This is a genomic window from Paenibacillus tyrphae (genome assembly GCF_027925525.1).
In the GTDB taxonomy this organism is placed as follows: Bacteria; Bacillota; Bacilli; order Paenibacillales; family NBRC-103111; genus Paenibacillus_G; species Paenibacillus_G tyrfis_B.
The window spans coordinates 115344-284382 of sequence record NZ_BSDJ01000008.1 but is presented as its reverse complement, the minus strand read 5'-3'; the positions used below and the strand labels follow the sequence as shown (position 1 = coordinate 284382).

The window sequence follows — 169039 nt, the reverse complement described above, 5'->3', positions numbered from 1 at the left end:
CACGGGCGACTTGGCGCGGTGGATGGAAGACGGCAACGTGGACTTCATCGGCCGGATCGACCATCAGGTAAAAATCCGGGGGTACCGGATCGAGCTAGGCGAGATCGAAACGGCGATGCTGCGCTTCGCGGGCGTACGTCAGGCGGTAGTGATCGATCGGACGGATGAGCGGGGTCAAAAATATTTGGCGGGCTACGCAGCAGGGGACGAAGTGCTGAGCGTGGAGGAGCTGCAGGCGTATCTGGAGCAAAGCCTACCGTCGCACATGGTGCCTGCGCGGATGATGAAGCTGGAGCGCTTGCCGCTGACGCCAAACGGCAAGGTGGATCGCAAAGCGCTGCCGGAGCCGGAAGGCGGTGTGCGCGCGGGAGCGGCGTACGCAGCACCGAAGACGGTGGCGGAGAAGACGCTGGCGGCGGTGTGGCAGGCCGTGCTGGGCGTGGAAAAGGTCGGCATCCTGGACAACTTCTTCGAGTTGGGCGGCGATTCGATCAAAGCGCTGCAGGTGGCTTCGCGTCTGCTACAAGCCGGCTACAAGCTGGACATGAAGGACTTGTTCGCCTACCCGACTGTGGCCGACCTGAGCCACCGCGTCCGGTCTGCGACCCGCATGGCGGATCAAAGCGAAGTCGTCGGAGAAATGCAGCTGACGCCGGTTCAGCTCTGGTTCTTTGAGCAGAAGCTGGCCGACGCGCACCATCATAACCAGTCGGTTATGCTGTACCGCAAGGAAGGCTTCGACGAAGCGGCGCTGCGCGTGACGATGAAGAAGATCGCCGAGCATCACGACGCGCTGCGTACGGTGTTCCGGGCAACCGGCAGCGGCTATACCGCTTGGAGCCGGGGGACCAATGAAGGTGAGCTTTTCAGCCTCGAAGTGTTAGATTTTAGCGACGCGGCGGATGTCGCGGCAGCCGTAGAAGCGAAAGCGAACGAAATTCAGAGCGGCATCGACCTTGATAACGGACCGCTCATGAAGCTTGGTCTGTTCCATTGCCCGGACGGCGATCACCTGCTGATTGCGATCCACCATTTGGTGGTCGACGGGGTGTCATGGCGCATTTTGTTCGAGGACATCGCGACCGGGTACGAACAGGCGCTTCGCGGCGAAGCGATCCGCTTCCCGCACAAAACGGATTCGTTCCGGACGTGGGCGGAGCAGCTGGCGCTCTATGCAAACGGACCGGCGATGGAACGCGAACGGGCATATTGGCAGCAAATCGAACGGGCCGACTATCGTCCGCTGCCGAAAGATTACGCCGGCTCGCAATCGCTCAACCGGGACAGCGAGACCGTCACGGCCGCCTGGACGCCGCAGGAGACGGAGCTGCTTCTGAAGAAGGCTCACCCCGCCTACGGCACGGAAATGAACGACCTGCTGCTGACGGCACTCGGCATGGCCGTACACGAATGGAGCGGCATCGAGCAGGTGCTGGTGAATCTGGAAGGCCACGGTCGGGAAGCTATTCTTCCCGAGCTTGATATCACGCGCACCGTCGGCTGGTTTACAAGCCAGTTTCCGATCGTGCTCGATATAGGCCAAAGCAAGGACGTAACGCAACGGATCAAGCGGGTCAAGGAAGGGCTGCACCGTATTCCGCAAAAAGGAATCGGCTACGGCATCCTGAGATACTTGTCGGCGCGGCAGGAAGGTGACGTCTTCGTCACCGAGCCGGAAATCAGCTTCAACTATTTGGGGCAATTCGATCAGGACGTGCAAAGCAGCGCCATCGGGATATCGCCTTATCCGGCGGGCGCGGAGCTCAGCCTAAACGCGGCCAAGCAGTATGCGCTCGACATCAACGGTCTCGTTTCGGAAGGCGCGCTGCAATTGACGATCCGCTACAGCGGCAAGGAGTACAGCCGGGAAACGATGGAGCGGCTGGCCGGGCTGCTGGAGGAAAGCTTGCGGACCGTCGTCGCCCACTGCGCGGCAAAAGAACGGCCGGAGCTGACGCCAAGCGATGTCCTGCTCCGGGGATTGACCATCGAGGAGCTGGAGCAGCTTGCGGAACGCACCCAAGCGATCGGAGAGCTGGAGAATGTCTATGCGCTCACGCCGATGCAAAAAGGCATGCTGTTCCACAGCTTGCTGGACGCGCAATCGGGAGCTTACTTCGAGCAAACGACGTTTGAGCTGCGAGGACGCTTGGATGTAGGGGTCTTTGAGAACAGCTTGAATTTGCTGCTGCGGAGACATGAAATTTTCCGGACGAACTTCTTTATCGGATGGAAGGATCAGCCGGTGCAGGTCGTCTTCCGCAGCAAAGACAACGGGTTCGCCTATATGGATCTGAGCGACATGAACGAGTCCGAACGAGCCGCTTACCTCGATACGTTTATTCGCGAGGACCGGGTCAGAGGCTTCGATCTGGAAAAAGATCCGCTGATGCGCGTGTCGGTTCTGCGTACGGGTGAAGAGACGTACCGGTTCGTGTGGAGTTCGCACCATATTTTGATGGATGGCTGGTGCGTGGCGCTGATGACCGGAGAAGTATTCGAAAGCTACTTCGCGCTTATGCAGCACAAGCAGCCGGAGCTGGCTCCGGTTACGCCGTACAGTCAATACATCGAATGGCTGGAAGCGCAGGATGCGGAAGAAGCCGCGCGTTATTGGAGCGGCTATCTGGCCGGCTACGAGCAGCAGACGCTCCTGCCGACTGGCAAGCCGCAAGTTAAGACAGAAGGGCAGCGGTTCGAGACGTCGTTCTGCGACCTCGGCAAGCCGTTAACCCGGAAGATCGATCAGCTCGCCAAGCAGCACCGAGTAACGCTTCATACGCTGCTGCAAACCGTATGGGGACTGCTGCTTCATAAATACAACGGCAGCCAGGATGCCGTGTTCGGCAGCGTCGTATCGGGGCGTCCGGCGGAAATTCCGGGCATCGAGAACATGATCGGCTTGTTCATCAATACGATTCCGGTGCGCGTCCGCTGCGAGGCGGAAGAGCGGTTCGCGGACGTCATGCGAAGAAGTCAGGAGCAGGCGCTTGCTTCCCAAGCTTACGAAACGTACCCGCTCTACGAGATTCAGGCGCTGACGGAGCAGAAGCAGGATCTGGTTAACCATATTATGGTCTTTGAAAACTATCCTGTGGAAGAACGGGTGGAGCAGCTCGGAAGCGCCGAGCGCGATCAATTCGAGATCGTCGATGCGCAAATGGTCGAGCAGACGAACTATGACTTCAATCTGCTTGTTATGCCGGGCGAAGCGGTCAAGCTCCGTTTCGAATACAATGCGCTCGTGTATGACGGGGATAGCATCGAACGGATGCAGTACCATTTCATCCATGTGCTGGAGCAAATCGCGGCGAATCCGCAAATCCGCGTCAGCGACCTGGAAGTGGTGACGCCGCAGGAGCAAGCGCAGATCATCGATGTGTTCAACGCGACGGCGGCGGACTATCCACGGGAGCAGACGATTCACGGCTTGATCGAAGCGCAGGCGGAGCGGACGCCGGATCACACCGCCGTCTACTTCGAAGGCGAGCGGCTGACGTACCGCGAGCTGAACGAGCGGGCGAACCGGCTGGCGCGCACGCTGCGGGACCGCGGCGTGTCGAAAGACCGCCTCGTCGGGCTGATGACCGAACGGTCGCTGGACCTGATCGTCGGTATCGTCGGCATCCTAAAAGCCGGGGGCGCGTATGTGCCGATCGATCCGGAATATCCGGAGGAGCGTATCCGCTATATGCTGGACGATTCGGGCGCGGAGCTGCTGCTTTTGCAAAGCGGGCTTCGGGATCGCATCGCGTTCGCGGGGATCGTCGTGGAGCTGGATGCGGCGGACGCGTACAGCGAAGACGGCTCGAACTTGACGCCGGTGTCGGGAGCGGACGATTTGGCTTATGTCATCTACACGTCGGGAACGACGGGCAAGCCGAAAGGGGTCATGGTCGAGCACCATGGCTTGTGCAACCTGAAAACGTATTTCGACCATACGCTGCACATCGGGCCGAGAGACAAGGTCGTGCAGTTTGCGAGCTACTCATTCGACGCGGCCTGCTGGGAGTTTTTCCAGGCGTTGTTCTGCGGGGCGACATTGTATATCCCGACGTCGCACACGATCCTGAACTACGAGTGGTTCGAGAAGTATATGGCCGAGCATGGCATCACTATTGCAGCGCTGCCGCCGACCTATGCGGTCTATCTCGAACCCGACCATATGCCGGACCTGCGCATTCTGTTCACGGCCGGCTCCGCTTCTTCAGCGGAATTGGTACAAAAATGGAAAGACCGGGTGATGTACTACAACGGATACGGCCCGACGGAGAACTCCGTGGCGACGTCTGTATGGCCGGTGTCCACTGATCCGAAGGCGGACGTGATGATCTCGATCGGCCGTCCGGTTCCGAACCACCGCGTCTATATGGTCGACCCGCACGGGCACTTATTGCCGATCGGCGTAGCCGGGGAGCTGTGCGTAGCGGGAGCGGGACTTGCCCGAGGTTATCTGCACCGGCCGGAGCTGACGGCGGAGAAGTTCGTGATGAGCCGGTTCGCGGAAGGCGAGCGGATGTACCGGACCGGGGACTTGGCACGATGGATGCCGGACGGCAACATCGAATATTTGGGCCGGATCGACCATCAGGTCAAAATCCGCGGCTACCGGATCGAGCTGGGCGAGGTAGAGGCGCAGATTATGAAGGCCGCATCCGCCGTCCAAGAAACGATCGTGATCGCGCGGGAAGACGCCTCCGGGCAAAACCAACTGTGCGCGTACTTCGTGGCGGACTGCGAGGTGGCGGTAAGCGAGCTGCGAAGCGAGCTGGCGGTGGAGCTGCCAAACTACATGGTACCGTCGTATTTCGTACAACTGGAGCAAATGCCGCTGACGCCGAACGGCAAAATCGACCGCAAGGCGCTGCCTGCGCCGGAAGGAAGCGTGCAGACGGGCGTGGACTACGTCGCGCCGCGGACATGGGTGGAAGCGAAGCTGGTACAGATCTGGCAGGAGGTGCTGGGCACCGCGCATGTCGGAGTGAAGGAAAACTTCTTCGACATCGGCGGACATTCGCTGCGGGCGACGACGCTGGCTTCGAAAATCCACAAAGAGCTGAACAAGCAGCTGCCGCTGCGCAGCATCTTCGAGTATCCGACGGTCGAGCAACTGGCACGCGTGATCGAAGAGATGGAGCAGGTGGCGTATGCGTCGATTCCAGTAACGGCCGAAAGCGAGTATTACCCGGCGTCTTCGGCGCAGAAGCGGCTGTACGTGCTGAACCAGTTGGAAGGAGAGGCACTCAGCTACAACATGCCGTCGGTGCTGACAGTAGAAGGCCCGCTCGACCGCGAGCGGGTGGAAGAAGCGTTCCGCCGGTTGATCGCCCGTCACGAGACGCTGCGAACCGGTTTCCGGTTGATCGACGGCGAGCCGGTGCAGCGCGTGGTTGCCGCCGAGGACGTGCCGTTCCGTCTGGAAGTTACGCAGGCGGATGAGAAGGAAGCGGAAGCGCATATCCGCCGCTTCGTGCGGCCGTTCGATCTGGAGCAGGCGCCGCTGCTGCGCGCAGGCTTGATCCAGCTTGGCCCGGACCGTCATCTGTTGATGCTCGACATGCATCACATCATCTCCGACGGTGTGTCGATGGGCGTGCTGACCGACGAATTCGTACGGCTGTACGGGGGCGAGGAGCTGCCGTCGCTGCGGATTCAGTACAAGGATTACGCGGCGTGGCAGCAGGCGGACGTGCATGGCGAGTGGATGAAGCGTCAGGAAGCGTACTGGCTGGACGTGTTCCGCGGGGAACTCCCGGTGCTGGACTTGCCGACGGATTACCCGAGACCGGCGGTGCGCAGCTTCGAGGGCGACACAGTGACGTTTACGCTCGGTCAGGCCGGAAGCGAGCGGCTGCGCCAACTGGCGGCGCAAACGGGCTCGACGCTGTATATGGTGCTGCTGGCGGCTTACATGACGCTGCTGCACAAATATACCGGGCAGGAAGACGTCGTCGTGGGCACGCCGATTGCGGGCCGTCCGCATGCGGACCTGGAGCCGGTGATCGGGATGTTCGTCAACACGCTGGCGCTGCGGAGCTATCCTGCGGGCGAGAAGACGTTCCTCGGGTACTTACAGGAAATCAAGGAGCATGCGCTCAAGGCGTACGAGCACCAGGATTATCCGTTCGAGGAGCTGGTGGAGAAGCTGCAGGTGAAACGGGACATGAGCCGCAGTCCCCTGTTCGACACGATGTTCGTGCTGCAAAATACGGAGGACGGCGAGCTGGGCATCGAAGGTTTGACGTTCAAGCCTTACCCGAGCGGACACGACGCGGTGAAGTTCGACTTGACGCTCAATGCGGCCGAGGCGGAGGATGAGCTGCAGTTCAGCCTCCGGTATGCCGAAGCGCTGTACAAGCGCGAAACGGTCGAACGGATGGCGGGCCACTTTGTCCGGCTGCTTGAATCCGTTGCAGACAGCCCGCAGGCGAAGCTGGCGGAGCTGGAAATGATCACGTTGGAGGAAACTGCTCAGCTTCAGACGGAGTTTAACGATACGACGGATGACCGTTATCCGCAAAACAAAACGCTGTATGCGGTCTTCGAAGAACAGGTCGAGCGGGCGCCGGACCGGATAGCCGTGGTGTTCGAGGGTGAGCAACTGACCTACGGCGAGCTGAACGAGCGGGCGAACCGTGTGGCTCGCGTGCTGCGGGCGCATGGGGTGACGGCGGATCAGCCGGTGGCAATGCTGGTGGAGCGGTCGCCGGAGATGATCGTGGGGATGCTGGCGGTGCTGAAAGCGGGCGGCGCGTATGTGCCGATCGATCCGCAGCATCCGGAGGACCGGATTCGCTTCGTGCTGGAAGACAGCGGAGCGAAGCTGCTGCTGACGCAAAGCTGGCAGCAGGCCAAAGCAGCGGAGTTCCAAGGCGAGGTATTGTGCCTGGACGAAACGTGGCTGTACGAAGGCCCGGCGGAGGACGTCGCGAATCTGGAGCCGGTATCTGGCGCGAACAATCTGGCCTACCTGATCTACACGTCGGGGACGACGGGGCAGCCGAAAGGGGTCATGATCGAGCAGCGGAGCGTGGTGAACTTTACTTTAAGCTTGTTCGAGCCGATCTATGCGGCACATCCGGAGTACCGGAACATGGCGCAGCTGGCGCCGTACGTGTTCGACATGTCGGTGAAGCCGATCTACGGGGCGCTGCTGCTGGGCTTGACGCTGCACATCGTGCCGGAAGAGACGCGGATGGACGGGGACAAGCTGCTGAAGTTTTTCTGTGAGCATGCCATTGACATCACGGATGCGACGCCGACGTACCTGGCAATTCTGGTGCAGGCGGCTGCGGCCAGCGGAGGCGCGGCCGGTGCGAAGCACTATGTGATCGGCGGCGAGGCGCTGACGACGAAGGTCGTGAAGTCGTTCTGGTCGACATTCGGCGAGCAGGTGAAGCTCACGAACGTGTACGGGCCGACGGAGTGCACGGTCGACTCGACGATCTACGAAGTGGAGCCGCAGCGTATCGGTGAACTGGCGGACACGGTGCCGATCGGGCGACCGCTACCGAACCAGAAGATCTGGCTACTCGACGCAGAGCAGCGGCTTGTGCCGATCGGCGTAGCAGGCGAGCTGCACATCAGCGGAGCGGGCGTAGCGCGCGGCTACAACCGGAGACCGGAGCTGACGGAAGAAAAGTTTGTGCAGAATCCGTATGAATCCGGTGGACGGATGTACAAGACGGGCGATTTGGCCCGCTGGCTGCCGGACGGCACGATCGAATATATGGGCCGGATCGACCATCAGGTGAAAATCCGGGGGTACCGGATCGAGCTGGGCGAGGTGGAAAGCGGCTTGATGAGCGTGGCTGCGGTCCGGGAAGCGGTGGTGATCGCAAGGGAGAACGAAAGCGGCGAGAAAGACCTGTGTGCGTATTACGTCGCGGACGAGCCGCTTGCTGCAGTCGAGCTCCGGGCGGAGCTGGCCGCGAAGCTGCCGGGGTATATGATCCCGTCGTACTTCGTGCAGGTGGAGCGGATGCCGCTGACACCAAACGGCAAGCTGGATCGCAAAGCGCTGCCGGCGCCGGAAGGCGGAGTTGAAACAGGCACGGCGTATGTGGCGCCACGGACGGCGCTGGAAGCGAGGCTGACGCAAATCTGGCAGGACGTGCTGAAGCTGCCGAGAGTCGGCGTGCAGGACAACTTCTTCGACATCGGCGGACAATCGCTTCGGGCAACGACGCTGGTGGCGAAAATACATCAAGAGCTGCAGGTCAAGGTGCCGCTGCGCGACGTATTCCATTACCCGACAGTCGAGCAGTTGGCGCAGTCCATTGCAGGAATGGAACAGCAAGCTTACACCTTCATTCCGGCTGCCGACAAGCGCGAGTATTATCCGGCTTCCTCCGCGCAGAAACGATTGTACATGCTGAGTCATGTGCAAGGCGGAGAGACCAGCTACAACATGCCGGGCGTGATGAAGGTCGAAGGGCCTCTTGACCGCCATAAGCTGGAAGACGCGTTCCGCAAGCTGATCGCCCGTCATGAGACCTTACGCACCGGCTTTGAAATGGTGGACGGCGAGGTCGTTCAGCGAATCTACGAGGATGTGGAATTTGTTCTTGAGCATGTAAGGGCTGGTGTCGAGGAGGCGGACAAGCATATCGGCCGGTTCGTACGGCCGTTCGATCTGGAGCAGGCGCCGCTGCTGCGGGCAGGCCTGATCGAGCTTGAGCCGGAACGGCATCTTTTGATGTACGATATGCACCATCTGATTTCGGATGGCGTATCGGCGGGAATTATCGTGCAGGAGCTTGCGCAGCTGTACGAAGGCGAAGAGCTGCCGCCGCTGCGGATTCAGTATAAGGATTACGCCGTATGGCAGCAGCAGGAGACGCAGAGCGAGCGTTACCTGCGGCGCGAGAACTACTGGCTTGTAACGTTGGCGGGCGAACTGCCCGTGCTTGATCTGCCGGTCGCTTACCCGAGGCCTCCGGTGCGGAGCTTCGAAGGCGCGCTGCTCGACTTTGCCGTCGAGCCGGCCGTGGCGGCGTCGCTGCACCGGCTTGCAGCGGATACCGGCAGCACCATGTATATGGTGCTCATGGCGGCCTACACGGTCCTGCTTTCGAAGTACAGCGGGCAGGAGGATCTGATCGTCGGTACGCCGGTTGCCGGCCGGTTGTCGGCGGAGCTGGAGCCGCTCATCGGGATGTTCGTCGGAACGTTGGCGATCCGCAATTATCCGCGGAATGACAGAACGTTCTACGAATATTTGCTAGAGGTCAAGGAGCGCACGCTACAAGCGTTCGAGCATCAGGACTATCCGTTTGAGGAGCTGGTAGAGAAGCTGAAGGTGAAGCGGGACGCGAGCCGCAATCCGGTGTTTGATACGATGTTTATCGTGCGCAATATGGAAACGCAGGAGGCGAAGCTCGATAAGCTGTCCTTCACCCCGTACGGGCAGGACCACACCACAGCTAAATTCGATCTGACCTTGTCGATGAGCGCGGAAGAAGGCGAGATTCGAGGATCATTCGAATATTGCACCAAGCTGTTCGGCAAGAGCGTCATCGAACGGTTGACCGGTGATTTCTTGACGATTTTGTCCGAGATCGGCGCGAATCCGGAACTGGCCTTGAGCGAGATTAGCGTATCGGGTCACGTGAAGCCGAAAGCGGATGTACTGGATTCGATCGACTTTGTGTTCTGATTACAGACAGACGTACAATCTGATTTCTTGACAGACGCGCCCTGTTTCTACTTGGGCGGGGCCGTTTATGCCGGCTTTACGAGTGTGTGTTTACGGATGATTCCGCGGCGCACACTCGTAAAGTATTATCCGGCCGTATCCAACCCATCCGGTTGCCCGTTGTCCGAAATAAAGCAGGAGGGATGCAATTGACAGCCTTATTTGAAAAGGAAAAAGCTTACTGGAGCGGCAAGTTTGAGGGTGAGGATCATATCGCTTGCCTGCCTTACGACCGGATTGGGCCCGTTTTGAACGGTGAGACTGGCTCAGGGCTCGGAACAGGCGGCCTCCGCATGTTTTCCGGTTCGCTGCCGCCGGATTTGTCCCAAAGGCTGATGTCCATCACCGGCGGATCGCCGTGGGCCGCGTTTATCGTTCTTTTGGCGGGGATCAAGAGCTTGCTGTATACGTATACGGGCGAGGAAAATGTGGTGGTCGCCGTCCCGGCGGCCGCGGACGCGAATCAGGGAACTCCGTTAATCAACCCATTGCTTCTTTTGAAAACTAACGTTAATCATCAGACCGCTTTTAAAGCGCTGCTGGCCCAGATTAAATCGTCCGTTGGCGAAGCGATCGAACACCAAAATTTTCCTTTCTGGAATTACATCGATCAACTGCATGTGCCGCACGATTCGGAGGGCGTTCCCGTCATCCATACGGTCGTTGCGATGAAAAGCCTGCATCGGAACGACTACAAGGAACATGCGGCGGCCGAACTGGAGCTTCAATTTGAACTGGATCAAGGGATGATACGCTTAAGCGTGTCTTACGACGGGCAGCACTATAAGGAAGAGACGATTGCGAGGTTTACGAATCGGCTGAATCGTTTTTTTGCTGCAGTGTTATTCCAGCCGGAGCTTCGGCTTCAGGATGCGGACGTGTTAACGGAGGACGAGAAAGCGCAGATTGTTGGGCAATTCAACGCCACGTCGTCGGACTATCCGCGGGAACAGAGCATCGGCGCGCTGTTCGAGGAGCAGGCGGAGCGGACGCCGGAGCAGACGGCGGTCGTGTGCGAAGACGCGAAGTTGACCTATCGCGAGCTGAACGAACGGGCGAACCGTCTGGCGCGGACGCTGCGGGCCGCAGGAGTAGAGCGTGACGAGCCGGTCGCGATCATGGCCGAGCGTTCCGTCGAGATGGTGATCGGGGTGTTGGCGATTTTGAAGGCTGGAGGCGCGTACGTCCCGGTCGACCCGGACTACCCGGAGGAGCGCGTCCGCTACCTGCTGGACGATTCGGGCGCCAAGCTGCTGCTGACGCAGCGCCGGGAGCTGCTGCGCACGGACTTCGCCGGAACGGTCGTTGACCTAGGCGACGAAGGAGCTTATCACGGCGACGCTTCGAATCTGGAGCCGGTGAGCGGGCCGGAGGATCTGGCGTACGTGATCTATACGTCGGGAACGACGGGCAAGCCGAAGGGCGTCATGGTCGAGCACCGCAATGTGGTCCGGTTAGTAAAAAATACGAATTACGTACGGTTGGACGAAACGACGCGCATTTTGCAGACGGGGGCTGTCGTATTCGACGCGTCAACGTTTGAAATCTGGGGAGCGCTGCTGAACGGCGGTCAGCTGTATTTGGTCGGCAGCGACGTGATTTTGAATGCGGACCGGCTGGAAGAAGCGATCCGGCAGTATGGAATCACGACGATGTGGCTGACCGCGCCGTTGTTCAATCAGCTGACGCAGCAGAACAGCCGTCTGTTTGGAGACATGAAGACGCTGATCGTGGGCGGGGACGTGCTGTCGGTGCCGCATATCAACCGGGTGCTGCGGGACAATCCGGGTTTGAGTCTGATCAACGGCTACGGTCCGACGGAAAATACGACGTTCTCGACGACGTATGCGATTGTCGGCGAGCAGACGGAAGCGGTGCCGATCGGCCGCCCAATCGCGAATTCGACGGCTTATGTGGTCGACCGCGGGATGAAGCTGCAGCCGGTCGGAGCGTGGGGCGAGCTGATCGTCGGCGGAGACGGGGTGGCGCGCGGCTACTTGAACCGCCCGGAGCTGACGGCGGAGAAGTTTACCGCCAGCCCGGTGCGCGAGGGAGAGCGCTGCTACCGGACGGGAGACCTAGCGCGCTGGCGTGAGGACGGGACGCTGGAGTACAAAGGGCGGATCGACGAGCAGGTGAAAATCCGGGGCTACCGGATTGAACTAGGCGAGGTGGAAGCGCAGCTGCTGCGCGTAGAAGGCGTGCGGGAAGCGGTCGTGATCGCGCGGGAGGACGAGCAGGGGCAGAAGCAGCTGTGTGCGTACTTTGCGGCGGAAGCTGAGTTGAGCGCAAGTGAAATACGCAGCGCGCTGTCGCAGGAACTGCCGGGCTACATGGTGCCGTCGTATTTCGTGCAGATGGAGCGGATTCCGCTGACACCGAACGGCAAAGTGGACCGCAGAGCGCTGCCCGCGCCGAAAGGAAGCGTTCAGACGGGAACTGAATTCGTGGCACCGCGAACGATGCTGGAAGCGCAGTTGGCCGACATTTGGAAAAATGTGCTGGAGCTTTCGGTCGTAGGGATCAAAGATAATTTCTTTGATCTCGGAGGGCATTCTTTGCGGGCGACCAACCTCGTTTCGATCATTCAAAAAGAAATGCAGAAGAACGTGCAGCTTCGCGATGTGTTCCAGCATCCGACCATCGAACAGCTTGCGCAGGTGATCGAAGCGATGGAACAAACTGCGTACGCCTCCATATCGGTTGTCGCAGAGAGTGACTATTATCCGGTGTCCTCGGCCCAAAAACGGATGTACCTGCTGCAGCAGTTTTCCGGCGCCGGGCTCAGTTACAATATGCCGGGCGTGATGAAGCTGGACGGGCCGCTCGACCGCGCCCGGATGGAGGAGACGTTCCGCCGTCTCATTGCGCGTCACGAAACGCTGCGCACCAGCTTTGACACGGTCAATGGCGGCGAACCGGTTCAACGGGTGCATCAAGAGGTCGGTTTTTCCGTCGAGTTCATGCAAGCCGGTGAAGAAGAAGCCGCCGGGCTCGTGCAACGGTTTGTGCGTCCATTCGATCTGACGCAGGCTCCGCTGTTCCGGGCCGGGCTGATCGAAACCGGGCAGGATCGGCATATTCTAATGTTCGACATGCATCATATTATTTCCGACGGAACGTCCATAGGCGTTCTTGTTCAAGAGTTTGTCCGATTGTACGGACGGGAGGACTTGCCGCCGCTTGCGATTCAGTATAAGGATTATGCCGTATGGCAGCAGGGACAAAAACAAAGCGATCGTTACCGCCGACAGGAGAGCTATTGGCTGGATGTTTTCTCCGGGGAGCTACCCGTGCTCGACTTGCCTACCGATTACGCGCGTCCTGCGGTACGGAGCTTTAGCGGCAGCGTATTTGAGTTTGTCCTTAACCGCGGACAAAGCGAAGGACTTCGGCGGCTTGCGGCGCAAAACGGGACGACGCTGTACATGGTGCTGCTTGCGGCGTATACCGCATTGCTCGGCAAATACAGCGGGCAGGAGGATATCGTGGTCGGGACCCCGATTGCTGGCCGGCCGCATGCGGACTTGGGCGGCTTGATCGGCATGTTCGTCAACACTTTGGCGATCCGCAATTATCCGTCAGGGGAGAAGACGTTCCTCGCTTATTTGCAGGACGTCAGAGAACATGCGCTGCACGCTTACGAAAATCAGGATTACCCGTTCGAAGAACTGGTTGAAAAGCTTAATATCCCGAGGGATATGAGCCGCAACCCGCTGTTCGATACGTTGTTCGTGCTGCAAAATACGGAGCAAAAGGAGCAGCGGATCGACGGTCTGCAATTGGCCCCTTATCCGCAGGAGCACACGGTGGCGAAGTTCGACTTGAGCTTTCACGCGTCTGAGGATGGGGAGACGATCGGCTGCGGCTTCGAATACGCCACCGCGCTTTACAAGCGGGAGACCGTGGAACGGATGGCGGAGCACTTGATCCGGCTTGTCGATGCGGTTATCGCCGATCCGCAAACAACCCTATCGGCGATCCAGATCGCGACGCCTCAGGACAAAGCGCAAATTGTCGAGCAATTCAACGCTACGACGGCGGATTATCCGCGGGAACAGAGCATCGGCGCGCTGTTCGAAGCACAGGCGGAGCGGACGCCGGAGCAGACGGCGGTCGTGTGCGAAGACGCGAAGCTAACCTATCGCGAGCTGAACGAGCGGGCGAACCGTCTGGCGCGGACACTGCGGGCCGCAGGGGTAGAGCGCGACGAGCCTGTCGCCATTTTGGCCGAGCGTTCCGTTGAGATGGTGGTCGGGGTGTTGGCGATTTTGAAGGCCGGAGGCGCGTACGTCCCGGTCGATCCGGACTATCCGGAGGAGCGCATCCGCTACCTGCTGGACGATTCGGGGGCCAAGCTGCTGCTGACGCAGCGGCGGGAACTTGTGCGCACGGACTTTGCGGGAACGGTCGTCGACCTGAGCGATGAAGGAGCTTATCATGACGATGGCTCGAACATGGAGTCGGTAAGCGGGCCGGAAGATCTGGCCTATGTGATCTATACGTCGGGAACGACGGGCAAGCCGAAGGGCGTCATGGTCGAGCACCGCAACGTGGTCCGGTTAGTAAAAAATACGAATTACGTGCGATTGGACGAAACGACGCGCATTTTGCAGACGGGAGCTGTCGTATTCGACGCGTCGACGTTTGAAATCTGGGGAGCGCTGCTGAACGGCGGGCAGCTGTATTTGGTCGGCAGTGACGTGATTTTGAATGCGGACCGGCTGGAGGAAGCGATCCGGCAGTGCGGCATCACGACGATGTGGCTGACTGCGCCGTTGTTTAACCAATTGACGCAGCAGAACAGCCGACTGTTCGGGAGCATGAAGACGCTGATCGTAGGCGGGGACGTGCTGTCGGTATCGCACATCAACCGGGTGGTGCGGGACAATCCGGAGCTGAGTTTGGTCAACGGCTACGGTCCGACGGAAAATACGACGTTCTCGACGACGCATGCGATTGTAGGGGAGCAGACGGAAGCGGTGCCGATCGGCCGTCCGATTGCAAATTCGACGGCTTATGTGGTCGATCGGGAGATGAAGCTGCAGCCGGTCGGAGCGTGGGGCGAGCTGATCGTCGGCGGAGACGGGGTGGCGCGGGGCTACCTGAACCGCCCGGAGCTGACGGCGGAGAAGTTTATCGCGAGCCCGGTGCGCGAGGGAGAGCGCTGCTACCGGACGGGAGACTTGGTGTGCTGGCGCGCAGACGGGACGCTGGAGTACAAAGGCCGGATCGATGAGCAGGTGAAAATCCGGGGGTACCGGATCGAGCTGGGCGAGGTGGAAGCACAACTGCTGCGCGTGGAAGGCGTGCGGGAAGCGGTCGTGATCGCGCGGGAGGACGAGCAGGGGCAGAAGCAGCTGTGTGCGTACTTTGCGGCGGAAGCCGAGTTGAGCGCAAGTGAGATGCGCAGCGCGCTGTCCCAGGAGCTGCCGGGATACATGGTACCGTCGTATTTCGTGCAGGTGGAGCGGATTCCGCTGACGCCGAACGGCAAAGTGGACCGCCGGGCGCTGCCGGCGCCGGAAGGAAACGTCCAGACGGGAACGGAATATGTGGCCCCGCGGACCGACATTGAGCAGACGCTGGCGTCGGTATGGCAGTCGGTCTTGGGAGTTAAAACGGTTGGAATTATGGACAACTTCTTCGATCTCGGGGGCGATTCGATTAAATCGATTCAAATTTCCTCCCGGTTGTTCCAAGCGGGCTACAAGCTGGAAATGAAAGACTTGTTCCAATTCCCGACCATAGCCGGGCTCAGCGGAGTCGTGCAGCCGGTAAGCCGCATCGCCGACCAAGGGGAAGTTGCGGGCAGCGTGAAGCTGACGCCGATTCAGCATTGGTATTTCGGGCAGGAGCCGGCTGAGCCGCATCATTTTAACCAGGCGGTGATGTTTTACCGGAAGGACGGCTTCGACGAAGTGGCGCTCCGTCAGGCAATGCGCCATATCGTCGGGCATCACGACGCGCTGCGTACCGTGTACCACAGGACAGAAAACGGCGGTTACGCCGCATGGAACCGGGGCGTTGACGAGGGCGAGCCATTCACGCTGGACATCGCCGATTTCATGGGCGAAGCGGACTGCGCAGCGGCGATCGAAGCGAAGGCGAACGAGATTCAAAGCGGCATCGACCTGAGCGACGGACCGCTCATGAAGCTGGGACTGTTCCGCTGCGCGGACGGAGACCATCTGCTGATCGTCATTCACCATTTGGTCGTGGACGGGGTGTCCTGGCGCATTCTGTTCGAGGATCTGGCGAGCGCCTACGAGCAAGCCGGCCAAGGCGAGACGATCCGCCTCCCGCACAAGACGGATTCGTTCCGGCTGTGGGCGGAGCGGCTGTCCCTTTATGCCGACGGCCCGGCCATGGAGCGCGAACGAGCCTATTGGCGGCATATCGCGCAGGCCGGGTACGAGCCGCTGCCTAAGGACGAGCCGCCGGATCGGCAGAGCAGGCCGCTCCTCGCGGAAAGCGAAGCCGTTACAGCGGTATGGACGGCGCTGGAAACGGAGCAGTTGCTCAAGCAGGCGCACCGCGCTTACAACACCGAAGTGAACGATTTGCTGCTCACGGCCGTGGGTATGGCCGTTCACCGGTGGACCGGGATGGAACGGGTGCTCGTCAATCTGGAAGGCCATGGGCGGGAAGCCATTTTTCCGGACGTCGATATTACGCGCACCGTAGGCTGGTTTACGACCCAGTTTCCGGTCGTGCTGGAAATGGGCGCGGGTCAAGATGTGCCGCAACGGATCAAGCGGGTCAAGGAAGGGCTGCGCCAAATTCCGCAAAAGGGGATTGGCTACGGAATCCTCCGCTATTTGTCGGCCCCCCGGGAGGGCGAAGCGTTCGCGGTGCGGCCGGAGATCAGCTTTAACTATTTGGGGCAGTTCGACCAGGATATGGAGGGCAATGCGCTTCACGCCTCCCCTTATTCCAGCGGTGCGCCGATCGGCCCGAGCATGGTCAGAGCCTATACGCTCGATATTAACGGCATGATCTCGGGCGGCGTGCTTGAGCTGACAATCAGCTACAGCGGCCAAACGTACCGCAAGGAAACGATGGAGCGGCTGGCCGGGCTGTTGGAAGCGAGCTTGCGGGAAGTCGTTGAACATTGCGCTTCTAAGGAGCGGCCGGAGCTGACGCCGAGCGACATTTCGTATAAAAGGCTAACCATCGAAGAGCTGGATCGGCTTGCGGAACAGGCGGGAGCCGCCGGTGAGATCGAGAACGTGTACGCGCTCACTCCGATGCAGAAAGGAATGCTGTTCTACAGCCAATTCGACCGGCAATCGTCGGCTTATTTCGAACAGGTGACCTACGATCTGCAGGGAAGCTTCGACGTCGAGGCTTTTGCCCAAAGCTTGAACTTGCTGGTACGCCGGCACGGGGCGCTGCGGACCAATTTTTATACCGACCGGGGAACGGAGCCGCTGCAGGTCGTCTACCGGCGCAGGGACTGCGGCTTCCACTACGAGGACTTGCGCGGGATGGAGGAAGCGGAGTGCAGCGATTATGTACAAGCTTTTGAAATCGCGGACAAGGCAAAAGGCTTCGACCTGAGCCGGGACATGCTGATTCGCGTATCGATCCTGCGTACCGGGGAACGGGCGTACCGCTTTGTCTGGAGCTTCCATCACATCGTCATGGATGGCTGGTGCCTGTCTCTGGTGAACAAGGAAGTGTTCGAAGGCTATAACGCCATCCGGGAGCAAAGACAGCCCGAGCTTGCCCCCGCGGTACCGTACAGTCGCTTTATCGAATGGCTGGAAGCTCAGGACGGCGAGGCGGCCGCCGCCTATTGGCGCGATTACTTGTCCGGCTGCGAGCAGCGGACGGCGCTGCCGCGAACGAAGCCACGCGAGGCGGAGGGCTATGGTCCGGGCGAATGGAGCTGCGGGCTGGGCAAGTCGCTCACCGAGCGGATGAACCGGACGGCGAAGAAGCATCAGGTGACCGTGAATACGCTGATGCAGACCGCGTGGGGTGTCGTTTTGCAAAAGTACAACAACAGCGGAGACGCCGTGTTCGGCAGCGTCGTATCGGGCAGGCCATCGGATATTCAAGGAGTGGAAGGGATCGTCGGCTTGTTTATCAACACGATCCCGGTGCGCATCCGCTGCGAGGCGGAAGAGACATTCGCGGAAGCGATGAGAAGGACCCAGGAGCAAGCGCTGGCCTCCAACGCCTACGATACGTATCCGCTGTTCGAGATTCAGGCGCTGACTGAGCAAAAGCACGATTTGATCAGCCACATTATGGTATTCGAAAACTACCCCGTAGAGGAGCAGGTGGAGCAGCTCGGAAGCCCCGAGGAGGAGGCCGCTTTTGAGATCGCCAACGTGTCGGTATTCGAGCAGACGAATTACGACTTCAACCTGGTGGTGCTGCCGGGCGAAGAGATCCGGGTGAGCTTCGGCTACAATACGCTGGCCTACGATATGGACGATATTCGTCGGATTCAGGGGCATTTTGTCTATGTTCTGGAGCAGGTCACGGAGAACCCGCACCTTCGCGTGAGCGAGCTGGAGCTGGCGACGCCGGAGGAAAAGGAGCGGCTCGCCCGGGCGTTCAACGAGACGGCGGCGGATTATCCGCGGGAGCGGACCGTGCACAGCCTGTTCGAAGAGCAGGCGGCGCGTACGCCGGACCGGACGGCGGTCGTCTGGGAAGATGAGCGGCTGACTTACCGCGAGCTGAACGAGCGGGCGAACCGGTTGGCGCATACGCTGCGGGCCCAAGGCGTGCAGCCGGACAAGCTTGTTGCGATTATGGCGGAGCGCTCACTTGAGATGATCGTCGGCGTACTGGCGATTCTCAAAGCCGGAGGCGCTTATGTGCCGATCGATCCTGAATATCCGGAGGAACGGATTCGCTACATGCTGGAAGACTCGGGCGCACAGCTTTTGCTGCTGCAAGACCGTTTGCAGGAGCGGGTATCTTTTGGCGGCAAAATCATCGCGCTGGACGACCCGCAGGCCTACGGAGACGACGGTTCGAATCTGGAGCATGCCAGCGGGCCGGACGGCCTGATCTACGTGCTCTATACGTCGGGAACGACGGGGCAGCCTAAAGGGGTTATGGTCGCGCACCGCAGCGTCATCAATACAATCCATTGGTTCCATGCCCGGTATTTCGGACAAGTCCGGCCGCGCATGATTTTGACGGCGGAATATACGTTCGATCCCAGCGTGGAGCAAATGTTCGGCATGCTGCTGCACGGCGGCGAGCTGCACGTTATCCGCAAGGAGACACTTTTGAGCAAGCGGCGTCTTTTGGATTATATAGCTGCCAATGAAATCCAAATCCTGGATCTTCCCCAAGCGCTCATGCGGGAGTTTCTGGCCGAGGAAGACGAAGAGATGCACCCTTCCCTGCGTGTCTTAATTTGCGGAGGAGAGCGGCTGGAGGACTCCTTGAAAGAAAAGCTGGTTCGTAAAGGCTACGCGCTTCACAACCATTACGGTCCGACCGAGACAACGATCGATGTGCTTGCCGGCCAATGTGAAGCAGGAGCTCCGGTTACGTTAGGAAAGCCGATCCACAATACCACGGCCTATATTTTGAACCGGCATCAACAACTGCAGCCTGTAGGCGTGCTGGGCCAGCTGTATATTTCCGGCGACGGGCTGGCCCATGGGTACCTGAACCGTCCGGAGCTGACGGCGGAAAAGTTTGTCGCCAATCCGTTCGTGCCGGGCGAGCGGATGTACGGCACGGGCGATTGGGCGAGATGGCTGCCGGACGGCACGATCGAATTCGCGGGCCGCATCGATGACCAGGTCAAAATCCGCGGCTACCGGATCGAGCTTGGCGAGGTGGAGGCGCAGCTGATGAAGCTGCCGTCCGTCCGGGAAGCCGTCGTCGTTGCGATCGCGGATGAAGGCGGACAGCAGCTGTGCGCGTATGTCACCGGGGACCGGGAGCTTGCCGCTGGCGAGCTTCGGGATGCCTTGGCCGCGGTGCTGCCGGGGTACATGGTTCCGGCGTATTTTGTGCCTGTGGAGCAGATGCCGCTAACTTCCAGCGGAAAAATCGACCGCAAGGCGCTGCCCGCTCCGGACGGAAGCATACGGACGGGAACGGAGTATACCGCGCCCCGCACGGGGACGGAAGAACGGCTGGCGCAGATCTGGCAGGAGGTGCTGGGTGTTACTCGCGCTGGGGTGAAGGACAATTTCTTCGCCTTGGGAGGGCATTCGCTCAAGGTGCTGGAATTGGTGCGCAAAATGCATCGGGAGACGGGCGTCGAGCTGCCGATTCGCGCCGTATTCGAATCGCCGACGATCGAAGGGCTCGCGCGCGAGCTGATGAAATCCGAGCTGGAGCGGAACGCCGGTTATCCGGTCGTCAAGTTAAACGAGAGCGGTCCGCTCAACCTGTTCTGCTTCCCTCCGATGATCGGTTACGGCCTTGCTTTTGCCGAGATGGCCAGACTGCTGGAAGACCGGTGCGTCGTCTACGGCCTCGATTTCATCCAGAACTGCGGGCATGAGGAGGAGCTGCTGGAGCGCTACGTGGAGCATATCGTCAGCATTCAAGACAAGCAGCCTTACGTCCTGCTCGGCTACTCGTCAGGAGGCAATCTGGCGCACGAAGTGGCCAAAGCGCTGGAAAGCAAAGGCTATGCGGTGTCCGACATCATCATGATCGATTCGGTCAAGAGCAGCGAAATCATTGACTTGACCCGAGAGGAAACGGTCCGGGAAATTGATCTTCTTCTGGAGCAAATCTCCGAACCGTACAAGCAAATTTTGACGGAGACGTACAAGCAAAAAATATATGACTACGCCATGTACAAGAACGCGCTGCTGAATACGGGAACGGTCCGGGCCGACATCCACGGCTTCGTGGCCGCCGGCACCGGCGCGGAGGATGCGGCGCAGGGCAACCGCTTGCTATGGAAGGAGGCGACAGAAGGACGCTATGCGGAATATCCGTTGATCGGCAATCACGACGAGGTGCTGGAATCCGGTTTCGTCGAAGAAAACATCAAAGGCATCCAAGCAATCCTGCGGCAGATCGCCGAAAAAACGTCCGGCACCCGGGTGGAGTCCCATTTGGTATAGCGGACGGCTATCGAACTAAATCAATCCTGATCGAGCGTGGGTCTTTATAAGGCCCGCGAATCGATCGGGATTCTTTTTATGGTTGTCAAAAAGAGGCTGGGGATTTTTGCATTTGCAAACGTTGCGTCTCCGGCGTGCGAACCTGTGCTATAATGATGAAGGAATAACGGTTCATGGGAGAGATGAAGCTTGGAGCAGTTGAAGGAAACAAACGATATACACGATAACAATGCGACGCTTCCGCGGGTTCTGCTCGTCGACGGAATGGCCTTGCTGTTCCGCGCTTTTTATGCCACTTCCTACAGCGGATATATTATGAAGACGAGCGCCGGGATGCCGACGAACGCCGTATTCGGATTCGTGAAATATTTTTGGGATGCGGTGCAGCGGTTTGAGCCGACGCACATCGTATGCTGCTGGGACATGGGGAGCAAAACGTTCCGCAGCGAGCAATTCACGGAATACAAAGCGAACCGGGTCGAATGTCCGGAGGAGCTTATTCCCCAGTTCGACCTTGTCAAAGAGGTAACGTCCAGCTTCGGCGTTGTGAACGTCGGCATCACCGGGTATGAGGCTGACGATTGCATCGGCACGCTGGCGAAGCACTATAGTCAGGACGCGGAAGTATACATACTGACGGGAGATCACGATATGCTGCAGCTTGTGGCCGAGCGGGTGCGGGTCGTGATTATGAAGAAGGGCCAAGGCAATTACGCCGTCTACAGCCCGGAATCGTTGCTTGAGGAAATGCAGCTGACACCGAAGCAATTTATCGATCTCAAAGGGCTTATGGGCGACACGGCGGATAATTACCCCGGCGTCAAAGGCATCGGAGAAAAGACGGCGCTCAAGCTGCTGGTGGAGTACGAATCGATCGAAGGGATTTTGGAAAATCTGGCGCTGCTGCCGAAGGGCGTCCGCTCCAAAATCGAAACGCAGCTCGATATGCTGCATCTCTCGCGAAGTCTTGCGACGATCTGCTGCGAAGCGCCTGTCGCCTGCGCGCTGGAAAGCTGCTACTGGGAAATGGACCGGCAAACGGTCCTGAGCAAGTTTGAAGAGCTGGAATTCAGGGGATTAATGAAATTGATCGGATAATGAAAAGAGGCGGCTGAACTTATGGAACAACAATATGCCAAACAATCGCGATGCTACAAAACTTCCCGGGTATTCCCGACCGATGTCAACAATCACAATACGCTGTTTGGCGGTAAGCTGATGGCTTATATTGACGATATCGCTTCGATTTCGGCTTCCAAGCATTGCCGGGAAAACGTCGTTACCGCATCCACCGACTCCGTCGACTTTTTGTCGCCTGTGCGACCTACGGACTCGGTCTGTCTCGAATCGTTCGTGACCTGGACCGGCAAAAGCTCGATGGAAGTATTTGTAAAAGTCATCACCGAGGACCTGATTACCGGCGAGCGGAAAATCGCGGCAACGGCCTTCCTGACCTTCGTCGCGCTGAATGACGACCAGCGGCCCGTTCCGGTGCCGCAAGTCATCCCGGAGACGGAGGAAGAGAAGCGGCTGCACGAAACGGCGAAGCACCGGGCGGAAATACGCAGAATCCGCCGTGAGCAGAGCAAAGCATTCGCGGATTATTTGATTACGGATTTTCCTTGGGAATAACCGAAGATAGGAATGAAACAGACCTCCTAAGGCTGCTGATGCCGATGCAGCCCGGAGGTCTGTTTTGTTTTAGCTTGGAGTGCAGGCTAATCTTACCGGAATTCGGCAGTCACACCCCCGCGACCGTCTCCGCTTCCGGGATTTGCCTGACTGCACCGACGTCTTTGGGCAGGAGCAGAGCTGCGACGCCCAGCAGCGGGAGGAAGGCGCAGAGCTGAATGACGAAGGAGATGCTCGTCTTATCGATCAGCGCGCCCAGAACGACGGACCCGAGCCCGCCGAGCCCGAAGGCCAATCCGAAAAACAGCCCGGCGACGGTCCCGACCTTCCCCGGGAGCAGCTCCTGGGCGTACACGATAATTACCGTAAACCCGGACATCAGGATGGCGCCGATCATAAAGCAAAGCACGGCGGCCCAGAACGGCGTGGCATAGGGCAGCAGCAGCGAGAACGGCGCGGTGCCGAGAATGGAAAACCAGATGATTCGCTTCCGTCCGAAACGATCGGCAAGCGGACCGCCGAACAGCGTCCCGAGCATGCCGGCCGCTTGCAGCACGAACAAGCAAAGCTGGGCCTTTTCCAAGGACAACCCGTACCGGTCCATATAATAAAAGGCATAGTAGCCGGTCATGCCGGCAATATACACAAATTTGGAGAACAACAAGACAATCAGCAAACCGATGGCGAAGGAGACATATCCTTTTTTCAAGGGCTTCGTATCGGCCGGTAATGCGCTCCGTTTCTTAGCGGACTGAGCGGCAAGATGACGCCGGTACCAGCCCGAGACGATACCCTGCAGCACGATTCCCAGTACGGCGGCAAACGAAAACAAGAGCAGCCCCCGTTGTCCTTGAGGCACCACGAGCCAGGCGACGATTAAGGGAGCCAGCGCCTGTCCGGTGTTGCCCCCGACCTGAAAGATCGATTGGGCGAGTCCTCTTCCTTTGGCGGAGGCAAGGTGGGCAACCCGCGAAGATTCGGGATGCAGCACGGACGAGCCGACGCCCAGCAGCAAGGCGGAGGCAATCAGCAACCACCAATTGGCCGAATAGGCGAACCCGATCATGCCGAGCAGCGAGAAAACCATGCCTGCCGGAAGCAGCAGCGGCGTCGGACGCTTGTCGGTGTAATAGCCGACCAGCGGCTGCAATACGGAGGCCGTGACGTTCAGGGCGAAGGCGATCCAGCCGATTTGCGCGAAGCTGAGCTGCATCGATTGCTGGAAGATCGGAAATACCGCGGGGATGGCGGACTGCATCGCGTCATTCAGCAGATGCGCCAGGCTGACCCCGGTCAGCGCAAGCATGCCGGCCGAGGCGGTTTTGCTTAACGTGTCTTTAGCGTTCATAGGCACCTATCCTTTTTTTCTTTCTAATCTTAAGGGAGGAGGCGGACGAAGTCGCCGCAAAAATTGCTTAACGTCCGAGCAATTTTTGCTATAATGGCGGGAAGGAGGGAGACCGGACATGCAATTTAAGTTGACGACGCCGAACATGGAGCTGTGGCGCATCGAGAATACGTTTGAGAATATCCCCCATGCCCATGCCGATTTTTATCAAATTACCATTCCGGTCACCGGCACGTGCCGCTTGACGCAGGAGCGGAGAGTGTATTCGATCAGCGGAGGCCACGCGTTGATCCAGTATCCGGGGGAGGAGCATCATTTTTCGCTTGGCCCGGATGGAGGCGTATATATCGTGCAGGTTCGGAAGCAATTGCTTGCTGAAGGATGGCGGGAACGGGAGCCGGAGCTGGATTCGCGGCCGCTTTTTAACCTCGAAGACATCAAAAAACGAATGAAGTCCTGGACTTCCGAGCTGCTGCTTCGTGACGGTCCCGACCCGCTCGCGGTAGAGGAAACCGAAAGCCGGGTGCTGGCTTATATACGGCGCGTGGTGGAAAAAAACGGTTCCCGCGTCTCCGGCGGGCTGAACGTAAGGCATGCCGATCCGGCATTCGTATCGGGAATGACGGATATTCTGGAGTTTATTCATGCGCATTATACGGAACGGCTGACGATGGAGAGGCTTGCTTCGCTCGTTTATCAAAGCAAGTTTCACTTTATTCGCTCTTTTACGCAGACAGTGGGCGTGACGCCTTATCAATATATTTTGCGCTTGCGGATCGAACAGGCGAAGGAGCAGCTCGCAAGGACGCGAGCCAGCGTCACGGAGATCAGCTATAGTCTGGGATTTTCGAGCCCAAGTCAACTTTATCGGGCTTTTGCAAAAGCGACCGGTGTCACCCCGGAGCAGTACCGCAAAGGAACTGCTCCCCGCTAAGACGTCCATATCTGAAAAAAAGCCTATTTCATCTGGGGAGACTCCCTTCGAATTCGTGCACCCTTAAGATATAATCGAAAGACTAGGAACGAGAAGAGGGGGACGACGCATGAGCAACATCAACGTATGGGAAAACGCCGAGCCCGGCGTGAAACGGAAAATATTCGAGCCGGGAGCCGGCATCATGATGATGGAAGTGCATTTCGAGGAAGGGGCCGAAGGGTACGTGCACAGCCATCCGCACGAGCAGCTATCGTACTGCTTGAGGGGCCGGTTGGAATTTACGGTGGACGGGGAAACGAAGGTAATCGCGGCGGGAGAGACGATCTACATCCCGAGCGGGGCGAAGCACGGCTGCCGGGCATTGGAGGCGAGCGCGCTGCTCGACTCGTTCACGCCGGTGCGCGAGGATCTGGTCAAGAGATAACGGGGAAAAGCCGTAAGCTTCGAGACCCTTCTTAAATTAAGCAAAAAAGACGGGCTTACCGTGAAGTAATCCCGTCTCCCGCTATCCGCTCAAATGTCCGAGAAGCTGATCGGCCCGACAACCTCGCTCAGAAACGCCCGCAGCTCGTTGGCTTCCTCTTCGCTGAGCTTGTACGCATGCTCCAGATATCCTTCTTCCTCCAGATCGTCCGGTCCGATGACCGCCGTCCGTCCCGTCTGCATGTCAGTGACTAATTTTTTACCATAAAAACGATTCGTGCTCGTAATCGCCAGATCGAACCGCCGCAGCGTTTCGCCGACTACGCATACGAAGCGGGTTTTCGTTTCCTCCGTACCGTCGTACAAAAAATCAAACTCCGTCATGACGCATCCTCCGATACTTAAATTCCTGAAGCTACCCGAATTATAACAGATTTCCTGACCAAGCCGCAAAAACGGTCCGTCAGCCGGGGAAACCGGCTTTTTTTCCAGTCTGGTTCACGTTTTCAATTCCGGGGAAACGTGATACAATCGAGTGAAGCGTTAAATCGTAGAATTCTATTTTCATAGGGATGGAAACGGAGGCTTTAAGCGAATGTCCAAGGGAAAAATGAGAAGCGACATGATCAAAAAGGGCTTTGACCGCGCTCCGCACCGCAGCTTGCTGCGTGCCGCCGGCGTCAAAGAGGAGGACTTCGACAAGCCGTTTATCGCGGTTTGCAACTCGTATATCGACATTGTTCCGGGTCACGTGCACTTGCAGGAATTCGGCAAGATCGTGAAAGAAGCGATTCGCGAAGCAGGCGGCGTGCCGTTTGAATTTAACACGATCGGCGTAGACGACGGCATTGCCATGGGGCATATCGGCATGCGCTATTCCTTGCCGAGCCGCGAGATCATTGCGGATTCTCTCGAAACGGTCGTATCCGCACACTGGTTCGACGGCATGGTCTGCATCCCGAACTGCGACAAAATTACGCCGGGCATGATGATGGGCGCGCTGCGCGTCAACATTCCGACGGTTTTCGTTAGTGGCGGTCCGATGAAAGCGGGGAAAACGAGCGACGGCCGTTCGATCTCGCTGTCCTCCGTGTTCGAAGGCGTGGGCGCTTACCAAGCCGGCAAAATCGACGACAAAGGTCTGCTTGAGCTTGAGCAATACGGCTGTCCGACCTGCGGCTCCTGCTCCGGCATGTTCACGGCCAACTCGATGAACTGTCTGGCAGAAGCTCTCGGTCTGGCGCTCCCGGGCAACGGCACCATTTTGGCGATTTCCGAAGACCGCAAAGAATTCGTGAAGCGTTCCGCGAAGCAGCTCATGGAGCTGATTCAAAAGGATATCAAACCGCGGGATATCGTGACTATGGAAGCGATCGACAATGCGTTCGCGCTGGATATGGCGATGGGCGGCTCGACGAATACCGTGCTGCATACGCTGGCTTTGGCGCATGAAGCGGGCTTCGAATACCCGATCGAGCGGATCAACGAAGTGGCGAAGCGTATCCCGCACTTGGCGAAAATCGCTCCGGCCTCCGATTATCATATCGAGGACGTGCACAACGCAGGAGGCGTGAGCGCGGTTCTGAACGAATTGTTCAAAAAGCCGGGCGCGCTGTACGGTGACCGCATCACCGTGACCGGCAAAACGCTGCGCGAAAACGTCGCCGGCTGCGAGATTTTGAATACGGACGTCATCCGTACGCTGGACAATCCGCATTCGGAGCAAGGCGGGCTGGCAGTGCTGTTCGGCAACCTGGCGCCGAACGGCTCGATCATCAAGGTCGGCGCGGTCGACAAGTCCGTAGGCGGCTATCACAAAGGGCCGGCCATCTGCTTCGATTCGCAGGAAGCGGCGCTGGAAGGCATCGCCAATGGTAAAGTCAAAGAAGGTCATGTCGTCGTTATCCGTTACGAAGGGCCGAAAGGCGGTCCCGGGATGCCGGAAATGCTCGCCCCGACCTCGCAGATCGTCGGGATGGGACTCGGCGCCAAGGTCGGTCTCATTACGGATGGCCGTTTCTCCGGCGCATCGCGCGGCATCAGCATCGGCCACATCTCGCCGGAAGCGGCGGAAGGCGGTCCGATCGCCTTCGTCGAGGACGGCGATATCATCGAGCTCGATCTCGTTAACCGCAAAATCGAGCTGCTGGTCAGCGACGAGGAATTCGAACGCCGCCGCGCGAACTGGAAAGGCTTCGAACCGAAGGTAAAAACGGGCTATCTGGCCCGCTATTCCAAGCTCGTCACCTCGGCCAGCACCGGCGGAGTCATGAAAATCTAAGAAGCAAAAATAGCGGCTCACCGGGGGCGATTCCGGCGGGCCGCTTTATGTTTGTAACGCCATGTTTAAAGGCCATCCCACAAGGAATGGCCTAATTTTTATGGTCGAACTGGATTCTTGAAGATTTCAATAAGGCTGGTAAAACTATCGCCAGCGTGACCGTTTTTCATGCCTCGCTTGAAGATCTCCAAAACGGCGGCTGGCAAGGTAGTGTCGATGCCGGCATCTTCCGTCGTATGAACAACGTGTTCGACGCTTGCGAATCCCATGGCAAGTCGGTCCACGTCGCCAGGGTGCTTGCCCTCGTCGAGACGCGGCGTGTAGAACTCGACGAACTTCGGCAATGACGATAAAGCCGCCGAAGCATAGGGCATGAACTGCTCCGCCGTAATGCCGTTCGCGTTGGCGACAGCAAGTGCGTGCAGGTAGCTAAGCATGGACGTCCAGAATATATCCATCTGAATCTGGTAATACAACATGGCTAGTCCAGGGTCCTCGCCCCGATAGTCGGTACCGGTCAGTACTTCCAGTGTCTCCTTATGAGCCTCGAAGACTTCTCTTGGACCGCTATAGTATGTGTATGACTCCGGCTTACCGATACCTGAAGGCGGAGTCTGCACGCCGCCGGTGACATGCCGGGCTCCACGGTCGGCTAGCCACTTGGCCGCCTCGCGTACTTTCTCTGGGGTATCTGAACTCAGGTTGACGAGCACCTTGCCGGATAAGTTTGCCGAAGACGGTTCGAGAATGGCGTACATTACATCATAGTCTGTAAGACTGAGGATCACGAGCTCATTAGCGGCTAACGCCTCGTTGACTGTGGACGCTCGGATAGCTCCTTTCGCTACAAGCTCGTCCGCTTTACTTGGAGTCCGGTTCCACACGGTTACCGCATAGCCGGATTCAAGGAAAACGCCCGCCATCGCCTGGCCCATCGGCCCTAATCCCATAACGGTCACCGATTTGCGGTTCGTGGCTGCACTCGCACTGCCAACACTATTGTTTTCTTTTAGATTACTGCTGTTCATATGGAAAAACTCCTTTCGAAATGAGACTAAGCAGATCATAAAGGATTACACTAGTGTCAATGTCAATACGCAAAAAAAGGCCCGGAACGTTTTGTATACTCCAGGGCTGCATCTGTGTTAGACGGTTTTCTTTTTGCTGATCGTAAAGGCGATTTGCCTCTCCAGTAGTCTCTTCAATCCATGAAGCGCTTCGATTTGACGATTCACATGGCCTAGCTTCTCTTCATACGTTGCCAGCATCTCCTCGCAATATTCATATTCGTCAGGCTCTGCCGCTTCCGTCTTGAACAAGGCTCCGATCTCATCTGTTGTTAATCCAAGTTTCAAATATAATTGAATCGCCTTGACTCGTTCTACGGCGGATTCGTCGAAATCCCGGTAATCATTCTCCAGCCTCTCGGCGCGTAGAAGGCCTTTATTTTCATAATGCCGGATGGATCGTACGCTGACATTGGATAATCGCGATAATTCGCTTGTTTTCATTCCTCAAGGCCTCCTTGATATACATGAGGTACTTAAAAATAAATGGTTTTTGCTGAAGTAAATTGGTTGCTTTCAAATGCATTCCAAAATCGATCTTTACAATTATTTTATTTACTCCCCGTAATCTCTTCGTCCTTAGTGCGCTTTCTTTTAATTTCTGACTTGAGACAATCAATAATTAATACAATGCTGAAGTAAATAACAACTAATAATCCAAGAGGAGATAAAATTTGGGCAATGTAACTACTTATAAATCCTTGAAAGTTCTCTAACACAGAGTAAAAGTATACCGATGGAAGTTTAATGCAAATTAGCATTATTCCTCCAAAAATTCCGAATAATAAATTTAATTTGCGCTCCATAACATCACCCTTTAGACTCCTAGAGTAACCAAATTTGGTTTTAAGTTGTAACGCCATTATAAAATTTCACATCATAAGTAGCAAATAGAAGACAAAAGGTATCAGAAGTGTAACGGAACATTGGTGAAAAAACAAAGAGCCGACGGCCAAGTGAACCGTCGGTTGGAGCGATAAATATTAGTTCAACAGGAAAACCCGATCCCACTCCGGCTCCCGATCTTGCATGACAGCCAGCAGCGCGAGGGCAACGCCCGCAGCCCCGTCCAGCACGCCGGCGAAATGCAGCTTTTCGCCTTCTTCCAGCTCTGCAAAGCCATAAGGCGCACTCACGTCAAAGGAGTCAACTATCCGATCGACGATACGGTCGCGTAAAGGAATCAGTTCCGCAGTTCCTGCGTCTGCGATCATCCGCTGCGTCATTTGCAGAAGACCGGCATAGCCGTGGCAAAAGGTGGCGGAATGCAAGCTCCACAGCCGTTCGGGACGCCGCGCCGTGCCAAGGAACGATTGAACCGCCGCTTCCCTCCATGTCGGCTCCCCGAGCGCTTGCCCCGCGAGCCACAGCGTGCGCGCGACGCCGGGCCCGCCGTAGCACCAAGCTTCGCGGGGCGGCGAGCCGCTTGCGGCGCCCGCTGCCTGCTCTTGCCACGATACATGAGCGGGCCAATAAGGGCCGTACTCATCCTTGATCGTAAACCGCATCAGCCACTCGGCGATGGAGCGGATGGCTTCCCGCCCGCCCTCCACTTCTACGCCTTGCCGGAGCGCAAGGGAGAGCAGGGCCAACGGACCCGGAATGCCGTGGGAAAACCCGCAATTGAAGTAACCCTCGGGATATAGCTCCTGATCGGTGGGTGAAATAAGCCGGTCGGGCGAAATATACCACCCCGGAACCTGCGAGTCTTGCAGCTCCTTGAACCTGCACAGCTCAACCATATACTCAAGCACCTGCGTAAGCGCAATGCGCATCTCGGGCTGCTCTTTAAAGTGCAGCAAATAACGGCCTATCCCGCTTAAGCCCTGCATCACATCGTAATCGGACATGAGCACGCCTTCTTTTATATTTCTTCGGACAACATACATGTACTCGGGGAACATGCGCAGGAAAAAGTCGTTGAGCGACCGAAGCATATTCCCGTACCGGGTGCCCTGCCGCGACAAAGCCTGGATGCCCGTAACGACTCCGGCCATACCGCTCCAAAGGGATAAGGATTCGATTCCTTGCCGTTCCAGAGCTTGCTGCATGAGAACAACATAACGGTGACCTGCGACGTCCCATTGGCCATCGGGCTCCAGGCGATCCAGTTCGCCGAACAACAAGCATAAGCCCGAATATCCCCGAGCAAGGTGCAGCCCATTCCACTTCACGTAGAACTTCCCTTGCTCTATCCGTTTCTGTTCTTCCGCGAGGGCGAATCGCTCGATTTCTTCCGGGTCCTTCAATCGCCGGGCCGTCTCCATCACAATCGAGCGGACCCGTTCGATTCGTTCGGCGCCTTCAAGCGGCTGCCACTTGGCCTCGCAAGCTTCTTTCGGGTTCATTCCGATTTCTCCCTTCGGATCATGGTTGCTTGCTGTAATCAAACGGCCGAACGCGCTTTGCGCTCATGATCGGCGTCCAAATAAGCATTTGCTTGCATCATATAAAGCTCGGCATACATCCCGTTCAGCTGCATGAGCTGTTGATGATTGCCTTGCTCGACCACGGAGCCTTGATCCATCATGAGGATATGGTCGGCGTACCGGATGGCGGAATAGCGGTGTGAGATGAAAATACCTAACCGGTCGCGGACCAACTCCCGAAACGCCTGAAACACCTGCAGCTCGGTTTCCGGATCGAGCATGGAGCTGGGCTCGTCCAACACATAAAGCTCGGCTTCGCGCATGAAGGCTCTGGCGATGGCAATCCGCTGCCACTGTCCACCGGAGAGCTGCTGCCCTTCGTCAAACAAACGCCCGAGCTGGGTGGCAAGGCCTCCAGGCATCGATTGGACCAAGCCGGCGATGCCCGCCCGATCCGCCGCCTTCCACAATTCGGCGTCCTCCTCCATTTTGGCGACGTTGCCAAAACCGATATTTTGCCGGACCTGCATCTCATATTGGACGAAATCTTGGAACACGACGCCGACTTTGCGGCGAAACGTTTCACAGTCCATGTCGCGGATCGAGACGCCGTTGATGAGAATGTCTCCTTCGAAGGAGTCGTACAGCTGCGTCAGCAGCTTCATCAAGGTTGTCTTCCCGGACCCGTTGCGCCCTACAATCGCGAGCGTTTCTCCGCGCTGCAGGGTAAAGCTGACATTCCGCAGAGCCGGATAACTGCTGCCGGGATAACGGAAAGACACATTGCGGAATTCCACCGATTGGATGACAGGCGCATTCGTCGCACGGGAAGCCTCCGAAGCTCCGATTTTTCTGGCGGCAGGATCGGAGGACTGCAAATCCAGGAAAGCGAACAACTGCTGTAAAAATAAATTGTGCTGGCATAAGGACAGGATGCCTTGTGTCAAATTTTGCGACGAAACCAGGGTTAACGTAATGGCTTGGGTATAGCTGACCACATGGCCGATCAAAATTTCGCGTTTATAGGCGGACCATAAGACCATGAGAAACATGAACGCGTTGACCCCTTGTTGGATTGCTTGAAATATCGCTCCCATGCCGAGCCGCTTCTTGATCATGCGCTTGTCTTCCGCCAAAAACTGCTGGAGCACCTCGTGATATTTGCCGAGCAAATAACCGCCCAGTTGAAACAGCTTGATCTCCTTGAACGAGATATCCCTTGTCAGCAGCACGGACAAATACCAGGTATGCCGCATTTTCGGGGCCCGGTTCCATTGAAGCATAAACTCCTGCTGCCCGATCCTCAGAAACGAATAGAAGGAGGCCAAGGGAATGAGGATCAGGAGAAATGCCGCCCACCATTTCCACGAAATGAGCATAGCCGCGGTCGAGAATAACGTAATGGACGCGGTAACAATGGACAAAATCTGCTGCAGAATTTGATAAGGCCGATGACCGGCCTCGTTCTGAGCGCGTTTCAAGGCGTCCTGCACCTGGGAGTTCTCAAAATCGCTAAGCGAAAGGGAAATCGACTTCTCCATAATGAGTATGTTGATCCGGTTGCTGAGCAGCGTTTCAAACAATTTGCTGATAAAATTTTGAGCCAGCGACAGCGCTTCATTAAATGCGGTAAACGTAATGAGCCAAATAAAGGGCCAAAGCACGGTCTGAAAACCGGTATCCCAGGCGCCGCCTATGCTGTTGATCAAGGTTTGGAGCAGCAGCAGCGAGATGACCGGCGAGGCGCCGCGCAGGATATTAATCAATAAAATCGACAAGAAATACGCTTTATGCGTTTGCCACAGCAATTGGAACACGCGGGGCCAATAGCGAAAGGATTGCACAATATTCGTTAGATTTACGGTTAGGGATGCTTCTTCCGCAGCCGAGCTCATGGCTGATTCCTCCTAACATGCTGCAAGCTGTATAACGTATGTCTGGCCAAAGTCAACACCTTCTGCTCTTCTTCCCGTTGGATGCCGAACAGCCGGTTCAAATGCATATGGATCACGCTTTGTATCAGATCCTCCTGAGTATTGGTCAAGGTTCCTTCCGCTTGGCACAGCCGGATTCCCTCGACGTACCGGGTTATCGACTCGCCGCGGGCATGGAGCATCGGCAGGATGGCCGCTCCGTCAGGGAGATGGCGAAGCTGGGCAAAGTCTCCTCTAGCATCCCCGAATTTCATAAGAAAAGGCCGATGCTGACGGAACAGCTCCAAATGCTCCTTATGCTGTACCATTGTGTTAAGCCACTCGAATTGCTCGAAGAAGGACAGTCCGAATCGTTCCATCATGTCAATGACGCTGATGACAGCCAGCAAGTGCGGGTTCAGGCTGAGGTATCCCGATTGTCTGGCGTGAATCCATTCGGCCACGACCCGGCTGTCGAGACAGAACAGTCGCTCCGCCGCTCCGATCAACGTCGGGCCCCCGTACCGTTCGATTTCCGGATCGTAAGTATCGATCACTAAGCGGGACAAGAGCCCGTCTTCCACGCACTGCTGCGTAAACCGGTACAGCTGCGGCAGCAGCATGGTGTGGATCTGCTCGGGGTGGCCGCAGAAACGCCAGCGAAGATGCGGATCGGGATCGGCATAGCGCATAAAGAAGCTGCCGGCCGCCCATCCTTGCTCCTCCGCCTGACGGCAAAACTCCAGCAGAGGCCCCCCGATAAAAGCGTCGGCGCGATGATCCGCACCGTACCATTTCAGATACAGCCATTCGCTGCCCGGCATTTTCAATCTCTCCGCGAGACGAATAGGAGAAGAGGTGAGAGCTCCGTCAAGATCCGGCTGCGAGGAAGCCTGCGGCAGGTCCCGTTTGACTAGAGGAAAAACAAACTCGGTCACGTAGCGCCCGGCAGCGCTCCCGGGAAGATGCTCAAACGCAAAGCCGGTTTCGGTTAGGACAATCTGCCCCCCAGGCTGGAGCTTCGTATAATCCCGATACACTTCGTCCCGATGAAGCGGGGAGTCGAGATCCAGCAGCAAGCGGTTATCCGATTGGGTCAAATAAACGAAGCGCGGCACATTCCACTGCTTCCGGTACGTATCGAAAGCTTGACGCCATTGCGTTTCCGTCATGTTCCCGTGAAAAGGCGGCATATCTGCATTAAACTTCCAGCAGGCCGCCGCAATAATCGTTTTGCTGTACCTTAACCGCGGCAAAAAAGGGAAGGTTCGCAGTTCGTTCCACTCGAAAAAATCGATGTTGCGCTGGTTTTCCATCGATAATTCGCGCAAAAAACGATAGACGTTAGGCGAGTTCGACGTATTCAGCATGTGGTTTGTCACCGGAATGACCCTTCGATTTTTTGACAGGGACCGCAAATAAAAACCGCTGGAAGAAATGCCGACGACCAGATCGGAGAGCGGGATCGTATGCTCCGGATCTTTGGCCGAATTGGTGCCGATGTCGATTTCATATTCGCGAATGTTCGTGCTCAGAGCAACGTTGGCCGCGCGGCCGTCTCCCGGAAAATAAACGAGCTCGGCGAGGATCGCATCGGGATGAAGCTTTTGCTCCAATCGGTCAATTTGCTTGAGCTTGTCCACAAAGGAGGAATCGAACAAATCGACAAACCGGCCGACGGATTTGCCCGCACCGTAGGTGCCCGTCGTACCTCCGGCAATCAGGAGAAAGTCACCCTCCTCCACCGCTTGGCCGGATGGGGCGGTGAGACCAAAATACAATTCCAACGACCGAGGCGCGTACTTTTTCTCCATCGGAACAGGTTCAAGCTGCATCACCATGTCGTCGGTCAGCTCCAATTCCTGCCGCCCCTGTTGGAGGCATGTCATGACCCATTGGGTCAGCAGCATCTTTTTCTTTTGCTGGGCGAAGGAAGGGGTGTTGTCTTCCTTGCGTTTGCTCCGGGGATATTCGTATCCGGCCGGAGCGCCAAGCCCGATGTCTGCATCCAGCAGGTCCAGCAGGGGAACCTCGCGGTAAGCCCCGTATTTCTCCATGAAATCGGCGCGGTAGCTTTCCAGATGCGAAAGTCCCAGCCGTTCCCCGGAGATTCGCCAAAGCGCTTCGCCGACGCGCTCGATCTCCTGCGCAACGGTTTTGGGGAGAGTTAACGCCTCCATCGAGAGGGCCAAATCCACTTGCAGGAGATTATCCGCTTCGGCAACGGATTTCATATGCTCAACAAGCTCATGGTATAATGGCTCGCCTTGCCCGATTTCCGTACGGTTATAGCTCGCGATGAGAGCTGCGGCCGTTTCCAGCTTCGCCCTCTCGTCTTCCACACCGGTGACATCGGCCAAACGCCGCAGTACGTAATCGAATGGCGAAGCGGTCATGAGAGGCGGGCGCAGGTCCGTGATGATGATTTCCTGCTGAACCAGCTGCCATAGAAATTGGTTTATTTGCTCGAGTGACGTATCGGAAAATTGGCTGTGCAGCTTCAGCGCCAATTCGCAAAAGGGGAGAGGCTGACGGGTAAGCTCCATCACCTGCTTCACAGCCGGAGTAAGGCGAACGGAGGTGCTCTCCATCGTTGTACCATTGCCTTTCTGCTTGACGCCGTACTTGGTCAGGTAGGGCAGGTAAAGGCGGGAGCCTACGGGATAAGCCAAACAATTGAGACTGACCTTTAACTGTTTGACGATGTCAAACCGGTTCTCCAAGTCGGACAGCACTTTCAGCAGCCACTCCATATCAGGGCGGGCTCGTTTGGTGTGGGCCGTTACAGGCTGAAGCTCGAACACATACCGCTCCCCGAAATTTCCGTATGTTACCCCAGAAAATAAACCAAAAGGCGTCGGACGCGAGGTCATGCGCAGCAAATAGCGCAGAAAGCCTTTTACCGCCTGATCTTGTTTGCGCGGATGCTCCTGGTTGGTTAGATTGGGCAAAGCCTGAAGCAGCGGCAAGCTGGATACGGCAATGGCCTCCCGGATGATAGGCGATTCGGCGTAGGCGGCCAATTTCTCGAACCATGGCTTGCGACTAACCGCCTCATACTCATTTGGATCGATAGAAAGGTTCTGGAATCGTTCCACCGGCAATAAAGGCATCCTCAAAATAAAAAAATCAAGCGCCTGAAAAACGCTTGGATGTGCATGAGCTTGCGTCGGTTGAGAGGGGGCCACTTGAACTGACATGTCGTCTCACCTTCCGTTAGTCGAGTCGTAAGAGATACTTCGGAAGAACGCGAACGTTCCTCCGAAGTAGGCAGTAGGAACACGCGAAAGTTTAGCAGCTGCCGTGGGTGTAGCCGCACTGATGTCTGCCGGTAAAGCAGTTCGAGCTGAAGCAAGTATCCGTGAAGCATTTGGAAGAGAAGCATTGAGAACTAAAGCAAGTAGACGTGAAGAGGCCGATGTTTTGGTTGACCGAATTTACCGATTTCACTTCAACATCCAGGTCGAAAACGTTGTTTGCCATACAGATTTTCTCCCTTCAAGCGGAGAACATGTCTCCGAAGATTGTTGCGGCAGCCGGCGAAAGCGAAAGAAATGGACGAAATTAGCAGCTGTAGCCGTGCGTGTAGCCGCACATATGTCTGCCGGTATAGCAGTCGGAGGAATAGCAAGAATCGGAATAACATTTGGAAGAATAGCATTGAGAACTATAGCATTGAGACGTGTAAAGCCCAAAATTCGCGTTTACCGAATTAACCGATTTCACTTGGACATCCAGATCGAAATTGTTGTTTGCCATAAGTATCTTCTCCCTTCAAATGTAAAAAAATTTTCAAACCGATTGAAATCGCTTTCGCCTTCGCCTGGCCTTGCCGCACAGAAACGTGAATACGGAAGAGTAAAATTACAAAATATTCTTTCAAATCCATATTCGACTATAATATACCGAATAATATATGAATAGTCAATATATTACAAATATTTTTATAAAAGTTAGTATAGTTGGTAGAATACCTCTCATGAACGCTAACCTTATTCAACGCACAAAAGTGCTGAAACATCAAAGAACACGCGCGTTAAAAGGGATGTTTGCGCGAATCATGGAGGTAGTTTAGTATTTGAACTGTTACAAAAAGGAACCATAGTTTGTTTTATCCAAACCATAAAGGAGTGTTCCACATAAGATGAAAGCATAGTTTATTGCTTCGAAATGCAGCGTCGCGCCATGCAGTTTTGAAAACGTTTACTTTTGAGAGAGAGTAGAGAATGGTTTCAGGAGGAATAGAGATGAACAATGCAGCGTTATTATCAGAGATCAAACCGTCGGAGTCATCGCGTATGACCGACTTGTTCGAGAAAATGCAGGAGCATGAGCAGGTGCTGTTTTGCAACGACCCCGCCACGGGCTTGAAAGCGATTATCGCCATCCACGATACGACGCTCGGCCCGGCTTTGGGAGGAACGCGGATGAGGCCATATGCTACCGTCGAGGAAGCGCTGGAGGACGTACTGCGTTTATCGAAGTCGATGACCTACAAATGCGCGGCGGCTGATGTGGACTTCGGCGGGGGAAAAGCGGTCATCATCGGAGACCCGGCCAAGGATAAAACCCCGGAATTGTTCCGGGCTTACGGACAATTTATCGATTCGTTGAACGGGAGATTTTATACCGGGACGGATATGGGCACGGTGCTGGACGATTTCGTCCATGCCTGCAAGGAGACGAATTGTATCGCCGGGCTGCCCGAGGAATATGGCGGCGGGGGAGAAACGTCGATTCCGACGGCTTTGGGCGTTCTGTACAGCATGAAAGCCGTAGCCCGAACGTTATGGGGGCATGAGGATTTAAGCGGCAAGCGGTTTGCGATTCAAGGCTTGGGGAAGGTCGGCTTTAAAGTCGCCGAGCATTTGCTGCAGGAAGGCGCCGATCTCTATGTGACCGATGTGGATCCAACCGCGGTAGACCAAGTTGTGGAAAGAGCCTGTAAGCTTGGCAGAACCGCGACCGCCGTGAAAGGAGAAGAGATTTACGGCGTAGAGGCCGACTTCTTCGTTCCGTGCGCCGTCGGCGGCATTATCAACGATCAAACGATCGGGCAACTCAAGGTCCAAGCGATCGCAGGTGCGGCGAATAATCAGCTGCTTCATGAGAACCATGCCCTTGAGCTAAAACGAAAAGGCATCCTTTACGCACCCGATTACGTGGTCAACAGCGGCGGCATCATGCAAGTATCGGATGAGCTGTACGGACCGAACAAAGACAGAGTATTGGCGAAAACGAAAGCGATCTATCAGTCGCTGCTCCGCGTATTCTCGGAAGCCAAGGAAAAAAATATCACGACGGTCGAGGCGGCGAATCTGATCTGCGAGCAGAGAATTCAATCCAGAAAAGGAAGAAATAGCTTCTTCTCCCCCAGAAAGCGCGCCAAATGGCAAATCCGCCACTAACCGGAGGTAGGAAGCACGGAGACCTAATTACGATTTTCCGGGAGGCTTGTTCTTATGGCTACGGTCAAGCTGTGCAGCTCGAATGAGCTGACCAAATCGGAAGCTTTAAAACAAATCGCGCGTGACGGCTTAGTTGATATTGTGGTGAAAGACTGTTTGGGCAATTGCGGGCAATGTTACTTGGAGCGCTTCGTGAAAGTGGATCAACGAATTATCGTGTTGAACGATGATGAAGAGCTGCTGGACCAGCTTCTGAAAGCCACCGCCTCCGAAGCCGACTAACCTCATTTAACGTACTAAAGCGATTTCGCGTTGACACGCGCATACAGCATTGAACGTTTTTGAAGAGTTCACAAGTTTGCCATATAATAGCATCAAACATAAGGAATATTATTCTAGGAGGTTATAAAAATGGAAATGGATACTACCTTAGTTAGCGAGCTGCAGCAAGATTTTTTCCCGATCGAGGATTTTGAATATATGGAATTTTACGTTGGCAATGCCAAGCAAGCCGCCTATTATATGAGCCGGGCCTTCGGGTTCAAGATCGTCGCCTTCGCCGGGCTGGAAACCGGTCAGCGCGATCGCGTATCCTACGTGCTGGAGCAGCGGAAAATCCGCTTTGTGGTGACGGGCTCGCTTCAGGAGGACCACCCGGTTACGGAATTTATCAAGAAGCATGGCGAAGGAGCGAAGGACGTCGCGTTTCGGGTTGACGACGTTGAAAAGGCTTACGCGGAGGCGATTTCCAGAGGCGGGATTCCCGTGATGGCACCGCAGGTGCTGACGGATGAACACGGCACCTACAAAAAAGCCATCATCGGCACCTACGGCGATACGGTGCATACCCTCGTGGACCGCAAGAACTATAAGGGCTTGTTCGCGCCGGGATATCAGCCCGTCAACTTCTCGTTTCCGTATCAGGATGCGGGGCTTATCGGGATCGACCATGTCGTCGGTAACGTCGAGGAAATGAACGAATGGGTGTCCTACTACGAGAAGGTCATGGGCTTCAAGGAAATGATTCACTACGATGATGAAGATATCAGCACGGAATATTCGGCTTTGATGTCCAAAGTCATTTGCAACGGCGGCCGCATCAAAATGCCGATCAATGAGCCGGCCACCGGCAAGCGCAAATCGCAAATCGAAGAGTATCTGGAGTTTTACAACGGCCCTGGGGTGCAGCATGCAGCTTTATTGACCAACGATATCATCACGACCGTAAAGGTGCTGAAGGAAAACGGCGTGGAATTCCTGGATACGCCGGAAACGTATTATGAAGAGCTGGCGGACCGGGTCGGCAAGATCGACGAAGATATCGAGAAACTGAAGCAATACCGCATTCTTGTCGACCGTGACGAGGAAGGGTACCTGCTGCAAATCTTTACGAAGCCGCTCGTCGACCGGCCGACTCTGTTCTTCGAAATCATTCAGCGCAAAGGGGCGACCACGTTCGGCGAAGGCAACTTCAAAGCGCTGTTTGAATCGATCGAGAGGGAGCAGGCGCGCCGCGGAAACTTGTAATTTTCTTACAAACCAACAGGCTTAGAAAGAAAGGCGGGCGATCGTCACATGATTTCCAGCGCCAGAGCTTTGATGGAGCAGCTTCTCGATTATGCCGGGTTATTTCCGCCCGCCGCCCTGCCTTTGGAGCAGGCTATACGCAATTACGCGGCTTACCGGGACGGACGGGACGCATGGATGCTGGGCCGGTTCATCATTCCCGCTGTGCAATTGGAGAAGCTGTCTCCGTACATGCCGATGTTTTCCGGGGACCGGCCGCTGCAGCTGTCGGTTCTTGGAACCCGCAGCCGGGATGCGGAAGAATGCCTTCGGCTGTTTGACGATACTTTGCGGCAAACGGAGGCTTTCCGGGGGAAGCACGGTTCGTCGGTGAACATCGACGTGCTGGAGCTTCCTCTTCCCCCTGCGGGTGCGGACCGTCGGTTACTGGATGAGATTGCAGCCGGTGCATCGGAACACGGCCTCCGGCTGTTCTTCGAATGGACGTTTCCTTTGACCGACGATTGGGAGAGCAGGATCGAAGAAGGCCTTGACGCGGTGAAGTGCTGCGCCAGCCAAGGCGGGATGCAGCCGGGTGTAAAGCTGCGGACCGGAGGCGTCACCTCCGACGCGTTTCCGTCGCCGGAGCAGGTGGCCGCCGTCCTCGTCGGGTGCAGGGACCGCCAATTGGCGCTAAAGTTCACGGCCGGACTTCACCACCCGGTTCGTATGTACCGGGAGGAAGTGAAGACCGAGATGCACGGCTTCCTAAACGTGTTTGTCGCGGGGATGCTGGCGCATGTCTACAAGCTGGACCGCAACAGAACCGCCGAAATTTTGGCAGAGAAGGCCCCCGACAGCTTCGTCTTCCTCCCGAATGCGTTAGGTTGGAGAACGCTTACCGTTTCGGCCGATGAGGTGCGGAGGCTGCGCAATCTGGCGCTGTGCTCCTACGGAAGCTGTAGCTTCGACGAGCCTCGCGACGAGCTGCGGGAGCTAAAATCAATAGAGTAAAAGGAGCCGTTAAAATGCTGCGCTCATTTGTTGAGGTTGCGCCGGAATCGCATTTTCCGATCCAAAATCTACCCTACGGCGTCTTCCGTTCCCGTAACGGCGGAACTCCCCGGATTGGCGTGGCCATCGGGGAGTACGTTCTGGATCTTGCCGTCCTCGATCAGGCGGACTGCTTCGGCAGGACGGAAGCGGCCGGAAAGGGAATATTCGACCAAGCGTCGCTGAACGCGTTTATGGCACTCGGCCGCCCGGTCTGGCAGCAGGTCCGCGCGGAAATTCAGCGGCTCCTGTCAGCCGACGAGCCGGAGCTGCGGGACAACGCAGGGCTGCGGACCGCCGCCCTGCTTCCACAGAAGGATGTAGAGCTGCTGCTGCCTGTAGAAATTGGCGATTATACGGATTTTTACGCTTCGCGGGACCATGCCTTCAATGTAGGAACGATGTTCCGGGGGAAAGAGAACGCCTTAATGCCCAACTGGCATCATCTCCCGGTCGGGTACCATGGCCGGGCCAGTTCGATCGTGCTTAGCGGGACCGACGTACGCCGCCCGCAAGGGCAGATGAAGCCGCCGGATGCGGCGGCGCCTGTATTCGGGCCGAGCCGACAGCTTGATTTTGAGCTGGAACTCGGGTGGTTTATGGGAGCGGGGAATCCGCTCGGTACGCCCATCCCCGTCGAACGGGCGGAGGAGCATATTTTCGGGCTGGTGCTCGTCAACGATTGGAGCGCCCGGGATATTCAGGCTTGGGAATACCAGCCACTCGGACCTTTTCTCGCGAAAAATTTCGCGACATCGATTTCGCCTTGGGTCGTGCCGCTTGATGCTTTGGAGCCGTTCCGCATCCGCGGAACCGGGCAGGAGCCGGAGCCGCTTCCTTATCTGAAGCAGGAGGGAGCGCACGCCTTCGATATCAAGCTTGAGGTGCACCTGCAATGCGACGATATGGAGCGGGCGGAGCGGATCACGGAGAGCAACGTCAAATATCTGTATTGGAGTATGGCGCAGCAAATCGCTCACCATACGGTAGGCGGCTGCAACCTGCGGGCCGGGGATTTGCTGGCCTCCGGGACGATCAGCGGACCGGGCAAGGCAAGCCGCGGATGCATGCTGGAATTGGCCTGGCGCGGAGCGGAGCCTCTTGAGTTAGGCGATGGCGTCAAGCGGGTCTGGCTGGAAGACGGCGACCGGCTGACCATGACCGGATATGCACAAGGCGACGGGTACCGCATCGGGTTTGGCGAGGTGACGGGCCGGGTTCTGCCTTCGTTGAAAGAAGCAAGCGCAACTTAACCAAGGAGGTCGTACAAGATGCCGTTCTACCATCGGATGGGGCAAATTCCCAATAAAAGACACGTGCAGTTCAGAAAAGAAGACGGTTCGTTGTTTCGCGAGCAAGTGATGGGTACGAAAGGCTTCTCCGGCATTCAATCGATCCTTTACCATCACGGGGCGCCGACGGAAATCGTCAAAGCCGAATACCTCGGTGCGTGCAGCATAGAGTACGAGGACGACAGCGTGCTCGGATACCGCCATTTTCAGACGGGGGCGGCCCCGAAGCAAGGTGATGGCGTCCTGGGAAGAACGTACGTTCTCGGTAATGACGATATCCTGCTTGCCGTTTCGAGCCCTACGGAACCGATGAATTATTATTACCGCAACGGCGACGGCGACGAGCTTCTGTTCGTGCATTACGGAACAGGCAAGGTCGAGTCGATGTTCGGTACGCTGCGTTACCGTCCGGGCGATTATATCGTCATTCCGATCGGTACCATTTACCGGATCGTGCCGGATGGGGATGACACCAAATTTTTGGTCGTGGAAACGAACAGCTGGATCAGCACACCGAAGCGTTACCGTAACGAGCACGGTCAACTGCTGGAGCACAGCCCTTTTTGCGAAAGGGATATCCGGCTGCCGGAGACGCTGGAGACGCACACGGAGCTCGGGGAGTTCGAGGTGCGGTCCAAGACGAGAGGCGCGCTGCATTCGCATATTTACAGCCATCATCCGCTAGACGTTGTCGGCTGGGACGGTTATCTGTATCCGTATATTTTCAACATTGCGGATTTCGAACCGATCACCGGACGCATTCATATGCCGCCCCCGATCCACCAGACATTCGAAGGGCATCAGTTCGTCGTCTGCTCCTTCGTCCCGAGACTATACGATTATCATCCGGAAGCCGTGCCTACGCCTTATTTCCACAGCAACGTGGACAGCGACGAGGTGCTCTACTACGTCGAGGGCAATTTCATGAGCCGCCGGGGTATCGAAGAAGGGTCCATTACGCTTCATCCGTCAGGTATTCCTCACGGACCTCATCCCGGCACGATCGAAGCGAGTCTAGGCAAAAAAGAAACAAAAGAATTGGCGGTTATGGTGGACACGTTCCGTCCGCTCAAGGTCGTCAAAGCGGCCCACACCTTCGAAGACAAAAACTATCTGTACAGCTGGTCTCATAAATAAATCGGCGTGGTGGTGGCATAGTGCGGCGGAATAACATGCGAAGCGAGGAAGAAATCCATCAGTTATTCGAAGCCATTTTATCGTTACAAACGAAGGATGAATGCTACGATTTTTTTTCCGATTTGTGCACGGTAAACGAGGTCAAAACGATGGCTCTCAGGCTTGAAGTCGCAAAGCAGCTGCTCGAAGGGGCTACTTATTTGGATATTATCGAGGAGACCCAGAAGGGCAGTGCCATCATTTTTCGAGTCAAAAATTGTCTGAAGCACGGAAGGGGAGGCTTCCGGACCATTTTGGAGCGGTTGAATAGGCACGGCAAACAGCGATGAGAAAAACGGCACGCCTGCCGCAAGAAGCGTTCTGACGGGAGACCGATGGATGAGAAACGAAGCGTTAAATCGTTATGGGGTTTGCACTCGTACAGCCCGGTTTCCCGTCGAATGCTTTCTTGTTTATTTTGAATACGCTTACATTGAATGGCTTCGCGCGTCTTACGATTCCGTTCGTGAAGGAGGAATAGTTATGGTAACGAAAAAACCGTCATTTTTCATGTCAAGCGCGCTCATTGCGGTTATCGTCATCATTTTGGCGATAAGCATTCTTCACTATCAAGTCGCTCCGCAAATCCCCATCTTGATGGCATCGATCCTGCTTTCATTGTATGGCTTTAAATTAGGGTTTACTTGGAAACAGTTGGAATCGGCTATCGTCAAAGGCATTTTGTACGGCCTCCCCTCGATACTGATATTGTGTTTGATCGGGATCTTGATCGGGATATGGGTGTTGAACGGTACCGTGCCGACCTTGTCTTATTACGGCTTGCACATTCTTTCGCCCAGCTACTTTCTCGTATCGGCGGTGTTGATTTGCGGAGTCGTCTCCGTGCTGACGGGAAGCTCCTGGAGCGCCATCGGCACGATGGGCGTAGCCTTGATGGGGGTCGCCTACGGCATGGGAATTTCCCCCGCTATGGCAGCAGGAGCTATCGTTTGCGGCTCCGTCTTCGGCGATAAAATATCGCCTCTCTCGGATACGACGAATCTTGCCTCCGCAACGGCAAAAGTGCCTATTTTCGATCATATCCGGCATATGCTGTGGACAACGATTCCAAGCTTGATATTGACGCTGATCCTGTTTGCTTTGTTTGCCATATCCTCCGACCGCGCCGCAGACACTGCCGGCATCGAAACGATGATCCGCACCCTCAACGAACGCTTCACAATTACGCCTCTGACCCTGCTCTCGCCGCTGGCGATTATCGTCTTGGCCTTCAAACGGTTCGATGCCATTCCAACGCTCGTTGTCGGTTTATTGGTCGCGATCGCGACGGCCTTTTTTACGGTTCCCGGCGTTTCGGCAGGCCGGCTCATGACCGTCGCGCACTTTGGCTATAAGTCGGAAACGGGAGTGGAGGCGATCGATAAGCTGCTGTCGCTAGGCGGGCTATCCAGTATGATGTCTGCCGTCTCGCTCATCATCATGGCGCTCGCCTTCGGCGGTCTTGTGAAAGAAATCGGTCTGGTTCATACCATGATCGACCGGATTAAGAGTCTCTTGAATAATAAAGGCAATGTCATCAGCGCGACGGTTTTTTCTTCGATCGGGGTGAATGTCATCATCGGGGAATGCTACTTGTCCATTATTTTGCCCGGGCAAATGCTGGAGTCTTCGTACAAGCGGCTCAAGCTTCATCCGAAAAATTTGTCCAGAACGCTGGAAGATGCCGGAACCATTGTCCATCCGGTCGTTCCATGGGGAGTCTCGGGCGCCTTTATTATGGCTACGCTCAATATCGGCATGGAATATGTTCTTTATTCGTTTATGTGCTTTATCACGCCCTTGTTAGCGATCGTGTTCGGTTATACCGGTTTCGCCATTGCGCCGATCGGCGAGGAGGACGAAAGAGGCGCGTACGAGGAAAAGTTCGAGATCGGAATGAACAACAGCGGCTTGTAGACGGGAAAGAGTTTGCGAGCGATGGGGAGCAAGTGTGAGGGCGGTTCGCCGAGGAGTCGCACCGGCGGACCGCCTTCGGCCCTTGCGCGGCTATTCCTCCACGTAATCGTCGCCGGACGAATCGTGGGTCGGATGCGCGTCAGGATACCCGCGGGAGAGGCCTGCGTGAAGCTCGCGGTTCTCGTAAGTAAACTGGTTGTACGAACGCTGGTCCTCCCGCCACGGCGTACTCTTTCCGAGCGATTCCGTGAGGAGGCTGTTGCCGTAAGGCCCTTCCGGAAATTCCTCCGCCGTCAGGTCGTTGCGCTGGGATTCCACCGTGCTCAGATCGGTATATTTCTTTTGCGGCGCTTCGCTCATAAATCCATCTTGGTTCGTGTCGTTTGGGCTCATGCCCGATTCCTCCTTTTCAGTAGGCAAGATTGTTTCCCCTAGCTTGCCCTTAAACCGGAAGATTATCCAAATCATGCTTGTCATCCATGACGTTTCGTGGTAATATAGGTCTAATTTCAAACGTGTACTAGAGAGGAAGCACCTCTTACCTATCTCGGGTAAGATGGTGCTTTTTTTGCGTTTGAAGCTGCTTTGACAACTTCTTGGGGGAGGTTTTTCGAGTGAATCTGGTGTTTTTGAACAGCTTGGAAAAGGTGACGGAAGAGGGGAATGTCACTACGGCGCAGGTGACGATCGGCGAAAGCCAAGGCACCTGGATGGTGATGTGGAACGAGACGAGAGAAGACGGCCGCAGGGTGCAGGAGTGCTGGTACGAAGGACTGCGATGGGAGGAGATGCTCGCCATTTTCCGCGAGCGGGTGTTTGCCAAGCAATGCGGCGGCTATAAGCCAATCGTGCAGGTGAACGTAAGTGAAATCGACGTATTGGACCGCCGGACGGCGTACATTCAACGATTGCATTTTTACGGGGAGAAGCATGCCAACGAAGAGCTGTTCGACAAGCTCCGCGATTGGCGGTTTAAACAAGCAAGCCGCGACGGCAAAGCGGCGTATCTGATCGCGACCAACCGGCTGCTTAAGATGATAAGCGCCTTCGTTCCCCACACGGAAGAAGAACTGCTGCACCTTCCAGGATTCGGAAAAGCCAAAGCTGACGCTTATGCAGCCGATATCGTCGCCATCACCGCCGGCTTCCAGCGGGATACGGATTTTCCGCTATCGTGGGTAGCGGAATCGATTGATTCGGGAGAGCTGAATGCCTGGCTGCTTCAGGAAAATGAACGGAAGCGGAAGGCCGAGGAGGAGAAGCGGGAGATCAAGCATAAGCTGCTCGAAGCCATTGCGCGCGGGGAGAAGCTGGAGGAACTGCTGGAGCAAACCAAGCTTCAGCGGCGCAATTTGCTGCAGCTGTTCGAAGAGCTGGATCGCGAAGGCTACGATTTGCAGAGCTATATCGAAGGGCAGCTTGAGCAGGTGCCCGAACCGGAGCGCGAGCTGGCATGGAAGGCGTTCCAGCAGCAGGGCGACCGTTATTTGAAGCCGATTCTACAAACGGTCTATGACCAGAAGGAACTGACTGCGCAGGATACGGACCGCGTCTACGAATGGCTTCGCATGCTGCGGATGAAGTTTCGCCGCGAGAACGAGCGGAAGACGGTTGAAGCGAGCTGAGGCACGGCAGCAGGGCAAAAAAACATTGAACAAGCCCGGCGGCTAAGGTAAGATGGATTATAGGAATATGAAGGAGCTGACCGTATGGAGGAGCTTCGGGCTATACTTTACAGTATCATCAAGAACCAGGAAGAAACCAATGCGAAAATAAGTGAGCTGAATCTGCAGTTAAGCGCCAAAATCGGTGAAACGAACGCGCGAATCGATGACCTTAACGTGAAGATCGACCAAGTCGACGCCCGACTCAGCGCAAAGATCGACCAAGTCGACGCCCGACTCAGCGCGAAGATCGACCAAGTCGACGCTCGACTCAGCGCGAAGATCGATAAAGTCGACGCCCGACTCAGCACGAAGATCGACCAAGTCGATGCTCGACTTACCGCGCGAATCGACGCATTAGATGCGAAGATCGACGAAGCCAACACCAGTCTCGGCGCCAAAATCGACTTTCTCGATGCCCGGCTGGATCGCGTCCATCTGAGCTTGCAGAGCCAGATCGACGATGTCGGTGCGGACGTCAGACATATTAAGCGGAGCATGCGTTTGTTCGAAAACGATATGGATGCGACCTTGGACCGGATTAAACGTCTGGAAGATCATATGGCCAAGCATCCCGAATGAGGAACCTTTCCCAAGGTTCCTTTTTTGCATGCAAAAAAGGACCGGCTTTTCACAGCCAATCCTTTTTGCGGAACAACACGAACATGAAGATACCGACAAGCGCCAAAACAATGACCGCAGCGACTCCGCCGTACTCCCAGTGCAAGCCGGGAATGTACTCGAAGTTCATACCATAAACGCCGGTAATGAACGTAAGCGGCATGAAGATGGTCGTCAGTGCCGTAAACACGCGCATGATTTCGTTCGCGCGGTTCGCGAGGGAAGATTGATAAGCCTCCCGTAAGTTCGCCATCAAGTCGCGGAACGTTTCGAACGTCTCGGATATTTTTACGGCGTTTTCGTAAATATCGCCAAAATATTTTTTAAGCGGCTCGCTGACCAGCTTCAGCTCTTTTTTGTGTAGCGTCGCGATGACTTCTTTTTGCGGAACGAGCACTTTTTTGAGCCATAAAATTTCACTTCGCAGCCCGATAATCTCATTCAAATGCGACTTCTTCGTGTGCATGAGAATGTCTTCTTCCAACTTCTCGATCTTCGCTTCGATCCGGTCCCCGACGTTGGTGTAATTATCGACGATAAGGTCGATCAAGTGATACAGAAACTGGTCGGGAGCCGTAACCTCCTCTTCCCAGAGAATTGGCTTCAGGGCGCGAATTTCGTTGATTTTTTGCCGGGTGATCGTGATGATATAATGCTTTCCAAGAAAAATATTGAGTGCGCGGAGAAAAATTTCCTCGTCATCGAACCGGATGCTGTTGACCACGATAAAATAATGCGAGTCGTACAGCTCGATCTTCGGCCGCTGCTCTTCTTCCGTTAAAACGTCCTCTATGGCGAGTTCGTGAAGATGAAACAAAGGCTGTAAGACGTCCAAGTCCTCCGGCTCGGCATCAATCCAATAAAAGCCGTGCTGAGGCGGATCGATGGTTTGCGTGATGTCTTCCACTAGTGTAAAAATGCCGTCCTGAACCAAGCGTGCCTTCATAAGTTCCACCCTTCCGTATTGATCGGATGGAACGCTCGGCCGTCTGCCTCCTGCGAGAAACAGACCCTTAAGCTTCAGTCAGGCGCTGTTCGTCATCAATACGCACAAAAAAGCATGCGCATTCTCGAACGAATGGCAGACGATCGGGTTCCAAACGATAGATTCAATTGTGTTTGAACGCAGATGCGACTTCCCGGGTCTCCGTCCATTCGATTGCTGCACCCCTTCTAGCGTGAAATGTCGAATACCTGTATAGTATAACGCGTCATATTCGAGAACACAATGAGTTTGTATTTCATTCGCGCATGGGAATAATTTATGCAAAATCAGGCGGAGTGGTGCGGGTTCGGACGCCATTATTTCATGGGGAAGGTTCCGCTTGACGCTTGCTGTGATTTCGATTACATTAGTATTATCGAAAACAACTGAATAGATTCGGTTTCACACTCTTATCAAGAGCAGGTGGAGGGACTAGCCCGATGATACCCGGCAACCGACAGACCTTTGCGTAAACAACACGTTGATGTTTTTTCAGCATGGCAAAGGAATGCACGGTGCTAATTCTTGCGGAAGCCAGGCGGCTTCTGACAGATGAGAGAGGACGATGTAACTATACAAAGGCCTTTCTCGTGCGATAGAGAAAGGCCTTTTCTTATGCCTTTTTCAGTCGCAGGAGTGCAGGGAACGACGAATCCAATGACCCGAAGGAGTGAGCCCGATGCCCATCAAAGTACCAGATCATCTGCCGGCCAAGGAAGTGCTTGTCAACGAGAATATTTTCGTCATGGACGAGAGCGTAGCGTTTCGTCAAGATATTCGCCCACTGCGGATCGTAATCTTAAACCTGATGCCGACGAAAGAAACGACGGAGACCCAATTGCTGCGGCTGATCGGCAACACTCCGCTACAGGTTGAATTCATTCTGCTGCACCCGAAAACGCACACGTCCAAGAACACGTCGCTGGAGCACCTGGAGCAGTTCTACAAAACGTTCGAAGACATCAAGCACGAACGCTTTGACGGCATGATCATTACAGGCGCGCCGGTCGAGCAGCTTGAATTCGAAGAGGTGAATTATTGGGAAGAATTGACGCAGATTATGGAGTGGAGCAAAACCCATGTCACGTCGACGCTGCATATTTGCTGGGCGGCTCAGGCCGGTCTCTACTACCATTTCGGCGTGCCCAAGTACCCGCTTGAAGAAAAAATATTCGGCGTATTCCCGCATACGATTACCACGCCGAACGTGAAGCTGCTGCGCGGATTCGACGAGCTGTTTCTCGTTCCCCAGTCCCGTCATACCGACGTCCGCCGGGAGGATGTTGCCCGGGTCGAGCAGCTCGACATTTTAACGGAATCGGAGGAAGTGGGCGTCTACATCGCCGCGACGAAGGACGGGAAGCAAATTTTTATTACCGGCCATTCGGAATACGACGCGTGTACGCTCAAATATGAGTACGACCGCGACGTGAACAAAGGGATGGAGATCGCGATTCCGAAAAATTACTACCCGAACAACGATCCGACCCGGCCGCCGCTCAACACCTGGAGGGCCCATGCGAACCTGCTGTTTTCCAACTGGCTCAACTATTATGTGTACCAAGAGACGCCGTACGATTTGTATAAGGGGGATTATATGATATGAGCAACTGTTCCAAGCCAGAGTTGAAAATCGAGAGCCGGCTCGCGCAGATCGGCTCCCAGGAGGAACCGGTTACGGGAGCGGTCAGCTTCCCGGTCTATCAAGCGACGGCGTTTCGTCATCCGAAGCTCGGGCAGAGCACGGGATTCGACTACGCGCGTACGAAAAGCCCGACGCGCAAAGTATTGGAAGATGCGATCGCCGAGCTGGAATCCGGGGACGCGGGCTTTGCCTGCAGCTCCGGTATGGCGGCGCTCCAGACGATCTTTGCGTTGTTTAGCCAAGGCGATCATTTGCTGGTCTCCCTCGATTTGTACGGCGGGACGTACCGGATGCTGGAGCGCATCATGTCCCGCTTCGGCGTCACCGCAACATATGTGGATACGAACGATCTCGACGCTTTGGAAGCGAACTTCCAGCCGGGTACGAAAGCGGTTTTGATCGAAACGCCCACCAATCCGCTGATGATGGTTACGGATTTGGCGCTGGTGTGCGGCTGGGCAAAGAAAAAAGGCATTCTTTCCATCGTCGATAACACGCTGCTTACCCCATTTTTCCAACGTCCGATCGAGCTTGGAGCCGATATCGTGATTCACAGCGCGTCCAAGTACCTCGGCGGACATAACGACGTGCTTGCGGGGCTTATTGTGACGAAAGGCAAGGAGCTGTCCGAGGAAATGGCGTTTCTGCACAATTCGATTGGCGCGGTCTTGGGCCCGCAGGACAGCTGGCTGCTCATGCGCGGCATGAAAACATTGGCAATCCGCATGGAGCGCCACGAATACAACGCCACTCGTATCGCGACGTTTTTGCAATCCCATCCGCAGGTGGAAACGGTCTACTATCCGGCGCTCGAAAGCCACCCGGGCCATGACATTCAGAAGAAGCAATCGTCCGGCAATACGGGGATTTTTTCCTTTAAAATGAAAGACGCCCGCTATATCGAACCGATGTTGCGTCACGTGAAACTGATTGCGTTCGCGGAAAGCTTGGGCGGCGTCGAATCATTGATGACGTACCCGGCGGTACAGACCCATGCCGATATTCCGGAAGACATCCGCCGAAGAGTCGGCGTGGACGATAAACTGCTGCGCTATTCCGTCGGCATCGAACATGCGGACGACCTGATTGCGGATTTGTCCCACGCCATCGATCTAGCACAGCAGGAGATTGAAGGGGGGGGACCGGCTCATGGCTGATAAGACGACACAAGGAACTCATCCTAATGACCATCATAAAGAGCGCGCTTTCGCCACGAAGCTGATTCATTTCGGAAGCGAAATCGACCGGACGACCGGCGCTTCCAGCGTTCCGATCTACCAGGCTTCGACGTTCCATCAATTTTCGCTCGACGAGCCGCAGGAGTACGATTACTCCCGCTCCGGCAACCCGACCCGGCAGGCGCTTGAGGATTACATTGCGCTGCTTGAGGGGGGCAAGCGGGGCTTCGCATTCGCTTCAGGAATGGCGGCGATCTCGGGCGCGTTCATGCTGCTGTCGGCGGGGGATCATGTGATCTGCACGGAGGATGTGTACGGGGGCACGTACCGGCTGCTGACGTCCATCCTGACCCGGATGAACATCGAGACCACGTTCGTCGACATGACGGATTTGGACCGGGTGAAAGCGGCGCTGAAGCCGAACACGAAAGCGGTGTTCCTCGAAACGCCGTCGAACCCGACGCTCAAAATAACCGATATCGCCGAAGTCGCGGGCTGGGCGAAAGAACATGGCCTGCTGACCATGCTGGACAATACGTTCATGACGCCTTACCATCAGCGCCCGATCGAACACGGCATCGATATCGTGCTGCACAGTGCAACGAAGTTCCTTGGCGGTCATAGCGATGTAACCGCAGGGCTGGCCGTTGCCGCCAACGACAGCTTGGGCCGCCGACTGAAGCAGATTCAGAACGGGCTCGGCACCATTCTCGGCGTGCAGGACTCGTGGCTTCTCATGCGCGGGATGAAGACCTTGAAGACCCGGATGGAAGCGCACGAGCAAAGCGCCCGGCAGCTGGCATCGTGGCTGGCGGCTCATCCGTCGATCGAAACCGTCTATTATCCGGGGCTGCCAAACCATCCCCGCCGGGACATTCACGAGAAGCAGTCGCTCGGCTATGGCGCCGTCGTCTCGTTCGACACTGGCTCTGGGGAACGGACCAAGCGTCTGCTGTCCAAGGTGCGCATCCCGCTCGTCGCCGTCAGTCTGGGGGCGGTCGAGAGCATTCTTTCCTACCCGGCGATGATGTCTCATGCGGCGATGCCGCGGGAGGTCCGGCTGGAGCGAGGAATTACCGACGGGCTCGTCCGGTATTCCGTCGGGCTGGAGGATATCGCCGATATCATTGAAGACCTGGAGCAAGCTTTAGCGGACACGGACCGATAAGAGAAGGAAGAAAAGCCGATGATTCAGGGGGATCATCGTCGAGAGTGTTGAGAAACCTTAGAAGTAGAAAAACTCAGACAAATAGAGGTGGGGTATATCCCGTAAGAGTTTACGTCCGCCTTTGAAGCCCGTGAAAATACCGCAAAGTCTAATCAAATTCACGGGTAGATAGGGGGTCCCCGGAAAGTAATCGGAATAAGCTTCCAAGTGTTACTTCACTTTCTGGGGGAGGGCAGCGGCTGGAGGGATATACCCCACCGGCGTATGCAGAGAATTTCTACCTGAAGCAGGTTTCGCAACAAGCTCAGCCGATGATTCAGGGGATCATCGGCTTTTCTGTGAAAAAAAGGAATACCTCCCTATTCACTATAACGAACTCGTGATATGATAGAAGGGACAAGCTGTTGCTGCCGGTTAGGGGGAAATTTATGACGTTTTCATTTGCTTCAGGTGAGTGGAAAGAACGAATCCGGATGTTACTCCGGCTGCCTTATCCGAGCAGAGCGCTCCGCTTTTTTCCCCCGGAGTTTACGTTTCGCAATCCAGTGCTCTCGCTGGTCAAACGGTACCGGAGCCAAGGAAAATCGTGCGGGCTTATTTTGCTGTACTTGGAAGATTTTCATCATATGTTTTCCACTTATTCCGAAGCGAGGCTTTGCGCCTTGCAGGGTCGTATCCGGCAGACGATCCTGGAACTGCTGCCCTCCTGCTTCCGGGACAAAGACGTGATCGGAGTCCGGCAATTTGCGCTCGACGATTACGGTATTTTCGTTAAGGAACAAGCTGCTTGCGGGTTCGACGAATTGCAGCGCAAGGCGCGGGAGCTGCAAAAAGAAGTTTCGCGCAGGCTGCGCATGCATGCGGATGTCGACGCTCAAGCTCCCGTATCGCTGCAAAGCGGATGCTATATTATCGGTCCGGACCTCGAGAACACGTCCGCAGGCATACAAGCGGCCTATCATTACGCCCGCTGCATTGCGACGCGGAAGCTGCCGCCGCATTTTTGCCCGACCCGGGAGCATCTGTTGGACATTTTGAAGCAGGAAAACATTTTCGTTCTCGCCCAACCGATTCTCAATTTGGCCAGTGGCGAATTGTACGGCTGGGAAATTTTGACCCGCGGTCCGCAAAACTCGCCGTTCCACACGCCTGCCGAGCTGTTCGATATGGCTTACCAGGCCGATCTTTTATCGAGCTTCGAATTTCTGGTCATTAAGAAAGCGTTCATGGAAATATCGTCCCGGGCGATTCAAGAGCAGGTGTTTATTAACGTGACGCCCGTTTCGCTCGGACATCCGCTGTTCCTCCATCAGCTGCTGGAAACGTTGAAGCAATTTCCGGCCATTTCGGCCTCGCAGGTCGTTCTGGAAATTACGGAACGCCACGCGATTCGGGATTTTCAATACATAGGGGCCGTCATGAACGCTTGCCGCGTCCATGGGTTCCGCTTTGCCGTGGACGACGCAGGGGCCGGCTATTCGAGCCTGCAATCGATCTCCGAGCTGGTGCCCGACATTATCAAAATCGACAGATCGGTCATCGCCGAAATCGACCGGATGTCCGTTAAGCAATCGCTGCTGAAGGCGCTGCTGCACTTCGCCGACAACATGAACTGCCAAGTGATCGCCGAAGGCGTGGAGCGGCCGGAAGAGCTCAGCATGCTTTGCGAGATGCAGGTGCATATGGTGCAAGGCTTTTATTTTGCCCGTCCGCAGCCGCTGGTGACCGATCAGGAACGGGTACAGCAGCTCCAATTGGTCAAAGAAAAAATCGTAGGGCACCGGCATATGCATCCCGCTTGAAGGCTTTGTGCCGATGATCACAAATTGGTCACAAAAACGGCCGCCGCTTTCCGCCCCAAGGAAAATGGCGGTCTTTTAGTATGGCAGGAGCGGAGTATTTTATGGTAGGATGAAAGCATAAAGGAGATGAAAGCGATGAGTTCCATCGACCGGATATTGGATAGCGCGCTGGCCGGCAACCGGATCAGTCTGGAAGACTGTATGGCGCTCTACGAATCGGACCAAATCGAAAAAATGGGCCATGTGGCCAACCAAATTATGCTGCGGCATCATCCGGAGCCGGTTACGACCTTCGTGATCGGTCGGAATGTCAATTATACGAATATTTGCGATGTGTACTGCCGTTTTTGCGCCTTCTACCGCGCACCGGGCTCGGCAGAAGGCTATGTGCTGCCGGACGAGGTTATTTTTCAAAAGATCCAGGAAACGATCGACGTCGCAGGAACCGAAATTTTGATGCAGGGAGGCACGAACCCGAACCTGCCTTTCAGCTATTACACCGATCTGCTGAAGGAAATCAAGAAGCGGTTCCCGAACATTACGATGCACTCGTTCTCCCCGGCTGAGATTATGAAAATGAAAGAGGTATCGGACGGCCTGTCTCTGGAGGAAGTGATCCGGGCCATTCACGAAGCCGGACTGGATTCGCTGCCAGGAGGCGGCGCGGAAATTCTCGACGACCGCACACGCCGCAAAATCAGCCGTCTAAAAGGCTCGTGGCGCGACTGGATGGATGTCATGCAAACGGCCCACAAAGTCGGTATGCACACGACCGGGACGATGGTGATCGGCTTCGGCGAAACGATGGAGGAACGCGCGCTGCATCTGCTTCGCATCCGTGACGCACAGGACGAGTGCATCGCGAACGGCTACAATACGCCGGGCTTCCTGGCGTTCATCTCTTGGACGTTCCAACCGGACAACACGAATCTGAAGGCGGAGAAGCTGGGGCCACAAGATTACCTTAAAAACGTCGCGATCAGCCGCATTATGCTCGACAACATTAAGAACTTCCAATCGTCTTGGGTGACGATGGGACCGGAGGTTGGCAAGCTGTCGCTACACTACGGCTGCAACGATTTCGGCTCGACGATGATCGAAGAGAACGTTGTATCCGCGGCAGGAACGACGCACAAAGTGAACATCGGTTCGACGCTGCAGCTTATCCGGGAAGCAGGCAAAATTCCTGCGCAGCGCAATACGCGCTATGAGATTTTGCGCCGCTTCGACGACGAGACGGTTCAGGTGCATAAAGACTTCATTATGCAAAATTAGCACAAAATTAAAGACGCTTGTTCTTCGAACCACCCCGGGCTCGAAGGCAGGCGTCTTTTTGCGTATGTTTATGTGCGCTCGCTCCGACGCTTAGCCTAACCACTGAAAGACACGGTGCTTGGCCGTTTCCTCAGCCTCCCGGCCTAAGCCGCCCTTGCCCGGAAGCAGCAGCTCCGGCTGGACCAGAATCGGGGCGCCGCCGCTTCCGCCCGTCCCTCCGCTGCCGATGACGACCCGCGCGCCCCGCGGCACGAGCGGGTACAGGGCGGACATCGCCTCGTTGCTCAGGCGGATGCAGCCGAGCGACCGGTTTGCGCCGATCGATGCTGCGTCGGCGGTGCCGTGGATGGCGATTTCGCCCATCCCCAAGGCGGCGGTACCGTATACCCCCGGGCGGCTCCCTTGAGGCTCGCGGACCCGCTCCAGGACGGTCAAGGTGCCGTCGGGAGTTCGGCCGTCGGCGCCCAATCCGACCGGAAGCTCTGCGAGCACCACCGGTCCGGCGTTCAGACGGAGCGAGTGAGCGCTTTTGTCGATCGTGACCGTCACCGGTTCGAAAGGTAGGTTTGCGGAGGCGGCTGCCGTTCCGGATGCACCCTCCCATGCGACATTCGGATAAAACCTGCGTGCGGGGTCTTGGGCTTGAGCGTCGTAAACCCATCCGCCGCTTCCATCAAAAACGGTTCGGACATGAGCCGAACCGCTAATCGTTTCTATAGGCATATAGCTGGCATAGTTACTAGGATAAGGCTGAAACAGCTGCTCGACGGAGGAGGGGGCTGATCCATGATCCGTAGCGTAAGCTTCAAGCGCCGTCCGGATCAGTTGAGCTCCGGCCGTCGTCCGGAGCTTTTGGAATTCCGGTTGCAAGAACCGGATTTTGACCGAACGATCGACGGCCGGGTTGTATTCTGCCACGACAAACGCCTTGGTCTTAAACTGCTCGTCGCTCAGCGGCACCGCCTGGTTATCGGCGGTTCGAACGCCGGAAGCTACGCCGTACAGGACGATCGCTTGCTTCGGATGATCGCTAGCAAGCTGCAGCGCTTTTTTATGAAGTGCCTCCTCTACAGCTTTCTGCGGCTCTCCGTAAGGAAAATGCAGGACGTAAGCGGTTTCGACGCTTTCATACGTGACTTCTTTCCCGACGCTCCAAGGTATAAACGCCGACACGACCTTCGAAACGGCGGTGGGTCCGTATAACAGCGCAAGCAGCAGGAGGTTGATGAACAGGAGCACCAACAGCAGCATTTTTAGGCCGGCGGCAGCGCCTTTTCTTTTGGTACGCGTCGCAATTGTGCCCGAGGCGGCTTGCGGTCCGGCGCTGGCAGGAGCTTTCTCCTTCGTCAGCCGCCGGATTGATCCGGACGCGGGAAAATAATACGGCGAAGGGTAGGTGCTCATCGCTTCTTTATAATGCTTCAGCGCTTTGCCGATATTGCCGTTGTTCTCGAAATATTGTCCCAACTTGTAATGCGCTTCGGGAGAGTGCGGGTCGAGATACGTGATCACCTTTTCGTGATACTTGGGGTCGCTGCGGTTAAGGTAAATATTTTTGTGCAGACGAACCAGCTTGTCCGCGGCCGGCGATTTGAACCTTTGGCGAAGATGCTGCATAGCAAACCTCCCAGGATCGTATTTTTGTCTTTGATACGTATTGTATCACAAATGTGTAAAATAATACAATTGGTATCGAAAAAAGAAGACTTCAGATGAGTTCTGCTCACAGTTATTGCTACATCGCGGGTGTCTGTACTTTGTATATCTGCGAAGGTCCAGCCATATACTTTAAAGGAATCGTAAGGCCCGAAAGGAGAGTGTGACCCTGGATGAAGCTGTTGACGATCGTAATGGTGAAACGCTCCGAAGCTCAGGCTGACCGGCTTTTGCGTCTTGTCGAGCTTTTCGGCGAACGGCTACATAAGGAGAACAAGATCCGGATCGTTCTGGACCGGCGGAATGGTCTGCAGCGAGTCGAAGTGAGCGCGGATATGCCGGCTTTTCAATTGCAGGCCGACGGTCACGCGCTATATGAAGCGGCAGCCGGCGCCGTGGCGGACTATTTATTGGCTGAAGAAGAGCAGCGTCTGCTGCGTCATATGATCCGTCATGAGTTTCATTACAAGCAGGACGAGGAGACGGACAGCATCTTGGGCTATTGCAGCCAAATGTTGGGAGAGCGGGACGATTCGGCGGCGGTCAAATCGGACAAGAATGAAGCGTACTTGCGGCGGAAAAACAAGCTGACCGCCCTGCTTACCGAATACATCGAAGAGCATACGGAGCTGAATTTGGACGGCTTTCTGCGTTTCCGGGCGCCGGATTACTTGAACGAGCTCCGCGAAGTTGTCGAATATGCCGTCGACGAATTCGTCATGGACCGGCAGTATCGCGAATTCATTTCCCTGCTGCAATATTTCGTCTATATTCAGGAAGCGAAAATTCCGTTCGTTCACCTTATTCACAAAGGCGGCAATGAGTTTATGCTGCTTGGCGAGCATCTGGAGAAGATCGAAACGAACGATGCGGATGCCGTCGTGACGGTAGAAACGCTCGAGAAGGATATGAATTTCGAGGATATGATTGTCAGCACGCTGATTACGGTATCTCCGCAGCAGATTTATATCCACACCCGCGAGCCGGATTTGCAGGTGATCAAGACGATCCGGCAAATTTTCGAGAATCGCGTGGAGCTGTGCGGCTACTGCCGGCTATGCCAAAACCTTGACCGCTCAACAGCGGCTGAATATAATAAGGGATAAGGCAAGGATCGAAGACACGATCGGTTGAAGTGCTGTTCAGAGAGAGGGGACATCCGGCTGCAATCCCCTTCAGCGAACGTCAATCGGTTACCCCTTTGTAGCCGTGATTTGGAAACGTCGCTCTGGCCTGACTAGATCAGCGGGCGGAGACGCGTAGTATAAATCGCCGGATCATTCCCGTTACCGAATGAATTGAGGATTCGCAGCATGTTCTTTTTGTTCAACTGATGAGCTGCGGATTGAATTAGGGTGGAACCACGAGCTAAGCGTACTCGTCCCTTTCGGGATGATACGCTTTTTGTATTTTCTACAATTATTTGGAGGTAGTGGACATGGCTGTAAAAGTAACTTTTCCCGACGGAGCGGTGAAGGAGTACCCGCAGGGAACAACGCTGGAAGAGGTGGCAGGCTCGATCAGCTCGGGTCTGAAAAAAAATGCCGTCGTAGGCAAACTCAACGGAAAACTCGTCGATTTGGGCACGCCGCTGGAAGAAGACGCCGCGCTGCAAATCGTTACGCTGGATAGCGAAGAAGGCCTGGAGGTATACCGTCACAGCACGGCGCATTTGATGGCGCAGGCGATCAAACGGCTGTATGGCAACAAAAGCGTCAAGCTCGGTATCGGACCGGTGATCGAAGACGGGTTCTACTACGATATCGATATGGAAACGTCGATTACTCCGGAAGATCTTAGCAAAATCGAAAAAGAAATGGAACGCATCGTTCAGGAAAACTTGCCGATCCGCCGCCGGGTAGTCAGCCGCGAGGAAGCGCTGAGCATTTTCGGCGAGCTGGAGGATCCGCTTAAGCTGGAGCTGATCCGCGACCTTCCGGAAGATTCGGTCATTACGATTTATGACCAAGGCGAGTTTTTCGACCTGTGCCGCGGGCCGCACCTGCCGTCCACCGGACGGATCAAAGCGTTCAAGCTGCTTAGCGTAGCGGGCGCTTACTGGCGCGGCGATTCGAAGAACAAAATGCTGCAGCGCATCTACGGCACGGCGTTCCCGAAAAAATCGGAGCTGGACGAGCATTTGCACCTGCTGGAGGAAGCAAAAAAACGCGACCACCGCAAGCTCGGCAAAGAGCTGAAAATGTTCACCTTCTCCAGCGAAGTCGGCCAAGGACTTCCGATCTGGCTGCCGCACGGTGCCAAAGTACGCCGCACCCTGGAGCGTTATATCGTCGATCTGGAAGAGCGTCTCGGCTACCAGCACGTGTACACGCCGGTGCTTGCCAACGTGGAATTGTATAAAACGAGCGGTCACTGGGAGCATTATCAGGAAGACATGTTCCCTAAGATGGAATTGGACAATGAGGAGCTTGTTCTGCGCCCGATGAACTGTCCGCACCATATGATGGTGTACAAGAGCGACATGCGCAGCTACCGCGACCTGCCGGTGCGGATCGCCGAGCTCGGCACCATGCACCGCTACGAGATGTCCGGAGCGCTTACTGGTCTTCACCGCGTCCGGGCGATGACGCTCAATGACGCACATATTTTCTGCCGCCCGGATCAAATCAAGGAAGAGTTTGCCCGCGTCGTCAACCTGATCCGTCAAGTCTACGAGGACTTTGGCATCAAGGAATACCGCTTCCGTCTGTCGTACCGCGATCCGAAGGATACGGAGAAATATTTCCAAAACGATGAAATGTGGGAAATGTCGCAGCGGATGCTTCGCGAGGTGGTCGAGGAGCTCGGCCTGCCGTTCTTCGAGGCGGAAGGCGAGGCGGCCTTCTACGGTCCGAAGCTGGACGTTCAGATTAAGACCGCGCTCAAGAAAGAAGAGACGCTGTCGACCGCACAGCTCGACTTCCTGCTGCCGGAGCGCTTCCAATTGGAATACGTCGGAGCCGACGGCCAGAAGCATCGTCCGGTCGTCATTCACCGTGGCATTATTTCGACCATGGAACGGATGACCGCTTTCCTGCTTGAGAACTTTGCCGGAGCGCTGCCGACATGGCTGTGTCCGGTCCAGGCGAAGGTGCTTCCGGTATCCGGCAACTTCGACGAGTACGCCAAAGAAGTCGAAGCGAAGCTGCAAAACGCTGGTATCCGGGTCGAAGCCGATCTGCGCAACGAGAAGCTCGGATACAAAATTCGCGAAGCGCAGCTTGAGAAAATTCCGTACATGCTCGTTGTCGGCGAAAATGAGGTGCAAGCGTCCGGCGCTTCCGTTCGCAAGCGCGGTCAAGGCGACCTCGGTGCACACAGCGTAGATAGCGTCATCGAGCTGATCCGGGAAGACATTCGGACCAAACAAGTGTAACCGGCTATATGATATGATTTGGCAGAAGAGCCTGCTCCTTGTTGTGAAGGGGGCAGGCTCTTTGCATTGGACCAAGGGAAGCTGCGAATCCCGGAGACTGTGTATAGATCTTGCGAATGTTGGAGAGCCTCTTCTAATAAGGGGAGGTTTAAACCAAGCTTATGCTACCAAAAACCGCAAGCCATGCCAAATGGATTTTGTTCATCGTGCTGATGCTGTCCTTCTTGATATGGTTTGAAAGACAACAGGATTACAAACGGTCTATTGCGCCGAACACTGAGCTGGAGATCGCAGCTTTGCCCGTATCCTTGCATTCGTCCGGTGTGAGCAAGCCGGAGGTTAAGCAACCTGAATCTCAGCCCGTATCCGCAGCAAGCAGCCGCCGAACGATGAATTACAAGCTGTTCCCTCACAAGGGACAAGATTTATCCAACTATAAAGCCGTCGAGGTGACGGCAACCGGATACTATGCCGGACGGGAGTCGACTGGCAAAAACCCGGGACATCCCGAATACGGAGTCACGTTTTCCGGCATGAAGGTTACCCGGGACGTCGAAGCGTTCTCCACAATCGCCGCAGATCCGAAGGTGTTTCCGATCGGAACGGTGTTGTACATTCCCGGCTACGGCTACGGGATTGTCGCGGATACAGGCGGTGCCATCAAGGGCAACCGGATCGACTTATATTTCGAGACGAAGGATCAGGTGTACAAAGAGTGGGGCAAAAAAACGTTGAATGTCTTCGTGGTGAAAAAGGGCGACGGAAAAATTAACGAAACGCTCTGGAACCAATTAAAAAATGAACTGCTGTTTTAAATTTTCTAAGCATAACGTCCCTTCTTGAAATCCATAATAAAGGGTATCAGGGGAGGTGATAGCGATGGCTAAAAATAAAAATCAAAATTTAAATCTAAATAAAAACCTGAAGACCGATACGGAATTTTCCGAAGAGGTTGTAGCTAATAACGTGAAGCAGGCGGCTCAAAACAACCCGAGCGAGAGCGCCAGCGAATCGGCAAGACAATAGGAGACATAAGCAGATCCAAGGAGGAGGCCCGAGTGAAATTTCGAGGCTTCCTCTTTTCGCTTGATGGAAGTTCGAATGAAATTCGTTATTTTCAAAGCGGGGATTTTGGTGTAAACTGATACTAACAATGTAATCATATCTGACATCATGGGATAGGTGAGGTTTCATGTTGAATGCTGTGCCGTCAGGAAGTTCGGTAAGGATGAACCAGCGGAAAGCGGCGGAAGTGTATCCTTTTCTCGAAGCGTATATCTCCCGTAAGGAAGAGCAGCTAGCCGAGCTTGAGCAAGCCGTCGAACGATACGAAAAAAAGCGGATGATGGAAGAACGAAGCTATCAAATGATGTCAGCATTCCGACGGTTATTTGCTGGCAAAAAGCCGGACCATCATCTGGCCGTCGAATACATTCACTACGTCAAGAAGCCTATGGAACAAATTCGCGTGCTGCGGTTGGAGATTGAGCAGGCCCGTATCATTTTGAATGAAAGCGAACCAAACGATTTGGTGGCGGTTAGCGAAGAGTTGTCGAGAGCACTGGATTAAACCAAGAAAACGATCATGGACCGCATAAAGCGTCTGTTCGCCGTTTGCCGGCGTCGGAGGCTTATTTTTGTTTCCGCATATTGACAAAAACGGCCTGCCCCAGCACCCGGCCGATAGACATGGAAAGGGATGAAGCGATGATGACAAGGAAGTTCGAAGATTTTGTATACGAACGCCCAGATATGGAGCGGCTGACGGAACAGATGAATGAATCGCTGCAGCAGTTCTCTGAGGCCGGTTCGCCGGAGGAGCAGCAGGTTCTTCTGACTCGGATGAACGAGCTTCGGAGCCGTTTCGAGTCGATGGCCGCGATCGCCCGAATCCGGCATACCATCGATACGAACGACCCGTTCTATAAAGCGGAGCAGGACTTTTTCGACCAGCAAACACCGGTATATCAAGGGTTCCTCTCGAAGTATTACGCGGCTTTGGCCGGATCTCCTTATCGCGCGGCGCTGGAGGAGAAGTGGGGCAAGCAAATGTTCCGGATTGCCGAAAGAACCGTAAAAACGTTCACGCCTGGAGTGATTGACGAGCTGCGGCAGGAGAACAAGCTTGTTTCCGACTATGTTAAACTCACCGCTTCCGCGTCGATTTCGTTTGACGGCCGCGAGCTCAATCTGGCTCAGCTCGAACCGTATACGCTTTCGACTGACCGGGAGACGCGCAAGCGCGCGCTGGATGCGGGATACGCTTTTTTTGCGGAGCACGAGACGGTTCTTGACGAAATCTACGATAAGCTTGTCCAAGTACGGACGAGTATCGCCCAGAAGCTCGGCTATCCGAACTTCGTTCAGCTTGGATACGACCGTCTGAAGCGTTCGGATTATGACGCGTCCGATGTTGCTGTGTTCCGGGAGCAGGTGCGGAAGCATCTGGTGCCGCTTGCTTCGCGCATCCGGGAGCAGCAACGGCGTATGCTTGGCGTGGACCGGTTAACTTACTATGATGCCAAGTATCGTTTTCCGAAGGGCAACCCTACGCCTAAAGGCGATGCCGATTGGATCGTCGACAACGCCAAGCGGATGTACGCCGAGCTGTCGCCGGAGACCGACACTTTCTTCCGGATGATGATGGAGCGCGGACTGATGGATCTCGTCAGCAAAACCGGCAAAGCGCTCGGCGGGTACTGCTCGTATATTAAAGCGGAGCAGGTGCCTTTTATTTTCTCGAACTTCAACGGAACGAGCGGAGATGTCGACGTGCTGACGCACGAGGCCGGACATGCGTTCCAGCATTACATGAGCCGCCATCATGAGGTGCCGGAATACTTGCATCCGACGCTGGAAGCATGCGAGATTCATTCGATGAGCATGGAGTTTTTCGCCTGGCCTTGGATGGAACTGTTTTTCCGCGAAGATACGGACAAATACAAGTATAAGCATTTGAGCGCGGCCATTCTGTTCATTCCTTACGGTACTGCGGTCGACGAATTCCAGCACTTCGTGTACGAGCACCCGGAAGCGACCCCGGCGGAGCGCAAAGCCAAGTGGCGCGAGCTGGAATCGGTCTATCGTCCGGATTTGGCGCTGGAGGAGAACGATTTGCTGAATCGCGGCGGATACTGGTATCAGCAGCGGCACATTTTCCGCACGCCGTTTTATTATATCGACTACACGCTGGCGCAAATCTGCGCGCTCCAATTTTGGTCCCGTGTGCAAAGCGACAGCAAGCGGGCTTGGGACGATTACGTCAGGCTTTGCCGGGAAGGCGGCAGCCGTTCGTTCAGCGAGCTGGTTGAGGTGGCGGGGCTGCTTTCGCCGTTTGCGGAAGGTACGGTCGAGTCGGTGATCGGCGATATCGGCGCTTGGCTGGAGAAGGCGGACGTTCGCGCGTTCTAAAATTCGACAACAGCCTCAGAAAAAAAACATATTTTTCCTAAGAGATGAAAAAAGTTTACATTTTCGTCTCTTTTTTTCTCTTTAATTTACTGGTGTTTAAGGAGAATTCAAAAAAAATTGTTAAATTTTAAAATTTCTAATGACAATTTGGTCAATTAACTTCATAATGGGACTTGATGCTGTCATCCGAAATAATTCCAACGAAGTGAAATTTTATGACACAATGAATGTGGAAGTGAAGGTGATCCCTTGTCTGAGGCACTTTTGGAAGTGAAATCGCTTAAAACGGTAATTAAAGACAAAAAGAGGGAACTGACTGTTGTCGACGGCATCGATTTTAAAATCGGAAAGAACGAAGTGGTCGCGCTTGTAGGCGAATCCGGCTGCGGCAAAAGCATGACTTCCTTGTCGATCATGCAACTGCTTCCCCGGGTAGGGGAGATTACCGGCGGCGAGGTCCGTTTCGGCGGCCGGAATTTGGTCGGCCTCAGCAATCGGGAGATGTCGGGCGTTCGCGGACGCCAAATCGCGATGATCTTTCAGGAGCCGATGACCTCCTTGAATCCGGTGCTTACCATTGGGAAGCAGTTGACCGAAGCGATTACCCGACATCTTGGCGCAAGCAAATCGGAAGCGGTTACAATAGCGGAGGATTGGCTGCGGCGCGTCGGATTTCCGGAGCCTTCGCGGATTCGGAAAGAGTATCCGCACCGTCTGTCGGGCGGAATGCGGCAGCGTGTCATGCTGGCGATGGCGATGGCCTGCAGGCCGGAGCTGCTTATTGCCGATGAGCCGACTACGGCTTTAGATGTGACGATTCAGGCTCAGGTGCTGGACCTGATCCGACAGCTGCTTCGCGAGACCGACATGTCCGTGCTGTTCATCACGCATGACTTGGGCGTTGTCGCCGAAATGGCTACGCGCGTTATCGTCATGTATGCCGGGCAAATCGTCGAGACGGCAGACGTAAGAACGCTATTTACAGATGCCAGACATCCGTACACGAAAGGCCTGCTCCAATCGACGCCACGCATGCAGGGGACCATCGAGCGGCTTGTCCCGATACCGGGAAGCGTTCCGCCCGCTGGTGCTTTTCCGGCCGGGTGCCGGTTTGCCGAGCGCTGTCCAATGGCGAAAGCGGAATGCCGCGACCGGCAGCCCGAGCTGCGGGACATCGGAGCGAGGCATCAGGTTCGCTGCATTTTGATCTAGTACGGATCGAGAGGGAGATGATCGACACGTGGGGGCTCCGCTTCTAGAGATTAAAGGGTTGAAAAAATATTTTGGCATTGGCGGCAGCATGAAAAACGGAGCCGTCAAAGCGGTTGACAATGTCAGCTTTACGGTATTTAAAGGGGAAACGCTAGGTATTGTAGGCGAATCCGGCTGCGGCAAGTCGACGGTCGGCCGGTTGGTTTTGCGCTTGCTCGATTTGACCGAAGGTGAAATCGTGTTTAACGGGACTTCGATCGGCAGTTGGAATCAACGGCAGCTGCGGCCGATCCGGAAAGAGATGCAGTGCGTCTTCCAGGACCCGTATGCCTCGTTAAATCCGAGAATCACGGTGGGTAAAGCGATTGCCGAGCCGCTTGTGGTCCAAGGCGGCTTGAAGTGGTCGGAAGCGATGAAGCGGGCGGAACAGCTCTTGGATACGGTCGGACTAAGATCCCATGCGGTTGGCATGTACCCGCATGAATTTTCCGGCGGACAGCGGCAGCGTATCGCGATTGCCCGCGCCATTGCGTTAAGTCCAAAGCTTATCGTGGCGGACGAGCCGGTCTCGGCGCTTGATGTCTCGATCCAGGCGCAGATCGTCAACTTGCTGGAAGAGCTGCAGACGCGGACGAACGTGTCGTACTTGTTCATCTCGCACAATCTTAGCGTCGTCCGACATATTTCCGATCGGGTTGCGGTTATGTATTTAGGCCAAATTGTTGAGTTGGCCGGCCGGGACCAGTTGTTCGGCAGTCCGAAGCATCCGTATACCCAGGCGCTGCTGTCGTCCGTGCCCGAACCGGATGTGGACGGCAAGCGGGAACGGATCATCTTAAGCGGAGAAGTGCCGAACGCGGCAAATCCGCCGTCAGGCTGCGCGTTCCATCCGCGGTGTCCGCACGCTGCGGAGCGCTGCCGGATCGAGAAGCCTGTGTTCCGGGAAGTGGAGCCGGGGCATTACGCCTCGTGCCATTTCGTATAAACAGCTATAGAAAGCATCTAAAAGAGAGGGGAACTTGCCATGTTGTTCAAAAAAATCGGTAAAGCGGGAAATATCGCTCTTGCCACGTTGATGTCCACCGCGCTATTGCTCAGCGCTTGCACGTCCGGAGGCGGAGGCACCCCCGCAACTAGTGAGAAGCCGGCCGATGGAGCGGCAGCCAGCAGCGGCAAAAAGGAAAAGGTGGACGGCGGCGAAATCAATACGGCTTATTTGCTGGATCCGCAAGGTTTTATCCGTTTTTGGGCGACGACAACGACGTCTGTCGAAGTGATCGATTTGGTGTTCAGCTCGTTGTACGACTTCAATGACAAACAGGAAATCGTTCCGGATCTGGCGGCCGGACAGCCTGAGTTCTCGCAAGACAAGAAAGAAATGACGATTAAAATTCGCAACGATGCCAAGTTTAGCGACGGTAAGCCGGTAACGGCCGACGACGTCGTGTTTACATACAGCATCCCGATTAATCCGGATTACAAAGGCCCGCGCAAAGGAACGTTCGAAAAATTGGCGAAAGTCGAGAAAACGGACGATGCGACCGTTAAATTTACGTTCAAAGAGCCGCATGCCGGATACATCGACATGCTGGCTTATAATATTTTGCCTCAGCATTTGCTGAAGGATGTTGCCATTAAAGATATGGAAAAATCGACCTTCGCGAAGCAGCCGGTCGGATCGGGCCCGTACAAACTGGAAGAGTGGAAGCAGGGACAATATTTGCGCTTCGTTCGCAACGACAGCTATTTCGGCGGCAAGCCGGCCATCGAGAAAATAACGGCGAAGATCGTCCCGGATGCGAACGCCATGATGGCGCAGCTGCAAGCCGGAGAAATTAACGTCACTACGGTGCCGGCCGACAATTTGCAGGCCATCGAGCAATTTGCCAAAACATCTGGCAAAATCAAGCTGCAAAAAGGGATTGGCACGGGAACCTATATGTTTGCCGCCTGGAACTTGACCAATCCGCTGTTCCAGGATAAATCGGTGCGTCAGGCACTTACGATGGCGATTGATCGCCAAGGTATCGTGGATAACATCGTCGAAGGACAAGGAAAGCTCGTACACAGTCAAACATCGCCTTCCTACTGGTCGTTTACGGATAATGTGCCGAAATTCCCGTACGATCCGGAAAAGGCGAAAAAGATTTTGGCCGATGCAGGCTGGAAAGATCCGGACGGCGACGGCATTTTGGAGAAAAATGGCCAAAAGTTCGAGTTTGAGATGCAAACGATTCAAGGGAACAAGGTTCGCGAGAAAGCATTGACCGTCATTCAGCAGCAGTTGAAAAAAGTCGGCATCAGCGTTCAGCCTCGGATTGTTGAAGGATCTGCTTTTACGAAAAACTGGATGGGTAAAAACTTTACTGCTATTTTCCACGGCTGGAGCATTTCGGGAGACCCGAACCCGCAAGGCATTTGGCACTCCACAGCGATGGAGACGGGATCGAACTATATTTCTTATAAAAATCCCGAGGTTGACAAGTTGATTGACGAGGACTTGAAAACCTTCGATATGAACAAACGGAAAGAGCTGCTGGCCAAAATCGACGCTTTGATTGCGGAAGACCAGCCGTATACGTTCCTTTATTCGCCGACGACTACTATGGCTTATCCGGCCAATCTCGAAGGCTTTAATCCGAACCGCGACTCCTTGAAGGAAATTGAAAAGTGGTACTTCACGAAATAAGAAAATCCGTAGATCGTTACGATCGAAATTATGATGAAAGAAGAGTGACATCCGGTGGCCCGATATGCCCTTCGGCGTTTGCTGAACGCCATTCCGATTCTGATTGGCATTACGATCATTTCTTTTCTCATTATCCATATGGCTCCGGGCAGTCCGATCTCCCAATATGTCGACGATCCGACGATCAAGGCCATCGATAAAGAGAATATGATCAAAGCTTATGGCTTGGATCAACCGTTATATATTCAGTATTGGAAATGGATCAGCGACCTGGCGCAAGGGGATTTCGGCACTTCGTTTCAAAAAAGCCAGCCGGTCTCGGAATTGATCTGGGACCGGCTGCCGAATACCTTGCTGCTGACGGTCACAAGCTTTGCTCTGGCTCTGGCCATAGCGATTCCACTCGGCATTTTGTGCGCGGTTAAAGCGAATTCGCGCCTCGATCAGTTCGTGTCCGGCATTACGTTCGTCGGCATTTCGCTGCCCGGGTTTTGGCTCGGTCTCCTGTTGATGATGTTCTTTGCCGTGCGGCTCGGTTGGCTGCCGTCGGGCGGCCTACAGACGATCAATGCGTCGTCTGGCTTCGGGGACCGGGTGCTTCATCTGATTTTGCCGGTGTTTACGATTGCATGCTCCGAGGTGGCGGTCTGGATCCGGTATGTTCGCTCCAGCATGCTGGAGGTTATCAATCAGGATTACATGCGCACGGCCAAAGCCAAAGGGCTGCGGGGCGGACGGATATTGACCATGCACGGCCTGCGCAACGGACTGATTCCGCTGGCAACACTGTTCGGGCTATCGCTGCCCGGCTTCTTCGCGGGCTCCGTTATTGTCGAGACGATCTTCAGCATTCCCGGAATCGGCCGGCTGTTCACGGAAGCGGCTTTCCAGAGGGATTATCCGGTCATCTTCGCCGTTACGACAATGACTGCATTTCTCTATGTCTTCGGCAGCATATTGGCCGACCTATCTTATGCGATCCTGGATCCCCGGGTCAGCTACAGCAAAAGCGAGGCGAAGGTATAATCCATGAATGAAGCCGTAACTACGAATAAGGCCCAGCTTCCTGCGGCCGCCGCCAAACCGAAACGCCGGGCTTGGGAACGATTCAAGGCTAACCGGCTGGCATTTGTCAGCCTGTGGATTATGGCGGTACTTATCGTTCTCGCTCTGTTTGCGCCCGTTATAGCGCTTCATGATCCCGCGGAACAGGATCTGATGAGCCGTTTGAAGCCCCCTAGCGCCGCACATTGGTTCGGGACCGACGATTTGGGGCGGGATTTGTTCAGCCGGGTGCTGTATGGCGCCCGGGTATCGCTCTCCGTCGCGATTTTTTCCGTTATCCTTAACCTGCTGATCGGGATTACCGTAGGCTCGCTAGCCGGTTATTACGGCGGGAAAGTCGACAGCTTTCTGATGCGGATCGTCGATATTTTGCTATCGTTTCCGACCTTCTTCGTTCTGATCACGGTCGTTACCGTCCTGAAGCCGAGCTTATTCAATATTATTGTCGTGTTCGTCGCCTTCGGTTGGATGTCCAAGGCGAGGCTGCTGCGAGGGCAAATCCTTTCGGTCAAAAACCGCGAGTTCGTCGATGCGGCGCGGACGATCGGCATGTCGGATTTCCGGATTATTTTCGTGCATATTTTGCCTAACGCCATAGCCCCGGTCATTGTCTCCGCGACACTGCAGATGGGCAGCATGATTTTGACAGAGTCCAGCCTCAGCTTCCTCGGTCTGGGGATTCAGCCGCCTACCGCGAGCTGGGGGAACTTGCTGCAAAGCGCTCAAAGCTTGACGATTTTGAACAATGCGCCTTGGTATCCGTTCATCCCCGGCTTTATGATCTTTCTGACGATCATGTGCTTCAACTTCATCGGCGACGGGTTACGCAGCGCCTTCGATTCGAAATGATGACTCATTAAAAGAGCCTTCCATTTTCCGATGGAATGGCTCTTTTAATGAATCTGATGATTCAACGAAACGTTTTAACGAGATACTTCACGGTTTAACATATGACGAGTTTTTTCAATTTTTGTCATGAGGTACTTATGGTTGTGAACACTTTCATTTACCCATAGAGGCTCATACCGTACTTCTTCAAACCCGTAACGACGAGCGGCTTCAATCTTGCTTGGGTTGTTAGTAAGAAAAGTAATCGTTCCCTCCCTTCTCAGGTGTTTTAATATGCAAAGTGCTTCGTCATAGCTTCGACAATCTACAGGTAAACCTAGTATTTCGTTCGCTTCAACAGTATCATATCCTGATTGCTGTAAGAGATATGTCAATGCCTTATTCATAAGTCCAATTCCTCTGCCTTCATGGTTTGCGAGATAAAAAAGTATACCGGAACCATGTTCTACGATTCGTTCCATACTTGCCCGCAGTTGATTACCGCAATCACATTTCTGGCTCCCAAAAATATCCCCTGTATGACATATGCTATGTAATCTTACGAAGATATTATTTTCGGTTAAAGATCCAAACGTAAGTACTGAAGAAACCTGACTATTTTCCATGCGCCTATCTAATAAATATTTAATTTGAGCGTCTTTTTGGTCAATATGTTCGGGTGTTTTTATCCATGAATACCACCGAAACATTCTTACTTGGCTGTTTACGTCGCAAGGTAAATCAACTGGACCTACTAAGTAGAGATACTCTCTGTTAAAAACAATTGACTGGATAGCCGGGACAAGTTCTTTATTGAGCGTTAATTTGTCCATTTTCCTTCACCTCATCCAATGTAAATTTCTTCATATTGACCCCTTTAAAGGAGTAGAGGACAAGGAAAGACAGTAGCAACAAGAAACTGATAAAATAATACCCATAGATAATACTTCCATTCGAGATCATACCACCTAAAATAGCAGTTAATATGACTCTGGTTAATGTACTTATTGAGTTGAAAATGGTATTAATTCTACCAATCAAATGATTTGGAATAGTGTCCAAAAGTACATTCTTTCGCAATACTCTTGTTGATGCATTACTAATGCCTGATAATATTCGGGTCGATAAAAATACAAGCGTCATTGGAAATAAAGGAATAAGCAAAATACTGATGAAAAAGAAAAAATTCGTTATTTTGACGGCAGTATACACACTTATTTTTCTTAACAGATACAAAGGTACCATACCGCCTATAATTGCGCCTATGGCATATAACATACTAGAGATTCCTTGTATACTCGGATCTTGTAATAAAAATTTGTAAATAAATAGCGGATTCAAGTAATTTCCTGTTAAAACAATAATACTGGGAAACAAAGTAAGAAAGAGGAATGTCATTAATTTTTTGTTAGTTGTAATAAAGGACAAAGAATACTTGAAATCTAAAATAACTTTTTTTATCACATTACGCTCTGTCACAGCAAGATCTTCCGGTCTATCCATATTTCCATTTGGCAGTTTCATGTACAAAATAATTGCAATCACAGAGGTTGCTATATCAAACAATAACAAGTAGGTTATGGAAATTTTCCCTACCAATAAAGCAGTTAGACCTGCACATAACATTAAAGCAGCTTGGCCTTGAACTTCTAAAATACTATTCACTTTGTTATAAGACTCTTTTGTAAATATATTTTGCGTCCATGCGGTTATCGTAGAATATTTAAATCCATCGTAGATAGCTCCGACAAATATTATTAGAAGCAAATAACTGACGTGAATTTCACCTTGGAGCATTGAGGAAATACATGCTGCCATTATTGTAAGGATGTTGGCGATTTCAATCCATATAATAATTTTTTTTTTGGAGTTGTTGTCGATAACGCTCCCTACATAGGGGGTAAACAAAAACATAAACACCATGACCCCGATACTGACATACATAAATATCTGGTCTCCTTTTTTTTGGTTAATTAGCAACCAAGGAATTAAAAAGGAGGAAAGTCCAGACCCTAAGGAAGTCACCAGATTAGCTATCGCAAGATACGTTATATCTTTATTTTTCACATGTAAGTCCTTTCGATCATTTCTAAGGAACAAATATTAAAAAATGATTGGACAAGCTAAATATACTTTTCTCGTACTTTAACCGGGGTTCCGTCAACAAGCCGATACATATAAATAAATCCCCCGTTACCTCCAGCCAATAGAATATCATACCCGTCCGTTACTTCGATTGCGTGGATTGCTAATGGAAAATCTATAAATGCTTCATCGACCCCTATCATATCTGTATTATCATACTTATAGCAGCCTAGTTGCCTCCCGAAACTACCTACATAAACATTATTACCAATCTTTATTCCATCTTCTTTTGTATTGACTAGGCCAACGAATTGTTTCTTTATAGCATAACTTTCAGGATCTAATTCAACAAATCCAAAGCTTCCGCCGGAAACAAATATTCCACTATTCGTTATTTTTATGTTTTTTGGGTAGCTTCCTAAATCAATGATATGTTTTTCTTCAAATGTATTCTCGTCTAAAACATTTAAGTGCCCATTTTTATTAGCCGCCAAGATGTTATTTTTATGGTAAGCGACAGCGTATACAGGCGATTCATAGCACCTTTCTCGAATAAATGTACCATCCTCAAGCGAAACTTCTAGGATTACTCCGTTGTCCAACCCAACCAAGGATTTCCCACTTTTTTCATTGACAGCAAGGTTTTTTGGCAGAGCTGACAAATATTTCGTCCATAATATCTCGCCTGTATGATCTACTTTGAATAAAGTTTTTTGTCTTGTTAAGGCAACAAAGGAGTAATCAGAGAGCGGCTTTACCTTGAAAATCATTCCAAAATTGTACCTATAGTCTTGAATAACATCTAATCCTACACTATTAAATGCTTGATCTATTACCTTAACAACTTTTATTCCCGTTCCCGTTGGAATAAATAAATCATTGTTTTTCTTCCCGGGTACAGGTTCAAATGCCCATACACAACTATATGGGAAATTATATTCAACAACAGTATTTCCGTGTTTATCCACTTTAAGTAATTCACCAGATTGTAGAAGGACAATTAAATCATCATTGTCTAGAATTGTCATATAGGTTATTTGATCATTAAAAGGCCCGATAACCTTTACTAGTTTCAGTGCCACATTGTTTTCAAAAACATAAATATGTCCGTCAAAGCCACCTGCGTAAACATATTGATAATCAGAAGTAAACTGTATGAATTCAACGTCATCTGTTGTAAAATGATTAGTTGCCTGTACCTCTCCTTTAGTATTTATTGTAACAAGTCCGCATGCACTACGTTTTTTTGCTCCATCATGCATCCCATAATCTTGAGTAGCGATAAACCGATTATTTTTTTTATCATACCTAACAATGTGCACGCTTCCATTATCAACTTGAACTGTAATAGGGAAAGCATTAGTTTCCAAATTCCCTAGGTGTAGCATTCCACAAGTTTCTGAAATAACGTGCAATTCAGGATTTTCGACATTGATACAGTCTACAAATGAATTTGGAGAAAACGCGGGATGTATTTCTTCGCAATCGAAAGTAGTCGCATCAATCTTAATAAAATGGCCATACCCATTCGTTGCATAGACTTTCCCGTTATATAATCCGATTCCTCTAGCGTTGCTTAGTGAAGCCTCTTCGTCTTCTTGGACCCATTCATTTCTTTTCAAAGTATAATCATCATGGTAATCTAGTGGAAGCAATGTTTTAATATCCCATTTTCCGATGGCTCCTAAACTGTTCCGTGTAAATATGTAGTTTTCATCAAATGTAAATCCAGTTATTTTTTTTCGATAAGTAGACGTTTTAGAAGATTTGACGAGGTTTAAATTTTTATCTAGTATATGCACTCTTCCAGCAATATCAGAGGCAATAATTGCATCGATATATGTGTTATATTCAATTTTTGAGAATCTGTCTATCATTTATAAAAACCTCCACATTATAAAATAGTATTAAAGAGGGAGCAAGGGAGAACATTCCTAGCCCCCTCTTTAATCATTTACTGATAACTACTTTTCTTCCGGAACACTTCCACGTACAGGTTTAGTTAATGTAGAACGCTTCATGTATTTCACCTCCTCGCAAATAAATTATGTATAGACAAGGCATAAGCCTCGACTATCTAAGGAATGAATACAGAGTTGCTAATTAATCCAGGGTAGTCATAGTGTTAGTTTTTAAATTTCCTATTAAAGACGAATCCTCGGTTATATCAGTGATAGTCAACCGATTATCCCAACCTCCTGTAACAAGCTGATCATCTACGGTGGTAACCAATGCAGCTACGCCCAAGGTGTGGGTATCAATTGTTTTTACTAGATTTCCACTTTGAGAATCCCAAATCTTAACATTAGTATCGTAAGAACCGGTTATGATGTACTTATCACTTCGGGACCAACTGACTGATTTAATCGATTTTCTATGCGCATGATCTACGAATACTTCGCTACGCATTCTATCAATATGGTGAATCATAATTGTTTTATCTCTTGAGACGGTTACTAATCGGGAACCATCAGAAGACCAGGCTAATTGGTTTATTAAGGCCTGATGTCCTTTAAAAACTCCTTTTAAGCAAAATTCTATTCCATCGTATAAGTAAACAACTCTGCTATTATGTGCGATCGCGATAAGGTTGTGATAATGGTTCCAACTAATACTTTTAATTACACTGCCATCTGAAATTATTTCTTTTAAAATATTTCCTGTATTGAGATCCCAGACCCGAGCAATGCCATCATACCCACCGGTTATAATGATATTACTCGTTTTATTCCAAGCTACAGTATTAACTACTCCGCGGTGTCCAACGAATACTTTTTCTAATTCAAGTGTTTCAAAATTTGTTACTGCCACAGTTTCATCGTAAGAAGTAGTTGCAATATATTTTCCATTTGGCGAAAATTTAATTCCTTGAATGATGCTGTCATGAACTTTTTCATGGAACAACCACTTATTGCTTTTTAGATCTAATACTTTCAAAATGCTATCGTCTCCACCATATGCAAGGAATTGTTCAAAAGAATCTATTGAGTTAATTCCTTTAGTATCTACTGCGCCTGTTGCGATTTCAGTAGCTTCTTTCAAGTCAAAAGCAAAAAAGGTTGAACGAAATGAGCCGGAAATAAGTAATCGATTGTCAGGAGAGATGGCTATGGAATTCTCCCACTTGTTGCTTGCACCAATATCATGAATGAGATCTAGACTTGGATATTTGAATACTTTTATCTTCCTGTCATAACCTCCGGTTGCAATTAATGTTTCATCATGGGATACGTATACTGTCTTAATGGGAGCATCATGAATTATTTTGCTGTTTACTATCTCTCCACTAAGAATATCTAAGAAAATCAGTCTACAATCATCTCCGGCAACGATGAGATTCTTTTCATCATTTATTAAAGCAATGCTGTTTAAATCTTTCTCCGTCTGAACTTCCCATTCTTTGTTTCCTTGGTCCAGATTGTACTTAATCACCCGTCCATCATTACTTACTGTGAATACATACTTTCCATCCTTAGTTAATATACTATCATTGACATAATGAGAATGATCTTTGAAAGTATAGATAGGTATTCCTTTATTTAAATCCCATATAATACAGGTTTTATCGAATGAAGTTGTAGAAGCGAGGTGGTGTATTTCGGATATTCTTATACTTAAGAGATCATCTGTGTGTTCTTTTAATACATTCAGAATTTCTCCATTTTGTGGATTCCATATAATTGCTGAAGCATCTGCACTAGCAGAAGCTATCCAATTATCGTTCTCCGACCAAGATACTTTTTCAACAAGGTCTGTATGTTTTTCGAAAGAAAATAGCAATTCAAAAGATTCCGTCAACCAGATTTTTATGGTGTTATCATATCCGGCAGTTGCGATATACTTCCCGTTATTGGAAATGCTTACTCCCCTTATTGGAGATATGTGCTGCATCTTTACATTTTTCGTCAACACTTTTTTCACGTGGAGTCCTCCCTAAAATTTCATATAAATCATCAGTATCGATCTTAGAACATTCGAAATATTTAGAGTTAATAGAATTTATTTTTACAATTATTTCCGAGTTGAAACAAATGCCTCTTGATAAATCTGGGGTTGATTTACGATTGATCCTTCCATTTTTAGGAAGGCCTAAGTCGACATAATAGAACTCGTTATCCGCTGAAAGTAATTTAACAAATACATAATCGTTGGGGTTAAAATATGAATCAATGTTGTAAAGAGATCGTGATAATTCATTTACCTCGAAACAACCTTTTCTAATTACAATTCTAAATCCTCTAAAAAAGCTAGGAAGGTTACCATGTCTCCTGGTACACATAGCTAAATCCATTTGATGTTCGCAAGTCCCTCCCCTTAAAATAGGGTATCTAACAGAAAGAGCAGTTTTAATGGGATTGCTTTTATACGGGTAATGAAGACTTTTGGTTAATTCTTCAACACCTCCTCCCATTGCTTTTACCGAGAAGTAAGAACTATTTATAGTATTATCATTTATAGGTAAGGGATAGTTGTACCCGCTTTCGGATGTGTTAGATATATTAGTATTTGGATCATTCCCCCAAGGGAAAATTCTATCATCGTAACCTTTAGCTGCTTTTTCCCATTCAAATTCATAAGGCAAATCTAGTATGTATTCTGAATTCTCAGTCAAAATGTTACAAAACAGCTTCGCTTCCGATAAATTTATTGGAAATGCGGGGGTATTATGATCAAATTTATTGATATTTGCAAGTAGATCCGAATTAAATTTAGAATGTAGATTTGTTGTTTCCAAAAATGATTTTATTGCTCCTATTGTTACCGGATTTTCCGATATGTAGAATTCTGGTAAGTACACGTTTTCTTGTCCAATCTCTTTTAATAACCAGTCAAAATAAATATTGTACTTATTAGATAGATGAAGTACTTCTTCGGGGGTGTAATTAAAGCCGAAGTTAAATTTACCTTCTTCGATTTTTATAAACTTCATTCTTTTTAATAAATTGGCTATCAAGATTTCACACCTCGCCAAAGTTAGTGTTGCCCAGTTTAAAAATATTTCAAGGGAAATCGAGTTCATTATTTACTATTTACTACATAGTGAGAAAAAATATCTCGGGTTTAACTGATTTTACTTAAAGAAAAAAATATCTGGATCTCGACGATATAAATGAGTCTGCGAAAAAATTCTTTCCTGAAAAATAAGAAAATAAAGAATATCCAATTATTAGGAAAATAAATGCAAACCAGTAAGTTATTTTGTGATTCTTGGCATTTTGTGAGAAGTAGGAGCTTGCTTAGAAATCAGGATTATATCACTTGGAGTTGTTTGTGAAAGTTATGGTTGAGGATTGGTTGAACATATTATTGTTTATTTTCGTTAAAAATACTTGAAAAGATCAACAAGGCGACTGTGAAAATTATCGTTGTTGACTACATAAAACAAGGGAAGGATTGTAGTACAGATGCTACATATTGTTGTAGTATTTATACTACAGAAAGGTAGCTTTCTTGTATGTAATAATGTGTTAAAACAATGCAATCATTAATTACTATCACTAAAATAAGATTCAGTAAATATTCGTTTTTTTGTAAGTTTATTGTTATTATAAACATTAATGGAATAAAATTCAATATTAAATTATTGCATATTCTAAAAAATAGCGTTTTGTATTGTTAAAATGATGATGACTATTATTTAGCTGATTATTTAAGTCGCTTTCTCACACGGATCATCCAACCCTTTCCGAGCATTTAAGTACCGATTCACGATCAGTTTCATATTAAAACCGAAGCTTAACTTCATCGGCGATGGATAGGGCAGTGCCTTTGGTTCCAAACAAAAAAACGTAAAAAAAAGAAGCCGTTCCGGAAATTGGAGGAGCAGCTTCTTCTCTTGAATACTATCTTTTGTCTTGCGTCAACTGAGTCAATTCAATAAAATCATGCTCTTGGCTGTAGGCCGGTACGCCGTGGATTCCGACATCCAGACCGACAAGCTCTTCATCCCGGCTGACGCGGATAGGAACGAATCGGTTAATCAGCTTGAAAGCGATCCAAGTTGTCGCGAACCCCCAAATCATGACGGTCACTAGTCCAAGGGCTTGAACGCCAAGCAGCGAAAACCCTCCTCCGTAAAACAAGCCGCTGTAGCCTTGCCCTACCTTCCCGGCCAGCTCCGGTTGCGCGAACAAGCCGACGGCCAGCGTTCCGAGACTTCCGCTGACGCCGTGGACGGCAAACGCTCCGACGGGATCGTCGATTCGTTTGGATTCTAGAAATTCCGTTGCGAACACCATCGCGATGCCGCAAACGGCGCCGATCAGAATCGCCGCCTCGTCACTGACGAAGGCGCAGCCAGCGGTGATGCCGACCAGTCCGGCCAGCGAGCCGTTGATGACCATCGGCGGGTCCGATTTGCGATAACGCAGCATCGTAAACAAGATGCAAGTCGCTCCACCCGAGGCAGCCGCAAGCATTGTCGTTACCGCGATATGTCCGATGGACCCGTTGGTCGCGCTGAGCGTGCTGCCCGAGTTGAAGCCGAACCATCCGAACCAAAGGATGAAGGCTCCGACCGATGCAAGGGGAAGATTGGAAGGAGGGACAATGTTAGCTGTGCCGTTTTCCGCAAATTTGCCGATTCGCGGTCCGATGACGATGGCGGCCGCCAGAGCGGCAAAGCCTCCGAGGGCGTGGATGACCGCCGAGCCCGCAAAGTCGATCATCCCGAGACTGCCAAGCCAACCGCCTACTGCCCAAATCCAATGTCCGGCAACCGGATAAATTAAGCCAGTCATGGCAATGGTGAACAAAATATAGGCATGGAAATTGATTCGTTCGGCTACCGCACCGGAAACGATCGAAATGACGGCGATGACGAACGCACATTGAAACAGCCAATACGTATCATGCGTGATGGTGAGGTTAATGTGTGTCAAGTCTCCTCCCATCATAAAGCCAGTCGTTCCGATGAGCCCACCGGCATCTTTTCCGTACATCAGCGCAAAGCCAAAGAAGAAAAAGATTAAGGCCCCAAACGTAATGTCGACAAAGACTTTCATGATGATGCTGACGGCATTCTTTTGCCGTACGAATCCTGCCTCCAGCAAGGCAAAGCCGCCTTCCATCAGCAGGATCATCGCAGCGCTAAGAACAACCCAAATTGTATCTAATCCGCTCGCGAGCGTATTCAAATTCATCGAGGCTATCTCCTTTCAGAAAGCGCTTAATAACGTATAAAGTGATTATTTTGCTTATCATTATACGATTCGTGTGGAAATTATGTCAACGAACTACGTAAGATATTCTTACATAATATGATTAATATTCGTGTATTTAACGTAAGAATTTCTTGTATTCTCCTTGATGGGCATAATTTTACTTGCGCCGGCGCATGCTAAGCGTGATTTTGTTGATCCGATCATTATTTTGGAGGAGATGTCGATGATTCCTTTAGATTCGACTTTGCAAGGACGGGAAGAGCCTTTCGAGCAAGTGCGAAGCTATTTGCATGAGCATGAATTCGCTTTGGGCGGCAACTGGGATTATGAACACGGTTCCTTCGACCGCTATTTGGATGAAGGCCATAAAGTATGGCTGCGCATTCCGTTTGAGGTTACGCGCGGCGTACTGGACGGAGATACGGAATCGACTGACGCCATCGTCCGAATCGGTACCCCGTTCGTGCTCAAGCATGTCTATAACGAGGGGTTGGATCAAGAGGCCCATGCTCGGACCTATGGAGCGTTAATGGATCAGTTTCAGGAGCCGCTCGATAAAGACGGCGCCGTGGAGGACAAGTGGGTGGACCGGGCGGCTTCGCTGCTGCGGGAGATTGAGAGAGGGTATCCGAGGTAACAACCCCCTAAAGGCGATCAACCCCCTAAATCCCCCTTTGTAAGGGGGACCCCAGGGGTTTCGCCCCCTGGACGACGAAAGGTTGCCAGGGGAGGGGAGCGTCGCTATAATCGGATCGCTGGTGCAAGGATCGCGACTGTCCGCGACCGACCAGCCTGACGGCGGTCGAGTGGCGTCCTCGCTTCCATGCGGCGCACCAGCATTAGCGATACGTCGAGCAAGGACCGCGATTGTCCGCTACCGACCAGCCTAACGGCGGTCGAGTCACGTCTTCGCTTCCAGTCAGCGCACAGCTGCGCGGGACTTTGCCGCGCCAAAATGTAAGCGTATCCGGCGAGCCGGATAAACGCGTTCCTTCATCTATAGTAACAAAAATGCGGCGTACTCACTCTTAAGACAACCTTGCGGGTCCAGGGGCGCAGCACCTGGGGTCCCCCTTACTAAGGGGGATTTAGGGGGTTGTTTATTTTACCTCCATTTTATTTTTCTTTAAGGTTTCTTTAAGGTTGCGAGTGCAATATAAAGACAAGAACAGCAAGGCTAGAAAGCAATCATCCTGAAGCCTTATACGAAATGGAGGTTTTTCTGATGGATCACAACAATAACAATAATAACAACAACGTAAACGATCTTTATCGTCGCCCGAACGACGAGTTGAAGCATAGCGAGTCTGACGGGGATAACCGGCAAACGGCCGGTGGAGAGGAAACGGCTGCGAGCCGTGAGCAAAGCTCTCATTACTTTTCCTACGGTCCTTACAAATCCGGCACCTCGGATACGACGGTCAGCGACAGTCAAGGCTCCGCTCCGGTGGAAGTAACGCCGCCGAAGCCGCTGCGCCCGTACGGTTTTAATTCCGGGGAGCAGCAGCAAGGCCCGATGGGGAATTGGCAGCTCGGCGCAGCACCGAAGAAGTCGAGCGGATTCCGCAGCATGTTTGCTGCATTTATGGCCGGTGTGGTGGTGGTCGGTACGCTAATGTTCGCCTCGGATAAAATGAACCTGTTTACCGGCGCTCAAGGCGTGATGACCGGAAACAGCAACCAGAGCTCGGCGGGTGCACCGCCGGCAAACAATAGTGGAAGCGTGAAGCCTTCTTCGCTCGATCTGGCCCGTCCGACCAACATTTCGGGGATCGTGCAGCAGGCAAGTCCGGCGGTCGTCAAGATCGAGACGAAAGTCAAGGCGAAAAGTACCGGACGTTCCGGCAATCCGCTGTACGACGACCCGTTCTTCCGCCAATTTTTCGGCGACGATTTCGGCGGCAGTCAGCAGCAGCCGAAAAGCAACGACGGCCAATTGCAGCCCGGCGGGATGGGGACCGGCTTTATTTTCGAGAAAACCGGCTACATCTTGACCAACGAACACGTAATTGACGGCGCGGACGAAATCAACGTGTACCTCCAAGGCAAAGATCAGCCATATAAAGCCCAATTGCTTGGCAACAGCTATGATCTCGACTTGGCCGCACTGAAGATCGAGCCGCAAAAAGGCGAAGAATTCCCGACGCTTCCGATCGGTAGCGCAGACAACTTGAACGTGGGCGACTGGGTCGTGGCTATCGGGAACCCGTACGGCTTCGACCATACGGTAACCGTCGGGGTGCTGAGCGCCAAAGAGCGTCCGATCGATATCCCGGATAAGAACGGTACGCGCCAATACAAGCATTTGCTGCAAACCGACGCTTCGATCAACCCGGGGAACTCCGGCGGTCCGCTGCTGAATCTGAATGGCGAGGTCATCGGCATCAATACGGCCGTCAGTGCGCAAGCACAGGGCATCGGCTTCGCGATTCCGACAAGCACGATATCTGCGGTGCTGGATAACCTGAAAAACAACGTGAAAATTCCAAAAGAGCCGGTTCCATATATCGGCATAGCGATGAAACCGATTGACAAGGAATGGGTTTCCGAACTGAAGCTTGAAAATACCGACGGGGCCTTGGTCGATCAAGTCGACCGCAAAAGCCCGGCTTTCAAAGCAGGTATCCGTCCTTACGACGTGATCACCGAGGTCAACGGAGCTAAGGTTAAAAGCACTAGCGACGTCAGCATGGGCATCAAAAAATTAAAAGTCGGCGATAAAGCAACGATTGGCGTCATGCGTGACGGCAAAAAGCTCAACATCGATGTAACCATCGGCGATCGCAACACGATCGACTCACAGAAGCAGCAATAATGCGATAATGAAAAAAGAAGCAGAGCGGAAGAATGAGAAAGCTCCGCTTCTTTTTTTTGCAAACCACATTATTTTGGTACAATAGAAGTAAAGAAGGGCGGGTGGATATGATTTTATGAGAGAGAAAATACTAGTGATTGACGACGATGAAAAAATCACGTCCATGCTGCGCCGAAGCTTGGCATTTGAAGGATACACCGTATTTACGGCGAACCATGGGATGGACGGCTTAAAGCAAATTCTTGAGAACGAGCCGGATACGGTCGTTCTGGATGTGATGATGCCGCAGCTCGACGGCTGGGAAGTCGTGCGCCGTATCCGCGAAGGGGGCTCGGACGTACCGGTGCTCATGCTAACGGCCAAGGATGAGGTGTCCGACCGGGTGAAGGGGCTCGATCTGGGCGCGGACGACTATCTTGTGAAGCCGTTTGCATTGGAGGAGCTGCTTGCCCGGGTGCGCGTGCTGCTGCGCCGCAAGGCGGCGGACAAAACGGAGCAGCCTTCCAACAAGCTGCAGTACCAGGACACTTTTATGGATCTGGATACGCGCGAAGTGTACCGCGGCGGGCAGCTCATCGAGCTCACGACTAAGGAATTCGAGCTGCTGCATCTGTTTTTGCAGAATCCGAGAAGGGTGCTTTCACGGGACGTTATTATGGAGAAAATTTGGGGCTACGATTACAGCGGGGAATCGAACGTGCTGGAGGTTTATATCGCTCTCTTACGGCAAAAAACGGAGGAGCATGGGCACAAACGGATGATTCAGACCGTTCGCGGCGCCGGTTATGTGTTGAGAGGGGAAGGCTGACATGTCGATCCGCTTGCGCCTGACCCTTTGGTATACGGCGATATTATCCGCAACCCTGCTGCTGCTGGGGCTGGGACTTTACTTCTTTTTGCATTATTTTTACTACGATAACTTAAAGTCCGAAATCCAGCAGCAAGCCGGGGGCGTAGCCTCCCGCATCAAGCCTCAGATCATAAACGGGGAATATGTTCTGATTCCGAACATTCGCGACTTGCCGAAAACGAACAATGTCTTTTACCAGGTGACAAGTTTGAGTACGAGACAGGTCGTCGAGTTGCCCGACGCGGAACAGACGGGGATCAAAATTCCCGATGTGACCGACGATAAGATTCAATGCATACTGAAAGACCAGTGTCAATTCGAAAGAATGAGCATCCAGGGCTACTCGTTCATGGTATATTATGTGCCGCTCGTTCAGCAGTATACCGGCAACGTATTGGGGGTCATGCAGGCGGCTTACTCGATAGAGCAGTACGAGAGCTTGCTGGCGCTTTTGCGACTGGTTTTGACGGTGATCGGGCTGATCAGCGTACTGATCGCCGCTTCGGTCGGCTGGTTTCTCGCGCGCAAGGCTCTTCGGCCGATCGAGCAGGTCATTGCGGCCACGAACCGGATCGAAAAAGGGGTCGACCTCGACAAGCGGATCGAATACACCGGTCCGAACGATGAGATCGGCGAGCTGACGCAGACGATTAACGGCATGCTCGGACGGCTGCAGAACGCTTACACCGAGCTGGAAGAAGCCTACGGCGCGCAGCGCCGGTTCGTGTCGGATGCGTCGCACGAGCTGCGGACCCCTCTGACGACGATACGCGGTAACATGGAGCTTCTGGAAAAAATGTGGAAACAAACGGCGCTCACCTCCGGAGAGCAGGACGATGCGAAGATGGAGCTTACGCTGGAGGCGATGCACGATATTTCCGGAGAAGCGGAGCGCATGTCGCGGCTCGTGAACGACCTGCTGTCGCTGGCCCGCGCCGACGCCGGGTTCCAGATGACCAAGGGTGAAGTCGAGCTGCAGCCGCTGCTCGATGAGATCGCGCGGAAAGCGCAGCTGCTGCCGAAAACGGCCGAATGGATCGTCGGTCAGACGAAGGCGGCCGAGGGCATATACGTCTACGGCAACGAAGATTATTTAAGACAGCTGCTGTTCATTTTCCTCGAAAATGCGTTCAAGTATACGGAGCAGGGCCACGTCCGGCTCGATACCTTAAGGCACGGCGGGCAGATCGGCATCCGAATCGAGGATACGGGCATCGGGATGGACAAATCCGAGATTCCGCTTATTTTCGAGCGGTTCTACCGCGCGGACCCGTCGCGGGGCTGCAAGTCCGGAACGGGGCTGGGCCTGTCCATCGCCAAATGGATCATCGACGAGCATCAGGGCTCCGTTGAAGTCAAGACGCGGAAAGACGAAGGTACGACCTTCATCATCTGGCTGCCGATCGCAACGGAATGGAGCAGCAAGACGCCGCAAGCCTGGGATAATTCCCTCCGGCCGAGGAATCAGGTATAATGAAGGAATAAGTGAAAATTCGACAGGCAGGTGCAGCATGGACGTTATCAAAATATCTCCCCGCGGCTATTGCTATGGCGTCGTCGACGCGATGGCGCTGGCGATGCAGACCGCCAAAAATTTGGATCTGCCGAGACCTATATATATTTTAGGCATGATCGTGCACAATGCGCATGTCACCGACTATTTTGAAAAAGAAGGCGTCATAACGCTCGACGGCCCGAACCGTCTGGAAATTTTGGAGCAGGTGAACAAGGGGACGGTTATTTTCACCGCCCACGGGGTATCTCCTGAAGTTCGCCGCAAAGCACGCGACAAGGGCTTGACCGTTGTGGACGCGACATGCCCCGACGTGACGAAGACGCATGATTTGATCCGCGAGAAGACGGCCGAGGGCTATACGATCATCTATATCGGCAAGAAAGGCCATCCCGAGCCGGAAGGCGCTGTGGGCGTCGCGCCGGATCGCGTACATCTGATCGAGAATACGGAAGAAATCGACAAGCTTGACGTCGCGTCGGAGCGTATCCTGATTACGAACCAGACGACGATGAGTCAGTGGGATATCAAGCACATTATGAACCGGCTGCTGGAACGGTTCCCGCAAGCGGAAATTCATAACGAGATTTGCCTTGCTACCCAAGTAAGGCAGGAAGCGGTCGCGGAGCAGGCGAAGGAAGCTGATCTCGTCATCGTCGTCGGCGACCCGCGAAGCAACAATTCGAACCGTCTTGCGCAAGTGTCCGAGGAGATTGCCGGAGTCAAGGCGTACCGGATCGCCGATCTTTCCGAGCTGAACCCCGAGTGGCTGAAGCCGGTGCGCCGTGTAGGCGTCACCTCCGGGGCCTCGACGCCTACGCCGATTACCAAGGAAGTCATTGCGTATCTGGAACAATACGATGCTGCCGATCCCGCGACCTGGGAGCTGCGGCGCACGGTCAATATGGACCGCTTAATCCCGGTCGCCAAGCAAAAAGCAAGCGCGGAGTAGGCTGCTCACGGAAGGAAAGGGACATACAGTCATGGGCAAACAGACAACAGGCAAAAAACCTTTTCAACTTCGCAATGTAGGTCGTTGGTTTAAATACAAGTATTTGCAGCTGACCAGAGCCAAAGGAGGGCCGGCCATCGTCGCGCTTGGCTTCTCCGTCGGCCTGTTTGTAGAAATGTTTACCCTGCCTACGGCGGGGCTTGCTTTTTTTCTTATCTTTCCATTAGTCTACGTATTTCGGGCCAGCATGGCCGCGGCTTTGATCGGGTTCGTGTTCGGCAAAGTGATCTACATCCCGATGTCCTTCCTGAACCGGCAAGTGGGAGGCTGGGTGCTTCCGCGCGGCATCAAGGGGCATTTATTGTCCGTGCTGCCGGATTGGCTCGATACGTTTATCAAATTCAACTTGAAGCTGTTTGTCGGCGGGGTCATCGACGGGGCCGTTCTGGCGCTTATCGTTTTTTATCCGATTAAATGGCTGCTGGAATGGTATGACGGCAGACGAAAGGAAAAACGCAGAAGACGCAAGGAAGAGACGCTGCTCTCCTCGGGGTCCGAAGGCTGAAGAAATTATCTTTGCTTCGATCTTGACGGGGAGCGGTTCCTCGTTGTATAGTTACTTTAACACTTAAAAGCGTATAAGCGTCGAAGCGTCTAAGTACGAACATGTCCCAGAGGAGCGTGGATAGTCATGATCGTTATTTTATCCAACAAAATTACCGAAGAGCGCATTGCCGAAATCGTTCATCATATCGAGAAACACGAGGTAGCGGCCCATGTGTCCAAAGGTGTAGACCGCACGGTCGTCGGCATTATCGGCAAAGCGAGCCCGGCACTGGCCGAGCAGCTTCGCCAGTTGTCCGGCGTAGAGCAGGTCGTCAAAATCTCCAAATCATATAAACTGGCAAGCCGGGATTTTCACCCGGACAATACGGTGATCCGAATCGGCGACGTATCGATCGGCGGCGACGAACTGGTCATTATGGGCGGACCTTGCGCGGTCGAGTCGCCGGAGCAAATCGACGAAATCGCACGCTTGGTCAAAGCCTCTGGCGCCCAGGTGCTGCGCGGCGGTGCCTTCAAGCCGAGAACCGGCCCTTACAGCTTCCAGGGCGTCGGTGTCGAGGGATTGGTGATGATGGCGGAAGCCGGCAAAAAGCACGGACTGCTGACCATCACGGAAGTGATGACGCCGGAGTACGTCGACGTGTGCGCCGAGTACGCCGATATTTTGCAGGTCGGCACCCGGAACATGCAGAATTTCGATCTGCTCCGCAAGCTCGGCACGATTCAAACGCCGGTGCTCCTCAAGCGCGGCTTCAGTTCGACGTACGACGAATTTTTGAATGCGGCGGAATACATTTTGGCGGGCGGCAATCCGAACGTCATGCTCTGCGAACGCGGAATCCGAACATTCGAACCTTACACGAGAAATACGCTCGACCTGGCGGCCATTCCGGCGCTGCAGACGCTCAGCCATTTGCCGGTCATTTCGGACCCGAGCCACGGCACAGGGCGCCGCGAACTGGTGGAGCCGATGTGTAAAGCTTCCATCGCCGCCGGAGCGAACGGCCTGATCGTCGAAATGCATACGGACCCGGACAACTCGATGACCGGAGACGGCGTGCAATCGTTGTTCCCGGACCAATTCGCCAAACTCATGTTAGATTTGGAACAATTGGCGCCGCTTTGCGGAAAACGGTTCGATACGAAGAAAGAAGCGGCTCTGGCGCGGTAATGATCGTATTTTTAAAGTAGGTTCTTTATCGAAAGAGGCTTGGTTCTCCTGTTTTTCAGGAAATCAAGCCTTTTTCTTGTCCAATTTGTGACAAAATCCGACCCTGTGTAAGCATACCTTACACCCTCGTAAAAAATACCTGACATAAGTATTGACGATACTTGCGATGTCGATTTATAATAAGTCCATGATCAACGAAAACTTGAACAATGAGCGAACAAAATGATGAAAATGTTCGGAAATTAGGAGGTTGGCGAGTCAATGTCAGTACAAAACGTATTAAACACCATCAAGGAAAAAGGCATCGAGTGGGTAGATTTCCGTTTTGTCGATCTGAACGGCAGAGCACATCACATTTCTTTACCGGCATCCGAGGTAGAAGAAGAAACTTTCGTGAACGGCGTAGCGTTCGACGGTTCTTCCATCCCCGGTTTCAGAGGCATTGAGGAGTCTGACATGGTTATGATGCCGGATCCGGAGACCAGCTACATCGATCCGTTCACCGCTCATCCGACGCTGGTTATCATGAGCAACATCCATACGCCTGACGGCGAACGCTACGAGCGCGATCCGCGCAGCATCGCCCAGAAGGCTGAAGAATATCTGCAAAAATCCGGTGTAGGTACAACGGCATTCTTCGCCCCGGAATCCGAATTTTTCATCTTCGACGAAGTTCGCTTCGAAAGCAAGCAAAACTCTTCCTCGTACTTCGTAGATTCCGAAGAAGCGCACTGGAACACGAACCGCAAGGAAGAAGGCGGCAACCTGGGCTTCAAAGTCGGCCACAAAGGCGGCTATGTGCCGGTTGGTCCGACGGATACGCAGCAAGATATCCGCAGCGAAATGTGCCGACTGTTGATCGAATCCGGCCTTCGCATCGAGCGCCATCACCATGAGGTGGCTACCGCAGGCCAAGGCGAGATCAACTTCCGCTTCGATACGCTGACCAAAACAGCCGATAACTTGATGAAATATAAATACATCGTGCAAAACACCGCCCGCCAATACGGCAAAGTGGCGACCTTCATGCCGAAGCCGCTGTTCGGTGACAACGGTAGCGGGATGCACGTTCACCAATCGATCTTCAACGGCGACACTCCGCTGTTCTATGAAAAAGGCGGCTATGCCAACCTGAGCGAAATGGCGCTGCACTACATCGGGGGTATTCTGTACCATGCTCCGGCGCTGATCGCTTTGACCAACCCGAGCACGAACTCGTTCAAACGTCTGGTTCCTGGCTACGAAGCGCCGGTTAACCTCGTGTTCTCCAAGGGCAACCGTTCCGCAGCCGTTCGTATCCCGGTCGCTGCCGTAACGCCGAAAGGCTGCCGCATCGAGTTCCGTACGCCGGACTCCACGGCTAACCCGTATCTGTCCTTCGCAGCGATGCTGCTTGCCGGTCTGGACGGCATTAAGAAAAAAATCGACCCGAGCGCACTCGGCTACGGCCCGCTCGACAAGAACATCTACGAGCTGCCGGAAGAAGAGAAGAAAGAAATCCGCAGCGTACCGGGTACGCTGGACGAAGCGCTCGACGCTCTGGAAGCGGACTGCGAGTTCCTGACCGAAGGCGGCGTGTTCTCCAAAGACTTCATCGACAACTATGTTGCGCTGAAGCGCGATGAAGCCAAAGCGGTATCGATCCGCATTCATCCGCACGAGTACTCCTTGTACTTCGATCTGTAAGCCTCGTCCTTATTGCATAAATTCGAACGAAGAAGCTCCTTGCTCTAAGCAGGGAGCTTCTGTGCGTTGAGAAGGGGGGGATTGAAGTAATAGAGGTTGTTACGAGTAGGTGAGGTATCTACTTCCGGTCGCTGTTGTCAGCGGGAAATTTTGATTGAAGTCGCTTAACAGCGGGTATTTCCCGCAGACAAAGGCGAACGCTGTCGCTCCTCCAGTAGATACCCCACCTCCGCTTGCATCTCTATTTTTGAAACCCCCGCTTTATCAATACTCTGAAGAAGCTTTTTGCCCCAGGCAGGAGCTTCTTTTTTGCTAGGATGCGTAGGTTTTTTAAATAAAATTTAAACAAAATCGTTCTCCGAATTTAACCTGTGGTTGATAGGATGGAAGCCGAGTGACCGCATAGGGCGAATGGCGGTTTCTACACCAACGTACCGGACAAAAGGAGAACGAATGATGCACAAGCTGAAATGGACAATGAAGCAAGCCGTTATTGCTGCGGTGGCAGCGACCTGCTTGATTCCTCAGGCAGCATATGCCGAAGTCAAGGAAGCGACGGAAGCGAAAGCTCCGCTTAGAGGCTCGGTAGAAGACTATAATCTCGCGTGGGGGAACTGGGTGAAATCCCATGCGTATACGCTCGAATCGATTGAGCCGGAAACGGTAACGAACGGTTCGATTAAGAAAGAGCAATTTGAAGATTTATCCTTTCTTAAGCCGCTATTGATGGATAAGCGGATCGTCTATTTAGGGGAAAATTCCCACGGCGTCGCAGAGTACAATCAGGTGAAAACCCGGCTGATTCAATATTTGCACGAGGAGCTCGGCTTTGATGTGATTGCTTTTGAATCGGGGATGGGGAATGCGGCAGGCGCCTATGCCCGAGTCGAGTCCCGCTCTCCGGAAGAGCTGATGAAGGATGCGATCTTTGGGGTATGGTGGAGCAAGGAGACGCTGCCTTTATTCGACTATATTAAGCAAAGCGCGGGGACGGAGCGTCCGCTTGCGGTCAGCGGCTTTGATATGCAGATTCAATTCCCTTACGCTTCGTTTATGAAGGAATGGATCGGAACAAAGGATGCCGCGTTGGCCGATGCGTTTGTCAAGGCCGAGGAAGAGCTTGCCGACTGGAGCGAGAGTAAGGATGCCGCCGCTTACGCCCAGGCGAAGCCTCAACTGCTCAAAACCTACGAAGACATGAAAGCTTTTCTGGGGAAGCATGCGACCGAACTGCAAGCGCAGTATCCGAAAAACAATCATTTGCTCGAAATGACGCAGCGGGTCATGGACGACCGGATTCGTGTCGTGAAGGAGTACACGGAGGTCGTCATTCGCAGCAACACCGCTACGGAGCAAGGGGATTACGAGCCTTTTCTGCAAACGATGCGCATTCGCGACGAAATGATGGCAGACAACTTGACTTGGCTCGCAGATCATATATATCCGAACAAGAAAATCATCGTCTGGGGCCATAACGACCATATCCGCAAAAACAATTCGCAGGTCATGAACTCTCCGTACTCCGGAGTGAAGCTGATGGGCGAGCTCATGCCTGACAGGCTGAAGAAGCAAAGCTATGCGATCGGTCTGTACATGTATGAAGGCGAGGCAGGCAACAATATGGCACAAACGTACAAGATCGGTACGCACGAGCCCGGCAGTATGGAGCACATTTTGAAGCAAGCCGGACATCCGTATACGTATGTTGATTTGAAATATTGGAAGAACAAGAAGGGCACCTCGTGGATGTTCCAGCCCCGCATCTCGCTCGATTGGGGGATGTTGCCGGAAAGTATGATTCCGCGGGAACAATTCGACGGACTGCTGATGATCGACAAGGTTCACCCGCCGACTTATATAAGAACGAAGTCGTAAGTATTTGACCCGTTCCTTCGCTGTTTTGAGAGAAACGATCAATATCGTGCTAAAAATGAGCAATTCCATGCCGAGACGGCACGCTTCCCGTAGGTTATAATCGGAAGCATCCGAGCAGCTTCGGAATACCGTCAAGGAGGGTTACTCATGAAAGTCGTCGTAGTTGGTTGCGGGGGAATGGGGCGGATTCACGCTATTCATTATGCGTCCATGCCTGAAGTTGAGCTGGTCGGAGTATGCGATATCGTGGTTCATCTTGCCGAGCGGCTGGCGGATGAAACGAATTGCCGCGCTTTTGCTTCTTATGAAGAAATGATGTCCGCCGTTAAGCCCGATCTGGTCAGCATTGCGCTGCCTACTTATTTACATAAAGAATATACGGTGAAGACGGCGGCGCTTGGCGCGCATGTCGTGTGCGAGAAGCCGATGGCTCTGACACTGGAGGATGCGGCGGAGATGATCCGCTCCTGCGAGCAGGCAGGCGTCCGTTTGTTCGTCGGCCATGTCGTCCGCTTCTTCCCGGAGTATGCCGATATCAAACGAAAGGTTCAGGCCGGAGAATTGGGCAAGCTCGGAGTAGCGCATGCGAAACGATCCGGCAGCCATCCGGCGAAAGTAAAAGAATGGTTCGGCAATTTCGAGCAAAGCGGCGGCGTGATCCTCGACCTGATGGTTCACGATATCGACTTTATGCGCTGGGCGCTCGGCGAAGTGAAATCGGTGTATGCGCTTAACCGGCGCGATCAAGAGATGGATTATGCGTTGGCGACGCTCGTGTTCGAACAGGGGGCCGTCGCCAATCTGGAAGCGTTCTGGGGGTATCCCGGACCGTTCCATACGAAGGCGGAAATCGCCGGGGCGGATGGCATCGTGCGCAACAGCAGCTTGGAGGCGCAGTCGCTGCAAATGGTCCGGGTATCCGAAGGTCAAGACGGCCCTGCCGCTGTCGAAGTGCCGGGCAGCCCGGGCTATCACGATCCGTATTATTACGAGCTGCGCCATTTTGTCCGGTGCATCCGCGAAAACCGCGAGTCGATCGTGACACCGAACGATGCGTACAAAGCGGTTGAAATTGCGCTTGCCGCCATCGAATCAGCCAAAACAGGCACTGCCGTGCATCTCTAATTCCACGTGAGGAGGAACGCTAAGATGAACAAAATAAAAATAGGAATGATCAGCTTCGCGCACGGTCATGCGTTCAGCTACTTGAACTCGCTCGTTTCCATGCCCAGGGTCGAAGTGGCAGGAATCGCAGACGAAGTGAAATCCCGCGTGGAGGCTGTGGCGGAGAAGCACGGTATCCCTTATTTTGAAGATTACCGGGAGCTGCTTTCGAAGGATCTCGATGCCGTCGTCATCTGCTCGGAGAATGTCCGGCATGCCGAGCTGACCATCGCGGCGGCGCAAGCCGGGAAGCACGTCCTGTGCGAGAAGCCGCTTGGCATCTCTAAGCGGGAGATGGAAGCGATGATCGCGGCCTGCAAAGAAAACGGCGTACAGCTGATGACCGCCTTTCCGTGCCGCTATCTGCCTGCGGTCGTGCAAGCGAAGCAAGCGGTCGAGCGCGGCGAGATCGGCGAGATCGTGGCGATCAAAGGCACGAACCGCGGTAGCTTTCCGGGCGGATGGTTCGCCGATAAGGCGCTGTCCGGCGGGGGCGCGGTGCTGGACCATACGGTCCATGTCATGGACTTGATGCATTGGTTTCTTGGCGCGGAAGTGCAGGAAGTATACGCCTATGCGACGACGGTGTTTCAAGAGCAGGATATCGACGATGCCGGTATGGTGCACGTCAAGTTCGATAACGGCGTTTTCGCCGTTCTGGACCCGAGCTGGTCGCGCAACCGGAGCTTCCCGACCTGGGGGGATGTGACGATGGAAATCGTCGGCACGCGCGGAGTGCTCTCCGTCGATGCGTTTGCCCAGAAGAACGATGTGTACAGCGTTCAGACGGGCAAAGGGGAGTGGAGCTATTGGGGAGACAATATGGACGAATATTTGGTTCGATCGTTCGTCGAGGCGCTGCTCCACGGAACGCCGGTTCCGATTACCGGCGAAGACGGGATGAAAGCTGCGGCCGTTGCTCTTGCCGCCTATGAATCCGCAGCGCAAGGGCAGCCGGTCCGGCTGTAAGGAGGAACTGTAGTGAAGGTGGGAATCAAGGCAAGAATCGAAGCTGCGCTTGAGGTGGCCGGGCTCGGAAAAAACGGGCTGCAGGTCTCATATTTGGCGGAAGGCGCGTGGCATGAAGCTTACCTGATCTCTACGACGGAAACCGGGCCATTGGTGGTGCGGTTTCCTAAGCCTTTTTCCTACGGGAAGCCGTTTAGGTATAACGAACGGGAGCTGAGAGCCGAATATGGTGGCCGAGGATTGTATTACCGGCTGGCGAACGGGGTGAGCGAAGGCATTTGCCCTTCGTATTATACATATTACGTTAGTCCGGAGCTTAGCTTTACGATCGAAACCTACAGCGGGCCCGTCATGTCGCTCGCGGCAGCGGACGAAGCCGAAGCGGCCCGGTGGGGAGCGCAGTGCGGACGATTTTTCCGGCAAATGGACCGGGCGGGTGTCGAGCTGGAAGGGTTCGGGTTTCTGGACTGGAACGACGGAAAACTTACCGGCGATCATCAGCAGGGTTTTCGCGCGTATTGGGTAGAGGATACGGAGGGCTACCTGAACTCGTGGGAACGGCTGGAGCGTGCGGGATATGGCAGTGAAGCTGCGGGCGTGAAGCGAATTGTGGACGAAATCGTCCCGTTCCGCTTGAGGCGTTCGCCTGGATTGAGCCTGACGAACCGGGACGTATCGCCGGAAAATCTCATTATTTGCGAAGTGGGGGTCCGCTTGATCGATCCGGTGCCGATCATCTATGACGGTCTCGCGTTTGCCGGCAACGTGTTGAACAATTTCAACACGTTGTTTCCGTCGTTTCACCGCTCTCCGCGGTACGAGCGTCACCGATTCGACCGGTACCGGCCCTTGCTCCGGGCGTTCGCCGACGGGTTTCTCGAAGGGTATGTGCAAGGCGATCCTGAGATGGCCTATGCGCTGCGCGTGGAACAATTTCTGATGCTGCTGGATCTGACCTGCGATCATATCGGGCTGCTGGAGCGCGATATGACGGAGGAAGCGGTGCTGCGCTATGGCGATAAAGCTGCGGTGGAGGAGCGAATTCCCGCCTATATCGCAGGCTTGGAGCAGTTTCGTTTATTGTGAGAATGCTCCGTCCGGTTAACCCGGCGGATGACCGGCGTAACGGTTTTTGCGAAGCTGGGCCGGACTGCACCGCTTATATTTGCGAAACAGCCGCCCGAAATAATTCACATCGCAAATGCCGACTTCCTCGGCGATCGTCGTCATGGACCAGTCCGTATCGCGAATGAGCTCTTCCGCTTTGTTGATGCGCAGCAGGTGGACATATTCCATGAACGTTCTCCCGACGGCTGCACGGAATACGCGGCAGAAGTGATGGCTGCTCATGTTGGCCACCTGCGCGGCGCGTTCGATCGTTAATTTTTCCCGGTAATGCGTTTCGACGAAGGTGAGCACTTCCTTCAGCTTCTCCAGCTTGCGTTTGCTTGCGGCCTCTCCTTGACCGCTGCGGCCGGGGCTTGCGTAGAGACGGGTCAGCACGGTAATCAGCACGGTGATGTACGATTGGATGACGACTTCGAAGCCAGTCTCCTTGCGGTCGTACTCGTCCGCAATGCGGCGAAGCAGGGGCGCGACGGATTCGTAATGCTCGTCAGCAGGGCTCAGATGCACCGGTACGGACAACGGCTCGGTTAAGGAGGCGGCGTAATCCGAATGGGCGACGTGCGAATGAACGATCCGGGTCCGGTCGAACAGAAACGCGCAGTATTCCGCCTCGTCGTCCAGCGTGCCGCCTTCGTGAATTTCTCCTTCGTTGATCAGGAAAATATCGCCGGGCACGGCTGTCAGCCGCTGCCCGCCAATACGGAATTCGGCGCTCCCCTGCTGGACCAGAAGAATTTCGAACACGTCATCGTGATAATGAGAATAAAACTGGGAAGGACTTTTTTGCGGCAGTACTTTATACGGGAACACTTGCTTGACGATCGGCAGTTCCCGTATGATCAGATCAGAGCGCATGCGAATCACCTCTTGGCTGCAACCGAATCCGACGAGTCGCTTTGCAATCGAAGCGGATTCGAAACTTCATTATATTGTATCGAACGGACGCTTCGATTTGAAGCGTTTTTTTTGTTTGCGCTTTTTCTTATTTGGAATGATCAGGCAAATACTTTTGTAACATTTGTACTATATAATAACAATATATTAGGAATAAAGACATGCAGGGCGGTGCTGCAGATGAGTGCAGAATGGACGGAGAAGGAAGCGGCGCATTTGCTCAGCCGGGCGACGTTTTTTCCCGGGAGGGCGGAAGTGAATGCGGCGCTCCAACTCGGGAAGGATGAGACCGTGCGGCGGCTCGTCGCCGGAGAATCGTTGACAGGCCGGACGTTTTCGCCGGAGCCGATCGAGCGGATCGCCGCCGACGGCAAAGCGCTGGACAAAGAGCAGATCGTCGATCAGCAGACCTATTGGCTGTACCGGATGATCAATACGCAGGCTCCTCTAATCGAAAAAACGACGCTGTTCTGGCACGGCCATTTTACCACCTCATACCAGAAGGTCAGAGAGATGCCGTTAATTGTGCGGCAGAACGAGCTGCTGCGCAGTCACGCGCTTGGTAGCTTTCGTGATCTGGTGCGGGAGATCGGCAAAGATCCGGCGATGATGGTGTATTTGGATACGAATTACAGCCGCAAGGGCAAGCCGAACGAAAACTACGCCCGAGAGGCGATGGAGCTGTTCACACTCGGGATCGGAAACTATACGGAAGAGGACGTCAAGGAAGCAGCGCGGGCGCTGACCGGATGGGGCTACGACAAAAAGACGGACCAAGTCAACTTCAACGCTAAGCAGCATGACGGCGGTAGCAAGACGGTGCTCGGACATACCGGCCCGCTCGATGCGGATGGCTTCGTTGAGGTGCTGTTCCAGCAGGAGGCGCTCCCGCGTTGGGTGACGCGAAAGCTGCTCACTTGGTTCGCGGCGGCCGAGCCGTCGGACGAGTGGGTGAACGAGCTGGCGGCGGTATTCGCGAAAAGCTTCCACATCGGCGACACGCTCCGGTCGCTATTTCTCTCCGATGCCTTCTACGCGCCGGAGCTGCGGGGGAGTCTGGTCAAGTCGCCGGCGGAATACGTTGCCGGCATCGCCAAAGCGCTGGAGCTGCCGGTCGCCAGAGGCTACGCGCAGGCGCTGCGCAAGATGGGGCAGGAGCTGTACCTTCCGCCCAATGTCGCCGGCTGGCGCGGCGGGATGGCCTGGCTGACAACCGCCAACCTGCTGGCGCGCTGCCAGTTTGCGGAATCGGCCGTCAAGCGGTTGAACCAAAGCCACTTTAGCGCGAAGGACTACATGCAGGAGGCTTCTGCGTCTCCGCAGCAGTGGGTGAAGCAGTTCGGACTGAACGTCGGGGTCCGGGAGCTGGGAGAGCAGACGTCTGCGGTGCTGGCGAATTATGCGGATGAAACGTTCATCCATGCCGCCCAGAAAACGAACGGGATGCGCGGCCTGCTCCAGCTTGTGCTGATCAGTCCGGAAGCGCAGATGAAATAGGAGGGCAACGCCGATGAAGCTGACGAGAAGAGACTTTCTAATCAAGGGCACGGCCCTGCTGGCGACGCTCGGACTCGGGGGACCGATGATCTTCGCCGAGAACGGCTCGCCGCTCCGGTCGCAAGAGGCGGATAACGGCGGCTCCGATTCGTCCGCGCTCGTCGTCATTCAGCTGTCGGGCGGCAACGACGGGCTCAATACGCTTATCCCCTATGGGATAGGCGGCTATTTCGACGCGCGGCCGACGCTGAGATTGACGCAGAGCGAAGTGCTGGCCATCGACAACCAGGTCGGGCTGCATCCGAGTCTAACCCGGCTGCACGCCTTGTATCAAAGAGGCAAGCTGGCGATCGTCCAGGGCGTCGGCTATCCGAAGCCGGACCGTTCCCATTTTCGCTCCATGGAAATATGGCAGACGGCGGAGCCGGAGAAGATGGGACGCACCGGCTGGCTCGGCCGGTATGCGGCAGCGTCGCTAAGCCGGAACGGCAATCCGCTGAAGGCGCTGCAGATCGGCAGTGCCGCCGGCGGGCTGGCATTTCAAGCGGAAACGGTCAATGTGCCGGTCATCCAGTCGCTGGAGACGTACTCCTTCCTGGACCCGAAAATGCCGAAAACCGAGCAAAATCGGCTCGCCAAGGCGTTCCTCGATATGTACGACCCGAAGCGGCAAGGCACCGTCATCCGCGTAACCTGCGAGCGCGGCCGGGACGCTTATGACAGCGTCGAAGCGGTGCATCAGCTCGGGGGCGGATATCAGGCGAAGGTGGAATATCCGAAGACGGCCATAGCCAGAGACCTTCAGCTTGTCGTCAAAATGCTCGCGGGCAAGTCCGGCACGCGCGTCTTTTATTTGCAGCTCGGCGGCTTCGACGATCACGTCCAGGAGAAAGAGCTGCATGCGCGGCTGCTGAAGCAGCTTGACGAAGCGCTCGGCGCCTTCTACGAGGATCTGGAAGCGCAAGGTCTTGAGAATCGCGTCGCGACGATGGCTTTTTCGGAGTTCGGACGGCGGGTGAAAGAAAACGGCAACGGCGGCACGGACCACGGAACCGCGGCTCCCGTCTTCGTCCTCGGCGGCAAAATCAAGGGAGGACTGTACGGCGTGATGCCGAGCTTGACGAATCTCGATAACGGCGATCTGAAATACCAGGTCGATTTCCGCTCCGTGTACTACACCGTCATCGATCAATGGCTCAAAGGCGACGCGGCGGGCGTGCTCGGAAAAACGTACGAACGGCTCGGGTTTGTATAAGCTGGTTCGACATAGGATAGGAACAAGGGACCGCTACGAACGTAGCTGGTCCTTTTTCGTTAGCTACGATACGTAACGAAACGGACTTTTTGCCCGGCCGATTTTTCCTATGAATATGTCTGCTAAAGCGCATTCAAAGTCCTGCCTTTTCCCGGTTCGACAGCAGACAACAGGCGTTTTTTTGGCGTGAAATCAACGAAATCTTCAAATTTTCCATACTTAATGCTCATTTTTGACAACGATACAAAATGGGACTTATGAGTTTGGAAAATCTTGTCGATAACTATTATAATGGGACAAACAGCATCGTTTTGCCTGAAAATCACCTAAAATTTCGGACGACCTCCCATTGAAACCCTATTCAAAGGAGCGGTAATATGAAGACAACAAGAGAGTTGAGCAGGCGGAAATTCATGAAGTTTTTAGGTGCAATAGGGGTTGGAATGCTGGCGGGAGGAACGGCGGGGAAGCTCGGCGGCACGTATGCGGAAGCGGCTGACAGTACCGCCACCGGAGCGCCGGTATCGCCGTGGGTCAACGTGAAAGACTTCGGGGCTTTAGGTGACGGTAAGACAGACGATACGCTTGCGATTCAAACAGCTCTTGCGAAAACTCCGAATAAAAGCGTGTTTTTCCCAATAGGAACTTATCTCATCTCTTCCACGATTAACGTACCGGCGTATTCCTCGCTTATAGGCGAAGGAAACGGCTCCAAAATCAAATGTTCGACGCCCGTTCCCATGCTCGTGCTCTCCTCCTCCAACCAATTCGGCAATCGATACGGCGTCATCCGGGAATTGTCCTTGGACGGTGCATGGAAGGCGACGGCCGGGATTGTGCTGAATAACGTGGTGGTCGGCCGAAGCTTCTACGACGTGCAGATTTTCAATGTGAACGGCACCGCTCTTCAAATGGACGCTACGCAAAACTGCAATTTTCAAAGTATTCATATTGAGAATGCATTGATCGGCATGGCGCTTTACAACGGAGCGGGCAACAATATGTTCTCGCGGATTGAAATTGAGAAAATCAACAAATACGGTGTCTTGTTAGACGTAAATCCATCGCTGCCGGGCTACAACAATAACGGCTTCGCCAATAACCCGACGAGCAACAGCTTCCAGAAAGCGGTCATCGAAAGGGGAAAAGCCGTTCACGGCATCTATATCAAATACGGCAACAAAAACACATTCCGCGATTGCGATATCGTTCTGGGTGCCGAGGCCGGTCAATCGATCGTCAAGATCGAGAAGGACAGCAACCTGAACTATTTCGAAAGCTGTAATTTTCCCGGCGGACTCAAGGGTAACCCCGGCATTATCCAAAAAGGCCACAAAAACTATTTCAAGCAATGCTGCTTCGAAAGCTATCAAAAAGGCACACAGGTGATGCAACTGTCCGGTCGAACAATCATCGAACACCCTCACTTCGGCGATCCTTCCTATCAGATCGTTAGCGTCGAAGGCGATTCTAAGTATAATATGGCGCTGTTCAAAGCCGACTAGGCTTATCCGATAAAAAATCGCCGTTTCCGGGCCCGAAAAGGCGATTTTTTATCGGGCGCAAACAAGCCCGTCAAAACGAATTCAGCTTGATGCCCCGGTAAATCGTATTGACCGTTTGGCTGTTCGAAGTCGTAATCGCTACGGTAACCGTTCCCTGCGCATTGACGGTAGCGTTCAGAGCCGTAACCAATTGGCCGGAGGTGGCGTCGGATGGCGTTATTTTATGCATGGTCTGCATATCGTAGACGGAGCTATCCCGGAATCTGGCAATAAAGGTAGCTGCCCGTCCGTGGTTGTAGTCGCCATTGCCGGCATAAATGTCGACGAGCCAGCTTCCGCTCGAAGGCAGCTTGAACGTGACGGCATGATTCGTTCCGGTCGTTACAGCCGAGCCGGACATGCTGTCGTTAAAGAACACTTTGTACAAGTTGGATTTGCTTTGGAACCATAAGGAATCGTCGTTGTAAACGAATTGGGACGGATAGAGGGGAAGGGTGGCCGGATCCGTGCCGTCAATGTAGTAGGGGGACGAAGCGTCCTTGATATTGGCCGCGATGTTGCCGCCCGTATTTCGGATGAGCGGGACTCCGTTTGCCTTGTTGGACGTATTATTGTTAATGTGGATATAGTTCGAGGTGAGAATTTCGGCATCGCTGTAGTTTTCAAAGGTACATTGATGCACATATGTCCGGTAACCGTCATTGTTAATCGCAACGTTAGGATTGGATGACAAGCCGCTAAACCGGCACACGCTAAAATACGTGAACGCAGTCCGAGCCGAAATTTCCACGCCTGCGTTAGTGGAGTTCTGAGTGGCGAAATCGCAGCTTTCGAAAAAAATGTTTTTGCCCAGCTCAAGCTTGACATTATTGGAATACGGACCGCCGCCTCTTTCGAAAATGCATCCTACGAACTGATTATTTTGCGGCACGTTGCCGAAGTCGTTCCGGTTAAACCCTGGATAATTCGCGTCCGCGCCGAATAGGGCATGAGGCAGTATGGCGCTTTGATTGAATTCGCACCGTAAAAAAATATTATTCCCTGCGCCATTGATGACTTTCAGCTGTCCGCCGTTGTATTCGAGATCGATCAGCGTAAACAGATTGTTCTGAGCTGCGTCGATCACAAGACCCCAGTTTAACGCGTAGCTGACATTGATATTGCGGAAGTACCGGTTAACGACGGTGCCTTGCGACGTAGAGCCGACAAGCAGACCGTTCGTCGACTTTCTTTGGCAGTTCAAGAAGAAGTCCTTTACCGGAGCCCCGCGGTTGCCGAATGCGGTATTCCCTGTAATTTTCATCATAAAATCGAGGGAAGCATTGGCTTTGAGAATGCTGCCGTAGCCTGTTCCGATAAAGCCGACATTGTTCTCCTCGATGATTATAGGCGAGCTGATCAAGTAAGTGCCGACAGGGACGTAGACGGTGCCTCCCTTGGCGTTGGAGGCAGCATTTATTGCATTTTGAATTGCTGCTGTACTATCATTCACCCCTCGCGGATCCGCTCCATAATCGTTCACGTCAAAGACGCTTGACATCGAAGTCAAAAAATCACCACCTTTATGATCCGTTTTTTACATTATATGCAGGCAAAGATGGAGTTTACAGGAACAGGTGTACCGTATGAACAAGTATTTCGGTTATACCACTTTGTCGCCGGACGGCTCGACCTTTTCCTCAAGTTCATGGGCAGCAGACACCTGCTCCGATACCCGATGGGGATTTTCGGTCCGGCCGATCATATAATCGATCGATACGTTGAAGAAGTTGGCAATCGTGGTGATCGTATTGTAGCTAGGTTCTCTTCGGTTATTCTCATAGTGCGACAGAGAGGCGCGAGTAATCCCTAGCTTCAAGGATAACTCCTCTTGCGTCATGGAATACTTCTCACGTAGTAATGCAATCCGCTCCCCATATTTCATCAATGGTACCTCCAGCTCGAATGAAAAAATGACGAAAATTCAAAAAAATGCAAAAAAATGTTGACGAAAGCGTTTTACATCTATTTACAATGATACAAAAAGTATAGTATTTTAAAAATATACAAAAAAATTTTGTGATATTCAATACAATTTGTATCATTGCATTGATTTTACCTAAAAATCTGGAGTATGGGAAGATGAGAAATGAATAAAATCCATTTTATCCCAAACAGCTTGGGTTATCCGGCGTTAAGCGCGTTATCGGAATGCCGGTTATCGATCAGCAAGATAGGCGGACAGGCCGTTTATTCCGGCTATGCCCCGGTTCGCGTCACCCATTTGAATGCGCAGGAGATCGGATTTATATCTTCCCTTCGCATTCCGGTCGACAAGCGGGTAACCGTAGCCTTGGAGCTAATTTTTCAAAGTGGCCTGCTCCGGTTGTCTGGCGACCGGCTGTATTGTGAACCGAACAACGGTCAATTTCAGTACCGCCTGAAATACGAGATGAGTTCCAGCGACCGGAGCATGCTTCTATCCATGCTGTATCTCGTCACGGAAGAAGTTTATATTGAGAAAGCGTTGGAAAGCTATGCATTTTCCCAACCTTCCGCGTACGAGCAGCCCCAGATTAATTATCAAACGTAACGGAGGAACTTATGATCGATCTCCATTGTCACATACTCCCGGGCTTGGATGATGGGTGCCAGACTATGGATGATACGATGGACATGGCTCAAACGGCCAAAGAGCATGGAATCCGCACCGTCGTTGCGACACCGCACCACGCCGACGGGTACTACGAGAACGAGGCGTTTTCGATCAGGGAACGTGTGGACCGGACGAATGCACTATTGCGGGAACGGCAATCCGATCTTCTCCTTTTACCGGGACAGGAAATTCGCGTTAACGATCAACTGCTTGAGGAATTGGACCAGAATAAATTAATCACCTTGAACGACTCTCAATATATTCTTTTGGAATTCCCGCATAAGTATGTTCCCGACTGGATCGAAAACCTGTTCTACGAACTTCGTCTGCGCAGCCTGATTCCTGTTATTGCTCATCCCGAGCGGAACGTCGAAATCATCCAAAACCCCCGCATTGTCGGACGGTTAAAAGAACTAGGTGCCTTATTTCAATTAACCGCCGGTTCTCTGCTCGGCAAGCACGGACGTACAATTCAGAAGCTTAGCTTCCTGTTTTGCCGGGAATCCATGGTACAGTTTATTGCCTCCGACGCCCATAACCGGATTCGGGGAATTGACCATTTGTCTAAAGCTTACGAGTTGATCGAGCGGCGTTACGGGAAGCCGTTGGCACTGTACTTTCAGGATAATGCCCATGCCGTCGTTCATTCAATGTCGATTCAAAATTTTGAAGCCCCGAAAAAACGCCGATGGTTATTTTTTTGAGAATACCTCTGTATATTGTTTTGTAGATCGTTGAACTTGACAAGTTACATTTTGTATCATAAAGTAGAATAAATAATCGGTTGAACATCCTTCATTTTGCCGCAGCAAATGAAAGGAGCGTTAATGAGCGGTCAAACATCCGAATCGAAGTAACTTCGATCGGATGTCTTGTAAAGTGCTGTCCCAGCTGGATTTTCTCGAAAAACAGCGATCCGGGACGGCTTGTCCGCTCCCCACTTTCCCCACTTTTCCCTCTGGAATGTCCTTCCGAATTTTCAATCATTGAACGTTTTGAAAAAAGGGTTGACAATTTTCAAGAAGTGTCTTACAGTAATGATTGTTATAAATGATACGAATTGTATCAAAATTTTGAATTTGTTCTTAGTAAAGAACGATAGGTCATTACTTTTTGTGAAAGGGGGATAATAAAACCGATTTTTGCTCATGATCAGCACGAATCATTATTAAAGTTTTCGGTGGCAGGGAGAGAGAACAAATGGAACTGGAACTGAAAGAATACTTCAGTGTCATAAGAAAAAGAATTCGGATGATCGTCGTCATTATTCTCATTTCATGCGTCGTAACCAGCCTGCTTAGCTTCTACGTCATCAAACCGGTGTATGTAGCCAATTCCAAATTGATCGTCAACAAATCGAGCATTGCCAGCGAGAAGGATTACTTGAATCCCGACTCGGTCCGTTCGAACCTGTTGCTGGTCAATACGTATAAGGAAATCATCAAATCCCCGGCCATTATGGATAAAGTGCTTGATCAGAATCCGGATCTCGGGCTGACGTCACAGCAGTTGATCAAGAAGGTTCAGGTTAGTTCCGTTAACGAGACGCAGGTGATCAGCGTCAGTATCGAAGACGGCTCCCAAGCCCGTGCGATCCGCATCGTGAATTCAATCGCGGATGTGTTCAAGGCTCAAATCCCGCTCATTATGAAAGTGGACAACGTGATGATTCTTAACGAAGCCAAGGTCGACGAGAATCCGGAGCCTGTCCGGCCGAAACCGCTGATTAATCTCATTATTGCTTTTGTCGTATCGTTCGTCGTTTCCGTCGGTCTGGCTTTTCTGCTGGAGTATCTGGACGATACGATCAAAACCGAGCAGGACGTGGACAATTACCTCGGGCTGCCGGTGCTGGTGACGATCAACAAAACGACGAAAGATAACTTCAAAAAACATCGGCTCGATAAAAATATGAAGCAGGTAGGTGAGACGGAATATGCCAGCGTCAGCCAATAATCTCAAGCTGATTACTTACGAGAATCCCAGGTCCTATATTTCCGAATCTTACCGAATGCTGCGAACGAACATTCAATTCTCCGAAATCGACCATCAAATCCGCACGATTCTGGTGACTTCCTCCGAACCGGGCGAAGGAAAATCGACGACCATCTCGAATCTCGCCGTCGCCTTTGCGCAGGAAGGTAAAAATGTCGTCCTCATCGACGCGGATATGCGGAATCCGACCCTGCATCATTATTTCATGAAGTCGAACCGGCAAGGGCTGTCCAATCTACTGGCCGGCCAGCTGAATGTCAAGCAAGCGCTCAGCGAAACCCATATCGAGCATTTAACCGTACTCACCTCGGGTCCCATTCCTCCCAATCCGGCAGAAATGCTCGCTTCCAAAAGAATGGATCAACTGCTGGAAGATCTTCTTCAAACGTTCGACGTTGTCCTGTTGGACTCCCCGCCGGTTCTGGCGGTTACGGACGCTCAAATCGTGGCGACCAAATGCGACGGCGTCGTATTCGTCCTCGGATCAGGCAAAGTGAAGCGATACCGGGCAAGCAAGGCGTTAGCCCGATTGCAGCACGTTAATGCCAAAATCCTTGGCGTCGTTCTGAATAACAAACCCAATAACAACAATGAAGAGACATATGCCTATTACGGGGCTTCCAGATAAACATAAAAGCAGCCTGGGAAGCTTCCCTACAATCGAAATAGCTTTCAGGTAATGTCTACTGCACCTTTACCACTGTAGGCACTCGGGCATACTGTGGGCGGCAGCGCCTTAGACGTACATCGTCGCTGGTATGTTGTGAGGGTGGGTTAGATGCCCAAGCCGTTTGTATTGGCTCGTACACGATAGTCAGGCTGCGAGATGAGATACAGAAATATATGGGAGTTCGGGAGGTAGTGTTATGAGAAAAGTAAGAAAAGCCATTATTCCCGCAGCTGGGCTAGGTACGCGTTTTTTACCGGCCACGAAAGCGATGCCCAAGGAAATGCTTCCGATCGTCGATAAACCGACGATCCAGTATATTGTCGAAGAAGCAGTCCAATCCGGCATTACCGACATCATTATTGTAACGGGTAAAGGGAAACGTTCGATCGAAGATCATTTCGACAATGCGTTCGAGCTTGAGCACAGCTTGCTTGAGAAAGGGAAGCTTGAGCTGCTGCAGAAGGTCCAGCACCCATCGAGAATTGTCGACATTCACTATATTCGTCAAAAGGAACCGAAAGGCCTTGGACATGCCGTTTGGTGCGCACGCAAATTTATCGGCGACGAGCCGTTTGCCGTGCTGCTCGGCGACGACATCGTGCACGGGGAGACCCCTTGCCTGAAGCAGATGATCGAGTATTACGAGAAGACGGAAAGCTCCGTGATCGGCGTCCAACCCGTTTCTCAAGAGGAGACGAGCCGTTACGGCATCATCGATCCGCTCGATAAGCAAGGACGGCTTTATAAAGTCAGGCAATTCGTCGAGAAGCCGCCGAGAGGCAAAGCGCCCTCCAATCTGGCGATCATGGGCCGTTATATCCTGACTCCCGAAATTTTCAATATTCTCGAGGAGCAGGAAGCGGGCGCCGGCGGGGAGATTCAGCTGACGGACGCGATTCAGAAGTTGAATGAGCTTCAGCACGTATTCGCTTATCATTTTGACGGCGTTCGTTACGATGTGGGCGAAAAGCTCGGCTTCATTCTTACTTCGCTCGATTTTGCTTTGATGAACCAAGAGCTGCGGTCTCCGCTGCTTCACGCGCTTCAAGAAATCGTAGATCGGGAAAAAGCCATTAGTCTGCACGGTTAGGGGAGAAAGGCAATGAATTCGGACATGAATGCCCGTTTGGACAATTCAATGAACCATTCATTGGACGAGGCCCGCCAAACGTACTTGATTGCGAAACGTATCCTGGATATTCTTGGCGCCGTTTGTGGAATTGTCGTTCTGCTGCCCGTATTCGTAATCGTGGCGCTTCTTATAAAGATGGAGGATCCGAAGGGCCCTGTATTTTTTCATCAGATCAGGGTGGGCAAAAACGGTAAGCATTTCCGAATGTATAAATTTCGCTCGATGATTTCCAATGCGGAGGAGTTGCTGCCTGAGCTGCTCAGTCAAAACGAGATTGAGGGCCACATGTTTAAAATGAAGCACGATCCCCGCATCACGAAAGTGGGAAAGTTTATTCGCAAAACGAGTATCGACGAGCTGCCTCAATTGTTCAACGTGCTTAAAGGCCATATGAGTCTGGTGGGCCCCCGGCCTCCGTTGCCCAGAGAAGTGAAGGAATACTCTTCCTATCATATGCAGCGTCTTCAGGTGACGCCGGGATGCACGGGGTTGTGGCAGGTTAGCGGCAGGAACAGCTTGACCTTCGAGCAAATGATCGAGCTGGATATCAAATATATTGTACACCGCAGCTTCCTCCTCGACCTGAAAATCATTTTAAAAACGGTGAGCATGCTCCTCGGCTCGAAAAACGCTTATTAGCCACAGGAAGGTGAATTCCAGAACGATGCAAACCACGTCCAGGATTTATGTTGCCGGTCACCGGGGCTTGGCGGGCTCCGCGATCGTTAGAAAGCTGCAAAGCGAAGGGTACGACAATATCGTTTGCAGAACGTCGGTCGAACTCGATCTTCGGGACGCCCGCAAAGTAGACGCCTTTTTTCAGGAACAGCAAATCGACGTCGTCTTCTTGGCTGCCGCACGGGTAGGCGGTATTGTTGCCAATAACGAATACCCGGCCGATTTTATTCGCGACAATCTGCTGATTCAAACGAATGTAATCGATGCCGCTTATCGTTACGGCGTAAAACGGCTGATGTTTTTGGGAAGCACCTGCATTTACCCGAAATACGCGCCTCAGCCGATGAAAGAGGAATACTTGCTCGGCGGCGGACTGGAGCCGACCAACGAGCCGTATGCGGTCGCGAAAATCGCAGGAATCAAAATGTGCCAGTCGTATAACCGCCAATACGGCACCAAGTATATTTCGGTCATGCCGACCAATCTGTATGGGCCTAACGATAACTTCGATCTGCAAAATTCCCATGTGCTGCCGGCGATGATCCGGAAGTTCCACGAAGCGAAGCTGGCGGGTGCGCCTTACGTAGAAGTTTGGGGCACGGGGCGGCCGAAGCGCGAGTTTCTGCATGCGGACGATTTGGCGGATGCGTGCGTGTATCTGATGAAGCATTACGAAAGCGATGAAATCATCAATGTCGGGGTCGGCGAAGATATCTCGATCCGGGAGCTGGCGGAGAAAATCAAGGAAACCGTCGGCTACCGGGGGGAAATTGCTTTCGATCCGACGAAGCCGGACGGCACTCCGAGAAAGCTCGTGGATGTAACCAAACTAAACGGAATCGGCTGGAAAGCGACCATTTCCTTGGAGGAAGGCTTGCGCCAAACGTATGCCTGGTACCAAGAAAATCTAGGACAACTGAAAACCGCCGCCAATTACAGGAGGATCGTATGAAGAGAGCTCTTATTACAGGTATAACCGGCCAAGACGGGTCGTATCTTGCGGAACTGCTGCTGGACAAAGGATACAAGGTGTACGGCCTTCGCCGCCGGACCAGCACGCCGAATTTTGAAAATATCGCGCATATCCGCAACGAGATCGAGTGGGTTTCGGGTGATTTGACCGACCTTGCCTCCTTAATTCTGGCCGTGCGCGAAAGCCAGCCGGAAGAGGTTTACAATCTTGCGGCACAGTCTTTCGTCGAGACGTCCTGGCCGCAGCCGCTTCTGACCGGTCAAATTACGGCGCTTGGTGTAACCAACATGCTGGAAGCCGTGCGGCTTGCGAGCCCGGATGCCCGGTTCTACCAAGCCTCCAGCAGCGAGATGTTCGGCAAGGTTGTCGAAACGCCGCAGAAGGAAACGACGCCGTTCTATCCGCGCAGCCCGTACGGTGTCTCCAAAGTGTACGGCCACTGGATTACCGTCAATTACCGCGAAAGCTTCGACATGTTTGCCTGCTCGGGCATTTTGTTCAATCACGAGTCGCCGAGACGCGGCATTGAATTCGTGACCCGCAAAGTAACGGACGGGGTAGCCCGCATCAAGCTGGGGCTGCAGAGCGAGCTACGCATGGGCAACCTTGACGCCAAGCGCGACTGGGGGTTTGCCGGCGATTACGTCAAAGCGATGTGGCTGATGCTGCAGCAAGAGCAGCCGGACGATTACGTCATCTCGACGAATGAAATGCATACGGTGCGGGAGCTGCTGGAAATCGCCTTCTCGTATGTCGACCTCAATTACGAGGATCACGTCGCGATTGATCCGAAATTTTTCCGTCCGGCTGAAGTCGACTTGCTGCTCGGCGATTGCACGAAGGCGAAAAGCCAGCTTGGCTGGCAGCAGGAAGTCAGCTTCCGCGACATGATTCATATGATGGTGAATGCGGATATGGCCCGCGTTGAGCAGGAGATGAAGAACAAGGTTCTCACGTCGGTCATCTGATCGTCCAGAACATAACGGTCGGAGCGGCCCGCCATTGACCGGACTTCGTTGTTACTAACGAGCCGTTAAGGCTGTACCAATCGAAGGCAGCCTTAACGGTGCTTTATGGGGGAAACCATATTGTCGGAATCCGTACAAAAACATGAAGGCCAATCGAGCCAAGCGATCGAGAGATTAAGCAAACCGGCGATTTGGATTTTCGGAGCAACCATACTGGGGCGTATGCTCGGTTTTGTCAGGGAATCGACATTGGCCGCATTTTTCGGGGTAGGTCCGGAAGTCGATGCCTTTATTATGGCCCAGACGGTAACTTACATTTTGTTCAGCTTCCTGGGTCCGGCGATCGGCACGGCAGGCATTCCGGTGCTTTCCGTGCTGCATGCGGATCGCAGAGTGGAAGCTTTCCGGAACGTCAGCTTAAGCTTGCTGCATGTCGTCGTCATCGTGCTGATCGGCTTTACGCTTGTAGGCTATGGAATGGCTCCGCTGCTGATCCATACGATCGCTCCGGGATTTACCGGACATCAGGCGGAACTGGCCATCCACCTGACGCGCATGATGATGCCCGTCACGATATTCCTCGGGCTTGCGGGTTGGGCGACGACGGTGCTTCAATCGCAAAACAAGTTCGGCTACTCCGCTCTAAGCAATATTCCGAATAACGCGGTCGTTATTGTCGGGATGTTTGCCGCAGGTTTTTTGGGCGGAATCGAGTGGGTTACGGTGTGCTATGTGCTCGGGGTCGCCGCTCAATTTTTGATTCAGCTTCCCGTGTTTAAAACGACGGGATACAAGTGGTTCATCAATCTTAAAGATAAAGATTTCAAGAAGATCATCACCATGGCGCCGTCCACCATCGCTACCGGCATGGGCGGACAAATCAACGTCATCGTCGACCGCTTCTTCTCGTCGGGTCTGGCGGTGGGCAGCGTGGCTGCTTTGGGATACGGCCAGCGGATATTCAGCCTGTTTGTCGGCGTCGTCCAAATGCCGATTCTGGTCGTGCTGTTTCCGAAGCTGTCCGAGAAGGTAGGCCTCGGTAAGGAAGAAGAATTTATGCATTTGATCCGCAAAGGACTCGGCATTCTATCCTTCTTCATGCTGCCGATTGCCGCCATTCTCGTGCTCATGGCAATCCCGATTACGCAATTCCTGTACGAGCGCGGAGCGTTTAACCAAACGGCGACGCTGATTACCGCGTCGATCGTATGCTTTTACTCCATAGGACTGCCTTTTCTGTCCTGGAAGGAATTCATTCTTCGCTCGTTTTACGCGATGAAAGATTCGAGGACGCCGGTGCTGAATACGACGATGCAGATCGGCATCAACGTGACGCTGAACTCGCTCTCCGTGCCGGTGTTCGGGATTAAGGGACTTGCTTTAAGTACAGCGATTTCCGAGATGGTTAGCTTTTTTGTTCTATATAACGTCCTGCGAAGAAGAATGTACAAAAAAGCGGGTGTCAAAGCGGCGCATTTTCCGTTTTGGAAGTCGCTCGTCTCCGCGGGGGCCATGGTCGCCGTTATTTTTGGAATGTCCAATCTGCTGGATCTTCACTTGTTCGATCGAACCGTCCAATCCAGTTTCGCGCTTGCCCTCGACCTTGGCTTAATCGTTATCGCATCGGGCATTGCCTATCTCGTCGTTTCGTTATTGCTGAAGTCGGATGAAATGTTGTTTTGCTTAAAGACGGCTCTGCATATGGGAAGCAAGTTCTTGCCGAGTAAGGTGTCCGGCTACGTCATGGCCAAAGCCCGAATGAACCGTGTCCCGAAAAGGAACATGTAGCAAGAATTACAAAAGTGAAACAAGGGTTGGATCGAGTGAGAAACATAACCTTTAACAGTTTGATGTTTTTACTGGTTTCTTGTAATGTTCTTGCGTTCATGAGATTCAGTGCCGCCAATGTATTTTACATTGCCAAATTTGTGCTTTTTTTAGCTTGTGCAGTGTTCTTTCTGATCTACCTGCTGACCGAAAAAAAGAAAATCCGGATGACCCCGTATTCGCGAATGACGTCCCTCATCTTCTACCTTTGGGTGGTCGTCATGTGCCTGGGCTTAACGAACAGCACTTCGATCGGCGATATCGTGTCCATGGGCATGACCATTTTTTCTTACATTATGCTGTTTGGCTTTGCCATCGTCCTGCTGCCTAACTATGTCAGCTACAAAAAGATGAAATATGCCGAGATCGTTCGGATATTTTATTTTGCGCTCCTGTTTTCGATCGGCGTGTCGATTCTGGCCGGCCTCGGCGATCCGGAGTCGTTTCACCTTGATCCGTACAGCTTGCGCAACCGGTATATGGCCTACTTCCAGCATCCGAACTCGCTTGGGCTCTATGCGTTTCTGGGGAGCGTCGTTTCCATCATCATGCAGTCCGTCGGCCGCAGCCGGCTGTATCTGTTGGCGGTCCCGTTCTACCTTACGCTGATTGTGATGAGCGGAAGCCGGACGGCTTTATATACCGTCATCGTGATGCTGGTTATTTTTATGTTCAAGCGGATTTTGTATCTGGGGATGCTGCAGGTGCTGAAATACCCTTACGTCTTCTTCCCGATGCTGGCCTGCCTCCTGTTCGGAATTTTGGCGACCGTGGACCGGGCCATGCTGCTGGATGCAATCGATAAAGCGCTAAGCAACCGGATTTCCGTATGGAGCGACCTTCTGGACAGAAACGAGAGCCTTCTGCATTTTATCATCGGGCAGGGAACGCTCAAAACCGACGAAATTATGGATAACTATTATTTGGTCGTCATGACCAGCACCGGTTTTTTGGGGCTCGCGATGTTTGTGTTCATGCTGATGAACACCTTCTATGGCCTGCTTAAGCAGTTTAACGAAACGCCCTCGAAGACGCTGGGGATGATTATCGCCATGATGATTGCGCTTGCGCTCTATTCGTTTACCGAAAGCGTGATGTTCACTCTTGGCAATGCGGCAAGTATTTTCCTCTGGTCCTCCGTCGGCATTTGTTTTCAGGACGTTCGAATCATCCGGCGAACGCAGGAAAGCGGTGGGGCCCAACCGCCGTATGCTATCACAGTCACTTAAAACATATCCAATCATGAGAAAGAAGATGAATTCATGAAAATTCTTCATGTGATTGCCAACTTGGCTCCCCGGTACGGTGGACCGGCAAAAGCGGCTATGGAGATGTCGGAAGCATTGGCGAAGCTGGGTCATCAGGTCAGTATCTTTACAACCGATCAAGACGGGCCAGATCGACTTGACGTTCCGCTGGGTGAACCTGTCCTGAAAAACGGAGTGGAAATTACTTATTTTCCGATTCAAAAGCCGAGCTTTTGGGGCACGTCCTTGCCGATGGCAGCTGCATTAAAGCGGGAAATTCCAAAATACGACATTGTGCATATTCATGCGTTGTATTTGTTCCACAACCTGGCAGCAGGCTATTACAGCAGAAAATACAAAGTACCTTATATCGTTTGTCCGCACGGTACGCTGGACCCGTTCATTTATCAGCGCCACCGCAGCCGCAAACGGCTGATGGAGCTGCTGTTCGAGAACCGCAACTTCCGGAATGCAGCCGCTTTGCACTTCATTACCGAAGAGGAAATGCATCTAGCGAAGCCGGTGTCCTTCGATCAGCGGGGGATGGTCGTTCCGATCGGCCTTGATCTGACGGAATTTGTCCACATGCCGGACAAAGGGGCGTTCCGGGCGCGTTACCCCGAGCTGAAGGGCAAAAAGATGATCCTGTTTTTCGGCAGATTGAATTTCAAAAAAGGACTGGATTTGCTGATCAAATCGTTCCGCTCCGTCCTGCAGGCGCATCCGGATGCGGCGCTGGTGCTGACCGGGCCCGACAACGATCAGTACGGGGAGCAGGTGCGGCAGTGGGTCCGGGAAGAAAACCTGACGAACCATGTGCTGTTCACCGGGATGCTGACCGGACAGGACAAACTGGCGGTGCTGCAGGATGCCGATTTATTCGTGCTGCCCTCATACTCCGAAAATTTCGGCATTGCCGTCATCGAAGCGCTGGTCTGCGGCACACCGGTGATCGTTTCGGACAAAGTGAACATTTGGCGGGAAGTCGTCTCCCATGAGGCGGGTCTCGTATGCAAGTGCGAGACGGCTTCGGTCGCCGAGCAGATCATTGCGCTGCTGGACGATCCCGGGAAGCGGGAAGCGATGGGGCGCAGCGGCATCGATATGGTCCGGAAGCAGTATCACTGGGACCATATCGGGCAATCGCTCGAAAGCGAGTACCGCCATATTATTCAGACGGGAGCGGTGAGGAACTTCTTGATGAAAGCTACCTCAGCCCCGTGAAGAAAGGAGGAGGACGATGAGACCCGTGAAGGTCCTGATCTACAGCATCAACTTTGCCCCCGAGCTGACCGGGATCGGCAAATATAACGGAGAAATGGCCGAATGGCTTGCCGGGCAAGGCTATGAGGTCCGGGTCATTACCGCTCCGCCTTATTATCCCCAGTGGAAAGTGAAGGAAGGCTACTCCGGGGCCAAATACGCGAAGGAAGAATGGGCGCCGGGCGTCAAGGTGTGGCGATGTCCGGTCTGGGTTCCGGCCAAGGCCTCAGGCGTCAAGCGGCTCATTCACCTGGCCTCGTTCGCGGTCTCCAGTCTTCCGGTCTTAATCGCCCAACTGTTCAGGCGGCCGGATCTCCTGCTTGCGGTGGAGCCGCCGTTGGTTATTTCGCCGGCGTCCGTTCTGCTCTCGAAGCTGTTTCGGACCAAGACTTGGCTGCATGTTCAGGATTTCGAGGTCGATGCCGCATTCGATTTGGGACTGCTTCCGCAAAAGCCGGCGTTGAAAAAAGCGGTGCTCGGCATGGAACGGTGGCTGATGAAACGATTCGACGCGGTGTCGTCCATTTCTCCCAAAATGACGGAGAAATTGCTCAGCAAGGGCGTCCCAGAGAAAAAAGTGAGGTTTTTTCCGAACTGGGTCGATACGTCCGCCATTTACCCGCTTCCCGAACCGGTGGACGATTACCGGAAGCAGCTCGGCATAGCCCCGGACGACATCGTGTTCCTGTACTCGGGCAATATGGGGGCGAAGCAGGGCCTCGAAATCGTGCTGGATGCAGCCGAGCGCACAAAAGCGATTACGCAAATCAAGTTTATGATGTGCGGAGACGGCGTCGCCAAAGAGGAGCTTGTGCGGCTGGCCGGCGAACGGAAGCTGGATAATATTTATTTTCTTCCTCTCCAGCCGACGGAACGGCTTAATGCGCTGCTGAATACAGCCGACGTTCATCTGCTGATCCAGAAGGGCAGCGCCTCCGATCTGGTCATGCCTTCGAAGCTGACCGGTATGCTGGCCAGCGGGAAACCGGTTCTTGCGACGGCGGACGAAGGCACCTCCGTCCATACGGTGATCACGGAATCGCAAGCCGGCATTACGGTTCCGGCCGAGCAGGCGGAGAAGCTGGCGGACGCCGTGTACACGCTGTCGATTGAGCGGGAACGCCGGGCGACGCTTGGCAGCAATGCAAGAATTTATGCTGAACAACGGCTGAGCATCGAATCCATCATGCGAGACTTGGATGTAGCGTTCAAGGAGCTGCTTCAAAAAACAGAAAACGTTCATGAAGGTGGTATCAAGGTGCATGGCTAAGCTCATTCCCGTATCGGTCATTATTATGACAAAAAACGAAGAGAAAAACATTGCCAAGTGTATTCGTTCCGTTCGCCATTTCAACGAAATTTTCGTCGTTGACTCGAACAGCACGGATAAAACCGTCGAGATCGCCGAAAGCTTAGGTGCCAAGGTCGTAAACTTTACCTGGGACGGCAAATATCCCAAGAAAAAGCAGTGGTCCTTGGAAAACCTGCCTTTCAGCAACGACTGGGTTCTGTATGTCGACGCCGATGAGGAAGTGACGCCGAGCCTCTCCGACGAAATTGCCGCCGTGATGGAGAAGACGCCAGCCCACAACGGGTACTTTGTCGGCTACGACTACGTGTTTATGAACAAGGTGCTGAAGCACGGCCATCAAGTGCACAAGCTCGTGCTGTTCAACCGGCACGAAGGCCGGTTTCTCGACTATGACGATTTGGGCGCCGCCAACATGTGGGAGGTGGAAGGGCATTATCAGCCGCAAATTAACGGCAAAGTGGAGTTGCTGCGCCACAAGATGCTGCACTTCGACCACGACGCGATATTCGACTATTTCGCCCGGCATAACCGGTATTCGGACTGGGAAGCGACGGTTCGCCTGAAGGGGCTGCTGAGCAATCCGCAGGAATCCCAGAAAGCGTCGCGGGCGCTGCAGAAAAAAGTGTTCAACGCGCTTCCGGCGAAATGGGCCTTCGCCTTCCTGCATTCCTATTTCTTTAAACTGGGCTTTCTGGACGGCTCTGCCGGATTTCATTTTGCGTTTGCACGCGCCGTGTATTACTGGCAGGTCGAAATCAAGATGACCGAGCTTCGGCGCAAATCGAATCAGGCGTCCGTCCCGTTCGTACAGCAAACGAACGCGAAAGCCTAATTATTTCGAATTGGAGTCATCGCGATGAAGAATAGGATTCGGCTTGATCTTTACAATCAGGATTGGTATTCCCGCGGCCGGAGCAATGCCGTCGTGCTGCTGTGGTGGTTCGTGCAGGGGACGCTGTTCCGCTTCTCGCTTCACAATATGTACGGGTGGAGGCGTTTCCTGCTCCGATTGTTCGGAGCCAAGATCGGACAGGGCGTACAGGTACGAGCTACGGCGAAATTTACGTATCCGTGGAAAGTAACCATCGGCGATTATTCATGGATCGGCGACAACGTGGAATTTTACAGTCTGGACCGGATCGAAGTAGGCGAGCACTGCGTCGTTTCCCAGCATTGCTACTTATGCACGGGAAGCCATGATATGACCGACGAGGCCTTCGGCCTGGTAGTTCGGCCTATCGTTATCCGGGACGGCGCCTGGATTGCCAGCGACGTCTTCGTCTATCCGGGCGTAACGGTAGGAGTGATGGGCGTAGTAGCCGCCCGAAGCACGGTAATCAAGGATGTGCCTGCCAACCAGGTGTTCGCCGGCACGCCGGCCAAGTTTGTCAAAGAGCGGTTTCAGGAAAAAGCGCGGCTGCACATGATTTGATTGTGCACGGGTTCGAACCATAGAGAAAAAGGAGTGGGAAGATGAAGCTGGTTCTATTATCCGGAGGTTCCGGCAAACGGCTGTGGCCTTTATCCAACGATGCGCGATCCAAGCAATTCCTGCAAGTTCTTCAAAATGACAAAGGCGAAAAAGAATCGATGGTCCAGCGGGTATGGCGGCAGCTCGAATCCGTAGGCTTATCCGACGATGTTCTTGTCGCTACCGGTAAGAGCCAGACTGAAATTTTGCAGCGGCAGCTTCGCCATTTGGCCAGAATCGTAGTCGAGCCCGAACGCCGGGATACTTTTCCGGCCATTGCCTTGGCGGCAACCTATCTGTATTCGATTGCCGGGACGGGATTAAACGAGGTTGTAGCGGTCCTGCCGGTCGATCCTTACGTGGAAAATGATTTCTTTCATTATATAAAAAGGCTTGAAGGCTGCATTCAGGAAACGGGGGCGGATCTCGCTTTAATCGGGGTTAAGCCGACCTATCCTTCAGGCAAATACGGCTATATCATTCCGAAGCAGGGCGGGGAGCAAGCGGACGCCTGGTATCGGCCGGTTCACCGCTTCACGGAAAAGCCGAGCGAGCAGGAAGCCGAAGGACTTATCGCGCAGCAAGCGCTGTGGAATTGCGGCGTATTTGCATTCAAGCTTAATTACGTCATCAACCTGCTGATGGAAAAGGGACTTCCCATTCAATACGAGGAGATGCTCAAGCAGTATCATAAAACACCGAACATCAGCTTCGATTACGAAGTGGTAGAGAAGGCTGAACGAGTGGTCGTCGTTCCGTACGAAGGATACTGGAAGGATCTGGGTACCTGGAATACGCTCACCGAAGAGATGAGCCAGAACATGATTGGCAAAGCCGTGATCTGCGAACGCTCCTCCAATACGCATGTGGTCAACGAATTGGACGTGCCCGTAACCGTAATCGGCTTGAGTGACATCGTTGTAGCGGCAAGCCCTGACGGCATTCTGGTTGCGGACAAAGCTTCCAGCCCGCGGCTGAAGGAACTGCTGAAGCATACGGATCAGCCTCCGATGTACGAAGAGAAACGGTGGGGGGAATATAAAGTCTTAGATTTCAAAAAGCTGCAGGACGGCACCGAGGTGCTGACTCGTCTCGTTCAAATGACGGAAGGACAATGCCTCAGCTATCACTCGCACGAGCATTACAGCGAATGCTGGACGATCGTATCGGGAAACGGACAATTTGCCTTGGACGGTAAAATTTTCCGTGTACGCGCCGGCGACATGCTGCACGTTCCGGCCGGAGCGCCGCATAGCTTGAAGGCGCTGACGGATATGCAGTGGCTTGAGGTTCATATGGGATGCGAGCTTCATACCGAGAACACGACTCGCCTGCTTATCCAATGGGCCGAGATTGAACAGCATTTTGAGACTTACTCGGGCTCCCCGAAAAAAGACGATAATCTGATGGAGGGCGCTTGATTTCGAGCTGCCGCGGATACGGGAGGAGAAAACTTATGAATATCGCTGTCATCGGTGCAGGTTATGTCGGACTTATCAGTTCGGTTTGCTATGCGGAAATTGGACATCAGGTTGTCGGTCTCGATCTGGACCCCGATAAAATTCAGAAATTAAACCGATTCGTTTCGCCGATTTACGAGCCGGGACTGGAAGAGTTGCTCGAAAAACATATTACGGGCGGCCAGCTCAAATTCACCGATTCGTACGAGGAAGCTATTCCAACGGCGGACGTGATCGTGATAGCGGTTGGGACACCGAGCCAAGCGAACGGGATGGCGGACATCTCCTTTGTGGAAGGCGCCGCTTTATCCTCCATCCCTTATTTGAAAAAGCAGGCGGTCCTTGTCATCAAAAGCACCGTACCCGTAGGAACGGGAGATCACGTGGAAGCGTTGATCCGCGACCGGATTTCACCGGATTATGAGATTGAAGTCGTATCGAACCCGGAATTTTTGAGGGAAGGCACGGCCATTTACGATACGTTCCATGGGGACCGGATCATCATCGGAGCCAATCGGGACAGCGCCAGTGAAGTAGTCCGCCGGGTTCACGAGCCGCTCGGCATCCCGATCGTCGTGACCGACCGGCGCAGCTCCGAAATGATCAAATACGCTTCCAATGCTTTTTTGGCTACGAAAATCAGCTTTATTAACGAAATCGCGAATCTGTGCGAAATGCTGGACGCAAACGTGGAGAATGTATCCGAAGGGATGGGGCTCGACAAACGGATCGGCAATCAATTTCTAAAGGCCGGCATCGGTTATGGTGGCTCGTGCTTCCCGAAGGATACGAATGCGCTGATTCAAATTGCGGGCAATATGCAGTACGACTTCGAGCTGCTGCGATCCGTCGTTAAAGTGAACGAGAAGCAGCAGACGGGCATCCTCCGGAAGGCCAAAGCGTATTATGGAAGCTTGCAGGGGCTGAAATTTGCCGTGCTGGGGCTTGCGTTCAAGCCGAATACCGACGATATGCGCGAGGCGCCGTCCATTCGGGTCATCGAACAACTGGTGAGCGAAGGAGCGGAGGTGGTCGCTTACGATCCGATTGCGATGGATAAAGCGCCGCAATGGCTTCATCCGGCCACGCAGTATGCTGCATCGTGGGAGGAAACGCTCCGAGATGCCGATGGCGTGTTCCTGCTGACCGATTGGGAGGAGTTCAAGCAAATCGATTTGCGAAAGCTTTCTTCGCTTATGAAACGTCCGGCGATGTTTGACGGAAGAAACTGCTTCAAGCTGTCCGCTGTGGAGTCGGCCGGTATCGATTACGTGTCGGTGGGGAGACCCGCTGTCCGGAAAACGGTCCAGCCGGTCGGATAGGCGTCACAAGCTCGCATAAAGGTTGTGTCATAATGAGAAGCATAGCGTTTCATGTTCCGATTATATTGATCATCGCCAGCAATATTCTTTCCTTCATGAAATTTAGCGGCGACTTGATCTACGTGCTCAAATTTACCTTTGTTTCCATCCACTTCTTGATTCTGCTGCTGTATATGATCAAGCAGCCGGTTACGATTACGCCGGTAATGAAATATTTGATCGCCGTCTTTCATTGCTGGACCATCGTCATGTGCATCGGTCTGACCAATAGCACGACGTACACGCAGACGTGGGACAGCCTGCTGTCGATCGGAACATATATTCTGCTTTTTTTCTACAGTATGATTTTGCTTCCCAATTATATGCGGCTGCATCAGATCGAATACGTCAGCTTCGTCAAAGTCGCTTATTTTACAATCGTTTGCTGCGTGGCGCTCGCAGTCGTGCTCGGGTTATCCGATCCGAAGGCGTTTCACTTGGATCCGTTCAGCTTGCGCTACCGGTACTTGGGCTTTTTCCGCCACCCCAATTTTATGGGACTGTACGCCTTTCTCGGCTTTGCGGTATCGATGCTGATTTACGGTATGACGAAAAAGAAGAGGTACCTGCTTACCGTGCCGTTCTTCGCGTACTTGATTCACTTAAGCGTAAGCCGGACGGCGCTGCTGTGCGTCGTACTGCTGCTCGCCGTATATCTGGTCCGCAAGTACGTGTTTCGTCTGCTTCATTGGACGATCCGAACGTCGGTCATCAGCGTGTGTGTGCTGCTCGTAATTGTGGTCTGCGTCATACAGTTCGTCGATGTGGAAAGCCTAATTGACGCTGTCGATAAACTTCTCAGTAACCGGCTGACCATCTGGTCGAACTTTTTGGCAAGCAACGATACGGTCAACGAATTTATATTCGGCCAGGGCATGGCGAAGTCGACCGTTTCCAGAGACAACTATTATCTGGTCGTCCTGTTGAACACCGGCATACTGGGCTTAATCTGCTTTCTCATTATGGCGGTGTCGGTCCTGTACTTTCTGCTTAAAAAATATATTCAGGAGAGCTCCATCTCGCTGGAAATGTTACTGTCCATCTTTATCGTGCTGATGTTCTACTCCTTCACGGAGAGCATTCTGTTCACGCTGGGCAATGCCGTCAGCTTCTTCCTGTGGTGCTCCATCGGCATCCACTTGAACCGGAGCCTGACGGCCCGGCGCGCAAAAGATCCGGATGTTGCGCAATCCGTAGAGCCCAGTCCGTTTCAGCGGGTGAAGCTGAAACGAAGACCTACATTTTTGTAGTTTGATTTAGAAAGGGATGGAAATTATGAAAATCCTGCACGTGATTGCGAATTTGGCGCCAAGATACGGGGGACCGGCAAAGGCAATCATGGGGATGACCCGGTCGCTGGCCGAACGGGGACATCAAGTGACGATCTTCACGACGAATCAAGACGGGCCCGGAACGCTTGATGTCCCTTTGAACGAACCGGTGCATAAGGATGGCGTGGAAATCCGGTATTTCCCGATCCAGCAGCCTAAATTTTGGGGGACTTCCTTCGGACTTGCCAAAGCGCTCGAAGAGCACATTCCGAACTACGATATCGTGCATACGCACTCGTTATACTTGTTTCACAACTGGGTGAGCGGCCATTACTGCCGGAAGTTCGGCGTTCCCTACATCGTCCGTCCACACGGGACGCTGGACCCTTATATTTATCAACGGAACCGGGGCCGCAAGCGAGTGATGGAGTGGCTGTTCGAGCACCGGAACATCAAGCGGGCCTCGGCGCTGCACTACACAACGGAAGAGGAAATGATTCTGGCCAAACCCTACACCTTCGACAGTCAAGGATTCGTAGTCCCGAACGGAGTCGATCTGTCGGAATATAAGACACTGCCTCCGAAGGGTACGTTCCGAGAACAGTATCCGGAGCTGGCCGGCAAAAAAATCGTGTTGTTTTTCAGCCGTCTGAATTTCAAAAAAGGACTGGACATCCTTGTCGAAGCCTTCGCCAAAATCATAGATGTCCATCCCGACGCGCATCTGGTTATTGCCGGACCGGATAACGAGAATTACGGCAGCAAGGTCAAGGAATGGATCAGGGAGCGGCAGTTGACGGATAAGGTGCTGTTTACGGGCATGGTGACCGGACAGCAAAAGCTGGCCGTACTGCAGGAAGCGGATCTCTTCGTGCTTCCGTCGTATTCCGAAAACTTCGGCATCTCGGTTATCGAAGCGCTCATCTGCGGCACTCCGGTATTGATCTCGGACAAAGTGAACATTTGGAGAGAGGTAGCCGCGCATCAAGCGGGACGAGTAGCTCCCTGCGATGCGGAACAATTTGCTAAAGAAATGGCATCGCTCCTCTCGGATCTAAGCCTTTGTGAAAAGATGGGAGAACTGGGCAAACAGTTTGTCGCCGAATATTACAGCTGGAGCCAAATTGGCGTTGTACTGGAAGAAGAGTACAAAAAAATCATTAACACAACCAAATCGAGATTCAACGTTATGGAAGCCGTGATTTAATGTCGGTCTGAAAGAAAATCCCGTACCGGGGACTGCATTACGTCTCCGGTACGGAATTAACCATAGATGAGGTATCACATACGTCCCGCGATGCGGGCGAACGAAGGTGAATTCATGATTGGTAAGCGCATTCAACATTATCGCAAGCAGAAGCGCATATCGTTGACCGAGCTGGCCAACCGGGCCGGCGTGGCCAAATCGTATTTGAGCTCGATAGAGAGAAACATTCAAAAAAATCCGTCCATTGAATTTCTGCACAAGATCTCCGCTGTGCTGGGCGTAGAGGTCGAGGCCTTGATTCATGACGTTCCCCCTTACGGCTATCAACTGTCCTTGAACGATCTGGAATGGCTTCAGTTCGCAAGAGAAGCGAACAGCGCCGGAATCAGCATCCACGACGTCCGCCATTACGTGGAGAAATGCAAGTTGATCGAGCAAACGGACGAAGAGATGAACGACACAGCCTGTAAGCAGTGAGGGCCGGTGAAACCGTCGCCGCCTCGTCGATCTGCACAGCTTCCTTCCACACGGCTCCAAGTACCTCCTTCACTGATTTTCTCGTACACTCCGCTTTCTACAAGTCGATTATTACATTTTGTTAAAAATTTATATACGAATTGTTTCGTTTATAGTCGCATTATGTTACAATATGTATCAGTGGGATAGCCTGACGAGGCGAAGAGGTGCCTTCCGAACACCCTGCCCACTTCTTTGCATTCGGACACACGACGGAGGTGCACGGTTTTGGTCGGGGTCAGAAAGAAGACTAGACATACGTTGAAAGTAACGACGACATTATTCTCCATAAGCGTTTTCAGCTTCGGGATTATTTTCGGGGTCCTATACTACGGACAAAAGCATTTGGAAGCTTTGGGCGCCATTCAGGCGAAGGAAGCCAAATCGGCCTGGGAACAAGAACTGATTCGCCGCGAAGAGAGAAAAATCGCCGAGATCAATAAATACAAGCCGAATGGGAATCCCAGATCGATCATCGACGACTTGTATTATTTGACGCTGACCAAAGGGGAAGTGAAAATCGCGACCTTCGGCAGCAGCGTAACCAATGGGGATGGGGCCAGCGGCCCGGAGTACAAATGGGCCAATCTTCTTATCCGTTACATACAGGGGGTCGACGGCCTGCGGAATACGGTGCTGTTGTCCAACGGCTTTCCCGGCCATTCTACCGAGATGGTCATGCTGCAAAACTATGTGAACAATGTCATCGCGGCCAAGCCGGACATTATTTTGTTGGAAACGTTCGTGCTTAACGATCATGGACAATCCATTCCGCTCAAGAAGACGAGGGAGAACCTGGAGTTCATGCTTCAAAAAATCAAAGAGGCTTTGCCGCAGGCCAAGGTCATCGTGTTATCGCCGAATCCGAAGAAAGGCGACACCAAGAACAGCATAGGCGCTTACTACAAAGATTATGTCGCTTTGTCCGAGGAGTTTGCCGCCGCAAACAACTTGGACTATATCGATATTTACACACGAATGACGGAGGCGAATTCGAACATCAATGCCCTCCTCGCCGATGGCGTTCATCCTAACGATGTCGGCTACAAGATTTGGTTCGATATTGTGAAAGCCTATTTTGAGCAAAAGAAATGAGCGTGAAGCGACTTGGCTCCATGGATTGAAGCGCAGATGTGGGACCAGGTCCAATCCTTGGTTCCCATTGTCTGTACCGACGTGCTGCTTGTCGAATTGGACGAAGAGGACAACCTTCTCCGCATCGGATTAATTTGGAGAGCAACGCCCCATCAGGGCAACAAATGGTGTACCGTTGGCGGCAGGCTGTATTATGGGGAAACCATCGGAAGCGGCATCCGACGGCAGTTAAGCGAGACGCTGGGGGAACGGTTGACCGTCACGAGTCCTGTCCATGACGGACAGCCGCTCTATGTGGCGCAGTATGCCCCTTCGGCGGCCCCGGTTAGCGGATTCGATGCGGTCGATCCCCGAAAGCATGCGATCGGGCTTACCTATGCCGTGCAGGTTGCCGGCGAGATCGAGCCGCGGAACGAGGCGCTCGCTTTCGAATGGTTTAAGCCGGAGCGGCTGCCGCCTGCGGAAGAAATCGGGTTCGATCAGCAGTACGTCCTTAACCGGTGCTTGAAGCTCTTATGAGGCGGAAAAAAAAAGAAGCTGGCCTTTGGGTGTCAGCCCAAGGTCAGCTTTTCCGGTATTGTATGCTTAAAAGGACCGCTCTGCACGGACAAAGGCGATGAATCGCTTGGCTTCCTCCGGCGTGAGCTGTTTTCCGTCAATCGTAAGCGTAAAATGCTGCAAAATTCGTTCGTCCGACAGCTCCAGACTGTCGACGAATTGTCTGACCTGTTGATCCAGCACCATCTCCGGGTCCTGAGTCCGACCAAGCAAATAGTCGATCGATACTTTGAAATGATTGGCGATTTTCACCAGGGTATCGTAGTCGGGTTCCCGGCGGTTCTTCTCATAATGAGAGAGGGAGGCGCGGGAAATATCGAGTTTCAAGGAAAGCTCTTCTTGAGTCAATCCTTGCTTTTCCCTTAATGCAGCGATGCGGTTTCCAATTTGCCCCAACTGTTCTCACCCCGATCATCTTAAGTATACGATAGTCCTCCGGATAGGACGAAATGTTCGTTCTAGGTCTTTCCATTGGTGGCGAATGAGTCGTTGTACCTAAACGATAACGAAAAATCAATCCGGAGTAAACCGTTTCAGGAGCAAAACTTCCCAGACCAATTGAATGCGTTTGCTTCTTTTGTCACAGCGGGGCCTGTTTTTTATAAAGAACGCCCATAACGAAGGATCAAGCTCCCAGACTGTGTGAGGAAGTAATTAAATTATACATTACGTATCGACATTTGTGAAGAATGCTTCTTCCTTGTTTTGGGTGAATTTTGTTACCAAATGGCAAAGAAAAGAGAAAAATTGGGTTACAATTCGTATCCATTTTATGATACAATAAGTATACAAGATGCCATTGCAACTTATCCCTGATTTTCAAATCCGTTTATTTGAAGCAGGGTGCCTCCCATACCCAAACCTTGTACAGGAGAGATTTGGAGTCATGAGCAGAAACGCTGCCCTTGATATTCGCATCACTATGAAGCAGCTTGGGATTCACCCTGATAAAATCAACCGTTTTTTGGACGAGATTAAGGGTTGTCCGGAACATAATCATCCGGTCCAAGAGCAGCCCTCTGCCCAATTGTCCGTACGGTCCAGCCGTACGAAACCATGATAAAGGAGCCGCCGGGAACCGCGCAGGACGCCCAATTGCCCATTATTGCCATTGCGGGGCGCATGTATACCTGATTGTATGGAAATGAGGATCGAGCTAGGCTGCTTGCTTAACAGGAGGGGAGGCTCGCAGCGTTATCTGAGCGATCTTGCAGCCCTTACGAAGGCGATGAACCGCTTCGCTTCGTCAAAAGTCAGTTTCATGCCGTCTACGGTTAAGGAGAATCGGTCGATAATCTTTTCGTCGGAAAGCTCCAGACTATCTACGAAAGCCCGTACTTCCGGCTCCAGTACGACTCTTGGGTCCTCGGTTCTTCCCAATAAGTAATCGATGGATACCTTAAAAAAATCTGCAATTTTGACCACGGTCTCGTAGTCCGGCTCCCTGCGGTTTTTCTCGTAATGAGAGAGCGAAGCGCGCGAAATGTTGATTTTACTGGAAAGCTCTTCCTGAGTGAGCGCATGCTTTTCGCGGAGCAGAGCGATTTTATCCCCGATTCTGACCATTTCCATTTCCCTCCAAAACATTGCCGATGTACTAGTCTCGGTATCACTTTTGTCGAAATCTGTTGAATTCAAGCTTGACTAGATTATACATTACGTAGCAAAGTTTGTGAAGAACCATATTTCAAAAAAAAGTTGCGGTCAATAGGCAAAAAATAATAAAATTTTTTAAATAAAGATACAAAATGTATCTAAATATGATACAATTAGTATGAATATAGAACTAGAACTATAAAACTCGGCCTTCGGGAAAATTAAGGAGGAATTAATCATGATCGGGGCACGAATTCAGTCCCTTCGACATCAAAAACGCATGTCGCTTACGGAGCTTGCAGCCCGCGCCGGCGTCGCCAAGTCTTATTTGAGTTCGATCGAAAGGGATTTGCAATCGAATCCATCCATCCAGTTTCTGCGGAAGCTCGCGCCTGTACTAGGCGTAAACGTACAAACGCTTATTTTGCACGATCAGGGGGACAAGCCCGAGACGCTGGACCAGGAATGGGTTCAATTGATTCAGGAGCTGAACGAGCTCGGCCTGAACAAAGAGTCGCTTCGCAAAATCGTCGTACAGCTGAAGATGAGACAAACGGTGACTTACGACCAGGCCCAATGACAAAATATTCCAAAAGCGCGTCTATTGTCGTGATTTGACAGACCCGCTAAAAAATTCTTTAGAGTCGATAAAATAGCCAATTTAGACTATCAAAAATGATGAACATTCCGTTACAATACATAACATAGAACAAGGAGACCCTGAGGATAACCATTGGAGAGAGAGGTAGCTATGGACAAAACCATATTGCTCGATATTCGAGATATGCTGCGTCAGTTAGGCATGAATCCGATGAAAGCCATGGAGTTTTTGACCATCGAGGAGATTATCCTTCCGACCGAAGGGACAGTTCCGCCGGACGAAGCCGCTCTCTTAACCGGCGATTAGCCCCTCCTCAGGGTACGATGTCCTGCCGCCTCGCCTCTGCCAAGCCCACCGTTTGTTCGCGTTCTTTCAGCCGAGAGGAAAAGAGGCGACACGCTCGTACATCGGACGGTTGCCCAAACGGCTGCGATAAAGCACGGCTTCCTCGACCCGCCAAGGCGTCTGCCATTCTTGCGGCAGCGCAACGTCCAGCATTGCGGCATGGCTTCCGGCCGGACCTGTAAATTTTCTTGCCAGCGTCAAATGCGGTTTATACGGACGGTTTTCCGCAGCGAAACCCAGCGGTTCCATCGCGTCCACGATCCGGCGTTGAAGCTGTCCTAATTTCTCCACTTCTCCCTGCACCCCGGCCCACAGCACCGACGGAGCGTTCGGTTTGCCGAACACTCCTAATCTTTGTAAATGAAGCGAAAAGGGGGCCGTGTCCGCAGCCGCTTGTCCAATCGCTTGCGAGATTCGATCGATCCGGTCCCACGCAACATCGCCCAGAAACTGCAAAGTAAGGTGTAAATCCTGAGGGTGGACCCATCTGGCGAAGGCGAACTGGTTCTTCAGTCGCAGGACCCAAGGCTCGGCGGAGGAGATTACGGACGGCGGAGCAGGAACGGCGACGAACAGGCGATCGGACGGTTCCATACGAGACTTCTCTCCTTTCGGATGTTCATGAAACTTACACTTGATGCGGCAATGCAACCTTTGCTATCATAACCATATCATATGAAAAGCGAAGGGGTTTTAAACATGTCCAAGCGCGCGTACAACTTCAATCCCGGCCCGGCTGCGCTCCCGCTCGAAGTGCTGCAGAAAGCCCAAGAAACGTTCGTCGATTACAACGGCATCGGCATGTCGCTGACGGAGATCTCCCACCGCAGCAAGGAATATGAAGCGCTGAACCGTGAAACCCAAGAGCTGATGCTTGAACTGCTCGGTTTGTCGTCCGGCTATCAGGTGTTGTTTCTGGGTGGCGGCGCCAGCATGCAATTTTCCATGATTCCGCTCAACTTCCTGACGCCTGGCAAGGTCGGAAGCTACCTCGTAACGGGCAGCTTTTCCGAGAAGGCGTATCAGGATGCCAAAATTGTCGGGGAAGCGGTCATCGCCGCCTCCAATAAAGAAGCGAACTGGAGAAGTCTGCCGAAAGCAGGAGAAATTCGGATCGATCCGAACTCCGCTTACGTGCATATGACTACGAACAATACGATCGAAGGCTCGCAATGGTCCGACATTCCGGAAACCGGAGACATTCCGCTGATCGGCGATATGACCAGCGGCATTTTGAGCCGTCCGATCGATGCCCATAAATTTGCGATGATCTATGCTGGGGCGCAAAAGAACCTCGGTCCTGCCGGCGTAACCGTGGCGGTCATCCGCGACGATCTGCTTCAGGAAGAGCCGAAGCATGTTCCCGTTATGCTGCGCTATACGACGCATGCCAAAAATCAGTCGCTGTATAACACGCCTCCCGTACATTCGATCTATGTCGTTAACCTGATGCTGAAATGGGTGAAGGAGAACGGCGGGGTAGAGGCGATGGAGAAGCAGAACGTCGCCAAGACGAAGCTGATCTACGATGTCATCGATGCATCGGGCGGATTCTATACCGGAAACATCGCCCCGGACAGCCGTTCGATCATGAACGTTACGTTCCGCCTGCCGAGCGAAGAGCTGGAGAAAGCCTTCGTCAAGGAATCGGAGAAGAACAACTTCGTCGGTCTGGCCGGTCACCGCAGCGTAGGAGGCATTCGCGCTTCCGCTTACAATGCGGTTCCTTACGAAGCTTGCGCAGCGCTGGCCGAATTTATGGTTGATTTCCAAAAACGCAACGGGTAATCGGACCCGTCCGGCAGCTTTCGCCACGGCATGAAGCCGAGCGAAGGCTGCTTTTTATGAGGCGCGAATATAACACGAACGCCGCGGCAAATTTGCGCGGCGCTCGTTGTATCGGATATTAGGCGTAAGATTCTTTCATGGCAGGCTCGGCCAACTTGTAACCGACGTTGCGGATGGTTACGATATATTCAGGGTTGCGGGCATTGGTCTCGATCTTGTCGCGCAAATGGCTGATATGCACGTCGACGATCCGCGTATCGCCAAGGAAATGATAATCCCAGACGCCGTGCAGCAGCTGCTGGCGGCTGAGCACTTTGCCGCGGTGCTTGCACAGGAAGAGCAGCAGATCGAATTCTTTGGGCGTCAGCTCGATGGGCTGGCCCTTGACCTTCACTTCCCGCTGATCGGGCTGAATGACGATCTGACCGATGGACACCGGCGTGTTCGGACTTGTGGAGGGCAGGGTCTGGATGCGGCGCAGGATCGCTTGAATTCGCGAGATCAGCTCCTGCGGGCTGAACGGCTTCGTCATGTAATCGTCGGCGCCGTTGTCGAGCCCGGCGATTTTGTCGGACAAGTCCTGCATTGCCGTCAGCATAATGATCGGCACGAGATTGTTCTGTCCGCGCAGCTTGCGGCACACTTGAATGCCGTCCATCTTGGGCAGCATCAGGTCAAGCACAATCAGATCGGGGCGGAAATGCTGAATCGCCTGGAATACCGCTTCACCGTCGTAGACGCAGTGCACTTCGAAACCGACCAGCTTCAGGTTGAATTCTATGAGCATCGAAATTGAAGGTTCGTCGTCAACGACAAGAATTTTCTTCTTCATCATTTCGGATAGTCTCCTTTGTAGTCGCTTGGATAAGTTCATTATCTCAAGCCACTATCATCTTCGTATTAAGAAAAGGTAAAACGTATGTAAAATTAATGAGGCATACAGGAGGAAAACGGAGCAGCATGGCTTTTCATATCGTACTGGTAGAGCCGGAAATTCCGGCCAATACGGGGAATATCTCCAGAACGTGCGCCGCGACCGGCACTTGGCTGCACTTGGTTCGTCCGCTCGGCTTCAATACCGACGACCGGACCCTTAAGCGGGCCGGACTGGACTATTGGCACGCCGTCAAGCTGGAGTATCACGATTCGTTTCAGGAAGTGAAAGACAAATACAAGGACGGCCGCTTCTTTTTTGCCACGACCAAGGCCTCTAAAGTTTACACGGATTTGACATTTCAAGACGGCGATTTTCTGGTCTTCGGCAAAGAGACGAAAGGGCTTGCCCCGGAAATTTTGGCCGAGCACCCGGATTCGCTTATGCGGCTGCCGATGACGGACGCCGTTCGTTCGCTGAACTTGTCCAACGCCGCGGCGATCGTTCTGTTCGAAGCGCTCCGGCAGACCGGATTTCCAGAATTGTCCTGAAACCTGCCCATTCGTTACAAAAATGCGACACTCATAGAAATCAACGGAGAAAACTCGCAATTATGGGAAGGAATTTTAACATCAGCGTCGAACTATATGGAGGGCAAGCGTAATCGTGCGAAAGTGAGGTGAATTGATGATGAAACCGGCAGGAGTAGTAAGAAAAGTCGACCAGCTCGGCAGAATTGTACTCCCGAAATCGCTGCGCAAAAGATACCAAATGAACGAAGGCGATCCTGTTGAAATATTGGTAAGCGGTGATCATATCATTCTGGAGAGGTATCGTCCCCGCTGCGTATTTTGCGGCTCTATGGAGCAAGTGAGTGATTTCAAGGAAAGACACATTTGCGCCGAGTGTCTGGGCGAGATGCATCAATTGAAAGGGTAATCCGCGCGGCTGCGCAGGGTTAGCCCACGACGAAAGCACGGTCGAATCGTTCCATAAGGGACGCCGGCCGTGCTTTTTTCGTCTGCAGGAAGCCGTTTAAAGCTTTTCCTCCGCCGGGGGCGTGGAGAAGCTGTTTCTTTTTTTACGGACCCACTTGCGCAGCTCTTTGGTGTTGCCGTTTTTCTGATAAATGGCGATCAACCGGTCATAATACAAGGTTTCGTCCGCCAAGCCGTGCTGCAATCCGCTCAGCAGGAATGGAATGGCTTGGCTGCTTCTTCCGGTCTGCGTACAGTAATCGGCGGCCCATAAGGTGATGCCTTCCCATAGCTGCTCGACTTTTTCTTTCAACGATAAGGCAAATGGATCGTAGCATCCCGGCATGAGCTTGCCGCTAAGCCGGCTGAGCAAATCTTCGCACAGCCCGTACTTCACCTCGCTATCCTGCTCTGCGGCGACCTGCTGCAGATCGTTCAGAAATTCCATTAAATCGCAATCGACAAGATAATGAAGCTTGACGACATCTCTTCCGATCGTCAGGCACGGCTTGTCCGTATCATGCGTCTCCAGCAGTTTGGAGAAGTGGCTCAAGTAGACGCGCAAATTCCGCATCGCATTCGGGTACTCGACTTCCGGGAAGAGAGCTTCGCACAGCTGCTCCCGCGTAGCGGTCGGATGAAAGGCCAGATAGATCAGCAGGCTTTTGGCGTACCGGGTATTCCAGCCGCCCGGCACGATCCGGTCGTTCAGGCAGACCTCGAACTTGCTCAAGCAGCGGATGCGAATCCGGTTGCCGCTCCAATGCTCGTAGCCCTGTTTGGTTAATTGCTGCACGTGCTGCCGCAGCTCGCGGTTGATGGCGTTATTCCGTTGTCCGGGAAGCGGCTTGCGGCTAAAGCCATCGATCCAGTCGGCCGAATAAATCGGCTGATCGACGAACACCAGGCTCGAGGCGTCGGGGACGACCAAGAAGCCCGTCGTCTCCAGCTGCGCATGCGTCAGACCAGCCAGCGCCGGCGTGAAGACAGGGTCCTGCTCGCCGGAGAGCAGCAGTATAGGCTTTTGGAGGACGAGATAATCTTTCGGAAAAAGGGGCTTCATCGCCAGTTTCACCATTTGAGCATAGGTGGGGGGATGGACCCGTTCAAAGGCCTGCACGATTCGCTGCGTCAAGACCGCATCCGTGTGCTTGACGGACATGCGCTTCGCCATCGCTTCCCCGAGCGTTTGACGGGCTGCTTTCTTGGCGAGGGAGATGCGCAGCTTGTATTCTTTATGAAGCGAGGCAAGCGGAAGGTGGGCGAATGGCGAGATCAGGATGAGGCCTTCAACCATCGAGCCGTACGCCGATGCGAACTGGACGGCGAGGTGCGCCCCGAAGTCGTGACCCAGCAGGATGACACGGTCCAATCGCAGCGAACGCAGCAGAGCGTGGAGTTCTCCGGTCAGCAGCTCCCAAGAAATGTCCGCGTGTCCTTCGCTGCTTTGTCCGTGGCCGCTTAAATCGTACAAGAGGACGGAATAGCGCCATTCGAGAAGCGGGACAATGGACTGCCAGAAAGTAGAGTTCAATCCGGCGCCATGGATCATAACCAAAGTTTTCGCTCCCTTGGCAGGGCATTCGTAATGCTCGTAATACATCAGAGAATCAGCGGAAATGAAAAACGACATAAGTCCAAAGTCCCCCTGTAGGATTCAAATTTTCATTTAAATTAGTCTAATAGGACTAGGTCTTTGGATATTATATCAAATGTTTAGCCAAAATTTAATAAAGCTAGAGGAAAATTTATGAATTCTTTTGGTTTTGTAACCATTCTGTAACGGTCGCTGTGCTAGAATGCCTAGTAAGGGATTGTTACACTCTTCGGTCAAGCTCATACAAAATCATACTAAAACCATATAGAGGTGGACTTGTCAGGATGGAGCGAATCGAAATGACTACTGGAGATGAAACCGTTATACATTTGGAGATCCGTGAAGTAATGAGGCAGCTTGGACTCAATCCGCTCGATTGGCAAAAGTTCGGCAGCAGTCCGATCCCCCTTGACCAGACCTCGCAGCCCGATGCGGAGAACGAAGACACACGTTAGCCGGTGGTTCTATTTTTTTATAGTGATAGATACAAATTGTATCTGCGGAGCATGAAAACGGGTTGAAAGATGCCGGCCGCAAATGCAATCAGGTGCTGTAACATAACCTTGATTGATCCGGAAGCCGCGTCTCTCAACCCGCAGGCGAAGGGAAGCGTATGATTAAAGTCCCTTGGTTTTGTCATCATTGTATGCGGCTGTAAGCATCGAGACAATGAACAGAAGAAAAACCACGATAACGATCCAAAATGTGACTGACATTTACTCAGCACCTCCCGCCTATATTATAACCAACCCATTGGCAAAAGAAAACGCTAAATATGTGAATTTTACTTGAAAAACAGGAAGTGCGTCGCCAGCGGCCGCAGGCGCCCTCCGGCATCGGACGGCCGGTTGATCACCTGTCCGTCATAGATCAAGCTTGACGAGCCGCCCCCGTCCAGATTGTAGGCGTCTTTGACGCCGAGTGCGACCAGCTTGTCCTGAAGCTCCGGCAGCGTGGCGCCGGAATGGCCATTTTCGTCGTTACCGTCCGTCACCATAAAGAGCAGCTGATCGTTCTTAAAGCTGCCGACCACCGTCCGCGGTGCGCGGGCCGGGGAGGTCAGCCACTGATTCGGAATGTTCTGCTTCTTCCCGTCCTGGAGCAGGATCGGCACGAACGTTGCCCCGAAGGACGGCTTCAGCTTGTCCAAATCTTCCTGTCGCGAAAACTTTCCGCCGATCAGCTTCCGGTCGGTGCTGATCCCGATGAACGCCAGATCCTCGAACGTCGGCTCGAAGCCGTAGACGTACTTGCCTCCGAGCACGGTCGTGCTCAGCGGGAACCGCTTGCCGGTTTTGTCGTCGTCGGCGAAGCCTCCGGCATTGATCCCGGCGACAGCGCCATAGCGGCGTACCGCGTCCAGCGTCGTTTCGCTGCCCCCGACCTTGTCTTTTCCCAGCACCATCTTCATGCCTTTGTCCGTTTTCAGATCTACTTTCAGCGCGTAGCCTTTATACCTCGGTTCCGTAAACGTATATAATTTCAGATCGACGTTGGACGTTGTCGTGGCGCGGTTGACCTTGCCGCCAAGCTTGGCGCCGATCCGAGAGTCGAAGATGGCTGCCGGGCGTTCAGCCGCCGATTCCGCCGTTTGCGTCATGGCGGCAGCTTCGGCCGAGCTTTTGGAGTACAGCTCATAGTATTTCTCGATCGTCGACCGGGTTTGCGCCGCGTCGGCCTTTGTTTTGTCGAGCTTGATAAGGACGTTCTGCCATTCATCGCCGGCTTTCCACGAAGCGTCGGGAGCTCCGGCGAATGGAGAAAGCTCAACCGATACGCCCGCGATAAGCAGGAACAGCAGCAATCCGACAAACGGCGCACCCACCAGTAGCATCGTCCGGTTAATATGTTGAATCGGAATCATGGCTTTCGGAGTTCACTGTCCTTTCGTCTGTGCAATCTATTGCAGCGCATCCAGTTGCTTCTTCAGGTCTTCGAGCTGCTTCTTCACTTCGGCGAGCTGCGTATAGAGCTGGTTGCTGTTGTCCGTCTTGCTGCTGGCGCTGTCTTTGGTAAAGGCGAGCAGCTCGTTGACCGCATCGACCTTCGTCTGCAGCTTGGCCATTTCGCCTGTCATGTTATCTTTTAGCTCGGCGACCTGCTTCTGGTACTGCTCTTGCACGGCGGCAAGCTGCTCATTCGTTTGAGCGGCGAGCTCTTCCTTGAGCTGCCGCTTCAAATGATCGGTATAAAGCTTGGCGCCCCATGCGCCCGAGCCGACAAGCACGGCCCAGACCAACGCCAGAATCAGATACGTTTTCCTCGTCGGTTTTCTCGGCTTGACGTTTCGCGGAGCGGACGGTTGTCCCGCCGGCTCGATCTGCATACTCATGGTTGGTTCACCTTCCTGTACTCGTTAGGAGAGACGCCAACCGTTTTCTTGAACACTTTGCTGAAATATTTCTCGTCGTCGTAGCCGACCATGGCGGCGATCTGGGAAATGCGAAGATTCGGGTTCAAAAGCAGCAGCTTAGCCTTATCGATGCGGATGCCGCTTATGTAATCGGATAAATTCACATGAAATTCCTGCTTGAACTTACGGGAAATATATTCACGGCTCAAATAAAAATGGTTGGCGATTTCCTGCAGCGTAATGTCCTGATGGTAATGATTTTGGATAAACTTAGCAATTTCAAAAATAACGTTGCTGTCCTGCCGCTGATGCGATAGCAGCAGACGCGAGAGCTCGGACAAGCTGCGGACGAGCTGCTGCTCCCAGCGGTCGAGGGACAGAAAGCCTTCCTCGTCCAGCGGAACGACAAACGGCGCACTGTGCTCCTCCTCGCCGCGGAGCCCGTCGCCCTCGAACAGCTCGGCTAGCCAGCGGCTGCGCACGACATTGTACTCGTGCCACCAATGCTCGAGCTGCTCCATGTCGATAGAGTCCAGCTTGCGCACGTCCGCGAACCACGCGGCGACCGCGCGGCGGATCTGTTCCTCGCTGCCGCTCTGCACCGAGAGCCGGATCGGTTCGGCGTAATCCGTAAAAGAAAGCTGCCGGCTGCTTGGCGCCGCCGCTGCGGGTCCGGCGATCAGCGTGCGTTTCTCCCGGATCAGCAGATTCCGTCTGCGAAGCACCTGCCTGGCTTCAAGATAAGCGGCCGTTAGTCCTTCCGGGAACGGATGCACCCGGCTGACGCCGGTATCGAAGCAGTTGCGGACCGCGTCCCGGATGCCTTCCCGAATGCGTTCGAGCAATGCTTGCGTCTGGTCCAGTTCGCCGTAGAGCAGCAGGATCGCTTCGCTGTCGCTGTTCCAATACCGGTAGGCGATGCCTTGCCGGGGACCTCCGGACGCGCGCGCGGACAGCAGCTCGTTGCAGATGTTCGTGAGCGAGAAAAAGAGCAGCTCGTAATCGGCCATAAACTTGTCCTTAAAGCTGAGGCTCATCGTATCCAGACTCAAGATGGCGATCCGGCACTCTTTTACCGAAGGTCCAAGCCCGAACTCCGCGTCCAACGCTTTGGCATGCTGGGAATACAGCTTCGGCTCGGTCAGCAGGTTGGACAAGATTTTGTCCCAATAGACCGGCTTGAGCTGATTCATTTCAATATTGCGCGCCTGCTGCAAGCGGCGTTCCGATTCTTCGCGCCGGATGGCCGATACCGCCTTCTCCACCGCGGCAGCCAATTGCTCGTGATCGATGGGCTTCAAGATGTAATCGACGCCGCCGTATTGAACGGCATGCCGGACAAGCTCGAATTCGTCGTGTCCGCTGATGACGATCGTTTTGCCGGACGGGTACTGGCTTTGCAGCCATTCCATCAGCTCCATGCCGCTCTTGACGGGCATCATCATGTCCGTAAAGATGAGCTGAGGCCGATGCTCCTCGATTTGACGGACGGCGTCCAGCCCGTCCTGGGCTTCCAGCACCTGATCGATGCCGAAGTCGCTCCATCGGACGAGCAACTTGATCGCTTCCCGCACGTGCTTTTCATCATCGACGATGATGGCTTTCATAGCTCCCCGTTCTCCTTCATATGCATGGGCATAAGGATCGTTACCTTGACGCCGTAAGGCTTGTGATGCTCGATCCTCATGTCCGCTTCATGATTGTAATAGAGCCGCAGACGCGATACTACATTGATCAGACCGATGCTGTCTTCTTCCTGCAGATGCTCGGGCGGCGAACCGAGTCGCGCTTTCAGGCGCTGCAGCTCTTCCTCCGCTATCCCTTTCCCATTGTCCGCCACCGTCACTTCCATGCGTCCGTCTTCCGCCACACGGCTTGCGATCAGCAATTTTCCCGTATTTTGTCCTGAATCGAATCCATGCTTAAAGTAGTTTTCCACAATCGGCTGCAGGATCATCTTGGGCACGGGGACCTGAAGGGTGTCTGCGTCAATGTCGTACTCCACGGTTAATTGATGTTCAAAGCGCTGCATCTGCAGCTCCATATAGGAGCGGACATGCTTTACTTCACTGTCAAACGGAACGATGGCGACGCTGGTATTCATGCTGTAGCGCATCATCTTGGCGAGCGACGACAGAAGCGAATAAATACGCGGCGCATCGTGCTGCAGGGCAAGCGTTCCGATCGACTGCAGCGAATTGTACAGGAAGTGCGGATTGATCTGCGCCTGCAGCGCCTTCAGCTGATTTGTCTTGTTGGCCAGCTCCAGCTTGTACTCCTGCGTGATCAGGTTGTTGATCGTCTGCATCATGATGCGGAAACGATTCGCGAGAATGCCGAACTCGTCGTTCCCTTTGACGTGAATATCGACCTGCATGTTGCCGGATTGAATTTTTCCGATATATCCGATCAGCTTTTTGATCGGCGCGGTAAAGCGGAACGAAATGTACAGCGTGGCGGAAATGACCACCACAAGGAATCCGATCAAAATCAGCGTATTGATTTCGGTCAGTTGTCTGGCGTTGCTGTACAGCCGGTCGTACGGAATCCGCTTGACGAGCGTCCATTCCATATAAGGCGTGGTCATGCGCTCGTACATTTGAATGCCTTTGAATTCGCTGCTGTCCGTTTCGAAGCTTCCGCTTGGTTCGGATAAGCTGAGCAGATGGGTCACCCAAGGCTCGTCGATCTGCATTCCGACCGGTCCGGGGCCGTACACGACCCGACCTTGCTTGTCCAAAATGTAAAGCTGCTCTTCTCCTTTTTGATAAAGCTGCTCGCAGATGGAAGAGAGCATGTTCAAGTTAAAGTCAATCGATAAAATGCCGAAGTTTTTCATGGTCACGGCATTGACAACCTTCCGGTGCAGGCTGATCGCGGGAGCCGGAGGCACCGGACCGAAGCCGCTTGTTCCGTACAAATGGCTCGGGTGCGTCGGCTCCAAAGTGACATCCCCCGTCCGGCTGACGGGAGGAATGAATTTCTTCCCGCTCGTTTCGTTGCGGTAGATGTTCCCTTGCGTCCACAGGTACGATTTATCCGTATCGGCGATATACAAGTAGACTTGCTGGATATCCTTCACGGCGTTGGCGATGCTTTGCAGACCCCGGACGATTTCGTTGCGGCTCGTGTAATCGGCAGCCCCGGCTTCGATCGCTTCGTAAAAATCAATGTCGTTATATACCGTGAGCGAGGCCTGATTGATGCCATTCAAATAATTGATAATGTTCGTCTTGCCTTGATAGATCAAGTTGGAATTCGTCTGGAGCGTTTCCCGGGTAATATTTTGCTTTGTAAAATAGTACGTCATGACGATGGAAGTGGAAATCGGCAGTATGGTGGCCGCAAGCAAAAACACAATCAGTTTATTCCGGATGCTGTTACGGATCATCGCGATTCCCTCCACGCAAATGTCGGCGCCATTATTGTACCAGTTGAGGTCAATAAATTCCACCTGATACGTCACCAGAGTGCGTGTTCTTTACTTTTTGGGGCTTATATACTGGGGGTATACTTTCAGCTTGGCCTGCGAATTGTAAGAAATAAAGGGGGAAAATCCATGAAAGCGAAACAGCGGCTATCCGGCATGCTCCAGCAAACCGTCTTTGTCGGCCCGGCCTTTCTGTTCTTCAGCCTCATTGTCCTTGTTCCGTTTCTCATGAGCATGTATTATTCGTTCACGGAATGGAACGGGGTCACGTCGAACGTCAAATGGATCGGCCTCGACAACTTTAAACAAATCCTGACGACGGATAAAGATTTCCATAAAGCGTTCTGGTTTACGACGCGGTTCACCGTGACGAACGTTATTCTGGCGAACCTGCTCGGCTTCTCGCTGGCGCTGCTGCTGTCCCAGGCGCTCAAAACGCGGAACGTGCTGCGGACGGTCTTCTTCCTGCCGAACGTCATCGGCGGACTGCTGCTCGGGTTCATCTGGCAGTTTATTTTCATCAAAGGGTTCTCGACGATCGGCGAGCTGACCCAAATCGCCTTCTTCCAGCTCCCGTGGCTCGGAGATGCCCCGACGGCATTCTGGGGCCTCATTATTGTAAGCGTATGGCAAACCGCCGGTTATTTGATGGTCATTTATATCGCTGGCTTGGCGAACGTGCCGAAGGAGCTGACGGAAGCGGCGACCATCGACGGGGCTACCCGCTGGCAGGCGCTGCGTCATATTACGATCCCAATGATCATGCCTTCGGTTACCGTGTGCTTGTTCCTGACGATCTCCTGGGCGTTCAAAATGTACGATCTGAACGTATCGTTGACGCAGGGCGGACCGTTCAACTCGACGCAGTCCGTGGCGCTCAATATTTATGAAGAAGCGTTCCGAAACAACCGCTACGGCTTAGGAACGGCGAAGGCCTTTATTTTCTTCATCGTGGTGGCGCTCATTACGCTCATTCAAGTGTCCCTCACGAAGAAAAAGGAGGTTGAAGTATAATGGAAGCGTCCAAAAACTATAATCTGCGCACCTTCGCCCTGGAGCTGTTAGCCATTGTGCTTGCCCTGCTTTTCTTGGTGCCGTTCTATTTCGTTATCGTCAACTCGATGAAATCGTTCGGGGATCTGCTGGTCAATTCGGCGAATTTGCCGAAATCGATCAACTTCGACAACTACGTCAAAGTATGGGGCATCATGAAATTTCCGAAAGTATTTACGAACTCGCTGATTATTACCGTTTTCAGCAATCTGGGGCTTGTGGTGATCGGCTCCATGGCCGCTTACCGGCTGGTGCGGTTTCCGTCGAAGTTCAACAATCTGCTGTTCCTCGCCTTCGTGGCGGCGATGGTTATCCCGTTCCAATCGATCATGATCCCGCTCGTCAAAGTGGCAAGCGAGGTCGGCTTGATGGACAGCAAGCTCGGATTGATCTTTTGTTATTTCGGCTTCGGGATTTCGATGACCGTATTCTTGTATCACGGCTTCGTCAAGGCTATTCCCCGGGAAATCGAGGAATCTGCGACCGTGGACGGCTGCACGCCCTACGGCGTGTTCTGGAAAATTATTTTTCCGCTGCTGAAGCCGATGAGCGTCACGATTATACTGCTCAACAGCTTATGGATTTGGAACGACTTCCTGCTGCCGCTGCTCGTGCTGAACAGCCCGGACTTGCGGACGATTCCGCTAGCCACGTATTCGTTCTTCGGCCAATATACGAAGCAGTGGGATATGGCGCTGGCCGCGCTTGTACTCGGCGTCATTCCGATCGTTGCCTTCTTCCTGGCGATGCAGCGGTTTATTATCGAAGGGATCACGGCCGGATCGGTCAAAGGTTGACAATAAATGGTAATGTAAGCGGTTGTTCAAAATGTTCCACCTTTTCGTTCAATATAGTACGTGTTCGAAAGGCGGGGCATTTTATACAATACAAATGAAACGAACAGACACAAAAAGCAGCATTAAATAAGGGAGGTTACATCATGAAAATGAACAAGGTTGCGAGCGCCGGAATGGCAGCGGTTATGCTGATGTCGCTCCTCGCGGGCTGCGCGAAAAAAGAAGAAGCGCCAAGCGGAACGAACGCCGGCGGCGGTGCGGCTGGAGGCAAAACCGTAACGCTGAAAATGTTCCAATTCAAGGTCGAAATTGCGGAACCGCTTGCCAAGCTGGCGGCCGAATACGAGAAGCAAAACCCGGGCGTCAAGATCCAAATCGATACGGTTGGCGGCGGCGCAGACTACGGCGCGGCGCTGATGGCGAAGTTCAACTCCGGGGACAAGCCGGACATTTTCAACAACGGCGGCTTCTCCGATTTGGACAAGTGGATCGAGCATTTGGAAGACCTGTCCGACCAGCCTTGGGTGAAGGATCTGGTGCCGGTCTCCAAAGAGCCGATGACCAAAGACGGCAAGCTGTACGGCCAGCCGCTTAACCTGGAAGGCTACGGCTTCCTGTATAACAAAGACTTGTTTGCCCAAGCCGGCATCACCGAGCTGCCGAAAACGTTGGCGCAGCTTGAAGACGCGGCGAAGAAGCTGCAAGCCAAAGGCACTACGCCGTTCGTGAACGGATACGCCGAATGGTGGGTGCTCGGCAACCACTTCGTGAACCTGCCGTTCGCTTATCAGAAAGACCCGAACGCGTTCATCGACGGCCTGAACAAAGGCACGGCGAAAATTCCGGGCGACCCGGTGTTCGACAATTGGGTGAAGCTGTTCGATCTGCAGCTCCAGTACGGCAACAAAAACCCGCTGCAAACCGACTATAAAACGCAAGTAACCGAGTTCGCTACCGGCAAAGCAGCGATGACGCAGCAGGGCAACTGGACGCAATTGCAGCTGACGCAAACGAACCCGAACCTGAAGGTCGGCTTCCTGCCGATGCCGATTTCCGACGATCCAGCAGCCAACGACAAGCTGCCGGTCGGCGTGCCGAACAACTGGGTCATCAATAAAAATTCTCCGAACAAAGAAGAAGCGAAGAAGTTCCTGAACTGGCTCGTGACTTCGGATATGGGCAAAAAGTACATGGTGGAAGAATTCAAATTCATCCCGGCCTTCACTAACATTCAAGGCGACGAGAAAATTCTTGGACCATTGGCTGCCGATCTGATGAAATACAGCAAAGAAAACAAAACGCTGAGCTGGAACTGGTTTAAATTCCCGGGCGGCGAAGCGTCCAGCAAAAAGTTTGCTTCCACGATGCAGGCGTATGTCGCGAAGCAAAAAACGAAGGATCAAATGCTGACGGAATTCCAGCAAACTTGGGAAAGCTTGAAGAAATAAGATGGTTAAAAAATCAAGGCATCTGCCCTGGCGGGTGGTGCCTTGATTTTTTGTGCTTTGGCGGAATGTCTGGCGCTATATTTCGGCGCGGTAATTATTGCCCAGGCGATCGCCGAGCCCGAAGTAATGGCGGAAGTTATAGATCAGCGGGTTCCAGCGGGAAGGGTCAATATGATCGCTTTCCGCCTTCTTCACGATGTCCGGGAGAGCATGGATTTGCACCGCTTCGGTTTCGACGATGGCAAACATCGGCGCATAGTCCGGGAACGTAATCTTCTTGACGGTGCATTCGATTTGCAGTGGGCAATCTGCGATTCGCTGCGGTTTAACGGACAGCGAAGCGGCTGGCGTAAGCCCGGCGGCGGTGAATTTATCCGGCTCGTAGCGGTAACCCATCTGCACTTTGTAGTCCGGCACCGGATGTTTTCCGGTGAGCGAGCCCAGCTTTTCGACTTGCTGCCACATCGCGGCGTCGGGAACGTTGACGACCAGCTCCGGTGTCCGCTGCAGGTTGTCGATGCCTTGGCCGCCAAAGCCCATGCCGAGCACCAGATATCGTCCGAGCGCCCAAGACGAAGAAAGGGGACTGATGTTGGTCGTCCCGTCTTCGTTCAGCGTCGTAGCGAGAATAACGGGCATGCCGTAGTATAAAATTTTTGGCTGAATGTTCAAATGGCTTGCTTCCGTAGGGGATACTTTCGTATTCATGCTTCATTACCTCCGATGGTTGTCATTGTCCGATAGGAAATTCAGGATAACTGCTCCTAACTCATTGTAAATCATGGACGTTTCCATTATCATCGAAATGTGGAATGCAATGAAAAGGAGGCTTACGATGAGCCTGAATCGGAATGTATCATCCATCGCTTCGCTGATTAGCGACCCGTCCCGGGCGGCTATCCTGCTGCATCTGCTGGACGGCCGCTGCCATCCGGCCGGGGATCTGGCAGCCGCTGCAGGAATTACGCCGCAAACCGCCAGTTTTCATTTGGCCAAAATGGCGGAGCTTGGAATTGTAACGGTAGAAAAGCATGGCCGGCACCGATATTACCGGATCGCGCAGGCGAGCGATGCGGAAATGATCGAGCAGTTTCTTTCGTTTGCCGGGCCGGCGCCTGTCGTTTCGTTGAGGCAATCGGACCAAATGAAAAAGCTGCGTCACGCCCGGATGTGCTACGACCATTTGGCAGGGGAAGCTGCGGTTCGCATCACGGAATCGCTGCAAAGAGCAGGGCATTTGCAGAAAGACGGGCTGCAGCTTCACGTTACGGCTTCCGGCGAACGTTTTTTTGCGGAGTTTGGCTTGGACTTGCCGCAGCTTCGCAAGAAGCGGCGGGCTTTCTCCCGCTGCTGTCTCGATTGGACGGAACGCGAGCACCATCTGGCCGGCGCACTCGGGCAGGGGCTGACCGAGCGGATGTTTGCGATGGATTGGTTTCGCCGGGAGGAGCAAAGCCGGGCCGTGCGAATCACGCAGGAAGGAATGCAAGGCATGGCGGAGCGATTTGGAATTCAGCTGGATTAAACCGGCGGCTAGTGCAGCGGTGCATCTTACCGACAAGGGACGGGGAAACGGCTAATAACGGGAGGTTGACCGGGGCCTCCTTCCGCTGCTGGCGAAAAATGACCGTATACGCTTGCAATCGCGCTTGTTTGCGGTTTCACAAACGGCTCCTCCCGCTGATACAATGATCGTAAAATCGATGTGGAGCGAACGGAGGCATTGGCGCCTCCTGTTTGCCGGGAGAGGCGGTCCAGGCTCGGATGGGGTTACGACTCGGAGAAGCAGTCAGGCATTGGGCGGAGTCGCGGAAGATGGCGGTACCGGAAGAAAAGAGGCTATCGGCCGAGGCCGTCGCTTCGCTCTTTATTCATTTTTGCTTTCAGTTCGGAGCTTCGATGTCGGGTGTCTTTTTGACGCTGTACTTGTGGCGGCTGACCCACAGCCTCGAAATTAATGGAGTATACTTTGCGATTAACTATGCGGTGGCTCCGCTGGCATTCGCACTCGGCGGCTGGATGATCAAGCGGAAGGACCGCATGGTGACGTACCGGCTGGGGATTGCGATGATTGCGCTGTTTTATTTGTCCGTTGTCTTCTCCGGGGAACTGGTGGCTCAATATTATGTGCTCTTTGCCGTGTTGAACGGCATCGCGAGTTCGTTTTACTGGGTAGGTTATCTGACCTTGATGTATGACGTTACGACGGACCGGAACCGTATCCGGTTTCTCGCGATCAATATGATAACGTTTACGCTCGGCGGGCTGATCGGACCGGCTTTGGCCGGATTTCTCATTCGGCAATTCGAGGGCTTGCAGGGCTACACGATCGTTTTCGGCATCTCGTTCCTCATGTTTTTGCTGGCGGCGCTCGGCAGCTTCAAGATCCCGATGAAAGCTTCGCATCATAAAGCGTATTATCTGAAATATGTCGGTCTGCTGATGCGCAAAAACCGGGATTGGACCTATTCGCTAATCGCCTTTTTGGTTATGGGTCTGTTTCAGGGGCTGATGCTGTTTTTGCCGAATATTTTGCTTTTCCAGATCGTCGGCCGGGAAGATTTGGTCGGCTACCTGGGGGTACTGTACGCCAGTCTCGGCATCGGCACGGGGATGTTCATTTCCCGTTACGGCACCGAATCCAAGGCCAGGGCCTTTATGTTCATCTCAACCATAGGGTTCGTGATCGGCACGGCGTTCATTTTGTGGAAATTGACGTTGGGCACCGTTATCGCTTTTATGATCATTTATTCCATCTGCGCGCCGCTGCAGGGCAACACGATTACTTCGTACTATTACCGCCTCATCGGCGTGCTGCCGCTCAAGGGTCAACTTCGCGTCGAGTCGGTCGTGATGCGCGAGACGTTCTTGAATGCGGGCCGCGTCGTATCGATCGGCCTGCTTGTGTGGCTTACAAGCGCCGCAGGCAGCGAGGTGCTTCCCTGGGTGCTGGCGGCAACGGCAGCGCTGCAAATCGGGCTGGTCTGGCTGCTGAGCCGACGAGCGGAGGAAGAGTCGCCGCTGGGCGAGGCTCCGACGGTGCGTGGTCCCGGCTCGGAGAGCGGCTCCCGCACCGGTATGAAAGCTTCCTCTTGATTGAAGAGGAAGCTTTTTTGTGCCGCTTAGGAAACGGATGGAATGGAATCAAGGACCGTGGGGGGATGCTAACGGTAACGAATAACGAAGGGGCGTATATCATGTACGATTGCATCGTCGTCGGCGGGGGCATCGCCGGCTTGCAGGCGGCCATTCAGCTTGGACGGTACCGGCATCGCGTGCTGGTGATCGATAAAGGACGAGGGCGCTCAACGCTGTGCCGCAGCTACCACAATGTGCTCGGTTGGCCTGATGGAGTATCGGGCCAAGAGCTCCGCCATCTCGGACGACAGCATGCCGAGCGGCTCGGGGTGGAATTTCGCCGTGATGAGGCGGTGGCGGCTGCAAGGAATGGCCGCGGATTTCAGATCGCGCTTGCCGATGGGGGCGGAGCTGTCCACACCGAGACGCTGCTTGCGGCAACCGGTGTACTGGACCGCTTCCCGCCCTTACCCGGGCTGGAACAACGCCTTGGGATCAGCGTGTACGTGTGCCCAGACTGCGACGGCTACGAGGTCGTCGGGAAGCGGACCGTTGTGATGGGATCGGGCGATACGGGAGCGGGAATGGCGCTTGCCCTGCGCTATTGGACGGATCGGATCGTATACGTTAATCACGAACGGCAAGCGGTGGGTAGCGGGCATGCGGACAAGTTGAAGGAAGCGGACATACCGCATGTTGAAGCGGAAATCACCGAGGTGCTCGGCGGGCCGGATGCCCGGTTCGACGGGGTACGCTTGTCGGATGGCCGGACGATCGAGGGAGAGCGCGGCTTTATCGCTTTTGGAGGCAATGAAGTGCACACCGGATGGACGTCGGCGCTTGGCGTCGAGCGGTTGGAAAACCGTCATATCGTCACCGATCCGCGCACCAAGATGACGAACGTTCCCGGCGTCTGGGCTGCAGGAGATATCGGAGTGCACTCGGAGCAGGTCACGATCGCGATGGGCGAGGGCTCGCAGGCGGCGATTTGGATTCATAAAGAACTTTTAAAGAGGAAAACGAATACCGCGGTCTTCGTTTAAGTTGCACCGCAGGTTAAAAGGACCAAAGCCTTTTCCGTTTAGGGGATCGCTTTGGTCCTTTGCGTTTGTTTCCCGATCACAGAAGGGGGAAGTCAAGATTTGGGTGGCTCCAACAGCCGCTTCCATGCTTTCATCGACGCTTCTCCGTTGACGAACAGCCGTTTCAGCTTGAGCGGGTCCTGATCGGACGACGCCCACCCCTGATCGATGGTGAATGCATACCGGAATTTATTCTCTTTTAAAATATTTAAGGTCGTACGGTTGGACTCGCCATACGGATAACAAAAAATATCGGCCGTCGTGCCGAGCTGTTCCTCGATAAACCGCCTGGATTCGGTAATTTCATACGCTTGCTTCTTGGTGCTCAGCTTCGGTAAGTGCGGATGGCTCATACTGTGAGGCTGAATGTCCCAACCGGCCTCTTTCATCGCTTTGACCTGCTCCCAATCCAAATAATAACCGTCGCCTACAAACCCCGGGACCATGAATAATGTCGCGTTGAATTTCAACTTTTTGAGCAGCGGATAAGCGTGTTCGTAGTTGTCCGCATAGCCGTCGTCAAATGTGAGCAGGATCGGCTTTTCCGGCGGCTTTTCTTTGCCTTCGAGGATATCGGTGAATTGCTGAAGTGTGAGCGTCGTGTAGCCTTCGTCAGCCAAGTAGCGCATCTGCTCCTCGAATTTGTCCGGAGCGATGGTCGCCCGGTTGCCGGGATCGACGGTAATGCTGTGGTAATTGAGCACGGGGATGCGAATGGAAGAAGCGGCTTGCGCGGGCGATGATAGGACAGTGGGGAAAAGTGATAACATGCACGTAAGCATAGCAAGACTGAACGCGAAGAGAGCCCGAACGAACGGTTTCATAGCGCACGTCCTTTCTGCACGGTAGTCTATCACTCTATACATACCCGCTGCCCGAACGATTTATGCATTTTGCAGGACTGGGACTTGCGGAGCTTCGGCGATATCCGATTCCGCGGCCGGCAAGTAAGCCTCTACGACATGAGCAAAAGTTTGCAGCTCCGCTTCTCCCTGCGGGGTGAGCTTGTATACGCCGCGGGATACGCGTTCGAACCACAGGTATACGTTCTTCCGAAGCATGCCTGCGGCTTGGGCATTGCCCGTCAGGTCGCGCAGCTGTTTGGGGCTCATGGGGCCATGGGTGCGCAGCAGCGCCGCGAGATGAAGCGATTTTTCGCGGTAAGCGGTGACGAGCTTTCGCTTGGTGCTGCCGCCTACGTTATAATCGGCGCGGCGTTCCTGAAACTCCTGCATCAGCTTGCCGGCTGCATATTTGTTATGTCTGGGCATTTTGAGCGGCATCGCGAGCCCGGACCCGTCCGGCGGGTGACATTCGACCTCGACCCGCGGCTTGCGCGTTTTATAGAATTGCACGGCGATCATGCCGAGGCCAAGCATGCCGCATAGTCTGCGAAGCTCCGGCCAGCTGGCGCCGTGCGGCGCGCGTCCTTTGGCCGGCCGCTCGAAAGCGACGTATACGAAGCGGCTGATCCGCAGACGGTCGATCGCTTGCAGCAGGAGCGGGATCGAGAAGCTTTTTTTCAATTCGACGATGACCGGAGGTTCCTCCCCGCGGATGGCGACCAAATCGCAATGACGTACCTCGCCGCGCACCGTGTAACCGAGCTGCTCCAAATAGGCTTTAACGGGGGGGTACAGCTCCGTTTCACTTTTGATAGCCAAGGGGCCGCGCCTCCTTTTTTCTTGGGGTGATAGGGTAGTGTAATTATACCATACCTTGGGAGGGGAGGACTTGAAAAGAGAAAGGCGTTTTAACACGAAAATGCAATTTTTATAGTGCGAAAGTCTAATGAAATGGTATTGTTTTGTCGATATATACAGGAGAAAATTACTAGTTTTTTTGTATTGAATGGATTATACGTATTTCATTTCAAAAAATAAAAGAAACAAGGTGAGCATGTTGACTCGAGAAAATCATTACCAGAAGCTTTTAAGAATATTGCAAGCCACTATGGTTTTATACCCTCAGTTTGCTCCATATGTAAATGCAGGCTCTATGGATCTCACTGGGAGTGAAAAGAGAGTAGTAAAAGAAGAGTCAGTATATGACAGCTTGGAAAAGTATCGTTATCCTGTTTATAACCCGAATATTTCCTATCAACTAAATAAAATTAAATTGAGCGATTTGTCTGGACCTCCGTTGGTATTGCCCAGTGGTGGTATGATCTATACGACGTGGGACCCGGCGGCGCAGCGTTTTGTGAACAACGATTCGGACGCGGGAGTATACTTCACGGATACGGATCCGTTGACGTACTCAATTGTGAGACAGCCGGAAGGGTTTTCAGTAAGCATCATAAGCGGAAGCATCGTACATTTGAGCGGAAATCCGACGCGGAAGAACGATTCGTTTACGGTGAGGGCGACAGACCCGAGCGGGCTGTATGCGGATTTGACGGAAGTGCTAAACTTTGCGCCGCAAAGCTGGTTGAGTCACAATCTGGTAACATTTGACCCGAACAGAGGTGCGTTCGTAACCAGCGCCATCGATCTGGGAAGTATATTTTATGATGCAAACGGGGACTGGCTGGACTATTCGATGGTTCAGGGGCCATCTGTGAGCAGCGGGATGACGGCGAGCATCAGCGGCAGGATGCTGTATCTGGGCGGTACGCCGACGTCACCGGCAACGTTCCGGGTGAAGGCGACCGATACGTACGGTGCATCTACGGAAGGGAGCTTCGGGCTGAATTTTGCACCCAAAGCGCTGCACCAGCCGGCGGTTTCTTTATCCGGTACTTTCACACAGGTTGATCTGAGAAACTATTTTAGCGACGCAGATCAGGACGAAATGACGTTCTACTACGGCAGGACATATCCATGGTCGAGCACGCTGAGTGCCTCGATAAGCGGAACGATGCTGCTGCTGTCGGGGATGGCGCAGGAGCCCTCTTACGTGATCGTGTACGCTACGGATGGACACTATTTCTCTATAGTCAATACGGTAAATGTGCAACAAACTGGCGGAGTCCCGCAAGTATTGCCGAGCGGCGGTATGGTGTACACGACATGGGACCCGGCGGGGCAGCGGTTTGTGAATAACGATGCGGATGCAGGGGCGTACTTCACGGATACGGATCCGTTGACGTACTCAATTGTGAGACAGCCGGATGGGTTTTCAGCGAGCATCGTAAGCGGAAGCATCGTACATTTGAGCGGAAATCCGACGAGGAAGAACGACTCGTTTACGGTGCGGGCGACAGACCCGAGCGGGCTATATGCGGATTTGACGGAAGTGCTAAACTTTGCGCCGCAAAGCTGGTCGAGTCACAATCTGGTAACATTTGACCCGAACAGAGGTGCGTTCGTAACCAGCGCAATCGATCTGGGAAGTATATTTTATGATGCAAACGGGGACTGGCTGGACTATTCGATGGTTCAGGGGCCATCTGTGAGTAGCGGGATGACGGCGAGCATCAGCGGCAGCATGCTGTATCTGGGCGGTACGCCGACGTCACCGGCAACGTTCCGGGTGAAGGCGACCGATACACACGGTGCATCTACGGAAGGGAGCTTCGGCCTGAATTTTGCACCCAAAGCGCTGCACCAGCCGGCGGTTTCTTTATCCGGTGCGCTAACGCAGGTTGATCTGAGGAACTATTTTAGCGACGCAGATCAGGACGAAATGACGTTCTACTACGGCAGGACATATCCGTGGTCGAGCACGCTGAGCGCCTCGATAAGCGGAACGATGCTGCTGCTGTCGGGGATAGCGCAGGAGCCATCCTACGTGATCGTTTATGCTACGGATGGACACTACATGTCTATAGTCAATACGGTGAATGTGCAACAAACTGGTGGAATCCCGCAAGTGCTGCCGAGCGGCGGCATCGTGTATACAACGTGGGACCCGACGGGGCAGCGGTTTGTGAATAACGATGCGGATGCAGGGGCGTACTTCACGGATACGGATCCGTTGACGTACTCAATTGTGAGACAGCCGGATGGGTTTTCAGCGAGCATCGTAAGCGGAAGCATCGTACATTTGAGCGGGAATCCGACGCGGAAGAACGACTCGTTTACGGTGCGGGCGACAGACCCGAGCGGGCTGTATGCGGATTTGACGGAAGTGTTGAACTTCGCACCGCAAAGCTGGTCGAGCCACAATCTGGTCACGTACGACCCGAACAGCGGGGCATTCGCCTCCAGCGCTATCCAGTTAGGGAATATATTCTATGATGCTAACGGGGACGGACTGAGCTACGCGATAACTGAAGCGCCGTCGGCCGGTAGTGGAATGTCGGCGAGCATCGCCAACAACATGTTGTATGTAGGCGGCACGCCGACGTCACCGGCGACGTTCCGGGTAAGAGCGACAGATACGCACGGAGCATCAGCGGAAGAAAGCTTCAGTTTAAACTTTGCACCTAAGGCATTGTCGCAACCTGCGGTTTCATTGTCCGGTGTACTGACGCAGGTTGACTTGAGAAACTATTTTAACGATGCAGATCACGACGAGCTAACGTTCTCCTACGGTTGGAAATACCCGTGGTCGAGCACGCTGAGCGCCTCGATAAGCGGAACGATGCTGTTACTGTCGGGGATGGCGCAAGAGCCGGGTTATGTAATCGTGCATGCGACAGACGGACACGGCACGTACGTATCCAATACGGTGAGCATAGGGAGCAGCAGCCAAAACATGGCTCCCCAAGCATTGTCTCAGCCAGCCGTTTCCTTAACGGGCGGATTGACGCAAATTGACTTGCGGAACTACTTTATCGATGCGAATCAGGACGTATTGACGTATGTTTACGGCTCGACGTATCCGTGGTCGAACACGCTCAGCGCTTCGATAAGCGGATCGCTGCTGCTGTTGTCAGGGACTGCTCAGGAAACGACCCAAATCGTCATCCACGCAACGGATGGTTACAGCGGTTATGTAACCAACACAGTAACGATAAACGCTCAACATTAAACTTTTTATAATGAACGAAATCGGCCAATCGGACGGTTGGCCGATATTTTTTGAAATAGAAAGGTCGGTTCTATGCATCCGCGTCATGAGATGATAACTCATTTGTTAAAACAACAACGATATCAAGAAGCGGAAGCCCATGCCATCGAGCACGTCCGTTTATTTCCCATAGACGGGCAAGGGTGGGTTCTATTGGGAGAGGCGTTATTGCATCAACAGAACGGTGAAATGGCACGCCTTATGTTTGAGAGGGCGCATCTTTTGGACCCCGAAGCCACTTGGATGCCAATGGCGTATCAAGAACTGCAGAAAACCCCTGCAGGGGCGCTAGAGCAAGATATCTTCGACTTGCTGCAAACAAAACCGGTCAGCGTATCGGCAGCTATTATTGTCAAAAATGAGGAGCGCTGCATTAAGCGCTGCCTCGATAGCATCATCGGGGTGTTTGACGAGATCGTTGTTGTAGATTCCGGTTCGACAGATCAAACGTTATCGATCCTAACGGATTACCCAACCGTCAAAGTTCATCAAACGGTATGGAACGATAGCTTCTCGCAATTGCGCAATGAGGCGCTTGCCCATGTCACCTCCGATTGGGTATTTTGGCTGGATGCGGACGAGTGGCTTCATCCCGAAGATCAGGAAAATATTCGAACGGCGGCGGCACTTTACTCTGGTTTAGGTCATATTATCCCGGTGCTTCATGTCGGATTGATCAACCAAGTAAATGGTACGGAGGTATGCGATTATTCCGTACCCCGTTTATTCCCGGCAGGGCGGGGGCTTTATTACAGTGGAAGAATCCATGAACAAATCGCTACGCAGGAAGAAGGAATATTTACTTCCAATGTACTGCATAAACCGACCAAGATCAGAGTGTTCCATGACGGCTATGAAGCCTTTGTTAAAGAGGATAAAGATAAGTTTAACCGCAATATTCATCTCCTTCGTCTGATGACCCAAGAAGAGCCTGAAAACTCGGGCTGGTGGTATTTTTTGGGGAGAGAGACGATGTCCCTGGGAGATTACGATAGCGCATTGGACTATCTGAGAAAATCCGAGGAGTATGCCCGGACCAATCCCAAATTTGGCCGAATGCCAGAAGTTTATATGATGATGACCCGAATACTGGCATCGCGCAACGAATGGGAGCAGGCCGAAGAATGCTGCCGTAAGGCGTTGAAGCTCCACCCTGACTTTCCCGATGCCCGTTACGCGCTCGCGGAAATGCAGATGAGAAAAGCCCGGTTGTTGCTTCAAGAGGCCGAAGGACACATAGGAGCAGCTGTTGAAGGCTTTGGAACTTACCGGGGGACTGTGACTGCGGACCGCGATATTCTTGCATGGAAAGCTGATGTATTAAAGGCTGATTTATTGGTTCACTCCGGGAAAATAGCAGAAGCCGGGTTCCTGTTAAAAAAAGTGAGGCAAAGACATCCCCAAATTACGGTCCTGTCCAACAAACTGGCCTTCTTTGATCTACAGCGAAGATTGCTTGATCAATACAACCAGCAAAGATGAAAACAGACGGAGGCGAGCATTCATGTTTTTGAGTAAGAGGATCGTTATTCAAGTGCTCCTGATTTTGTCCCTGGCGACTGCTTTACCCGTTTCGGCTTTTGCCGATACAGCGCCGAATAGCAGTGCAGCCAAGGGGACTGTAACCGGGGGTGTGACGGACCGTAGCGGGAAGCCCATACCGAATGCAGCCGTGGTTGCTTTGGATAGCCGCGGCCAAACGGTTGCGCAGGATACCACCAAGCCAGACGGCAATTACCGTCTGAACGTTGTGCCTGGAACGTATACGATTGAAGCCATTTACGAAACCGAGGGTTCCAACAGTTCCGTTACTGTTGGTTCGGATCAAACCAAGAATGCTAACTTTTCGTTGAATACACTGCTGATTAGCGGTGTTGTCGCGATAAGCGGCTCCAACGGTCCGCTGCCTTCCGGAGCAAAAGTGAGACTGATCGACGAGAATACAGGCTTTATGTATAATGAGGCTTCCGTTTCGCCGGACGAAGCATTTGCGGTCCCGATCAATGAAGGCTCTTATACCGTAGCGGCATATTCATCTCAAGGCGAACCGTATTACGGTTCCGTATCGGGCCTTACTACGGACTCGTCCAAGTCTCCTCTTACGATCAATCTTAACCCGGCCGGCAAAGTCAGCGGTACGGTTCAATCCACATCCGGATTAAAAACAAAGTTCAAAGTAAAAGCCCTTAATCAGCAGGGAATGATTTTGAACGAAACACGGGCAGATGAGAACGGTCTTTATACACTTGCAGTTCCTACAGGCCGAATAACCATCGTTGCAGCCGCAGAAAATGAAAAAGGCACACAAGCTAGTGCTGAAGCGACCATTGTGCCCGGCCCAACGACAGTGAATCTGACGATTATGAATTCCGGTTTTAAGGTGAGTCTGGCCAATGCGCCAACTGATGCAACCGGTCGTGTTCGCGTTTTCGATTTGCTCGGCAACGCCTATGCTCCAGATGTCGAACCTTCGTCTCCCAACGGTACTTATGCATTTTCATTACCACCTGGGACTTATATTGTCAAAGCTAGCGCTGGGGCGTACGCTGGGGTTAGTCAGCCCGTAACTCTTGCACCCGGCAAAAATGAGTCTGTAGCGATTACGTTGGGAAATGCCGGTACGCTATCGGGCAAAATATCTTATCCCAATAGCCGACCGCAGGCAAGCTTTGAGGACATTTCAATCACTGTGCAAGATAAAAACGGGCAAGTTGTTGATAAGCTGGCACCGCTTCATGATGGCAGCTATGAGACTATGTTGCCTGTAGGAAATTATCGGATTACTGCGGCTGCGGGAGATTCGATAGCGGTAAGAGAGAACTTGAGCATTTTGGAAGGACAGATAAGCACGTATGATCCGACGATAAATCCGACGGAAATCAACGGTAAAGTGACCGAAGCAGACGGAACGATGATACGATATGCGACAATTGTTGCTCTGTCTCAAGACGGCAGCTCTTATTCTTTCACGACATCGAAGGAAGACGGGACGTACTCGCTAAAGGTTCCGCCCGGAAGCTATACATTAAAAACAATGCATTACCATAAAGTGGCGCTAAACAAAAATATTAGCGTCTCCCGAGGCTCAAGCGTTGCGGTAAATCCTGTATTAGGCGCGGCCGGCATATTCAATGGGTATATATCCAATGGCAAAACAAACGTAGGTGGAGCTTCGGCTATCGTACTCGATCAGACTGGAACGCCTGTCGATCGTATCGCCACTCACGCGGATACAGGTTTCTTTTCCTTGATGCTTCCAGTCGGCCAATATACCCTTGATAGTAAATCTTTTGACGGTAATCATACACCGACAGCGATTACCGTTGCCGCAGAACAAACGTTACATCAGAATTTGACAACGCAAGCCGGGAAAATTGGTGGCACCATCTTCGCTGCCGACGGCAAAACACCACTGGGTGGGGTCATCGTCCGTGCGAGTAATGAAGCTCATTCCAATTATACAAAAACAAACGGCGACGGCACGTTTGTCTTGTTTGTTCCTGCCGGAACTTATACGTTGACAGCGGAAAAAAGCAATTTGGGTAGTATCACGAAAAACGTAGCCGTCAGCAAGGAAAAGGATGCATTCGTCCAAGCATCATTGCAATCAAACGGTGTTGTGGCGGGGAGAATTACGAACGGGTCTAACTCTGCAGCACAAGCATGGGTTAAAGTCTACGATTCTGCAGACGGCTTGCTGCTTGAGAAAATACAAACAGGGCAGGACGGGGCCTTTTCCATCACGTTGCCTGCCGGAACTTACGTCTTCAAAGCGGAGTCGGCCGGATTCGTTTCTGTTGAAACTCTCGTAACGGCAATGGCAGACAAGATCGTAGTTAACGATATGACGCTTTATACCCCAAGCGGTAATTCATCGGATAGTGGGACGTCAAGCTCTGGCCAAGGTACCGCCGGATCTGCAGGCGGGTCGCAACCATCGCCGAAACCGAACGCGGCAGAAGTCGTTTTGTATTCCGGCAAAGACGGAATTGTTGCCAAAGAGACCAATAGCTTTGGACAAACGGTAAGTAAAATATCAATAGACAAGGACAAATTAGCCGCAGCTTTGCAAACGGCCAACTCGGTCATCGTTCAAATCGATCATGCCGACGATTTGACTAAAGTCGAGCTTCCGGCGGAGTCATTCCAAAATCCGGACAAAGTTCAAGCCGGCGCCTTGATCACGTTACGCACAGATGCGATGGAATACAAGCTGCCGGTTCACGTATTACGTACTTGGACCCAGTCCTTGACAACGATGCAAAACATCAAAATTACCGTGGCTATCGAGAAGCTGCCATCAAATATGAACGGGAAGATTATCAAGACAAATCAACTGACCAGCGCGTTGCTTCCCAATCCTCTGGATTTCAAAATTACGGCCGAAGGCAGCAACGGTTTATCGCAGGAGCTAGTGAATTTCGGGGCTGTTTATGTGGAGCGTAAAGTAATTGTTCCCGGCACCGATCCCAATTGGGATCATGTTACAGCCGTTACGATTGATCCGGTTACCCATGAAGCAACCTTTATTCCTTCCTATATCGAAAAAGGAGAGAATGGTTCTACAGTTAAAATTTTTTCGACTCATAATAGCATTTATACCGTAGTTACGGCACATCATACCTTTGATGACATTGTCGGACACTGGGCGGAATCGGACATCCAGCGGCTGGCGTCGAAGTTTATTGTAAAGGGTATGACCGACAAGCTCTACGAGCCCGATAAAAAAATAACGCGCGCGGAATTTACTTCGCTGCTTGTCCGTTCGCTAGGCCTGCTGGAAGATCCAGGCTATGCGACCTTTAATGACATTCAGTCAAAAGATTGGTACGCCGGCTCGGTCGGTGCTGCAGTAAAAGCGGGTCTTGTGAACGGATTCGAGAACGGGGCGTTCGAACCGAAGGGCAGCATAACCCGCGAACAGATGGCTGTCATGATCAACAGAGCGCTTAAGGCAGCGGGAAGCGATTCGTTCTCCAACGAAGCTGACATGCAGATAAACAAATTCAAGGACCGCGAAGCCATTAGCGAGTGGTCAGCTGCTTCCGTTGAACAAGTCGTTCGAACGGGGATCATTGAAGGAATGACCGACACGACGTTCGAGCCTTCTTTGGATTCGACGCGAGCTCAAGTCGCAGCGGTGCTTAAGCGATTCTTGCAATACGTAAAATTCACTAACTAATGTGTATTGAGATTTAATCACGTTTATCGGTAAAGCGTCCCTAACTTGGAGATAGGGACGTTTTTTACCGAGAATGATCGATCAACCTTGTTGCTTGCCGTTTTTGTGATTTTGAACTCATACCGCAGTTTTGAGCTAAAACGCTTGCAGTACGTCGGACATTTGTGTAACAATACATGGTAAAGTGTTCAGGGATGGAGATCGGGGGCTTTATGGAACAAGAGAAGCTAAAAAAAATGATCGAGGCCGCCAAGCTTTACTATTTGCTGGATTACAGCCAACAGGATATTGCTAACAAGCTGGAGGTTTCCCGGCCGACCGTCTCCCGTCTGCTGCAGCAGGCGAAAGAGGAAGGAATTGTCGAGATTCGCATTTCGGACCCGACCGAGGACCGCAAAATCTTGAGCGAGCAGTTGGAAGAGAAGTTCGGGCTGAAGCGGGCGCTGGTCGCGTCCATCCCGTTGTTCGAGGATCATGTGATCAAGCAGTATTTGGGCAAGCTAACGGCGGACTACTTGAGGGAAATCGTTCAGGACGGCGACATTATCGGTACCATTTGGGGGACGACCATCTATCAGGTGGCGACGCATCTGGAGCACAAAGCGCTGAAGGACGTCCGAATCGTCCAGCTGAAGGGTGGCGTCAGCCATTCCGAGAAGAAGACATATGCCTCGGAAACGCTTCATTTGTTCGGGATGGCGTTCGATGCGACGCCTTATCAGCTGCCGCTGCCGGCCATCGTCGACCACGTCGTGGTGAAACAGGCGATTGAGGCGGACCGCCACATCCGGAAGCTGCTTGACATGGGGAAGCAGGCGAACATTGCTTTGTTCACGGTTGGTGTGCCTCGGACGGATTCGCTGCTGTTCCAGCTCGGCTATTTCACGGAGCAGGATATGCAGCTGATCGCCGATCATGCGGTAGGGGATATTGCTTCCCGGTTCTTCGATAAAAACGGTGCTATTTGCAATGAGACGCTGAATGCACGCACGATCGGGATTGAGCTGCACGAGCTCAAGACAAAAGACCAGTCCATTCTCATCGCAGGCGGTTTGAAAAAGGTCGAAGGCATCCGCGGCGCATTGAAAGCACAGTACGCGAATGTGCTGGTAACGGATCAGTACACGGCCAAAATATTATTGGAGCAAGAAGGATAACGCAATTGATCAGATTCGGCATCCCGCTAAAGGGGTAAGGAACCATCCGGGCGCAAGCTTGGATGGTTTCTTTTTTGCCTAATTCAAGAACGAATGTGAATGATGAACCATACAAATGATCGGAAAATTAGGAGCTTTGAAACCGGAATCAAGAAAGCTAACAATAGGAAACGCAAGTTATTCCACAGTTTGTTCAAAATTGCTTTGTTAGAAAGAACAAAAGTTCAATAATATATTTACATTTGTTCAAACGCTTGTTATAGTTAAATTGTAACGAAGCCGCTTCGAAACAACATCCTATTTAAAGCACATAAAAACTTGATGGCAAAGGAAATGCTAAAATGACAGCATCGTACAGACCCGTTGTTTAATCTTAGTGTCCGATGTTGAAGCTTTTTTGCATTCGTTGCTAGCGCTTTCACTCAACAATTGATTTCTCTTTAAAGTGCCAAATTAGACGAGGCTGGAGGAATTCCGATGAAATTTTTATTTGTAGTAGCCGGATTGCTGCTGGTGTTTGCGGTGGGATATTTGTTCAGCAACAACCGGAAAGGAATCCGCAGCAGACCGATTCTGGCTATGCTCGTTACGCAAATTGTGCTGAGCTTTATCATATTGAATACGAAGATCGGTCTGGAGCTGATCACGTTCGTCTCCCGATTGTTCAGCAAGCTGATGGAATTCGGGGTAGGCGGCGTCAACTTCGTATTCGGCGGCTTGGAAAATCAGGGCGCTTCGACCTTTTTTATCAATGTGCTGCTGCCGATCATCTTTATCTCGATTCTGATCGGCATTCTGAACTATGTGAAGGTGCTGCCGTTCGTCATCAAATATGTAGGGCTGGCGCTTAGCAAATTGAACGGCATGGGCCGGCTGGAAAACTATGTGGCGGTTTCCGCCGCGCTGCTTGGTCAATCGGAAGTGTTTCTGACAACGAAGAAGCAGCTCAACCAGGTCACGAAGCAGCGATTGTACACACTTTGCACATCGGCGATGAGCGCGGTCAGTATCTCGATCGTGGGAGCATATATGACGATGCTTGAACCGAAGTACGTCGTGGTCGCCATCGTGCTGAACATTTTTTCGGCGCTGATTGTCGCCAACATTATTAACCCGTACAAGCTTGATCCGGAGGAAGAAAAAGCGACGGTAGTAGCCGATGAGGAGCATGGGCCGAAGGAATCGTTCTTCCAGATGATCAGCGAAAGCATTATGGACGGCTTCAAAGTGGCGATTATCGTGGGCGCGATGCTGATCGGTTTTATCGCTTTGATGAATATGATCAACTACGTATTCGAGCTGATCTTCCACATTTCGTTCCAATCGGTACTGGGCTATATTTTCGCACCGGTCGCGTTCCTGATGGGCATTCCATGGAGCGAAGCCGTACCGGCGGGAGGCATCATGGCAACGAAGCTTGTGACCAACGAATTCGTTGCGATGCTCAGCTTCAAAGACATCGCTTCGGGATTGTCGCCCCGTACGGTCGGAATCGTCTCGGTATTCCTGGTCAGCTTTGCGAACTTCAGCTCTATCGGCATTATTACCGGCGCGGTGAAAGCGCTGAACGACAAACGGGGAGACGAGGCCGCACAGTTCGGTTTGAAGCTGCTGCTCGGCTCGACGCTGGCCTCGATTTTGTCGGCCACGCTCATCGGGCTGTTCCTATAAAACATCGATTACTATACTAAACACGGGGAGACGAGAAACATGAGAATGGTTGATTTGATTGCCCGCAAGCGTGACGGTCACAAGCTTAGCAAGACGGAAATTGATTTCATCGTGCAAGGCTATACGAACGGAACGATCCCAGACTACCAGATGTCCTCGTTTCTGATGGCGGCCTTCTTCCGCGGCATGACTCCGATGGAGACGGCGAATATGACGATGGCGATGGTGGCGTCGGGAGATACGATCGATCTGTCCGCTATCGAAGGCGTCAAAGTGGACAAGCACAGCACCGGGGGCGTCGGCGATACGACGACGATCGTTCTTGCGCCGCTCGTTGCCGCAGTCGGAGTTCCCGTAGCGAAGCTGTCCGGGCGCGGACTCGGCCATACCGGGGGAACGGTGGACAAGTTCGAAGCGATTCCGGGATTCCAGGCTGAAATCAGCAGCGAACAGTTTATCAAGCAAGTGAACGAAGTGAAAGTTGCGGTGACTGGGCCGACCGGAAACCTGACCCCGGCGGACAAAAAGATTTACGCGCTTCGCGATGTGACCGGGACGGTCAATTCGATCCCGCTGATGGCCAGCTCGATTATGAGTAAAAAGATCGCCTCCGGTTCGGATGCTATCGTACTGGATGTCAAAGTAGGCGCCGGTGCGTTCATGAAAGATTTGGACAGCGCCAAGGAGCTTGCGAAGGCCATGGTGGACATCGGCAACAACGTGGGACGCAACACGATGGCAGTCATTTCCGATATGAATCAGCCGCTCGGCTTTGCGATCGGCAATGCGCTCGAAGTGAAGGAAGCGATCGATACGCTGCGCGGGGAAGGTCCCGAAGATTTGCACGAACTATGCTTGACGCTCGGCAGTCATATGGTATATTTGGCAAAGCAGGCTTCTAGCGTGAGCGAAGCGCGGAGCAAGCTGGAGGAAGCGATTTCCAGCGGCCGGGCCTTGGAGACGTTTAAAGCATTCATTGCCGCGCAGGGCGGAGACGCGTCGATCGTAGACGACCCGTCCAAGCTGCCGGCTGCCGCATACCGTATCGAGGTGAAGGCGAAGGAAGCGGGCTATGTCTCGGAGATCGTTGCCGACAGCATCGGCACCGCGGCGATGATCTTGGGCGCGGGACGCGCAACGAAGGAATCCGAGATCGATCTGAGCGTTGGCCTGATGCTGCACAAAAAAATCGGCGACGAAGTGAAGCCCGGGGATACGCTTGTTACCATTCACAGCAATCGCGAAACGGTGGATGACGTGATTGAGAGCATCTACGAATCGTACACCATCGCCTCCGGCAAAGTGGAACGTCCGGTTCTGGTGCACGCGGAAATTCATTAAGCTTAGTTTCGAGGGTTGAAAAACGAACGGAGGAGTAAGCAGATGACAAACAACGAAATCGCCCGATTAATCGACCATACCTTATTAAAAGCCGATGCCAGCCGTGAGGCGGTGATCCGGTTGGCGGAGGAAGCGAAGCAGTACCGTTTCGCCTCGGTGTGCGTCAATCCGGCACAAGTGAAGACAGCTTATGAAGTGCTGAAGGACACGCCCGACGTGAAGGTGTGTACGGTCATCGGGTTTCCGCTGGGAGCGACCATGCCGGAAGTGAAGGCGTTCGAAGTCCGGGAAGCTATCGCTGCCGGAGCGACGGAAGTTGACATGGTAATCAATATCGGAGCGCTCAAGGACAAGCAGGACGATCTGGTGGAACAGGACATCCGGGCCGTCGTCGAAGCGGCTAAAGGCAAGGCGCTGACGAAGGTCATCATCGAAACCTGCCTCTTGACCGACGAAGAAAAGGTGCGGGCATGCCGTTTGGCGGTGAAGGCTGGCGCAGATTTCGTGAAAACGTCGACGGGCTTTTCGACTGGCGGAGCTACGGCAGAGGATATCGCGCTGATGCGCAAAACGGTTGGCCCGGACATCGGAGTGAAAGCGTCCGGCGGCGTGCGCAGCCTGGAGGATGTTAAAGCGATGATCGAAGCGGGGGCTACCCGGATCGGCTCCAGCTCCGGCGTATCGATCGTCAAAGGCGAGCAGTCGAACAGCGCGTACTAATTGAAATTCAACGAAGCGTGCCTCAAAAACGTCCACGACGACATTTATTTAGACTCCAAGGACCTTCCCTTTCGGGAGGTCCTCTTCACCATGCGGCCAGAAAATACACGCGAAGCGTCCCGGTTGCCTGAGGCCGACGGATTTGCGATAATGCCTATAGGACATGAATGAGATAGAGAGGTGTTTGGATGGAGAGCAAGAAGAAGATCTTCGCTTTTTTGGGATCGTATGCGGAGGCGGCCGATTCGGGCTTGTACGCCTGCAGGTTCGATCCCGATACCGGAAGTCTTGAGCTGACCGATCAAACGGCCGGGCTGCAAAATCCGACGTTTCTGGATGTGAATGCTGAGGGCTTGAAGCTATATGCGATAACGGAGGGAACCGATGCCGAAGGCAAGCGCTGCGGGGCTGCCGCGGCTTACGGATTCGATCCCGGTACCGGCAAGCTGTCGCTGCTCGGACAGGAACTGACGGTGCCGGCGACTACGTGTCACATTACTTTGGACCGCACCCATACATACATCATGGTCGCAAGCTACCACGGCGGCATGATCGGGCTGTCTCCGCTGCTGGAGGACGGACGCATCGGCAAGACCGCGGACATCCGCCGGCACGAAGGCTCCAGCGTCCTGCCCGTGCAAAATCAGGCGCGTGCGCATTCCGTATTCGTCGACCGTTCCAACCGCTACGCCGTCGTCTGCGATCTGGGGCTGGATCGCGTTTTTACTTACAAATTCGACCTCGCCGCCGGGCAACTGCTTCCTCATGACGAAGTTCGGGTAGCGCCCGGTTCGGGACCGCGGCATTTTGTTTTTCATCCGTCGCTGCCTTACGGCTATGTCATCAACGAGCTGAGCTCAACGATCACGGCATTCTCCTACGATCAGGAGAACGGTAAGCTCAGCGAAATCCAAACCGTTTCGACGCTGCCCGCTTCTTATGAAGGGGATAGTGCGTGCGCCGATATTCACATCTCGCCGGACGGCAAATTTCTGTACGGCTCCAATCGCGGACATGATAGCATCGCGGTGTATGCCATCGATTCGTCGACCGGGAAACTCACGCTGATCGAGCATGCCTCGACGCTTGGAGGACATCCGCGGAACTTCGCGCTCTCGCCGGACGGACGCTTCCTGCTCGTAGCCAACCGGGATTCGAATCAAATCGTGACGTTCGCGCGGGACGAGGCTACCGGAAAGCTATCGCCTACAGGGAATAGACTCGATGTGTCCAAGCCCGTGTGCATCAAGTTTGCAGCAATGGGTTAATTTATGGCGGAGGTCCCTGTTTATCAGGGACCCCGTCGTTTTTCATCTTACCCGCGGATGGTGATGCGCACCACATGAACCGGAGCCCCCGCCTTCGTATAGCGGAACTCTAACGGCTTCTCCGGCCTTCCGTTGATTTTATAAATGAGCAGGTCCCCTTGGCGCAGCACAACCGACAAATCGTCGCCCGATGAAAATTCCATATCCCCGTCAACCGGATGTATGCATTCGTAGCTCACCGTATCCGCGGCCGCCCCCAGACGCAGACGCTGCTGCACATCCTCTCTGTAAGTATCGCGGATCAGAACAGGCAGCATTTCGGCCGAGTAACCGGGGCCCAGCATCACGTTGAGGTCGTTCCCCTTTCCCCGGCACCGGGTCGTCCAAGCCCCGTCAAAGCTGTCTTGATCAAAAGGCTTCAACATGGCCGTATGCCGCTGTTCGTGCTCCAGTACAAATTCGCCATGCGTTGCCATCAGCAATCTCCGATAACCGGGCAAACTCGTGAAGACGGACTCCTCCGCATGAATCGCCGCCCTGCTAATTCGCCAGTCGAAATTCCGCTGCTCATACGACGCGTCCTCCGGATAGATCGCCATTTGCGTCGTGGCTCCTCCCGACCAGCTCGCCGTTTTTTGATCCTCTTGCCGAATGATTTTGACGGAAAAGCCCATCGAATCGATCACATCGCTTTCATGTTCTTAAGATGAACATACAACGGGACGATTCAGGAATCAAGGCTTGTCCGGTATTGTTAGATTTTAGCAAGGAAGCGTAACCTTTTTGTAAGCTTTGCTTAGCTTTCGGTTAACGAACAGGCGGTAAAGTAAGGAAGCGCGCTGTGCCATGGAATACGTTTGCCATGACGGAACGATCGGGTTGTTGCCGCCAAAGATGGGAGGAGAAGCGATATGTCCGCAGCATGAGAAAGGAAGACACTATATGGCCGTACGGCATCGAGGAAAGCCAAGTCGTTGATTTCCTTCCCGGAACGTGGTAATCTGCCGTTAAACTAACCGGTTAAGGAAGGTAGACTTGCTATGAACAAACGCATCCTCATCGTCGACGACGATCATAAAATCGCGAATTTGCTTGAAATTTACTTGAAAAACGAAGGCTACGAGGTTCTTAAGGAGCATAACGGAATCGACGCCATAAGACGGATCGCGGAGGAAACCGTCCATCTGGTCATTTTGGACGTGATGATGCCCGAATTGGACGGAATGGAGGTTTGCCGCAAAATCCGGGAGGACAAGACGACGCCGATCCTGATGCTGAGCGCCAAGGACGAGGATATGGACAAAATTTTAGGCCTGATGACGGGGGCCGACGATTACATGGGCAAGCCCTTCAACCCGCTGGAGCTGGTGGCGCGGGTCAAGTCGCTGCTGCGGCGGTCGTATTTCAGCGCGCAGACGGCTCAGCCGGATGCGGAAGGGATCATCAAAATCAAATCGATGCAAATCGATAAGCGCAACCATGCCGTCACGATCGACGATCGTCCGATCAAGCTGACGCCGATCGAATTTGGCATTTTATTTTTGCTTGCCAGCCACCCGGGGCGGGTTTTCGGGTCGGAGGAAATTTTCGAGCTGATCTGGAAAGAAAAATATTTTGAGACGAACAACTCTGTCACGGTGCATATCAGCCGGCTGCGCGAGAAACTGGAGAAGGAAATGGCGGGAGAAAAGCTGATTCACACGGTGTGGGGGGTAGGGTACAAAATTGAGAACTAACTGGAGAGTTGCGGTGCCGCTCTTCTGGAGCGTATTAACAACCGCGGTCGTGCTGGCAGTCATTTCGACGATCGCCAAGTCGATTTATTTTTCCAAGCTGTCTTTAAATTCGCTCTTTATTTGGATTAATTATTATATCGGTTACCCCGATATTTACTATCTTACGGCGCTGCCTTTGTTTATGCTGTCGGCCATATATTTTTTCAAACGGGAAAAAGACGCCCGCTACCACAGATACCTGATCCTTATTATCGAGGACGTACAGAGGATCGCCGACGGCGACTTCGATCATAAGGTGCCTGTGCAGTCCATCGGCGAGCTGGGCCAACTGGCCGGAAACATCAACCAGGTCGTCGAGCGGCTCAAAACATCGATTGACGAGGAACGGCGGGCCGAGTCCACCAAGAACGAACTGATTACGAACGTATCCCACGATCTGCGGACTCCGCTCACCTCGATTACCGGCTATCTCGGTCTCATCGAGCAGGACCGTTACCGGGACGAAGTGGAGCTGCGTTATTATGTCAACATGGCGTACGAGGAATCGCAGCGGCTGTTTCAATTAATTCAGGATCTGTTCGAATATACCCGCTTAAGCAATATTACGGGGGCGACGATCCAGAAGGCTCCGATCAATCTGGTTGAAATGATGCGTCAGCTTTTCGCCCAGTTCCGGCTGCAGCTTCAGGAGGCCGGGATCGATCAGCATATGACCTTCTTCGAGCCGCAGCTGCTGGTCATGGCTGAGGGCAACAAGCTCCGGCGGGTATTCGAGAATTTGATCTCCAATGCAATCAAGTATGGCAGCGAAGGGAAATATCTTGAGGTGCTGGGCTTCAAGGAAGGGGACGAAGCGGTGATCCAGATCATCAATTACGGCGAAACGATCCCGCAAACCGATTTGCCTCATATTTTCGAACGGTTTTACCGTGTGGAGAAATCCCGCGCGACGCATACCGGGGGTTCCGGCATCGGCTTGGCCATCGCCAAAAGTATCGTCGAGCTGCACGGAGGAACCATTGCCGCATCCAGCGACGAGGAGCGGACCGTCTTTACGGTGCGCCTGAATATCATGGGAGAGAAGGCCAATTCTTAAGAAAATGTATATGAAACGTGTCGAACCTGCAGGGGGAGGCGCGTTTTTTTCGTCTTTATATAGAAAATCTTAAGAATTTCGTTAACTTTTCTTAGTTCCTCGTTAAGTAATGGAGTTCATAATAAAGAAAAAAAGCGCTCCGGAAGCGCTCGTTTGTCGGAGGAGGCTTGGATAGAGATGCCGCAACAATTAGAGAAAACCAGCAATTGTCGTAACTTGGAAAATCGCCCGTCCTCCAAGGATGAGGCTCTTTTTAGATCATGGATGGAACAGCACCGCCGCGAGGTATGGAGCTATGCCTACGGATTAACACGTAAACACGATGTGGCCGACGATATTACCCAGGATGTGTTTTTGAAGGCTTACCGCCGAATTGCTTCGTTTCGGGGCGACGGCTCCGTCCGGGCATGGCTGCTCACGATCACCCGCAATACCGTGTTCGATTATCGGAGGAGCTCCTATTTTCGCAAAGTTACGGTTATGGACAGGATCGAGACGGAGAAGGCCCATACATCCGCGGAGGAGGAGTTTTTGAGGCGTGAGGACAGCCGCGAAATGTTCGGGAAAATTTTGGAGATGCCTCTGCCGTTTCGGGATGTGCTGCTGCTTAAGGCCAAATACGAACTGAAGCCCGGCGAAATCGCCTCCTATTTAAAGCTCCCGCTCACGACGATCAAAACAAGACTGCATCGTGCGCGGAAAGAAGCCGTCCGGCGCCTTCAAGTCGAGGGGCGCCCATAACGGTTCCCCGGCTTGCCGGATCTTCCAGCACCCCCGGTATGCGCCCCCGCCGCGCTTAAAAGTTTCCTTCGTTTCGCCATTCCTTTCGTTATTTCCGTCTGGACAAGCCTACGGCTTCTTTTCCGATTTTGCCAGAAATTTTCGGTCAACTTCCTTTTGCTTTCTGCATAGGTATTTATTACACTTCAAATCCGAAGAAGAAGCCGGGGCCGAAACCCGGAAGCGGCGGCTATCGGCGTTACGCATCGTTTCGAAGCGCGTATCCTTTCGAAGCCGGTTTTGCTTAGCGCAAAACCTATAAGCGTATCCTTTCGAAGCCAGTTTTGCTAAAGCAAAACTCGTAGGAGGTAAGATCATGAATATATTCAAGAAAATCGCCGACTTTCGCACGGAAACCGAAAGGCTGGCCTGGACCGGAACCTTCGCCGAGTACATCGAGTTGCTCCGCCAGCATCCGCATTTGGCTATGACGGCGCATGCACGGGTGTACGAAATGATTGCCTCCCACGGCATACTGGAAGAAAATGGACGTCGAAAGTATAACTTTTTCGAAAAAGAGATTTTCGGGCTCGATTCTGCAATTGAGAAGCTGGTGGAAGAATATTTCCATTCGGCGGCGCGCCGGTTGGACGTTCGCAAGCGGATCTTGCTATTGATGGGGCCGGTCAGCGGCGGGAAGTCGACCATTGTCACGATGCTCAAGCGCGGGCTTGAGCAGTTCTCGCGCACGGATCAAGGCGCTGTATATGCGATCAAAGGCTGCCCGATGCACGAAGAGCCTTTGCACTTAATTCCGCATGAGCTGAGAAGCGAGGTTGAGCAGGAATTCGGCGTGAGGATCGAGGGCAACCTGTGCCCCTCCTGCCAAATCCGGCTGCGGGATGATTATGGGGGACATATCGAAGACGTGCCGGTGGAGCGCGTACTGTTGTCTGAAGATAGCCGCGTAGGCATCGGGACGTTCAGTCCGTCCGATCCGAAATCGCAGGATATCGCCGACCTGACGGGGAGCATCGATTTCTCCACGATTACCGAGTACGGCTCGGAATCCGATCCGCGGGCTTACCGTTTCGACGGAGAGTTGAATAAGGCCAACCGGGGCTTGATGGAGTTTCAGGAAATGCTGAAATGCGATGAGAAGTTTTTGTGGAACCTGCTTTCCCTCACGCAGGAAGGCAACTTTAAAGCCGGACGGTTCGCTTTGATTTCGGCAGACGAGCTCATTATCGCCCATACGAACGAATCCGAATATAAATCGTTTATTGCCAATAAAAAGAACGAGGCACTCCAATCGCGGATGATCGTTATGCCAATTCCTTACAATTTGAAGGTGTCGGACGAAGAGAAAATTTACGCCAAGCTGATCAAGCAAAGCGACATGAAGCATGTGCATATCGCGCCTCACTCGCTGAGGGCCGCGGCGATTTTCTCGATTCTAACCCGGTTGAAGGAATCCAAGAAGCAGGGAATGGATCTCGTCAAAAAAATGCGCATGTACGACGGCGAAGAGGTGGAAGGGTATAAGGAAGCGGATTTGAAGGAGATGCAGAGCGAATATTTGGAGGAAGGCATGAGCGGAATCGATCCCCGCTATGTCATCAACCGGATTTCCAGCGCGCTGATCCGGCAAGGTCTGGAATTTATCAATGCGCTGGATGTGCTGCGGGCCCTCAAGGACGGTCTGGACCAGCACCCGTCCATCACGAAGGAGGAACGGGAGCGGTACTTGAACTTCATCTCTATCGCGCGCAAGGAGTATGACGAGCTAGCCAAGAAAGAGGTGCAAAAAGCGTTCGTCTACTCGTTCGACGAATCGGCGAAGACGTTGTTCAACAACTACCTTGACAATATCGAGGCATACTGCAACTGGACCAAAATCAAGGACCCGCTAACCGGCGAAGAGATGGACCCGGACGAGAGGCTCATGCGTTCGATCGAAGAGCAGATCGGCATTTCGGAAAATGCGAAGAAAGCGTTCCGCGAGGAGATATTGATCCGGATGTCCTCCTATTCGCGCAAAGGAAAGCGGTTCGACTACAGCAGCCACGAGCGGCTTCGCGAAGCGATCGAGAAGAAGCTGTTCGCCGATCTGAAGGACATCGTCAAAATTACGACTTCGACGAAAACCCCGGATGAGAACCAACTGAAACGAATCAATGAGGTCATCAAGCGTCTTGTCGAGGAGCACGGCTATACGACCGCTTCGGCCAATGAGCTGCTGCGCTATGTCGGCAGCTTATTGAATCGGTGATTGATTGCCTGAGGTAACAAATGAAGAAAAGATCGCCCTTCCGCCGTTGAGGTCAATGGAGGGGCGATCATTTTCTTTTATGGCTGTGCTTTGAATTCAAGCAGACGCAGCAGCATCGTGGCGACTTCCGCCCTTGTGGCGGCACGCTTCGGTTGGAAGGAGCCGTCATTGTATCCTTGAATGAGCTTTTGATTTATTAAAGTCGAAACGGCCGATTGGGCCCACTCGGAGATAGCCGCGCTATCCGAAAGCTTTGCTTCGGTTCCGTTAGCATTTAGTCCGAAGGCACGCACCAGAATAACGGCCATTTGCTCTCGCGTAATCGGCTGGTCCGGCTTGAATTGGTCCCCGAATCCGTCGACGATACCCTTGGCGACGGCGGCTGCAATCGCTTGGCCGGCCCAATGGCTGCCGGTGTCCGAGAATGCCGCCTGCGAGTTCGCGTTTAATTTCAAAGCCCGCACGATGACGGTAATGAATTCCGCCCGGGTCATGGCTTGCTCCGGCTTGAAGGAGCCGTCGGGAAAACCGTCGAACAGCTTTATCGTGCTCAGTTTACCGACCGCCTCAATCGCCCAATGGGCGTTCATGTCTTTGAACGTTACGGCAGGAACGGAACCGTTGTTGTTCCCCGTATTCGTGCCAGCGCCTTTATCCGGCTTTACTTCATCGGACGGCTTGTCCGTACTCGGCTTCGTTCCCGGAGCACCACCGCCTCCGCCAGTACTGCCGCTTCCTGTGTTCGTTCCGCTGCCAGTGCCCGGAGACGGAGAGGAGCCGCTGTCCGAGTCAGGCTCCGTGATCGTAATCGTGACGGTGGCCGAAGCTTCGGCCAAGCCGTCGGTTACTTTATAGTGGAACACGTCGGTCCCTGTTTGACCTGGCTTCGGCTTGTACGTAAATTTGCCGTAAGTCGCATCCGTAACAGTTACGGTTCCCTTGTCCGCTTCTTTGGCAATCGAATACGTAAGCCGGTCTTGATCGGCGTCGGTTGCTTTGAATTCGCCGTTTAACGCAACGCCTTGGCTTGTGGTGTAAGTAACGTTGTCTGCCTTCGGTGATTGATTAGGCTTAATTTCGATGACGACGGCAGCTTCATCTGTGCCGCCCTTGCCGTCGCTGACTTCATACGTGAACATGTCGCTTCCGGATTGCTTCGGATTTGGAGTGTAAGTAAAAGCTCCGTATACGGAATCGGTTATCGCCGCCGTTCCCTTAGCCCCCTGCTTCACGATACGGTAAAAGAGCGGATCGCCGTCCGGATCGGCGGCCATCAGCTTTCCTTGAAGCGGCAAGCTTTCATTCGTCTTGAATGTCATGTATTCTGCGACCGGTTTACGGTTGCCGCTGCCGTCGGTCTGCTTCTCGATGTCGATAACGACGAGCGCATCGTTTGAGTTCGTTTTACCGTCGTGCGCCCGGAAAACGAAGGAATCGATGCCTGCCGCCGCCGGATTCGGTTTATACGTAAACGTTCCGAGAACGGCGTTTTCAAGTGTGAGCGTGCCTTTGGCCGGCTGGCTAACGATCGAATAGGTCAGCGTGTCTTGACTGTCCGCATCCGCAGCAGCCAGTTTACCGCTTAGCTGTCCGTTTGCAATGACGGTATACATCGCGTTTTCTGCTTTCGGCGCGTGATTCGTCCGGATGTTGACGGTTACGGTCGCTTCGTTGGACATGGCTTTACCGTCGCTGGCTTTAAACGTAAAAGAGTCGGTGCCAGTTGCGCCCGGATTCGGCGTATACGTAAATGCGCCGTAAACCTCGTCCGTAACGGTGACTATCCCTTTGGCCGCCCTGTTAACGATGCTGTAGGTCAGCTTGTCTCCGTCCGGATCGGTAGCTTTCATGTTCCCTGAGGCAGTCTTATCCTGATCGGCGCTTATGGACGCGTTTTCTGCGACCGGTGTCTGATTTTGCACCATGAGAAACTCGCTGCTTTTCAAAGCGTGGTCCGTGATGCGAATCTCGCTGATCCAGCCGTTAAAGGAAAGCTCGTGCACATTATCATAGTGACCGGAGCCGATAGTCCACGGCTTGCCTGCCGCCGCAATTCCTACCGGATTGCCGTCCGGGTTGCGCAGCACGGGAGCACCGTCGATGTACATTTTCGTCGTCTGACCGTCGTTGACCACGGCAACATGGTACCACTTGAAGAACAGCTCGCCCGACCAGTTGGTCACCGTATCGTTGATATTCTGCGGGTAAACGGCCCACTGCATCTCTTTCAATGTGGAAATTGCCAGCGAGGCCGTCGGCTCGGCGGGGTCGCCGCCTGTTTTGCCGGCGTTGGCTCCGGTTTCGTCGCGGGCCAGAATCCCCATCCAGCCATGCTTGTCCTTATCGAAGTCGGGAGCCAGCTTGACGAATGCTTCGATGGTGTAGCCTTGCTCGAACGTCATGTTATTGATGGCCGCCTGATCGGCGGTTTTCAGATAGGAAGCTTTGCCTTGAGATTTATCGCCGAACAGGCGAATGCTAGCCTTGCTTTGACTTTTGAACGGAGCATCCGAGGACCAGACCAAGTCTCCCGACGCACTGTTTCCGACATTATGACGGTACAGATCGTTATGATTGCCTGACAGATCTTTCACGACCGTGATGCCGTCAGGGAGTGGCTGTCCCTCGACTGCCTGATCGCTCTCCATACGCCAATGGGCGACCGTGCCTTGATTCGTTTCGCCAGGATTTTTGATACGAACGGATACCGTCCCGGGAGGGGAGTCGGCTTTCCCGTCATTGACCACATAAGTAAACGTATCCGTTCCGGTTTGACCCGCATTCGGAGTGTAGGTGAAGGCGCCGGATACCGGATCGGTAATCGTCGCCATACCTTTGGACCCCTGACTGCCGATGCGGTAATTGAGCGTATCGAAATCGGCATCGGTCCCTTTCAGCTTGCTGCTGACCGGTTTGTCCTGGAACGTATCGAAATCGGCATTTTTGGCGATCGGAACTTTATTTTGCGATCCCCAGAAGGAGCCGAATCGCTGCTCGAAGTTCATAGATACGGTAAATTCGTTGTTTGCGTCGGTCAAACGTTCCATATCGAATTCGTCTCGCTCATCTTCGGGGATGTTCATCACCCAGGGAGAGAAGGAGTAAGCTTTGATTTGGTTGCCTTTCAAATCGATATTGAGCATCCGCATCCAACCGTTGCCGCCCATGTAGCCGCCTTGGTAATCCACGACCATCATGAGCACGTCTTTCCCGTTTTCGTTCGGTTTCACCATATGGGCGGCCCCGTGGTGATGTCCGTTCACCGTCAGGAAAATTTGATCGTTCTTCTTAATCAGCTTGTCCCACAAGCCTTGGCCGTGCTCTGCCGTAATGAAGGCCGTTTTTCCGTCCTCGGCAATGTTCAGAAGCTGGTGAGTGATCAAAATGACGGGGAGATCCGGGTGAGCGTCAATGACTTGCTGCGCCCACTGAATGGACGCATCGGAGGTACGCCAGTCCAGGAAGAGAGCGAGAAATTTTTTGCCGGCCGCTTCAAAGGTGTAGTAGGAG

At 53.0% G+C, this 169039-nt stretch carries 129 protein-coding genes and 1 riboswitch (1 of these 130 running past the window's edge); of the genes, 94 read left to right on the top strand and 35 right to left on the bottom strand.

Going from position 1 to position 169039, the window contains the following annotated elements; translation table 11 throughout:
• From QMG93_RS12435 to QMG93_RS12420, 4 genes are all read left to right on the top strand, one after another.
• Positions 1 to 9658: non-ribosomal peptide synthetase (locus tag QMG93_RS12435; protein ID WP_281936822.1), on the top strand; the 9658-nt coding region annotated here is incomplete at its 5' end.
• A 188-nt stretch (positions 9659 to 9846) separates the two neighbouring features.
• Positions 9847 to 20766, top strand: coding sequence for a non-ribosomal peptide synthetase (locus QMG93_RS12430; RefSeq protein WP_281936820.1), 10920 nt, complete (start codon positions 9847 to 9849; stop codon positions 20764 to 20766).
• A 189-nt stretch (positions 20767 to 20955) separates the two neighbouring features.
• A complete protein-coding gene (locus tag QMG93_RS12425) occupies positions 20956 to 21864 on the top strand; it encodes a 5'-3' exonuclease (RefSeq protein ID WP_281936819.1) in 909 nt (302 codons plus the stop codon).
• 21 nt (positions 21865 to 21885) lie between these two features.
• The gene (locus QMG93_RS12420; protein ID WP_108530503.1) at positions 21886 to 22398 is read left to right on the top strand and encodes an acyl-CoA thioesterase; all 513 of its coding nucleotides are present in this window, start codon (positions 21886 to 21888) and stop codon (positions 22396 to 22398) included.
• 109 nt (positions 22399 to 22507) lie between these two features.
• Here the strand turns inward: QMG93_RS12420 and QMG93_RS12415 are convergent, their stop codons facing one another.
• Positions 22508 to 23746 (bottom strand): MFS transporter, encoded by a 1239-nt coding sequence (locus QMG93_RS12415; RefSeq protein WP_281936816.1) that lies wholly within the window; start codon positions 23744 to 23746, stop codon positions 22508 to 22510.
• A 118-nt stretch (positions 23747 to 23864) separates the two neighbouring features.
• On the opposite strand from QMG93_RS12415, the gene QMG93_RS12410 reads away from it, so the two are divergent.
• Together QMG93_RS12410 and QMG93_RS12405 are read left to right on the top strand one after the other, a co-directional pair.
• On the top strand, positions 23865 to 24680 hold the full coding sequence (locus tag QMG93_RS12410) for an AraC family transcriptional regulator (protein WP_281936814.1): 816 nt from the start codon (positions 23865 to 23867) through the stop codon (positions 24678 to 24680).
• 109 nt (positions 24681 to 24789) lie between these two features.
• Positions 24790 to 25107 (top strand): cupin domain-containing protein, encoded by a 318-nt coding sequence (locus QMG93_RS12405; protein WP_281936813.1) that lies wholly within the window; start codon positions 24790 to 24792, stop codon positions 25105 to 25107.
• 89 nt (positions 25108 to 25196) lie between these two features.
• On the opposite strand, the gene QMG93_RS12400 is transcribed toward QMG93_RS12405, so the two are convergent.
• A complete protein-coding gene (locus tag QMG93_RS12400) occupies positions 25197 to 25490 on the bottom strand; it encodes a DUF3055 domain-containing protein (protein ID WP_025851098.1) in 294 nt (97 codons plus the stop codon).
• Positions 25491 to 25701: 211 nt separating this feature from the next.
• Here QMG93_RS12400 and ilvD point away from each other — a divergent pair, with 211 nt between their 5' ends.
• Positions 25702 to 27387 carry a dihydroxy-acid dehydratase gene (gene ilvD, locus QMG93_RS12395; RefSeq protein WP_281936812.1) on the top strand — a complete coding sequence of 562 codons (1686 nt, stop codon included), beginning with the start codon at positions 25702 to 25704 and terminating at the stop codon, positions 27385 to 27387.
• A 98-nt stretch (positions 27388 to 27485) separates the two neighbouring features.
• On the opposite strand, the gene QMG93_RS12390 is transcribed toward ilvD, so the two are convergent.
• The 7 genes from QMG93_RS12390 to QMG93_RS35370 all read right to left on the bottom strand — a co-directional run bounded on the left by QMG93_RS12390 (position 27486) and on the right by QMG93_RS35370 (position 36495).
• The gene (locus tag QMG93_RS12390; RefSeq protein ID WP_281936811.1) at positions 27486 to 28415 is read right to left on the bottom strand and encodes an NAD(P)-dependent oxidoreductase; all 930 of its coding nucleotides are present in this window, start codon (positions 28413 to 28415) and stop codon (positions 27486 to 27488) included.
• 117 nt (positions 28416 to 28532) lie between these two features.
• Positions 28533 to 28898 carry a MerR family transcriptional regulator gene (locus QMG93_RS12385; protein ID WP_281936809.1) on the bottom strand — a complete coding sequence of 122 codons (366 nt, stop codon included), beginning with the start codon at positions 28896 to 28898 and terminating at the stop codon, positions 28533 to 28535.
• 539 nt (positions 28899 to 29437) lie between these two features.
• Positions 29438 to 30802: a lanthionine synthetase C family protein gene (locus QMG93_RS12380; protein ID WP_281936808.1), complete on the bottom strand. Its 1365-nt coding sequence runs from the start codon at positions 30800 to 30802 to the stop codon at positions 29438 to 29440.
• Positions 30803 to 30840: 38 nt separating this feature from the next.
• Entirely contained in the window at positions 30841 to 32718 is a 1878-nt protein-coding gene (locus QMG93_RS12375) for an ABC transporter ATP-binding protein (RefSeq protein ID WP_281936806.1), read from the bottom strand.
• Complete coding sequence (locus QMG93_RS12370; RefSeq protein WP_281936804.1) at positions 32715 to 35834, bottom strand: lantibiotic dehydratase; 3120 nt, start codon at positions 35832 to 35834, stop codon at positions 32715 to 32717. Before QMG93_RS12370 ends, QMG93_RS12375 begins: the two co-directional genes overlap by 4 nt.
• 193 nt (positions 35835 to 36027) lie before the next feature.
• The gene (locus QMG93_RS35375) at positions 36028 to 36219 is read right to left on the bottom strand and encodes an elgicin/penisin family lantibiotic (RefSeq protein WP_162238550.1); all 192 of its coding nucleotides are present in this window, start codon (positions 36217 to 36219) and stop codon (positions 36028 to 36030) included.
• 81 nt (positions 36220 to 36300) lie between these two features.
• The gene (locus tag QMG93_RS35370) at positions 36301 to 36495 is read right to left on the bottom strand and encodes an elgicin/penisin family lantibiotic (RefSeq protein ID WP_054975888.1); all 195 of its coding nucleotides are present in this window, start codon (positions 36493 to 36495) and stop codon (positions 36301 to 36303) included.
• A gap of 488 nt (positions 36496 to 36983) precedes the next feature.
• Between QMG93_RS35370 and QMG93_RS12360 the strand changes: the two genes are divergently transcribed.
• The 8 genes from QMG93_RS12360 (at position 36984) to nhaC (ending at position 45088) form a co-directional block, all read left to right on the top strand.
• Positions 36984 to 38144, top strand: coding sequence for a Glu/Leu/Phe/Val dehydrogenase dimerization domain-containing protein (locus QMG93_RS12360; protein WP_281936800.1), 1161 nt, complete (start codon positions 36984 to 36986; stop codon positions 38142 to 38144).
• A gap of 54 nt (positions 38145 to 38198) precedes the next feature.
• Complete coding sequence (locus tag QMG93_RS12355; protein ID WP_281936798.1) at positions 38199 to 38426, top strand: DUF1450 domain-containing protein; 228 nt, start codon at positions 38199 to 38201, stop codon at positions 38424 to 38426.
• 129 nt (positions 38427 to 38555) lie between these two features.
• On the top strand, positions 38556 to 39671 hold the full coding sequence (gene hppD / locus QMG93_RS12350) for a 4-hydroxyphenylpyruvate dioxygenase (protein WP_281936796.1): 1116 nt from the start codon (positions 38556 to 38558) through the stop codon (positions 39669 to 39671).
• Positions 39672 to 39719: 48 nt separating this feature from the next.
• On the top strand, positions 39720 to 40664 hold the full coding sequence (locus QMG93_RS12345) for a hypothetical protein (RefSeq protein WP_281936795.1): 945 nt from the start codon (positions 39720 to 39722) through the stop codon (positions 40662 to 40664).
• Positions 40665 to 40678: 14 nt separating this feature from the next.
• Positions 40679 to 41956, top strand: coding sequence for a fumarylacetoacetase (gene fahA, locus QMG93_RS12340; protein WP_281936793.1), 1278 nt, complete (start codon positions 40679 to 40681; stop codon positions 41954 to 41956).
• Positions 41957 to 41974: 18 nt separating this feature from the next.
• Positions 41975 to 43132: a homogentisate 1,2-dioxygenase gene (locus QMG93_RS12335; RefSeq protein WP_281936790.1), complete on the top strand. Its 1158-nt coding sequence runs from the start codon at positions 41975 to 41977 to the stop codon at positions 43130 to 43132.
• A 20-nt stretch (positions 43133 to 43152) separates the two neighbouring features.
• Positions 43153 to 43461, top strand: a complete 309-nt coding sequence (locus QMG93_RS12330) for a YerC/YecD family TrpR-related protein (RefSeq protein ID WP_281936788.1) — start codon at positions 43153 to 43155, stop codon at positions 43459 to 43461.
• 193 nt (positions 43462 to 43654) lie between these two features.
• Positions 43655 to 45088 (top strand): Na+/H+ antiporter NhaC, encoded by a 1434-nt coding sequence (nhaC, locus tag QMG93_RS12325; RefSeq protein ID WP_281936787.1) that lies wholly within the window; start codon positions 43655 to 43657, stop codon positions 45086 to 45088.
• A gap of 90 nt (positions 45089 to 45178) precedes the next feature.
• On the opposite strand, the gene QMG93_RS12320 is transcribed toward nhaC, so the two are convergent.
• Positions 45179 to 45481: a hypothetical protein gene (locus QMG93_RS12320; protein ID WP_281936785.1), complete on the bottom strand. Its 303-nt coding sequence runs from the start codon at positions 45479 to 45481 to the stop codon at positions 45179 to 45181.
• A 221-nt stretch (positions 45482 to 45702) separates the two neighbouring features.
• Here QMG93_RS12320 and QMG93_RS12315 point away from each other — a divergent pair, with 221 nt between their 5' ends.
• Together QMG93_RS12315 and QMG93_RS12310 are read left to right on the top strand one after the other, a co-directional pair.
• Positions 45703 to 46713: an HRDC domain-containing protein gene (locus tag QMG93_RS12315; protein WP_281936783.1), complete on the top strand. Its 1011-nt coding sequence runs from the start codon at positions 45703 to 45705 to the stop codon at positions 46711 to 46713.
• A gap of 84 nt (positions 46714 to 46797) precedes the next feature.
• Entirely contained in the window at positions 46798 to 47334 is a 537-nt protein-coding gene (locus QMG93_RS12310; RefSeq protein WP_281936781.1) for a hypothetical protein, read from the top strand.
• Positions 47335 to 47383: 49 nt separating this feature from the next.
• Here QMG93_RS12310 and corA read toward each other — a convergent pair whose 3' ends face one another.
• Positions 47384 to 48319: a magnesium/cobalt transporter CorA gene (gene corA, locus QMG93_RS12305; protein ID WP_281936779.1), complete on the bottom strand. Its 936-nt coding sequence runs from the start codon at positions 48317 to 48319 to the stop codon at positions 47384 to 47386.
• Between the two features lie 446 nt (positions 48320 to 48765).
• Positions 48766 to 48917: riboswitch (SAM riboswitch) on the top strand.
• A 120-nt stretch (positions 48918 to 49037) separates the two neighbouring features.
• Between corA and metA the strand changes: the two genes are divergently transcribed.
• From metA to mqnC, 5 genes are all read left to right on the top strand, one after another.
• Positions 49038 to 49964 (top strand): homoserine O-acetyltransferase MetA, encoded by a 927-nt coding sequence (gene metA / locus QMG93_RS12300; protein ID WP_281936777.1) that lies wholly within the window; start codon positions 49038 to 49040, stop codon positions 49962 to 49964.
• On the top strand, positions 49961 to 51160 hold the full coding sequence (locus tag QMG93_RS12295; protein WP_281936776.1) for an aminotransferase class I/II-fold pyridoxal phosphate-dependent enzyme: 1200 nt from the start codon (positions 49961 to 49963) through the stop codon (positions 51158 to 51160). The genes metA and QMG93_RS12295 overlap by 4 nt, the downstream gene beginning before the upstream one ends.
• Positions 51153 to 52349: a trans-sulfuration enzyme family protein gene (locus QMG93_RS12290; RefSeq protein WP_281936774.1), complete on the top strand. Its 1197-nt coding sequence runs from the start codon at positions 51153 to 51155 to the stop codon at positions 52347 to 52349. Before QMG93_RS12295 ends, QMG93_RS12290 begins: the two co-directional genes overlap by 8 nt.
• Before the next feature lie 428 nt (positions 52350 to 52777).
• A complete protein-coding gene (locus QMG93_RS12285; RefSeq protein ID WP_281936772.1) occupies positions 52778 to 54151 on the top strand; it encodes an EAL domain-containing protein in 1374 nt (457 codons plus the stop codon).
• A 135-nt stretch (positions 54152 to 54286) separates the two neighbouring features.
• The gene (mqnC, locus tag QMG93_RS12280; RefSeq protein WP_281936770.1) at positions 54287 to 55426 is read left to right on the top strand and encodes a cyclic dehypoxanthinyl futalosine synthase; all 1140 of its coding nucleotides are present in this window, start codon (positions 54287 to 54289) and stop codon (positions 55424 to 55426) included.
• 90 nt (positions 55427 to 55516) lie between these two features.
• Here the strand turns inward: mqnC and QMG93_RS12275 are convergent, their stop codons facing one another.
• Positions 55517 to 57043 carry a L,D-transpeptidase family protein gene (locus QMG93_RS12275; protein WP_281936768.1) on the bottom strand — a complete coding sequence of 509 codons (1527 nt, stop codon included), beginning with the start codon at positions 57041 to 57043 and terminating at the stop codon, positions 55517 to 55519.
• 212 nt (positions 57044 to 57255) lie between these two features.
• Here QMG93_RS12275 and ytxC point away from each other — a divergent pair, with 212 nt between their 5' ends.
• From ytxC to opp4C, 11 genes are all read left to right on the top strand, one after another.
• Entirely contained in the window at positions 57256 to 58188 is a 933-nt protein-coding gene (ytxC, locus tag QMG93_RS12270) for a putative sporulation protein YtxC (protein WP_281936766.1), read from the top strand.
• 332 nt (positions 58189 to 58520) lie between these two features.
• The gene (thrS, locus tag QMG93_RS12265) at positions 58521 to 60458 is read left to right on the top strand and encodes a threonine--tRNA ligase (RefSeq protein ID WP_281936764.1); all 1938 of its coding nucleotides are present in this window, start codon (positions 58521 to 58523) and stop codon (positions 60456 to 60458) included.
• A gap of 161 nt (positions 60459 to 60619) precedes the next feature.
• Positions 60620 to 61273 (top strand): 3D domain-containing protein, encoded by a 654-nt coding sequence (locus QMG93_RS12260; protein WP_281936762.1) that lies wholly within the window; start codon positions 60620 to 60622, stop codon positions 61271 to 61273.
• Positions 61274 to 61337: 64 nt separating this feature from the next.
• Positions 61338 to 61484: a hypothetical protein gene (locus QMG93_RS12255; RefSeq protein ID WP_281936760.1), complete on the top strand. Its 147-nt coding sequence runs from the start codon at positions 61338 to 61340 to the stop codon at positions 61482 to 61484.
• 202 nt (positions 61485 to 61686) lie between these two features.
• Positions 61687 to 62028: a hypothetical protein gene (locus tag QMG93_RS12250; RefSeq protein WP_281936758.1), complete on the top strand. Its 342-nt coding sequence runs from the start codon at positions 61687 to 61689 to the stop codon at positions 62026 to 62028.
• Between the two features lie 137 nt (positions 62029 to 62165).
• A complete protein-coding gene (locus QMG93_RS12245; protein WP_281936757.1) occupies positions 62166 to 63869 on the top strand; it encodes a M3 family oligoendopeptidase in 1704 nt (567 codons plus the stop codon).
• Between the two features lie 249 nt (positions 63870 to 64118).
• Positions 64119 to 65081, top strand: coding sequence for an ABC transporter ATP-binding protein (locus QMG93_RS12240; protein ID WP_281936755.1), 963 nt, complete (start codon positions 64119 to 64121; stop codon positions 65079 to 65081).
• 28 nt (positions 65082 to 65109) lie between these two features.
• The gene (locus tag QMG93_RS12235) at positions 65110 to 66066 is read left to right on the top strand and encodes an ABC transporter ATP-binding protein (RefSeq protein WP_281936753.1); all 957 of its coding nucleotides are present in this window, start codon (positions 65110 to 65112) and stop codon (positions 66064 to 66066) included.
• A gap of 39 nt (positions 66067 to 66105) precedes the next feature.
• Positions 66106 to 67770 (top strand): peptide-binding protein, encoded by a 1665-nt coding sequence (locus QMG93_RS12230; RefSeq protein WP_281936751.1) that lies wholly within the window; start codon positions 66106 to 66108, stop codon positions 67768 to 67770.
• Positions 67771 to 67824: 54 nt separating this feature from the next.
• The gene (locus tag QMG93_RS12225) at positions 67825 to 68796 is read left to right on the top strand and encodes an ABC transporter permease (protein ID WP_281936749.1); all 972 of its coding nucleotides are present in this window, start codon (positions 67825 to 67827) and stop codon (positions 68794 to 68796) included.
• A gap of 3 nt (positions 68797 to 68799) precedes the next feature.
• Complete coding sequence (gene opp4C / locus QMG93_RS12220; RefSeq protein ID WP_281936747.1) at positions 68800 to 69684, top strand: oligopeptide ABC transporter permease; 885 nt, start codon at positions 68800 to 68802, stop codon at positions 69682 to 69684.
• Positions 69685 to 69758: 74 nt separating this feature from the next.
• Here opp4C and QMG93_RS12215 read toward each other — a convergent pair whose 3' ends face one another.
• From QMG93_RS12215 to QMG93_RS12190, 6 genes are all read right to left on the bottom strand, one after another.
• Positions 69759 to 70496 carry a GTP cyclohydrolase II gene (locus tag QMG93_RS12215; RefSeq protein WP_281936745.1) on the bottom strand — a complete coding sequence of 246 codons (738 nt, stop codon included), beginning with the start codon at positions 70494 to 70496 and terminating at the stop codon, positions 69759 to 69761.
• Entirely contained in the window at positions 70474 to 71730 is a 1257-nt protein-coding gene (locus QMG93_RS12210; RefSeq protein WP_281936743.1) for an MFS transporter, read from the bottom strand. Before QMG93_RS12210 ends, QMG93_RS12215 begins: the two co-directional genes overlap by 23 nt.
• Positions 71731 to 71786: 56 nt before the next feature.
• Positions 71787 to 73625, bottom strand: a complete 1839-nt coding sequence (locus QMG93_RS12205; RefSeq protein ID WP_281936741.1) for a hypothetical protein — start codon at positions 73623 to 73625, stop codon at positions 71787 to 71789.
• Positions 73626 to 73851: 226 nt separating this feature from the next.
• Positions 73852 to 75669: a WD40 repeat domain-containing protein gene (locus QMG93_RS12200; protein ID WP_281936739.1), complete on the bottom strand. Its 1818-nt coding sequence runs from the start codon at positions 75667 to 75669 to the stop codon at positions 73852 to 73854.
• The gene (locus tag QMG93_RS12195; RefSeq protein ID WP_281936737.1) at positions 75596 to 76702 is read right to left on the bottom strand and encodes a formylglycine-generating enzyme family protein; all 1107 of its coding nucleotides are present in this window, start codon (positions 76700 to 76702) and stop codon (positions 75596 to 75598) included. The genes QMG93_RS12200 and QMG93_RS12195 overlap by 74 nt, the downstream gene beginning before the upstream one ends.
• 889 nt (positions 76703 to 77591) lie before the next feature.
• A complete protein-coding gene (locus QMG93_RS12190; RefSeq protein ID WP_281936736.1) occupies positions 77592 to 78890 on the bottom strand; it encodes an ammonium transporter in 1299 nt (432 codons plus the stop codon).
• Positions 78891 to 79134: 244 nt separating this feature from the next.
• On the opposite strand from QMG93_RS12190, the gene QMG93_RS12185 reads away from it, so the two are divergent.
• From QMG93_RS12185 to QMG93_RS12130, 12 genes are all read left to right on the top strand, one after another.
• Complete coding sequence (locus QMG93_RS12185; RefSeq protein WP_281936735.1) at positions 79135 to 79548, top strand: YugN family protein; 414 nt, start codon at positions 79135 to 79137, stop codon at positions 79546 to 79548.
• A 588-nt stretch (positions 79549 to 80136) separates the two neighbouring features.
• The gene (locus tag QMG93_RS12180) at positions 80137 to 81726 is read left to right on the top strand and encodes a S1C family serine protease (protein WP_281936733.1); all 1590 of its coding nucleotides are present in this window, start codon (positions 80137 to 80139) and stop codon (positions 81724 to 81726) included.
• Between the two features lie 115 nt (positions 81727 to 81841).
• On the top strand, positions 81842 to 82534 hold the full coding sequence (locus QMG93_RS12175; protein ID WP_029191570.1) for a response regulator transcription factor: 693 nt from the start codon (positions 81842 to 81844) through the stop codon (positions 82532 to 82534).
• Between the two features lies 1 nt (position 82535).
• Positions 82536 to 84050, top strand: a complete 1515-nt coding sequence (locus QMG93_RS12170; protein WP_281936728.1) for a sensor histidine kinase — start codon at positions 82536 to 82538, stop codon at positions 84048 to 84050.
• Between the two features lie 37 nt (positions 84051 to 84087).
• Positions 84088 to 85041: a 4-hydroxy-3-methylbut-2-enyl diphosphate reductase gene (locus tag QMG93_RS12165; protein ID WP_281936726.1), complete on the top strand. Its 954-nt coding sequence runs from the start codon at positions 84088 to 84090 to the stop codon at positions 85039 to 85041.
• Positions 85042 to 85072: 31 nt separating this feature from the next.
• Entirely contained in the window at positions 85073 to 85606 is a 534-nt protein-coding gene (locus tag QMG93_RS12160) for a DUF2062 domain-containing protein (RefSeq protein ID WP_281936724.1), read from the top strand.
• 126 nt (positions 85607 to 85732) lie between these two features.
• Complete coding sequence (gene aroF, locus QMG93_RS12155) at positions 85733 to 86779, top strand: 3-deoxy-7-phosphoheptulonate synthase (protein ID WP_281936722.1); 1047 nt, start codon at positions 85733 to 85735, stop codon at positions 86777 to 86779.
• A 261-nt stretch (positions 86780 to 87040) separates the two neighbouring features.
• The gene (glnA, locus tag QMG93_RS12150) at positions 87041 to 88465 is read left to right on the top strand and encodes a type I glutamate--ammonia ligase (protein ID WP_063181275.1); all 1425 of its coding nucleotides are present in this window, start codon (positions 87041 to 87043) and stop codon (positions 88463 to 88465) included.
• Between the two features lie 453 nt (positions 88466 to 88918).
• On the top strand, positions 88919 to 90340 hold the full coding sequence (locus QMG93_RS12145; RefSeq protein WP_281936720.1) for an erythromycin esterase family protein: 1422 nt from the start codon (positions 88919 to 88921) through the stop codon (positions 90338 to 90340).
• A gap of 147 nt (positions 90341 to 90487) precedes the next feature.
• The gene (locus QMG93_RS12140; RefSeq protein WP_281936717.1) at positions 90488 to 91465 is read left to right on the top strand and encodes a Gfo/Idh/MocA family protein; all 978 of its coding nucleotides are present in this window, start codon (positions 90488 to 90490) and stop codon (positions 91463 to 91465) included.
• A 24-nt stretch (positions 91466 to 91489) separates the two neighbouring features.
• Positions 91490 to 92473 (top strand): Gfo/Idh/MocA family protein, encoded by a 984-nt coding sequence (locus QMG93_RS12135; RefSeq protein ID WP_281936715.1) that lies wholly within the window; start codon positions 91490 to 91492, stop codon positions 92471 to 92473.
• 12 nt (positions 92474 to 92485) lie between these two features.
• Positions 92486 to 93559 carry a hypothetical protein gene (locus tag QMG93_RS12130; RefSeq protein ID WP_281936714.1) on the top strand — a complete coding sequence of 358 codons (1074 nt, stop codon included), beginning with the start codon at positions 92486 to 92488 and terminating at the stop codon, positions 93557 to 93559.
• A 15-nt stretch (positions 93560 to 93574) separates the two neighbouring features.
• Here QMG93_RS12130 and QMG93_RS12125 read toward each other — a convergent pair whose 3' ends face one another.
• Positions 93575 to 94456 carry an AraC family transcriptional regulator gene (locus tag QMG93_RS12125; protein WP_281936712.1) on the bottom strand — a complete coding sequence of 294 codons (882 nt, stop codon included), beginning with the start codon at positions 94454 to 94456 and terminating at the stop codon, positions 93575 to 93577.
• A 219-nt stretch (positions 94457 to 94675) separates the two neighbouring features.
• On the opposite strand from QMG93_RS12125, the gene QMG93_RS12120 reads away from it, so the two are divergent.
• From QMG93_RS12120 to QMG93_RS12110, 3 genes are all read left to right on the top strand, one after another.
• Entirely contained in the window at positions 94676 to 95992 is a 1317-nt protein-coding gene (locus tag QMG93_RS12120; RefSeq protein ID WP_281936711.1) for a DUF1800 domain-containing protein, read from the top strand.
• A gap of 13 nt (positions 95993 to 96005) precedes the next feature.
• On the top strand, positions 96006 to 97247 hold the full coding sequence (locus tag QMG93_RS12115; RefSeq protein ID WP_281936709.1) for a DUF1501 domain-containing protein: 1242 nt from the start codon (positions 96006 to 96008) through the stop codon (positions 97245 to 97247).
• 377 nt (positions 97248 to 97624) lie between these two features.
• Complete coding sequence (locus QMG93_RS12110) at positions 97625 to 98752, top strand: glycosyl hydrolase family 28-related protein (RefSeq protein WP_339367805.1); 1128 nt, start codon at positions 97625 to 97627, stop codon at positions 98750 to 98752.
• 70 nt (positions 98753 to 98822) lie between these two features.
• Here the strand turns inward: QMG93_RS12110 and QMG93_RS12105 are convergent, their stop codons facing one another.
• Both QMG93_RS12105 and QMG93_RS12100 read right to left on the bottom strand, forming a co-directional pair.
• A complete protein-coding gene (locus QMG93_RS12105; RefSeq protein WP_281936834.1) occupies positions 98823 to 100292 on the bottom strand; it encodes a glycosyl hydrolase family 28-related protein in 1470 nt (489 codons plus the stop codon).
• 102 nt (positions 100293 to 100394) lie between these two features.
• Positions 100395 to 100676, bottom strand: a complete 282-nt coding sequence (locus tag QMG93_RS12100) for a helix-turn-helix domain-containing protein (RefSeq protein ID WP_413789286.1) — start codon at positions 100674 to 100676, stop codon at positions 100395 to 100397.
• A gap of 204 nt (positions 100677 to 100880) precedes the next feature.
• Here QMG93_RS12100 and QMG93_RS12095 point away from each other — a divergent pair, with 204 nt between their 5' ends.
• The 21 genes from QMG93_RS12095 (at position 100881) to QMG93_RS11995 (ending at position 122352) form a co-directional block, all read left to right on the top strand.
• Positions 100881 to 101324, top strand: a complete 444-nt coding sequence (locus QMG93_RS12095; protein ID WP_281936705.1) for a hypothetical protein — start codon at positions 100881 to 100883, stop codon at positions 101322 to 101324.
• A gap of 11 nt (positions 101325 to 101335) precedes the next feature.
• Positions 101336 to 102091, top strand: a complete 756-nt coding sequence (locus QMG93_RS12090) for a tyrosine-protein phosphatase (protein WP_281936704.1) — start codon at positions 101336 to 101338, stop codon at positions 102089 to 102091.
• A gap of 496 nt (positions 102092 to 102587) precedes the next feature.
• Complete coding sequence (locus QMG93_RS12085; RefSeq protein WP_281936701.1) at positions 102588 to 103343, top strand: YveK family protein; 756 nt, start codon at positions 102588 to 102590, stop codon at positions 103341 to 103343.
• Positions 103324 to 104010, top strand: coding sequence for a CpsD/CapB family tyrosine-protein kinase (locus tag QMG93_RS12080; protein ID WP_281936700.1), 687 nt, complete (start codon positions 103324 to 103326; stop codon positions 104008 to 104010). Before QMG93_RS12085 ends, QMG93_RS12080 begins: the two co-directional genes overlap by 20 nt.
• 238 nt (positions 104011 to 104248) lie before the next feature.
• Positions 104249 to 105142, top strand: coding sequence for a UTP--glucose-1-phosphate uridylyltransferase GalU (gene galU, locus QMG93_RS12075; RefSeq protein ID WP_281936698.1), 894 nt, complete (start codon positions 104249 to 104251; stop codon positions 105140 to 105142).
• A 48-nt stretch (positions 105143 to 105190) separates the two neighbouring features.
• Complete coding sequence (locus QMG93_RS12070) at positions 105191 to 105823, top strand: sugar transferase (RefSeq protein WP_281936832.1); 633 nt, start codon at positions 105191 to 105193, stop codon at positions 105821 to 105823.
• A 25-nt stretch (positions 105824 to 105848) separates the two neighbouring features.
• On the top strand, positions 105849 to 106814 hold the full coding sequence (gene fcl, locus QMG93_RS12065; RefSeq protein ID WP_281936696.1) for a GDP-L-fucose synthase: 966 nt from the start codon (positions 105849 to 105851) through the stop codon (positions 106812 to 106814).
• A complete protein-coding gene (gene gmd / locus QMG93_RS12060) occupies positions 106811 to 107803 on the top strand; it encodes a GDP-mannose 4,6-dehydratase (protein ID WP_281936694.1) in 993 nt (330 codons plus the stop codon). The genes fcl and gmd overlap by 4 nt, the downstream gene beginning before the upstream one ends.
• Before the next feature lie 120 nt (positions 107804 to 107923).
• Entirely contained in the window at positions 107924 to 109591 is a 1668-nt protein-coding gene (murJ, locus tag QMG93_RS12055; RefSeq protein ID WP_281936692.1) for a murein biosynthesis integral membrane protein MurJ, read from the top strand.
• A 260-nt stretch (positions 109592 to 109851) separates the two neighbouring features.
• The gene (locus tag QMG93_RS12050) at positions 109852 to 110859 is read left to right on the top strand and encodes an O-antigen ligase family protein (RefSeq protein ID WP_281936690.1); all 1008 of its coding nucleotides are present in this window, start codon (positions 109852 to 109854) and stop codon (positions 110857 to 110859) included.
• Positions 110860 to 110892: 33 nt separating this feature from the next.
• Positions 110893 to 112101, top strand: coding sequence for a glycosyltransferase (locus QMG93_RS12045; RefSeq protein ID WP_281936688.1), 1209 nt, complete (start codon positions 110893 to 110895; stop codon positions 112099 to 112101).
• Between the two features lie 16 nt (positions 112102 to 112117).
• The gene (locus QMG93_RS12040; protein ID WP_281936686.1) at positions 112118 to 113410 is read left to right on the top strand and encodes a glycosyltransferase WbuB; all 1293 of its coding nucleotides are present in this window, start codon (positions 112118 to 112120) and stop codon (positions 113408 to 113410) included.
• Positions 113403 to 114284, top strand: coding sequence for a glycosyltransferase family 2 protein (locus tag QMG93_RS12035; protein WP_281936684.1), 882 nt, complete (start codon positions 113403 to 113405; stop codon positions 114282 to 114284). The genes QMG93_RS12040 and QMG93_RS12035 overlap by 8 nt, the downstream gene beginning before the upstream one ends.
• A 24-nt stretch (positions 114285 to 114308) precedes the next feature.
• Entirely contained in the window at positions 114309 to 114884 is a 576-nt protein-coding gene (locus QMG93_RS12030; RefSeq protein WP_281936682.1) for a WcaF family extracellular polysaccharide biosynthesis acetyltransferase, read from the top strand.
• A gap of 41 nt (positions 114885 to 114925) precedes the next feature.
• Positions 114926 to 116344, top strand: coding sequence for a sugar phosphate nucleotidyltransferase (locus QMG93_RS12025; protein WP_281936681.1), 1419 nt, complete (start codon positions 114926 to 114928; stop codon positions 116342 to 116344).
• A gap of 35 nt (positions 116345 to 116379) precedes the next feature.
• Positions 116380 to 117705 carry a UDP-glucose dehydrogenase family protein gene (locus tag QMG93_RS12020; protein WP_281936679.1) on the top strand — a complete coding sequence of 442 codons (1326 nt, stop codon included), beginning with the start codon at positions 116380 to 116382 and terminating at the stop codon, positions 117703 to 117705.
• Positions 117706 to 117737: 32 nt separating this feature from the next.
• Positions 117738 to 118994, top strand: coding sequence for an O-antigen ligase family protein (locus QMG93_RS12015; protein WP_281936677.1), 1257 nt, complete (start codon positions 117738 to 117740; stop codon positions 118992 to 118994).
• Positions 118995 to 119019: 25 nt separating this feature from the next.
• A complete protein-coding gene (locus tag QMG93_RS12010) occupies positions 119020 to 120222 on the top strand; it encodes a glycosyltransferase (RefSeq protein ID WP_281936676.1) in 1203 nt (400 codons plus the stop codon).
• Between the two features lie 114 nt (positions 120223 to 120336).
• Positions 120337 to 120699, top strand: a complete 363-nt coding sequence (locus QMG93_RS12005) for a helix-turn-helix domain-containing protein (RefSeq protein WP_281936674.1) — start codon at positions 120337 to 120339, stop codon at positions 120697 to 120699.
• A 267-nt stretch (positions 120700 to 120966) separates the two neighbouring features.
• The gene (locus QMG93_RS12000) at positions 120967 to 121833 is read left to right on the top strand and encodes an SGNH/GDSL hydrolase family protein (protein WP_281936672.1); all 867 of its coding nucleotides are present in this window, start codon (positions 120967 to 120969) and stop codon (positions 121831 to 121833) included.
• A 12-nt stretch (positions 121834 to 121845) separates the two neighbouring features.
• Entirely contained in the window at positions 121846 to 122352 is a 507-nt protein-coding gene (locus QMG93_RS11995; protein ID WP_281936670.1) for a DUF4916 domain-containing protein, read from the top strand.
• A 66-nt stretch (positions 122353 to 122418) separates the two neighbouring features.
• Here QMG93_RS11995 and QMG93_RS11990 read toward each other — a convergent pair whose 3' ends face one another.
• The gene (locus QMG93_RS11990) at positions 122419 to 122787 is read right to left on the bottom strand and encodes a helix-turn-helix domain-containing protein (RefSeq protein ID WP_010496287.1); all 369 of its coding nucleotides are present in this window, start codon (positions 122785 to 122787) and stop codon (positions 122419 to 122421) included.
• A gap of 490 nt (positions 122788 to 123277) precedes the next feature.
• On the opposite strand from QMG93_RS11990, the gene QMG93_RS11985 reads away from it, so the two are divergent.
• Positions 123278 to 123451: a hypothetical protein gene (locus QMG93_RS11985; protein ID WP_281936667.1), complete on the top strand. Its 174-nt coding sequence runs from the start codon at positions 123278 to 123280 to the stop codon at positions 123449 to 123451.
• Positions 123452 to 123585: 134 nt separating this feature from the next.
• Here the strand turns inward: QMG93_RS11985 and QMG93_RS11980 are convergent, their stop codons facing one another.
• Positions 123586 to 123957: a helix-turn-helix domain-containing protein gene (locus tag QMG93_RS11980; protein WP_281936665.1), complete on the bottom strand. Its 372-nt coding sequence runs from the start codon at positions 123955 to 123957 to the stop codon at positions 123586 to 123588.
• 268 nt (positions 123958 to 124225) lie between these two features.
• Here QMG93_RS11980 and QMG93_RS11975 point away from each other — a divergent pair, with 268 nt between their 5' ends.
• Positions 124226 to 124567: an XRE family transcriptional regulator gene (locus QMG93_RS11975; protein WP_216797286.1), complete on the top strand. Its 342-nt coding sequence runs from the start codon at positions 124226 to 124228 to the stop codon at positions 124565 to 124567.
• Between the two features lie 171 nt (positions 124568 to 124738).
• Positions 124739 to 124894, top strand: coding sequence for a hypothetical protein (locus QMG93_RS11970; RefSeq protein WP_281936662.1), 156 nt, complete (start codon positions 124739 to 124741; stop codon positions 124892 to 124894).
• 66 nt (positions 124895 to 124960) lie between these two features.
• Here the strand turns inward: QMG93_RS11970 and thpR are convergent, their stop codons facing one another.
• The gene (gene thpR / locus QMG93_RS11965; RefSeq protein ID WP_281936661.1) at positions 124961 to 125527 is read right to left on the bottom strand and encodes an RNA 2',3'-cyclic phosphodiesterase; all 567 of its coding nucleotides are present in this window, start codon (positions 125525 to 125527) and stop codon (positions 124961 to 124963) included.
• Between the two features lie 105 nt (positions 125528 to 125632).
• Here thpR and serC point away from each other — a divergent pair, with 105 nt between their 5' ends.
• The gene (gene serC / locus QMG93_RS11960; protein ID WP_281936658.1) at positions 125633 to 126721 is read left to right on the top strand and encodes a 3-phosphoserine/phosphohydroxythreonine transaminase; all 1089 of its coding nucleotides are present in this window, start codon (positions 125633 to 125635) and stop codon (positions 126719 to 126721) included.
• Between the two features lie 118 nt (positions 126722 to 126839).
• Here serC and QMG93_RS11955 read toward each other — a convergent pair whose 3' ends face one another.
• Positions 126840 to 127556, bottom strand: coding sequence for a response regulator transcription factor (locus tag QMG93_RS11955; protein WP_025851217.1), 717 nt, complete (start codon positions 127554 to 127556; stop codon positions 126840 to 126842).
• A 125-nt stretch (positions 127557 to 127681) separates the two neighbouring features.
• Between QMG93_RS11955 and trmL the strand changes: the two genes are divergently transcribed.
• Positions 127682 to 128146: a tRNA (uridine(34)/cytosine(34)/5-carboxymethylaminomethyluridine(34)-2'-O)-methyltransferase TrmL gene (gene trmL / locus QMG93_RS11950; RefSeq protein WP_063181354.1), complete on the top strand. Its 465-nt coding sequence runs from the start codon at positions 127682 to 127684 to the stop codon at positions 128144 to 128146.
• Between the two features lie 139 nt (positions 128147 to 128285).
• On the top strand, positions 128286 to 128534 hold the full coding sequence (locus QMG93_RS11945) for an AbrB/MazE/SpoVT family DNA-binding domain-containing protein (protein ID WP_010496298.1): 249 nt from the start codon (positions 128286 to 128288) through the stop codon (positions 128532 to 128534).
• A 96-nt stretch (positions 128535 to 128630) separates the two neighbouring features.
• Here QMG93_RS11945 and QMG93_RS11940 read toward each other — a convergent pair whose 3' ends face one another.
• On the bottom strand, positions 128631 to 130205 hold the full coding sequence (locus QMG93_RS11940; protein WP_281936652.1) for an alpha/beta hydrolase: 1575 nt from the start codon (positions 130203 to 130205) through the stop codon (positions 128631 to 128633).
• Between the two features lie 263 nt (positions 130206 to 130468).
• Here QMG93_RS11940 and QMG93_RS11935 point away from each other — a divergent pair, with 263 nt between their 5' ends.
• Positions 130469 to 130624: a hypothetical protein gene (locus QMG93_RS11935; protein WP_281936651.1), complete on the top strand. Its 156-nt coding sequence runs from the start codon at positions 130469 to 130471 to the stop codon at positions 130622 to 130624.
• A 329-nt stretch (positions 130625 to 130953) separates the two neighbouring features.
• Here the strand turns inward: QMG93_RS11935 and QMG93_RS11930 are convergent, their stop codons facing one another.
• The 4 genes from QMG93_RS11930 to QMG93_RS11915 are packed head-to-tail and all read right to left on the bottom strand — an operon-like array spanning position 130954 to position 135976.
• Complete coding sequence (locus QMG93_RS11930) at positions 130954 to 132033, bottom strand: phosphodiester glycosidase family protein (protein WP_281936649.1); 1080 nt, start codon at positions 132031 to 132033, stop codon at positions 130954 to 130956.
• 36 nt (positions 132034 to 132069) lie between these two features.
• Positions 132070 to 132501: a hypothetical protein gene (locus QMG93_RS11925; protein ID WP_281936647.1), complete on the bottom strand. Its 432-nt coding sequence runs from the start codon at positions 132499 to 132501 to the stop codon at positions 132070 to 132072.
• Complete coding sequence (locus tag QMG93_RS11920) at positions 132498 to 134129, bottom strand: response regulator (protein WP_281936645.1); 1632 nt, start codon at positions 134127 to 134129, stop codon at positions 132498 to 132500. Before QMG93_RS11920 ends, QMG93_RS11925 begins: the two co-directional genes overlap by 4 nt.
• Positions 134126 to 135976, bottom strand: a complete 1851-nt coding sequence (locus QMG93_RS11915) for a sensor histidine kinase (RefSeq protein ID WP_281936643.1) — start codon at positions 135974 to 135976, stop codon at positions 134126 to 134128. The genes QMG93_RS11920 and QMG93_RS11915 overlap by 4 nt, the downstream gene beginning before the upstream one ends.
• Positions 135977 to 136081: 105 nt before the next feature.
• Between QMG93_RS11915 and QMG93_RS11910 the strand changes: the two genes are divergently transcribed.
• The 3 genes from QMG93_RS11910 to QMG93_RS11900 all read left to right on the top strand — a co-directional run bounded on the left by QMG93_RS11910 (position 136082) and on the right by QMG93_RS11900 (position 139250).
• Positions 136082 to 136966, top strand: coding sequence for a carbohydrate ABC transporter permease (locus QMG93_RS11910; RefSeq protein ID WP_281936641.1), 885 nt, complete (start codon positions 136082 to 136084; stop codon positions 136964 to 136966).
• Complete coding sequence (locus tag QMG93_RS11905; RefSeq protein WP_281936638.1) at positions 136966 to 137802, top strand: carbohydrate ABC transporter permease; 837 nt, start codon at positions 136966 to 136968, stop codon at positions 137800 to 137802. The genes QMG93_RS11910 and QMG93_RS11905 overlap by 1 nt, the downstream gene beginning before the upstream one ends.
• Positions 137803 to 137951: 149 nt before the next feature.
• The gene (locus QMG93_RS11900) at positions 137952 to 139250 is read left to right on the top strand and encodes an extracellular solute-binding protein (RefSeq protein WP_413789289.1); all 1299 of its coding nucleotides are present in this window, start codon (positions 137952 to 137954) and stop codon (positions 139248 to 139250) included.
• Between the two features lie 75 nt (positions 139251 to 139325).
• Here the strand turns inward: QMG93_RS11900 and QMG93_RS11895 are convergent, their stop codons facing one another.
• Positions 139326 to 139958: a flavin reductase family protein gene (locus tag QMG93_RS11895; RefSeq protein WP_281936634.1), complete on the bottom strand. Its 633-nt coding sequence runs from the start codon at positions 139956 to 139958 to the stop codon at positions 139326 to 139328.
• 127 nt (positions 139959 to 140085) lie between these two features.
• On the opposite strand from QMG93_RS11895, the gene QMG93_RS11890 reads away from it, so the two are divergent.
• The 3 genes from QMG93_RS11890 to QMG93_RS11880 all read left to right on the top strand — a co-directional run bounded on the left by QMG93_RS11890 (position 140086) and on the right by QMG93_RS11880 (position 143371).
• Positions 140086 to 140775 (top strand): ArsR/SmtB family transcription factor, encoded by a 690-nt coding sequence (locus QMG93_RS11890; RefSeq protein WP_281936632.1) that lies wholly within the window; start codon positions 140086 to 140088, stop codon positions 140773 to 140775.
• Positions 140776 to 141014: 239 nt separating this feature from the next.
• The gene (locus QMG93_RS11885) at positions 141015 to 142346 is read left to right on the top strand and encodes an MFS transporter (protein WP_281936630.1); all 1332 of its coding nucleotides are present in this window, start codon (positions 141015 to 141017) and stop codon (positions 142344 to 142346) included.
• A 101-nt stretch (positions 142347 to 142447) separates the two neighbouring features.
• Positions 142448 to 143371: an NAD(P)/FAD-dependent oxidoreductase gene (locus QMG93_RS11880; RefSeq protein ID WP_281936830.1), complete on the top strand. Its 924-nt coding sequence runs from the start codon at positions 142448 to 142450 to the stop codon at positions 143369 to 143371.
• 92 nt (positions 143372 to 143463) lie between these two features.
• Here QMG93_RS11880 and QMG93_RS11875 read toward each other — a convergent pair whose 3' ends face one another.
• Together QMG93_RS11875 and QMG93_RS11870 are read right to left on the bottom strand one after the other, a co-directional pair.
• Entirely contained in the window at positions 143464 to 144234 is a 771-nt protein-coding gene (locus QMG93_RS11875; RefSeq protein WP_281936628.1) for a polysaccharide deacetylase family protein, read from the bottom strand.
• A 60-nt stretch (positions 144235 to 144294) separates the two neighbouring features.
• Positions 144295 to 145074, bottom strand: coding sequence for a DUF2161 domain-containing phosphodiesterase (locus QMG93_RS11870; protein ID WP_281936626.1), 780 nt, complete (start codon positions 145072 to 145074; stop codon positions 144295 to 144297).
• A gap of 499 nt (positions 145075 to 145573) precedes the next feature.
• Here QMG93_RS11870 and QMG93_RS11865 point away from each other — a divergent pair, with 499 nt between their 5' ends.
• From QMG93_RS11865 to QMG93_RS11830, 8 genes are all read left to right on the top strand, one after another.
• Entirely contained in the window at positions 145574 to 148327 is a 2754-nt protein-coding gene (locus QMG93_RS11865; RefSeq protein WP_281936624.1) for a hypothetical protein, read from the top strand.
• 102 nt (positions 148328 to 148429) lie between these two features.
• On the top strand, positions 148430 to 149848 hold the full coding sequence (locus tag QMG93_RS11860) for a glycosyltransferase (RefSeq protein ID WP_281936622.1): 1419 nt from the start codon (positions 148430 to 148432) through the stop codon (positions 149846 to 149848).
• A gap of 22 nt (positions 149849 to 149870) precedes the next feature.
• Complete coding sequence (locus QMG93_RS11855) at positions 149871 to 153548, top strand: carboxypeptidase regulatory-like domain-containing protein (protein WP_281936620.1); 3678 nt, start codon at positions 149871 to 149873, stop codon at positions 153546 to 153548.
• 212 nt (positions 153549 to 153760) lie between these two features.
• Positions 153761 to 154705: a sugar-binding transcriptional regulator gene (locus QMG93_RS11850; RefSeq protein WP_010496337.1), complete on the top strand. Its 945-nt coding sequence runs from the start codon at positions 153761 to 153763 to the stop codon at positions 154703 to 154705.
• Between the two features lie 477 nt (positions 154706 to 155182).
• On the top strand, positions 155183 to 156376 hold the full coding sequence (locus tag QMG93_RS11845; protein ID WP_281936616.1) for a NupC/NupG family nucleoside CNT transporter: 1194 nt from the start codon (positions 155183 to 155185) through the stop codon (positions 156374 to 156376).
• Positions 156377 to 156415: 39 nt separating this feature from the next.
• Positions 156416 to 157717, top strand: coding sequence for a pyrimidine-nucleoside phosphorylase (locus QMG93_RS11840; RefSeq protein WP_281936614.1), 1302 nt, complete (start codon positions 156416 to 156418; stop codon positions 157715 to 157717).
• Between the two features lie 42 nt (positions 157718 to 157759).
• Complete coding sequence (deoC, locus tag QMG93_RS11835) at positions 157760 to 158437, top strand: deoxyribose-phosphate aldolase (RefSeq protein WP_281936612.1); 678 nt, start codon at positions 157760 to 157762, stop codon at positions 158435 to 158437.
• 188 nt (positions 158438 to 158625) lie between these two features.
• Positions 158626 to 159705, top strand: coding sequence for a lactonase family protein (locus tag QMG93_RS11830; protein ID WP_281936611.1), 1080 nt, complete (start codon positions 158626 to 158628; stop codon positions 159703 to 159705).
• 47 nt (positions 159706 to 159752) lie between these two features.
• Here QMG93_RS11830 and QMG93_RS11825 read toward each other — a convergent pair whose 3' ends face one another.
• Positions 159753 to 160391, bottom strand: a complete 639-nt coding sequence (locus tag QMG93_RS11825) for a HutD family protein (RefSeq protein ID WP_281936609.1) — start codon at positions 160389 to 160391, stop codon at positions 159753 to 159755.
• Positions 160392 to 160745: 354 nt separating this feature from the next.
• Here QMG93_RS11825 and QMG93_RS11820 point away from each other — a divergent pair, with 354 nt between their 5' ends.
• The 4 genes from QMG93_RS11820 (at position 160746) to QMG93_RS11805 (ending at position 165529) form a co-directional block, all read left to right on the top strand.
• The gene (locus tag QMG93_RS11820; protein ID WP_281936607.1) at positions 160746 to 161441 is read left to right on the top strand and encodes a response regulator transcription factor; all 696 of its coding nucleotides are present in this window, start codon (positions 160746 to 160748) and stop codon (positions 161439 to 161441) included.
• The gene (locus QMG93_RS11815) at positions 161431 to 162537 is read left to right on the top strand and encodes a sensor histidine kinase (protein WP_281936605.1); all 1107 of its coding nucleotides are present in this window, start codon (positions 161431 to 161433) and stop codon (positions 162535 to 162537) included. Before QMG93_RS11820 ends, QMG93_RS11815 begins: the two co-directional genes overlap by 11 nt.
• Positions 162538 to 162714: 177 nt before the next feature.
• A complete protein-coding gene (locus tag QMG93_RS11810; RefSeq protein WP_281936603.1) occupies positions 162715 to 163278 on the top strand; it encodes an RNA polymerase sigma factor in 564 nt (187 codons plus the stop codon).
• A 355-nt stretch (positions 163279 to 163633) separates the two neighbouring features.
• Complete coding sequence (locus QMG93_RS11805) at positions 163634 to 165529, top strand: PrkA family serine protein kinase (protein ID WP_281936601.1); 1896 nt, start codon at positions 163634 to 163636, stop codon at positions 165527 to 165529.
• Positions 165530 to 165606: 77 nt separating this feature from the next.
• On the opposite strand, the gene QMG93_RS11800 is transcribed toward QMG93_RS11805, so the two are convergent.
• On the bottom strand, positions 165607 to 169039 hold the 3' portion of the coding sequence (locus QMG93_RS11800) for an Ig-like domain-containing protein (RefSeq protein WP_281936600.1). The gene runs 500 nt beyond the window's last position; 3433 of the gene's 3933 nt are visible here — the last part of the coding sequence; its start codon lies beyond the right edge, outside the window; it ends in the stop codon at positions 165607 to 165609.

Excerpts from the sequence above, each read along its gene's own strand:
- QMG93_RS12400 (WP_025851098.1), bottom strand. The coding sequence starts at position 25,490 with ATGACGGAGTTTGATTTTTTGTACGACGGTACGGAGGAAACGAAAACC.
- QMG93_RS12310 (WP_281936781.1), top strand. The coding sequence starts at position 46,798 with ATGGAGGAGCTTCGGGCTATACTTTACAGTATCATCAAGAACCAGGAA.
- QMG93_RS12215 (WP_281936745.1), bottom strand. The coding sequence starts at position 70,496 with ATGGACAAATTAACGCTCAATAAAGAACTTGTCCCGGCTATCCAGTCA.
- QMG93_RS11925 (WP_281936647.1), bottom strand. The coding sequence starts at position 132,501 with ATGAGTATGCAGATCGAGCCGGCGGGACAACCGTCCGCTCCGCGAAAC.
- QMG93_RS12335 (WP_281936790.1), top strand. The coding sequence starts at position 41,975 with ATGCCGTTCTACCATCGGATGGGGCAAATTCCCAATAAAAGACACGTG.
- thpR (WP_281936661.1), bottom strand. The coding sequence starts at position 125,527 with ATGGAACCGTCCGATCGCCTGTTCGTCGCCGTTCCTGCTCCGCCGTCC.
- QMG93_RS12050 (WP_281936690.1), top strand. The coding sequence starts at position 109,852 with ATGTGCCTGGGCTTAACGAACAGCACTTCGATCGGCGATATCGTGTCC.
- QMG93_RS11820 (WP_281936607.1), top strand. The coding sequence starts at position 160,746 with ATGAACAAACGCATCCTCATCGTCGACGACGATCATAAAATCGCGAAT.
- QMG93_RS12410 (WP_281936814.1), top strand. The coding sequence starts at position 23,865 with ATGCAATTTAAGTTGACGACGCCGAACATGGAGCTGTGGCGCATCGAG.
- QMG93_RS11975 (WP_216797286.1), top strand. The coding sequence starts at position 124,226 with ATGATCGGGGCACGAATTCAGTCCCTTCGACATCAAAAACGCATGTCG.
- QMG93_RS12080 (WP_281936700.1), top strand. The coding sequence starts at position 103,324 with ATGCCAGCGTCAGCCAATAATCTCAAGCTGATTACTTACGAGAATCCC.
- QMG93_RS12040 (WP_281936686.1), top strand. The coding sequence starts at position 112,118 with ATGAGACCCGTGAAGGTCCTGATCTACAGCATCAACTTTGCCCCCGAG.
- QMG93_RS12275 (WP_281936768.1), bottom strand. The coding sequence starts at position 57,043 with ATGCAGCATCTTCGCCAAAGGTTCAAATCGCCGGCCGCGGACAAGCTG.
- aroF (WP_281936722.1), top strand. The coding sequence starts at position 85,733 with ATGATCGTTATTTTATCCAACAAAATTACCGAAGAGCGCATTGCCGAA.
- QMG93_RS12170 (WP_281936728.1), top strand. The coding sequence starts at position 82,536 with ATGTCGATCCGCTTGCGCCTGACCCTTTGGTATACGGCGATATTATCC.
- QMG93_RS12160 (WP_281936724.1), top strand. The coding sequence starts at position 85,073 with ATGGGCAAACAGACAACAGGCAAAAAACCTTTTCAACTTCGCAATGTA.
- QMG93_RS12045 (WP_281936688.1), top strand. The coding sequence starts at position 110,893 with ATGAAAATTCTTCATGTGATTGCCAACTTGGCTCCCCGGTACGGTGGA.
- QMG93_RS12090 (WP_281936704.1), top strand. The coding sequence starts at position 101,336 with ATGATCGATCTCCATTGTCACATACTCCCGGGCTTGGATGATGGGTGC.
- gmd (WP_281936694.1), top strand. The coding sequence starts at position 106,811 with ATGAAGAGAGCTCTTATTACAGGTATAACCGGCCAAGACGGGTCGTAT.
- QMG93_RS12245 (WP_281936757.1), top strand. The coding sequence starts at position 62,166 with ATGATGACAAGGAAGTTCGAAGATTTTGTATACGAACGCCCAGATATG.
- QMG93_RS11940 (WP_281936652.1), bottom strand. The coding sequence starts at position 130,205 with ATGTCGTTTTTCATTTCCGCTGATTCTCTGATGTATTACGAGCATTAC.
- hppD (WP_281936796.1), top strand. The coding sequence starts at position 38,556 with ATGGAAATGGATACTACCTTAGTTAGCGAGCTGCAGCAAGATTTTTTC.
- nhaC (WP_281936787.1), top strand. The coding sequence starts at position 43,655 with ATGGTAACGAAAAAACCGTCATTTTTCATGTCAAGCGCGCTCATTGCG.
- QMG93_RS12255 (WP_281936760.1), top strand. The coding sequence starts at position 61,338 with ATGGCTAAAAATAAAAATCAAAATTTAAATCTAAATAAAAACCTGAAG.
- serC (WP_281936658.1), top strand. The coding sequence starts at position 125,633 with ATGTCCAAGCGCGCGTACAACTTCAATCCCGGCCCGGCTGCGCTCCCG.
- QMG93_RS12320 (WP_281936785.1), bottom strand. The coding sequence starts at position 45,481 with ATGAGCCCAAACGACACGAACCAAGATGGATTTATGAGCGAAGCGCCG.
- QMG93_RS11840 (WP_281936614.1), top strand. The coding sequence starts at position 156,416 with ATGAGAATGGTTGATTTGATTGCCCGCAAGCGTGACGGTCACAAGCTT.
- QMG93_RS11980 (WP_281936665.1), bottom strand. The coding sequence starts at position 123,957 with ATGGTCAGAATCGGGGATAAAATCGCTCTGCTCCGCGAAAAGCATGCG.
- QMG93_RS12120 (WP_281936711.1), top strand. The coding sequence starts at position 94,676 with ATGAGTGCAGAATGGACGGAGAAGGAAGCGGCGCATTTGCTCAGCCGG.
- trmL (WP_063181354.1), top strand. The coding sequence starts at position 127,682 with ATGGCTTTTCATATCGTACTGGTAGAGCCGGAAATTCCGGCCAATACG.
- QMG93_RS11900 (WP_413789289.1), top strand. The coding sequence starts at position 137,952 with ATGAACAAGGTTGCGAGCGCCGGAATGGCAGCGGTTATGCTGATGTCG.
- QMG93_RS11955 (WP_025851217.1), bottom strand. The coding sequence starts at position 127,556 with ATGATGAAGAAGAAAATTCTTGTCGTTGACGACGAACCTTCAATTTCG.
- QMG93_RS11970 (WP_281936662.1), top strand. The coding sequence starts at position 124,739 with ATGGACAAAACCATATTGCTCGATATTCGAGATATGCTGCGTCAGTTA.
- QMG93_RS12105 (WP_281936834.1), bottom strand. The coding sequence starts at position 100,292 with ATGTCAAGCGTCTTTGACGTGAACGATTATGGAGCGGATCCGCGAGGG.
- QMG93_RS12070 (WP_281936832.1), top strand. The coding sequence starts at position 105,191 with ATGAACCATTCATTGGACGAGGCCCGCCAAACGTACTTGATTGCGAAA.
- QMG93_RS12180 (WP_281936733.1), top strand. The coding sequence starts at position 80,137 with ATGGATCACAACAATAACAATAATAACAACAACGTAAACGATCTTTAT.
- QMG93_RS12025 (WP_281936681.1), top strand. The coding sequence starts at position 114,926 with ATGAAGCTGGTTCTATTATCCGGAGGTTCCGGCAAACGGCTGTGGCCT.
- QMG93_RS12360 (WP_281936800.1), top strand. The coding sequence starts at position 36,984 with ATGAACAATGCAGCGTTATTATCAGAGATCAAACCGTCGGAGTCATCG.
- galU (WP_281936698.1), top strand. The coding sequence starts at position 104,249 with ATGAGAAAAGTAAGAAAAGCCATTATTCCCGCAGCTGGGCTAGGTACG.
- thrS (WP_281936764.1), top strand. The coding sequence starts at position 58,521 with ATGGCTGTAAAAGTAACTTTTCCCGACGGAGCGGTGAAGGAGTACCCG.
- QMG93_RS11845 (WP_281936616.1), top strand. The coding sequence starts at position 155,183 with ATGAAATTTTTATTTGTAGTAGCCGGATTGCTGCTGGTGTTTGCGGTG.
- QMG93_RS12380 (WP_281936808.1), bottom strand. The coding sequence starts at position 30,802 with ATGAACCCGAAAGAAGCTTGCGAGGCCAAGTGGCAGCCGCTTGAAGGC.
- fcl (WP_281936696.1), top strand. The coding sequence starts at position 105,849 with ATGCAAACCACGTCCAGGATTTATGTTGCCGGTCACCGGGGCTTGGCG.
- QMG93_RS12145 (WP_281936720.1), top strand. The coding sequence starts at position 88,919 with ATGATGCACAAGCTGAAATGGACAATGAAGCAAGCCGTTATTGCTGCG.
- QMG93_RS11935 (WP_281936651.1), top strand. The coding sequence starts at position 130,469 with ATGACTACTGGAGATGAAACCGTTATACATTTGGAGATCCGTGAAGTA.
- QMG93_RS12165 (WP_281936726.1), top strand. The coding sequence starts at position 84,088 with ATGGACGTTATCAAAATATCTCCCCGCGGCTATTGCTATGGCGTCGTC.
- QMG93_RS11890 (WP_281936632.1), top strand. The coding sequence starts at position 140,086 with ATGAGCCTGAATCGGAATGTATCATCCATCGCTTCGCTGATTAGCGAC.
- QMG93_RS11895 (WP_281936634.1), bottom strand. The coding sequence starts at position 139,958 with ATGAATACGAAAGTATCCCCTACGGAAGCAAGCCATTTGAACATTCAG.
- QMG93_RS12390 (WP_281936811.1), bottom strand. The coding sequence starts at position 28,415 with ATGAACAGCAGTAATCTAAAAGAAAACAATAGTGTTGGCAGTGCGAGT.
- QMG93_RS12185 (WP_281936735.1), top strand. The coding sequence starts at position 79,135 with ATGATTCCTTTAGATTCGACTTTGCAAGGACGGGAAGAGCCTTTCGAG.
- QMG93_RS11805 (WP_281936601.1), top strand. The coding sequence starts at position 163,634 with ATGAATATATTCAAGAAAATCGCCGACTTTCGCACGGAAACCGAAAGG.
- QMG93_RS11880 (WP_281936830.1), top strand. The coding sequence starts at position 142,448 with ATGTACGATTGCATCGTCGTCGGCGGGGGCATCGCCGGCTTGCAGGCG.
- ilvD (WP_281936812.1), top strand. The coding sequence starts at position 25,702 with ATGTCCAAGGGAAAAATGAGAAGCGACATGATCAAAAAGGGCTTTGAC.
- deoC (WP_281936612.1), top strand. The coding sequence starts at position 157,760 with ATGACAAACAACGAAATCGCCCGATTAATCGACCATACCTTATTAAAA.
- QMG93_RS11905 (WP_281936638.1), top strand. The coding sequence starts at position 136,966 with ATGGAAGCGTCCAAAAACTATAATCTGCGCACCTTCGCCCTGGAGCTG.
- QMG93_RS11865 (WP_281936624.1), top strand. The coding sequence starts at position 145,574 with ATGATCTATACGACGTGGGACCCGGCGGCGCAGCGTTTTGTGAACAAC.
- metA (WP_281936777.1), top strand. The coding sequence starts at position 49,038 with ATGCCCATCAAAGTACCAGATCATCTGCCGGCCAAGGAAGTGCTTGTC.
- QMG93_RS11910 (WP_281936641.1), top strand. The coding sequence starts at position 136,082 with ATGAAAGCGAAACAGCGGCTATCCGGCATGCTCCAGCAAACCGTCTTT.
- QMG93_RS12100 (WP_413789286.1), bottom strand. The coding sequence starts at position 100,676 with ATGAAATATGGGGAGCGGATTGCATTACTACGTGAGAAGTATTCCATG.
- QMG93_RS12205 (WP_281936741.1), bottom strand. The coding sequence starts at position 73,625 with ATGATAGACAGATTCTCAAAAATTGAATATAACACATATATCGATGCA.
- QMG93_RS12405 (WP_281936813.1), top strand. The coding sequence starts at position 24,790 with ATGAGCAACATCAACGTATGGGAAAACGCCGAGCCCGGCGTGAAACGG.
- QMG93_RS12385 (WP_281936809.1), bottom strand. The coding sequence starts at position 28,898 with ATGAAAACAAGCGAATTATCGCGATTATCCAATGTCAGCGTACGATCC.
- QMG93_RS12085 (WP_281936701.1), top strand. The coding sequence starts at position 102,588 with ATGGAACTGGAACTGAAAGAATACTTCAGTGTCATAAGAAAAAGAATT.
- QMG93_RS12005 (WP_281936674.1), top strand. The coding sequence starts at position 120,337 with ATGATTGGTAAGCGCATTCAACATTATCGCAAGCAGAAGCGCATATCG.
- QMG93_RS11855 (WP_281936620.1), top strand. The coding sequence starts at position 149,871 with ATGTTTTTGAGTAAGAGGATCGTTATTCAAGTGCTCCTGATTTTGTCC.
- QMG93_RS12125 (WP_281936712.1), bottom strand. The coding sequence starts at position 94,456 with ATGCGCTCTGATCTGATCATACGGGAACTGCCGATCGTCAAGCAAGTG.
- QMG93_RS12175 (WP_029191570.1), top strand. The coding sequence starts at position 81,842 with ATGAGAGAGAAAATACTAGTGATTGACGACGATGAAAAAATCACGTCC.
- QMG93_RS12290 (WP_281936774.1), top strand. The coding sequence starts at position 51,153 with ATGGCTGATAAGACGACACAAGGAACTCATCCTAATGACCATCATAAA.
- QMG93_RS11930 (WP_281936649.1), bottom strand. The coding sequence starts at position 132,033 with ATGATTCCGATTCAACATATTAACCGGACGATGCTACTGGTGGGTGCG.
- QMG93_RS12285 (WP_281936772.1), top strand. The coding sequence starts at position 52,778 with ATGACGTTTTCATTTGCTTCAGGTGAGTGGAAAGAACGAATCCGGATG.
- QMG93_RS12095 (WP_281936705.1), top strand. The coding sequence starts at position 100,881 with ATGAATAAAATCCATTTTATCCCAAACAGCTTGGGTTATCCGGCGTTA.
- QMG93_RS11945 (WP_010496298.1), top strand. The coding sequence starts at position 128,286 with ATGAAACCGGCAGGAGTAGTAAGAAAAGTCGACCAGCTCGGCAGAATT.
- QMG93_RS11920 (WP_281936645.1), bottom strand. The coding sequence starts at position 134,129 with ATGAAAGCCATCATCGTCGATGATGAAAAGCACGTGCGGGAAGCGATC.
- opp4C (WP_281936747.1), top strand. The coding sequence starts at position 68,800 with ATGAATGAAGCCGTAACTACGAATAAGGCCCAGCTTCCTGCGGCCGCC.
- QMG93_RS35375 (WP_162238550.1), bottom strand. The coding sequence starts at position 36,219 with ATGGCAAACAACGTTTTCGACCTGGATGTTGAAGTGAAATCGGTAAAT.
- QMG93_RS12295 (WP_281936776.1), top strand. The coding sequence starts at position 49,961 with ATGAGCAACTGTTCCAAGCCAGAGTTGAAAATCGAGAGCCGGCTCGCG.
- QMG93_RS11985 (WP_281936667.1), top strand. The coding sequence starts at position 123,278 with ATGAGCAGAAACGCTGCCCTTGATATTCGCATCACTATGAAGCAGCTT.
- QMG93_RS11885 (WP_281936630.1), top strand. The coding sequence starts at position 141,015 with ATGGGGTTACGACTCGGAGAAGCAGTCAGGCATTGGGCGGAGTCGCGG.
- QMG93_RS12345 (WP_281936795.1), top strand. The coding sequence starts at position 39,720 with ATGATTTCCAGCGCCAGAGCTTTGATGGAGCAGCTTCTCGATTATGCC.
- mqnC (WP_281936770.1), top strand. The coding sequence starts at position 54,287 with ATGAGTTCCATCGACCGGATATTGGATAGCGCGCTGGCCGGCAACCGG.
- QMG93_RS12190 (WP_281936736.1), bottom strand. The coding sequence starts at position 78,890 with ATGAATTTGAATACGCTCGCGAGCGGATTAGATACAATTTGGGTTGTT.
- QMG93_RS12420 (WP_108530503.1), top strand. The coding sequence starts at position 21,886 with ATGGAACAACAATATGCCAAACAATCGCGATGCTACAAAACTTCCCGG.
- QMG93_RS11875 (WP_281936628.1), bottom strand. The coding sequence starts at position 144,234 with ATGAAACCGTTCGTTCGGGCTCTCTTCGCGTTCAGTCTTGCTATGCTT.
- QMG93_RS12355 (WP_281936798.1), top strand. The coding sequence starts at position 38,199 with ATGGCTACGGTCAAGCTGTGCAGCTCGAATGAGCTGACCAAATCGGAA.
- fahA (WP_281936793.1), top strand. The coding sequence starts at position 40,679 with ATGCTGCGCTCATTTGTTGAGGTTGCGCCGGAATCGCATTTTCCGATC.
- QMG93_RS12415 (WP_281936816.1), bottom strand. The coding sequence starts at position 23,746 with ATGAACGCTAAAGACACGTTAAGCAAAACCGCCTCGGCCGGCATGCTT.
- corA (WP_281936779.1), bottom strand. The coding sequence starts at position 48,319 with ATGAAGGCACGCTTGGTTCAGGACGGCATTTTTACACTAGTGGAAGAC.
- QMG93_RS12110 (WP_339367805.1), top strand. The coding sequence starts at position 97,625 with ATGAAGACAACAAGAGAGTTGAGCAGGCGGAAATTCATGAAGTTTTTA.
- QMG93_RS12115 (WP_281936709.1), top strand. The coding sequence starts at position 96,006 with ATGAAGCTGACGAGAAGAGACTTTCTAATCAAGGGCACGGCCCTGCTG.
- QMG93_RS12010 (WP_281936676.1), top strand. The coding sequence starts at position 119,020 with ATGAAAATCCTGCACGTGATTGCGAATTTGGCGCCAAGATACGGGGGA.
- QMG93_RS12375 (WP_281936806.1), bottom strand. The coding sequence starts at position 32,718 with ATGAGCTCGGCTGCGGAAGAAGCATCCCTAACCGTAAATCTAACGAAT.
- ytxC (WP_281936766.1), top strand. The coding sequence starts at position 57,256 with ATGAAGCTGTTGACGATCGTAATGGTGAAACGCTCCGAAGCTCAGGCT.
- glnA (WP_063181275.1), top strand. The coding sequence starts at position 87,041 with ATGTCAGTACAAAACGTATTAAACACCATCAAGGAAAAAGGCATCGAG.
- QMG93_RS11850 (WP_010496337.1), top strand. The coding sequence starts at position 153,761 with ATGGAACAAGAGAAGCTAAAAAAAATGATCGAGGCCGCCAAGCTTTAC.
- QMG93_RS12230 (WP_281936751.1), top strand. The coding sequence starts at position 66,106 with ATGTTGTTCAAAAAAATCGGTAAAGCGGGAAATATCGCTCTTGCCACG.
- QMG93_RS12135 (WP_281936715.1), top strand. The coding sequence starts at position 91,490 with ATGAACAAAATAAAAATAGGAATGATCAGCTTCGCGCACGGTCATGCG.
- QMG93_RS11830 (WP_281936611.1), top strand. The coding sequence starts at position 158,626 with ATGGAGAGCAAGAAGAAGATCTTCGCTTTTTTGGGATCGTATGCGGAG.
- QMG93_RS11810 (WP_281936603.1), top strand. The coding sequence starts at position 162,715 with ATGCCGCAACAATTAGAGAAAACCAGCAATTGTCGTAACTTGGAAAAT.
- QMG93_RS12020 (WP_281936679.1), top strand. The coding sequence starts at position 116,380 with ATGAATATCGCTGTCATCGGTGCAGGTTATGTCGGACTTATCAGTTCG.
- QMG93_RS12015 (WP_281936677.1), top strand. The coding sequence starts at position 117,738 with ATGAGAAGCATAGCGTTTCATGTTCCGATTATATTGATCATCGCCAGC.
- QMG93_RS12260 (WP_281936762.1), top strand. The coding sequence starts at position 60,620 with ATGCTACCAAAAACCGCAAGCCATGCCAAATGGATTTTGTTCATCGTG.
- QMG93_RS12035 (WP_281936684.1), top strand. The coding sequence starts at position 113,403 with ATGGCTAAGCTCATTCCCGTATCGGTCATTATTATGACAAAAAACGAA.
- QMG93_RS12250 (WP_281936758.1), top strand. The coding sequence starts at position 61,687 with ATGAACCAGCGGAAAGCGGCGGAAGTGTATCCTTTTCTCGAAGCGTAT.
- QMG93_RS12140 (WP_281936717.1), top strand. The coding sequence starts at position 90,488 with ATGAAAGTCGTCGTAGTTGGTTGCGGGGGAATGGGGCGGATTCACGCT.
- QMG93_RS35370 (WP_054975888.1), bottom strand. The coding sequence starts at position 36,495 with ATGGCAAACAACAATTTCGATCTGGATGTCCAAGTGAAATCGGTTAAT.
- QMG93_RS12030 (WP_281936682.1), top strand. The coding sequence starts at position 114,309 with ATGAAGAATAGGATTCGGCTTGATCTTTACAATCAGGATTGGTATTCC.